The 230,686-nt window shown below is 55.3% G+C and carries 213 protein-coding genes, 5 tRNA genes, 1 other RNA gene and 3 pseudogenes (1 of these 222 cut by a window edge); 89 read left to right on the top strand and 133 right to left on the bottom strand.

Features of this window, described 5'->3' with window-relative positions:
* Positions 1–39 precede the first annotated feature (39 nt).
* From EQV24_RS14435 to syd, 4 genes are all read right to left on the bottom strand, one after another.
* Entirely contained in the window at positions 40–486 is a 447-nt protein-coding gene (locus EQV24_RS14435; protein ID WP_013098525.1) for a flavodoxin, read from the bottom strand.
* A gap of 15 nt (positions 487–501) precedes the next feature.
* The gene (gene truC / locus EQV24_RS14430) at positions 502–1,287 is read right to left on the bottom strand and encodes a tRNA pseudouridine(65) synthase TruC (RefSeq protein ID WP_130626716.1); all 786 of its coding nucleotides are present in this window, start codon (positions 1,285–1,287) and stop codon (positions 502–504) included.
* Positions 1,284–1,613, bottom strand: coding sequence for a YqcC family protein (locus tag EQV24_RS14425; RefSeq protein WP_013098527.1), 330 nt, complete (start codon positions 1,611–1,613; stop codon positions 1,284–1,286). The genes truC and EQV24_RS14425 overlap by 4 nt, the downstream gene beginning before the upstream one ends.
* Before the next feature lie 630 nt (positions 1,614–2,243).
* Positions 2,244–2,789, bottom strand: a complete 546-nt coding sequence (gene syd / locus EQV24_RS14420; protein WP_130626715.1) for a SecY-interacting protein — start codon at positions 2,787–2,789, stop codon at positions 2,244–2,246.
* A 68-nt stretch (positions 2,790–2,857) separates the two neighbouring features.
* Between syd and queF the strand changes: the two genes are divergently transcribed.
* From queF to xni, 5 genes are all read left to right on the top strand, one after another.
* A complete protein-coding gene (gene queF / locus EQV24_RS14415; protein WP_013098529.1) occupies positions 2,858–3,700 on the top strand; it encodes an NADPH-dependent 7-cyano-7-deazaguanine reductase QueF in 843 nt (280 codons plus the stop codon).
* Positions 3,701–3,816: 116 nt separating this feature from the next.
* The gene (gene ppnN, locus EQV24_RS14410; protein WP_013098530.1) at positions 3,817–5,181 is read left to right on the top strand and encodes a nucleotide 5'-monophosphate nucleosidase PpnN; all 1,365 of its coding nucleotides are present in this window, start codon (positions 3,817–3,819) and stop codon (positions 5,179–5,181) included.
* Positions 5,182–5,692: 511 nt separating this feature from the next.
* The gene (locus EQV24_RS14405) at positions 5,693–6,988 is read left to right on the top strand and encodes an HAAAP family serine/threonine permease (RefSeq protein ID WP_038420509.1); all 1,296 of its coding nucleotides are present in this window, start codon (positions 5,693–5,695) and stop codon (positions 6,986–6,988) included.
* 65 nt (positions 6,989–7,053) lie between these two features.
* On the top strand, positions 7,054–8,421 hold the full coding sequence (locus EQV24_RS14400; RefSeq protein WP_020689323.1) for an L-serine ammonia-lyase: 1,368 nt from the start codon (positions 7,054–7,056) through the stop codon (positions 8,419–8,421).
* 112 nt (positions 8,422–8,533) lie between these two features.
* On the top strand, positions 8,534–9,289 hold the full coding sequence (gene xni / locus EQV24_RS14395) for a flap endonuclease Xni (protein ID WP_044157526.1): 756 nt from the start codon (positions 8,534–8,536) through the stop codon (positions 9,287–9,289).
* A 42-nt stretch (positions 9,290–9,331) separates the two neighbouring features.
* On the opposite strand, the gene rlmM is transcribed toward xni, so the two are convergent.
* The 4 genes from rlmM to EQV24_RS14375 form a co-directional block, all read right to left on the bottom strand.
* A complete protein-coding gene (rlmM, locus tag EQV24_RS14390; RefSeq protein WP_013098534.1) occupies positions 9,332–10,432 on the bottom strand; it encodes a 23S rRNA (cytidine(2498)-2'-O)-methyltransferase RlmM in 1,101 nt (366 codons plus the stop codon).
* Complete coding sequence (locus tag EQV24_RS14385) at positions 10,425–10,820, bottom strand: DUF423 domain-containing protein (RefSeq protein ID WP_003862756.1); 396 nt, start codon at positions 10,818–10,820, stop codon at positions 10,425–10,427. The genes rlmM and EQV24_RS14385 overlap by 8 nt, the downstream gene beginning before the upstream one ends.
* 39 nt (positions 10,821–10,859) lie before the next feature.
* A complete protein-coding gene (gene gcvA / locus EQV24_RS14380; RefSeq protein WP_023622031.1) occupies positions 10,860–11,777 on the bottom strand; it encodes a glycine cleavage system transcriptional regulator GcvA in 918 nt (305 codons plus the stop codon).
* A 349-nt stretch (positions 11,778–12,126) separates the two neighbouring features.
* Positions 12,127–12,354 carry a YgdI/YgdR family lipoprotein gene (locus tag EQV24_RS14375; RefSeq protein ID WP_008499648.1) on the bottom strand — a complete coding sequence of 76 codons (228 nt, stop codon included), beginning with the start codon at positions 12,352–12,354 and terminating at the stop codon, positions 12,127–12,129.
* A 192-nt stretch (positions 12,355–12,546) separates the two neighbouring features.
* On the opposite strand from EQV24_RS14375, the gene csdA reads away from it, so the two are divergent.
* Together csdA and csdE are read left to right on the top strand one after the other, a co-directional pair.
* A complete protein-coding gene (gene csdA, locus EQV24_RS14370) occupies positions 12,547–13,752 on the top strand; it encodes a cysteine desulfurase CsdA (RefSeq protein ID WP_130626714.1) in 1,206 nt (401 codons plus the stop codon).
* A complete protein-coding gene (gene csdE, locus EQV24_RS14365) occupies positions 13,752–14,198 on the top strand; it encodes a cysteine desulfurase sulfur acceptor subunit CsdE (RefSeq protein ID WP_023622033.1) in 447 nt (148 codons plus the stop codon). Before csdA ends, csdE begins: the two co-directional genes overlap by 1 nt.
* Here the strand turns inward: csdE and tcdA are convergent.
* The gene (tcdA, locus tag EQV24_RS14360; protein ID WP_014833111.1) at positions 14,189–14,995 is read right to left on the bottom strand and encodes a tRNA cyclic N6-threonylcarbamoyladenosine(37) synthase TcdA; all 807 of its coding nucleotides are present in this window, start codon (positions 14,993–14,995) and stop codon (positions 14,189–14,191) included. The two genes, csdE and tcdA, sit on opposite strands and share 10 nt — an antisense overlap.
* Before the next feature lie 76 nt (positions 14,996–15,071).
* Positions 15,072–16,169 (bottom strand): murein transglycosylase A, encoded by a 1,098-nt coding sequence (gene mltA, locus EQV24_RS14355; protein WP_013098540.1) that lies wholly within the window; start codon positions 16,167–16,169, stop codon positions 15,072–15,074.
* A 209-nt stretch (positions 16,170–16,378) separates the two neighbouring features.
* Here mltA and EQV24_RS14350 point away from each other — a divergent pair.
* From EQV24_RS14350 to EQV24_RS14340, 3 genes are all read left to right on the top strand, one after another.
* A tRNA-Met gene (locus EQV24_RS14350) sits at positions 16,379–16,455 on the top strand.
* Positions 16,456–16,489: 34 nt separating this feature from the next.
* Positions 16,490–16,566, top strand: a tRNA-Met gene (locus tag EQV24_RS14345).
* 33 nt (positions 16,567–16,599) lie between these two features.
* A tRNA-Met gene (locus tag EQV24_RS14340) sits at positions 16,600–16,676 on the top strand.
* 88 nt (positions 16,677–16,764) lie between these two features.
* Here the strand turns inward: EQV24_RS14340 and amiC are convergent.
* Complete coding sequence (amiC, locus tag EQV24_RS14335) at positions 16,765–18,018, bottom strand: N-acetylmuramoyl-L-alanine amidase AmiC (protein ID WP_130626713.1); 1,254 nt, start codon at positions 18,016–18,018, stop codon at positions 16,765–16,767.
* A gap of 227 nt (positions 18,019–18,245) precedes the next feature.
* Here amiC and argA point away from each other — a divergent pair, with 227 nt between their 5' ends.
* Positions 18,246–19,577 (top strand): amino-acid N-acetyltransferase, encoded by a 1,332-nt coding sequence (argA, locus tag EQV24_RS14330; protein WP_013098542.1) that lies wholly within the window; start codon positions 18,246–18,248, stop codon positions 19,575–19,577.
* A gap of 54 nt (positions 19,578–19,631) precedes the next feature.
* Here argA and recD read toward each other — a convergent pair whose 3' ends face one another.
* The 12 genes from recD to rppH all read right to left on the bottom strand — a co-directional run bounded on the left by recD (position 19,632) and on the right by rppH (position 38,120).
* Positions 19,632–21,452 carry an exodeoxyribonuclease V subunit alpha gene (gene recD / locus EQV24_RS14325; RefSeq protein ID WP_061772162.1) on the bottom strand — a complete coding sequence of 607 codons (1,821 nt, stop codon included), beginning with the start codon at positions 21,450–21,452 and terminating at the stop codon, positions 19,632–19,634.
* On the bottom strand, positions 21,449–24,991 hold the full coding sequence (gene recB, locus EQV24_RS14320) for an exodeoxyribonuclease V subunit beta (protein WP_130626712.1): 3,543 nt from the start codon (positions 24,989–24,991) through the stop codon (positions 21,449–21,451). The genes recD and recB overlap by 4 nt, the downstream gene beginning before the upstream one ends.
* Positions 24,988–27,870 (bottom strand): pitrilysin, encoded by a 2,883-nt coding sequence (gene ptrA / locus EQV24_RS14315; RefSeq protein ID WP_013098545.1) that lies wholly within the window; start codon positions 27,868–27,870, stop codon positions 24,988–24,990. Before ptrA ends, recB begins: the two co-directional genes overlap by 4 nt.
* 140 nt (positions 27,871–28,010) lie before the next feature.
* Entirely contained in the window at positions 28,011–31,385 is a 3,375-nt protein-coding gene (recC, locus tag EQV24_RS14310) for an exodeoxyribonuclease V subunit gamma (RefSeq protein ID WP_130626711.1), read from the bottom strand.
* A gap of 12 nt (positions 31,386–31,397) precedes the next feature.
* Complete coding sequence (locus tag EQV24_RS14305; protein WP_013098547.1) at positions 31,398–31,721, bottom strand: prepilin-type N-terminal cleavage/methylation domain-containing protein; 324 nt, start codon at positions 31,719–31,721, stop codon at positions 31,398–31,400.
* Positions 31,706–32,107, bottom strand: coding sequence for a DUF2509 family protein (locus EQV24_RS14300; protein WP_102751621.1), 402 nt, complete (start codon positions 32,105–32,107; stop codon positions 31,706–31,708). Before EQV24_RS14300 ends, EQV24_RS14305 begins: the two co-directional genes overlap by 16 nt.
* On the bottom strand, positions 32,104–32,667 hold the full coding sequence (locus tag EQV24_RS14295; protein WP_102751620.1) for a prepilin peptidase-dependent protein: 564 nt from the start codon (positions 32,665–32,667) through the stop codon (positions 32,104–32,106). Before EQV24_RS14295 ends, EQV24_RS14300 begins: the two co-directional genes overlap by 4 nt.
* Positions 32,658–33,122, bottom strand: a complete 465-nt coding sequence (locus EQV24_RS14290; RefSeq protein ID WP_047351683.1) for a prepilin peptidase-dependent protein — start codon at positions 33,120–33,122, stop codon at positions 32,658–32,660. Before EQV24_RS14290 ends, EQV24_RS14295 begins: the two co-directional genes overlap by 10 nt.
* 184 nt (positions 33,123–33,306) lie before the next feature.
* Entirely contained in the window at positions 33,307–34,101 is a 795-nt protein-coding gene (gene thyA / locus EQV24_RS14285) for a thymidylate synthase (protein WP_013098550.1), read from the bottom strand.
* A gap of 6 nt (positions 34,102–34,107) precedes the next feature.
* On the bottom strand, positions 34,108–34,983 hold the full coding sequence (gene lgt, locus EQV24_RS14280; RefSeq protein WP_013098551.1) for a prolipoprotein diacylglyceryl transferase: 876 nt from the start codon (positions 34,981–34,983) through the stop codon (positions 34,108–34,110).
* Between the two features lie 347 nt (positions 34,984–35,330).
* Positions 35,331–37,577, bottom strand: coding sequence for a phosphoenolpyruvate--protein phosphotransferase (gene ptsP / locus EQV24_RS14275; RefSeq protein ID WP_020689338.1), 2,247 nt, complete (start codon positions 37,575–37,577; stop codon positions 35,331–35,333).
* 12 nt (positions 37,578–37,589) lie between these two features.
* Entirely contained in the window at positions 37,590–38,120 is a 531-nt protein-coding gene (gene rppH / locus EQV24_RS14270) for an RNA pyrophosphohydrolase (RefSeq protein ID WP_013098553.1), read from the bottom strand.
* 442 nt (positions 38,121–38,562) lie between these two features.
* Between rppH and EQV24_RS23840 the strand changes: the two are divergent.
* The 4 genes and pseudogenes from EQV24_RS23840 to EQV24_RS14255 form a co-directional block, all read left to right on the top strand.
* A pseudogene (locus EQV24_RS23840) lies at positions 38,563–38,649 on the top strand (hypothetical protein); the annotation flags it as partial.
* A 154-nt stretch (positions 38,650–38,803) separates the two neighbouring features.
* Positions 38,804–39,496, top strand: coding sequence for a DNA mismatch repair endonuclease MutH (mutH, locus tag EQV24_RS14265; protein ID WP_013098554.1), 693 nt, complete (start codon positions 38,804–38,806; stop codon positions 39,494–39,496).
* A gap of 128 nt (positions 39,497–39,624) precedes the next feature.
* Positions 39,625–39,843, top strand: coding sequence for a YgdI/YgdR family lipoprotein (locus EQV24_RS14260; protein WP_013098555.1), 219 nt, complete (start codon positions 39,625–39,627; stop codon positions 39,841–39,843).
* Positions 39,844–39,975: 132 nt separating this feature from the next.
* A complete protein-coding gene (locus tag EQV24_RS14255) occupies positions 39,976–41,016 on the top strand; it encodes an NADP(H)-dependent aldo-keto reductase (RefSeq protein ID WP_013098556.1) in 1,041 nt (346 codons plus the stop codon).
* Positions 41,017–41,106: 90 nt separating this feature from the next.
* Here EQV24_RS14255 and lplT read toward each other — a convergent pair whose 3' ends face one another.
* On the bottom strand, positions 41,107–42,300 hold the full coding sequence (gene lplT / locus EQV24_RS14250) for a lysophospholipid transporter LplT (protein ID WP_130626710.1): 1,194 nt from the start codon (positions 42,298–42,300) through the stop codon (positions 41,107–41,109).
* Positions 42,293–44,452: a bifunctional acyl-ACP--phospholipid O-acyltransferase/long-chain-fatty-acid--ACP ligase gene (aas, locus tag EQV24_RS14245; RefSeq protein ID WP_038420521.1), complete on the bottom strand. Its 2,160-nt coding sequence runs from the start codon at positions 44,450–44,452 to the stop codon at positions 42,293–42,295. Before aas ends, lplT begins: the two co-directional genes overlap by 8 nt.
* 422 nt (positions 44,453–44,874) lie before the next feature.
* Between aas and galR the strand changes: the two genes are divergently transcribed.
* The gene (gene galR / locus EQV24_RS14240) at positions 44,875–45,891 is read left to right on the top strand and encodes an HTH-type transcriptional regulator GalR (protein WP_130626709.1); all 1,017 of its coding nucleotides are present in this window, start codon (positions 44,875–44,877) and stop codon (positions 45,889–45,891) included.
* Here galR and EQV24_RS14235 read toward each other — a convergent pair.
* From EQV24_RS14235 to EQV24_RS14220, 4 genes are all read right to left on the bottom strand, one after another.
* Complete coding sequence (locus EQV24_RS14235) at positions 45,852–46,328, bottom strand: GNAT family N-acetyltransferase (protein WP_040021659.1); 477 nt, start codon at positions 46,326–46,328, stop codon at positions 45,852–45,854. The two genes, galR and EQV24_RS14235, sit on opposite strands and share 40 nt — an antisense overlap.
* The gene (locus EQV24_RS14230) at positions 46,325–47,098 is read right to left on the bottom strand and encodes a GntR family transcriptional regulator (RefSeq protein ID WP_013098561.1); all 774 of its coding nucleotides are present in this window, start codon (positions 47,096–47,098) and stop codon (positions 46,325–46,327) included. The genes EQV24_RS14235 and EQV24_RS14230 overlap by 4 nt, the downstream gene beginning before the upstream one ends.
* Positions 47,099–47,188: 90 nt before the next feature.
* Positions 47,189–48,616: a glycoside hydrolase family 1 protein gene (locus tag EQV24_RS14225; RefSeq protein ID WP_062730100.1), complete on the bottom strand. Its 1,428-nt coding sequence runs from the start codon at positions 48,614–48,616 to the stop codon at positions 47,189–47,191.
* A gap of 7 nt (positions 48,617–48,623) precedes the next feature.
* Positions 48,624–49,949 carry a PTS transporter subunit EIIC gene (locus EQV24_RS14220; protein WP_013098563.1) on the bottom strand — a complete coding sequence of 442 codons (1,326 nt, stop codon included), beginning with the start codon at positions 49,947–49,949 and terminating at the stop codon, positions 48,624–48,626.
* 300 nt (positions 49,950–50,249) lie between these two features.
* On the opposite strand from EQV24_RS14220, the gene EQV24_RS14215 reads away from it, so the two are divergent.
* Positions 50,250–51,287 (top strand): LacI family DNA-binding transcriptional regulator, encoded by a 1,038-nt coding sequence (locus EQV24_RS14215; RefSeq protein WP_023620433.1) that lies wholly within the window; start codon positions 50,250–50,252, stop codon positions 51,285–51,287.
* Here EQV24_RS14215 and lysA read toward each other — a convergent pair.
* Complete coding sequence (lysA, locus tag EQV24_RS14210; RefSeq protein ID WP_130626708.1) at positions 51,257–52,519, bottom strand: diaminopimelate decarboxylase; 1,263 nt, start codon at positions 52,517–52,519, stop codon at positions 51,257–51,259. The genes EQV24_RS14215 and lysA overlap by 31 nt on opposite strands.
* 122 nt (positions 52,520–52,641) lie before the next feature.
* On the opposite strand from lysA, the gene EQV24_RS14205 reads away from it, so the two are divergent.
* Positions 52,642–53,568 carry a LysR family transcriptional regulator gene (locus tag EQV24_RS14205; protein WP_130626707.1) on the top strand — a complete coding sequence of 309 codons (927 nt, stop codon included), beginning with the start codon at positions 52,642–52,644 and terminating at the stop codon, positions 53,566–53,568.
* Here the strand turns inward: EQV24_RS14205 and EQV24_RS14200 are convergent.
* On the bottom strand, positions 53,563–54,255 hold the full coding sequence (locus EQV24_RS14200) for an aspartate/glutamate racemase (RefSeq protein ID WP_020689349.1): 693 nt from the start codon (positions 54,253–54,255) through the stop codon (positions 53,563–53,565). The two genes, EQV24_RS14205 and EQV24_RS14200, sit on opposite strands and share 6 nt — an antisense overlap.
* A gap of 135 nt (positions 54,256–54,390) precedes the next feature.
* On the opposite strand from EQV24_RS14200, the gene EQV24_RS14195 reads away from it, so the two are divergent.
* A complete protein-coding gene (locus EQV24_RS14195) occupies positions 54,391–54,714 on the top strand; it encodes a cupin domain-containing protein (protein WP_013098568.1) in 324 nt (107 codons plus the stop codon).
* A gap of 40 nt (positions 54,715–54,754) precedes the next feature.
* Here the strand turns inward: EQV24_RS14195 and wzz(fepE) are convergent, their stop codons facing one another.
* Complete coding sequence (gene wzz(fepE) / locus EQV24_RS14190; protein ID WP_013098569.1) at positions 54,755–55,879, bottom strand: LPS O-antigen length regulator Wzz(fepE); 1,125 nt, start codon at positions 55,877–55,879, stop codon at positions 54,755–54,757.
* Positions 55,880–56,287: 408 nt separating this feature from the next.
* Here wzz(fepE) and EQV24_RS14185 point away from each other — a divergent pair, with 408 nt between their 5' ends.
* The 4 genes from EQV24_RS14185 to EQV24_RS14170 are packed head-to-tail and all read left to right on the top strand — an operon-like array spanning position 56,288 to position 60,510.
* Positions 56,288–57,178, top strand: coding sequence for a sugar ABC transporter permease (locus tag EQV24_RS14185; RefSeq protein ID WP_013098570.1), 891 nt, complete (start codon positions 56,288–56,290; stop codon positions 57,176–57,178).
* Positions 57,171–58,073 (top strand): carbohydrate ABC transporter permease, encoded by a 903-nt coding sequence (locus tag EQV24_RS14180; RefSeq protein ID WP_023620436.1) that lies wholly within the window; start codon positions 57,171–57,173, stop codon positions 58,071–58,073. The genes EQV24_RS14185 and EQV24_RS14180 overlap by 8 nt, the downstream gene beginning before the upstream one ends.
* A gap of 12 nt (positions 58,074–58,085) precedes the next feature.
* On the top strand, positions 58,086–59,210 hold the full coding sequence (locus EQV24_RS14175) for an ABC transporter ATP-binding protein (protein WP_038983877.1): 1,125 nt from the start codon (positions 58,086–58,088) through the stop codon (positions 59,208–59,210).
* Between the two features lie 13 nt (positions 59,211–59,223).
* A complete protein-coding gene (locus tag EQV24_RS14170; protein WP_130626706.1) occupies positions 59,224–60,510 on the top strand; it encodes an ABC transporter substrate-binding protein in 1,287 nt (428 codons plus the stop codon).
* 69 nt (positions 60,511–60,579) lie between these two features.
* On the opposite strand, the gene EQV24_RS14165 is transcribed toward EQV24_RS14170, so the two are convergent.
* The 3 genes from EQV24_RS14165 to kduI all read right to left on the bottom strand — a co-directional run bounded on the left by EQV24_RS14165 (position 60,580) and on the right by kduI (position 63,969).
* Positions 60,580–62,013: a sugar porter family MFS transporter gene (locus EQV24_RS14165; RefSeq protein WP_286012102.1), complete on the bottom strand. Its 1,434-nt coding sequence runs from the start codon at positions 62,011–62,013 to the stop codon at positions 60,580–60,582.
* Positions 62,014–62,307: 294 nt separating this feature from the next.
* Entirely contained in the window at positions 62,308–63,069 is a 762-nt protein-coding gene (gene kduD, locus EQV24_RS14160) for a 2-dehydro-3-deoxy-D-gluconate 5-dehydrogenase KduD (RefSeq protein WP_130626705.1), read from the bottom strand.
* 63 nt (positions 63,070–63,132) lie between these two features.
* Positions 63,133–63,969, bottom strand: a complete 837-nt coding sequence (gene kduI, locus EQV24_RS14155; RefSeq protein WP_013098576.1) for a 5-dehydro-4-deoxy-D-glucuronate isomerase — start codon at positions 63,967–63,969, stop codon at positions 63,133–63,135.
* A 299-nt stretch (positions 63,970–64,268) separates the two neighbouring features.
* Between kduI and EQV24_RS14150 the strand changes: the two genes are divergently transcribed.
* A complete protein-coding gene (locus EQV24_RS14150) occupies positions 64,269–65,444 on the top strand; it encodes an oligogalacturonate lyase family protein (RefSeq protein ID WP_013098577.1) in 1,176 nt (391 codons plus the stop codon).
* A 107-nt stretch (positions 65,445–65,551) separates the two neighbouring features.
* Here the strand turns inward: EQV24_RS14150 and EQV24_RS14145 are convergent, their stop codons facing one another.
* The 3 genes from EQV24_RS14145 to EQV24_RS14135 form a co-directional block, all read right to left on the bottom strand.
* Complete coding sequence (locus EQV24_RS14145; protein WP_020687115.1) at positions 65,552–66,235, bottom strand: oligogalacturonate-specific porin KdgM family protein; 684 nt, start codon at positions 66,233–66,235, stop codon at positions 65,552–65,554.
* A gap of 243 nt (positions 66,236–66,478) precedes the next feature.
* Positions 66,479–67,657, bottom strand: coding sequence for an acetyl-CoA C-acetyltransferase (locus tag EQV24_RS14140; RefSeq protein WP_023620438.1), 1,179 nt, complete (start codon positions 67,655–67,657; stop codon positions 66,479–66,481).
* Between the two features lie 93 nt (positions 67,658–67,750).
* Positions 67,751–68,617: a LysR family transcriptional regulator gene (locus EQV24_RS14135; protein ID WP_013098580.1), complete on the bottom strand. Its 867-nt coding sequence runs from the start codon at positions 68,615–68,617 to the stop codon at positions 67,751–67,753.
* A gap of 105 nt (positions 68,618–68,722) precedes the next feature.
* Here EQV24_RS14135 and EQV24_RS14130 point away from each other — a divergent pair, with 105 nt between their 5' ends.
* Both EQV24_RS14130 and EQV24_RS14125 read left to right on the top strand, forming a co-directional pair.
* Positions 68,723–69,184, top strand: coding sequence for a multidrug/biocide efflux PACE transporter (locus tag EQV24_RS14130; protein WP_020687112.1), 462 nt, complete (start codon positions 68,723–68,725; stop codon positions 69,182–69,184).
* Between the two features lie 120 nt (positions 69,185–69,304).
* Positions 69,305–70,534, top strand: a complete 1,230-nt coding sequence (locus tag EQV24_RS14125) for an amino acid permease (RefSeq protein ID WP_023620440.1) — start codon at positions 69,305–69,307, stop codon at positions 70,532–70,534.
* A gap of 39 nt (positions 70,535–70,573) precedes the next feature.
* On the opposite strand, the gene EQV24_RS14120 is transcribed toward EQV24_RS14125, so the two are convergent.
* The gene (locus EQV24_RS14120; protein WP_013098583.1) at positions 70,574–71,026 is read right to left on the bottom strand and encodes an Lrp/AsnC family transcriptional regulator; all 453 of its coding nucleotides are present in this window, start codon (positions 71,024–71,026) and stop codon (positions 70,574–70,576) included.
* A 114-nt stretch (positions 71,027–71,140) separates the two neighbouring features.
* Between EQV24_RS14120 and EQV24_RS14115 the strand changes: the two genes are divergently transcribed.
* Positions 71,141–71,752: a LysE family translocator gene (locus EQV24_RS14115; protein ID WP_013098584.1), complete on the top strand. Its 612-nt coding sequence runs from the start codon at positions 71,141–71,143 to the stop codon at positions 71,750–71,752.
* Positions 71,753–71,779: 27 nt separating this feature from the next.
* Here EQV24_RS14115 and EQV24_RS14110 read toward each other — a convergent pair whose 3' ends face one another.
* On the bottom strand, positions 71,780–72,052 hold the full coding sequence (locus tag EQV24_RS14110; protein ID WP_013098585.1) for a GNAT family N-acetyltransferase: 273 nt from the start codon (positions 72,050–72,052) through the stop codon (positions 71,780–71,782).
* 10 nt (positions 72,053–72,062) lie between these two features.
* Positions 72,063–72,293 carry a 4Fe-4S mono-cluster protein YjdI gene (gene yjdI / locus EQV24_RS14105; protein ID WP_013098586.1) on the bottom strand — a complete coding sequence of 77 codons (231 nt, stop codon included), beginning with the start codon at positions 72,291–72,293 and terminating at the stop codon, positions 72,063–72,065.
* A gap of 245 nt (positions 72,294–72,538) precedes the next feature.
* Between yjdI and EQV24_RS14100 the strand changes: the two genes are divergently transcribed.
* Positions 72,539–72,937: a hypothetical protein gene (locus EQV24_RS14100; protein ID WP_013098587.1), complete on the top strand. Its 399-nt coding sequence runs from the start codon at positions 72,539–72,541 to the stop codon at positions 72,935–72,937.
* A gap of 58 nt (positions 72,938–72,995) precedes the next feature.
* Here EQV24_RS14100 and EQV24_RS14095 read toward each other — a convergent pair whose 3' ends face one another.
* Both EQV24_RS14095 and EQV24_RS14090 read right to left on the bottom strand, forming a co-directional pair.
* Positions 72,996–73,610 (bottom strand): outer membrane beta-barrel protein, encoded by a 615-nt coding sequence (locus EQV24_RS14095; protein WP_130626704.1) that lies wholly within the window; start codon positions 73,608–73,610, stop codon positions 72,996–72,998.
* 93 nt (positions 73,611–73,703) lie between these two features.
* A complete protein-coding gene (locus EQV24_RS14090) occupies positions 73,704–74,333 on the bottom strand; it encodes a helix-turn-helix domain-containing protein (protein WP_058650435.1) in 630 nt (209 codons plus the stop codon).
* A 533-nt stretch (positions 74,334–74,866) separates the two neighbouring features.
* On the opposite strand from EQV24_RS14090, the gene EQV24_RS14085 reads away from it, so the two are divergent.
* Positions 74,867–75,679 (top strand): LecA/PA-IL family lectin, encoded by an 813-nt coding sequence (locus EQV24_RS14085; protein WP_243649052.1) that lies wholly within the window; start codon positions 74,867–74,869, stop codon positions 75,677–75,679.
* A gap of 132 nt (positions 75,680–75,811) precedes the next feature.
* On the opposite strand, the gene EQV24_RS14080 is transcribed toward EQV24_RS14085, so the two are convergent.
* Positions 75,812–75,885 (bottom strand) — tRNA-Gly (locus tag EQV24_RS14080).
* An 80-nt stretch (positions 75,886–75,965) separates the two neighbouring features.
* The gene (gene actS / locus EQV24_RS14075) at positions 75,966–76,709 is read right to left on the bottom strand and encodes an amidase activator ActS (protein WP_013098606.1); all 744 of its coding nucleotides are present in this window, start codon (positions 76,707–76,709) and stop codon (positions 75,966–75,968) included.
* A gap of 162 nt (positions 76,710–76,871) precedes the next feature.
* Between actS and idi the strand changes: the two genes are divergently transcribed.
* The gene (idi, locus tag EQV24_RS14070; protein ID WP_013098607.1) at positions 76,872–77,414 is read left to right on the top strand and encodes an isopentenyl-diphosphate Delta-isomerase; all 543 of its coding nucleotides are present in this window, start codon (positions 76,872–76,874) and stop codon (positions 77,412–77,414) included.
* A gap of 47 nt (positions 77,415–77,461) precedes the next feature.
* Here the strand turns inward: idi and lysS are convergent, their stop codons facing one another.
* The 5 genes from lysS to xerD form a co-directional block, all read right to left on the bottom strand.
* Positions 77,462–78,979: a lysine--tRNA ligase gene (lysS, locus tag EQV24_RS14065; RefSeq protein WP_013098608.1), complete on the bottom strand. Its 1,518-nt coding sequence runs from the start codon at positions 78,977–78,979 to the stop codon at positions 77,462–77,464.
* A gap of 9 nt (positions 78,980–78,988) precedes the next feature.
* Positions 78,989–80,087 (bottom strand): peptide chain release factor 2 gene (gene prfB / locus EQV24_RS14060; protein WP_095908218.1). Its coding sequence is split into 2 segments (ribosomal slippage): positions 78,989–80,011 and positions 80,013–80,087, totalling 1,098 coding nucleotides; the frame shifts between segments, so codons are not numbered across the junction.
* Between the two features lie 90 nt (positions 80,088–80,177).
* Complete coding sequence (recJ, locus tag EQV24_RS14055) at positions 80,178–81,911, bottom strand: single-stranded-DNA-specific exonuclease RecJ (RefSeq protein WP_040021687.1); 1,734 nt, start codon at positions 81,909–81,911, stop codon at positions 80,178–80,180.
* Positions 81,912–81,916: 5 nt separating this feature from the next.
* Positions 81,917–82,630, bottom strand: coding sequence for a bifunctional protein-disulfide isomerase/oxidoreductase DsbC (gene dsbC / locus EQV24_RS14050; RefSeq protein ID WP_013098611.1), 714 nt, complete (start codon positions 82,628–82,630; stop codon positions 81,917–81,919).
* A 28-nt stretch (positions 82,631–82,658) separates the two neighbouring features.
* The gene (gene xerD / locus EQV24_RS14045) at positions 82,659–83,555 is read right to left on the bottom strand and encodes a site-specific tyrosine recombinase XerD (protein WP_040021689.1); all 897 of its coding nucleotides are present in this window, start codon (positions 83,553–83,555) and stop codon (positions 82,659–82,661) included.
* A 101-nt stretch (positions 83,556–83,656) separates the two neighbouring features.
* Between xerD and fldB the strand changes: the two genes are divergently transcribed.
* Positions 83,657–84,178 carry a flavodoxin FldB gene (gene fldB / locus EQV24_RS14040; RefSeq protein WP_013098613.1) on the top strand — a complete coding sequence of 174 codons (522 nt, stop codon included), beginning with the start codon at positions 83,657–83,659 and terminating at the stop codon, positions 84,176–84,178.
* Positions 84,179–84,184: 6 nt separating this feature from the next.
* Here the strand turns inward: fldB and EQV24_RS14035 are convergent, their stop codons facing one another.
* A complete protein-coding gene (locus EQV24_RS14035) occupies positions 84,185–84,598 on the bottom strand; it encodes a protein YgfX (RefSeq protein ID WP_023620447.1) in 414 nt (137 codons plus the stop codon).
* Positions 84,579–84,845 carry an FAD assembly factor SdhE gene (gene sdhE / locus EQV24_RS14030; protein ID WP_013098615.1) on the bottom strand — a complete coding sequence of 89 codons (267 nt, stop codon included), beginning with the start codon at positions 84,843–84,845 and terminating at the stop codon, positions 84,579–84,581. Before sdhE ends, EQV24_RS14035 begins: the two co-directional genes overlap by 20 nt.
* Positions 84,846–85,139: 294 nt before the next feature.
* Between sdhE and ygfZ the strand changes: the two genes are divergently transcribed.
* Complete coding sequence (ygfZ, locus tag EQV24_RS14025) at positions 85,140–86,120, top strand: tRNA-modifying protein YgfZ (RefSeq protein ID WP_023620448.1); 981 nt, start codon at positions 85,140–85,142, stop codon at positions 86,118–86,120.
* A 109-nt stretch (positions 86,121–86,229) separates the two neighbouring features.
* On the opposite strand, the gene EQV24_RS14020 is transcribed toward ygfZ, so the two are convergent.
* Positions 86,230–86,889, bottom strand: a complete 660-nt coding sequence (locus tag EQV24_RS14020) for a hemolysin III family protein (RefSeq protein WP_003863433.1) — start codon at positions 86,887–86,889, stop codon at positions 86,230–86,232.
* A 265-nt stretch (positions 86,890–87,154) separates the two neighbouring features.
* On the opposite strand from EQV24_RS14020, the gene EQV24_RS14015 reads away from it, so the two are divergent.
* On the top strand, positions 87,155–87,886 hold the full coding sequence (locus tag EQV24_RS14015; protein WP_020687085.1) for a MurR/RpiR family transcriptional regulator: 732 nt from the start codon (positions 87,155–87,157) through the stop codon (positions 87,884–87,886).
* Positions 87,887–88,001: 115 nt separating this feature from the next.
* The gene (locus EQV24_RS14010) at positions 88,002–89,435 is read left to right on the top strand and encodes a 6-phospho-beta-glucosidase (protein ID WP_020687084.1); all 1,434 of its coding nucleotides are present in this window, start codon (positions 88,002–88,004) and stop codon (positions 89,433–89,435) included.
* Positions 89,436–89,504: 69 nt separating this feature from the next.
* Here the strand turns inward: EQV24_RS14010 and EQV24_RS14005 are convergent, their stop codons facing one another.
* From EQV24_RS14005 to EQV24_RS13970, 8 genes are all read right to left on the bottom strand, one after another.
* Positions 89,505–90,248 (bottom strand): SDR family oxidoreductase, encoded by a 744-nt coding sequence (locus tag EQV24_RS14005; protein ID WP_013098620.1) that lies wholly within the window; start codon positions 90,246–90,248, stop codon positions 89,505–89,507.
* A gap of 72 nt (positions 90,249–90,320) precedes the next feature.
* Positions 90,321–93,194 carry an aminomethyl-transferring glycine dehydrogenase gene (gene gcvP / locus EQV24_RS14000; RefSeq protein ID WP_029883155.1) on the bottom strand — a complete coding sequence of 958 codons (2,874 nt, stop codon included), beginning with the start codon at positions 93,192–93,194 and terminating at the stop codon, positions 90,321–90,323.
* A 66-nt stretch (positions 93,195–93,260) separates the two neighbouring features.
* The gene (gene gcvH / locus EQV24_RS13995) at positions 93,261–93,650 is read right to left on the bottom strand and encodes a glycine cleavage system protein GcvH (RefSeq protein WP_013098622.1); all 390 of its coding nucleotides are present in this window, start codon (positions 93,648–93,650) and stop codon (positions 93,261–93,263) included.
* Positions 93,651–93,673: 23 nt separating this feature from the next.
* The gene (gcvT, locus tag EQV24_RS13990; RefSeq protein WP_028028158.1) at positions 93,674–94,768 is read right to left on the bottom strand and encodes a glycine cleavage system aminomethyltransferase GcvT; all 1,095 of its coding nucleotides are present in this window, start codon (positions 94,766–94,768) and stop codon (positions 93,674–93,676) included.
* Positions 94,769–95,165: 397 nt separating this feature from the next.
* The gene (gene ubiI / locus EQV24_RS13985; protein ID WP_013098624.1) at positions 95,166–96,368 is read right to left on the bottom strand and encodes an FAD-dependent 2-octaprenylphenol hydroxylase; all 1,203 of its coding nucleotides are present in this window, start codon (positions 96,366–96,368) and stop codon (positions 95,166–95,168) included.
* A 12-nt stretch (positions 96,369–96,380) separates the two neighbouring features.
* The gene (ubiH, locus tag EQV24_RS13980; RefSeq protein WP_020687080.1) at positions 96,381–97,559 is read right to left on the bottom strand and encodes a 2-octaprenyl-6-methoxyphenyl hydroxylase; all 1,179 of its coding nucleotides are present in this window, start codon (positions 97,557–97,559) and stop codon (positions 96,381–96,383) included.
* Positions 97,556–98,869: a Xaa-Pro aminopeptidase gene (gene pepP, locus EQV24_RS13975; RefSeq protein WP_086528234.1), complete on the bottom strand. Its 1,314-nt coding sequence runs from the start codon at positions 98,867–98,869 to the stop codon at positions 97,556–97,558. Before pepP ends, ubiH begins: the two co-directional genes overlap by 4 nt.
* 31 nt (positions 98,870–98,900) lie before the next feature.
* On the bottom strand, positions 98,901–99,479 hold the full coding sequence (locus EQV24_RS13970; protein ID WP_013098627.1) for a YecA family protein: 579 nt from the start codon (positions 99,477–99,479) through the stop codon (positions 98,901–98,903).
* A gap of 168 nt (positions 99,480–99,647) precedes the next feature.
* Between EQV24_RS13970 and zapA the strand changes: the two genes are divergently transcribed.
* From zapA to EQV24_RS13955, 3 genes are all read left to right on the top strand, one after another.
* Positions 99,648–99,977: a cell division protein ZapA gene (gene zapA, locus EQV24_RS13965; RefSeq protein ID WP_006811891.1), complete on the top strand. Its 330-nt coding sequence runs from the start codon at positions 99,648–99,650 to the stop codon at positions 99,975–99,977.
* Between the two features lie 41 nt (positions 99,978–100,018).
* Positions 100,019–100,202, top strand: a non-coding RNA gene (gene ssrS, locus EQV24_RS13960) — 6S RNA.
* Between the two features lie 23 nt (positions 100,203–100,225).
* Positions 100,226–100,822: a 5-formyltetrahydrofolate cyclo-ligase gene (locus tag EQV24_RS13955; protein ID WP_057071752.1), complete on the top strand. Its 597-nt coding sequence runs from the start codon at positions 100,226–100,228 to the stop codon at positions 100,820–100,822.
* Between the two features lie 66 nt (positions 100,823–100,888).
* Here EQV24_RS13955 and serA read toward each other — a convergent pair whose 3' ends face one another.
* Positions 100,889–102,121 carry a phosphoglycerate dehydrogenase gene (gene serA, locus EQV24_RS13950; protein WP_130626703.1) on the bottom strand — a complete coding sequence of 411 codons (1,233 nt, stop codon included), beginning with the start codon at positions 102,119–102,121 and terminating at the stop codon, positions 100,889–100,891.
* Positions 102,122–102,389: 268 nt separating this feature from the next.
* Entirely contained in the window at positions 102,390–103,049 is a 660-nt protein-coding gene (rpiA, locus tag EQV24_RS13945; RefSeq protein ID WP_013098630.1) for a ribose-5-phosphate isomerase RpiA, read from the bottom strand.
* A gap of 127 nt (positions 103,050–103,176) precedes the next feature.
* On the opposite strand from rpiA, the gene argP reads away from it, so the two are divergent.
* Complete coding sequence (gene argP, locus EQV24_RS13940) at positions 103,177–104,070, top strand: DNA-binding transcriptional regulator ArgP (protein ID WP_008499727.1); 894 nt, start codon at positions 103,177–103,179, stop codon at positions 104,068–104,070.
* A 48-nt stretch (positions 104,071–104,118) separates the two neighbouring features.
* On the opposite strand, the gene EQV24_RS13935 is transcribed toward argP, so the two are convergent.
* The 7 genes from EQV24_RS13935 to tkt all read right to left on the bottom strand — a co-directional run bounded on the left by EQV24_RS13935 (position 104,119) and on the right by tkt (position 112,525).
* Positions 104,119–104,859: an oxidative stress defense protein gene (locus EQV24_RS13935; RefSeq protein WP_013098631.1), complete on the bottom strand. Its 741-nt coding sequence runs from the start codon at positions 104,857–104,859 to the stop codon at positions 104,119–104,121.
* A 92-nt stretch (positions 104,860–104,951) separates the two neighbouring features.
* Positions 104,952–105,587: an arginine exporter ArgO gene (gene argO / locus EQV24_RS13930; protein WP_045902713.1), complete on the bottom strand. Its 636-nt coding sequence runs from the start codon at positions 105,585–105,587 to the stop codon at positions 104,952–104,954.
* Between the two features lie 145 nt (positions 105,588–105,732).
* Entirely contained in the window at positions 105,733–106,587 is an 855-nt protein-coding gene (locus tag EQV24_RS13925; protein ID WP_013098633.1) for a small-conductance mechanosensitive channel MscS, read from the bottom strand.
* Positions 106,588–106,772: 185 nt separating this feature from the next.
* The gene (fbaA, locus tag EQV24_RS13920) at positions 106,773–107,852 is read right to left on the bottom strand and encodes a class II fructose-bisphosphate aldolase (protein ID WP_013098634.1); all 1,080 of its coding nucleotides are present in this window, start codon (positions 107,850–107,852) and stop codon (positions 106,773–106,775) included.
* Between the two features lie 91 nt (positions 107,853–107,943).
* Complete coding sequence (pgk, locus tag EQV24_RS13915) at positions 107,944–109,107, bottom strand: phosphoglycerate kinase (protein ID WP_013098635.1); 1,164 nt, start codon at positions 109,105–109,107, stop codon at positions 107,944–107,946.
* 49 nt (positions 109,108–109,156) lie between these two features.
* Positions 109,157–110,176, bottom strand: coding sequence for an erythrose-4-phosphate dehydrogenase (gene epd, locus EQV24_RS13910; protein WP_014833195.1), 1,020 nt, complete (start codon positions 110,174–110,176; stop codon positions 109,157–109,159).
* A 357-nt stretch (positions 110,177–110,533) separates the two neighbouring features.
* A complete protein-coding gene (gene tkt / locus EQV24_RS13905; protein ID WP_038420542.1) occupies positions 110,534–112,525 on the bottom strand; it encodes a transketolase in 1,992 nt (663 codons plus the stop codon).
* Between the two features lie 272 nt (positions 112,526–112,797).
* Between tkt and EQV24_RS13900 the strand changes: the two genes are divergently transcribed.
* Positions 112,798–113,556, top strand: coding sequence for a M48 family metallopeptidase (locus EQV24_RS13900; protein ID WP_013098638.1), 759 nt, complete (start codon positions 112,798–112,800; stop codon positions 113,554–113,556).
* A 210-nt stretch (positions 113,557–113,766) separates the two neighbouring features.
* Positions 113,767–115,035 carry an OprD family outer membrane porin gene (locus tag EQV24_RS13895; RefSeq protein ID WP_130626702.1) on the top strand — a complete coding sequence of 423 codons (1,269 nt, stop codon included), beginning with the start codon at positions 113,767–113,769 and terminating at the stop codon, positions 115,033–115,035.
* A 60-nt stretch (positions 115,036–115,095) separates the two neighbouring features.
* Here EQV24_RS13895 and EQV24_RS13890 read toward each other — a convergent pair whose 3' ends face one another.
* The 14 genes from EQV24_RS13890 to EQV24_RS13825 all read right to left on the bottom strand — a co-directional run bounded on the left by EQV24_RS13890 (position 115,096) and on the right by EQV24_RS13825 (position 127,790).
* Complete coding sequence (locus tag EQV24_RS13890) at positions 115,096–116,736, bottom strand: thiamine pyrophosphate-binding protein (protein ID WP_130626701.1); 1,641 nt, start codon at positions 116,734–116,736, stop codon at positions 115,096–115,098.
* A gap of 13 nt (positions 116,737–116,749) precedes the next feature.
* Positions 116,750–118,219, bottom strand: coding sequence for an aldehyde dehydrogenase (locus EQV24_RS13885; protein ID WP_038420547.1), 1,470 nt, complete (start codon positions 118,217–118,219; stop codon positions 116,750–116,752).
* Positions 118,220–118,228: 9 nt separating this feature from the next.
* Positions 118,229–118,999 (bottom strand): aspartate dehydrogenase, encoded by a 771-nt coding sequence (locus EQV24_RS13880; RefSeq protein WP_029883147.1) that lies wholly within the window; start codon positions 118,997–118,999, stop codon positions 118,229–118,231.
* 9 nt (positions 119,000–119,008) lie between these two features.
* The gene (locus EQV24_RS13875) at positions 119,009–119,803 is read right to left on the bottom strand and encodes an SDR family oxidoreductase (protein WP_020687070.1); all 795 of its coding nucleotides are present in this window, start codon (positions 119,801–119,803) and stop codon (positions 119,009–119,011) included.
* A complete protein-coding gene (locus EQV24_RS13870) occupies positions 119,787–120,557 on the bottom strand; it encodes an alpha/beta hydrolase (protein WP_013098645.1) in 771 nt (256 codons plus the stop codon). The genes EQV24_RS13875 and EQV24_RS13870 overlap by 17 nt, the downstream gene beginning before the upstream one ends.
* 9 nt (positions 120,558–120,566) lie before the next feature.
* Positions 120,567–121,097 carry a cupin domain-containing protein gene (locus tag EQV24_RS13865; protein ID WP_013098646.1) on the bottom strand — a complete coding sequence of 177 codons (531 nt, stop codon included), beginning with the start codon at positions 121,095–121,097 and terminating at the stop codon, positions 120,567–120,569.
* Between the two features lie 10 nt (positions 121,098–121,107).
* On the bottom strand, positions 121,108–122,364 hold the full coding sequence (locus EQV24_RS13860; protein ID WP_014833205.1) for an MFS transporter: 1,257 nt from the start codon (positions 122,362–122,364) through the stop codon (positions 121,108–121,110).
* Between the two features lie 25 nt (positions 122,365–122,389).
* Positions 122,390–123,577: an FAD-dependent oxidoreductase gene (locus EQV24_RS13855; RefSeq protein WP_130626700.1), complete on the bottom strand. Its 1,188-nt coding sequence runs from the start codon at positions 123,575–123,577 to the stop codon at positions 122,390–122,392.
* A complete protein-coding gene (locus tag EQV24_RS13850; RefSeq protein WP_058650423.1) occupies positions 123,574–124,500 on the bottom strand; it encodes a VOC family protein in 927 nt (308 codons plus the stop codon). The genes EQV24_RS13855 and EQV24_RS13850 overlap by 4 nt, the downstream gene beginning before the upstream one ends.
* Positions 124,501–124,578: 78 nt before the next feature.
* Positions 124,579–125,367 carry an IclR family transcriptional regulator gene (locus tag EQV24_RS13845; protein ID WP_028028063.1) on the bottom strand — a complete coding sequence of 263 codons (789 nt, stop codon included), beginning with the start codon at positions 125,365–125,367 and terminating at the stop codon, positions 124,579–124,581.
* Positions 125,368–125,379: 12 nt separating this feature from the next.
* Positions 125,380–126,129, bottom strand: a complete 750-nt coding sequence (locus tag EQV24_RS13840) for an SDR family oxidoreductase (protein WP_013098651.1) — start codon at positions 126,127–126,129, stop codon at positions 125,380–125,382.
* On the bottom strand, positions 126,129–127,151 hold the full coding sequence (locus EQV24_RS13835) for an aromatic ring-hydroxylating dioxygenase subunit alpha (protein ID WP_013098652.1): 1,023 nt from the start codon (positions 127,149–127,151) through the stop codon (positions 126,129–126,131). The genes EQV24_RS13840 and EQV24_RS13835 overlap by 1 nt, the downstream gene beginning before the upstream one ends.
* 10 nt (positions 127,152–127,161) lie before the next feature.
* Positions 127,162–127,470 (bottom strand): recombinase-like helix-turn-helix domain-containing protein, encoded by a 309-nt coding sequence (locus EQV24_RS13830; protein ID WP_020687064.1) that lies wholly within the window; start codon positions 127,468–127,470, stop codon positions 127,162–127,164.
* Positions 127,467–127,790 (bottom strand): non-heme iron oxygenase ferredoxin subunit, encoded by a 324-nt coding sequence (locus EQV24_RS13825; protein WP_013098654.1) that lies wholly within the window; start codon positions 127,788–127,790, stop codon positions 127,467–127,469. Before EQV24_RS13825 ends, EQV24_RS13830 begins: the two co-directional genes overlap by 4 nt.
* 414 nt (positions 127,791–128,204) lie before the next feature.
* On the opposite strand from EQV24_RS13825, the gene EQV24_RS13820 reads away from it, so the two are divergent.
* Complete coding sequence (locus EQV24_RS13820; protein ID WP_130626699.1) at positions 128,205–129,416, top strand: MFS transporter; 1,212 nt, start codon at positions 128,205–128,207, stop codon at positions 129,414–129,416.
* 3 nt (positions 129,417–129,419) lie between these two features.
* Here the strand turns inward: EQV24_RS13820 and speB are convergent, their stop codons facing one another.
* The 4 genes and pseudogenes from speB to EQV24_RS23890 form a co-directional block, all read right to left on the bottom strand.
* Positions 129,420–130,340, bottom strand: coding sequence for an agmatinase (gene speB, locus EQV24_RS13815; RefSeq protein ID WP_002434404.1), 921 nt, complete (start codon positions 130,338–130,340; stop codon positions 129,420–129,422).
* A 211-nt stretch (positions 130,341–130,551) separates the two neighbouring features.
* Positions 130,552–132,528, bottom strand: a complete 1,977-nt coding sequence (speA, locus tag EQV24_RS13810; protein WP_014833212.1) for a biosynthetic arginine decarboxylase — start codon at positions 132,526–132,528, stop codon at positions 130,552–130,554.
* An 8-nt stretch (positions 132,529–132,536) separates the two neighbouring features.
* Complete coding sequence (yqgB, locus tag EQV24_RS13805) at positions 132,537–132,668, bottom strand: acid stress response protein YqgB (RefSeq protein ID WP_127312443.1); 132 nt, start codon at positions 132,666–132,668, stop codon at positions 132,537–132,539.
* Between the two features lie 94 nt (positions 132,669–132,762).
* A pseudogene (locus EQV24_RS23890) lies at positions 132,763–132,852 on the bottom strand (hypothetical protein); the annotation flags it as partial.
* Between the two features lie 479 nt (positions 132,853–133,331).
* Here EQV24_RS23890 and metK point away from each other — a divergent pair.
* The 8 genes from metK (at position 133,332) to ruvX (ending at position 140,406) form a co-directional block, all read left to right on the top strand.
* Positions 133,332–134,486, top strand: coding sequence for a methionine adenosyltransferase (gene metK / locus EQV24_RS13795; RefSeq protein WP_013098658.1), 1,155 nt, complete (start codon positions 133,332–133,334; stop codon positions 134,484–134,486).
* A gap of 350 nt (positions 134,487–134,836) precedes the next feature.
* Entirely contained in the window at positions 134,837–136,234 is a 1,398-nt protein-coding gene (gene galP, locus EQV24_RS13790) for a galactose/proton symporter (protein WP_013098659.1), read from the top strand.
* A 58-nt stretch (positions 136,235–136,292) separates the two neighbouring features.
* Positions 136,293–136,790, top strand: coding sequence for a SprT family zinc-dependent metalloprotease (locus tag EQV24_RS13785; protein WP_028027997.1), 498 nt, complete (start codon positions 136,293–136,295; stop codon positions 136,788–136,790).
* Positions 136,791–136,884: 94 nt separating this feature from the next.
* The gene (gene endA / locus EQV24_RS13780; RefSeq protein WP_013098661.1) at positions 136,885–137,592 is read left to right on the top strand and encodes a deoxyribonuclease I; all 708 of its coding nucleotides are present in this window, start codon (positions 136,885–136,887) and stop codon (positions 137,590–137,592) included.
* Positions 137,593–137,644: 52 nt separating this feature from the next.
* A complete protein-coding gene (gene rsmE, locus EQV24_RS13775) occupies positions 137,645–138,376 on the top strand; it encodes a 16S rRNA (uracil(1498)-N(3))-methyltransferase (protein ID WP_013098662.1) in 732 nt (243 codons plus the stop codon).
* Between the two features lie 19 nt (positions 138,377–138,395).
* Positions 138,396–139,343, top strand: a complete 948-nt coding sequence (gshB, locus tag EQV24_RS13770) for a glutathione synthase (protein WP_023620782.1) — start codon at positions 138,396–138,398, stop codon at positions 139,341–139,343.
* Between the two features lie 86 nt (positions 139,344–139,429).
* Positions 139,430–139,990: a YqgE/AlgH family protein gene (locus EQV24_RS13765; RefSeq protein ID WP_013098664.1), complete on the top strand. Its 561-nt coding sequence runs from the start codon at positions 139,430–139,432 to the stop codon at positions 139,988–139,990.
* On the top strand, positions 139,990–140,406 hold the full coding sequence (gene ruvX / locus EQV24_RS13760) for a Holliday junction resolvase RuvX (protein ID WP_006811925.1): 417 nt from the start codon (positions 139,990–139,992) through the stop codon (positions 140,404–140,406). The genes EQV24_RS13765 and ruvX overlap by 1 nt, the downstream gene beginning before the upstream one ends.
* A 10-nt stretch (positions 140,407–140,416) precedes the next feature.
* On the opposite strand, the gene EQV24_RS13755 is transcribed toward ruvX, so the two are convergent.
* Complete coding sequence (locus EQV24_RS13755; RefSeq protein ID WP_029883139.1) at positions 140,417–141,397, bottom strand: type IV pilus twitching motility protein PilT; 981 nt, start codon at positions 141,395–141,397, stop codon at positions 140,417–140,419.
* A 17-nt stretch (positions 141,398–141,414) separates the two neighbouring features.
* Between EQV24_RS13755 and EQV24_RS13750 the strand changes: the two genes are divergently transcribed.
* The 6 genes and pseudogenes from EQV24_RS13750 to EQV24_RS13725 form a co-directional block, all read left to right on the top strand.
* On the top strand, positions 141,415–142,116 hold the full coding sequence (locus EQV24_RS13750) for a YggS family pyridoxal phosphate-dependent enzyme (protein WP_023620785.1): 702 nt from the start codon (positions 141,415–141,417) through the stop codon (positions 142,114–142,116).
* Between the two features lie 21 nt (positions 142,117–142,137).
* On the top strand, positions 142,138–142,704 hold the full coding sequence (locus EQV24_RS13745) for a YggT family protein (RefSeq protein WP_013098667.1): 567 nt from the start codon (positions 142,138–142,140) through the stop codon (positions 142,702–142,704).
* Positions 142,701–142,988 (top strand): DUF167 family protein YggU, encoded by a 288-nt coding sequence (gene yggU / locus EQV24_RS13740; protein ID WP_013098668.1) that lies wholly within the window; start codon positions 142,701–142,703, stop codon positions 142,986–142,988. Before EQV24_RS13745 ends, yggU begins: the two co-directional genes overlap by 4 nt.
* A 12-nt stretch (positions 142,989–143,000) precedes the next feature.
* The gene (locus tag EQV24_RS13735) at positions 143,001–143,594 is read left to right on the top strand and encodes an XTP/dITP diphosphatase (protein ID WP_013098669.1); all 594 of its coding nucleotides are present in this window, start codon (positions 143,001–143,003) and stop codon (positions 143,592–143,594) included.
* Positions 143,587–144,735: a radical SAM family heme chaperone HemW gene (gene hemW / locus EQV24_RS13730; protein ID WP_130626698.1), complete on the top strand. Its 1,149-nt coding sequence runs from the start codon at positions 143,587–143,589 to the stop codon at positions 144,733–144,735. The genes EQV24_RS13735 and hemW overlap by 8 nt, the downstream gene beginning before the upstream one ends.
* Positions 144,736–144,770: 35 nt before the next feature.
* Positions 144,771–144,890 (top strand): annotated as a pseudogene (locus tag EQV24_RS13725) (DUF559 domain-containing protein); the annotation flags it as partial.
* 67 nt (positions 144,891–144,957) lie between these two features.
* Here EQV24_RS13725 and EQV24_RS13720 read toward each other — a convergent pair.
* From EQV24_RS13720 to trmB, 3 genes are read right to left on the bottom strand one after another with little or no spacing between them, the layout of a single operon-like run.
* A complete protein-coding gene (locus EQV24_RS13720) occupies positions 144,958–145,674 on the bottom strand; it encodes a DUF2884 domain-containing protein (RefSeq protein ID WP_023621456.1) in 717 nt (238 codons plus the stop codon).
* A gap of 56 nt (positions 145,675–145,730) precedes the next feature.
* Positions 145,731–146,057 (bottom strand): YggL family protein, encoded by a 327-nt coding sequence (locus EQV24_RS13715; protein WP_003862421.1) that lies wholly within the window; start codon positions 146,055–146,057, stop codon positions 145,731–145,733.
* Entirely contained in the window at positions 146,057–146,776 is a 720-nt protein-coding gene (gene trmB / locus EQV24_RS13710) for a tRNA (guanosine(46)-N7)-methyltransferase TrmB (protein WP_020689542.1), read from the bottom strand. Before trmB ends, EQV24_RS13715 begins: the two co-directional genes overlap by 1 nt.
* 144 nt (positions 146,777–146,920) lie before the next feature.
* Between trmB and mutY the strand changes: the two genes are divergently transcribed.
* From mutY to EQV24_RS13690, 4 genes are all read left to right on the top strand, one after another.
* Positions 146,921–147,973 carry an A/G-specific adenine glycosylase gene (gene mutY, locus EQV24_RS13705; RefSeq protein ID WP_168733707.1) on the top strand — a complete coding sequence of 351 codons (1,053 nt, stop codon included), beginning with the start codon at positions 146,921–146,923 and terminating at the stop codon, positions 147,971–147,973.
* Between the two features lie 25 nt (positions 147,974–147,998).
* Positions 147,999–148,271: an oxidative damage protection protein gene (locus tag EQV24_RS13700; RefSeq protein WP_013098674.1), complete on the top strand. Its 273-nt coding sequence runs from the start codon at positions 147,999–148,001 to the stop codon at positions 148,269–148,271.
* Between the two features lie 56 nt (positions 148,272–148,327).
* Complete coding sequence (gene mltC / locus EQV24_RS13695; protein ID WP_013098675.1) at positions 148,328–149,404, top strand: membrane-bound lytic murein transglycosylase MltC; 1,077 nt, start codon at positions 148,328–148,330, stop codon at positions 149,402–149,404.
* A gap of 288 nt (positions 149,405–149,692) precedes the next feature.
* Positions 149,693–150,949 (top strand): nucleoside permease, encoded by a 1,257-nt coding sequence (locus EQV24_RS13690; protein WP_130626697.1) that lies wholly within the window; start codon positions 149,693–149,695, stop codon positions 150,947–150,949.
* A gap of 33 nt (positions 150,950–150,982) precedes the next feature.
* Here EQV24_RS13690 and citG read toward each other — a convergent pair whose 3' ends face one another.
* The 8 genes from citG to EQV24_RS13650 are packed head-to-tail and all read right to left on the bottom strand — an operon-like array spanning position 150,983 to position 158,291.
* Complete coding sequence (gene citG / locus EQV24_RS13685; RefSeq protein ID WP_130626696.1) at positions 150,983–151,786, bottom strand: triphosphoribosyl-dephospho-CoA synthase CitG; 804 nt, start codon at positions 151,784–151,786, stop codon at positions 150,983–150,985.
* On the bottom strand, positions 151,764–152,303 hold the full coding sequence (gene citX, locus EQV24_RS13680) for a citrate lyase holo-[acyl-carrier protein] synthase (RefSeq protein ID WP_013098679.1): 540 nt from the start codon (positions 152,301–152,303) through the stop codon (positions 151,764–151,766). Before citX ends, citG begins: the two co-directional genes overlap by 23 nt.
* A 2-nt stretch (positions 152,304–152,305) precedes the next feature.
* Positions 152,306–153,823 (bottom strand): citrate lyase subunit alpha, encoded by a 1,518-nt coding sequence (citF, locus tag EQV24_RS13675; protein ID WP_130626695.1) that lies wholly within the window; start codon positions 153,821–153,823, stop codon positions 152,306–152,308.
* Between the two features lie 10 nt (positions 153,824–153,833).
* Positions 153,834–154,709 carry a citrate (pro-3S)-lyase subunit beta gene (gene citE, locus EQV24_RS13670; protein ID WP_013098681.1) on the bottom strand — a complete coding sequence of 292 codons (876 nt, stop codon included), beginning with the start codon at positions 154,707–154,709 and terminating at the stop codon, positions 153,834–153,836.
* Positions 154,706–154,999, bottom strand: coding sequence for a citrate lyase acyl carrier protein (citD, locus tag EQV24_RS13665; protein ID WP_013098682.1), 294 nt, complete (start codon positions 154,997–154,999; stop codon positions 154,706–154,708). Before citD ends, citE begins: the two co-directional genes overlap by 4 nt.
* 16 nt (positions 155,000–155,015) lie before the next feature.
* Positions 155,016–156,038, bottom strand: coding sequence for a [citrate (pro-3S)-lyase] ligase (citC, locus tag EQV24_RS13660; RefSeq protein WP_013098683.1), 1,023 nt, complete (start codon positions 156,036–156,038; stop codon positions 155,016–155,018).
* Positions 156,039–156,048: 10 nt separating this feature from the next.
* Positions 156,049–156,912, bottom strand: coding sequence for a fumarylacetoacetate hydrolase family protein (locus EQV24_RS13655; protein ID WP_095427927.1), 864 nt, complete (start codon positions 156,910–156,912; stop codon positions 156,049–156,051).
* Positions 156,913–156,929: 17 nt separating this feature from the next.
* A complete protein-coding gene (locus EQV24_RS13650) occupies positions 156,930–158,291 on the bottom strand; it encodes a 2-hydroxycarboxylate transporter family protein (protein ID WP_013098685.1) in 1,362 nt (453 codons plus the stop codon).
* Between the two features lie 344 nt (positions 158,292–158,635).
* Here EQV24_RS13650 and EQV24_RS13645 point away from each other — a divergent pair, with 344 nt between their 5' ends.
* Both EQV24_RS13645 and EQV24_RS13640 read left to right on the top strand, forming a co-directional pair.
* On the top strand, positions 158,636–160,273 hold the full coding sequence (locus tag EQV24_RS13645; RefSeq protein WP_165876018.1) for a sensor histidine kinase: 1,638 nt from the start codon (positions 158,636–158,638) through the stop codon (positions 160,271–160,273).
* Complete coding sequence (locus tag EQV24_RS13640; protein WP_013098687.1) at positions 160,263–160,955, top strand: response regulator; 693 nt, start codon at positions 160,263–160,265, stop codon at positions 160,953–160,955. The genes EQV24_RS13645 and EQV24_RS13640 overlap by 11 nt, the downstream gene beginning before the upstream one ends.
* 98 nt (positions 160,956–161,053) lie before the next feature.
* On the opposite strand, the gene EQV24_RS13635 is transcribed toward EQV24_RS13640, so the two are convergent.
* A complete protein-coding gene (locus EQV24_RS13635; RefSeq protein ID WP_023621449.1) occupies positions 161,054–163,189 on the bottom strand; it encodes an ornithine decarboxylase in 2,136 nt (711 codons plus the stop codon).
* 182 nt (positions 163,190–163,371) lie between these two features.
* Between EQV24_RS13635 and EQV24_RS13630 the strand changes: the two genes are divergently transcribed.
* Both EQV24_RS13630 and EQV24_RS13625 read left to right on the top strand, forming a co-directional pair.
* The gene (locus EQV24_RS13630) at positions 163,372–164,085 is read left to right on the top strand and encodes a DUF554 domain-containing protein (protein WP_013098689.1); all 714 of its coding nucleotides are present in this window, start codon (positions 163,372–163,374) and stop codon (positions 164,083–164,085) included.
* Between the two features lie 95 nt (positions 164,086–164,180).
* Positions 164,181–164,256, top strand: a tRNA-Phe gene (locus tag EQV24_RS13625).
* A 1,631-nt stretch (positions 164,257–165,887) separates the two neighbouring features.
* Here the strand turns inward: EQV24_RS13625 and EQV24_RS13610 are convergent.
* Together EQV24_RS13610 and EQV24_RS13605 are read right to left on the bottom strand one after the other, a co-directional pair.
* Positions 165,888–166,319, bottom strand: coding sequence for a hypothetical protein (locus tag EQV24_RS13610; protein WP_130626694.1), 432 nt, complete (start codon positions 166,317–166,319; stop codon positions 165,888–165,890).
* Between the two features lie 22 nt (positions 166,320–166,341).
* Entirely contained in the window at positions 166,342–168,357 is a 2,016-nt protein-coding gene (locus EQV24_RS13605; protein ID WP_130626693.1) for an ATP-binding protein, read from the bottom strand.
* A 667-nt stretch (positions 168,358–169,024) separates the two neighbouring features.
* Here EQV24_RS13605 and EQV24_RS13600 point away from each other — a divergent pair.
* Entirely contained in the window at positions 169,025–169,843 is an 819-nt protein-coding gene (locus EQV24_RS13600) for a DUF4225 domain-containing protein (protein ID WP_014833243.1), read from the top strand.
* Here the strand turns inward: EQV24_RS13600 and EQV24_RS13595 are convergent.
* The 3 genes from EQV24_RS13595 to EQV24_RS13585 all read right to left on the bottom strand — a co-directional run bounded on the left by EQV24_RS13595 (position 169,821) and on the right by EQV24_RS13585 (position 172,810).
* Positions 169,821–170,147, bottom strand: a complete 327-nt coding sequence (locus EQV24_RS13595) for a hypothetical protein (protein WP_038983510.1) — start codon at positions 170,145–170,147, stop codon at positions 169,821–169,823. The two genes, EQV24_RS13600 and EQV24_RS13595, sit on opposite strands and share 23 nt — an antisense overlap.
* Positions 170,148–170,393: 246 nt before the next feature.
* Positions 170,394–172,181, bottom strand: coding sequence for a hybrid sensor histidine kinase/response regulator (locus EQV24_RS13590; RefSeq protein ID WP_130626692.1), 1,788 nt, complete (start codon positions 172,179–172,181; stop codon positions 170,394–170,396).
* Positions 172,178–172,810 (bottom strand): response regulator transcription factor, encoded by a 633-nt coding sequence (locus EQV24_RS13585; protein WP_013098693.1) that lies wholly within the window; start codon positions 172,808–172,810, stop codon positions 172,178–172,180. Before EQV24_RS13585 ends, EQV24_RS13590 begins: the two co-directional genes overlap by 4 nt.
* A 175-nt stretch (positions 172,811–172,985) precedes the next feature.
* Here EQV24_RS13585 and EQV24_RS13580 point away from each other — a divergent pair, with 175 nt between their 5' ends.
* The gene (locus EQV24_RS13580; RefSeq protein WP_013098694.1) at positions 172,986–173,300 is read left to right on the top strand and encodes a lipoprotein; all 315 of its coding nucleotides are present in this window, start codon (positions 172,986–172,988) and stop codon (positions 173,298–173,300) included.
* Between the two features lie 116 nt (positions 173,301–173,416).
* Entirely contained in the window at positions 173,417–176,419 is a 3,003-nt protein-coding gene (locus EQV24_RS13575; protein ID WP_130626691.1) for an autotransporter outer membrane beta-barrel domain-containing protein, read from the top strand.
* Positions 176,420–176,496: 77 nt separating this feature from the next.
* Here the strand turns inward: EQV24_RS13575 and EQV24_RS13570 are convergent, their stop codons facing one another.
* Positions 176,497–177,024, bottom strand: coding sequence for a LuxR C-terminal-related transcriptional regulator (locus EQV24_RS13570; RefSeq protein ID WP_045902695.1), 528 nt, complete (start codon positions 177,022–177,024; stop codon positions 176,497–176,499).
* 670 nt (positions 177,025–177,694) lie between these two features.
* On the opposite strand from EQV24_RS13570, the gene pgaA reads away from it, so the two are divergent.
* From pgaA to pgaD, 4 genes are read left to right on the top strand one after another with little or no spacing between them, the layout of a single operon-like run.
* Entirely contained in the window at positions 177,695–180,133 is a 2,439-nt protein-coding gene (gene pgaA / locus EQV24_RS13565) for a poly-beta-1,6 N-acetyl-D-glucosamine export porin PgaA (protein ID WP_130626690.1), read from the top strand.
* 8 nt (positions 180,134–180,141) lie between these two features.
* Entirely contained in the window at positions 180,142–182,079 is a 1,938-nt protein-coding gene (gene pgaB, locus EQV24_RS13560) for a poly-beta-1,6-N-acetyl-D-glucosamine N-deacetylase PgaB (RefSeq protein ID WP_130626689.1), read from the top strand.
* The gene (gene pgaC / locus EQV24_RS13555; protein WP_058681067.1) at positions 182,072–183,403 is read left to right on the top strand and encodes a poly-beta-1,6-N-acetyl-D-glucosamine synthase; all 1,332 of its coding nucleotides are present in this window, start codon (positions 182,072–182,074) and stop codon (positions 183,401–183,403) included. The genes pgaB and pgaC overlap by 8 nt, the downstream gene beginning before the upstream one ends.
* Positions 183,400–183,828 carry a poly-beta-1,6-N-acetyl-D-glucosamine biosynthesis protein PgaD gene (gene pgaD / locus EQV24_RS13550; protein WP_038420574.1) on the top strand — a complete coding sequence of 143 codons (429 nt, stop codon included), beginning with the start codon at positions 183,400–183,402 and terminating at the stop codon, positions 183,826–183,828. The genes pgaC and pgaD overlap by 4 nt, the downstream gene beginning before the upstream one ends.
* A 47-nt stretch (positions 183,829–183,875) precedes the next feature.
* On the opposite strand, the gene gss is transcribed toward pgaD, so the two are convergent.
* A complete protein-coding gene (gss, locus tag EQV24_RS13545) occupies positions 183,876–185,738 on the bottom strand; it encodes a bifunctional glutathionylspermidine amidase/synthase (protein ID WP_029882959.1) in 1,863 nt (620 codons plus the stop codon).
* 183 nt (positions 185,739–185,921) lie between these two features.
* Between gss and yghU the strand changes: the two genes are divergently transcribed.
* The 3 genes from yghU to EQV24_RS13525 all read left to right on the top strand — a co-directional run bounded on the left by yghU (position 185,922) and on the right by EQV24_RS13525 (position 187,880).
* Positions 185,922–186,791, top strand: a complete 870-nt coding sequence (yghU, locus tag EQV24_RS13540) for a glutathione-dependent disulfide-bond oxidoreductase (protein ID WP_013098701.1) — start codon at positions 185,922–185,924, stop codon at positions 186,789–186,791.
* Positions 186,792–186,951: 160 nt separating this feature from the next.
* On the top strand, positions 186,952–187,284 hold the full coding sequence (locus EQV24_RS13535; RefSeq protein ID WP_130626688.1) for a glycine zipper domain-containing protein: 333 nt from the start codon (positions 186,952–186,954) through the stop codon (positions 187,282–187,284).
* 272 nt (positions 187,285–187,556) lie between these two features.
* Complete coding sequence (locus EQV24_RS13525; RefSeq protein WP_038420575.1) at positions 187,557–187,880, top strand: hypothetical protein; 324 nt, start codon at positions 187,557–187,559, stop codon at positions 187,878–187,880.
* Here the strand turns inward: EQV24_RS13525 and EQV24_RS13520 are convergent.
* Positions 187,858–188,496, bottom strand: coding sequence for a DUF4225 domain-containing protein (locus EQV24_RS13520; RefSeq protein ID WP_224787910.1), 639 nt, complete (start codon positions 188,494–188,496; stop codon positions 187,858–187,860). The two genes, EQV24_RS13525 and EQV24_RS13520, sit on opposite strands and share 23 nt — an antisense overlap.
* Positions 188,497–188,824: 328 nt before the next feature.
* Positions 188,825–190,372 carry a methyl-accepting chemotaxis protein gene (locus EQV24_RS13515; protein WP_020689507.1) on the bottom strand — a complete coding sequence of 516 codons (1,548 nt, stop codon included), beginning with the start codon at positions 190,370–190,372 and terminating at the stop codon, positions 188,825–188,827.
* Positions 190,373–190,618: 246 nt separating this feature from the next.
* On the opposite strand from EQV24_RS13515, the gene EQV24_RS13510 reads away from it, so the two are divergent.
* Positions 190,619–191,659 (top strand): aldo/keto reductase, encoded by a 1,041-nt coding sequence (locus EQV24_RS13510; RefSeq protein ID WP_023622102.1) that lies wholly within the window; start codon positions 190,619–190,621, stop codon positions 191,657–191,659.
* A 48-nt stretch (positions 191,660–191,707) separates the two neighbouring features.
* Here the strand turns inward: EQV24_RS13510 and EQV24_RS13505 are convergent, their stop codons facing one another.
* Positions 191,708–192,196, bottom strand: coding sequence for a TIGR00645 family protein (locus EQV24_RS13505; RefSeq protein ID WP_013098707.1), 489 nt, complete (start codon positions 192,194–192,196; stop codon positions 191,708–191,710).
* Between the two features lie 72 nt (positions 192,197–192,268).
* On the bottom strand, positions 192,269–192,772 hold the full coding sequence (locus EQV24_RS13500; protein ID WP_130626687.1) for an RNA helicase: 504 nt from the start codon (positions 192,770–192,772) through the stop codon (positions 192,269–192,271).
* Between the two features lie 104 nt (positions 192,773–192,876).
* Between EQV24_RS13500 and EQV24_RS13495 the strand changes: the two genes are divergently transcribed.
* Both EQV24_RS13495 and EQV24_RS13490 read left to right on the top strand, forming a co-directional pair.
* Positions 192,877–193,281, top strand: coding sequence for a hypothetical protein (locus EQV24_RS13495; RefSeq protein WP_013098709.1), 405 nt, complete (start codon positions 192,877–192,879; stop codon positions 193,279–193,281).
* A 1-nt stretch (position 193,282) separates the two neighbouring features.
* Positions 193,283–193,732 (top strand): cytoplasmic protein, encoded by a 450-nt coding sequence (locus EQV24_RS13490; RefSeq protein WP_108454118.1) that lies wholly within the window; start codon positions 193,283–193,285, stop codon positions 193,730–193,732.
* A gap of 42 nt (positions 193,733–193,774) precedes the next feature.
* Here EQV24_RS13490 and exbD read toward each other — a convergent pair whose 3' ends face one another.
* Together exbD and exbB are read right to left on the bottom strand one after the other, a co-directional pair.
* Positions 193,775–194,200, bottom strand: coding sequence for a TonB system transport protein ExbD (gene exbD, locus EQV24_RS13485; protein WP_028028121.1), 426 nt, complete (start codon positions 194,198–194,200; stop codon positions 193,775–193,777).
* A 6-nt stretch (positions 194,201–194,206) separates the two neighbouring features.
* Positions 194,207–194,938 (bottom strand): tol-pal system-associated acyl-CoA thioesterase, encoded by a 732-nt coding sequence (exbB, locus tag EQV24_RS13480; protein ID WP_013098712.1) that lies wholly within the window; start codon positions 194,936–194,938, stop codon positions 194,207–194,209.
* 251 nt (positions 194,939–195,189) lie between these two features.
* Here exbB and metC point away from each other — a divergent pair, with 251 nt between their 5' ends.
* Together metC and yghB are read left to right on the top strand one after the other, a co-directional pair.
* On the top strand, positions 195,190–196,377 hold the full coding sequence (gene metC / locus EQV24_RS13475) for a cystathionine beta-lyase (protein ID WP_013098713.1): 1,188 nt from the start codon (positions 195,190–195,192) through the stop codon (positions 196,375–196,377).
* A 142-nt stretch (positions 196,378–196,519) separates the two neighbouring features.
* A complete protein-coding gene (gene yghB / locus EQV24_RS13470) occupies positions 196,520–197,179 on the top strand; it encodes a DedA family general envelope maintenance protein YghB (protein WP_047351852.1) in 660 nt (219 codons plus the stop codon).
* 45 nt (positions 197,180–197,224) lie between these two features.
* Here yghB and EQV24_RS13465 read toward each other — a convergent pair whose 3' ends face one another.
* Complete coding sequence (locus tag EQV24_RS13465; protein ID WP_023619917.1) at positions 197,225–198,124, bottom strand: AraC family transcriptional regulator; 900 nt, start codon at positions 198,122–198,124, stop codon at positions 197,225–197,227.
* A gap of 195 nt (positions 198,125–198,319) precedes the next feature.
* Between EQV24_RS13465 and yqhD the strand changes: the two genes are divergently transcribed.
* Together yqhD and dkgA are read left to right on the top strand one after the other, a co-directional pair.
* Positions 198,320–199,483: an alcohol dehydrogenase gene (yqhD, locus tag EQV24_RS13460; protein ID WP_013098716.1), complete on the top strand. Its 1,164-nt coding sequence runs from the start codon at positions 198,320–198,322 to the stop codon at positions 199,481–199,483.
* A 105-nt stretch (positions 199,484–199,588) separates the two neighbouring features.
* Positions 199,589–200,416: a 2,5-didehydrogluconate reductase DkgA gene (gene dkgA / locus EQV24_RS13455; protein WP_023619916.1), complete on the top strand. Its 828-nt coding sequence runs from the start codon at positions 199,589–199,591 to the stop codon at positions 200,414–200,416.
* Positions 200,417–200,479: 63 nt separating this feature from the next.
* Here dkgA and EQV24_RS13450 read toward each other — a convergent pair whose 3' ends face one another.
* On the bottom strand, positions 200,480–202,657 hold the full coding sequence (locus tag EQV24_RS13450; protein WP_130626686.1) for a YgiQ family radical SAM protein: 2,178 nt from the start codon (positions 202,655–202,657) through the stop codon (positions 200,480–200,482).
* A 200-nt stretch (positions 202,658–202,857) separates the two neighbouring features.
* On the opposite strand from EQV24_RS13450, the gene EQV24_RS13445 reads away from it, so the two are divergent.
* The gene (locus EQV24_RS13445; RefSeq protein ID WP_013098720.1) at positions 202,858–204,333 is read left to right on the top strand and encodes a TrkH family potassium uptake protein; all 1,476 of its coding nucleotides are present in this window, start codon (positions 202,858–202,860) and stop codon (positions 204,331–204,333) included.
* A gap of 30 nt (positions 204,334–204,363) precedes the next feature.
* On the opposite strand, the gene ftsP is transcribed toward EQV24_RS13445, so the two are convergent.
* The 4 genes from ftsP to EQV24_RS13425 all read right to left on the bottom strand — a co-directional run bounded on the left by ftsP (position 204,364) and on the right by EQV24_RS13425 (position 209,516).
* Positions 204,364–205,776: a cell division protein FtsP gene (gene ftsP / locus EQV24_RS13440; RefSeq protein ID WP_013098721.1), complete on the bottom strand. Its 1,413-nt coding sequence runs from the start codon at positions 205,774–205,776 to the stop codon at positions 204,364–204,366.
* A 59-nt stretch (positions 205,777–205,835) separates the two neighbouring features.
* Positions 205,836–206,573 (bottom strand): 1-acylglycerol-3-phosphate O-acyltransferase, encoded by a 738-nt coding sequence (gene plsC / locus EQV24_RS13435; protein ID WP_013098722.1) that lies wholly within the window; start codon positions 206,571–206,573, stop codon positions 205,836–205,838.
* Between the two features lie 164 nt (positions 206,574–206,737).
* On the bottom strand, positions 206,738–208,996 hold the full coding sequence (gene parC / locus EQV24_RS13430) for a DNA topoisomerase IV subunit A (RefSeq protein WP_038983486.1): 2,259 nt from the start codon (positions 208,994–208,996) through the stop codon (positions 206,738–206,740).
* A gap of 118 nt (positions 208,997–209,114) precedes the next feature.
* The gene (locus EQV24_RS13425) at positions 209,115–209,516 is read right to left on the bottom strand and encodes a NirD/YgiW/YdeI family stress tolerance protein (protein WP_020689494.1); all 402 of its coding nucleotides are present in this window, start codon (positions 209,514–209,516) and stop codon (positions 209,115–209,117) included.
* 139 nt (positions 209,517–209,655) lie between these two features.
* On the opposite strand from EQV24_RS13425, the gene qseB reads away from it, so the two are divergent.
* From qseB to lysM, 5 genes are all read left to right on the top strand, one after another.
* A complete protein-coding gene (qseB, locus tag EQV24_RS13420; RefSeq protein WP_020689493.1) occupies positions 209,656–210,315 on the top strand; it encodes a quorum sensing response regulator transcription factor QseB in 660 nt (219 codons plus the stop codon).
* Complete coding sequence (gene qseC, locus EQV24_RS13415; RefSeq protein WP_130626685.1) at positions 210,312–211,649, top strand: quorum sensing histidine kinase QseC; 1,338 nt, start codon at positions 210,312–210,314, stop codon at positions 211,647–211,649. The genes qseB and qseC overlap by 4 nt, the downstream gene beginning before the upstream one ends.
* Before the next feature lie 105 nt (positions 211,650–211,754).
* A complete protein-coding gene (locus EQV24_RS13410; protein WP_013098727.1) occupies positions 211,755–212,336 on the top strand; it encodes an NAD(P)H-dependent oxidoreductase in 582 nt (193 codons plus the stop codon).
* A 30-nt stretch (positions 212,337–212,366) separates the two neighbouring features.
* Positions 212,367–212,681 carry a putative quinol monooxygenase gene (locus tag EQV24_RS13405; RefSeq protein ID WP_013098728.1) on the top strand — a complete coding sequence of 105 codons (315 nt, stop codon included), beginning with the start codon at positions 212,367–212,369 and terminating at the stop codon, positions 212,679–212,681.
* An 85-nt stretch (positions 212,682–212,766) separates the two neighbouring features.
* The gene (gene lysM, locus EQV24_RS13400; RefSeq protein WP_013098729.1) at positions 212,767–213,207 is read left to right on the top strand and encodes a peptidoglycan-binding protein LysM; all 441 of its coding nucleotides are present in this window, start codon (positions 212,767–212,769) and stop codon (positions 213,205–213,207) included.
* 30 nt (positions 213,208–213,237) lie between these two features.
* On the opposite strand, the gene EQV24_RS13395 is transcribed toward lysM, so the two are convergent.
* From EQV24_RS13395 to EQV24_RS13385, 3 genes are read right to left on the bottom strand one after another with little or no spacing between them, the layout of a single operon-like run.
* The gene (locus EQV24_RS13395) at positions 213,238–214,425 is read right to left on the bottom strand and encodes a glycoside hydrolase family 88 protein (protein WP_057072630.1); all 1,188 of its coding nucleotides are present in this window, start codon (positions 214,423–214,425) and stop codon (positions 213,238–213,240) included.
* 17 nt (positions 214,426–214,442) lie between these two features.
* Positions 214,443–215,708, bottom strand: a complete 1,266-nt coding sequence (locus EQV24_RS13390) for an oligosaccharide MFS transporter (protein ID WP_013098731.1) — start codon at positions 215,706–215,708, stop codon at positions 214,443–214,445.
* 32 nt (positions 215,709–215,740) lie between these two features.
* A complete protein-coding gene (locus EQV24_RS13385) occupies positions 215,741–217,543 on the bottom strand; it encodes a DUF2264 domain-containing protein (RefSeq protein WP_130626684.1) in 1,803 nt (600 codons plus the stop codon).
* A 166-nt stretch (positions 217,544–217,709) separates the two neighbouring features.
* On the opposite strand from EQV24_RS13385, the gene EQV24_RS13380 reads away from it, so the two are divergent.
* Entirely contained in the window at positions 217,710–218,549 is an 840-nt protein-coding gene (locus EQV24_RS13380) for an AraC family transcriptional regulator (RefSeq protein ID WP_130626683.1), read from the top strand.
* A gap of 23 nt (positions 218,550–218,572) precedes the next feature.
* Here EQV24_RS13380 and EQV24_RS13375 read toward each other — a convergent pair whose 3' ends face one another.
* Genes EQV24_RS13375 through EQV24_RS13355 form a run of 5 tightly spaced genes read right to left on the bottom strand, consistent with a single transcriptional unit; the run spans position 218,573 to position 223,246 of the window.
* A complete protein-coding gene (locus EQV24_RS13375) occupies positions 218,573–219,460 on the bottom strand; it encodes a MurR/RpiR family transcriptional regulator (protein WP_013098734.1) in 888 nt (295 codons plus the stop codon).
* On the bottom strand, positions 219,457–220,407 hold the full coding sequence (locus tag EQV24_RS13370) for an iron-siderophore ABC transporter substrate-binding protein (RefSeq protein WP_045293715.1): 951 nt from the start codon (positions 220,405–220,407) through the stop codon (positions 219,457–219,459). Before EQV24_RS13370 ends, EQV24_RS13375 begins: the two co-directional genes overlap by 4 nt.
* A 9-nt stretch (positions 220,408–220,416) precedes the next feature.
* On the bottom strand, positions 220,417–221,457 hold the full coding sequence (locus EQV24_RS13365; RefSeq protein ID WP_127869099.1) for an iron ABC transporter permease: 1,041 nt from the start codon (positions 221,455–221,457) through the stop codon (positions 220,417–220,419).
* Entirely contained in the window at positions 221,454–222,437 is a 984-nt protein-coding gene (locus tag EQV24_RS13360) for an iron ABC transporter permease (protein WP_130626682.1), read from the bottom strand. The genes EQV24_RS13365 and EQV24_RS13360 overlap by 4 nt, the downstream gene beginning before the upstream one ends.
* Positions 222,434–223,246, bottom strand: coding sequence for an ABC transporter ATP-binding protein (locus tag EQV24_RS13355; protein WP_130626681.1), 813 nt, complete (start codon positions 223,244–223,246; stop codon positions 222,434–222,436). The genes EQV24_RS13360 and EQV24_RS13355 overlap by 4 nt, the downstream gene beginning before the upstream one ends.
* Before the next feature lie 382 nt (positions 223,247–223,628).
* On the opposite strand from EQV24_RS13355, the gene EQV24_RS13350 reads away from it, so the two are divergent.
* Complete coding sequence (locus EQV24_RS13350) at positions 223,629–225,770, top strand: TonB-dependent siderophore receptor (RefSeq protein ID WP_130626680.1); 2,142 nt, start codon at positions 223,629–223,631, stop codon at positions 225,768–225,770.
* Between the two features lie 59 nt (positions 225,771–225,829).
* Here the strand turns inward: EQV24_RS13350 and parE are convergent, their stop codons facing one another.
* From parE to nudF, 5 genes are read right to left on the bottom strand one after another with little or no spacing between them, the layout of a single operon-like run.
* The gene (gene parE, locus EQV24_RS13345; protein ID WP_013098740.1) at positions 225,830–227,722 is read right to left on the bottom strand and encodes a DNA topoisomerase IV subunit B; all 1,893 of its coding nucleotides are present in this window, start codon (positions 227,720–227,722) and stop codon (positions 225,830–225,832) included.
* A 28-nt stretch (positions 227,723–227,750) separates the two neighbouring features.
* Positions 227,751–228,332: an esterase YqiA gene (yqiA, locus tag EQV24_RS13340; protein ID WP_014833291.1), complete on the bottom strand. Its 582-nt coding sequence runs from the start codon at positions 228,330–228,332 to the stop codon at positions 227,751–227,753.
* Positions 228,332–229,159 carry a 3',5'-cyclic-AMP phosphodiesterase gene (gene cpdA / locus EQV24_RS13335; protein ID WP_020689480.1) on the bottom strand — a complete coding sequence of 276 codons (828 nt, stop codon included), beginning with the start codon at positions 229,157–229,159 and terminating at the stop codon, positions 228,332–228,334. Before cpdA ends, yqiA begins: the two co-directional genes overlap by 1 nt.
* 27 nt (positions 229,160–229,186) lie before the next feature.
* Positions 229,187–229,609 (bottom strand): DUF1249 family protein, encoded by a 423-nt coding sequence (locus EQV24_RS13330; RefSeq protein ID WP_003862516.1) that lies wholly within the window; start codon positions 229,607–229,609, stop codon positions 229,187–229,189.
* On the bottom strand, positions 229,606–230,238 hold the full coding sequence (gene nudF / locus EQV24_RS13325; RefSeq protein WP_129252093.1) for an ADP-ribose diphosphatase: 633 nt from the start codon (positions 230,236–230,238) through the stop codon (positions 229,606–229,608). The genes EQV24_RS13330 and nudF overlap by 4 nt, the downstream gene beginning before the upstream one ends.
* A 203-nt stretch (positions 230,239–230,441) precedes the next feature.
* Between nudF and tolC the strand changes: the two genes are divergently transcribed.
* Positions 230,442–230,686 carry the 5' portion of an outer membrane channel protein TolC gene (tolC, locus tag EQV24_RS13320; protein ID WP_020689478.1) on the top strand. It continues 1,222 nt past the right edge of the window, so 245 of the gene's 1,467 nt are visible here — the first part of the coding sequence; its start codon is at positions 230,442–230,444; its stop codon lies off the right edge, out of view.

Here is a 230,686-nt window from a genome sequence, read left to right as displayed (position 1 = left end):
CCGCAGGCCCGCGCAAGCGAAGCGCCGCCGGGCAGGATGTTATTTAAGCAGTGTGGCCCAGTTCTCAACCCACGGGTTTGATTCGCTTTCGGGTTCCGGGTGTTCACCGGCGTCAATCAGCAGCATGTCGCCCACGCGCTGGGCGCTCTGTTCCTGCAGGAGTGCGTCGAACTGCTTGCCGCCGCCGCAGAAATTGGCGTAAGAGCTGTCGCCCAGGGCGATGATGCCGTAGTGAACGTCCGGCTGGTAGCCAATATCTTTAATGCCCTGGAAAAGCGGCACGATGCTGTCCGGCAGATCGCCCTGCCCGGTGGTGGAGGTGACCACCAGAATGTATTTATCTTTATACTTTTCCCAGTCTGCCAGTTCCGGGTCTTCATAAACCGTGGCTTTATGACCCTGGCTTGTGAGTATCGCTTCCGCCTCTTCCGCAACCAGCAGCGAGTTGCCGTACATTGTACCGACAAAAATGCCTACTTCAGCCATGATATGTTCCCTAAATTATTGCGCTTGCCGTTCATCCTGAACGTTGCCCGGTACAAACTCAACCCTTTCATTTTTGGGGAGTTGCCCCAGCCAGCCAAACTGTGACAGCGCCTGCATCCAGACATCATCCAGACCCGCATGGATCGTCAGAGGTTTGCCGGTAAACGGATGCGTCAGGCTCAGTTCGCTTGCATGCAGCATCAGACGATCGCAACCAAAATGTTCAGCCGCACTGCGGTTCTGGCGCAGATCGCCATGCTTGCTGTCACCGATAATCGGATGTCGCAAATGCTTCAGGTGTCGGCGGAGCTGGTGTTTACGCCCGGTTTTGGGCAAAAGCTCAACCAGGCTGTAGCGAGTGGTGGGAAATTTGCTGGTTGCCACCGGCATTTCAGTCGTCGCCATACCGCGATACTTGGTTACCGCAGGTTGCGGACCTTTGTCATCACGGGCAAATTTATCGGCGATTTTGTCCAGCTCTTCCACCAGAGGATAGTCAAGCGTCGCGGCTTCTGTCAGCCAGCCACGCACGATCGCGTGGTAGCGTTTCTGGATCTGATGCTGTTCAAACTGCTGCGCCAGCAGACGACCCGCTTCGCTGGACAGTCCCATTAGCAATACACCGGAGGTGGGTCTGTCCAGGCGATGGGCGGTAAACACATGCTGACCAATCTGGTCGCGCACGGTCTGCATCACAACCACCTTCTCGTCACGATCCAGCCAGCTGCGGTGCACCAGCCATCCCGACGGTTTGTTCACTGCCACCAGCCACTCATCCTGATAGAGGATCTCAAGCGTCATGCGTCATCACCAGCAAACAGCGCATCCAGCTTTTCCAGCTCAGCCAGCATGACAGCACGCGCCGGGTGGGTGGCCTCCAGCGCCATTTCATAGTAAGGCGAGACCGCAAACGCCTGCGGCAGCGGATGACCACCCTCCAGCAGCGCATGCATACGGGGAATTAACACCCACTGGAGCCACTCAAACGGTGCCAGCGTATCCAGGCAGAACGGCTGGGTGCTTGCGAACGCCTCTGGCTGCGGCGCGGTCTCCTGCCACAGCTGATGTTGGCGCAAAAGAGCTTCGATGGCGTGCAACCGGGCACGAACGCTATCGTGTTGCGTCATAGTAACCTCAACTGAAAAAATGAACGGCGCGCAGCATAGCATTGCAGGCAGCAGAAATAAAAAAAGGGAGCACTGTAAAAACAGTGCTCCCGGTTCGTTTCGCAGCATTCCAGCTACAATTTATGCTCCCTGCTCTTCCGTGACAACTTTTCCTGAAGCCCGAAGGCCTGTTCATCCGTAAACTGTTTGCATCCTGCACACATCGTCCTGATGTGTCTGTTTCATCCTGAAACGTCCTGGCCATCCTGACCCACCGACCATCCTGAGCGGCTCTCGTTCTCCTTCCTGGAGGTGTCCCTTACGCGTCCTGCGTTATCCTTTGCTTCATCCTGAAGCCTTCCTGCAGCGCCATCCTGACGTGTCCTGTGTGAGAAGCGCCATCATCCTGATGTTCGTTTCTCGTGTCGGCGTCCTGTCGACAGAGATAGAATCCGCTATTCCGCTTCGTCTTACAACCCACCCTGTAAGCGTTGTCAGCCTCCGAAAAGCGGGTTTGCTGCATCAGAATTTTATTAATCCTTTGATAATTATCATAATATTTTTCTTAATTACGTAAGGTAATACTGATCGTTGCGGCGATCTCTCACAAACCGTGTAAGAGATCTCTCACACGCGCTGTAGCATGATGGATTACAGAAGCGGCTCAAGTCGGGTAAGGAAATCCGCAAGTGAGGAGGCGAGGGTCTCGCGATTGCGGGTGCCGATTGTCTCTTTGATCACTTCACCAGACAGGTTGCAGACGGAAATAACATCCAGTTCACTGTCCAGCGTGGCAATAAAGAGTGTCGGAGAAAGCTTAAGGCGTTTTTGCGTGACCAGATGACCAATCAGGTTTTCCTGAACACGCTGCAGATCGTCTTCGCTCCAGGTCTGCAACAGCGTCAGCGTTACCTCACCAAAGCGGGCAGGCATATCCCCTGCAAACTGCGTGGTGTAGAACGCGTGAACCGCTGGTTTTACCACAATGTCCATTGCCCGTTCAACCGCATTTACATTCTCCTCGACAGACCAGGGCTGCGGCTGCCAGATAACGTAGTCGTCCACCGAAGAGATAATGCAGGGCGAAGGCACACCATAGAGATCAGCACTTTGCGGCCAGGTGCCCCGGATGTCATGCCATGCGTCGCAGTAACGGGTCGTGAAGGTCTTAAGGGCATTTGCAGTTTCGATATCCACCGATTTCTCTCTTCTGGTAAGACAGGATAAACTCAGCCCTAAGTGTACCTGTAAAGTGACTATGAAACATGTCTTACGAAAATCATCAGGCGTTAAGTGGCTTAACGCTGGGTAAATCGACCGATTACCGCGACACCTACGATGCCAGCCTGCTGCAGGGCGTTCCGCGCAGCCTTAACCGCGATCCTTTAGGGCTGCGTGCAGACGCGCTGCCGTTTGTCGGCGGTGATATCTGGACGCTGTATGAGCTCTCCTGGCTGAATGCTCGCGGTCTGCCGCAGGTGGCGGTAGGCCAGGTTGAGCTGGATCATGCCAGCCTTAACCTGGTGGAATCCAAAAGCTTCAAGCTGTATCTCAACAGTTTTAATCAGACCAAATTCACCAGCCTGGAAGAGGTTCAGCACACGCTGGAGCGTGATTTACGCGCCTGTGCCCAGGGCAACGTGACCGTTGCGCTGTATCGCCTGAATGAACTGGAAGGGCAACCTGTCGCCCATTTTAACGGCACCTGCATTGACGATCAGGATATCGAGGTGGATAACTACGAGTTCAGCGCCGGGTACCTGGAAAATGCGGCAAGCGGGAAGATCGTGGAAGAGACGCTGGTCAGCCATCTGCTGAAGTCCAACTGCCTGATCACCCACCAGCCGGACTGGGGTTCTGTGCAAATCCAGTATCGCGGCCCCAAAATTGACCGGGAAAAGCTGCTGCGCTATCTGGTGTCGTTCCGCCATCACAACGAATTCCACGAGCAGTGCGTGGAGCGCATCTTCAGCGATATTCAGCGCTTCTGCCAGCCAGAAACGCTGAGCGTGTACGCGCGCTACACCCGTCGTGGCGGGCTGGACATTAACCCGTGGCGCACCAATACCGATTTTGTGCCTGCAACGGGCCGACTGGTGCGTCAGTAATATAAATATTTTCACAATATGCGCGGGTAATGCAGCGCTTTAGGTTGTGAAACGTCACGCGGCAGGGCTATTGTAATCAGCAGGGAATGACGATAATCGTCCCATAAGGAGCTCACTTGATTACACATATTAGCCCGCTTGGCTCAATGGATATGTTGTCGCAGCTGGAAGTGGACATGCTTAAACGCACGGCCAGCAGCGATCTTTATCAACTGTTTCGTAACTGTTCACTTGCCGTACTGAACTCCGGAAGCCTGACAGACAACAGTAAAGAACTGTTATCCCGCTTCGAAAGCTTTGATATCAACGTGCTGCGCCGCGAGCGCGGCGTGAAACTTGAAGTGATCAACCCGCCGGAAGAGGCCTTCGTCGACGGGCGGATTATTCGTTCCCTGCAGGCCAACCTGTTTGCCGTGCTGCGTGACATCCTGTTTGTTAACGGGCAGATCCACAACGCGGGCCGCTTCCAGCATCTTGACCTGGAAAGCTCGGTTCATATCACCAACCTGGTGTTTTCTATTCTGCGTAACGCCCGTGCCCTGCATGTTGGCGAAGCACCGAATATGGTCGTCTGCTGGGGCGGTCACTCCATTAACGAAACCGAATACCTGTACGCCCGTCGGGTGGGTACCCAGCTCGGTCTGCGTGAGCTGAATATCTGCACCGGCTGTGGCCCAGGCGCGATGGAAGCGCCAATGAAAGGTGCCGCCGTGGGTCATGCCCAGCAGCGTTATAAAGAGGGGCGCTTTATCGGCATGACCGAGCCGTCGATCATCGCCGCTGAGCCACCTAACCCGCTGGTCAACGAGCTGATTATCATGCCGGATATCGAAAAGCGCCTGGAAGCGTTTGTCCGTATCGCTCACGGCATCATCATCTTCCCGGGCGGCGTGGGTACGGCAGAGGAGCTGCTCTATCTGCTGGGGATCCTGATGAACCCGGCCAACAAAGATCAGGTTCTGCCGCTGATCCTGACCGGGCCGAAAGAGAGTGCCGACTACTTCCGCGTGCTGGACGAGTTTATCGTGCATACGCTGGGTGAAGCCGCGCGTCGTCACTATCGCATTATCATTGACGATGCGGCAGAAGTGGCGCGTCAGATGAAAAAAGCGATGCCGCTGGTGAAAGAGAACCGTCGTGATACCGGTGATGCCTACAGCTTTAACTGGTCAATCCGTATTGCGCCGGATCTGCAGATCCCGTTCGAGCCTTCGCATGAGAATATGGCGAACCTGAAACTCTATCCTGACCAGCCGGTAGAAGTGCTGGCCGCCGACCTGCGACGCGCCTTCTCGGGTATTGTGGCGGGTAACGTGAAAGAGGTGGGGATCCGCGCCATTGAGCAGTTTGGCCCGTATAAGATCCACGGTGACCCGGAGATGATGCGCCGCATGGACGACATGCTGCAGGGCTTTGTCGCCCAACACCGTATGAAGCTGCCGGGCTCGGCGTATATTCCTTGCTACGAAATCTGCACATAAGGCGTTAATCGTTCTTCTGAGGGCCGGGGCGCGTTCTGTCGTTACCCGGCCTTTTTTTCGCATCAATTCATAGTTATCGCTTATAAAATTTATAAACTGCACGCCAACGCAAACGATTACCTGGATTTTAAAACCATAAATTATCAGCTTTAAAGCAAATTACTCATCAGAAAATCCTAAAACCCACCATCTTTACAGCGCAAGACACCTATCTTCGGGGCCGCTCTTTCCGGACATATGTTGTTAATGGTAGCCTTCGCGCCCGTAAATTCTCTTTAATGTTTTTTTAACAGAGAAATGGTCTAAATATACCCACGTCATGAGTGGATTATTGCATTTGGGATCGCGATCACTGATACATTCATAAGTAGAATGTATCTTTCCGCCCGCCAATAGTTACGGGTGAAAATTATTAAAAAACCGTCACTGAACGAATTTCATATTACCGTCAGGCATTTTTTCATCGGATTTGACTACAAACCTGACAATTTGCTTCCTCCAGGAGATACAGATGGAAACCACTCAAACCAGCACCGTTGCTTCGATTGAATCCCGAAGTGGTTGGCGCAAAACGGATACCATGTGGATGCTTGGCCTTTACGGCACAGCAATCGGCGCTGGTGTACTGTTCCTTCCTATCAACGCAGGCGTCGGCGGTCTGATCCCGCTGATCATTATGGCCATCATCGCGTTCCCGATGACCTTCTTCGCACACCGCGGTCTGACCCGCTTCGTGCTGTCCGGTAAAAACCCGGGCGAAGACATCACTGAAGTGGTTGAAGAGCATTTCGGCGTTGGTGCAGGGAAACTGATTACCCTGCTCTACTTCTTCGCCATTTACCCGATTCTGCTGGTTTACAGCGTGGCGATCACCAACACCGTTGAAAGCTTCATGACGCACCAGCTGCAGATGACGCCGCCACCGCGTGCCATTCTGTCCCTGATCCTGATCGTCGGTATGATGACCATCGTGCGCTTCGGCGAGCAGATGATCGTTAAAGCGATGAGCGTCCTGGTGTTCCCGTTTGTTGCCGCACTGATGGTGCTGGCCTGCTACCTGATCCCACAGTGGAACGGTGCCGCGCTGGAAACCCTCTCCCTGAGCAGCGCATCTGCAACCGGTAACGGCCTGATGATGACCCTGTGGCTGGCGATTCCGGTAATGGTCTTCTCCTTTAACCACTCCCCGATCATCTCTTCCTTCGCCGTGGCGAAGCGTGAAGAGTACGGCGCAGGCGCAGAGAAGAAGTGCTCCAGCATCCTGGCACGTGCACACATCATGATGGTGCTGACCGTAATGTTCTTCGTCTTCAGCTGCGTACTGAGCCTCTCCCCGGCGGACCTGGCAGCAGCGAAAGAGCAGAACATCTCCATTCTGTCTTACCTGGCGAACCACTTTAACGCACCGATTATTGCGTGGATGGCACCGATCATCGCCATTATCGCCATCACCAAATCCTTCCTCGGCCACTACCTGGGCGCACGTGAAGGTTTTAACGGTATGGTGATCAAATCTCTGCGCGGTAAAGGCAAGAGCATTGAAATCAGCAAGCTGAACAAAATCACTGCACTGTTCATGCTGCTTACCACCTGGGCCGTTGCTACGCTGAACCCAAGCATCCTGGGCATGATTGAAACCCTGGGCGGTCCGGTTATCGCGATGATTCTGTTCCTGATGCCGATGTACGCGATTCAGAAAGTCCCTGCTATGCGTAAGTACAGCGGTCATGTGAGCAACGTCTTTGTGGTTATCATGGGGCTTATCGCTATCTCTGCGATCTTCTACTCCCTGTACACCATGTTCTGATTATCACCCGCGCCGTCCCCGGACGGCGCACTCCTTCCTCTCTGACTGAAAGCAATGGATGCATCATGATTAGCGTATTCGATATCTTCAAAATCGGTATTGGTCCTTCCAGCTCTCACACTGTCGGACCAATGAAAGCCGGTAAGCAGTTCACGGATGACTTGATTGCACGCGGCATCTTGCACGACATCACCCGCGTGGTTGTCGATGTGTACGGCTCGCTTTCCCTGACCGGAAAAGGCCACCATACCGATATCGCCATTATCATGGGCCTGGCGGGAAACCTGCCGGATACCGTTGATATTGATGCGATCCCTGGCTTCATCCAGGACGTAAACACCCACGGTCGCCTGCTGCTGGCAAACGGCGAACACGAAGTGGAATTCCCGGTTGACCATTGCATGAATTTCCATGCGGACAACCTGTCGCTGCACGAAAACGGCATGCGCATTACCGCGCTGGCCGGCGACACCGCGGTTTACAGCCAGACCTATTACTCTATCGGCGGCGGGTTTATCGTCGACGAAGACCACTTTGGTCAAACCAGCACCTCTTCTGTCGACGTGCCGTATCCGTACAAAACTGCGGCCGATCTCCAGCGTCACTGTCAGGAGACGGGGCTTTCCCTCTCCGGTCTGATGATGAAAAACGAGCTGGCCCTGCACAGCAAAGCGGAGCTGGAACAGCACTTTGCTAACGTCTGGGAGGTGATGCGCGGCGGGATTGAACGCGGGATCACCACCGAAGGCGTTCTGCCCGGTAAGCTTCGCGTACCGCGTCGTGCGGCCGCGCTGCGCCGTATGCTGGTGAGCACCGATAAAACGACCACCGACCCAATGGCCGTCGTAGACTGGATCAACATGTTCGCCCTGGCGGTGAACGAAGAGAACGCCGCAGGGGGCCGCGTGGTCACGGCGCCAACCAACGGCGCCTGCGGTATCGTTCCGGCCGTACTGGCGTACTACGACAAGTTTATCCGTGAAGTGAACGCCAACTCGCTGGCGCGCTACCTGCTGGTCGCCAGTGCGATTGGTTCTCTGTATAAGATGAACGCCTCCATTTCCGGCGCGGAAGTGGGCTGTCAGGGTGAAGTGGGCGTGGCCTGTTCCATGGCCGCTGCGGGTCTGGCAGAGCTGTTAGGCGCAAGCCCGGCGCAGGTCTGCATCGCCGCCGAAATCGGCATGGAGCATAACCTGGGGCTGACCTGTGACCCGGTTGCCGGACAGGTTCAGGTGCCGTGTATCGAACGTAACGCGATCGCCTCCGTGAAGGCAGTGAACGCCGCACGTATGGCGCTGCGCCGCACCAGCGAGCCACGCGTCTGCCTCGATAAGGTTATCGAAACCATGTACGAAACCGGTAAAGATATGAACGCCAAATACCGTGAAACCTCTCGCGGTGGTCTGGCAATGAAGATCGTGACCTGCGATTAAGCCTCTCAGGAAGCCTCGTTTTGCGAGGCTTCTTCCTGTTTTCCCCGCCGCACATAGTTTCATACCGCTGACAGTGTTACCCTTCCTTCATGAGATAGAAGGGAGATTATCTGTGGCTGTTCATTTGCTTATCGTCGACGCGCTCAACCTGATTCGCCGGATCCATGCAGTGCAAGGCACGCCCTGTAAGGACACCTGTTTGCACGCGCTGGAGCAACTTATTCGCCACAGCGAACCGACGCATGTCGTGGCCGTATTTGATGACGAGGCGCGTAATTCCGGCTGGCGACATCAGCGTTTGCCAGACTATAAAGCCGGACGGGCCCCCATGCCGGACGATTTGCATTCAGAAATGCCGATGATTCGCTCGGCATTCGAAAAGCGCGGCGTGCCCTGCTGGGGCGCCCAGGGCAATGAAGCGGACGATCTCGCGGCGACGCTTGCGGTCAAAGTGGCCAGCGCCGGGCATCAGGCAACCATTGTGTCGACGGATAAAGGCTACTGCCAGCTGCTCTCACCCACTATCCGCATTCGTGATTACTTCCAGAAACGCTGGCTCGACGCCCCGTTTATTGCCAGTGAATTTGGCGTCTCGCCTGAGCAACTTCCTGACTACTGGGGGCTGGCGGGGATCAGCAGCTCTAAAGTGCCGGGCGTTGCCGGTATTGGGCCAAAAAGCGCCGCACAGTTGCTGACGGATTTTCAGAACCTGGAAGGGATCTACGCCCGGCTCGATGAAGTTCCGGAAAAATGGCGTAAGAAGCTGGAGGCCCATAAAGAAATGGCCTTTATCTGCCGGGATGTGGCGACGTTACAGACGGATTTACAGCTGGACGGGAATTTGCAGCAGTTGAGATTAGAGCGTTAAGCGTCCCCTCTCCCCGTTGAGGAGAGGGTTAGGGTGAGGGGCCTATCGCTCGTCGCGACGCCCGCCCACGGCCGCCCACCAGCGACGAATATGCACCGTCACCTCTTCGCGATCGTGATACAGCTGACGCGCCTGGATCTCCACGTTAATGCCGTGTTCATCCAGTTGCTGCTGAATATAGGCCAGGTTCTGAGAGACCTCCTCATAGCGTTTTTTCATTGGCAACTTGAGGTTAAAAATCGTCTCACGACACCAGCCGTTCACCAGCCAGGAGGCCATCAGTGCCGCCACTTTCGCTGGTTTTTCCACCATATCGCACACCATCCAGGAGATGTTATTGCGGGTTGGACGATAGCGGAAACCGTCTTCACGCAGCCAGGTGACCTGCCCGGTGTCCATCAGGCTTTGCGCCATCGGGCCGTTATCAACAGACGACACCCACATGTTGCGTTTCACCAGCTGATAGGTCCAGCCACCGGGACACGCACCGAGATCGACCGCGTACATGCCGTTGGCCAGACGCTCATCCCACTCATCCGCCGGAATAAAGACGTGAAACGCCTCTTCCAGCTTCAGGGTTGAACGGCTCGGCGCATCAGCCGGGAACTTCAGGCGTGGGATCCCCATAAAGAACGGAGAGTTGTTGTTGGTATAAGAGTAACCGGCGTAGCAGCAGCCCGGGGCAATAAAGAAGATATGCACGACTGGACGTTTTGGCGTTTCGTAGTTTGTCAGCACGCCGGCATCACGCAGCGCCGCGCGCAGCGGTACGGTGAACTTACGGCAGAACTTCATCAGCTCTTTGCTTTCGTTGGTGTCGGCCACTTCAACGCGCAAATCACCCCCCTTCTCGACCACGCCCTGCAGCATGCCCACAATCGGGGTGATGCGATCTTCTGGCGGGAGATCTTTCAGCAGCTCACCCGCGACGAACATCTGGCGCGCAAAGATCAGTGAACTGAACGGCAGCTCGCGTGCCAGCTTATCCGCATCGTCAGGCTGGTAGCATTCGAACACCACATAGCCCGCATTATCCTTAACGCGCGCAAAACCGAAGACTTCTCGCTTCGCCGCTTTATCCGTAATTTCCGCGGCGCACTCTTTCTCAAACCCCGGGCGACAATATAAAACAACCTTATTCATGAACAACGCCCTTGCGTTTCAGACGGATAGCTCCGATAAACATTAATACCCACCCTGCCAGGAAGCTGACGCCGCCGACAGGTGTAACAAACGCCCACAGGCGCAAATGCGAGAGCGCAAGGCAGTAAAGGCTGCCGCTGAACAGCACCGTACCCAGCGCCAGGAAAACGCTGCTCCAGTAAAACCAGATGCTGATGCGGCGCTGCATCGCTACCGCCAGCCCAAAAATAGCCAGCGTATGGAACGCCTGGTATTCAAGGCCGGTCTGGATCCAGCCCATCTCCACCACGCCCAAAGACTTGCTTAAGACATGTGCGCCAAACGCGCCCAGTGCAACAAAAATAAAGCCACTCACCGCGGCAAAAATCAGCATGAATCGGCTGGTCATGTTTCAGTCCTAAAGTAATGCGTGCCCGGCACACAAAAGTTATTGTTCATACCTGAAGCGGAATTTTTCTTGCTCGCTCGCCGCTTTCGCCAGTATCCACTGCCGGAAAGCGGCTATTTTACCCAGTTCTGCCTGACTGTCATGACAAACCAGATAAAACGCATTCTTGCTGACCAGTACATCATTAAAAGGGCAAACCAGACGGCCGGCCTCAATTTCGGACTGCGCCATGACGTTGTTCGCCAACGCAATGCCCTGTCCGTGAATGGCAGCCTGTAGCACCATCGCACTGTGGCTAAAGATGGGGCCCTGCTGCACGTTTATATGATTAAGACCTAATTGACGGGTATAAGTTTGCCAGTCGCGGCGAGAAGCGTCATGTAACAGCGTATGTTGTGCCAGATCGGCGGGCGTTTTTAACGCTTTATCGCCTGTCAAAAGCAGCGGTGAACAGACTGGCAGCAGATATTCTGCGTATAATTTCTCGACACGCAAGCCCGGCCAGTTACCACGCCCATAAAAAATGGCAACGTCCACATCGTCCGCCAGTTTGTCTTCCTGACGATCCACCGCCTGGATCCTGACATCAATTCCCGGATAAGCTGAGTTAAAGCTTGAGAGTCTGGGCACCAGCCACTGAATGGCAAAACTGGGCAATAAACTGACCGTCAGTGCGCCTTTTGCACTCCTGGCCTGCAGCTTGCGCGTGGCTTCCGTGAGCTGGGAAAAAATCTCTTTAATATCCTGAAAATAGCTCTGCCCCTCTTCCGTCAGCAACAGCGAACGGTTGCGTCGGCGAAACAGCTTGAGGCCCAGAAAATCCTCCAGGGACTTGATTTGGTGACTTACTGCGGCCTGTGTCACAAAAAGCTCATCTGCTGCGCGGGTGAAGCTTAGATGACGTGCTGCTGCATCAAAAACACGTAATGCATTTAGGGGTGGCAATCGCTTGGACATGGTTATCTGGCTTAGATGTTAACGAGATTTAACAAACAGGAAACAACGTTTAACCTATTAGTTTTTTTTATCTGAGCCATTATAATTTGTCCGTTGAGGAACTACCAGCAAATACCTATAGTGGCGGCACTTCCTGAGCCGGAACGAGAAGCTTTTTTTGGAATGCGTGTTCTGAAGAGCTTTTGGCTTACGGTTGTGATGTTGTGTTGTTGTGTTTGCAATTGGTCTGCGATTCAGACCACGGTAGCAACGCTACCAATTTTTCACTTCCTGTACATTTACCCTGTCTGTCCATAGTGATTAATGTAGCACCGCCAATTTGCGGTGCTTTTTTTTGCTTAGCGATCTGTTAATGCTCGATCTCTTTCATCTCTTTCACGTCCGTGCGGTTGATCTGCTGCTTGTTCCCGTTAGCATCTTTGTATGAAATCATCCCGGTATCGTTATCGGTTGTCGGTTTCCCTTCCGAAACAATGGAACGACCATCGTTAGTGTGCATGACGTAGTTGTTACCAGAACAGGCGCTCAGGGCAAAAGTAAACGCACAGGCAGAAATGATTGCAGCTGTCTTATTCATGATTCTTCTCCTTTAGCAATTAATGCTATTCAAACCTCGATTTATAACAGGCTAAAACATCCGCCTAACACTATTTAGCATAACCTGCTTTTTCAGGGGCGTTGGGATAAGCAGACAATTCTGATAGATATCAACCTCCTTGCCCTGCCGCTGAAATTGCGCGACGATCTCATTAATGCAATGAGGAATCCCATGAACGCTTTTAGCCCTGCGCAGTTTCGCGCACAGTTTCCGGCGCTGGCCGATGCCGGCATTTATCTCGATAGCGCTGCCACAGCCTTAAAGCCGCAGGCGGTTATTGAGGCAACGCAGCAGTTTTATAGCCTGAGCGCAGGCAATGTGCATCGTAGCCAGTTTGCCGAGGCCCAGCGCTTAACCGCACGCTACGAAGCGGCACGCGATCAGGTTGCTCGTCTGCTCAATGCCGAAAGCGGGAAAAACATCGTCTGGACGCGGGGTACCACCGAAGCCATAAACATGGTGGCCCAGTGTTATGCCCGCCCACTGCTTCAGCCCGGAGACGAGATCATCGTCAGTGAAGCGGAACATCACGCCAACCTGGTCCCATGGCTGATGGTGGCAGAGCAAACAGGGGCACGGGTGGTGAAGCTCCCGCTGGGGACAGATTACCTGCCGGACGTAGCACGGTTACCTGAGCTGATTACACCGCGCAGCCGCATTCTGGCGCTTGGACAGATGTCCAACGTCACCGGTGGCTGCCCGGATTTGGCGCAGGCTATCCGCATCGCGCATGCCAACGGCATCATAGTGATGGTTGACGGCGCGCAGGGCGTGGTCCATTTCCCGGCCGATGTGCAAAAACTGGATATCGATTTTTATGCCTTCTCAGGGCATAAGCTCTACGGACCAACCGGTATCGGGGCGCTGTACGGTAAGCCTGAGCTGCTGGCACAAATGACGCCGTGGCTCGGTGGCGGCAAGATGATCGCGGAAGTCTCTTTCGATGGCTTTAAAACCCAGGACGTCCCTTACCGGCTGGAAGCGGGTACGCCAAACGTGGCGGGCGTCATTGGCCTGAGCGCCGCGCTCGAATGGCTCGCCGAAACGGACATTGTCCAGGCGGAAAGCTGGAGCCGGGGTCTGGCGACGCTGGCTGAAGAGGAGCTTAAAAAACGCCCTGGCTTCCGTTCGTTCCGCGTGCAGGATTCAAGCCTGTTAGCCTTTGATTTTGCGGGCGTACACCATAGCGACATGGTGACCCTGCTGGCAGGATATGGCATTGCGCTGCGTGCCGGGCAGCACTGTGCCCAGCCGCTGCTGGCAGCGCTTGGCGTGAGTGGTACACTGCGCGCCTCGTTTGCGCCTTACAATACCCAAAGCGATGTCGACGCGCTGATTTCCGCGGTTGACCGCGCCCTTGAACTCCTGGTGGATTAATGACTAGCTCAGCTTTAGCCGGACATCCGTTTGGCACAGTGATCACAGAAGAAACGTTAAAACAGACCTTCGCGCCGCTCACACAATGGGAAGATAAATATCGTCAACTGATCCTGCTGGGTAAGCAGCTTCCGGCCCTTTCTGACGATCTCAAAGCGCAGGCAAAAGAGATCGCGGGCTGTGAAAACCGCGTCTGGCTTGGGTTCAGCGTATCCGGTGAGAAACTGCATTTCTTTGGCGACAGCGAAGGACGTATCGTGCGCGGTCTGCTGGCAGTGCTGTTAACCGCCATCGAAGGGAAAAGCGCGGCGACGCTACTGGCGCACTCGCCGCTGGCTCTGTTCGATGAGTTAGGGCTGCGCGCGCAGCTGAGCGCCTCACGCGGTCAGGGCCTGGTCGCCCTTAGCGAAGCGGTGCAGGACGCCGCCCGTCAGGCTCAGGCCTGACGTTCCGCCTTCGCCATCATCTTTTTCAGTGCGTGAGACACCGCCACAAAGCCAAAAGAGGCGGTCACCATAGTGGCCGCGCCAAATCCTGAGGCGCAATCCATCCTTTTTGGCCCTTCCGCCGTGCTTTTCATTGCACACACCGAGCCGTCCGCCTGCGGATACACCAGCGCTTCAGTCGAGAAAACACAGTCGACGCCCAGCTTGCCCTTGCTGTTTTTCACCACGTTAAAATCGCTTTTCAGACGTTCACGCAGCTTGGCCGCCAGCGGATCCTGAATGGTTTTGGCCAGATCGGCCACCTGGATCTGTGTGGGATCAATTTGTCCGCCTGCGCCACCGGTGGTCACCAGTGGCACCTTGTAACGACGACAGTACGCAATAAGCGCCGCTTTTGGACGCACGCTATCGATCGCGTCAATCACGTAGCTGTAGCCTTTACTCATATAGTCTGCGACATTATCCGCCGTCACAAAATCATCAATCACCGTGACCCGACATTCCGGGTTGATCAGGCGGATACGCTCTGCCATGACCTCAGATTTTGCCAGGCCGACGTTGTCACGCAGGGCATGGATTTGACGATTGGTATTGGTGACGCACACGTCATCCATATCAATCAGCGTGATTGCGCCAATACCGGTTCTCGCCAGCGCTTCTGCCGCCCACGAGCCCACACCACCAATGCCCACGACGCAGACATGCGCATCCGCAAACAGCTGCAGGGCTTTTTCACCATAGAGACGTGCCGTACCGCCAAAACGCTGGCGCCAGGCGTCGCTGATTACCACAGACATAAAACCTCAGATGTAAAAAGGGTGAGGTTTTTCCTCACCCTGAACAGTAATCCGTATTCCGCTCAGAATACCACAATCAGCCGCTGAATACGTTTCCGGCGCCAGGCGCTGTCTTCAGCACCCATACGCGGCCATAGTGGTTATACCAGCCCGCCCGGTGACCGGCATCCGGACCAATTCCCTGATAAATATCGAAGTGCTGGCCTTTAATCGCGCCACCAACGTCCAGTGCCACCATCAGACGTAGCTCGTACTGGCCGTTAAATTTACCGTTATTATCCAGCAGCGGCACTTCTGCCAGCAGCGTGGTGCCCGCAGGAATGATGGAACGATCCGATGCTACCGACGCACGGCCAATCAGCGGCACGGCACTCGCCCCTTTCACCGGCGCAAAGTTTTGCGGTTTGAAGAAGACGAACGACGGGTTCTGCTCCAGCAGCTCGCGTACCTCGGCTTCACTGTGTTTTTCGCCCCACTCGCGGATCGCCTGCATCGACATATCTTCTTTTTTCACTTCGCCACGGTCGATCAGCACTTTACCAATGCTGCGATAGGCATGGCCGTTTTTACCGGCGTAGCTAAAGAAGTTCAGCGGAGAACCGTCACCAAAATCGATGTAGCCGCTGCCCTGAACGTCCATGATGAAGTTATCCATCAGGGAGTTGCTGTAAGCCAGGACGTAGTTTTCGCTAAGCGCACCGGCGTAGATCTCCGCACGGGACGGCAGGCGACCACGTTTTGGCGGCATACGATAAATAGGATACTGGAATTCGCCCTGACGCGTATGTCGCGCCTGGATAACCGGGGTGTAATAGCCGGTAAACTGCACGTTGCCGTAGTTGTCCGCCCCTTCCATCTGCCAGGCGTCGATACCAAACTGACGCATATTGCGCGTATCGCCGCCCGCGCGCAGCCAGTCCTGCACCGCGTTATAGACGCTACTCTGGGCACCATACAGGCGCGGCGACGCATTGCGGATCTGGTAAACCTGCTCGGAGAAATCACCGGCGTTGATCGGTGCGCCGACAGCATCCGGCTGGTTAACTAAAGAGAAAGGCTGGGATAACTTCCCGTCTTTATACTGTTGACCGCGATCGGTCGGTTTAGAAGAACAGGCCGCAAGAATGGCTACCATTGCGCCCGTGATCAGATACTTTGCCCAACGTCCTTTCATTATATCTCGTCTTTAAGTTGCCCATTTCCGCGTGATGAAGATAACAAACCCACTGTTCTAATGAAACGGAATCACATGCCCTTTGGCAAATTCTGAGCAAAAAATAGTCCAAAGGTTTCAATATCGTTCAATTTACATACAAAATTAATGAATTATGTGAAAAAGGGGTTGCATCACAAACCTAACCGAGTATAGTGCGCTTCCACGGACGCGGGGTGGAGCAGCCTGGTAGCTCGTCGGGCTCATAACCCGAAGGTCGTCGGTTCAAATCCGGCCCCCGCAACCAATTAAAATTTGATGAAGTATAAGCAGTACGGTGACGCGGGGTGGAGCAGCCTGGTAGCTCGTCGGGCTCATAACCCGAAGGTCGTCGGTTCAAATCCGGCCCCCGCAACCAATCAAATTTGATGAAGTAAAAGCAGTACGGTGCCGCGGGGTGGAGCAGCCTGGTAGCTCGTCGGGCTCATAACCCGAAGGTCGTCGGTTCAAATCCGGCCCCCGCAACCAATACTTCTAAAAACAATAAACACCCTTAAGGGTGTTTTTTTGTATCTGTCGTTTGTGAATTTGCCGGGGGTTAACCCGGCGTTCAGCATTATCCACGTCGTGCCAGCGTCGCCCCGTCAGAGAAATACGCCCGGATCCCTGCCAGAATCGACTCAGCCACTTCCTGCTGGAATTTGGCCGTCTTGAGCTTACGCTCCTCTTCCACGTTACTGATAAACGCCGTTTCAACCAGGATAGACGGAATATCCGGTGCCTTCAGCACCGCAAACCCGGCCTGCTCGACGCTGGTTTTGTGCAGCTTGTTGACCCGCCCCAGCTTGCCCAGTACCGCTTTACCAAACTTCAGGCTGTCGGTAATGGTCAGCGATTGCACCATGTCGAACATGGTGTGATCAACGTAGCGGTCGCCGCTTTTGCTCACACCACCGATGAGATCCGAGGCGTTCTGCGTGTCCGCGAGGTAACGCGCCGCGGTACTGGTTGCCCCTTTGGTCGAGAGTGCAAATACTGACGATCCACTCGGCTGACGGCTGGTAAAAGCATCAGCATGGATAGAGACGAAGAGATCCGCCCGCTGCTTCTGGGCTTTTGCCACGCGGACTTTCAACGGAATAAAGACGTCTTCATTACGCGTCATGTAGGCGCGCATGTTGCCCTCTCTATCGATTAACGCCTTCAGACGGCGGGCAATCTGCAACACCACATCTTTTTCCCGCGTCCGGTATTTGCCTACCGCACCCGAGTCTTCTCCGCCGTGGCCAGGATCGAGCATGATCACAATCGGGCGATCGCGCCCTGCTTTTCCGGGCTGCGGACCACTCTGCGCAGGCGGAACCTGTTTCTCCAGATTGCCCTGGTTGTAGTCTTCCAGTAACGCCAGGAGCGGATCCTGAATGTCCGTTGCATTCGCCGGATAGAGATCCATCACCAGACGCTCTTTGAACGATGCCACAGGCGCAAGGGCGAACAGCTGCGGTTTCGCGTTCTGCTTGAGTTCAAACACCATGCGCACGGTTTGCGGATCAAACTGCCCAACGCGCGCCGATTTGATAAACGGATCGTCACCACGGATCTGCGCCGCCATCCCCTTCAGAACGGAGTTCAGGTTAACGCCTTCGAGATCCACCACCACACGCTCAGGGTTGCTCAGGGCAAATTGCTTATATTTCAGCACCCGATTGGATTCCACCGTCACACGCGTATAGGTTGACGACGGCCAGACGCGCACCGCCACCACCTGACTTGTGGCGGCAAGACCCACCTGGCTGACGCTGAGCAGCCACATCGCCCCTGCCCCTTTTAACAAACGGCGGCGGCTTATTGCTGAATTGGATCCCGACATGCTTCTCCCGAGCAAGAAATCTGATTGACAGACAAAACATCAAAATTGACCGAAAACTTTAACGAATGACGCATAAACTGTCATCTATAAAAGGGTAAACAATCATACGTTAACGCACGGATTACTTATTATTTTCTGTGGGTCGCAGAAAATTTAGGCTTGCACATGCGGCCACAATCGAATAAAAATACACAAATTACGAATAAACATTCATTAAGGGTTGTGCCATGGTGAAGGAACGTAGAACCGAACTGGTCCAGGGATTCCGCCATTCTGTTCCCTATATCAACGCCCATCGGGGAAAAACGTTTGTCATCATGCTCGGCGGCGAAGCCATTGAGCATGAAAACTTTTCCAGCATCGTCAATGACATTGGCCTGCTGCACAGCCTCGGCATCCGCCTGGTGGTGGTGTATGGTGCGCGTCCGCAGATCGATGCGAACCTGGCCGCACACCATCACGAGCCGATTTATCACAAGCATACCCGCGTTACGGATGCCAAAACCCTTGAGCTGGTGAAACAGGCAGCGGGTCTGCTGCAGCTTGATATCACCGCGCGTCTGTCCATGAGCCTGAACAACACGCCGCTTCAGGGGGCGCATATCAACGTCGTCAGCGGTAACTTCATCATCGCTCAGCCTCTTGGCGTGGACGACGGGGTAGACTATTGCCACAGCGGACGCATTCGTCGTATTGATGAGGAAGCCATTCATCGTCAACTGGACAGCGGTGCCATTGTGCTGATGGGGCCGGTGGCCGTTTCCGTAACCGGCGAGAGCTTTAACCTCACTTCAGAAGAGATTGCCACCCAGCTGGCGATCAAACTGAAGGCGGAGAAAATGATTGGGTTTTGCTCCTCTCAGGGCGTCGTGAACGAAGAAGGGGTGATCGTGCCAGAGCTCTTCCCGAATGAGGCCCAGGCCCGCGTGGAAGCGCTGGAAGCCGAGGGAGATTACTACTCTGGTACCGTCCGGTTCCTGCGCGGTGCTGTGAAAGCCTGCCGCAGCGGCGTGCGTCGCAGCCACCTGATCAGCTATCAGGAAGACGGTGCTCTTCTGCAGGAGCTGTTCTCCCGCGACGGTATCGGCACCCAGATTGTAATGGAGAGTGCGGAGCAGATCCGCCGCGCCACCATTAACGATATCGGCGGTATTCTGGAGTTAATTCGCCCACTGGAGCAGCAAGGGATCCTGGTACGCCGTTCCCGCGAACAGCTGGAAATGGAGATCGATAAATTTACGATTATCCAGCGCGATAATCTGACCATCGCCTGCGCCGCGCTCTATCCGTTCCCGGAGGAGAAGATCGGCGAAATGGCCTGCGTTGCCGTCCATCCAGACTACCGCAGCTCTTCACGCGGCGAGATGCTGCTTGAGCGCGTGGCGGCTCAGGCGCGCCAGATGGGCCTGAGCAAGCTGTTCGTTTTGACCACGCGCAGTATTCACTGGTTCCAGGAGCGCGGATTTACGCCTGTGGATATTGATTTGCTGCCTGAAAGTAAAAAAGAGATGTACAACTATCAACGCCGCTCAAAGGTGCTGATGGCCGACCTGGGATAACAGATCCTTCGCCGGGTGGCGTTGCGCCGACCCGGCCTCTCTTTCTCACCTCGTTCAGAGGGACTCAAATATCGCGCTCAGGCCGCTTCGCCGTTCTGTACGGGTGGCAATCGCCTGCACCAGCACACGCTCGTCGGTATAGAGCGACAAGCGCTGACGCGCGCGGGTGATGGCGGTGTAGATGAGCTCGCGGGTAATCACGGGTGAAAGCTGGGTGGGCAGGATCAACGCCGCATGGTTGAACTCCGAGCCCTGGGACTTGTGTACCGTCATCGCCCATGCTGTTTCATGTTCAGGCAAGCGACTGGGCTGCACAGACTTCACGCTTCCGTCCGGCATCAGGAACCAGACGCGTAGACCCTGTCCACGGTCAAGCGCAATGCCAATATCGCCGTTAAACAACCCCAGCGCGCTATCGTTACGGGAGATCATCACTGGCCGACCTTCGTACCAGCGTGAATGCGGCGTGCGGGTGATTTTGCGCTTTTGCGCAAGCAGTTGCTCAAGCCTGTCGTTGAGGCCGCTGACGCCAAAAGGCCCCTCTCTCAGCGCACACAGCAGCTGATATTCGCCAAACGCGGCAATGACCTGCGCAGGCGTATGTTGCTGCTGCACGCTCGTCAGGAAGTGCTGATAGCCCAGCAGGGCATCATCCAGCATCGCCTGATACTCTTCCCCGGTTTGCAGCGATTTCTTCTCAATATCACTGAAGCTGCCGTCAAAAACGGCACTGGTCGCATGCCGATCCCCTCTGTTCACGGCCGCCGCCAGTTGGCCAATGCCGGAATCACTCCCGAACCGGTAGCTTTTTTGCAGCAGACAGAGGCTGTCTCGCAGCGCCGCCGCGAGAGACTGACTTTCGGCTGCGAGCGAACATCCGGTGAGGCGGGCTAACTCCTCAGCACGTTCCGCGGTATACCCAAGACTCGCATAGGTGCAGATATCGCCCAGTACGGCCCCGGCTTCCACCGAGGCAAGCTGGTCACGATCGCCAAGGAAAATTACGCGCGCGTGGGGAGGTAAGGCGTCAATCAGCCGCGACATCATCGTCAGGTCGATCATCGACGCTTCATCCACCACCAGCACGTCAAGATGCAGCGGGTTTCCGGCGTGGTAACGCAGGCGCTGGCTGCCCGGCTGGGCGCCCAGTAGCCGGTGCAGGGTACTGGCTTCATTGGGGAAAAGCGCAAGCTGTTCCTGCGTGAGCGGCAGTTTTTGCAGCGCGCCACCTAACGACTCCGTCAGCCTGGCCGCCGCTTTGCCGGTGGGCGCCGCCAGGCGAATACGGCATTTTTGCTCACCCGACAGCTGAATCAGCGCGGCAAGCAGTTTTGCCACGGTGGTGGTTTTACCCGTGCCCGGTCCGCCCGAGATCACCGAGATCCGCCGCGTTAAGGCGACGGCCGCCGCCACTTTCTGCCAGTCTGTCGCCTCATCTGAGGTAAACAGGGCATCAAGCGTTTGCCGGAGTTGCGCTTCTTCACAGGGAAGCGGCGCGTTTGTCTCGCTGAAAAAGCGCGCTACCGTCAGTTCATTACGCCACAGCCGGTTAAGGTACAACCGGTCGCCGATAAGGATCATGGGCGTCTGGGTATCGGCTCTGCTGACAGCAGGAGAGCTTAGCAAAACGCTCTGCCAGTCTACCGACTCGCCCAGCAGGGCAAAACAGGACTGAAGAGCCGCAGGCATTTTCTCATCAATGGTCAGGCGCGAAAGCGGCAGGCAGACATGCCCTTCCCCCGCGTCGTTGCTCAGGATAGCGGCAGCCAGCATCACGGCCGGCTGCTCGCCAGCCACCATGATGGCGAACTGCACATCAAGATGGCGCAGTAAACGCTGCTCTACGGCTTCCAGCAGTAATTCCTGCATCGTCATGCCAACTCCTCCGTGCCTGCGGCAAATAAACTGTCCATTTTCTCAATCAGTGCCGCGTCCGGGCGCGTACTAAAAATACCAGACTGCGGATCGGCGGCATCCACCCCGCGCAGGAAGAGGTAAATCACCCCGCCAAAATGGTCTTCGTAGCGGTAATTTGCAATGCGATGACGCAGATAGCGATGCAGCGCCAGGGTATACAGCTGGTACTGCAGATCGTAACGATGCATCTGCATGGCAGAGGCCATCGCCTGTTGGGTATAGGCTTCGCTGTTTTCACCCAACCAGTTCGATTTGTAATCCAACAGGTAGTAACGCCCTTCATGGCGGAACACCAGATCGATAAAGCCCTTCAGCATCCCCTGAACCTGACGGAAGTTAAGTGGCGGGCAACCGGCGGATAGCGGGTCGTGCTCGCGGATCAGCGCATCCAGCGCCTCGGCTCTTAGCGGGCTGGCGATGGGGAGATAAAACTCCATCTCCACCTGCTTATCTCTGGCGGTCAGCTGGCTGAGCGAAATACCCTGTGTCGTGAGCGGGGCGTGAAGGATAGCGGTGATCCATTCGCTGAGCACCGGCTGCCATTGCGCGTCGTAGCCGCCGCTTTGCAACATTTTCAGCACCCACTCCTCAGAGACAGGTTGCGTGAAATCCAGCTCTTCAAACAGGCTGTGTAAAAATGTGCCCGGTGACGCGCCGCGCGGAAATTGATGAGGGGTCAGCACCGGTTCATCCGGCACACTGCCGGTACCTGCGGCATCCACGTCAAGCTTAGGCATCAGATCCTGCGCAATGCTCTGCCCGTGCTGCTGTAAACCGGAATAGCTGGTCACGCGCCAGTCGTCTGCAACGGTTCGCGTAATCTGCCGGGCCTGCAGGTCGGTTGTCTGCTGTTCTGGCAGCTGCCAGCGACTGTTATCGGGTTGCGACGGGATATGCAGGGCAACATGTTCCCCGCACAGTGTTTCAATACACTGACGCAGCCCGGCAGCATCTTTTGGCTCACCAAGCTGAATCAGCCTGCCCAGCGCGCTCAGATGAAAATCGGTCTCGCCTGCCTTTTCGCCACGGCGGCGGAATAGCGGAGCGATACCCAGACTGCAGTGCCAGACCGAGCGGGTCAGGGCCACATAGAGCAAGCGTAAATCTTCCGCCAGGCGCTCGGCCTCGGCCAGTTCTACGCTGGACTCTGCTTTGCTGAGATCGAGCACCGCTTCGAACGACTCGCGATCGTGATAAAAAGCCTGATCCTGCACCCGATAATTGGCGATAAAAGGCAGCCAGACCAGCGGATACTCCAGGCCTTTCGACTTGTGAATGGTGACGATTTGCACCAGGTGCTTATCACTCTCAAGACGCATCTGCTGGCTCGACGAGTTACTGTTCGGATCGGCAATTTGCTGCGCCAGCCAGCGCACCAGGGCATGCTCGCTCTCCAGCTGCGTGCCCGCCTCCTGCAACAGTTCGCTGATATGCAAAATATCGGTCAGACGGCGCTCGCCGCCCGCTGTGGCGAGCATATTCTCGGCAATGTGACGCTGCCTCATCAGTTCACGCAGCATCGCCATCACGCCGCGTTTTTGCCAGCGCTCGCGGTACTGCACAAACTCTTCGACCACCGCATCCCAGGCGGCTTCGTCGCAATTTAGCGCATCAATATCGCGCGCGTTCAGTCCCATCATGCTGCTTGCCAGCGCGCTGCGAAGGGTGCTTTCCCGCTCCGGCGCCAGCACGGCCTGCAGCACCCACAGCATCTCCTGCGCTTCCAGCGTTTCAAAGACGCTATCGCGGTTAGAGAGATACACGGACGGGATGTTCAGTGACGTCAGGGCATCACGGATAAGCGCCGCCTCCTGACGGCTGCGCACCAGCACCGTAATATCGGATGCTTTTATCGGGGCTGATGTGTCCCCCTTCCAAAGCAACGCCTCACCGCGCGTACCTGCGCTGAGCCAGTCCCGGATCTGCGCGGCGCAGTGCTGAGCCATCGCATGTTGATAGTCCGTAACGCCGCACCCCTCGCCGTCCAGCAGCCAGAAATTCATGGCGGGCTGGTTCACGCCGTTGAATTCAAAGCGCAACGAAGCATTTCTGGCGGCGAACTTTACCGGCTGGAAGGGAATCTCCCTGAACATAAACGCCGAATCCATGCGGCTGAAGAGCGCATTGACGCTCTCCACCATCCCCGGCGAGGAGCGCCAGTTGGTGTCCAGGGTGTAGTGCGCCTCAACCTCGCTGCGGGCTTTCATGTAAGTGAAAATATCCGCGCCACGGAAGGCATAAATGGCCTGTTTTGGATCGCCAATGAGCAGCAGTGCCGTGTTGGGCTGCTGTCGCCAGATGCGGCGGAAAATGCGGTACTGCTGGGGATCGGTATCCTGAAATTCGTCAATCATCGCCACCGGAAAGCGCGTGCGGATGGCGGCGGCAAGCGCCTCGCCATTTTCACTGCACAACGCCGCGTCCAGGCGACTTAGCATATCGTCAAAGCCCAGCTCACCCCGGCGGCGTTTCTCACGCGACACCGCTTCACGGATCTCCGCCATAGCGCGAGTGATCATCAGGTCGTTAAGGGTTAATGGCTCTGCCAGCAGGGTTTCGATCTCAACAAACAGCGGGTGCTCCGGGACAATGCCATCGGCTTTGGTTCGCTCAACCAGAAAACGCCGGGAAAATTTTTCCAGCGCATCAGGGAGCTGGTAACCGCGCGTCTCTTCCTGCGCCCAGGCAGTGATCTTATCGATCCATTTCCCCTGATTGCCACGGTTAAACTTGCGCCTGTCGATCCCGGAGTTTTCGATAATGGCGTCGATCTCGCCGACAGACTCAATCCATTTTTGCTTAACGGCTGCAATCTTCGCGACGATTTTTTCATGGCGCGAGGCCAGCGTTTCATCCGCAGGCGGTGGAGATTTAATGACCGGGGCCTCCCCCTGCAGATAACGCTCAATGGCGCGCAGAAGCTCCTCAGGGCCTTTCCACAACGCATGTACCGCTTCGGCGATCTCCCGCTGTAACGGGTAGCAGTGGCGACGCCAGAAATCAGCACAGGCCTGGTAGCGAAGCTCAGACTCATCTTCAATAAGCTGCAGTTCAAACAGCATGCCGGATTCAAACGCATTCAGGCTCAGCATGCGCTGGCAAAAACCGTGGATGGTGAAGACAGAGGCCTCGTCCATTTGCCGTTCAGCCAGAAGCAGCCACTGTGCGGCCTGCTGTTTATCGGCAATCTCTTCCAGCAGGCTCGCGTAGAGTGGGTTATCCGTGCTTTCGCGCAGACAGGCGATACGCAGTTCATGAATATTGGCACGGATACGGCCGCGCAGCTCAGCGGTTGCGGCCTCGGTGAAGGTCACCACCAGCAGCTCCTCCACGCTTAACGGACGCGGAAAAGCGGCCTGGCCGCCAAGCCCCAGCAACAGACGCAGATAAAGCGCGGCAATGGTGAAGGTTTTTCCCGTTCCCGCTGAGGCTTCAATCAATCGTTCACCCTGCAGAGGTAAACGTAAGGGATCAAGGGACTCAGCGGTGTCGGTCATTCTTTCTTACTCCAGGGCATAGATTGCTGCAGGGCGCTGACGCTCTTCCAGATTTTCCAGCCTTTCGGGTTAACGTAGTCCGTTTTTCCGTTCTGGCTACCAGAAACCTGAGACAGAATGGCTATTCCCTGCGGTTTAACCACCGCCTGATGGAAGAAGTCGGCAACCTTCTGAGGCGTCAGCTGTTTTATCTCGGCCACTACTTTATCACGCGAATCAAATTTCAGATTACCGCGATCGAAATCTTTGCTCAGCTGGGATGCTTCTTCACCCAGCGTCTGAGGCGGCTGCATCACCTGCGCGATGACGGCCTGCTGGATTTGGGCAAACTCATCCGGCTTCATGGCTCGCAGTTTAGCTTCCGCTTGCGGGAAGAAAGCCTGGTAACGCTGCCAGAGATAAGCGGGCTGTTTATCGCTGCTCTGCAGCAGGAAACCCAGCCCCCACTGGCGGCCAACGTTCATGGAGAATGCAAAGACCGCGTAGCCAAGCTGCTCTTCTGTGCGCAGCTGATTGTAGAACCACGGCTGTATAATTTGTCCCAGAACGGCACTCTGCGCAGAGCTGGCAAATTCATCATAGCCCGTAGGAACAAACACGGCGGCCAGCGCGGAATCCGTGCTGTTACCTGCTTTTTCAAAAATCACATTCTGTTTTTTCTCAACCAGCACGTCCTGGTTACGGCACCACTCGTCGCCTTTTGAACCGAGCTGCTGACGTACGTTCTCCGCCAGCGTTTTGGCCTGGTCCTCGCTCATGTTGCCGACGATAAGAAACTCCGGACGTGTGTTAGTTTTCAGCGCGTCGCGGTAGGCCAACACCTCTTTTAATGTGATGGATGGCAGCAGCGCCCGGCGATCTTCACGCTGGAAATAGGGGATTTGCGACAGCATCTGCGCCGGCATAATCGCCTGATCGTACGCCTTGCCTTTCTCAGCGGAATCCATCATCTGCGCATACCAGGACTTCGCCTGCTCAAACTGCTCTTCCGTTGGCGTGTAGCTGAAATAGCCCTCCAGCAACGCCTGGAACAGCTGAGGCAGACGCTGGGTATAGCCGTTTGCATTGACCATCAGTCCGTTATTGGCGTTGGTAGAGAAGCTGATCCCACCTACGGCGGCCTGGTTGCTGAGCTGGTCAAGTGCGATACCGGCCAGATAGTCATTGAGCGCAAACATCACCTGATTTTTGGCGCTATCCATCGCTTTCGGGTTGCGAAGAACAACGCTGACATCGGCTTTTGGCTCGCTGGCGAAGTAGTGGCTTGGGGTGTACACCACGCGCAACGTCGGCTCATCAACAATAAGCTGCGGGTGTGGGTACGCTTTCGCGGTTTTAATCAGGGAGAAATCATCCGGGATGTAGGGATTCAGTTCCGGCAGCTTCAACGCGATCTCGCTGGCCTTTTTCTGCCAGTTTGCGAACGTTTGCTCACTGATTTTATCCACCTGGTAAGGGGCATCCACGAAATAGGCCGTTTTGTTATGCGGCTCGTTCGGGCTGATGTACCAGATACGGGCATTCTGTGGGGTCATCATTGCCAGGCGCGCTTTTATCGCCTCAGCGTCGTACTGGTCGGCAATGTTGACCGCGTCCAGGGTATGTTCAACCGGCACGCGGATCATGGTATCCGCCAGCCACTCAACATAGTCCATGTCGCGGGTAATGGACGGATAGCGGAAATCGAGATCCAGCACGTGTGCCAGTTCGTCAAAGTAGCGTTTATCGACGCCTTTATCGCGCAGCAACGAGAGATAGCTGAAGATAGCCGCGACCACCTCATCACGGTGCGCCAGCCCTTTGTCGGTCAGGGTGGCGGAAATCGCCAGCACACCGCTGTTGCCGTTAACCACAGGATCGGAGTCGGCACGGATCCCTTCCACCAGCCCCTGCTTTTGCAGCCAGTCAGAAAGCGTTCCCGGGCTGCGGTTACCAATAAGATAGGTGACCAGTTCATCCGTTTTACTGCGGAACTGTGCGGTATTGTTATCAATGCGGAACTCAACGCGTAACACCTTGCGCGGCAGTGCGGGCACGTAGTGGATCACGATCCCTTTCTGCGCGTCGGTGACAACCGGTACGTTTATCTGCGGCAGGTCGATGTTTTTATTTGGTACCCGTCCAAAGGTCTGCGCCGCCATGGCAGCCAGTTCTGGCAACGGTTTGTTGCTGTAGATAACCGCTTTCATCAGGTTGGCGGAGTAGTATTTGTCGCGAAACGCATGCAGCGCATCAAGCACCGGGCTGTTTGGTTTGTCACTCAGCGTCTCGAGGTTCCCCCCGGAAAAACGGGAACCAGGGTGCGCCGGGTTGATGGTTTCGGCGCTCACCTGCGCCATGCGCATACCGTCTCGCGTACGGGCCAGGGTCAATTCAGCATTGACGGCATTACGTTCACGGTCAGCGTATTTTTTATCCAGCAGCGGTGCGGCAATGGCATCGGCGAGACGATCCACCGCCCCTTCCAGCGCATCATTTTCGACTTCCAGATAAAACGCCGTCCGATACGGTGCCGTACTGGCGTTGTGGCTGCCGCCATGCATTTTCAGAAATTCGGAGAGGCTATCAGGCTGGGGGTATTTTTTGGACCCCATCAGCGTCATATGTTCCAGATAGTGCGCAAGACCCGGGTGCGCTTCGGGATCTTCCAGCGACCCAACGGGTACTACAAGCGCCGAGAGGGATTTCACCGCCTGCGGATCGGAAACCAGCAGCACGGTCATCCCGTTATCAAGGCGGACAGCCTGATACTGACGGGTATCTTTTTCGCTCTTACGGATAGTTTCCTGAACGGGTTGCCAACCGGAGTCTGCCTGAGTGACGGGAGCCCAAAGGGCGACAAACAAAACAAACGCTTTGAACAAGGTGCTGCCTGGCATTAACGACCTCTTTATCACGGCTACATCATTAACAAACTTCGTGCTGGACACGCCAGCATCTCTTTCTTTCTGTACATCAGTCCGTGATAGCAGGTGCATCATAAATGAACACCCATTGCTGCGCAATTTTTATACAGCGCTCAGGACTGATTAAATTTGAACAACGGTAACAGGTAACGTTGTGCCTCTTCCGTGATGGTCTCAAAGTATTCTGGCTCAAGCGTTCGCCATAACCGTTGATACCAGACATCATCGCCTTCACCACGGACCATCATGTTACCTTCCCAGGCCTGAACAAATTTACTCCGCGCTTTCTGCAGTGAAGCGTCATCCGTTAACATCGCATCATTCTGCGCGTCATAACAGGCTTTTATCCACGCCCCGCCACTTTCAGGCAGCAGCAGCAGCGGCTTGTTCATCCCCTGACGGTAACCTTCAATGTACAAGGACAAGTAATGTAATGCCTGCTCCGGCTCCATTGGCGGGAAACGCCACTCGCCCTCCTTGCGTACAAACATCCGGCTTTCACCCTGGTTACCGCCAGCACTGTAGACAAGATGTTCGAGCCAGAGTTGCAAACCCTGCGAAACGCTCAGCATGGAAGGCCGCCAGCGCAGCAGCCCGTCCGGTTGAACCTGCGTCAGCCAGCCCGTCAGCTGGATACCGTTGCAGTTGAGGTCGATTTCGAGGCTTGTTCCCGGCTGTCGGCATTCGATAACACGCTCGGCAAGTGCCTTCATCTCTGTGCACTGCGCCTCCCAGACGATCTCCCCAAACGCACCATACGGTAATTGCCCCGCAGCGCGATAGCGGCGGAACAGTTTGTCAGCATCTTCCTGCTCCACCAGCGCATTCAGCAGCTGGAGGTTTAACTGATAACGTTCCAGCCCTTCCAGCGTAAACGGTTCTGCGTCAGGAATTTCGCTCTCTTCCGAGCGGAAATTTACCTGCAATCGCTGCTGGAAGAAGGCGCGTACCGGATGCGCCCAAAAACGCTGCAGCTGTTCGAAGGTCAGGGTTTCAATGGGCCGCGCGTCGAGCTCCTGAATGAAATCACTGTGCGCCTTCCCCTCTTTTTTCGCCGCGGGCAGCCACTCCTGGGCATAGCTCTGCAATTCGCTGGCGACGTAGTTCATGGGGTCAAACGGCATACGGCTGTGACAACAGGTGATATGCGCTTTCACCCGCTGGTCGCTCTCATCGCAGTTACGTTCTTCATCCCCCGGCAGGTAGTGGCTCTGTCCGATATAGTCCACCAGTTCCTGCACCAGAACAGAGGGAAAACGCTCGCTGTTGTCCTGAATCGACCGACCGATATAGCTGATGTAAAGCTTGTTCTGCGCGGAAATAAGCGCCTCAAGGAAGAGGTAGCGGTCATCATCACGACGGCTACGGTCGCCCCGCTTCGGTGCCGGGCTCATGAGATCAAAGCCCAGCGGCGGCAGGGCTCGCGGATAAACACCGTCATTCATACCAAGCAGACACACCACTTTGAAGGGAATGGAACGCATGGGCATCAGCGTGCAGATATTGATCGGCCCGGCAAGGAAGCGCTGGCTGATACGCTCCTGATCGAGGCGCAGGGTCAATTCGTCCCGCAGAAGCGAAAGCGGGATCGCTTCGTTATAGTGGGAGTTCACCCCCTCATCGACTATCGCCTGCCACTGTGTTTCAATCAGCGCCATTGCGGCTTCCGTGTCACTGTCCGGCAGGAAGAAATCATTGAGCAGTTCCCGGCAAACCGGCAGCCACTCCTCCAGCGGACGCGGCTGCATTAGCGCACGTCGCCAGCGGTTAAGCTGCATCAGCAGCGAGGCTAAATGCCCGACAAGCTCCGCGATGAGCCCGCTGGACTCATCATAAGGCAGGACCTCGTTCCACTCGCCCTGGCTGCTTTCCATGGCATACCCCAGCAGCATACGCGTCAGACCAAACTGCCAGGTGTGCTGCCCGGTAGGGGGAAGCTCAAACTCCTGTACGTTGTCGTCATCGATCCCCCAACGTACGCCAGACTCGTTTACCCACTGACGAAGGTAGCGCAACCCCTCTTCGTTAATGTTAAAACGAGCGGCCAGCACGGGGACATCGAGCAATGCCAGGACATCTTCGGAAATGAAGCGGCTGTCAGGCAGTGACAGCAGGGTAACGAATGCCTGCAAGGCCGGGTGAGACTGGCGAGCCCGACGGTCAGAGATGGCATAAGGCAGGTAGCGCTCTCCCGTCGCACTGCCGAAAACGGCCTGAATAAAGGGGCTGTAGCTGTCGATATCTGCCACCATCACCACGATATCACGCGGTGTCAGGTCAGGATCGTCCTGCAGCATGGCGAGCAACTGATCGTGCAGGACTTCGACTTCACGCTGCGCACTGTGGCAAACATGCACCGTGATACTGCGATCGTCGGGATCCAGTCTCCGCTTCGTGTCGCTGCGTTCAAATTCTTCGGCCGTCACGCCCATCACCGCGCGATTTTCCAGATCCAGAATATCGGACTGGATATTGTGCAGCAGGCTGTCCGGCGTGATTTCAACAAACGCATCCACGTCGCCTTCGCCTGACGAGGTGATATCAGAGAGCATATGAATATAGTCCCGGCCCAGCTTGCCCCATGAGGCAAGCAGCGGGTTTGGCAGGTTCTGAATGCCCTGCTCATCAAAAAGCTGCGCGGCAGAGGCGCTGTCTTTAAACAAGGGCACCGTGCGTTCTTCAAAGAGACGTCGCCGCTGGCGCGTCACAAGCCGCGAAAGCCACCGGTCATCCTGAATGTCGCCCCAGTAATGGCGGCAAGGGTTAGTAAAGAGAATATGGATGTCGGTGTGTTTTCCGAGCGCTTTCAGCGCATCCAGATAGACGGGTGGCAAGGCGGAAATACCGCAGATAAATACGCGGGAGGGCAGCCGGGCCGGTCGGTCAGTGCTATTTTCCAGTATGGAGATGAACCGTTGGTAGAGGTTCGCACGGTGCCACTTGGGTTGACCCAGCTTTTCGGTATGCTCCACCAGCGCTTTCCACAGCGGCGCCTGCCAGACCTGCGCCTCCGGCAGACCTTCCACCAGCTCACCCACCTCCCAGCGAGTCAACCATTCCGGACGATACACTAAATACTGGTCATAGAGATCTGCGGTGCGTGATGCCAGCTGGAACAGCTTGCGTTTGTCGGAATCGTCATGCAGGTAGTGGCGCAGCATGGCAAACTCATCATGCGTGAGCATATCTGGCAAAAGCGCCATCAGCTTCCAGCTCATGCTCTGTTTGTTAAACGCACTCTGCTCCGGGATGTCAGGCAACACGCGGACAAACATCTCCCAGATAAAGCTCGCGGGAAGCGGAAAATCGATATTCGCCGCGATGCCAAATTTACGGGAAAGCGACATCTGCAGCCATTGTGCCATACCGGTGCTCTGCACCAGCACCATTTCAGGCTCAAACGGATCGTCGAGCCGCTCACGCTCAACGATAAATTCCATCAGCGCTTCCAGCACATCCAGACGATTTGAGTGGTAGACCCTTAACATAGACGCTCCCGACTACTGGCTAACCGGGCAATGCAGACGCGTCATCTCACCGCGTCGACCCAGAGGAGAAATAAGTGTAACCGTGATGCTGACACATCCAGACTGCGTTGTCTGCATCCGGTTTATCTGCCAGCCCGCTGGCAGCGCACCAGCATCCATCTGCGACTGCGTCCAGGCGATGTGCCAGAGCTGACGATACTGGCTAAACAGGGCAAAGCGGGAAGCCAGCGCCCGGTGATAGCCGGACAGCGCCGTTACGATCGCCACCAGCAGCATCATCGCCAGCAACACGTCGACCATGCTGAACCCCTTTTCATTCTTTACGGCAACCGACATAACGCACGCTCCTTTAGCGGGCAAAAATCACTCCAGCCATGAGGTAAAAAGCGTATATGCCCGTTGACAATCTCCCCGCCACGCCAGAGCAACAGATCTCCATCTCCAGCGATGAGTAACACCTGCGACTCATTCAGTACACGCAAACAAACACGTTGCGTTTGTCTCTGTTTGCACTGTACATCAGGCTGCAACGACCAGCGCTGAACGCGCCCCCACTCCAGCGCAGACTGCGTGGCTGCCTGCTGCTGGATGGCGCGGCTCTCGTCGCCAACCAGCATGGTAAATGTTATGAGTTGCTGGTTAAGGCCGGTCAGGATCAGTGTGCCTAACACCAGTAACAGCAGAACCAGCGTCAGTGAGGCAATCCCATGCTGGCGGCTCACAAGTTAAATCCCGTCACGCCATAGCGAGCCTGGTAAGGGGCAGCGTGCTTATCATTCACCCCGCTGGCGGACAGCTCGAGATATAACGCTGGCGCAAATTCCGGATGCTCATGTTTACGTACCACAAATGTGTGGATCATAAGCCGGGCCGGGTCGGTAAGTTTCTCCCATCCTTTTCCTTCACACCCCGTCGCGCCACGCAGGGTTTCCAGCGCGCCTGATTCCAGACGAAACCCCGTACTTTCGTTATCCGATGCTGAGGTGTCCCAGGTGCCGTTACTGTTTGCATCCCACCGGACAATCACACAGCTTCCCTCCCTGCCGATGGTCAGGCTCTGCCCCTGACAATTACCCGCGCAATACCCCGCGCGCTGTAACTGCTTGCCAATCGCGAACAGGCGTTGCCAGATCTCTTCTTCACGCTCCTGCGCCCTGGATTGCAGCAAAACTGCCCGTTGCAGCTCCGGTAAAAAACGCGACGTGCTGAGTAACAGAATGCTGCTGATCGCCATTGCAACCAGCACCTCTGTGAGTGAGAAGCCGTGCTGGTTCATCGGCATGAGTTTTCCCCTGCAACAGTGCACATCCTGATACGCCCTCCGTTTGAGACGACAATCATCCATTCTCCTGCCCTGCTCTGTACCCGTATCCGCCCTGCCCACGCCGTGTCCCTTAATCCATAGAATCCTAATGAAGGCGTAACCTCCCTTAGCACGACGTCAGGCCACAACGGTCTGAGCACATACGGGCTGTTGTTCTCACAGCCCTGCACTGCAGAGCTCATCAAACAGGCGCCTCTGTCGTCCTGCTGAAGCGTAATCAGGTGGTCACGGTTGTGACGATTGGCATCGTTTCGCAGAAACACCAGATAGTCGCGGACCTGACAGGCGACCTGCCACAACCTCTGCCGCTGTTGCCAGTTGTCCCAGCCGGCGAGCCCTGTCGCGCTGAGGATAATAACCAGCGAAATGGCAACCAGAGTTTCGATAAGCGTAAAGCCATGCTCTTTTTTCATGCCGGGAGTGTGGCGAAACGCCGTGAACATGACGAGCCGCAATTCGGGGTTTTACGAGGCGTTATCCAGAGAATGTTATCCGTTGCAGCGCGTTGCACGCCGACTGGATAACGCCTCGGGAAACAGAGTACAGACGAAAAAAAACCGGCGCGTAAATGCGCCGGTTATGTAACGATTTGCCGTATCAGATTGCGACAGGCGCTTTGATGCCCGGATGCGGGTCGTATCCCTCAATCTCGAAGTCGTCAAAGCGGTAATCGAAGATCGATTCCGGTTTACGTTTGATAATCAGCTTCGGCAGTGCACGCGGTTCACGGGTCAGCTGGAGATGCGTCTGTTCCATGTGGTTGCTGTACAGGTGCGTATCCCCACCGGTCCAGACAAAATCGCCCACTTCCAGATCGCACTGCTGGGCCATCATATGTACTAACAGCGCATAGCTGGCGATGTTAAAGGGCAGGCCGAGGAAGACATCGCAAGAGCGCTGGTAAAGCTGGCAGGAGAGTTTGCCATCAGCCACATAGAACTGGAAGAACGCATGGCACGGTGCCAGCGCCATTTTATCCAGCTCACCCACGTTCCAGGCAGAAACGATAATACGGCGCGAGTCCGGGTCGTTTTTCAGCTGGTTCATCACGGTGGTGATCTGGTCAATATGGCGGCCATCAGGCGTTGGCCACGCACGCCACTGCTTGCCGTACACCGGGCCCAGATTGCCGTTTTCATCTGCCCATTCGTCCCAGATAGAGACATTGTTTTCGTGCAGATAGGCAACGTTGGTATCGCCTTGCAGGAACCAGAGCAGTTCATGAATGATCGAGCGCAGGTGGCAGCGCTTTGTCGTCACCAGGGGGAAGCCTTCTTGCAGGTTGAAGCGCATCTGGTGGCCAAAAATGGAGAGCGTGCCGGTTCCGGTACGGTCATTTTTCGGCGTGCCCTCGTCGAGCACTTTTTTCATCAATTCAAGATACTGTTTCATGGTTCCTCAGGAAAGTTGTTGCTGTGGACGACGACGATACGCCCAAATCATCATAATGGCACCTGCCACGATCATCGGAATGGAGAGGATTTGCCCCATGCTGATGTACTGTACCCACTCGCCGGTGAACTGCGCATCCGGCTGGCGGAAGAACTCAACGATGATACGGAACGCACCGTAGCCAATCAGGAACAGGCCGGAGACAGCCCCCATCGGGCGCGGTTTGCGGATAAACAGATTCAGGATGATAAACAGCACCACGCCTTCCAGCGCCAGTTCATAGAGCTGAGACATGTGACGCGGCAGAACGCCGTACGTATCAAAAATGGATTGCCATTCAGGATGAGACGGCAGCAGCGCCAGGTCTTCCGCGCGCGAGCCCGGGAACAGCATAGTAAAGGAAACGCTCGGGTCGACACGTCCCCACAGCTCGCCGTTGATAAAGTTGCCCAGACGACCAGCCCCCAGACCAAACGGAATCAATGGCGCGATAAAATCCGATACCTGGAAGAAGTTGCGTTTGGTGCGTTTGGCAAAAATCACCATCACCAGAATCACACCAATCAGGCCGCCATGGAAGGACATCCCCCCGTCCCAGACGCGGAACAGATAGAGCGGATCGTTGAGGAATACCGGTAGGTTATAGAACAGGACATAGCCAATACGCCCACCAAGGAACACACCGAGGAAGCCCGCGTAAAGCAGGTTTTCGACTTCGTTTTTGGTCCAGCCGCTGCCAGGACGACTGGCGCGACGGCCAGCAAGCCACATAGCAAAAATGAAGCCCACCAGGTACATCAGACCGTACCAGTGAAGCGAAACGGGTCCTACTGAGAAAATGACCGGATCAAATTCCGGAAAATGCAGATAACCACTGTTCATCTGTCACCACAAGATGTTGTTATTCCGCTGAAAGTGGACAGCGGTAGAGATGCGCCCCGGCAGTCAGCAGAGGCTCCAAAGTTGCGAATCATAGCACAAGGCGGAGGCGGAGGATGCGCCAGAGATGTAAAAGATGTGTATAGAGGATGGTGTGGGATGTTGCCCTCTCCCACGGGGCAGAGGGATCCCCACCGAAAAATTACGCACGGACGGCTCCCTCGCCACCTGAGAGAGGGCTGGGGTGAGGGGGAACATACAGCTCTGGTGGTCATTCTGAGAGCAGCATTATTGCTTCTGTTTATGAACCATTGTGGATCCCTCAGCCTACAGGAAGAGAGAGAAAGACCTCAGCGGCCACCGCGGATCAGGCCGCCCATGCCGCGTCGCTCCATAAACGCGGCGACCTGATGACGCACTTCTGTTGCCAGTTGCGCTTCAAGACTGCGCTCGGCCAGCTCGCGGGCATCCTCGATGTCAATATGGCGCAGCAGGTACTTCACACGTGCGACAGCGCGGCCGTTCATCGACAGATGGCGATACCCCAGGCCGATGAGGATCGCAACGCACATTGAATCCCCGGCCATTTCGCCACACAGCCGCAAATCGATACCGTATTGCTCCGCTTCGCGGGCAATCATCGCCAGCGCCCGAATGATAGCCGGATGCAGGCTGTCATAAATACTGGCAACACGCGTGTTGTTACGATCGACGGCCAGAATATACTGCGTCAGATCGTTGGTTCCGACAGAGATAAAATCGACCCGGTTCGCCAGCTGCGGCAGCATGAAGACCATGGAAGGCACTTCGAGCATCACCCCGATCCGCGGTTTGGGGATCGCGTAACCGATCATCTCTTCGACTTCACGGCCTGCACGTTCGATCAACCGTCGCGCTTCGTCGATCTCATCAATGCTGGTGACCATAGGCAGTAAAATGCTGAGGTTCCCGGTCGCCGCATTCGCGCGCAGCATGGCGCGCACCTGGATCAGGAAGATCTCAGGCTGATCCAGCGTAATGCGGATCCCACGCCAGCCCAGGCACGGGTTTTCTTCACTGATTGGCATATACGGCAGCTGTTTATCCGCCCCAACGTCCAGGGTACGCAGGGTAACCGGCTTGTCGTTAAACATCTGCAACATGCCCTGATACTGTGCGACCTGCTCCTCTTCTGAGGGAAAGCCGCTTTGCAGCATGAACGGGATTTCAGTGCGATATAAGCCGATGCCATCAATGCGGCTGCCGAGCTTCTCTTCATGCTCGGGGCTTAAACCCGCGTTGAGCATAACTTTGATGCGCTCGCCGCTTTTGAGCTGTGCAGGCAGGTCGACGTCATCTTCCGCCAGCTTGCTTAATTCATTCTCTTCACTGATAAGGCGCTGGTATTCCTGGAGCAGGACCGGCTCAGGATCGACCAGGAGCTCACCGCGATAGCCATCCACCACCAGCGTGCGTCGGTGCAGCACCGAGGGCTGAATATCGGCCCCCATAACGGTGGGGATACCCAGGGCACGAACCATAATAGCCGCATGGGAGTTAGCTGCGCCATCGCGCACCACCACACCTGCCAGCCTGTCCTGCGGCAGCTCCGCCAGCGTGGTCGCGGACAGTTCATCGGCAACCAGCACAAAGCGTTTTGGCCAGGCATTCGGCCCCTGGATCGTGTCATCAAGGTGGAACAGCAGACGCTGACCGAGTGTACGTAAATCTCCCGCACGCTCTTTCAGGTAACCGTCTGTCAGTGCGGCAAATTGCTCCGCAAATTTTTCGATGACCTTTTTAACGGCCCATTCCGCTACGGCACCTTTATCAACCTCGGCAAAAAGCTCACGGCGCAGACGTGCATCGGAGAGCAGGTGGGAATAGAGGTCAAAAATGGCCGCCGTCTCTTTTTGCGCCCCGGCGGCAAAGCGTTTGCTGTAACGTCGAAATTCGTTGGCCGCCTCTTCCAGCGCCGCGGTGAGGCGCTCGCGCTCAAGCGCTTCATCCAGCGTTGAGGCTTCGTACACCTGTTCCATCAGCGGCAGGGTGGCGTCCATCCAGCCTTCAGCAATCGCCACGCCAGGCGAGGCCGGCAGCGCACGAATACGCGTGTGACGGTACTGCCCAAACAGGGCGGCAAGCTGAGACTGAGAGAGGATCGCAGCCATCTGCGTGGCTAGCGTCACGAGGAAAGACTCTTCGCTTTCGTCATACTGACGCAGTTCGCGCTGCTGAACGACCAGTACGCCAAGCAGTTGACGACGCTGGATGATCGGTACGCCCAGGAAGGCGCGGAAACGCTCTTCTTTTACGGAGGGAATGTATTTAAAGCTGGGGTGCTTTTGCGCGTCGGCAAGGTTGATGGGTTCAGCCAGTCGCCCCACCAGGCCTACGATACCTTCATCAAAGGCGAGCGTAACGGTACGACCGCGTGGTTTTTTTAAACCACGGGTCGCCATCAGGTAGTAGCAACGTCGGTCATGATCGGCCAGATACACCGAACAGACTTCAGTTTCCATCGCAAGACAGATGTCAGTGACCAGAATATTCAGCGCCTCGTTCAGACGAGGCGCACTGGCCACTTTCTCGACTATTTCTCGCAAGCGGGTGAGCATGATTTGCGTAGCTTAACCTCTTTTACGTCGCCAGGCAGGTGCGCTCTGCGGCTTAGGCGGGATCTCCTGAAGCTGCATGACAACACTTGCGAACTCTTTCATCACCCTACGGTAAACATCGCGTTTAAATGACACGACCTGACGAACAGGATACCAGTAACTCACCCAGCGCCAGCCATCAAACTCCGGCGTACTGCTGGTTTGCATATTGATATCTGAATCGTTGCCCACCAATTGCAACAGAAACCACTTCTGTTTCTGGCCGATACAAACCGGCTTTGTGTCCCAACGCACCAAACGTTTCGGTAACTTGTAACGCAACCAGTTGCGGGTCGAAGCCAGGATGCGAACATCTTTTCGGCTTAAACCGACCTCTTCAAACAGCTCCCGGTACATCGCTTGTTCTGGGGACTCCCCTGGGTTGATCCCGCCTTGCGGAAACTGCCAGGAGTGCTGACCATATCGCCGGGCCCACATCACCTGGCCCTGACGATTACAAATTACTATTCCTACGTTCGGGCGGTAGCCATCGTCATCAATCACCGGACTACCCCAAACTAAATCTGATATATGAATGATTGTTTCACACTACAGGGAGGCGGTAAACCACTCTCTTACAGGCCTGCAACCTAATAACATTTGAATAACTCACAAATATGCGCAGAGTTATAAACAGATAAGCGGCAACAAGGGCAATTTTATTCACCTTTTCTGTGGATATAGTTGTGAAGAAGTGTGGAATTACCGATGAACAACCTGAAGAGCCCCTCGCTACACCGTGTCACCCGCTGAAAACATTCCTATAATTTTCATTTAATTAGCTCTGTTTTTAGCGCCCCAGGAAGGAATTACGTGACGATCATCACACCTATGAACGTTATGCTGATGAAAGATCGAACAGCGTCGGTTTTATCCACAGATTGTGCCAATAAGTTAGGCACAATTTGTGTGAAAATTCGATTTTCGTCGCACGTCAAGGCTGTAAATTGAAACAGTAGTCAGGGTTATTCCCAGTTATCCCACTTTTCTGTGGATAACATGGTGTAAGATCCTGTTTATTGTCAGTGACCAGAATTGAACAACCCGTTTTTCACTTCTGAAAGGACGGTCGCACATAACTAAAAAAACCTAAAAATCATGCACATGGCATATTCGTACAGAAAAAGTTAAACTCTATCCACAGGGGATAGTTTCTTAGTTTATTTTTTAATCAAAAGGTTGCCGTCATGCTTGCGCTCTCACCCATGCTTTCTCCGCCAACAAGCGAAGCCCAGTTGCTTGGGCAGGCGCAGCGTCTGGCGGGCTTTTCGCTTGGCGAACTGGCAGCGATGGCAGGATTGCCGATCCCAAAGGATCTGAAACGAGATAAGGGCTGGATCGGCATGTTGCTTGAGTTGTGGCTGGGGGCAAGTGCGGGGAGTAAACCCGAGCAGGATTTTGCGGCTCTGGGCGTTGAGCTAAAAACCATTCCCATAGACCGTCTGGGAAAGCCCCTTGAAACCACCTTTGTCTGCGTGGCGCCATTAACCGGTAATACCGGCGTGACGTGGGAAACCAGCCATGTTCGCCATAAACTCAAGCGCGTGCTCTGGGTTCCGGTAGAGGGTGAACGCCAGATCCCGCTGGCTGAACGCCGGGTAGGCGCGCCGCTACTCTGGAGTCCCGATGAAGATGAAGAGCGGCAGCTAAGGCTGGACTGGGAAGAGCTGATGGATATGATCGTCCTTGGACAGGTAGAGCGCATCACGGCCCGACACGGAGAAGTTTTACAGCTGCGTCCGAAAGCGGCCAACAGCAAAGCCCTCACCGAGGCTATTGGCGCCAAGGGCGAACCGATACTCACGTTGCCGCGCGGCTTTTATCTCAAAAAGAACTTCACAGGTGCGCTGCTGGCTCGCCATTTCTTACTGAAAACATAGTTTTTTACTCATTTTGCGAACTATCAAACATAATCGACGGGGATTTAAGATTTTCCCCCTTTCTCCTTTCGATATATCAGGTTAATACTACACTATGATTTGATACGAGCCAGGTGAGGACGATAACGATGAAAAAATGGGCAGTGTTGATTTCAGCAGTGGGTTTAGCGTTTGCGGTATCGGGCTGTAGCAGCGATTACGTTATGGCGACGAAAGATGGCCGGATGATCCTGACCGACGGTAAACCTGAAGTCGACGATGATACTGGCCTGGTCAGCTACCATGACCAGCAGGGTAATAAAATGCAGATCAATCGCGACGAAGTTTCGCAGATTATCGAGCGATAAACAGATAAAGGTCAGTGGCTTGCTGGCCTTTTTGATTTTTTTCTTCCCCTTTTGCTTCCCCTCTGCCATGTTTATATTCCTTTGTCGGGAGGTTCCTGACGTGGTCTGTATTTCTAATGAAGGAAGCCGGCTATGCATTATCACCGTATCCCCCACAGCGCTCTGGAAATAAGTCAACTGGGGTTGGGCACGATGACATTTGGTGAACAAAACAGCGAAGCCGATGCCCATGCACAACTCGATTATGCCGTCAGCCAGGGCATTAACCTGATTGATGTTGCAGAGATGTACCCTGTACCGCCTCGTCCGGAAACGCAGGGGCTTACCGAAACCTACGTCGGCAACTGGCTCGCCAAACGCGGGAATCGCGAAAAGCTGGTTGTTGCGTCAAAAGTCAGCGGCCCCGCACGCAACAACGATGCCGGGATCCGTCCAAACCAGATCCTCGATCGCAAAAATATCCGCGCCGCGCTGGATGCCAGCCTGAAGCGCCTGCAAACCGACTATCTCGATCTCTATCAGGTTCACTGGCCGCAGCGCCCCACCAACTGCTTTGGAAAGCTGGGCTATAGCTGGAATGAGAGCGCCCCGGCCGTTACGCTACTGGAAACGCTGGAAGCCCTGGCCGAATGCCAGCGAGCGGGAAAAATCCGCTACATCGGTGTCTCTAACGAAACGGCCTTTGGCGTGATGCGCTATCTGCACCTGGCGGACAAACATGACCTGCCCCGCATCGTCACCATCCAGAACCCATACAGCCTGCTCAACCGCAGCTATGAAGTGGGTCTGGCCGAAGTGACGCAATACGAAGAGGTGGAATTGCTCGCCTATTCATGTCTGGGCTTTGGTACGTTGACAGGGAAATACCTTAACGGCGCGAAACCTGCCGGAGCGCGTAACACCTTGTTCAGCCGCTTTACCCGCTACAGCGGTGAGCAGACACAAAAAGCCGTGGCGGCCTATGTGGATATCGCGAAACGTCACGGTCTTGATCCAGCCCAGATGGCCCTGGCCTTCGTGCGTCGTCAGCCGTTTGTTGCCAGCACTCTGCTGGGCGCAACGACCATGGAACAGCTGAAAACGAATATCGAGAGTTTCCATCTGAATCTGAGTGAAGAGGTATTAGCAGAGATTGAAGCGGTGCATCAGGTATACACCTACCCGGCACCGTGATAAAAGCAAACGGCAACCTGGTTGCCGTTTTTAATATTTGCGCCCTCTCCCGTAGGAGAGGGCCGTGGTGAGGGCGTCAGGCCGCTCTTATCAACGGCGACGCTGCCAGAGCCATAATCCGGCAATCGCCAGCGCAAACAGCGCACCGAATCCTACGCCAATCCCCACCACCGGTACACCGACTTTAACGGCCAGCGAATAGAGCCCCAGCATTAACAGCATCGCCAGGTTTTCACCGAGATTTTGCACTGCAATGGCATTCCCTGCGCCGACGGTCTGCTTGCCGCGTTCCTGCAACAGCGCATTGAGCGGCACAACGAAAAAGCCCCCCAGAATACCAATCAGGACAAGCAGCGCGTAGGCGGGTAGCAAGGCGTGCTGCAGCGAGAAGATAAGCACCACCACGCCAATCAGGATCCCCGCAGGCATGCAGCGTGCAACGGTCTCAAGCGTCACCAGCTTCGCCGCCGCGCCAGCCCCAACGACAATCCCAATCGCCACCATTGCGTTAAGATAAGTCGGTGTCGCATTGTCAGTAATCCCCAGCGCCACCGGCACCCACAGCACCAGCAGGAAACGCAGCGTGACGCCTGCGCCCCAGAACATGCTGGTGCCCATCAGGGAGAAGCGCGTTTCACCGTTACGCCACAGCACGCGGCAGGCGTTGAAGAAACTGCCTGTCATAGGCGTAAAGCGCCAGGATTGCCCCGGGCGAGCCACCGGCAATTTTGGAATAAACAGGTTGGCTATCACCGCCCCGCCATACACCACGGCACACACGCTCAGCGCCGCCAGCACATGCCAGTCCGCCAGCACGCCCCCTGCGACAGAACCGAGCAGGATCGCCGCAATGGTAGAGGACTCCATCAGCCCGTTGGCTTTCACCAGCTTATCGCCGGTCGTGAGTTCCCCCAGGATGCCATACTTCGCCGGAGAGTACGCCGCTGCGCCAATGCCCACCAGCGTGTAGCCGATAAACGGGTTGATACCAAAACAAATACTGGCGGCGCCCAGCAGTTTCAGGCCGTTCGCAAACATCATCACCCGGCCTTTCGGGAAGCTGTCCGCCACCTGTCCGACAAACGGAGCAAAAATAATGTAAGCACCCACAAACACCATCTGCAGAATGGGCTGGCTCCAGTCCGGATAAAACTCGGCCTTCAGCAATGCCAGGGTGGCAAACAGTAACGCATTGTCACCGAAGGCAGAGAGAAACTGGGCGGCAATGACCGCCATCATGCCCTTCGACCAGAGGGAAGTGTTAGTGTGTACTGACTCACGCATTTTGCTGTTCCGCCTCGTCAACCATACCCTTCAGGGTTACGAAATCGGGCTTACCGCTGCCCAGCACCGGAAGCTGCTTCAGGTAACGAATATCGCGCGGTACCGCCAGCTCAGGAATGCCATGTTCACGCGCATGCTGTAGCAACCGGTCGCGTTTCAGTTCGCTGTCGGTGGTGAACAACACCAGTGCTTCGCCTTTGCTGGCATCGCTCTTCACAACCGTAGCATGCAGCTTGTCAGCCGATACCGCTGTCGCCAGTTGCTCAACCATCTCCAGCGAGACCATCTCACCCGCAATTTTGGCGAAGCGTTTTGCCCGGCCCTGGATCTGCACGAAGCCCTGTTCATCGAAACGGACAATATCTCCGGTGTCATACCAGCCCGTCTCACTCTCGCCATTGACGTTTTCCGCCGTCGGCACTTCCAGCACGCCCGGATTTTCCACGCGCAGATAACCGTTCATCACGTTTGGCCCCTTGAGCTGCAGACGGCCACCGTCCTCAATGCCAGGTACCGCCAGCAGACGCGCATCCATTCCCGGCAAAATACGGCCCACCGTCCCCGGCTTCGCCGCCATCGGCACGTTGATCGAGACCACCGGCGCGCATTCGGTAACGCCATAGCCTTCAAGAATGCGCAGACCAAACTTGTCCTGCCAAATCTGGCGCGTGCTCTCCTGCAGTTTTTCCGCCCCGGCCACCACATAGCGCACGCGGTAAAAGTCATACGGATTGGCAAAGCGCGCGTAATTACCGAGGAAGGTTGAGGTGCCAAACAGCACGGTGCAGTTACGGTCATACACCAGCTCCGGCACAATGCGATAATGGAGCGGGCTTGGGTAAAGGAACACTTCGGCACCGGTCAACAGCGGGGTAAAAAGCCCCACCGTCAGACCAAAGGAGTGGAACAGCGGCAGCGCCGACATGAACCGGTCATTGGCGGTAAAGTCAGCAATACTTTTAATCTGCTCCACGTTTGCCAGAATGCTCTTGTGACTGTGAACCACCCCTTTCGGGTTTCCCTCTGAGCCAGAAGTAAAGAGGATAATGGCGTCATCTTCCGGCTGCTGTTTGACCTGGGCCAGACGCGGCATCAGCAGGTGAGCGAAAATCCACAGCTTGTCACCCGTCGTCACGTCCGCTTTCAGATCTTCCAGGAAGACCCAGCGTACCTGCGTCAGCTGCTCCGGCAGGTGCCACAGCTTGCCTTTATCGAGGAACTGGCGCGAGGTGAAAACGGTATTGATTTGAGCCGCCGTGATGGCGCTGGTCAGCCCTTTTACGCCCGCCGTGTAGTTCATCATCGCCGGGATACGGCCCCGGGAAACCGCACCAAAAATCACCGCCGCGCTGATCCCGGCGTTAGGCAGCATCAGGCCAATCTTCTCGCCTTTCTGGCTGTATTTCTCAAGGATACGTCCCACGAACAGGGTTTTGGTCAGCAGCTTGCGATAGGTGTCCGGGGTGAAGTTAATGTCTTCAATGCAGTTTTTCTTCGCGCCATAGCGGTACTGCGCCGACAGCAGAGATTCATAGAGCGTTTCGCGCGGGCGGACGGCCATCCGCGCTTCCATCATGATCTGGTGCAGCATTTCACCGGCGATTTTACGGCGGTCGCGCGCACGCGGCGCGTCGGGCATCGGTAATGAGGTTGGCGGCAGAATATGCAGGGTAATTTTCGGGAACAGGCGCTGCTTCACTAACCCTTTCAGACGACTGAAATGGGTGAGCTCCGCCCCTTCAATACGCAGTGGCACAACGGTCGCTTTTGACTTCGCCGCCACAAACCCTGCCCCGTCGTAGATTTTCATCAGCGAGCCGGTGACCGAGATCCGCCCTTCCGGGAAAATCACCACCGGACGTCCCTGCTCAACCAGACGTACCAGATGTTTAATCATCATCGGTTTTGTCGGGTCGAGCGGCACAAAATCAATCAGCGGGGTGAGCCAGCGCATGTACCACTGCTGACTAATAGAGGTATAGACCGCAAACACCGGGCGCACAGGCAGAAACAGCGCCAGCAGGATGCCGTCGATAAAGGAAACATGGTTTGGTGTGATAAGCACGCGCTCGCCGCGGAGCGCCGTTGCATCGCCCGTTAAACGGACGCGAAAGAGGATACGGAACAGTGTGCGAAAGAACCCAAAAAGCATCTCAACTCCCTTTGCCAGCCAGTGTGAAGGGTTAGTAAATGGTGGCAGATTACACGAGAAGTGGTACAGGAGCGACAGCAAAAATAGAGGCGAAAAAAAACCTGCGCATCCGCGCAGGTTGGTGCAAGAGATGAGTACGAAACCGTACTAAGAAATCTCACCAATCAATACCTCTGGGATCTCAACTTTATCAATGTCGTCTTCTTTCCCGCTATCGGACAATCGCAACAGCCTGAGGCAAAGTGTAACTAAAGGTTCAGATTGACATTATTCCGACATGTCTGGCCGTGTAACGATTACACCGCCGGGGTTGTGCTGCGTCACGTTTGTGGAGAGGGAAAGTGCGTCCCCCTTGAATGCACGGCGCTTTTCCGCAACACTTATTGGCGTGTAAACGCTTACCCCCACTAAGAAGGTAATGAATGGCGACAATAAAGGATGTGGCCCGTCTGGCAGGTGTTTCCGTCGCGACCGTGTCGCGCGTGATCAACGACTCCCCAAAAGCCAGTGACGCATCACGCCAGGCGGTGCAAAACGCCATGGAATCTCTGAACTACCATCCTAATGCTAACGCCCGTGCGCTCGCTCAACAGTCAACCGAAACCATCGGGCTGGTTGTGGGTGATGTCTCTGACCCCTTTTTCGGCGCCATGGTGAAAGCGGTTGAGCAGGTTTCTTATCAGACCGGGAATTTTTTGCTGATCGGCAATGGCTATCACAATGAACAAAAAGAACGCCAGGCTATCGAGCAACTGATCCGCCACCGCTGCGCGGCGCTGGTTGTCCATGCCAAAATGATCCCCGACGCCGAACTCATTCATCTGATGAAGCAGATCCCCGGCATGGTGATCATCAACCGGATTATTCCCGGGTTTGAGAAACGCTGCGTGGCGCTCGACGACCGCTACGGTGCCTGGCTTGCCACCCGCCATCTGATTCAACAGGGTCACACCCGCATTGGTTATCTCTGCTCAAACCACCCCATTTCCGATGCCGAAGATCGCCTGCTGGGGTATTACGATGCCCTGCGCGAAAACGGTCTGCCGTGCAATGACCGGCTGGTGGCTTACGGTGAACCCGACGAGAGCGGCGGCGAACAGGCAATGACAGAGCTGTTAGGACGTGGAAGGAATTTCACTGCCGTTGCCAGCTATAACGACTCAATGGCAGCCGGAGCTATGGGGGTGTTAAATGACAACGGGATTGAGGTGCCGGGAGAAATTTCCCTTATTGGCTTCGATGATGTGCTGGTCTCCCGCTACGTGCGCCCTCGCCTGACCACCGTCCGCTACCCCATTATCACCATGGCCACGCAGGCGGCCGAGCTGGCGTTAGCACTCGCCGAGCAGCGTCAGCCACCGGAAATCACCCACCTGTTTAGTCCAACGTTAGTGCGCCGTCACTCTGTTGGGGCACCCGCCGAAGCCCCGGACGAATAGCGATAGAGATGTACCGTTTTGTCCGGGTACTCCAGCGCATCGCCGATATACTGCCAGCCGTAACGTTCGTAGAAGTCACGGCAGGCAGACCAGAGATGCAACGTGTCATACCCGGCCTGTGCGGCATAGTGGATAACATGCTTTTGCAGCAGCCCCGCCAGCCCCTTGCCTCGCGCCGCGTCATCCACGTACAGGGCTGCCAGCCAGGGGCAAAGATCCTGTCGGGTGATCAGATCGCAGCGCCAGAGCCCCACGGTGCCCACAAGCTGTTCGTTCTCCAGGGCAATAAAAGTCAGCGGTAATGCGCCCGGCGTCTGGCTGTGCTCAACAATACTGTGGAAAAACGCCCGGGGCAGGCCGTCGCCAAAGGCCTGCCAGATCCAGTCGGTCACCTGCTCCGCATACTGCGGTGCGGCGTAGAGCGGCAGAATAGTCATACCAGCTTCCCCTGGAAAATAGGCACAGATTCAAAGAGATAGCCGTCAAAGTCCGGCGCGTCTTCGTCTGAGAGTTCAAGTAAGCTTTTTTTCACGTTTTCCAGATGCTGGAACATTGCCTGCCAGGCGCCCATGACGTCACGGCGGCGCAGCGCGGCCAGGATGGTTTGCCGGTCACCCAGCCATTTCAGGCGGTACGCGCGGCTGGCGATGTGGCCATTAAACTGCTGCCAAAGCGGACTGCTGTCCATGTGATGCCAGATACTCTCCACCGTCGCCAGCAGCATCTGATTTTGCGTCGCGCCCGCCAGGACCAGATGGAACATCTTATTGTTGTCCTGACTATTATCGTCGGCGGCAATCGCGCGTTGCTCCTGCTCGATAATACGGCGCAGATTGTCGATGTCTGCACGGGTCGCCATTTTGGCGGCAAACGCGGCAATATTGCTTTCGAGGAGCTGACGGGCCTGTAAAATCTCAAACGGCCCCACGTCGCTATTGAGAAAACGCTCTTCTTCGTTTTCATGCTCTTCGGGGATGCGCATCACATAAACACCGGAGCCCTGGCGTATATCCACCGTGCCCTGCAACTCCAGCATCAGTAAGGCCTCACGCACGATGGTGCGGCTTACGCCGTACTTCTCGGCAATATTGCGCTCAGGAGGAAGGCGCGAACCAACGGGATAGTGCCCCTGGATAATCTGCGCCCGTAAATCCTCGCCAATTTCCTGGTACTGTTTTTTTTCCGGCAGGATGACAGCCTTATCCACGTTTTCACCTGTTTTTTCAGTTAATGCGCAGACCGGGCGTCCTCCCGGCCAGTTTGTGCGCTATTTTACCAGAACCGGCATGCTTTTCGCCTACTTCCATTCATCATCAACCTGAAGCGTGAGCCTCCGCGTATCGCGTAGCTGCCGGAACCAGGAGGCTGATTTTTTTGCACGTCTGGCACGCTGGTTATCCAGATCGATCTCAATCAACCCGTAGCGGTTTTTAAACGCGTTCATCGGCGAGACGTTGTCGGTAAATGCCCACAGCATATAGCCATGGCAGTTCGCCCCCTCCTCCCTCGCCAGCAGCGTGTAGTAGAGGTGCTCGCTGATGAAATCGATGCGGTAAGTGTCGTCGATAATCCCATCGCGATTGCGAAATTGCGCTTCGTTTTCCACTCCCATTCCGCTTTCCGCCACGAACCAGTCGATATTGCGATAGTCTTTTTTAATCCGCATCGCCATGTCGTAAATAATGCGCGGGTAGATCTCCCAGCCGCGGGAGCGGTTCATGCGCCGCCCCGGCAGTTCAAACGGCTCGTAGTAGTATGCCGGGTGGAATGGCGTGTCCGGATGCCAGGCGCGGGAAGGTGCCTTCACACGGTGCGGGTAGTAGAGGTTAATCCCCAGTTCGTCGACGGTGTTATCCGCAATCAGCGCCAGTTCGTCCGCGGTGTACTCCCACTCAACCTGATGCTGCTCCAGCAGGGTAAAGAGCTCTGCGGGATAGCGCCCGTGTACCAGCGGGTCGAGGAAGACACGATTGTAGAACAGATCGTACATCTCAGCGGCCCGCAGGTCATGCGGGGCGCGGGAGCGGGGATAGGTCACCTCCGGGTTGAGAATACAGCCCACAGAACCGCGATAGCCTTTCTCGCGAAACAGCTTCACCACCTTTGCCGTCGCCAGCACCTTATGGTGATTCCACTGCATCCACGTGCCTGTGTTCTGCTCATACGGCCAACGCAGCGCGTCCAGATAGACGCGGGTCTGGACGACAATCGGCTCGTTGAAGGTAAACCAGCGGGTCACTTTACCGTGGTAGCGTGCAAAGACCTTTTCCGCATAGCGGACAAACAGCTCAACCACATGCTTTGACGCCCAGCCGCCGTAGGTATCCAGCAGCACGCCCGGCAGTTCGTAATGTTCGAGGCAGATCATCGGCTCAATGCCCTGACGGTGCATCTCATCGAACAGCGCGTCGTAGTAGGCAGCGTACTCTTCATCCACCGTCGCGTTTTCGTAGTCGGTTAAAAAGCGTGACCAGTTGATCGAGGTGCGGTAGTGCGTCAGCCCCGCCTGCTTCATCAGGGCCACATCCTCGCGAAAACGGTTGATAAAATCGGTCGCCACCGCCGGGCCATAGCCGTTGTGCCAGACGTGACGGTCATTCTTGTACCAGAGATCGATCCATGAATCCTGCCCCGGCTTTTTACCGCTCCAGCCTTCGGTCTGCCAGGCCGATGCGGCCGCGCCGAGAATAAAATCCTGCGGTATGGCTATCTGTTTTGTGCTCATCGCATCCTCACGGGTTGTCAGTGGCCTGCTGTAGCGCGGCCTGCTCTGCGCGGCGTGAAGCGATTTTCACAAACGGCAGATAGATAATGACGGCAGTCACAATGCAGATGAGCTGGGTGATCACCGCCCCCATCGAACCTGCCGTAGAGAGCCAGGCGTTGATCAGCGGCGGCGTCGTCCATGGCACCATCACCACCGCTTTACCGGCAAACCCGGTCACGGTGGCGAAGTAGCCGATGGAGCCCGTCACCAGTGGAGTGATAATGAAGGGAATGGCGAGGATCGGGTTAAGCATGATTGGCATACCGAAGATCACCGGCTCGTTGATATTAAAAATCCCCGGGCCGATGGAAAGCTTGGCGATCTCTTTCATCTCTTTGCGTTTGGTGGCAATCATCACCGCGATCAGCAGGCCGATAGTCAGGCCCGAACCGCCAATGCTCATATATACATCCCAGAACGGCATGGTGATGATGTTCGGCACCTCTTTACCCTGCTCAAACGCACTCATGTTGACGGTGATCGCCCCCAGCAGCAGCGGCTCGCGGATCGGCTTGATCATCTGGTTGCCGTGGATACCAATCACCCAGAAAAGCTGTGCAACGAACATCAGCAGCAGGATCCCAGGCAGACTTTGCACCACCCGCTCCAGCGGCTGTTGCACCACCTGATACACCGCGTCGTAGAGATACATCCCGGTGATCTGATGAAACACAAACCCCAGCGTGGCAATGGCAGTGGTGGTAATAATCGCCGGGATCAGCGCGGAGAACGACGCGGCCACGTTAGGCGGCACGGTGTCCGGCATTCGGATCTTCAGCCCCGGGCGGTTCTCCAGCCAGCAGTAGATTTCAACGGACAGAATGGCGATAAACATGCCGAGGAACAGGCTGCGGGTATCTGAGAACTGGCGCAACAGCACATCTTTAACCACGTGCATTTCGCCATCCACCAGCATCTCCACGGTGGTGGGCGTCACGCAAATAAAGCAGATCACCGCCAGCAGCCCCGGGAAAAGGGATTTGATACCGTTGATGCGCCCCAGCTCAATGCCAATCAGGAATACCGCGCCAATGTTGAGGAAGTTCAGCGTGGCGTAATTCAGCGCGCTGGTGATCGGCTTTAGCGCGGCGAGGAACGACAACGACGAGAAGCTCGCCAGGCCGTTTTTCGGATCCAGCACCATATTGGAGATCAGCACAGAGAACGCCCCAACGATGATGACCGGCATTAAGGTAATGAAGGCTGACTTGATCGCCATGATATAGCGATAACTGTTGAATTTAGTGGCGAAACTGCCCAGAGCGTCGATCAGTTTTTCCTGCAATGCCATAGGGTATTACCTCAGTAAAAGGGCTTTTATTGAATAAGGTGTACAGCCGGATACTATTGGCATACCAAAAATAGCTTTATGAGGGTAATGGTTCTGTGATTAAGCTCTCAACACCACCAGCGGTATTCCAGATCGTGATTTATGACCTATTTGGTATACCAATTGCAGCGATTTCTTCGGTTATGTTGGATCGTTACTGAAAAGCGTGATCGTGATGGGCGTTTTGCCCTTCCCGCGTCGCTTATGCGCCGGATGGTCTGTGTTAAACTGCAGATCGTTACGTGGAATCAGGAATGTCTAATGGCAACAATGCTGGATGTCTCACTGCGCGCAGGTGTATCAAAAGCCACGGTATCGCGCGTGCTGAACGGCACAGGTCAGGTCAAAGAGAGCACGCGTCAGCAGGTGTTCGCGGCAATGGAAGAGCTGGGGTATCGCCCGAACTTTCTCGCGCGTTCGCTTGCTAACCAGACCAGCAACAGCATTGGTCTGGTGGTCTCAACCTTCGATGGCTTTTACTTTGGCCGCCTCCTTCAGCAGGCCTCCCGGCAGACCGAAACGCACGGGAAGCAGCTGATCGTCACCGATGGTCATGACGCGCCGGAACAGGAAGAACAGGCGGTACAGATGCTGGCCGATCGCAAGTGTGACGCCATTGTGCTCTACACGCGGTACATGAGCGAAAAAGCGATCATGAAGTTGATCCACTCCGTGCAAACCCCGCTGGTGGTCATCAACCGGGAAGTCAGCCAGGCTCCCGATCGCTGCGTCTTCTTCGAACAGCAGGATGCCGCCTTTAAGGCCGTGGATTACCTGATAAACCAGGGCCACCGGGAGATCGCCTGTATTACCGTCCCTATCCACACCCCTACCGGTAAAGCCCGCCTGATGGGCTACCGTAAGGCGCTGGAAAAGCACGGCATTCGTCTGGATGAGCGGCGGATTAAGTACGGCGATGCGGGCATGACGCGGGGGTATGAGTTGTGCAGGGAGTTGATTGCCGACGGTGTGCCGTTTAGCGCCCTGTTTGCCTGTAACGATGATATGGCGCTGGGAGCCTCCAAAGCCTTGCACCAGGCAGGGCTGAAGATCCCGCAGGATATTTCACTGTTTGGCTTTGACGATGCGCCCAGCGCAAAATGGCTGGAGCCTGCGCTCTCATCGGTTTATCTGCCGATAGATAATATGATTGTCACGGCCATCGACCAGGCGATCCGGCTGGCAAAAAACCAGCCGGTAGAAGCGATCCCGCCGTTTACCGGTACGCTGGTACTACGCGACTCGGTAACCACGGGGCCATATTTTACTCAGACGAGTTCCAGCGCCAGCAGCTCCTGAATGGTCTGGCGGCGACGGATCAGCCGCGCCTTGCCGTTATCAAACAGCACTTCCGGCAGCAGCGGGCGGCTATTGTAGTTAGAAGACATCGACGCCCCATAAGCGCCGGTATCGTGCAGCACCAGATAATCCCCGGGTTTCACCTCCGGCAGCGCGCGGGTTTCAACTTTACCCCCTTCCTGCTGGGTAAAGACATCGCCCGATTCACACAGCGGGCCTGCGACAACCGTATCAATACGTGGGGCGTCGGTTAAATCGCGGCCATCGGCGGCGAGCGCTGAAATATGGTGGTAGCTGCCATACATGGACGGACGCATCAGGTCATTAAAGCCCGCATCAATCAGCACGAAGTGGCGCGATCCCATCTCTTTCACGCTACGCACCTGAGCAACCAGCACGCCAGATTCCGCCACCAGGAAACGACCCGGTTCAATTTCGAGCTTCACCGGATGCCCCACATGCGCGGCAACTTTGTCGCGGGCGGCGCTCCACAGGCCGTAATAGTGATCGGTATCGATCGCCTCTTCCCCTTCACGATAAGGAATCGAAAGGCCGCCACCGGCGGAGATCGCCTCCAGATCCTGCCCAAAGTCGATAACCTGACGCACCATCGCGCCGCACACCTGTTCCAGGTGACCGTAATCCACGCCCGAACCAATGTGCATATGAATGCCCACCAGCTTCAGGTTGTAACGCTGTAATACCTCTAGGGCGGCGGGCATATCGGCATACCAGATGCCGTGTTTACTGTTTTCACCGCCAGTGTTGGTTTTCTGGCTGTGACCATGGCCAAAACCGGGGTTCACACGTAGCCAGACGCGGTGGCCGGGGGAAACCTGTCCAAGCTGTTCCAGCATATCCACAGACCCGGCATTAACCGGGATCTGCAGTTCATGCACGCGGGCAAGCGTCGCGTCGTCGATCAGATCCGCAGTAAAGACAATTGCGTCAGGATCGGTTTTTGGATCGTAACCAGCCGCCAGCGCGCGCTCGATTTCACCCAGCGACACGGAGTCAACCTTCACGCCCTGCTCGCGCATCAGGCGCAGGATATGGATATTGGAGCACGCCTTCTGGGCAAAACGCACCACGTCAAACTGATGCAGCGCAGCAATCTTCTCGCGAACGATTTGCGCATCGTAGACCCATACCGGGCAGCCAAACTCGGCAGGCAGGCGCAGCAGGTTGTCGGCATTTAAATTGGTGTCAGTCTGGTTAAGCGGGCGTGGCATGGTCTTCTCCGGGTGGTCATCTTTTTTATGATTACGCCACAGCAGAAAGAGAATAAAAAATATCGTTTTATCGCGAGTCTATGCAAAAATGATATGGACAGTCCTTCGCTTTCAGGTGCCCTATGCCCTCCGTCAACTTACGCCATATTGAGATTTTTCACGCCGTGATGACCGCCGGCAACCTCACCGAAGCCGCGCAGATGCTGCACACCTCGCAGCCTACGGTAAGCCGCGAGCTGGCACGGTTCGAGAAAGTGCTGGGACTGAAACTGTTTGAACGCACCCGGGGCCGGCTGCACCCAACGGTACAAGGGCTGCGTCTGTTCGAGGAAGTGCAGCGCTCGTGGTATGGGCTGGACAGAATTGTCAGTGCGGCGGAAAGCCTGCGCGAGTTTCGTCAGGGCGAACTGTCGATTGTCTGCCTGCCCGTCTTTTCACAATCCTTTTTACCGACGCTGCTGCAGCCTTTTCTGGCCCGCTATCCGGAGGTCAGTCTCACTATCGTGCCGCAGGAATCTCCGCTGCTTGAAGAGTGGCTTTCAGCGCAGCGTCACGACCTGGGGTTAACCGAAACCCTCACCACCCCTGCAGGTACGGAGCGCACGGAACTGCTCACGCTGGATGAGGTTTGCGTGCTTCCTGCCGGGCACCGGCTTGCCGGTAAAGCAATGCTGACCCCCGCTGATTTCCACGGGGAAAATTACATTAGCCTGTCGCAGACCGACAGCTACCGACAACTGCTGGACACGCTGTTTGCCGAACATCAGGTAAAACGCCGGATGGTGGTGGAAACGCACAGCGCGGCCTCAATATGCGCGATGGTACGTGCCGGGGTAGGCGTAGCCGTGGTTAACCCGCTTACGGCACTGGACTATGCCGGGAGCGAGATTGTGATTCGCCCGTTTAGCCTCTCCGTCCCGTTTACCGTCAGCCTGATCCGCCCCCTGCATCGCCCGGCGTCGGCACTGGTTGATGCCTTTACCGGGCATTTGATTGAGCATGCGCGTGAGGTGGCGCTTCGCTTACCTGACCGGCAAAATCCGTTATGACAGCATAAACTCCACCGCATCAGCAGCGTGAATGGCGGCAGTGTCGAATACCGGGATCGGGCTTCGCTCAGCCGGTACCAGCAGGCCGATCTCGGTACAGCCGAAGATCACCCCTTCAGCCCCCTGCCGGGCAAGTTGTTCAATCACGCTGACGTAATATGTCCGGGAAGACTCACTGAAGGTGCCGAGGCAAAGCTCATCAAAAATAATCTGATTAATGCGCGCCCGGTCGGCGTCATCCGGGATCAGGCTTTCGATACCAAACTCACTGCTCAACCGGCCACGGTAAAAATCCTGCTCCATGGTGTAGCGCGTTCCCAGCAGCGCCACGCGACGCATCCCCGCCGCGCCAATCGCGCGCCCGGTCGCATCCGCAATATGCAAAAACGGCAGCGGGCAACGCGCTTCAATGTGCGAAGCAACTTTATGCATCGTGTTGGTACAGAGCAAAATCCCTTCGGCACCGGCACGCTGAAGCCCGAGTGCCGCCTGCGCCAGTATCTCTCCGGCTTTGTCCCATTCACCGCTCGACTGGCACGCTTCAATCTCATGGAAATCCACGCTGTGCAGCAGCAGACTGGCAGAATGCAGTCCCCCGAGGCGCTGCTTCACCCCTTCATTAATTAAACGATAGTAGGGAATGGTCGATTCCCAGCTCATGCCACCCAGCAGGCCGATTGTTTTCATTATCCCTCCTTCTCTGTTTATCTCAGTGAAGCAAACTTGTGATCGCGTTTCCAGTTCTTTGTCGCGCCGTTTCTTTTTAAAAGAAGGTGATATAAATTAAATGAAACAATATTTCATTTAATGACGAGGGAAAGCATGTTTATTTTCCACAACGAGACCACGCTTGACGATCTGGGTAACGGCGTAACCCGTCGGATCCTGGCCCATAGCGGTAAGATGATGGCGGTTGAGGTGAATTTCGCCCAGGGCGCGATTGGCCCGATGCATAGCCATCCGCATGAACAGCTAACCTATGTGCTGTCCGGTGAGTTCGAATTCACCATTGGTGAAGAGAAGCATATCGTCAGGGCCGGCGATACGCTCTACAAAGCGCCACACGTCATGCACGGCTGCGTATGTCTTCAACCCGGCACCCTGCTGGATACCTTTACCCCCGTACGGGAAGATTTTCTGCAATAAAAAAGGGCGCTGATTTCAGCGCCCTTTTTCTCTGCGTCAGTTATTCCGCTACCGGCTCTGGCAGCGGGTTACGGCTAAGCATTGCTTCACGAAGCAATACGCTACCGCAGGCGAACAGCCCACCCAGGATCCCCGCCAGCATGACAATCAGCGCTTTCCCCGGGCCATCTTTTTTCACAGGCATGGAAGGCGAAAGCTGATATTTGAAGGGTTCCAGTTTAACGTCTTCAACGGAGAGTTTTTTCAGCTGCGCCAGATAATACTCACGGTTCTGGAAGTCTGCATTCAGCTCAGACACATCCTTAAGATTTTTCTCAATCTGCAATTTCTGCGCGATACCGTCAGCGCCGAGGGCAACGGAGTAATCCGGATCGTCTTTTACGGCCTGTCCGTTGCTGTAGACAGGTTTCTTAATGCCCGCCGCGTTAGCCACTTCCAGCGAATAGTTAAGACGCTGCAGATTGGTGTTGTGAATATTGGTCAGACGCACCCGATCCAGATCCAGCTGCTGCTCTACCACCTTCGTTTTCAGGGCGAGCTGGTTACGGATATTCAGCATGATCTCTTGCTCGACAATCGCGGCAATATACTTGATATACCCTTCCAGAACGGTTTGCGCATCTCCCGCCGTGGGGGCGGTGAAGCTGAGCGTCCAGGAGACGTAAGGCGCTTTATCCGCGTCTTTTACCTGAGTGTTATCAATCGCTTTCATCTTCTCAGAGATATTGACCACCGCACGATGCAGCTCCAGCGGATCCACGTTTGTCCCCTCAAGCTGTGACATAACGTAAGGGGAGGATTTCATATACTCTTCAAGCAATGACTGCGACTGAAACTTTTTGATAAACAGTCCAAACACTTCATCACGGGACACTTTTACGTCCACATCCAGAACCTGGAGTGCCACCATCATCTGGCGCAGCGGGTTCCACTGCGTCTGTTCGGCAGGCGTGATCACCGCTTTACTGGTCCATTTCTGCGGCAGTAAAAAGGCAATCGCCAGTCCGGCCAGCGCAAACGCGAACGCAATTGCGATGATGCGTTTTTTGGCGGCAAGCAGGATGTCTAACAGCCCCAAAAGGTCGATTTCTTTAGTGCTGACAGCCGGGGTGGCATAAGAAGGAAAATCGAGGTCCGTGTTTTTTTTGAAATCCATCGCTGACATAGACGTTCTTCTGTTAAGAGTGCAGGTAATTTCTGCCTCGTGAGTTCAAGTGGTCCGATGATACAAGAAAGTAAGAATAATCTGAACGCGATATTGATCTATCTGTGTACTGGCTATCAAAGTTGGTAGTTAGTACCTTTCCGGTATTATTGTTATTAATCATCCGCTTTTCTTTCTGCTTACATGCAAGACCTGCCTTGATCGCCAGAAATAGCGACAAAATGCCACCCTCCTCACTTTATTGAAACAGCGTTTCGATGCTGATCACATTTCCATCATTAAGCGAATGACGCGGGAAAAAATAGCCATAATATAAAATAAAACACTGTTTTATTATTCGAAAACTACGGTTCGGATGTCCTGAAACTCATACCGTCATTTCACCCACTGATTGCCAGGTAGGTCTGTATGAATGAAAACAAGCTGCTGGGGCTCGCATGGATATCACCCTACATTATTGGGTTGATACTCTTTACGGCTTTCCCCTTCGTCTCATCGTTTTTCCTTAGTTTTACGGATTACGATTTGATGAGCCCGCCGGTGTTTAACGGCATCGAAAACTATCGCTATATGTTTACTGAAGACACGCTCTTCTGGACATCAATGGGTGTCACGTTCGCGTATGTATTTTTGACCATTCCGCTGAAGCTCGCGTTTGCATTAGGGATTGCGTTTGTTCTCAACTTCAAATTACGCGGGATCGGCTTTTTCCGTACCGCTTACTATATTCCGTCGATCCTCGGCAGCTCCGTGGCGATTGCTGTCTTGTGGCGCGCCTTATTTGCGATAGATGGTCTGCTGAACAGCTTTATTGGCGTATTTGGCTTCGACCCGGTGAACTGGCTGGGTGAGCCCTCTCTGGCGCTGATGTCTGTGACCCTGCTGCGCGTCTGGCAGTTCGGCTCCGCGATGGTCATCTTCCTGGCGGCGCTGCAAAACGTTCCGCAGTCTCAGTATGAAGCGGCAATGATCGACGGCGCGTCCAGATGGCAAATGTTCATGAAAGTGACCGTGCCGCTGATTACGCCAGTGATTTTCTTCAACTTCATCATGCAAACCACTCAGGCATTCCAGGAATTTACCGGGCCGTACGTCATTACCGGCGGCGGGCCAACCTACTCGACCTATCTGTTCTCGCTCTACATCTACGACACGGCGTTCAAATATTTCGATATGGGTTATGGCGCGGCGCTGGCGTGGATCCTGTTCCTGGTGGTGGCCGTCTTTGCCGGTATCGCCTTTAAGTCATCGAAATACTGGGTGTTCTACTCCGCCGATAAAGGAGGCAAAAATGGCTGATATTCAACACCTTTCCGCGGCAAGAAGCGTCGCCGAACGCGAGGTTGCCCGTACGCAGCGCAGAGAGAAAATCAACGCCACCGTTCGCTATACGATCCTGCTGTTTGTCGGCCTGCTGATGCTCTACCCGCTGGTGTGGATGTTCTCAGCGTCGTTCAAACCGAACCACGAGATCTTCACTACCCTGAGCCTGTGGCCGGCACATGCCACCTGGGACGGGTTTATCAACGGCTGGAAGACCGGGACCGAGTACACCTTCGGCCATTACATGCTGAACACCTTTAAGTACGTGATCCCCAAAGTGATCCTGACCATTATCTCCTCCACCATTGTGGCGTATGGTTTTGCCCGCTTTGAGATCCCGTGGAAAAAATTCTGGTTCGCCACGCTCATCACCACCATGCTGCTGCCCAGCACCGTGCTGTTGATTCCGCAGTACCTGATGTTCCGTGAAATGGGCATGTTGAACAGCTACATGCCGCTGTACCTGCCGCTGGCCTTCGCCACGCAGGGGTTCTTCGTCTTTATGCTGATCCAGTTCCTGCGCGGCGTGCCGCGTGACATGGAAGAGGCGGCGCAAATCGACGGCTGTAACTCCCTTCAGGTGCTGTGGTACGTGGTGGTGCCGATCCTGAAACCGGCCATTATCTCCGTCGCCCTGTTCCAGTTCATGTGGTCAATGAATGACTTTATCGGGCCGCTGATTTATGTCTACAGCGTGGATAAATACCCGATTGCACTGGCGCTGAAAATGTCCATCGACGTTACCGAAGGTGCGCCGTGGAACGAAATTCTGGCAATGGCGAGCATCTCCATTCTGCCATCCATCATTGTGTTCTTCCTGGCCCAACGCTACTTCGTGCAGGGCGTCTCCAGCAGCGGAATTAAAGGTTAAGAGGGAAATATCATGGCTGAAGTTGTCTTCAATAAACTGGAAAAGGTTTACTCCAACGGCTTCAAAGCCGTACATGCTATCGACCTGAAGATCGCCGAGGGGGAGTTTATGGTGATCGTCGGTCCATCCGGCTGTGCCAAGTCCACCACCCTTCGCATGCTGGCGGGGCTGGAAACCATCAGCGGCGGTGAGGTGCGGATCGGCGATAAGATCGTGAACAACCTCGCACCGAAGGAGCGCGGCATTGCGATGGTGTTCCAGAACTACGCGCTCTACCCGCACATGACGGTGCGCGAAAATCTGGCCTTTGGTCTGAAGCTGAGCAAACTGCCGAAAGAGCAAATTGAGTCGCAGGTAAACGAAGCGGCAAAAATCCTGGAACTGGAGTCGCTGCTTGACCGCCTGCCGCGTCAGCTTTCCGGTGGACAGGCCCAGCGCGTTGCGGTTGGCCGCGCGATTGTGAAAAAGCCGGACGTGTTTCTCTTTGACGAACCGCTGTCAAACCTTGATGCCAAGCTCCGTGCCTCGATGCGTATTCGTATTTCTGATCTGCATAAGCAGCTGAAGCAGTCCGGTAAACCGGCCACCACCGTCTACGTCACGCATGACCAGACCGAAGCGATGACCATGGGCGACCGTATCTGTGTAATGAAGCTGGGCCACATCATGCAGGTCGATACCCCGGATAATCTTTACCACAAGCCCAACAACATGTTCGTCGCGGGATTCATCGGTGCACCGGAGATGAACATTCGTAAAAGCCAGCTGGTGGAAAAAGCCGGTCAACTGCACATCACCCTCGGCAATGAAACCATGCCGCTCAATGCGCAAACGCAGGAAAAAGTCGCTGCTTATGCCGGTCAGGACGTGTTCTACGGTGTGCGTCCGGAGTTTGTGTCGATCTCAGACTCGCCTTTCCCGGATGGGTGCAGCGGCGAAATGGTGCGCGTGGAGAACATGGGCCACGAATTCTTTGTGTACCTGAAGGTAGGAGACAACGAACTGACCGCCAGAATCCCTTCGGAAGAGGCTAAGCCGATGATTGCTAAAGGGCTTAACCGAAAAGTCTATTTCCGCTTCGACATGAATAAGTGCCATATTTTTGACGCAAAAACTGAACTGAACCTCTCTCTCTGATGGAGCAAGAAAAATGAAAAATGTGCTTTTAAGCGCAGCAATCTCCGCGCCCCTGGGCCTTACTGCTTTGCCATCGATGGCGCAAGATACCGATTTACGTATGTCCTGGTGGGGCGGTAATGGCCGTCACCAGGTGACGCTGAAAGCGTTAGAAGAGTTCCATAAACAGAACCCTGACATTAACGTTAAGGCGGAATACACCGGCTGGGACGGCCATCTTTCCCGTCTGACCACCCAGATTGCAGGCGGCACAGAGCCGGATGTGATGCAAACCAACTGGAACTGGCTGCCGATCTTCTCGAAAACCGGCGACGGCTTTTACGATCTGAATAAAATGAAGGACGTGATAGATCTAAGCCAGTTTGATGCCAAAGAGCTCCAGTCCACAACGGTCAACGGCAAGCTGAACGGGATCCCAATCTCCGTGACCGCGCGCGTCTTCTACTTTAACGACGAAACGTGGAAAAAAGCGGGCATCGACTACCCAAAAACCTGGGACGAACTGATGGCCGCCGGTAAAACCTTCGAAAGCAAGCTCGGCAAGCAGTATTACCCTGTCATACTGGAACACCAGGACACGCTGGCGCTGCTGAATTCTTACATGGTTCAGAAATACAACATCCCTGCCGTGGACGAGAAAACCAAAAAATTCACCTACAGCAAGGCGCAATGGGTGGAGTTCTTCCAGACCTACAAAAAACTGATTGATAGCCATGTGATGCCGGACACCAAATACTATGCGTCGTTTGGCAAGAGCAACATGTATGAGATGAAGCCGTGGATCCAGGGGGAATGGGGCGGCACCTATATGTGGAACTCCACCATCAACAAATACTCCGATAACCTCAAGCCACCGGCAAAACTGGTGCTGGGCAGTTACCCGATGCTGCCGGGTGCCACGGATGCGGGCCTGTTCTTCAAACCGGCACAGATGCTGTCGATCGGTAAATCGACCAAAAACCCGGAAGCGGCGGCAAAGCTGATTAACTTCCTGCTGAACAGTAAAGAGGGCGTGGAGACGCTGGGCCTGGAGCGTGGCGTACCGCTGAGCAAAGTGGCGGTTCAGTACCTGACTGAAGCCGGTACCATTAAAGAAAACGACCCGTCGGTTGCAGGCCTGCGTCTGGCGCAGTCGCTGCCTGCAAAACTCAGCGTGTCACCTTACTTTGACGATCCGCAGATTGTGGCGCAGTTCGGCACCTCGCTGCAGTATATCGACTATGGTCAGAAATCAGTGGAAGAGACCGCTGCAGATTTCCAGCGTCAGGCTGAGCGTATTCTGAAGCGGGCGATGCGTTAAAAGGCGACGCCTTACCGGGCCGACAAGGTATTGTAGGCCCGGTAAGCGAAGCGCCACCGGGCAATAACATTACACGCCAATATTACGTAATTTCTCCCCGCTCATCAGCTTGCGTTCAATATGCTCCAGCGTCACGCCTTTGGTTTCAGGAATCAGCCAGAAGGTTACCCCGATAAACACCACGTTCAGTACCGTGTAGAGCCAGAACGTTCCTGCTGCACCAATGGCATCCAGCAGCGTCAGGAAGGTTGCGCCGATGATCATGTTCGACACCCAGTTGGTGGTGGTGGAACAGGTGATGCCAAAGTCGCGGCACTTCAGCGGCTGAATTTCAGAGCACAGGATCCACACCACCGGTGCGGCGCTCATGGCATATCCGGCGATACACATCATGGTCATCCCGACAGAGAGCCAGGAGAGACCGCTCGAGGCGGTGCCATTATCAAACTGCATCAGACAGTAACCGAGGATCAGCGTACCGAGCGCCATTACGCTAAAGCCAATCTTCAGCGCCGGTTTACGACCGGCTTTATCCACGGTAAATACCGCGATAAACGTGGCAAACATAAAGGTCAGCCCGACCACCAGCGTTGCAATCATCTGCTGTTCAGTGGTGGTGAATCCGGCCATTTTGAAGATACGCGGCGCGTAATACATGATGATGTTCATCCCGGTGAACTGCTGCATCGCCTGCAGCAGCATGCCAAGGAACACCGCGCGACGCACGTTGCGGTTGGCTTTAAACAGCGACCAGCCGCCCTGCTTCAGCTTCAGGCTTTCGCGGATCTCGTTCAGCTCTTCACGCGCTTTCTCTGAGGTATCACGCAGCATGCGCAGCACCTCTTCCGCTTCCACGTGACGACCTTTCTGCGCCAGCCAGCGCGGGCTGTTCGGCAGGAAAATCACCAGCACAATCAGCAACAGCGCGGGCAGCGCCAGCACGCCCAGCATGGCGCGCCAGTTACCGCTGTAGCTGAAGTAAGTATCCGACAGAAACGCCAGTACGATACCCAGCGTGACCATCAGCTGGTACATACTGATCATCTTGCCGCGCACGTTCTCGCTCGCCATCTCCGAGAGATACAGCGGCGCGGTGTAGGAGGCAATCCCGACCGCCACGCCCAGCAGGACGCGGGAGAGCAGCAGCACTTCCACGTTGGTGGCGAACGCAGAGCCAATGGAGCCTGCCACAAACAGGATCGCCCCAACCATCAGGCTATATTTGCGCCCGAGACGGAACGAGAGCCAGCCATTGAACAGCGCGCCGATGGCCGCGCCAAGCATCATGCTGCTCACCACCCACTCCTGCAGGCGACTGCTCAGCGTAAAGTGATCGGTAATAAACGGTAATGCGCCAGCAATGACGCCGATATCCAGTCCAAATAACAAGCCAGCCACTGCCGCCGCAATGGAGACAAACTGGTTCATGCGGCGAGTATCGCGCAGCGCCGCGGGCATGAGGGTAGAGTCATTTATAGATGTCATAGTTTCCTGCCTGAACAGAGAAATTCGTTAAGTGAAATTACGAGATAGCGAAGAAAAGTGTCAGGCCGGAATTCGCGAAGATATGGATTATTTCGCTATGGCATGGCGATCTGTGATGGACATTACAATTTCAACTCACGGTGAAATATCGCCATATTTTACTAATTGATTAATATTTAAGTAATAAAACTGTGATGCGCGTCATTTATGATTTTTTAGTATGGATTTTTCATCTTTGTCGATATGGATAATGACAATTTTTGAGCAAAAAAAACCTCCACCCGCAGGCAGAGGCTCTTTCGTCAGCGCGAATTAACGCGCCAGCCAGCCGCCATCAACCGCTACGGTATAACCGTTGATGTAGTCCGACGCCTTCGATGCCAGGAACACCACAGGTCCTTTCAGATCGTCCGGCAGCCCCCAACGCCCTGCCGGGATTCGGTCAAGGATTTCCGCGCTACGCTGCTCGTCCGCACGCAGCGGCTGGGTGTTGTTGGTCGCCATGTAGCCCGGGGCAATGGCGTTAACGTTGATATTGTGCTTCGCCCATTCGTTCGCCAGCAGACGGGTGACCCCCATCACTGCGCTTTTTGACGCGGTGTAAGACGGCACCCGGATGCCCCCCTGGAAGGAGAGCATGGAGGCGATATTGATAATCTTGCCGCCATTCCCCTGAGCGATGAAGTGTTTCGCCGCCGCCTGAGACATAAAGAACACGCTTTTGATATTCAGGTTCATCACGTCGTCCCAGTCGCGCTCGCTGAAGTTAATGGCGTCTTCACGGCGGATCAGCCCGGCATTATTGACCAGAATATCGATATGACCGAATTCCGCCACGGCGCGATCCAGCAGGTCAGGAATGGCGTCGATTTTACGCAGATCCGCGGTCAGGCTCAGGAAACGGCGGCCCAGCGCGGTCACGCGCTCGATGGTTTCCGTAGGCTCGACGATGTTGATGCCCACGATATCGCAGCCCGCTTCTGCCAGCCCTAACGCCATGCCCTGGCCCAGACCGGTGTCACAACCGGAAACCACAGCCACTTTACCTTGCAGAGAGAATGCATCCAGAATCATGTTTGTTCCTTACTCTTTCGATGCCTGTCAGCAACAGGCAGATTTATGCTTAACTGCCCGCGACTAGCGCAGATCTTTTACCGCGACGTGGTCCATGTCATCAAAGACCTGGTTTTCACCGACCATTCCCCAGATGAAGGTATACGCCTTCGTCCCCACACCGGAGTGAATTGACCAGCTTGGAGAGATAACCGCCTGCTCGTTATGCATCACGATATGGCGTGTTTCCTGCGGTTGACCCATCATGTGGAATACGCAGGCATCCTCATCCATGTTGAAGTAGAAATAGACCTCCATACGGCGCTCGTGGGTATGGCACGGCATGGTGTTCCACAGGTTGCCCGGCGCCAGCTCGGTCAGCCCCATGCTGAGCTGGCAGGTCTCCAGCACATCCGGAACGAAGTATTTGTTGATGGTGCGACGATTGCTGGTGAGGTTATCGCCCAGCGTCACCGGGGCTACGTCTGCCGGGGTAACTTTTTTGGTAGGACAGGTGGTGTGAGCCGGGGCGCAGTTGTAGTAAAACTTCGCTGGCGTGCTGCCGTCGACGCTGGCAAAAACCACCTCTTTCGCGCCCTTGCCGACATACAGCGCGTCGCGGTGACCAATTTCGTAGCACTGGCCGTCAACCGTAATGGTGCCCGGCCCGCCAATGTTAATCACGCCCAGTTCACGCCGTTCCAGGAAATAGCTCACGCCGAGCTGCTTACCCACTTCCCCACCCACGGAGACAGTTTTGGTCACCGGCATAATTCCGCCCACAATAATGCGGTCAATGTGGCTGTAGACCATGGTGTAGCGATCGGCTTCGAACACCTGCTCAACTAAAAATTCACTGCGCAGCCCCTGCGTGTCGAGGGTTTTGGCGTGCGCGCTGTGGATGCTTTGTCTGACGTCCACGATAACCTCCAGAATGGATCGTGCCCGAAGGCAGAAAATTAACGAAACGACGTTCCGTTTTAAGGATAAGCACAGTGTAAACGCCCATAATGGGGTTTTCAATTACTTTTAAAACATCGTTTCATTTTTTGTGATTCTTTATACCAGAAATGGTGTTCCGATCACGGAAGCGTCAGGATTCGCCGCTTCATCGCCCTCAAACTGACAAACTGCGCGATAAGTCACACTAAATAAAACAGTGTTTTGATAATTTAATACCTACTTTTTAATCTTATTTTTATTGCCGAAAGGAGCGCATTATGGCTAAAGGTATGCGGGTCAAGCTGAACTACGAGATCGGCCGGGATCCGGATACAGGCGTCGAAGTCACGCGTCTGACCCCGCCTGAAGTAACCTGTCATCGCAACTACTTTTACCAGAAGTGCTTCTTTAATGACGGCAGTCATCTGCTGTTCGCCGGAGCGTTCGATGGTCACTGGAACTATTACCTGCTGGATCTGCAGAACGCCGAAGCCGTACAGCTGACGGAGGGCGCAGGCGATAACACCTTTGGCGGATTTCTCTCCCCGGACGATCGCGCCTTCTACTATGTGAAGAACGATCGCACGCTTCTGGAGGTCTCTCTTGAGACACGGGCAGAGCGTGAAGTGTACCGCGTCCCGGATGACTGGGTCGGTTACGGCACCTGGGTGGCGAACAGCGACTGCACCAGCCTTGTGGGCATTGAAATTGCGAAACGCGACTGGACACCGCTGAACGACTGGCAAATTTTCCACGACTTCTTCCATAAAGGGCCACACTGCCGGCTGCTGCGCGTGGATCTGAAAACCGGCGAGAGCTCAATCATTCATGAAGAGAAGAAGTGGCTGGGGCATCCTATCTATCGTCCGTTTGATGACCATACGGTGGCGTTTTGTCACGAGGGACCACACGATCTGGTCGATGCCCGGATGTGGCTGGTCAACGAAGATGGCACCGACATACGTAAAGTCAAAACGCATGCACAAGGTGAAAGCTGTACCCACGAATTCTGGGTCCCGGATGGCTCCGCGCTGGTATACGTCTCGTATCTGAAAGGCCAGCAGGGTCGTTCCATCTGCCGCTTCGATCCACAAACCGGCGTCAATGAGACGATAATGCAGATGCCATCCTGTTCACATTTGATGAGTAATTTCGACGGCACGTTACTGGTAGGCGACGGTTCCGGCACACCGGTGGATGTGAAAGACACCCACGGTTACACCATCGATAACGATCCCTATCTCTACGCCTTTGACGTGGCGAAAAAGCGCTACTATCGCATCGCCCGTCATGACACCTCCTGGGCGACGGTAGAAAATAGCCGCCAGGTCACCCATCCGCATCCCTCCTTTACACCGGACGAGAAAGCGGTGCTATTCAGTTCCGATAAAGACGGTAAACCTGCCCTCTATATTGCGAAACTCCCCGCGCAACCGGATATGTTGTCTGCATGATTTAAAAATGTGTTTCTGTAACTGGCCTTGCCCTCCTTACGGAGGGCTTTTTTTGCTCTGAACGTTTTGCCCGGTGACGCTGCGCTCACCGGGCCTGGAGGGAAATATCAGAAGGAATACGCCACGCCTAAACGGAAGCGGGTCTGACGTTCATCGCTCTCTTTCACACCCACGTTACCCACCTCAACATATGGCGCCCAGTTTTTATCCCATTTATACGCCAGCTTCGCGTTATATTCGGTGGAATAATCTTTATTATTATTACGGACCATCCCTTCCGTACTTTTTGCATAAACATAATTCAGTTCGGTACGCCAGTCTCCCATGACCCAGCCGACCCAGGCATCACCACGGTTAACTTTGTCATCGTCTTTATTAGAGCTCGACGGATAACGGGTATATTCATAACGGTAGCGCGCGGCCACGTAAAAGCCATTATCGAAACTGTATTGCAGGTGCAGGTTCGGTTTATAAATGGTACGGCTGTCGTTACTCTCAAGCGTGAACGCGGGAGTCAGCGCAATATTCTCTGTCGCTTTCCAGCGCCAGCTAATTTGATCTTCATGACCGTTACCCACCACATCCGCAAACGGCTGGTCGGCCTTATCACCACCCGATTTCCATTTCGCTTCTACCGAAAAACCGACGCCATTCGCAAAGCGATGCGAGACTGAAACACGGTCTGCATTTGCGCCGTTGTCGATGTATTCATGACGCAGATCGACGGTCACCGCCTGTGCGGCGAAAGAGGTACCAATAAGAGAAGCTACAACCAGAGATTTGTTAAACATGACAAAAACCCTCAATTAAAATAACGTTTCATTTTTATGAAATAGCAGTTTATTTTTTAATAAATGCTATTTTAGTGAGCAAGATCGTAATTATTTGTTTCATTTTTTTCGGTACAAATCGGCGTGATACACGTCAACAAACAAGTGGGATTTAGGCGAAATTAATGGAGGGAGATCACGTCAGGCAGGAATAACGCGCATAAAAAAACCTCCCATCGGGAGGTTTTTTTATGAAGGAAGGGATTAACGTTCGATAGCCAGCGCTACTCCTTGCCCACCGCCGATACAGAGCGTGGCAATGCCTTTACGGGCGTTACGCTTTTTCATCTCGTGAACCAGCGATACCAGAATGCGGCAGCCGGAAGCACCGATGGGATGACCGAGCGCAATCGCACCGCCGTTGACATTCACCCGCAGCGGATCCCACTCCAGCATTTTGCCCACTGAGATCGCCTGCGCGGCAAAGGCCTCGTTGACTTCAATCAGATCCACATCGGAAAGCTGCCAGCCCGCGCGATCGAGGCAGCGACGGGTCGCATACACCGGTGCGATCCCCATTAACGCCGGATCAACCCCCACGCTGGCAAACGCCTTAATCCGGGCCAGCACGGGGAGATCCAGTTCCTGCGCTTTGCTTTCGCTCATCATCATCACCGCCGCCGCACCGTCGTTAATCGAAGAGGCATTTCCCGCCGTGACCGACCCCTGCGTTTCAAAAGCAGGATTGAGCATGGCCAGCCCTTCTGCGCTAGCATCGGTTCGCGGCTGCTCATCGGTGTCGACGACAATCGTCTGACCGTTCTGGCGCTGGGTGCACACCGGGACAATTTCATCGCGAAAACGCCCGGAATCAATCGCGGCACGCGCTTTCTGCTGCGAGCTCAACGCGTAAGCATCCTGCAGCTCACGGCTTATACCGTACTCACGCGCCAGGTTTTCCGCCGTCACGCCCATATGATAATCATTAAACGCGTCCCACAGCCCGTCATGCACCAGGCTGTCAAGCAGCTGGCTGTTACCCAGCTGCGCGCCGGTGCGGCTGTCGGTGAGGACATGCGGCGCGCGGCTCATGTTCTCCTGCCCACCGGCAATGACCACATCCGCTTCGCCACACTGGATGGCCTGCGTGGCAAGATGCAGCGCCTTTAACCCTGAGCCACAGACGTCGTTGATGGTGATTGCCGAGACGGTGTTGGGCAGGCCGCCTTTTAGCGCCGCCTGACGGGCAGGGTTTTGCCCGGCGCCGGCCGTCAGGACCTGTCCGAGGATCACCTCATCGACTTCATGTGCCGGGATCCCGCTGCGCTCCACCAGCGCTTTCACCACCACGCTACCCAGTTCAACAGCCGAGTGACGCGCCAGCGCTCCCTGAAAACAGCCGATAGCTGTACGCAACGCACCCACTATAACGACATCTTTCATCACCACCTCTGCGTTAAAGGACATGACGATAGTAGAGGATTGTTACTGGCATTTATCTTAATTGTTTAAAAATAGTGAGTTTAATCACAAGGATCAGCGTGCGTCCTGCAGATACTGCCGCAGCCAGCTTCCGGCGACGCCGGGAGGGGATCGTTTATTCCACAGCAGATCGATACCGATCGCGCGAGGCCAGCCAGGGACATTCAACTGCACCAGCGATTTCGCGGCGGCAAATTCTTCCACCAGCGCACACGGCAACACGCACCAGCCAAATCCCTGCACCGCCATACTCAGCAGTAACAGGTAATTCGGTGCCGACCAGACCGGCCCCCGGGCGAGCGTTGCCTCGCGCTCAAGATAGGTGCTGAGCCGCAGTTCCCGCCAGCCGTGCAGCTCATCGGCCTGCACTTCATGTTGCCCGGCCAGAGGATGCGTGGTCGCGACATAAATCGCCATCCGGGTTTGCATCGGCAACCGGGTGACGCCGATATCGGTCGGGTAAGCGTCACGCGCCTCCGTCAGGCCAACCTGCGCCCTCTCCTTTTGCAGCAGATCGATGACGTCCTCTTCCTCGCCAATCAGGCACTCAAATTCCGTATGGGGAAAACGCTGGTCAAACTGGTTCATCAGATCTTCCAGCACGTCCGGGTTAAGCGTATCAGAGAGGACAAACGTCAGGCGCGCCTCCGTTTGCGCGGTCAACGATACCGCCAGTTCGTCCAGCCGCGTGCTGGCGGCGAGGATCGCCTGGACATAGCCCAGCACCTGCTCTCCCTGAGCGGTTAACACCGGCTGGCGCGCCGAACGGTCGAACAGATCAAAGCCGAGGTCAGCTTCAAGATTGGCAATCGAGGTACTGATTGTTGACTGGCTTTTACGCAGCCGCCGTGCGGCAGCAGAAAAAGAGCCCGCCGCCACGGTTTCAACAAACGCGGTAAGGGCTTCAGGTGAGTAGCGCATAACCTATCTACTTTATCGATGGATACCATCTTTAATATATCACCTTTAGCGATAAAAATAGGCACCATCAACGCCCATACCGGCGAATTAACGAGGTCGAAAGCTATGCAACATCAGGATGCACTCCAACGTAAACTGCCGGAGCGGATCTTCCACGCGGTCTGCTTTGAGGGGATTGCCACGGCGATCCTCGCCCCAACGGCAGCGTGGCTGATGCAGCGTTCCGTGGTGGAGATGGGTGGGTTGACCATTATCCTCGCCACCACGGCCATGCTCTGGAACATTATCTATAACTTCGGTTTCGACCGTTTCTGGCCTGTCCAGCGCGTAAAACGCACGGCAAAAGTCCGCGCGCTGCATGCCCTGGGGTTCGAATGTGGGTTTATCGTGATTGGCGTGTCGATTGTCGCTGCGGTTCTTGGCGTCACGCTGCTGCAGGCATTCACGCTGGAAATAGGTTTCTTCCTGTTCTTCCTGCCCTACACCATGTTCTACAACTGGGCGTATGACACGTTACGTGAGAAATTCCTGAAGCGTCGTCAGCAGCGACGCGCCCTGGCGGGCTAACTCCCCTCTGGCCGGACGACTGGTCCGGCCAAACTCCGTCGAAGCAACTGCGCTCTCAACGCATAACTATGGTAAATTGCACTCCATTCTGAATGGTTTGCTAGTTGATACGTTGCTCTAATGTCGAAAATTTGGTCAAAAGATGAGACTCTGTGGAGTTTCGCTCTCTATGGCACGGCCGTGGGCGCAGGAACGCTGTTCTTGCCCATCCAGCTGGGCTCCGCAGGCGCTATTGTCCTGTTCATTACCGCCCTTGTGGCCTACCCATTAACCTACTGGCCGCATAAAGCGCTGGCGCAATTTATCCTGTCGTCAAAAACGAAAGGCAATGAAGGGATCACTGGCGCGGTCTCCCACTACTACGGCAGGAAAATCGGGAATCTGATCACCACGCTCTATTTCATCGCCTTCTTCGTGGTGGTGCAGATTTACGCCGTGGCCATCACCAATTCATTAACGGAGCAGCTGGCAAAAAGGATGACAGTGGATACCGCCACTCGCGTGCTGGTCAGTTTTGGCGTGGTACTGGTATTGAATCTTATCTTCCTGATGGGGCGTCATATCACGATCAAAGTGATGGGCTTCCTGGTATTTCCGCTGATCGCCTATTTCCTGTTTGTCTCCCTGTACCTGACCGGCAGCTGGCAACCCTCACTGCTCACCAGCCAGATGGCGTTTGATCGCCACACTTTGCATCAGGTGTGGATCTCAATCCCGGTGATGGTGTTCGCGTTTAGCCATACGCCGATTATCTCCACCTTTGCCGTCGATCGCCGCGAGAAGTTCGGTGACGCAGCCATGGACAAGTGCAAGAAAATCATGAAGGTGGCGTATCTGATCATCTGCCTGAGCGTGCTGTTCTTTGTGTTCAGCTGCCTGCTCTCGATTCCGCCGTCCTATATTGTGACCGCAAAAGAGCAAGGGGTGACGATCCTGTCAGCGCTGTCGATGATGCCCTCTTCTCCGGCCTGGCTCGGCATTTCCGGCATTATTGTGGCGATTATTGCCATGTCGAAATCGTTCCTGGGCACCTATTTTGGGGTGATTGAAGGGGCGACGGAAATCGTAAAGTCGTCGCTGAATCAGGTCGGCGTGAAGAAGAGCCGCGCCTTTAACCGTGCGATTTCTATTCTGGGCGTGTCGCTGATCACCTTTGCGGTCTGCTGCATTAACCCGAACGCCATTTCGATGATTTACGCCATCAGCGGTCCGCTTATCGCCATGATCCTGTTTATCATGCCGACGCTGTCGACATACCTGATCCCCGCCCTGAAGCCGTATCGCTCCATTGGCAGCCTGCTCACGCTCATTGTTGGCGTGCTGTGCGTGTCGGTGATGTTTGTCGGCTAACCCTCGCGTGCCCGGCCTTCTGCCGGGCGCGTCTGATTTTTACAGTGGAAACGGTCTGTCCTGCACGACCGTTTTCATCACCAGCGTAGAGCGAAGATGCTGTACGCCTGGCATGGCAGAAAGTTTCTCGTCATACAGTTTCTGAAAAGCCGACAGATCGCGGGTGACAACATGCATCAGGTAGTCGGGATCGCCAAATAATCGCTGGGCCAGCACGATTTGCGGGATCTCTTCCACCGCCTCTTCGAACGCGCTGACCGCTTTCTTATCACCCTCTTTCAGGGTGGCAAACACAATCGCCAGGAAATTAAACCCCATTTTGGCGGGATCGAGATTGGCGCGATACCCCGTAATGGCTCCGCTCTGCTCCAGCGCACGTACGCGTCGGTGACACGGAGAGAGGCTCAGGTTCACCCGCTCCGCCAGCTCCGTAAGAGATAAACGGCCATCAGCCTGCAGTTCAGCAAGAATTTTTCGATCAATGCTATCCATATGGAAGATTTTCTCAATTTTAGCGTTTTATGAGCATAACATTGAAAACTCATTTCGTACCGATACCGATATTCTTTCTCTCCGGGTAATTCAGGTACAGGAGTTTCACAGACGATGGAAATGAGTATTGTGGCCGGTTTTTGGGTGGTGTCCTTCCTGCTCATCATGACTCCGGGTGCAGACTGGGCCTATGCGATCAGCGCCGGGATCAACGGGCGGCGCGTAGTGCCGGCGGTGATGGGGCTGATGTCCGGGCATCTGCTCGCCACGCTGGTCGTAGTGGCGGGCGTGGGTGTGTTGATGGCTCAACATCCACTGGCATTATCAGGGCTGACAATTGCGGGGGCGGTTTATCTGCTGTGGCTCGGCATCACGCTGTTACGCCATCCTGCCGCGCCGGAAAGCACCGTACAGCATGCAGGAAACTGGAAACAGTGGGCGGTGAAGGGATTATGTATCAGCGGGCTCAACCCAAAAGTCTTCTTACTGTTTCTGGCGTTGCTTCCGCAGTTTACCGATCCAAAGGGAAGCTGGTCGATTGCCACGCAGATGTCAGCCTTGGGTGTGATGCATCTTATCACCTGCACACTGGTCTATTTGCTGGTGGGATATGGTTCGAAAGCGGTGCTGGCGACCCGTCCGCAGGCGGCACGTGCGGTGAGTATGGCCTCAGGGGGGATTATGGTGGCGATCGCGCTGGGATTGCTGCTGGAGCAGGTGAGATAAAAAAACACCGGCCATCGCCGGTGTGTTTTACGCCCGAATATCGTCATATTCCCGCGTGTTATCAAACTCATGCTTCGCAAACGGACACAGCGGGATAATTTTGCGATTCTCACCGCGCATTTTCTCCACCACCTTCGCCACCAGCTGCTTACCAACCCCTTGCCCCTTCAGGCTCGGATCGACATCGGTGTGCTCAATAATACTCAGATGCTCACCTGTGGGTACGAAGACAATCTCTGCGACCTGATTGCCGTTCGCATCGTTCACATAAAACTTGTTATGGCCTTCCAGAATATCCATGGTTCCTCGCTTATTTTTGGCGATACTGCAGCGCACCGCTCGGACAGGTATCAATCACGCGTACAACGGTTTCCACGTCCACTTCATCAGGAATGATCCACGGTTTACGTTTCAGATTAAACAGCTTTGCGCTGCCGCGAACGCAGTTACCGGAGTGTTTGCAGATCCCGGTATTGAAGTAGACGTCAATTTTCTCCCCGGTATAGGCCCGGTAACCCGCATCCAGTAGTTCTTTATCCATGACATTGCCTCTGTAATTATTATCGTGCTGAATGAAGCATAGCCTTACGGGATCCTGATGGCTATAACGTATAGCGTTTTCTTGCCGGATTGTTTCCCCTGCGTGCATGACTGACGCAGACGGGGTGGCTGCGTCAGCCTGGCTGATTATTCCCGCCGGGATATTTAAAATTAAACAAGTTTAATCTGAAGATGTATCGGTTGTTTACGATAATGTCCGCTCTGCTTATTTAACACGAGTCCCCCATGAAGAAACGGTCATTATTACTGACTCTGCTCAGCCTCAGTTTATTAACCGCCTGCAGCGCGTCTGCGCCTGATAAGGTTGAACAAATCCATCATCTGCAGATCCCATTAGTTTTACCCGGAGAAAAACCGCCAGAAATTCCGGCATCGCATATCGCTGCGCTGTATCAGGAAAATAAAGTTCAGATCGACCGTTTAACAGCGCAGTTGAAATCAGATTATTTACAACAGACTACCGCGAAAGATATTTTTACCGAAGATAGCCCTGTTCAGCCGGTCTTCGCCTCGCTGACTAAACTTGAGCAGCTGGAAATGGTTAATCAGCAGTACCTGAAAGATAAAAACGTCACGGGACTGCAAAAGATTAACATTGTCCTTCAACCTTTAGTCACCGGTTAAATGCCAAAAGCCCAACTGCTGAACAGTCGGGCTTTTGTAACGGAAAGGATGGCAAAGATTAATCGCGCTGTCCAAATCGCCATGTCAGACCTGCAGTCACAGAGCTTACGTCGCTGCTGACGCCAATCTGGTTGGCATTACCCACGTTGCTTACCCATTGATATTCCAGACGGCCCGCTAAATTTTTGTTAAACGCATACTCCGTCCCGACTGCGGCAAGCGGGCGAACGCCTGTTTCAAAACGATTGTGACCACTTACATCAGATTCAGCACGATAGGCCATCGCTCCGGCACGACCATAGATATCCCAGCTGTCGGTCACGGCATAGCTGGCTTTTAAGGACATCTGTAGCCCCTGGCTTTTCATTTGTGCCCCCGCGCTATGTTTGCCTTTAATCTGCATATTGCCTAAATAATCGTACCCGCCTTCCAGTGCCAGCCACGGAGTCATCTGATAACCCGCGTATACCCCACCACCGACATTATCATGATCGATATTATACTGGTTCGAGCCATTATTATTATCGCTCGCTTTCGAGCCGGTGCTGGCGTCAAAATAGTGTGACCAGCCGAATTTAGCACCGCTATACCAGGTGCCTGTATCTGCCGCTGCAAATGCAGACGTTGCGGTAAAAGCGTTAGCCAGAATTAATGCAACAAGTGTCTTTTTCATAGAAATCCCGTTTACTCTGTTGAATATTTCAGTGAGCAAACGATATCGACAAACACGACGATCGCGAAATCATTTTCTGTTTATTTTTAAATTTTAAAATGACTCTGGCAAATGCCCTACCTCCAGTAAATATCCGCCACGTTTGAACGCGATATATTTACCTTGCTTAAGTGCAGATAATACATTGAGAATACTGCTGCGGGAAAGAAGCGTACGATCCTGAATATATTCCAGAATAGTTATTCGCATCCGCACCTCATCGGGCAGTAATATCATCTCCTGCAGATAGCTGCGAATCACGGAATAGGTGCGCTGCTGCACAACCTGGGCATCACGATAAATGAGATAGGCCGTATGGTACGACAGCAAGGCTGCCACATCCTCCCAGACGCCCTGTTCACGAAATCGCGCGGCGGCTTCATCTGCATCAGCACGCAAAATCAGAGACTCCCGTTCTGCGCGTAGTATATGTCCTTGCGTCGGCTGGATCATCTCGGCAATGCCGAACAGATGAGGCTCAAAAACGCTAACTAACAGCAACCCGTCAGATGCCCGCAGCAAAGAAAGCTCTCCTTCCTGAAAAAGATACATTTGCTGGCGGCCTTTATGTTTCCAGGTAATCCGCTTACGCGGCGCGAGCTTCACTTTTTCCGCAATGGGTTCAAGTACCGCCGTCAGGCGTTCAATGGAGTGTTCAGGGCGAACAGGAGGCAATATATGCATGACACCACCTTTGGGTATTCGATAATGGCCAGTATAGACCACAGCGGCCATCACTCAGACTGGTATGAGGGAATGAAGGTATATCAGAGGGTATGGCATACGTAAAAAGATAATTTGTTTATTTTTGAACTTTACCCGCATGACACGTGATAAGTATGCCCGATTTCCTGAAGTGCTTACATGAATATCAACGTAAACAATGGGGAGAATAAACGATTTAAAAACCCTGCACTCACCCTCTTATTTCTTAAGATTATTCCTAATTCAGCGATAATTATTTTAATATTTTTAATTGATTACAAAATCGCAACCCTTAATAAAGCTTTTAGCGTTTTGAATTGTATATACCACCTGACTATTCTCATTCCTGCCGATAACAACCGGGTAATGATGATGAGAAGTTCGTGCTTCTCAGGATTTTATTTATTCAAATTATCAGGCGGTTAGCAGAACTGAGTGACTTAAATCACGCATTTCGTAAGGACTATCTTTCAATGGCGAAATTCTTCGCCACGCTGTCACAGGAGTCAGACATGAGCGAAAATTTAATCTGGTCAGGAAAAGTTGACGCAAAAAATGCCGAAGGGACAAATACAGGAGTTGCCCTCAAAGCGGGAGAGATAATTACTATTCTGGCCAGTGGTTGGGCCAGGAATGGAAGTGAAAATTTTGCGCTTACCGCACCACAGGGGCGTATTCCCCGAGAGGGTGAAACGCTAACGTTACGCAATCCTTCGCTTCAGGCACGCCTTGGTAACGAAAATTATCCGGTTGGTAATCATAAATACCGCTGGTCGGTTCCAGCTGAAGGGACGTTGACGCTGTTTTTTGCCGATGGCAAAGACCAGTACAAAGACAACGCCGGTGAATTCAGCGTTGAAGTGTATCGCGAGGCGGATATTTCCGCCGCGGCGGCAGCTCCGTTTGAAGATTTAACCAACTTTGAGCGCGATAACTGGAATAACTGGCAGGCCGGACCTGCCGGTCACGATCTTTACCTGGTTGACGCCAGCACCCGCGCCGTCGAGTTTATTACCAGACCTAATAAAAACCATGCCGGTGAGATCCTCAAAAAGACACTGACAGGTCTGACTGCCGGGTATGAATATACCTGGACGGTGAAAATTGCGCGCATCATAGAAAAATATGAAGCGCCAAAGGTTTCGCTGCGTGCTGATGGCAAAGACATTTCCGCCCCCCTGGAACTGAAGCAGGCAAATGAATGGGTAACCCTGAGTGGAAAATTCAAAGCCACGGGCAGTCAGGCTGAACTCGCGGTAGTCAGCCATGTGTCAGCCAGTATGGGAAATGATTTCCGCATCAAGGAACTGAAGATAAAGGGTTAACGTCAAAAAAGTCGGACTGCTATTTAGCGAGAATGCTGGATGGCAGTGCGATGTTCAAAATTGCTTACAGTAAGTAAATCAGCCAGAAAGCTTTAAACAGAGTCGCTTAGGATTTAGTCTTTAAGAAAGGTCTGGAGCGGGCGAAGGGAATCGAACCCTCGTATAGAGCTTGGGAAGCTCTCGTTCTACCATTGAACTACGCCCGCTTTGAGGTGCGTAAAGCATTATAGACCTTACGCCTCTTCATACAAGCCTCTTCGCAACTAAACGGCGATAAAATAATCACTTAGCACTTCGGCTTGCTGCCCTGTGCCGGAAGATAACGCTGCGGGTCGATGGCGGTGGCCTTATAACGGATCTGGAAGTGCAGCTTCACCGTATCCGTCCCCGTGCTGCCCATGGTGGCGATCTTCTGCCCCGCCTTCACGTTCTGGCCGTTATTAACCAGCATTGTGTCGTTATGCGCATAAGCCGTGATGTAGTCTTCACCATGCTTAATCATGATCAGATTACCGTAACCGCGCAGCTGGTTGCCCACGTACACGACCTTCCCTGCCCCGGAGGCATAAACCGGCGTACCGCGCGCGGCTGCAATATCGATTCCCTTATTGCCGCCTTCAGATAAGGAGTACGGCAACACAACTTTGCCGCTGGCCGGCCAAATCCAGCAGCGCTGTCCGACAGGCGGCCAGGAGGATTGCGGCACCGCATAGGATGGCGTCACTTTGGCGGTTTTGCCTTTCGACGACGATTTTTTGCCCGAGGATGAACCACCATTAACCTTCAGCTTCTGCCCCACTTCGATGGTATATGGCGGAGAGATATTATTCAGACGCGCCAGCTCCTTTACGCTGGTCCCCGTCGCGCGCGAAATCCGGTACAGTGTATCCCCGCGCTTCACGGTATAGACCGCGCCGGAATAGCTGCCCATATCCGAAGATTTACTCCCTGAACAGCCTGCCAGCAATAGCGTCAGCATCAGGCAGAACACGGCAGTGATGGGGTTTCTCGTCAGGCTTCCTGCAAACAAAACAGATCCTCGGTCAGCGTGAATGGCGCCCTATAATACCAGCCCAAACAGATATGGGTCAGCCCTTTTCCGCTCTGTGGAACAAACCGTTCGTACCGGAATGCAGTATAATGACATCGCTGGTGGTGCTGAACCATCCGCATGGTTAGCACTGGAGCATCAATGAGTATTCAAGAACACGTTATTTTGGTAAATGACCAGGGAATGGTGATTGGCACTCAGGAAAAATACGCTGCACATACCTCCCATACCCCACTCCATCTGGCGTTCTCTTCCTGGCTCTTCAATGCCAAAGGGGAGTGTCTTATCACCCGTCGCGCATTAAGCAAAAAAGCCTGGCCGGGCGTCTGGACGAACTCAGTCTGCGGCCATCCGCAATCTGGTGAAGCGATTGATCAGGCCATTGTGCGCCGCTGCCGCTATGAAGTGGGAGCCGAAATTACCGGGATCACCCCTGTCGCCGCTGAGTTTCGCTACTGTGAAACCGATCCTTCCGGGATCGTCGAAAATGAGATTTGCCCGGTCTTTGCCGCCAGGATAACGAATGCGCTGACGATCAACAGTGATGAAGTGATGGCATACGAATGGGTTGATCTGGATGCGTTGTTCCAGGCTCTGGATGCCACACCGTGGGCCTTTAGCCCCTGGATGGTGATGGAAGCGACGGCGGCACGCGAAAAACTGCGGGCCTTCGCCGCCAAATAAAAAAGCCCCGGCGACTATCGCACGGGGCTTTTTACGATCTGCAGACGTTATTTAACCGGACGCATCGCCGGGAACAGGATCACGTCGCGGATGGTGTGGCTGTTGGTGAACAGCATTACCATACGGTCAATACCAATACCCAGACCCGCCGTTGGTGGCAGGCCGTGCTCCAGCGCCGTCACGTAGTCTTCGTCGAAGAACATCGCTTCGTCGTCGCCTGCCGCTTTTGCGTCAACCTGATCCTGGAAGCGCTGCGCCTGATCTTCTGCATCGTTCAGCTCGCTAAAGCCGTTGCCGATTTCACGGCCACCGATGAAGAATTCAAAGCGGTCAGTGATCTCCGGGTTCTCGTCATTACGACGCGCCAGCGGGGACACTTCAGCCGGGTATTCAGTGATGAAGGTCGGCTGAATCAGGTGCGCTTCTGCCACTTCTTCAAAGATCTCGGTCACGATACGGCCCAGACCCCAGCTCTTCTCCACTTTAATACCGATGCTTTCAGCGATCGCTTTTGCAGAATCGAAGTTATCCAGATCCGCCATGTTGGTTTCCGGGCGGTATTTCTTGATCGCTTCGCGCATGGTCAGTTTTTCGAACGGCTTGCCGAAGTCGAACACTTCTTCACCGTAAGGTACCTGCGTGGTGCCCAGAATGTCCTGTGCCAGGGTGCGGAACAGGGATTCGGTCAGCTCGATCAGATCTTTGTAATCTGCATACGCCATATAGAGTTCCATCATGGTGAACTCTGGGTTATGACGCACGGAGATGCCTTCGTTACGGAAGTTACGGTTGATTTCGAACACGCGATCGAACCCACCCACCACCAGACGCTTCAGGTACAGTTCCGGCGCGATACGCAGGTACATGTCCAGGTCCAGGGCATTGTGATGGGTGATGAACGGACGTGCGGAAGCACCGCCCGGGATCACCTGCATCATTGGGGTTTCCACTTCCATAAAGTCGCGGTTAACCATGAACTGGCGGATACCGGCCATGATCTGGGAGCGAATTTTGAAAGTCTTGCGGGACTCATCGTTAGAGATGAGGTCCAGATAACGCTGGCGGTAGCGCGCTTCCTGATCCTGCAGGCCGTGGAATTTGTCCGGCAGCGGGCGCAGGGCTTTGGTCAACAGACGCAGTTCGGTGCAGTGGATAGACAGTTCACCGGTCTTGGTTTTGAACAGTTTACCTTTCGCGCCCAGGATATCGCCCAGGTCCCACTTCTTGAACTGCTCGTTGTAGATGCCTTCTGGCAGATCGTCACGGGAAACGTACAGCTGAATGCGGCCGCCTACGTCCTGCAGGGTAACGAAAGAGGCTTTACCCATGATACGACGGGTCATCATACGGCCCGCAACGGCCACTTCGATGTTCAGCGCTTCCAGCTCTTCGTTTTCTTTAGCGTCGAAGTCAGCGTGCAGTTGGTCTGAGGTGTGGTCACGACGAAAATCGTTCGGGAACGGCACGCCCTGCTCGCGCAGCGCTGCCAGCTTCTCGCGGCGGGTTTTCAGTTCGTTGTTAAGATCGACTACCGCGTCAGCGCCCTGTGCTTGTTGTTCAGACATGTTGGTTCCTCATAACCCTGCTTTCAAACTTGCTTCGATAAATTGGTCCAGGCTGCCGTCCAGCACCGCCTGCGTGTTACGGGTTTCAACCCCGGTACGCAGGTCTTTGATGCGGGAGTCATCAAGGACGTAAGAACGGATCTGGCTGCCCCAGCCGATATCAGACTTGTTGTCTTCCATCGCCTGTTTCTCAGCATTTTTCTTCTGCATTTCCAGCTCATAAAGCTTCGCTTTCATCTGCTTCATGGCCTGGTCTTTGTTCTTATGCTGGGAACGGTCGTTCTGGCACTGTGTTACCAGCCCGGTTGGAATGTGGGTAATACGTACCGCTGATTCCGTACGGTTAACGTGCTGTCCACCCGCGCCAGATGCGCGGTAAACGTCGATACGCAGATCTGCCGGGTTGATTTCGATATCGATATCTTCGTCAACTTCGGGGTAAACAAACGCGGAGCTGAAGGAGGTATGACGACGACCACCGGAGTCGAACGGGCTCTTACGTACCAGGCGGTGAACGCCGGTTTCGGTACGCAGCCAGCCGTAGGCGTAGTCACCAATGATCTTGATGGTGACGGACTTAATGCCAGCCACTTCGCCTTCAGACTCTTCGATAATCTCGGTTTTAAAGCCACGTGCTTCAGCCCAGCGCAGATACATGCGCATCAGCATGCTGGCCCAGTCCTGCGCTTCAGTACCGCCAGAACCTGCCTGGATATCGAGATAGCAGTCAGCGCTATCGTATTCGCCGGAGAACATACGACGGAACTCAAGCTGCGCCAGCTTCTCTTCCAGCACGTCGAGCTCTGCCACGGCTTCGTTAAAGGTTTCTTCGTCGTCGGCTTCTACAGCCAGCTCCAGCAAACCGGAAACGTCTTCCAGCCCCTGAGCCATTTGATCCAGCGTATCTACGATAGCTTCGAGAGAGGAACGCTCTTTACCCAGCGCCTGCGCGCGTTCAGGCTCGTTCCAGACGTCCGGCTGTTCCAGCTCGGCGTTTACTTCTTCAAGACGCTCTTTCTTGGCATCGTAGTCAAAGATACCCCCTAAGAACGTCAGAGCGCTCCGTGAGGTCCTGAATACGGTTTTTTACCGGATTAATTTCAAACATGGTCTGTTTTCTTTTATGGACTTGTCAAAATGCGGTGATAAGAGCGGGATTGTACCGAATCCACGCCCTTTTTTATAGAGATTACTGCCGCTAAATTGGCCAGATATTGTCGATGATGATTTGAAGGGAGCGGTTACCGCGAAACTCGTTGATATCCAGTTTGTAGGCCAGTTCGACCTCGCGTACGCCATTGTCCGGCCAGACAGCGGTATCGACGTTAAAGGCAATACCATCCAACAGCGGGCCGCCGCCCACCGGTTCCACCATCACTTTCAAGTGACGTTCGCCCACGATGCGCTGTTGCAGCAGACGGAAGCGGCCATCGAACAGCGGCTCCGGGAACATCTGCCCCCACGGGCCTGCATCGCGTAGCATTTGCGCCACTTCCATGGTCATCTCCATCGGTGCGAGCTCACCGTCGGAAATCACTTCCCCCTGCAGCAGAGCAGGGTCGATCCAGTCAGTCACCAGTTCGCCAAACAGACGCTGGAACTCGTCGAATTTCGCCTCTTCCAGCGACAAGCCTGCCGCCATCGCGTGACCACCGAATTTGAGCATCAGGCCCGGGTAGAGCGTATCCAGACGCTCCAGCGCATCGCGCATGTGCAGCCCCTGAATCGAACGACCGGAGCCCTTCAGCGTGCCATCGCCTGCGGGCGCAAATGCAATCACCGGACGGTGGAAACGCTCTTTAATACGCGACGCCAGAATGCCCACCACCCCCTGATGCCATTCAGGGTGGTACATCGCCAGCCCGCCCGGCAATGTTTCACCGCTGCGTTCAAGCTTTTCACACAGGGTTAGTGCTTCAGCCTGCATTCCCTGTTCGATCTCTTTGCGGGTCTGGTTCAGCGCATCCAGTTCATTCGCCAGCACGCGCGCTTCACCAATGTTATCGCACAGCAGCAGCGCGACGCCGACGGACATATCGTCCAGCCTGCCGGCCGCGTTCAGGCGCGGGCCGAGGGCAAAGCCCAAATCGCTGGCGGCGAGCTTGAGCGGATCGCGGTTCGCAATCTCCAGCAGCGCCTTAATACCCGGACGACACTTGCCCGCACGAATGCGGCTTAACCCTTGCCAGGTGAGGATACGGTTATTGGTATCGAGCGGTACCACGTCCGCCACGGTGCCGAGCGCAACAAGATCGAGATACTCGGCCAGATTGGGCACGGCGATCCCGCGGGACTCGAACCAGCCTTTATCCCGCAGCAGAGTACGCAGCGCCAGCATCAGATAAAACGCCACCCCCACGCCCGCCAGTGATTTCGATGGGAAATCGCAGTCGCGCAGGTTCGGGTTAATAATGGCCTCAGCGGCCGGCAGCGTTTCACCCGGCAGGTGGTGATCGGTAACCAGCACCGGGATCCCCAACTGATGCGCGTGATCGACCCCCGTATGGGAGGAGATCCCGTTATCTACGGTCAGGATCATCTGCGCGCCGCGGGCATGTGCCTGATCGACCACTTCCGGGCTAAGGCCATAACCATCTTCAAAGCGGTTAGGCACCAGATAGGTAACGTTTTCGCAGCCCAGCGCGCGCAGACTGAGCACGCTCAGCGCGGTGCTGGTGGCGCCGTCGGCATCGAAATCCCCCACCACCACAATGCGCGTGCCTTCTCGAAGCGCGTTGTAGAGCATTTCAGTGGCTTTTTCGATGCCGTTCAGCTGCTGCCAGGGCAGCATCCCTTTGACGCTGCGCTCAAGATCGCCTGCATTCCGCACGCCGCGGCTGGCGTAGAGCCGCTTTAACAGCGGGGGAAGATCGGCTGGCAAATCAACCTGTTCAACCGCGTCGCGGCGGCGCAATTTTATTGGGGCTTTCACGCGGATTATTTACCACCAAACTGTTTCTGGTGTGCGTCGAGGAACTCTTTCATCTCTTTTGGCCCCTGATAGCCCGGGACAACGTAGCCGTTGCTTAAGACAATGGCTGGCGTACCGGTCACGCCAAACTGCACGCCCAGTGCGTAGTGGTTGGCAATATCAATATCACAGGAAGCCGGCTGCACACCCTTACCGTTCATCGCGTCATCAAACGCTTTGTTACGATCTTTTGCACACCAGATGGCCTTCATATCCTGCTCAGGCTGGCTCTGCACACCCGCGCGAGGGAAAGCCAGATAACGCACGGTAATGCCCAGCGCGTTGTAATCTTTCATCTCTTCATGCAGCTTGTGGCAGTAGCCACAGGTAATGTCGGTAAAGACGGTTATAACGTGTTTTTCCTGCGCCGCCTTATAAACGATCATCTCTTTTTCGAGCGCATTCAGGTTTTTCATCAGCAGCTGGTTGGTCACGTTCACCGGCTGCGCGCCGCTTACGTCGTACATCGGCCCCTGAATAATGTGTTTGCCATCTTCGGTCACGTACAGCACGCCGCTGTTGGTTAAAACGGTTTTCATCCCCGCCACCGGCGCAGGCTGAATATCGCTGCTGGTCACGCCGAGTTTCGTCAGCGACTGTTTGATAGCGGCGTCATCCGCGTGGGCAAAACCGGTAAAAGAGGCTGCCAGCAGGGTGAACAGCGCAAAAGACTTTTTCATATAAGATCCTGTAACAATTCGTCGGCACTCACGCGCGAGGGTGGTGCTGTTGGTGTAGCTGCCGCAGGCGTTCCGTCGCGACATGGGTGTAAATTTGCGTCGTGGAAAGATCGCTGTGTCCCAGCAGCATCTGCACCACGCGCAGATCGGCGCCGTGGTTCAGCAGATGTGTCGCAAAGGCATGCCGCAACACGTGCGGCGACAGCTTTTCGCTGTCAATGCCCGCCAGTGTGGCGTAATGCTTGATGCGATGCCAGAACGTTTGCCGCGTCATCTGCTGCGCACGCTGGCTGGGGAACAAGACATCGATAGAAACGCCGTTCAGCAACCACGGACGACCGTGTTCCAGATACGTTTCCAGCCAGTACACCGCCTCTTCTCCCAGCGGGACCAGCCGTTCCTTGTTCCCTTTACCGATCACACGAACCACGCCCTGGCGCAAGCTGATGTCGCTCATCGTCAGGCCAACCAGTTCCGAAACGCGCAAGCCGGTAGCATACAATAGCTCAAGCATGGCTTTATCGCGTAACTCCAGCGGCAGGTCAACAGCCGGTGATTGTAATAATCTCTCAACTTGTGCTTCGCTGAGATCTTTCGGTAGCCGCTGCGGGAGTTTAGGCGATGCCAGGAGGGCGCTGGGATCGTCCGTGCGAATTTTCTCACGGTAGAGATGCTGGAACAGTCGACGCATTGCACTGAGCAGACGCGCGGAACTGGTGGCTTTGTAGCCCCCCTCCATACGCTCGCCCAGCAGCGCCTGCAGGTCGTCGCTTTGTGCGCTCTCCAGCGACAGTCCCCGGTGTGCCAGCCACTCCACCAGCATGGTGAGGTCCCGCCGATAGGCGCTCAGCGTATTTTGGGCCAGGTTTTTCTCCAGCCACAGCGCATCGAGAAACTGTTCGATGAGTGCGAGATCCTTTTCCACATCAGCCCCTTTGATTCTGCAATCCGGGCATTATGCCTGATTGCGAGCGGTTTCTGGTACACTACGCGCAAAGTCATAGCAAGAATTGAGATAGATACGCGATGAATATTGGTCTGTTTTATGGTTCCAGCACCTGCTACACCGAAATGGCGGCAGAGAAAATTCGCGACATCATTGGCCCGGAACTGGTGACGTTGCATAACCTGAAGGACGATGCGCTCACGCTGATGGAGCAGTACGACGTATTGATCCTCGGCATCCCGACCTGGGATTTCGGTGAGATACAGGAAGACTGGGAAGCCATCTGGGATCAGCTCGATACGCTCAACCTCGACGGCAAAATCATTGCCATGTACGGTATGGGCGACCAGTTCGGTTACGGGGAATGGTTCCTGGATGCACTCGGCATGCTGCACGATAAGCTGGCACCGAAGGGCGTCACGTTTATCGGCTACTGGCCAACGGAAGGTTACGAATTTACCAGTAAAAAACCGATTATCGCAGACGGCCAGCTGTTTGTCGGGCTCGCGCTGGATGAAACCAACCAGTACGATCTGAGCGACGAGCGTCTGCAAACCTGGTGCGAACAGATTCTGGGCGAAATGGCCGAGAAGTTCAGTTAACGCGTATTATTCCTGCGTCGGTTGCTGCTGCAGTAGCATCCGGCGCAGTTCCCGCCACTCCGCAATATCCATACTGTCGGCGGCCAGCCACAGATGCTGGCACTTACCGCCGCCCACCTGGCGTAACCGTAGCATCATGCCGGAACTGAGCATCCAGGGCATACCGAGGATATCCCACTCTTTACCCTGCCAGCGCAGGCGGGAGTCCATCAGTAATTTGATCTCACCCTGGCGGGCATTGATCCGGCGCTGGCTGCGCACGCTGTCAAAAACGACGAACGACAGCAACAACAGCCACAGCGGCGTATAGCTAAGCGGCCACGGCATCAGTAAAACAAATGCCGCGACCAAGCCGTGGAGCAATAACGACATCCACTGCGAGCGCCACGAGACGCGAAGATCAGATTGCCACAGGACCACGTTCCCGATTCCGTGTTTGAATTAATTGCACCATCCGTTGCAACTCGGTGTCGGCGGGCTTGCCGTGGTTCATCAGCCAGTTGAATAAATCGGGATCGTCAGACTCAAGCAGGCGAACAAACAGACGCTTATCCTCATCGCTTAAGCTGTCATACTCATATTCGAAGAAAGGCATGATGGAGATATCAAGTTCACGCATGCCGCGTCGGCATGCCCAGTGAATACGGGCCTTGTTGTTAATATCCATGTTCTGTTTCCTGCATTACGTTTGGCACAGTCGGTACCCCGTTCAGTCTTCTTTATTTCTCTGCGGGGACACTCGCTAGTGTAACGTGTTTTTGACCGTTTCTTTACTGGAATATTGCGAAGCTGAAGTGGGCTTCCAGAATAACCCCTATAAAGACAGCGGATTACACTATTTTGCGTGGCGCTACGCATTGCTGCGTTATGGCACGAATGGCCTGCTGAAAGCGCTTGCAATGGCTGTAGTCTCTTTTACCATTAGGCATTATCAAAGCGTTAAGCAATTCAGGATACCGTTATGGCATTTACACCATTTTCTCCTCGCCAGCCCGCCGCCTCTGCGCGTCTGCCGCTGACGCTTATTTCTCTTGATGACTGGGCACTGGCCACACTCGTTGGTGCCGACGCCGAAAAATACCTTCAGGGCCAGGTCACGGCAGACGTGAGCCAGATGACCGAACATCAGCACCTGCTGGCTGCGCATTGCGATCCAAAAGGCAAAATGTGGAGCAACCTGCGTCTGTTCCGCCGTCAGGATGGCTTTGCCTTTATTGAGCGCCGCAGCCTGCGTGATGACCAGCTCAAAGAGCTGAAGAAATACGCGGTCTTTTCCAAAGTCACGATTGCGCCAGATGACGAGCACGTGCTGCTGGGCGTGGCCGGTTTCCAGGCGCGTGCCGCGCTGAAAAACCTGTTCAACGAACTGCCGGATGCAGAAAAGCAGTTGGTTAGCGAAGGTGAGACCTCCATTCTGTGGTTTGAACATCCTGCAGAGCGTTTCCTGCTGGTGACCGACGCCGCGACCGCCGAGCGCGTAACTGAGGCCCTGCGCGGTGAAGCCCAGTTCAATAACAGCCAACAGTGGCTGGCACTGAACATTGAAGCGGGTCTGCCGGTGATTGACGCAGCCAACAGCGCGCAGTTTATTCCGCAGGCGACCAACCTGCAGGCGCTGGGCGGCATCAGCTTTAAAAAAGGCTGTTACACCGGCCAGGAGATGGTCGCGCGGGCAAAATTCCGCGGCGCGAATAAGCGCGCGCTGTGGACACTGGCGGGTCACGCCAGCCGTGTACCGGAAGCGGGTGAAGATTTAGAACTGAAGATGGGTGAAAACTGGCGCCGTACCGGCACCGTGTTAGCCGCCGTTCAGCTGGATGATGGCCGTCTGCTGGTGCAGGCGGTGATGAACAACGACATGGAAGCCGACAGCGTGTTCCGCGTGCGTGATGATGCCAATACCTTGAGTATTGAGCCGCTGCCGTATTCACTGGAAGAGTGATGCTGTATCGCCCGGTGGCGCTACGCTTACCGGGCCTACGGTTTTGGTGTTCTCCCTCTCGCTGTGGGAAAGGGTTAGGGTGAGGGCAACAGGCCGCAAGATGTAAAAACTACACCTGCCCCACATACAAATAAATTGCCAGGAAGTGACACACGCTGCCCCCAAGTACAAAGCCGTGCCAGATAGCATGGTTATAAGGGATGCGCTTGCAGACATAGAAAATGACGCCCAACGAGTAGACCACGCCGCCTACGGCAAGCAGGGTCACGCCCCCTACCGCCAGCTTAATCGCCAGCTGATAAACCACTATCAGCGACAGCCAGCCCATCGTCAGGTAGGTCACCAGCGACAGCACCTTAAACCGGTGCGCAATGGTCAGCTTAAAGAGGATCCCCAGCAGCGCCAGGCTCCAGATCACAATCATCAGGCCACGCGACAGCGGTGAGTTCAACCCCACCAGCAGGAATGGCGTGTAGGTGCCTGCAATAAGAAGATAGATAGCGCAGTGGTCAAATTTTTTGAGCCATATCTTTGCCCGCTGATGCGGAATGGCGTGATACAGCGTCGACGCCAGAAACAGCAGGATCATACTCCCGCCATACAGGCTGTAGCTGGTAATGGCCATGGCACTGGCGTTGGTGTCCACCGCCTGCACCAGTAATAACACTAAACCGACAATCCCAAACACCAGGCCAATGCCGTGGCTGATGCTGTTGGCTACTTCCTCAGCCAGTGAATATCCCTGTGCGATTAATGGTCTGCTCACCATACAAAACTCCGGGAAAACGAAAGATGATTATTCATCGCATGACTATGCTAACTGAGAATGATTCCAGTGAACACCTGTTAGCTAAAATAATTTCAATCCATAATTTATATATAAAAATCATAGATATAAAAAACAGTTTCACCTTACATTTGTTCACATTAAAATTTAATCATTATGAATCAAAGGCATAAAAATGGATCCTGCCCTCTGGCTGCATGTTATGATGGGTCAATGAAGTCTGAATGAGAGTTATGCCACTGTGAGTATGTTCACCCACGCCGCCATTGCCAGTCTCAATAATCTGGAGATGATGGTCTACAACTATGTCATCAAAAATCGTGACAAAGTGATGTACATGACTATCCGCGAACTGGCGGACGCGGCGGGTGTCTCCACCACCACTATCCTGCGCTTTTGCCGCAAACTCAACTGCGAAGGCTACTCTGAATTCCGCGTACGCTTTAAGCTCTATCTGGAGCAGAATGAGCCTCAGCAGATAAATTTTGGTGCCAGTGAAATTATCAGCTTCTTTAAAAGCGTTAATAATGAAGAGTTCGATACATTATTAGATGAAGCGGTGGAGATAATATTATCGTCCGAGCGAATTATCTTTGTCGGCGCAGGGACCTCAGGCTCGCTGGCAAAATATGGTGCACGCTTCTTTTCTAATATCGGTAAATTCAGCAACCATATCGACGATCCTTATTTCCCGGTGACCAATGACATGGCCAAAAATGCGCTGGCGATTGTACTGTCGGTATCCGGTGAAACGGAAGAGATTCTGCGCTTCGCCAGCCAGTTCAGTCTGCATCACTGCAAGGTACTTTCCATTACCAGTCATGAGCATTCGCGGCTGGCAAAACTGGCCGATTTTAATCTCTCCTGGCATGTTCCCCAGACGCGTATTGCAGGCGTGTATGATATCACCACCCAAATCCCCGTTATTTATATTCTGGAGTCGCTCGGGCGTAAACTGGCGAAGAAATTAACAGAATAAAACATCCTGTTTTTTGCATGTAACAAATTACAATTCAGGCAAATTGTTATATCGTGACATTTATTGTCGCTTTGCTAGACTCGATTCAATAAGTCATGAATTGAGAATAGCAACGATGAAAAAATTAACCTTACCAAAAGATTTTTTATGGGGCGGCGCGGTTGCTGCTCACCAGGTGGAAGGCGGCTGGAACAAAGGCGGCAAAGGGCCGAGCATCTGTGACGTGCTGACCGGTGGCGCGCATGGCGTTCCCCGTGAAATCACCCAGGAAGTGGTACCGGGTAAATACTACCCAAACCACGAGGCCATCGACTTTCACGGCCACTACAAAGAAGACATCAAGCTGTTTGCCGAGATGGGCTTCAAATGTTTCCGCACCTCTATCGCCTGGACGCGCATCTTCCCGAAAGGTGACGAAACGCAGCCCAATGAAGAAGGGCTGAAGTTTTACGACGATCTGTTCGATGAGTTGCTAAAGTACAACATCGAGCCGGTGATCACCCTCTCCCACTTCGAAATGCCGCTGCACCTGGTGCAGGAATATGGCGCCTGGACCAACCGTAAAGTGGTCGATTTCTTTGTCCGTTTCGCGGAAGTGGTCTTCGAGCGTTACAAAAACAAGGTCAAATACTGGATGACCTTCAACGAAATCAACAACCAGCGTAACTGGCGTGCCCCGCTGTTCGGTTACTGCTGCTCCGGTGTGGTCTATACCGAGCACGACAACCCGGAAGAGACCATGTACCAGGTGCTGCATCATCAGTTTGTGGCAAGCGCCCTGGCAGTAAAAGCTGCGCGTCGTATTAACCCTGAAATGAAGGTCGGCTGTATGCTGGCGATGGTGGCGCTCTATCCGTTCTCCTGTAAACCGGAGGACGTGATGTTTGCCCAGGAATCCATGCGTGAACGCTATGTCTTTACCGACGTTCAGCTGCGCGGTTATTACCCGTCTTATGTACTGAATGAGTGGGAGCGCCGTGGTTTTACCATTAACATGGAGCCGGGTGATGAGCAGATCCTGCGTGAAGGTACCTGCGACTACTTAGGTTTCAGCTATTACATGACTAACGCCGTCAAAGCAGAAGGCGGTACCGGCGATGCAATTTCAGGCTTTGAAGGCAGCGTGCCCAACCCGCATGTGAAAGCCTCTGACTGGGGCTGGCAGATTGACCCTGTGGGTCTGCGCTACTCTCTGTGTGAGCTATACGAGCGTTATCAGAAACCGCTGTTTATCGTCGAGAACGGTTTTGGCGCCTACGATAAAGTGGAAGAAGATGGCAGCATCAACGACGATTACCGCATCGACTATCTGCGCGCTCACGTGGAAGAGATGATCAAAGCCGTGACGCACGATGGCGTGGATCTGATGGGTTATACGCCTTGGGGCTGTATCGACTGCGTGTCGTTCACCACCGGCCAGTACAGCAAGCGCTATGGTTTTATCTATGTGAACAAGCACGACGACGGCACGGGCGACATGTCGCGCTCCCGTAAGAAAAGCTTCGAGTGGTATAAAGGTGTGATTGCCAGTAACGGTGAGACGCTTTAACTCTGTAACGCCGGGCGGCGCTACGCTTGATCCCCTCTCCCTTTTGGGGAGAGGGTTAGGGTGAGGGGTTTACTTCCCGCCCGCTAACTCAATAAAACTGCCCGTCACGTACGACGCTTTCTCGCTCAGCAGCCAGACAATCGCCTGGGCTACCTCTTCAGGCTGGCCGCCGCGCTGCATCGGCAGCAACGACTTAACGCGATCCACACGTCCCGGCTCTCCACCGTCGGCATGGATGTCGGTATAGATAAGCCCAGGGCGCACGCAGTTAACGCGGATACCTTGCGCCGCCACTTCCAGCGCTAACCCGGTTGTCAGTGAATCCACCGCCCCTTTGGACGCCGCGTAATCCACATACTCACCCGGTGCGCCCAGTCGTGACGCCGCGGAGGAGACATTCACAATCGCCCCACCTTTGCCGCCATGTTTGTGCGACATACGCTTTACCGCTTCACGGCAGCAAAGGAAATACCCCGTGACGTTGGTTGCCAGCACGCGATTAATGCGTTCAGCCGAAAGATTTTCGATAGTGGATTGCTCAAACAGGATCCCGGCGTTATTCACCAGCGCCGTCAGCGGCTCAGCTTCTCGGTCAAGACTGTCAAACATCGCCAGTACCTGCGCTTCATCGCTAATATCTGCGCGCAGGGCAAAGGCTTTACCGCCCGCCCCGACGATCTGGTTGATAACGTCCGTCGCAGCCTTGATATTGTGGTGATAATTCACCGCCACGGTGTAGCCTTCGTTTGCCAGCTGCAGCGCGGTGGCTTTACCGATACCGCGGCTGGCGCCTGTTACAAGTGCAATACCCATTCTTTTCTCCCAATAAAAAAGCCGGGTATGGCGGCTTCGCCATACCCGGCCTACGTTACTACATCAACACGATTACTGGTATTCGCTCATTGGTACGCAGGAGCAGAACAGATTACGGTCACCGTAGACGTCATCAAGACGTTTCACGGTTGGCCAGTATTTGTTTGCCACACCGGCCGGGAAGACCGCCAGTTCACGGCTGTAACCGTGATTCCACTCCGCCACCATTTCATGCTGCGTGTGCGGCGCATTGACCAGCGGGTTGTCTTCCAGCGTCCATTCGCCGTCCTGCACGCGGTCGATCTCCATGCGGATGGCCAGCATCGCATCAATAAAGCGGTCCAGCTCGGCTTTGCTCTCGGACTCCGTTGGCTCCACCATCAGCGTACCCGCAACCGGGAACGACATGGTTGGCGCATGGAATCCATAGTCGATAAGACGTTTGGCAATATCCAGCTCGCTAATGCCGGTCTGCTCTTTCAGCGGACGAATATCCAGAATGCACTCGTGCGCCACGCGGCCATCACGACCGGTGTAGAGCACCGGATAGGCTGACTTGAGGCGGGTCGCGATGTAGTTAGCGTTCAGGATCGCCACCTGGCTTGCCTTCTTCAGCCCTTCCGCGCCCATCATGCGGATGTACATCCAGCTGATTGGCAGGATAGAGGCGCTACCAAATGGTGCCGCTGACACCGCGCCCTGACGGGTCAGCATCCCTTCGATCTGCACCACGCTATGGCCTGGAACAAACGGTGCCAGGTGCGCTTTCACGCCGATTGGCCCCATACCCGGGCCGCCACCGCCGTGCGGAATGCAGAAGGTTTTATGCAGGTTCAGGTGCGAAACGTCCGCGCCGATGAAGCCCGGCGAGGTGATGCCCACCTGCGCATTCATGTTCGCACCGTCGAGATAGACCTGGCCACCAAACTGATGCACCACTTCACACACTTCACGGATGGTCTCTTCGTACACGCCGTGAGTCGACGGGTAGGTCACCATGATGCAGGAGAGCTTATCGCCCGCCTGTTCGGCTTTCGCACGCAGGTCAGCGAGGTCAATGTTGCCGTTCTTATCGCACGCCACCACGACCACTTCCATCCCCGCCATCTGGGCGGAGGCCGGGTTGGTGCCGTGGGCAGAGCTTGGGATCAGGCAGATATCACGGTGGCCTTCGTTACGGCTCTCATGATAGTGGCGGATCGCCAGCAGACCGGCGTACTCACCCTGCGCACCTGAGTTTGGCTGCATGCAGAGCGCGTCATAACCCGTCAGTTTCACCAGCCAGTCGGAGAGCTGGTTGATCATCAGGTGATACCCTTCCGCCTGTTCGGCAGGGCAGAACGGGTGCAGCTCGGCAAACTCAGGCCAGGTGATAGGGATCATCTCCGCCGCCGCGTTCAGCTTCATGGTGCAGGAACCCAGCGGGATCATCGCCTGGTTCAGCGCCAGATCCTTGCGCTCCAGAGAGTGCATGTAACGCATCATCTCGGTTTCGCTGTGGTAGCGGTTAAAGACCGGGTGCGTCAGGATCGCATCGTTACGCAGCATGCTTTCCTGAATTGAACGGCTGTCGAGCGCGACCTCTTTGTCCAGCGTATCAATATCCAGACCGTGCGCGTCGCCCAGCAACACGTTAAACAGGTTGACGATATCTACACGGGTGGTGGATTCATCAAGGGTGATGCCGACCGCGTTATGGATGTCGCTGCGCAGGTTGATTTGCGCCGCATCAGCACGCGCCAGCACCGCCGCTTTGTCCGCCACTTCAACGCACAGGGTGTCGAAGTAGTGAGCGTGACGCAGTTTGAGGCCTTTCTGCTGCAGACCGCAGGCCAGAATATCGGCCAGACGGTGAATGCGGCTGGCGATGCGTTTCAGGCCAACCGGACCGTGGAACACCGCATACAGGCTGGCAATGTTAGCCAGCAGAACCTGCGAGGTACAAATGTTGGAGTTCGCTTTCTCGCGGCGGATATGCTGCTCACGCGTCTGCATCGCCATGCGCAGCGCAGTGTTACCGGCAGCGTCTTTTGACACACCGATAATACGGCCAGGCATGGAGCGTTTGAATTCATCTTTTGCCGCAAAGAATGCCGCGTGCGGGCCGCCGTAGCCCATCGGCACGCCGAAGCGCTGCGCAGAGCCGAAGACGATATCCGCACCCTGTTTGCCAGGCGCCGTCAACAGTACCAGTGCCATAAAATCAGCGGCGACGCTGACAACGACTTTACGGGATTTGAGTTCGGTCATCAGCGCGCTGTAGTCATGCACTTCGCCGGTGGTGCCCACCTGCTGTAGCAGCACGCCAAAGACATCCTGGTGATCCAGTACTTTGTCGGCATCGTCGACAATCACGTCGAAGCCAAAGGTTTCCGCACGAGTGCGTACCACATCCAGCGTCTGCGGATGAACATCCGCCGCCACGAAGAAGCGGTTGGCGTTTTTCAGCTTGCTCACGCGTTTCGCCATCGCCATGGCTTCTGCCGCGGCGGTCGCTTCATCCAGCAGAGACGCAGAGGCGATGTCGAGACCGGTCAGATCCAGGGTCACCTGCTGGAAGTTCAACAGCGCTTCCAGACGGCCCTGGGACACTTCCGGCTGATAGGGGGTATACGCGGTATACCAGCCCGGGTTTTCCAGCATGTTGCGCAGGATCACCGGCGGTAACTGCACGTTGGTATAACCCATGCCAATGTAAGACTTATAGCGCTTGTTAAGGGCTGCAATGGCCTTTAATTCTGCCAGCGCAGCAAATTCAGTCGTCGCCTCGCCCACCTGTGGTGGCGTGGCAAGCTGGATGTCTTTTGGCACGATCTGGCCGATCAGTGCGTCTAATGAATCCGCGCCAACTGTCTTCAGCATCTCCTGCTGTTGCTGAGCATCCGGCCCTATGTGACGTTCAATGAAGGCGCCACGGTTTTCAAGCTGGCTTAAAGTCTGTGTCATGAGCGATGGTTCCTGAAACGTGCAGTGAATATAAGTTCCCTCTCCCGAAGGGAGAGGGATAATGGCTTACTCGTCTTCTAACAGGGCTTCGTATGCGGTGGCATCCAGCAGCGCAGCAACCTGTGATTCGTCGCTGGCTTTGATCTTGAAGATCCAGCCGCCTTCATACGGTTCGCTGTTGACCAGTTCCGGGGAGTCGCTCAGCGCGTCGTTGACGGCAATGATTTCGCCGCTCACCGGTGCATAGATATCGGATGCCGCCTTAACAGATTCCGCGACAGCGCAGTCATCGCCCGCGCTAACGGTCGCGCCCACTTCCGGCAGGTCAACAAACACCATGTCGCCCAGCAGCTCTTGCGCGTGCTCGGTGATCCCAACGGTATAAGAGCCGTCCGCCTCTTTGCGCAGCCACTCGTGTTCTTTGCTGTATTTCAGTTCTGCTGGCACATTGCTCATTGAAGTTCTCCTGATAAAAATGATTAGGCGACCGGCTTACCGGCGCGAACAAAAATCGGTTTGGTCACGTGGACCGGCATTTCGCGGTTGCGGATCTGTACCACCGCCGTTTCGCCAATGCCGGCCGGCACGCGTGCCAGTGCAATACTGTAGCCCAGCGTCGGGGAGAAGGTACCGCTGGTGATCACGCCTTCACGCGGATTGCCGTCTGCATCGGTAAAACGTACCGGCAGTTCGCCGCGCAGCACGCCTTTTTCCTTCATCACCAGGCCAACCAGCTGTTCAGTGCCCTTTTCGCGCTGCATCTCCAGCGCTTCACGGCCAATAAATTCGCGGTCAGCCGGTTCCCACGCGATGGTCCAGCCCATGTTAGCGGCCAGTGGAGAGACGCTTTCGTCCATCTCCTGACCATAAAGGTTCATGCCCGCTTCCAGACGCAGCGTATCGCGCGCGCCCAGTCCTGCAGGCTTGACGCCTGCTTCCACCAGCGCACGCCAGAAATCGGCGGCTTTTTCATTCGGCATGGCAATTTCATAGCCCGCTTCACCGGTATAGCCGGTGGTGGCGATAAACAGATCGCCCGCCTGCACGCCGAAGAACGGCTTCATGCCAGCGGTGGCTTCACGCTGCTCGTTGTTGAACAGCGTGGCGGCTTTCGCCTGCGCGTTCGGCCCCTGTACGGCGATCAGCGACAGATCATCACGGACGGTGATGTCGATGGCATACGGTTCAGCGTGTTGGGTAATCCAGGAGAGGTCTTTTTCGCGGGTGGCGGAGTTTACAACGAGGCGGAAGAAATCTTCAGTGAAGTAGTAGACGATAAGGTCGTCAATCACGCCGCCAGAGGCATTTAGCATGCCGGTATAGAGCGCTTTACCTGGCGTCTTCAGTTTTGCGACGTCGTTTGCCAGCAGATAACGCAAAAACTCCCGGGTGCGGCTACCGCGCAGGTCGACAATTGTCATGTGGGAGACGTCGAACATACCGGCATCGGTACGCACTGCGTGGTGTTCATCAATCTGGGAGCCGTAATGCAGCGGCATCATCCAGCCATGAAAGTCCACCATACGTGCACCGCATAACACGTGTTGTTCGTACAAAGGAGTCTGTTGAGCCATCTTTTCCTCGTTGAAAAATTCACCGTGAATCCCGGTATCGGCCCCGTCATTCGGCACCGACGCAAACGTTCTCTTTTACCTGAACTTACCACCGAAACCGACGGTTAACCATAAGGTAAAACAGGTCATCACATTAGCTTATGACCAAAAAACGCTGAAAAGCCTACAGAATTATTCACTGGTAAAATGCGATTCAACCCGCATAAAATTAACAACGATCTAACAATATTTAGCACATGGTGATATTTCATGCGGAAAAACGGGCCAAATTTCCGTAACGGAAAAATAGCCAGATTAGATTATCTAATGCGAAAAATGGCGTGAAATTAGATTATTTCAAACGAGGATATTTACCCGGCGCAGAGGCCGGGTAAATAAAGTGTGACGGGGATCGAGATTAACGTAACCAGTCGGGAAGATCGTTAAGACCCATCGCCTGACGAAGGAGTTGAGGTTTTACGCCCGGAAGGGTGTCGGCCAGTTTCAGGCCGATGTCGCGCAGCAGTTTTTTCGCCGGATTTGCCCCGGCAAACAGCTCGCGGAAGCCCTGCATGCCTGCCAGCATCACCGCCGCGCTGTGTTTGCGGCTGCGTTCGTAGCGACGCAGGTAGAGATGCTGGCCAATGTCTTTACCTTCGCGGTGCAGACGGCGCAGCTCATTCACCAGCTCTGCCGCATCCATAAAGCCAAGGTTAACTCCCTGTCCGGCCAGCGGATGAATGGTATGCGCCGCGTCACCCACCAGCGCGAGACGGTGCGCCGCAAACTGGCGCGCGTAGCGGCCGGTCAACGGGAATACCAGGCGTTCGCTCTCAAGGGTGCACAGACCAAGACGGTTATCAAACGCCATGCATAGCGCCTGATTAAACGCCTCTGGCGTCGCCTCGCGCATCAGCTGTGCTTTTTCCGGCACCAGAGACCAGACGATCGAGCACAGGTGCGGATCGCTCAGCGGCAGAAATGCCAGAATACCGTCGTTATGGAAAATCTGGCGCGCAACGCCGCCGTGCGGCTCTTCAGTACGGATGGTTGCTACCAGCGCATGATGACGATAATCCCAGAAGGTCAGGGGAATATCCGCCTTGTTACGCAGCCACGAGTTTGCGCCATCCGCGCCCACCACCAGCCGCGCGGTGAGCATGTCGCCGCTCTGCAGGGTGAGAAACGCTTCGTTTTCGCCCCATGCCACCTGCTGGATTTGCGCGGGCGCCATCAGGTTGATATCGCTGCAGGATTGCGCTTTTTGCCATAACGCATGGTGAATGACGGCATTTTCGATGATATGACCCAGATGGCTATAGCCCATGCTTTCATCATCAAACGCGATATGGCCAAAGCTGTCTTTGTCCCACACTTCCATTCCGTGATAGCAACTGGCACGCTGCGCCACGATATCTGACCAGACGCCAAGGCGCGTCAGTAGTTTTTCGCTGGCGGCATTAATTGCCGAGACGCGCAGTTCCGGCGGCGCATCGTGCGCAACGGGCTGAGGCAGATTTTGCTCCAGCACGGCCACGCGCAGACCGCTGCCCTGTAAACCACAGGCCAGCGCCAGCCCTACCATTCCGCCGCCTACAATGGCGACATCAACATTTTGCACGGTGATAACTCCTTAACGCGCGACCCAACCAAGGGTCCGCTGCGCCAGCACGTCACGTGCCGGAATGAATAATTCCATCGCCATCAGCCCAAGGTTGCGGCCTGCAACCAGCGGTGCCCAGCGATTGGCAAACAGATGCACCAGGCCATCGGTGACGCCGATAGTCGCTTCTTTATCGGCCCGGCGTCGCTTCTGATAATGGCTGAGCACCGGATACGCGCCGCAATCTTTTTGCTCATGCCACGCCTGGGACAGAGTCTCTGCCAGGCTCATCACGTCGCGTAGCCCAAGGTTGAAGCCTTGCCCGGCGATTGGGTGCAACGTCTGCGCGGCATTGCCGACCAGCGCCACGCGATGGGAGATGGACTGAGATGCCGTGGTCAGCGACAGCGGGTAAACAGCGCGTTTTCCCGCATGGGTAATACGCCCCAGCCGCCAGCCAAAGGCTTTTTGCAGTTCGGTACAGAAACGGTCGTCGGACCAGGCCTCAACGTCAGCCGCTTTATCCTGGGGATGACACCACACCAGCGAGCAGCGTCCGTTTGACATCGGCAGCATGGCCAGCGGGCCGTGCTGAGTGAAACGTTCAAACGCCCTGCCGTTGTGTTCTCCCGCCGTGGAAACGTTAGCAATAACGGCGACCTGTCCGTAAGGCTGGGCGCGCCATTCCACGCCGCACTGGGTGCCAAGCGCAGAACGTGAACCATCGGCGGCGACCAGAAGCTGGCCATCCAGAACCGTGCCGTTTTCCAGCGTCACACTGACCGCCGCTTCGCTGCGGCTGAAGCTGGCGACGCGTGCCGGGCAATGGAGCGTCACGCCCGGGGCATCCTGCAATAAACGGAACAGACGCAGCCCGACGTCGTGAAGTTCAACCACCCGACCCAGGGCATCAATGCGGTAATCCTGCGCGTCCAGCGTCACAAACCCGGCATGGCCACGATCGCTGACGTGAACGGTGTTAATTGCCGTCGCACAATCCGCAATCGCCTGCCAGATGCCAATTCGAGCGAGCTGCTGGCAGGTCCCCTGAGCCAGGGCAATGGCGCGGGCATCAAACCCGGGATGGTCGGACGCCTCTGGCGCCACGGCCTCCACCAGATGGACCGGAAGTTGCCCTTTCGTCAAATGCGAGATGGCCAGCGCCAGCGTAGCTCCCGTCATCCCCCCACCAACGATAATCACGCTCATGGGCGTGCCGCTGCCATCAGCGCCTCAATGTCATCGGCGTTTTTCACCACGCCCGCGGTCAGGTTTTCGTTACCGGTTTCGGTGATGACAATGTCATCTTCGATGCGAATACCAATTCCACGGTACGCTTCCGGCACGTCGGCATCCGGCGCAATGTAGAGCCCCGGTTCAACGGTCAGCACCATACCCGGCTCCAGCACGCGAGAACGTTCTGAACCATACGCACCCACATCATGCACATCCAGCCCCAGCCAGTGGCTCAGGCCGTGCATAAAGTAGGGGCGATGCGCATTTTCAGCAATCAGGGTATCCACATCACCGTTCAGAATCCCGAGCCTTACGAGGCCGGTAATCATGATGCGCACCACTTCGCCGGTCACTTCCTGGATGGAGGTGCCGGGGCGATAGAGCTTCAGCGCGGTTTCAAGAGATTCAAGAACGATGTCATAAATTTCGCGCTGCGCGGGGGTGAACTTACCGTTCACCGGGAAGGTTCGGGTGATGTCGCCCGCATAGCCCTGATATTCGCAGCCTGCATCAATCAGCACCAGATCGCCGTCACGCAGTTCACTTTCATTTTCGGTGTAGTGCAGAATGCAGCCGTTTTCACCGCCACCGACAATGGTGTTGTAAGAGGGATAACGCGCGCCGTGGCGGTTGAACTCGTGGTGAATCTCGCCTTCCAGCTGATATTCAAACAGGCCGGGATGGCACTTTTCCATCGCCCTTGTGTGAGCCAGCGCGCTGATTTCGCCTGCACGACGCATAACGTCCAGCTCTTCCTGCGATTTAAACAGGCGCATCTCGTGGACCACCGGGCGCCAGTCCGTCAGCGTGGCCGGGGCGGAGAGATTCTGCCGGGAGCCTTTACGCAGCTTATCCAGCGCGGTGAAGACTATCTCATCGGCATACGCATACTCACCCTGCGCGTGGTAAAGCACATCCAGCCCGTTCAGCAACTGATAGAGCTGCTGGTTGATTTCGCTGAACGCCAGCGCACGGTCCACACCCAGTTTCGCGGGCGCGGCCTCTTGCCCCAGGCGGCGACCAAACCAGATCTCCGCGGTGAGATCCCGTACGCGGTTGAAAATCACGCTGTGGTTGTGGGTGTCATTGCTCTTGATCAGCACCAGTACCGCCTCCGGTTCATTGAACCCGGTGAAGTACCAGAAATCGCTGTTCTGGCGATAGGGGTATTCACTGTCGGCACTGCGCGTCACTTCGGGCGCGGCAAAAATCAGCGCAGCGCTTCCGGGCTGCATTTTTGCCAGCAGCGCCTGACGACGACGGGAATACTCTTGATGAGAGATAACCATGACACCCTCCTGTGCGTTATTTTTCTTAATGTAAGGTTGGCTTACGAACTTCCGGTGCGGTTGGCTGCGAGCGGGTGAAGTTATCGTGGCACAGCAGTGCCGCCACGCGAACGTACTCGATAATCTCTTCGAGAGACATCTCCAGCTCTTCCTGATCTTCTTCTTCGTCGTAACCCAGCTGCGCGATGTTACGCAGATCGTCGATCGCTTCACCCGCTTCGCCGGTCACTTTATCAAGCTTAGGCTGCGTTACACCCAGCCCCAACAGATAGTGGTTTACCCAACCGGCCAGCGCATCGGCGCGATCGAACACGCTGACATCGTCGCCTTCAGGCAGATAAAGCTGAAAAAGGAAGCCATCGTCCTCCAGCGAATCGCTGATTGCCGAGTGCATTTTTCGCAGCGCTTCCGCCAGTTCATGACCAAACGCCAGCCCTTCGTTCGTCAGGTCGTGGATCAGCGGCTGCCATGAGCTGTCGCTGTTTCCGCCGCATAGCATGCCACTGATCAGACCGTGCATTTCGGCAGGGGTTAAACCCACACCCTGCTGGTTCAGTAACTGGTTTAAATCGTTGTAACCAGGCATTTCGTTCTGTATAGACATGAGCTTTCGTCATCAAAGGGAGGAATATTCATGATATGCTACCACTTTGGACCCTGGTGATACCAGAAAAGGGCTTGTATCTTCACATCAGGGTAGCTATAGTGTCGCCCCTTCGCAGCCCCCGGGGCAGTAAGCGAAGGCAGCGCAGTCAATCAGCAGGAAGGTGGCATGTCTGCACAACCCGTCGATCTCCAGATTTTTGGCCGTTCACTGCGAGTGAATTGTCCTCCTGAACAAAGGGATGCTTTGAATCAGGCTGCGGACGATTTGAATCAGCGGTTGCAAGATCTTAAAGAACGCACTAGAGTCACAAATACTGAGCAGCTGGTTTTTATCGCCGCGTTGAACATCAGCTATGAACTGACTCAGGAAAAAGCGAAGACCCGCGACTACGCGGCAAGCATGGAGCAGCGCATTAAAATGCTCCAGCAGACCATAGAACAGGCGTTGCTTGATCAAGGTCGCAATCCCGAAAGACCGGGACCAAAGTTTGAATAACACTTCTCAGTTGACTATGGTAGAGTAACTGTGAAGACAAAATTTCTCTGAGATGTTCGCAAGCGGGCCAGTCCCCTGAGCCGATATTTCATACCACAAGAATGTGGCGCTCCATGGTTGGTGAGCATGCTCGGTTCGTCCGAGAAGCCTTAAAACTATGACGACACATTCACCTTGAACCAAGGGTTCAAGGGTTACAGCCTGCGGCGGCATCTCGGAGATTCCCTCACTCTTCTTCTACCACTACCATGACTCAATTCCCTGAAGTTTCTGCCTCACGCCAGGATATTCGTCAACTCATTCGACAACGTCGCCGGGCGTTAACCCCTGAACAGCAAGCGCATTTTGCCCAGCAGGCCGCGGCACGCATGATGGCGTATCCGCCTGTAGTAATGGCGCATACCGTCGCGCTGTTTCTCTCTTTTGATGGTGAGCTGGATACGCAGCCACTCATCGAACAACTCTGGCGAGCCGGAAAGCGGGTCTATTTGCCGGTGCTGCATCCGTTTAGCGCAGGGAACCTGCTGTTTCTGCACTACCACCCACACAGCGAACTGGTTGTGAATCGTCTGAAAATCACCGAGCCGAAGCTGGATGTGCGCGACGTGCTGCCGCTGTCACAGCTGGACGTGCTGATTACGCCGCTGGTGGCGTTTGATGAACAGGGCCAGCGTTTAGGAATGGGCGGGGGCTTCTATGACAGAACGTTGCAAAACTGGCAGCAGTACGGGTTGCAACCGGTGGGTTATGCGCATGATTGTCAGGCGGTAGAAGCCTTGCCGGTCGAAAAGTGGGATGTGCCGTTGCCGGCGGTGGTGACGCCATCGAAGTTGTGGGAATGGTGAAACAGGCGTGCAGTCGACGTAGGTCGGGTAAGGCGTAGCCGCCACCCGACACTACAAACCTCACCCTTAGTACAGCAGACGCGCGCGAATCGTCCCCGGAATGGCCTTCATGCTCTGCAGCGCTTTCTCGGCCACATCTTCATCTGCTTCGATATCAATAACCACATAGCCCATCTGCGAGTTGGTTTGCAGATACTGCGCGGCAATGTTGACGCTCTGCTCGGCAAAGATCTGGTTGATGGCGGTCAGCACGCCCGGACGGTTTTCGTGAATGTGCAGCAGACGACGGCCACCGTGCAGCGGCAGCGACACTTCCGGGAAGTTAACGGCAGAGAGCGTTGAACCGTTATCGGAGTATTTGCTCAGTTTACCCGCCACTTCCAGGCCGATGTTCTCCTGCGCTTCCTGAGTAGAGCCACCGATGTGTGGCGTCAGGATCACGTTGTCGAACTCGCACAGCGGAGAGTTAAATGGATCGCTGTTGGTTGCAGGCTCCGTCGGGAAGACGTCGATAGCCGCCCCCGCCAGATGCTTACGCTTCAGGGCATCGCACAGCGCGGAAATGTCGACAACCGTACCGCGTGCGGCGTTGATCAGCAGGGAACCTGGCTTCATCAGCGCCAGCTCTTCCGCGCCCATCATATTTTTGGTGGAGGCGTTTTCCGGCACATGCAGGCTCACCACGTCGCTCATGTTCAGCAGGTCTGAAAGATGTTGAACCTGAGTAGCGTTCCCCAGCGGCAGTTTGCTTTCAATGTCGTAGAAGTAAACATGCATGCCCAGGGATTCAGCCAGGATACCCAGTTGGGTACCAATGTGGCCGTAACCGATGATACCCAGTTTTTTACCGCGCGCTTCATAAGAGCCCGCGGCTAGTTTGTTCCACACGCCGCGGTGGGCTTTGGCGTTGGCTTCCGGAATACCGCGCAGCAGCAGCAGCAGTTCGCCAATCACCAGCTCCGCCACGGAACGGGTGTTGGAGAACGGGGCGTTGAAGACCGGGATACCGCGTTTTGCGGCAGCATTCAGGTCAACCTGGTTGGTACCGATGCAGAAACAGCCGATAGCGACCAGCTTTTCCGCCGCAGCAATAACATCTTCAGTCAGGTGAGTACGGGATCGCAGGCCGATGAAGTGGGCATCACGGATGGACGCTTTCAGCTCTTCAGTATCCAGCGCGCCTTTGTGAAATTCGATGTTGGTGTAACCTGCCGCGCGAAGGCTATCAAGTGCTTTTTGATGCACGCCTTCTACTAGCAGGAATTTAATCTTGTCTTTCTCCAGTGATACCTTTGCCATTTACCCGACCCTGTTTTTTTGTCTGAACTGATGTTGTGCTGGATTGAAATCCGCTTAGCCAACATATCAAAAAAAACTATTGCAGCAATATGAACGTTTGCGTCGGCACTCTGAAGAAAAGTCATACAGTGCAAAATAGCAGAGTAAAATGCTGTAAATATTTGTGAATGCGGAAGGTTCAGCAAGAGAGAGGCAAAAAACGTGACACAAGTCACCGAATTTAGCTTTTCAAAATTTTTTTAGCGGGGGGAGGACTCCCCCCGTCAGATCATTTTACGATGGTTTTCACGCCATCAGCCGTGCCGATCAGCGCAACATCCGCGCCACGGTTGGCGAATAACCCTACTGTTACCACGCCCGGAATGCCGTTGATGGCGTTTTCGAGCGCGATCGCGTCGAGAATTTCCAGGCCATGAACGTCGAGGATCACGTTGCCGTTATCGGTGACCACACCCTGACGGTATTCAGGACGTCCGCCGAGTTTTACCAGCTCACGTGCCACGGCGCTGCGCGCCATTGGGATCACTTCAACCGGCAACGGGAATTTACCCAGAATATCAACCTGCTTGGATGCATCCGCGATACAGATGAATTTATCGGCCACGGAGGCGATGATCTTTTCACGCGTCAGCGCTGCGCCGCCGCCTTTGATCATCTGCATATGCCCGTTGATTTCATCCGCGCCATCAACGTAGATCCCCAGACGGTCCACTTCGTTCAGATCGAAAACGGTAATGCCGAGGCTTTTCAGCTTTTCCGTGGAAGCATCGGAGCTCGAAACCGCGCCCTCGATCTGCCCCTTCATCGTGCCCAGCGCATCGATAAAGTGTGCCGCCGTCGACCCCGTACCCACACCGACGATAGTACCCGGTTGCACGTACTGGAGCGCGGCCCATCCTACTGCTTTTTTCAGTTCATCCTGCGTCATGATCGTTTTGCCTGTGGTATGAAAACTTAGGGCGCATTATAGAACACGTGAGGTGGAATTCGTCTGCCACAAAGGGAAAATTGTGTCATAGTGCAGATTAAGCAAAATTAAGGAGTAAGCCAGAGCAATGAAACGTCCGGACTACAGAACACTACAGGCACTTGATGCAGTTATTCGTGAACGCGGTTTTGAGCGCGCAGCGCAAAAGCTGTGTATTACTCAGTCCGCCGTATCACAGCGTATCAAACAGCTTGAAAACATGTTCGGGCAGCCACTGCTGGTGCGTACCGTGCCACCGCGTCCAACAGAGCAAGGACAAAAGCTCCTCGCCCTGCTCCGTCAGGTTGAACTGCTGGAAGACGAATGGCTGGGTGATGAACAAACGGGTTCTACGCCGTTGCTGCTGTCGCTGGCGGTGAACGCCGACAGTCTGGCAACCTGGCTGCTGCCCGCCCTCGCCCCTGTTCTGGCCGATTCCCCTATCCGTCTGAATCTTCAGGTTGAAGATGAAACCCGCACCCAGGAACGCCTGCGTCGCGGTGAAGTGGTCGGGGCGGTCAGTATTCAGCCTCAGGCACTGCCAAGCTGCCTGGTGGATCAACTGGGGGCGCTGGATTACCTGTTTGTCGGTTCAAAAGCCTTTGCGGAGCGCTACTTCCCCAATGGCGTCACCCGCGCCGCGCTGCTTAAGGCGCCTGCCGTGGCGTTCGACCATCTGGACGATATGCATCAGGCTTTCCTGCAACAAAACTTTGACCTGCCACCGGGCAGCGTGCCGTGCCACATCGTGAACTCGTCTGAAGCCTTCGTGCAGCTTGCGCGTCAGGGAACCACCTGCTGCATGATCCCGCACCTGCAGATTGAAAAGGAGTTGAAAAGCGGTGAGCTGATTGATTTGACGCCGGGGCTGTATCAGCGCCGGATGCTTTACTGGCACCGTTTTGCGCCGGAAAGCCGCATGATGCGCAACGTCACCGACGCGCTGCTGGCATACGGGCACAAGGTGTTGAGACAGGATTAATCGCTTGAATTCCCTCTCCCTGTGGGAGAGGGTTAGGGTGAGGGCAAATTACTGCGCCTTAGCCGTCTCAGTTTGCTGAGTTTGCGTCGGCTCCAGCTGGAACACCACATCAACCTGATCGTCGAACTGAATGGTCGGCTGCTCATAGCTTTCCTGAGCAGATACCGGCGCCGCATCGGCTTTCATCATCCGTACCATCGGGCTTGGCTGATAGTTAGAGACGTGGTAACGCACGCTATACACCGGGCCGAGCTTACTCTTAAAGCCAGCGGCCAGCTGCTGCGCCTGATGCATCGCATCGTCAATTGCCGCTTTACGCGCTTCGTCTTTGTATTTCTCCGGTTGCGCAACGCCCAGTGAGACGGAACGAATTTCGTTCAGACCCGCCTTCAACGCGCCATCCAGAAGGGAGTTCAGCTTATCCAGCTGGCGGACGGTCACCTCAACGCTACGCACCGCGCGATAGCCTTTCAGGATACTTTTGCCGTTCTGGTAGTCGTAATCAGGCTGAGTACGTAGGTTCGCAGAGCTGATGTCTTTTTTGGCAACACCGTTCTGCTCCAGGAAAGAGAGATATTGCGCAACACGATCGTCAGCCTGCTTCTTGGCGGAAGCGGCATCCTTCGCGGCCACGTTGACTTCAATTGCCAGCGTCGCAACATCCGGTACCGCATCCACGCTGGCGGTGCCGGAAGTGACGATGTGCGGACCATTTGGCAATTCATTCGCCTGAACAGACACCGCACCCAAACTTACTAATGCCGCCAGGGCCATCACGTTAAACTTCACTGTCATTCCTCCATGTTGCGAAGAGTGCCCTAACAACAGGGCGCATGCCAGCAAGCTTAGCGGGTCCTGCTCAGTTGTCCATAAGACAACGCTTAGTTGAACAATCCCTGAACATGATGAATCCCCTCTTTCGCCAGCTGAAAGGCAATGACCCACATCACCACGCCCACCAGCGTGTTGATGATCCGCTGGGCTTTGGCGGTACGCAAACGGGGTGCCAGCCACGCCGCCAGAATGGCGAGGCCAAAGAACCAGAGGAAGGAGGCGCTCACCGTGCCCAGGGCAAACCAGCGCTTCGGCTCAACGTCCAGTTGCCCACCCAGGCTCCCGAGCACCACAAACGTGTCGAGATAGACGTGCGGATTAAGCCACGTTACCGCCAGCATGGTGACGATGATCTTCCAGCGCCCCTGCTTCATCACTTCGGCGCTGGCCAGCTCCAGGTTACTGCTCATTGCCGTTTTTAACGCACCGAATCCGTACCACAGCAGGAAGGCGACCCCGCCCCAGGTCACCAGCGTCAGCAGCCAGGGTGACTGCATCAGCAGCGCACTCCCGCCAAAAATCCCGGCACAAATCAGCAGTAAATCGCTTACCGCGCACAGCAGAGCAATCATCAGATGATACTGGCGGCGAATCCCCTGGTTCATGACAAACGCATTTTGCGGACCGAGGGGAAGGATCATGGCTGCGCCTAACGCAAGCCCCTGAAAATAATACGATAACATGACATTTATCTCGCAGAATTGTCTTTGGAGCAGACTATACTGCGAGAAGAACATTAGAGGAAATTGATAATATTAATTGGGTATTAGCATAGCTAATAAAAGATAAGCCCGGTGGCGCTAACGCTTACCGGGCCTACGGGAGACGTTATTCGGCTTCTTTTACTTTTTTGACGTTTACGTCCATCTGCGGATACGGGAAGCTGATGCCGTTGGCGTCAAACTCGCGCTTAATGCGCTCCAGTACGTCCCAGTACACGTTTTGCAGATCGCTGCTTTTGCTCCAGATACGCACCACGAAGTTAATAGAGGAAGCACCCAGCTCATGCAGGCGCACGGTCTGCTCTTTGTCCTTCAGAATGCGATCGTCGGAGGCGATGATGTTAGCAATCAGCGATTTCACCTGATCAATATCGGAATCATACGCCACGCTGATAATTAACTCGTTACGGCGCACCGGCTCGCGAGAAAAGTTAATAATGTTGCCCGCGATGATTTTCCCGTTCGGGACCACAACGATACGCCCGTCAACGGTACGCAGAGTGGTAGAGAAAATTTGTACCTGCAGTACGGTACCGGCAATGCCGCCCAGATCAACATACTCGCCGGAACGGAATGGACGGAAGGTGACCAGCAGAACGCCTGCAGCCAGGTTTGAGAGCGAGCCCTGTAACGCCAGACCAATAGCCAGACCCGCGGCACCAAGCACGGCTATGACGGATGCCGTTTGTACCCCCACGCGCCCCAGTGCAGCAATCAGCGTAAACGCGATGATGCCATAGCGCACCAGCGCAGAGAGAAAGTCAGCCACCGTAGCGTCAATGTGTCGCGCTACCATCACCCGGTTGACCGCATTCGATACAATACGCGCCACGATCATCCCGACGATGATGATGGCAATCGCCGCGACGATATTCACGGCGTAGCTCAGCAGCAGCGCCTGGTTGCGCACCAGCCAGTTACCGGCGTTATTGATGCTGTCTACAACATCGAGTTGTTCCATTTATTCTTCCTTTTGTTAAACCAAAACACAAATCCATCCCCCATGGAGACAGGCAGGTCCGTAAAGGGTAAACAAAAAGCGCAAGTTTTGCCAAACAGATCACAAAAACCGCTCTGACAGGGTATTGAAAAAGCATAAAAAAAAGCCCGCGTTTGCGGGCCTCCTGATGCTGTCAGCAGCTCAAATTACAGAACGTCGATCGCGTTCAGCTCTTTGAATGCCTGCTCCAGACGGGTCACCATGGACGTCTGCGCTGCGCGCAGCCATACGCGTGGATCGTAGTATTTCTTGTTCGGCTGGTCTTCGCCTTTCGGGTTGCCCAGCTGGCCCTGCAGGTAAGCTTCGTTCGCTTTGTAGTACTGCAGGATACCGTCCCAGGTTGCCCACTGGGTGTCGGTATCGATGTTCATTTTCACTACGCCGTAGCTTACGGAGTCTTTGATTTCCTGAGCAGAAGAACCGGAACCGCCGTGGAAGACGAAGTTCAGGCTGTTGTGCGGCAGGTTGTGTTTCTTGGACACGTATTCCTGAGAGTCACGCAGGATGGTTGGGGTCAGAACCACGTTACCTGGTTTGTAAACGCCGTGTACGTTACCGAAGGACGCTGCAATGGTGAAGCGTGGGCTGATTTTGCTCAGCTCGGTGTAAGCGTAATCAACGTCTTCTGGCTGAGTGTACAGAGCAGAAGCGTCCATGTGGCTGTTGTCCACGCCGTCTTCTTCACCGCCGGTGCAACCCAGTTCGATTTCCAGGGTCATGCCCATTTTGGACATGCGCGCCAGGTATTTGGAGCAGATCTCGATGTTCTCTTCCAGAGACTCTTCAGACAGGTCGATCATGTGAGAAGAGAACAGTGGCTTACCGGTAGCCGCGAAGTGTTTTTCACCCGCGTCCAGCAGACCGTCGATCCACGGCAGCAGTTTCTTCGCGCAGTGGTCAGTGTGCAGGATAACTGGAACACCGTAGTGTTCAGCCATCTGGTGTACGTGGTGCGCACCAGAGATAGCGCCCAGGATTGCAGCACCCTGAGGAATGTCAGTTTTCACGCCTTTACCTGCAATGAACGCAGCGCCGCCGTTAGAGAACTGTACGATAACCGGTGCTTTAACTTTTGCAGCGGTTTCCAGTACGGCGTTGATGGAGTCAGTACCCACGCAGTTAACTGCTGGCAGAGCAAAGTTGTTTTCTTTAGCTACCTGGAACACTTTCTGAACGTCATCACCAGTGATCACGCCAGGTTTTACGAAATCAAAAATTTTAGACATGTTGCTTAGTCCTGTATCTTCGGCCGTTAGAAAAGGTGCGAGCTCTTAAAGCGCGCTGAAAATTGGGCAGGTTTCCCTGCCCTTGAATGGCTTACTTCTTAGCGCGCTCTTCGAGCATTGCTACTGCTGGCAGAACTTTGCCTTCCACGAATTCGAGGAATGCGCCGCCACCAGTGGAGATGTAGGAGATTTTGTCAGCGATACCGAACAGGTCGATTGCTGCCAGGGTGTCACCACCGCCTGCGATAGAGAACGCTTCGCTGTCTGCGATAGCGTTAGCAACAATTTCAGTCCCTTTACGGAAGTTCGGGAATTCGAACACGCCAACAGGACCGTTCCACAGGATAGTTTTTGCGTTTTTCAGGATTTCAGCCAGTTTCTGTGCAGAAACGTCGCCCAGGTCCAGAATCTGCTCTTCATCTTTGATGTCGTTTACAGATTTCAGGGTAGCAGTCGCCGTTTCGGAGAACTCAGTGGCAACGCGAACATCGGTTGGAACCGGGATATCACAGGTACCCAGCAGGCGTTTGGCTTCGTCAACCAGGTCTGCTTCATACAGGGATTTACCAACGTTGTGGCCCTGAGCGGCAACGAAGGTGTTCGCGATACCACCGCCAACGATCAGCTGGTCAGCGATTTTAGACAGGGAATCCAGAACGGTCAGTTTGGTAGAAACTTTAGAACCACCCACGATGGCAACCATTGGACGAGCAGGCTCTTTCAGTGCTTTACCCAGCGCATCCAGTTCCGCAGCCAGCAGAGGACCAGCGCACGCAACGTCTGCGAATTTACCGATCCCGTGGGTAGACGCCTGCGCACGGTGTGCAGTACCGAATGCATCCATTACGAATACGTCGCACAGCGCCGCGTATTTTTTGGAGAGTGCTTCGTCGTCTTTCTTCTCGCCTTTGTTGAAGCGAACGTTTTCCAGCACCACCAGCTCACCGGCAGCCACTTCCACGCCATCCAGGTAATCTTTCACCAGGCGAACCGGGCTGGACAGTTTGTCTTTCAGGTAATTAACAACCGGCAGCAGAGAGAACTCTTCGTTGTACTCGCCTTCAGTTGGACGACCCAGGTGGGAGGTCACCATCACTTTCGCACCCTGCTTCAGAGCCAGTTCGATGGTTGGCAGAGATGCACGGATACGCGCGTCACTGGTCACTTTGCCATCTTTAACTGGCACGTTCAGATCCGCACGGATGAAAACGCGTTTACCAGCCAGATCCAGATCGGTCATCTTAATTACAGACATGGTGAATCCTCTCGTTGATTCTTAAAGTTTTGCAGACGCACGATGCGTCTTACCTGAAACCTTTAGCGGCCATTGCTAACGTGGTATCGAGCATTCGGTTAGCAAAGCCCCATTCGTTATCACACCAGACCAGCGTCTTGATAAGGTGTGCGCCACTGACGCGCGTTTGCGTGCCATCAACAATGGCGCTGTGCGGGTCGTGGTTAAAATCCACTGAGACCAACGGTAATTCCGTATAGTCAACTATACCATGAAATGCCCCCTGTGCCGCTTTTTGCAGCAACAGGTTGACTTCACAGGCTTTTACCGGTTTTTTCACCGTCACGCTGAGATCAATTGCGGTGACGTTTATCGTCGGTACACGCACGGCAATCGCTTCAAAACGGTCATTAAACTGCGGGAAAATTCGGGTGATCCCGGCAGCCAGCTTTGTGTCCACCGGGATGATTGACTGGCTCGCAGCACGCGTGCGTCGTAAATCCGGGTGGTAGGCGTCGATGACCTGCTGATCGTGCATGGCGGAGTGAATCGTGGTCACGGTGCCGGATTCAATGCCATATGCATCGTCTAACAGTTTAATGACCGGAATAATGCAGTTGGTGGTGCAGGAGGCGTTGGAGACAATACGGTGTTCGGCTTGCAGCTCATGCTGATTGACGCCGAAAACGACCGTTGCGTCGAGGTCGTTACTGCCGGGATGAGAGAACAGGACTTTTTTCGCGCCGGCGGTGAGATGCGCTTCGCCGTGTTCGCGGTTGCCATATACGCCGGTACAGTCAAGCACCACATCCACACCCAGTTCACGCCACGGTAGCGCGGCAATACTGCGCTCATGCAGTACGCGGATCGTATCGTCACCGACAAACAGCTGATCCCTTTCCTGGCGCACGTCCCAGGCAAAGCGTCCGTGGCTGGTGTCATATTTCAATAAATGCGCCATGCCCGCAGCATCCGCCAGTTCATTGATTGCCACCACGGTAATTTCCGCCCGACGCCCGGATTCATATAAAGCACGAACCACGTTGCGCCCGATGCGACCGAAGCCATTAATCGCTACGCGTACGGTCATAGATCTCCTGCAAAGCTATCCCTGAGTTCGAGGTGGCTGAAAGAGTAATCCAGCTACGCCCGAAGGGGAATCTTTGCTATCACAAACTGCGATTGATTGGTCAATTGTCGAACATTTAATCGACTGAAACGCTTCAGCAAGAATAAGCGAATCGGGGAATAAAAGGAATGTCTGTCCAGATGAATAAGCGAGCTATATGACTTGCGTCACATTTTGGATGGAATAATTTACAGAGCAGTTACATGTCTGAGGAATAGTGCCTACAAAAAAGCCGGGTGGCGCGCTAGCGCTTACCCGGCCTACTTTCGAGCCATTTGTAGTCCCGGTAAGCGTAAGCGCCACCGGGCAAAACGGCAATTACAGCAGTTCTTTCGCCTTAGCGACAACGTTCTCAACGGTGAAGCCGAACTCTTCGAACAGCTGCTCTGCCGGAGCAGATTCACCGAAGGTGGTCATACCGACGATAGCGCCGTTCAGACCCACGTATTTGAACCAGTAGTCAGCGATACCCGCTTCAACCGCCACGCGTGCGGAAACGGCTTTAGGCAGTACGGATTCACGGTAAGCAGCATCCTGCTTGTCGAACGCATCGGTAGACGGCATGGAAACCACGCGCGCTTTAACGCCTTCGGCAGTCAGTTTGTCCCAGGCTGCAACAGCCAGCTCAACTTCAGAACCGGTTGCGATGAAGATCAGCTCTGGCTGTCCCGCGCAATCCTTCAGCACGTAGCCACCGCGGGCGATGTTCGCCAGCTGCTCTTCGGTACGATCTTGCTGCGCCAGGTTCTGACGGGAGAGGATCAGCGCGGTTGGACCGTCCTGACGCTCAACGCCATATTTCCATGCCACTGCAGATTCCACCTGGTCACATGGACGCCATGTGCTCATGTTCGGGGTGACACGCAGGGAAGCAACCTGCTCTACCGGCTGGTGAGTTGGACCATCTTCGCCCAGACCAATGGAGTCGTGGGTATAAACCATCACCTGACGCTGTTTCATCAGCGCAGCCATACGCACGGCGTTACGGGCATATTCCACGAACATCAGGAAGGTAGAGGTGTACGGCAGGAAACCACCGTGCAGGGAGATACCGTTCGCGATAGCGGTCATACCGAATTCACGTACACCATAATGGATGTAGTTACCGGCCGCATCTTCGTTGATTGGCTTAGAGCCAGACCACAGGGTCAGGTTAGACGGTGCCAGGTCAGCGGAGCCGCCGAGGAATTCTGGAAGCCATGGACCGAACGCTTCGATCGCATTCTGAGACGCTTTACGGCTGGCGATTTTAGATGGGTTCGCCTGCAGCTTAGCGATGAACTCGTTCGCTTTCGCGTCGAAGTCAGACGGCATTTCACCTTTCATACGACGGGTGAATTCAGCCGCTTCCTGTGGGAAGGCTTTAGCGTAAGCCGCGAACTTCTCGTTCCAGGCCGCTTCTTTCGCCTGACCCGCTTCTTTGGCATCCCACTGGGCATAGATTTCAGATGGGATTTCGAATGCAGGGTGTTTCCAGCCCAACGCTTCACGGGTCAGCGCGATTTCCGCGTCGCCCAGTGGCGCACCGTGGGAATCGTGGGTGCCCGCTTTGTTCGGAGAACCGAAGCCGATGATGGTTTTGCACATCAGCAGGGATGGTTTGTCAGTGACCGCACGCGCTTCTTCTACTGCACGTTTAATCGAGTCAGCATCGTGGCCATCAACGCCACGCACAACGTGCCAGCCGTAGGCTTCGAAACGTGCCGCAGTGTCATCAGTGAACCAGCCTTCAACATGACCGTCGATGGAGATACCGTTGTCGTCGTAGAACGCAACCAGTTTGCCCAGCTTCAGGGTACCTGCCAGGGAGCACACTTCGTGAGAAATGCCTTCCATCATGCAGCCGTCGCCCATGAACGCGTAGGTGAAGTGGTCAACAATGTCGTGACCAGGACGGTTGAACTGCGCCGCCAGAGTCTTCTCAGCAATCGCCATACCCACCGCGTTCGCAATACCCTGACCCAGTGGGCCGGTCGTGGTTTCAACACCTGCGGTGTAACCCACTTCCGGGTGACCCGGGGTTTTGGAATGCAGCTGACGGAAGTTTTTCAGCTCTTCGATAGGCAGATCGTAGCCAGTGAGGTGCAGCAGGCTGTAGATCAGCATTGAGCCGTGGCCGTTAGACAGCACGAAACGGTCGCGGTCAGCCCATGCCGGGTTCTGCGGGTTGTGGTTCAGGAAATCACGCCACAGGACTTCGGCGATATCAGCCATACCCATAGGGGCCCCTGGGTGGCCAGATTTGGCTTTCTGTACTGCGTCCATGCTCAGCGCACGAATAGCATTAGCAAGCTCTTTACGTGAGGACATTTTAACTCCAGATCGGACTGTTAAAGGCCATGCCCTTGACGACAGCGCGTTTTGGGCTACGCCGGAAAAAAGTGCCAACAATGTAACCCAAGCGGCATGCCATGTACATGGAGCATTCTTTTGCCGCTTAAGAAATCTCTGGATCATGCTCGCATGTTGCGCAATCTGCTCGCCCGGGCCCGTCGATATTCCTTATACTTAGCCCGACCCCGGCTTCGCTGTCGGTGTACTTTTCGGATTTTATTCAGATTAACGAGTACGGAAGCAACCTCATGAAAATGCGTGCATTAGTGCTGGCCCTGGGTACAACGTTCCTGCTGAGCGGTTGTCAGAATATGGATTCTAACGGCCTGATGTCCTCAGGCGCAGAAGCTTTTCAGGCCTATTCCCTGAGCGACGCGCAGGTTAAAGCCCTGAGCGACCAGGCCTGTAAAGATATGGATGGAAAGGCTACGATTGCCCCGGCCAACAGTCCCTACACGCAGCGTCTGAATAAAATTGCCTCTGCGCTTGGCGATAACATTAACGGTCAGCCGGTGAACTATAAAGTGTACGTCGCGAAAGACGTGAACGCCTTTGCCATGGCGAACGGCTGTATCCGCGTTTACAGCGGGTTAATGGACATGATGACCGACAACGAAGTGGAAGCGGTGATCGGCCATGAAATGGGCCACGTTGCCCTCGGCCACGTGAAGAAAGGGATGCAGGTCGCCTTAGGCACTAACGCCATCCGCGCGGCGGCGGCTTCTGCGGGCGGTATTGTGGGCAGCCTGTCCCAGTCACAGCTTGGCGATGTGGGCGAAAAGCTGGTTAACTCCCAGTTCTCTCAACGTCAGGAGTCCGAAGCGGATGACTACTCCTACGATCTGTTGCGCAAACGTGGTATCAATCCAGCAGGTTTAGCCACCAGTTTTGAAAAGCTGGCTAAACTGGAAGCCGGACGTCAAAGCTCCATGTTTGACGATCATCCGGCCTCAGAAGCGCGTGCACAACATATTCGCGACCGTATGGCCGCAGACGGAATTAAATAATTTTGGAAGGAGGCAAATTTGCCTCCTTTTTATTTCGCATGAATTGCTAACTTAACCGCACATATCGGTAACACCCACAAAAGCCCCGTCACACCTGCCCTTCACCATTGAAATGTCTGGTCACATAATTATTGCAATCGGTTATTTTTCGGGTAATTATCGAATCCGCAGTAATTCAAATTAATATATTAAGACAGAGACGTTCCCTCCGTGAAAAAAGAATTATCGTTAGTTGCGTTAAGCATATTTGCCACATTACCTGCCGTTGCAAGCCAACAATCAGACAGCCAGGGTTTTATTAATGACAGCCATTTAGATCTGTTTTTACGCAATGCGTATATCAGCCGTGATTATCACCAGGGCCAGCAGGATAAAGCAGAATGGGGTCAGGGTATCATCGCCACCTTTGAATCAGGTTTTACCGAAGGAGTGGTTGGCTTTGGCGTGGACGGCATTGCGCAGTATGGCGTGCGTCTGGACGGTGGCCGCGGTAAGAGCGGCGCAGGTGGCATTGACTTCTTTAAACAGGAAGACGACGGACGCGCAAAATCCGATCTGGCGAAATTTGGCGCGACCGCCAAAATGCGCATCTCGAATACCGTACTCAGCTACGGTAATCAGCGTCCCGAGCTGCCAATCATTAACGCCGACAGTTCCCGCCTGCTGTTTGAAAGCTACACCGGCACCATGCTGACTTCTAAAGAGATCGACGGTCTGGAAATCAACGCCGGTTATTTCACCGACGAGCAGCGTAAAAGTGACGATCGCCACGACAGCGGCCTCAAGGGCTTCTCCTTCGGCGGGGCGAGCTACCAGTTCAATGACCAGTTCAGCGGCGCGCTGTACGCCTCCCATAATGAAGAGGTGATGAACAAGCAATATCTGGGCATGTATTTCAAACAGCCGTTCAGCACTGGCCAGCAGCTGGTACTCGATTTTAACGGCTACAACTCGCGTCTGGATCAGGGCTACGCAGACAGCCTCGACACGGGCCGCAGCAACACCATCTGGAGCCTGGCGGCGAGCTACATCTGGGATATCCATACGTTCAAAGTGGCGTACCAGCAGAGCAGCGGAAGCACCGGCTACAACTATGGCGGCTACCGCGACCAGGGCGGTGTTGGTGACGGCGGCAACACCATCTGGCTGGCGAACTCCTACTGGTCTGATTTTAATGGTGAAGACGAACGTTCATGGCAGGCGTCTTACGGGCTGGACTTTGGCGGTCTCGGTTTGCCGGGTCTGAGTTGGACCACCGCCTACGTGCGTGGCGACAATATTAAAACCGCTGAAACCAGTAACGGCAAAGAGCATGAATGGTTTAACCAGATCCAGTATCAGGTGCAGGACGGCCCGGCGAAAGATCTGAAGCTGAAACTGCGTTATTCCGTACTGCGCGTCTCCAGCAACGCCAGCGATTACAACGTGGGCGGGGATGAGATCCGCGCTTACGTGGAATACCCGTTTAACGTGTTCTGAGTTTGTCCCCTCACCCTAACCCTCTCCCAAAGGGAGAGGGCCGGGGGGAGGGAAAAACAGCTAGTAAAGCGTCTTCTGTGGGGGCCCGGCAAACTTCAGCGCGCCAATTTGTCCCATCCGCACTTCCACTACCGACGGTCCCGGCATCGCCAGCGCTTCCGTCATCACCGCATCAAAATCCTCTACCCGCTCAACGCTCCATGCCTGCAGGCCAATCGCCTGTGCCAACAGGGTAAAGTCCGGCGTATGCAGCTCGTTATAGTACTGACGGCCACCGAAATACTTGTCCTGTATACCGCGCATAACGCCGTAGCCGCCGTCATTCATGATAAGCAACGTCACGTTGGCCTTCTCCTGCGCCAGCGTCGCCAGTTCGCCCAGATTCAGGCTCAGACCGCCGTCCCCCACCAACCCCACCACTTTGCGTTGTGGGTTGGCAATCGCGGTGCCAATCGCCATCGGCAGGCCCATGCCAATTGCCCCGGCCAGAGAGTGAATATTCATCAGCGGCCCCCTGGCGCGGAACAGTCGGCTGCCCCACAAGCTACCGGAAACGGTAATATCGCGCACCAGCAGGCCATCTTCAGGTAGCGCTTTCTCTATGGCATCGTTGAGTTGCGCATAGGCGCCGCACTGTTCACGCAGCCCACGTTCGGCCTGTGTCACCGCCTCCTGAACCAGACCATCCCATTGAGCATTCCCCCATTCACGCCCCTGTGCTTTTTCAGCCAGCGCGTTCAGCAACGCTGAGCAGTCGGCTACCAGCGTGTTATCCATCACATAGTTACGGCTTGCCGCCGCCGGGTCGATATCGATCTGTACGCGCGGAGAGGGCAGTTCGAGCGTCCATGAACGGGTCTCATTGCTGCGCAGACGTGAACCGGCGATCAGCGTAAAGTCACACTGCGCGATCAGCGCTTCAACCGATGGCGAGTTGTGGAATGCCCGCAGGCTGGCGCGATGGCTGTCCGGCAGCACGCCGCGCGCGTGAGTGCTGGAGATCACGGTGATACCTGCATCCGCCAGCTTTTTCACTGCGTCCGCGCAGCCCAGCGCACCGCCGCCCAGCCACAGCAGCGGCTGTTTCGCCTGCTTGAGTTGCGCCCAAAGCGCATTAACACTCCCGACATCTACCGGCGAAACCGACGCCGGTTTCACCGGAGCGGTCACCAGCGACAGCGGAATTTTCGCGCCCTGAATATCAATCGGGATCTCCACGGAGACCGGCCCGCACGGCGGTGTCTGCGCCTCCTGAATCGCTTTATGCAAAATCGCTATCGCCTGACTGGCATTGCTGATGCGATACGCCCGTTTTGAGCTGGCCTTCAGGAAAGTCAGCTGGTCGCGGGTTTCATGGATAAACCCGGTGTCGGCATCCAGCCAGGCTTTTTCTACCTGCCCGGTCAGGTGCAGCAGCGGCGTGCAGGCGTTCATCGCCTCCACCAGCGCGCCTACGGCGTTACCCGCGCCCGCGCCGGTGCTGGTCAGCGCCACGCCAAGGCCGGAAAAACGTCCGTGGGCATCAGCCATGGTGACAGACCCCGCTTCGCCGCGTGCCGGTACAAAGCGGATGTTGCCGCGCTGCCCTACTGCATCCGCGATGGGCAGGTTGTGAATAGAGATGACGCCGTAGATGGCCTCAACCTGATACTGCTCCAGCGTTCTGGCGATGGCGTCGCCGACGGTTATCATTTCGCTCATTGCTCACCCTTTCTCAGTCGCACCAGTGGTTGACGCTGTTACCCGTCGCCAGATAAATGCTCTTTTGCTGCATCCAGGCTTTCAGCCCCTGAATGCCCTTCTCGCGGCCCAGACCGCTCTCTTTAAAGCCCCCGAACGGGGTCGAAATCGCAAATACTTTGTAGGTGTTGATCCACACCGTGCCGGCCTCAAGCTGTTCGCTTAAGCGCAGCGCGCGCCCGGTATCGCGTGTCCAGATCCCGGCGGCCAGGCCGTAAACCGAGTCGTTGGCCTCGCGGATAAGCGAGGTTTCATCGCGAAACGGCATCGCCACCAGCACCGGGCCAAAGATCTCCTCCTGGCAGACACGGGCGCTGTTGCTCAGCCCTTCGATAATCGTTGGCAGGAAGAAGCTGCCGCTTGCCAGCGTGGGATCGGCCGGGATCTCTCCACCGCACAGCACGCGGCCCCCTTCACGCTTTGCCAGCTCAACGTACGCCTGTACGCTCTGACGATGTTTTTCATTGATCAGCGGCCCAACGTGGACACCGTCGGTAAACGGATGTCCGACGCGCAGACCGCGGGTTAACTCCAGCAGCCGCGCCATCAGCGGGGCGTAAAGGCTCTCGTGGATAAACAGCCGTGAACCGGCGATGCACGCCTGCCCCGCCGAGCTGAAAATGCCGTAGCAGATCCCGCGCGCGGCCTGCTCGATATCCGCATCCTCCAGCACGATAGTCGGCGATTTTCCGCCCAGCTCCAGCGATGCCGGGATCAGTTTTTCCGCCGCCACGTGGGCCAGGTGACGGCCCGTGGTGGTACCGCCGGTAAAGGAAATTTTGCGTACCTTAGGGTGGCGTGCCAGCGCGTCGCCAATCACCGAGCCTTTGCCCGGTAGCACGCTCAGCAGCCCGGCGGGCAGCCCGGCCTGTTCAAATATCCGCGCCAGCTCCAGCGCCATCAGCGGCGTGGCTTCGGCGGGCTTGAGGATCACCGCGTTACCCGCGGCAATGGCCGGAGCGACCTTCTGCATCTCGCTGGCAATCGGCGAGTTCCACGGCGTGATGGCCGCCACCACGCCGAGCGGCTCATAGCGGCTCAGGGTCAGTAAATCCGGCTGGCGCGGCGTCGGAAGTTCCCCTTCCAGCAGCTCGCAGGCGGCGGCAAAGTAGCGCGCCGTTCCCGCCGCGCTCATTACCAGCCCGCGGGCCTCCGCCAGCGGCTTGCCGTTATCGCGGCTCTGCATCTGCGCCAGCTCGTCGACGCGGGATTCAATGAGATCTGCCACCTTGTGCAGGATCTTCGCCCGTGTATGCGGCAGGCTGTGGCGCCAGGCGGGATCGCGCCACGCGCGCTCGCCGGCCTCGATCGCGTCATGCAGATCGTCGGGACTGGCCGCATTCAACGTCGCGTTGATCGACCCGTCTGCCGGGAAATAGCTCTGCATCGGGTTGCCGCCACCGTGTCGCCACTGGCCGCCGATAAATATCTTCAGATCGTCCATCGTCACTCCTCAGCTCATGGCCAGCTCGCGGCAGGCGCGTACCGCGCTGAGTGCCGCCAGGGTGGAGGTTTTCGGGTTAGAGGCAAGCGGCAGGCCGCTTAGCTCCAGATGGAATTCACCAAACGCGCCTTCAACGTGCAGCGTGTGGGTGTTACGTTTCGTTGACGGGTCGACCATCAGCTGTACGCGCGTGTCGTCCATTCCCACGCCGCCGAGTGCCACGGTGGCCGCCACGTTGGCGTTGGCCGGAAACAGTCGTGCCGCCTCGCGGGCGCTGCCTTCAAAAAAGACCTGCGCAGCAGATACCGAATTAAGATCGATAAGCTGCTCGGCATAGCTGCCGCGCCAGCTGGCCGGGCTTTTACGCGACTGGTAGGTCACGCGCGCCAGCCCGCCCTCTTTCGCCGCCGCCAGCCCGTCGATACCGGCTACCGCCCCGGAGAGCAGCGTCAGTCTGCCGCCGGCGTTGAGCAGGCGCTGTTCGAGCGCGCTGTCCGCCAGTGCGCCGGTCGAAATAACCGCCAGATGCCAGCCGCGACGTAAAATATCCTCACCGTACTGCGCTACCGCCTGCTGGCTGGCGCACTCCAGCACCAGGTCGGGCGTTTGCGCGCATTCCAGCGGTGAGGTCAATGCCACTACCGCATCACCAAACTGCGCGTGAATCGCCGCATGATGGGCCTCGCGCGCCACAATCCAGCCGATAGCCACGCCAGCGGGCAGGCGCTCAATCACCGCCTGCGCCATGGCGCCAAAACCAATCAACATAATCTTTTTCATGATGTGTCCTTACAGATGGCGGCAAAAGCCGCCGGAAACGTCCAGTGCCGCACCGGTGGTAAACGAAGCCAGCGGCGAGGCGAGGAACAGCAGCGCCTGCGCGGGCTCCTGCGGCTTGCCGAGGCGCGCCATCGGAATACCGCGTTTGCGGGCGATCTCCGCTGTCCACTCCGGCCAGCTCTGGCTTTTGTCTGTCCGGTTTTCAAAGCGACGCTGCCACTGCCCGGACTCCACCATGCCAAGCAATATCGAATTCACGCGGATGCCTTTGCCCACCAGCTCTTTTGAGAGCGTCAGCGTCATATTCAGCAGCGCGGCGCGGGCGGCAGAGGTGGCAATCATGTGCTCCTCCGGCTGCAGCGCCAGCAGGGAGTTCACGCAGGTGATGGAAGCGATGTCGGACTGCTCCAGCAAAGGCTGAAACGCCTGCACCGGGTTGATCACGCCAAACAGTTTGAGTTCAGCTTCATGCAGCCACGCCTCGCGCGGGGTGTCATGGAAGTGCGCCACGTATCCCTGCCCGGCGTTGTTGATCAGCATGTCCACGGCACCAAAGCGCACCTGAACGGCATCCGCGAAGGCCTGCATCTCGTCAGCGTTCAGCACGTCGCAGCGATAAGAGAAAACCTCCCCGTCGGGGTATTCGTTATGCAGCGCGGCATGGGCGCTGGCGAGGCGATCCGGATCGCGGCCACAGAAGGCCACTTTTGCCCCCTCGCCCAGCAGCAGGCGTAGCGTTTCAAAGCCAATACCAGAAGAACCGCCGGTGACGACCGCTACGCGTCCGTCAATTTGTGCATTCATCGCGCACCTCTTCGTTAATACGTAAAAGCTGTTGGTTAAAAAACGCGTCGTTATCGAGATAGCTGGCATGTCCCGCCTGGGCAATGGCGATAAACGGCATGCCGTAGCGCAGCGCCAGCCCCTGCACCAGCTCGGGTTGCGTGATCGCATCCTGCTCGCCGCACCACACTTCAAAGTTGCCTGAATAGCGCTTCAGCCAGCCATGAATATCGTCGTGCGCCAGCATCCACGCGGCGGCGAGGTAGCCCTCGGGGCGAAGCCTGCGCATGCCCGCTGCCACGGTGGCGATATCCGCTTCACGCGCGCCGGGACGCAGCAGTTTTGCGGCGCGGGTCTGCGCGAGGATTTCGCCGCCCAGTGCCATCTGCTGCTCGCGACTGCGCCAGACCTGCTCGCGCTGCTCCGGCGCGGCCTGGCCGTAACCTTGCGCGGCGTCCGCCAGCACCAGATGCAGCACACGATCCGGATATTTCGCCGCAAAGGCGCTGGCAACCAGTGCCCCGAGTGAATGGCCCACCAGCACCGCCTGCCACACGCCAGCCCGGTCAAGCATCGCCGCCAGCGCATCGGCGTAATCCCCCGCGTTCGCCCGTTCCGCGGCCAGCATCGGGCTTTCGCCATAACCGGGCATGTCCCACGCCAGCACGCGAAAACCGTTCAGCGCCATCTGCTTGTGCCAGGAGGCTGCGCCAGAGCTGATCCCGTGCAGCAGCATCAGCGGAATGCCGCTTCCCTGTTCACGAAAACCCGTCATCATGCCCCCTTAGTTCCGCTTCACTTTCGAGAGCGGATGGTCCGCCGGGTAGGTCGGAATTTCCGGCTTGTTGGTGCCCAGCATGACGCACATCAGCGCCTCTTCTTCGCCGTGGTTAAACAGCCCGCGATAGATCCCCGGCGGAACGGAGATCAGGTCACGCTCGCGCAGCACGGTTTCGGTGTAGTTATCGCCGTCCTGGATCATCAGCGTGATCTGCCCTTTGAGCATGAAGAACACCTCTTCCACATCGTCGTGCAGGTGCAGCGGCCCTTCGCACTTCGACGGCAGTACCATGGTGGAAAAGGTAAAATGCTCCGCCTGTACGGTGTTGGTGTCGCTCGCCACGCCGGTAGCACCGGTGCCGATATAGCGCATCTGCGCGCGGCGGTATTTCGGGTCAAAATCGGCCTGGAACTTCAGCGCGTTCCAGTCGTATTTACGGCCCTCAAAGCGCGCAATACGGGACTCGACCCACTCTTCCATCGTCAGGTGGTCAGGTTTGATGCCAGATGGGTTGGTTACGGTTGAATCAGTCATGACACTCTCCTCAGTAACGTCTCAGCAGCGGCAGTAACAGGACGCAGCCCACCGCCGCCATCACCGCCAGAAAAATCAGCCCGGAATCCATGCTGTGGGTGAAGGCGATAAGCGCGCCCATCACCGCTGGCGACAGCGCGCCCGCAAAGTTTCCCAGCCCGTTGAAAATGCCGCCCGCCGTGGCGCTCACCCGTGGATGGGTGGCCTTTGCCAGCAGGGCGAAAATGTTGGGTGCCCCGGTGCCCCACATGAATGTGCTGAAGCTCATCGCCGCAATGATGGTCAGCGGGGTATCGAGGTGCATTACGGCCGTGAGCCCGACAGCGGCCCCCGCCATGGAGATAAAGCAGGCCGCCGCACGCTTATCGACCCGGTCAGAGAGCCATGCGCCAATCACTTCCCCCGCCAGCATGGCGATGAACGGCATCGACGACAGCCAGCCCGCATGTTCCAGGTGAATGCCCTTCCCCTTGATCAGGTAGCCCGGCAGCCAGCCGTTAATGCCCCACAGGTAGGTCAGGAAAGCGATGTTAAAGATGCAGATGATCCAGAAGTGCGGGCTGACAAACAGCTCGCGCCGTGCGGCACGCCGTTCGTCCCGGGAGGTCTGTGACGTACCACTCTTCGCCTCCAGACGGATCCCGCGCAGACCGACGCGCACGAAGATCAGCACCGGTACGGTCAGCATCGCCATCACGAAGAAGGTGCTCTGCCAGCCGAAGGTGTTCAGCAGCCAGAGTGAGAGCGGGAAGCCAATCGCCGCCCCTACCGGCGTGCCCAGCAGCCACAGCATGGTGGCGCGCGCCTGCAGATGCTGTGGGAAGTTGTGACGCACAATGGCGAAGGCCAGCGGGAACAGCGGCCCCTCCGCCACGCCCAGCAGAATGCGCAGCACGATCATCAGCGTGTAGTTATGGGTAAAGCCCATCGCCACCATCAGCACGCACCACACCACCATCATCCCGGTGAGCAGGCGCAGCGGGGCAATTTTGTCCCCCAGCCCACTGAGAAAGACCGATGAAAAGCCGTAGCTCAACAGGAAGGCGCTCATCAGAATGCCGAGGCGCGTGGTGTCAAAATCGATGCCCATCGCCTGCTGGAAGTGGCCGTCAGAAAACAGCGCGGCAATGCTGATTTTGTCGAAAAACGCCAGCAGCACGCAGGCCAGCAGCGACAGCGGGATGGCCCAGCGCACCGCTTTTTCAGGCGTGCGGGTCCCCTCACCGCTCGCCTCAACGGGCGCGGTGTTGGTCTCTAATGTGGTCATGTCTCCCCCTACGGGTGCGGGTTAGCTATCGCAATGACATCAGTGAAAAAGTCGGGTCGGCGAGCGGCACGTCTGATAAATCCCGCCCGGCCGCCATCCAGCGCTTCGCCAGCTTGACGGTGCGCGCATCGTTGAACGCCACCAGCTGCGTCAGGCGCCCGTTTTCGTCCAGCGAGAAGTACAGCGCGTCTTCACGCACTATGGTGCGGCTGCCCGGCTGCGGAATGCCGAGGATCTGAATGTTGTGCTGGTATTGATCCGACCATAGCCACGGCGCGTCGTCATAACCTGCCGCATCGGGGTTAAGCATCGCTTTTGCCGCCGCCACTGCCTGATTCTGGGCGAAGGCCCAGGACTGAATACACAGGCCGTAATGATGATGCTGTGCCACATCCCCGGCAGCGAAGATGGACGGATCCGACGTGCGGCCCTGCGCATCCACCACGATCCCGCGTTCGGTTTGCAGCCCCGCGTCGCGCGCCAGTTCCAGATTGAGATCGACGCCGATCCCTACCACCACCGCATCAAAGGTTTCACGTTTGCCATCACAGTGAATGACCGGCAGGCCGTTATCGTCCTCCAGCTCCAGCGCGCCGCAGCCGGTTCGGATCTCCACGCCCTGCTCACGGTGAATGGTCTCTAAGCGCTGCGATACCTCGCCGCTCACCGAGCGCATGCACAGCGCAGGCTGCTGCTCGAACAGGGTGACCGCGACGCCGCTTTTACGCGCAGAAGCGGCAATCTCCAGGCCTATCCAGCCGCCGCCCACAATCGCCAGCTTTTGACTTCCCACAAGCCGACGCTTCAGGCGCTGCGCGTCCTGCCAGTGGCGGAGGGTGTAGACCTGCGGATGCACAGACCATGCCTCGCCCGGCAGGCGCGCGCGCCCTCCGGTGGCAATTAACAGTATGTTGTAACTAAGATGTTCGCCATTGCTCAAACGCACCGTTTTCGCATTGCGGTCAATCTGCTCCGCGCGCAGCGGACGGTACCAGGTCAGATTCAGCGCCTGCTGAGCCTCTTCAGTAAAGAGTCGCGGAAGCGTCACGTCCGTCTCCAGCAGAGCCGCTTTCGACAGCGGCGGACGTTCATAGAAATCCCACGCCTCTTCCGCCACCACGCAGATCTCACCGTCAAAGCCCTCGTCGCGCAGGGTTTTCGCCGCCCAGCCTCCCGCCTGACCGCCACCAATAATGACAATGCGCGACGTCATACCGCCTCCGGTTTTTTCTGCTGGCGGCGCGTGTCGTGATCGATCCCGCCTTCCACCGCCCACTCGGTAAAGGAGACCAGCGAATGCTCCAGCTCGCGCGGCTGCCAGTTTTCCGTCAGGTAGTCGTCATTGGTGTAATACTCGAACGCCCCGCCGGTCGGGCTGTTGACGTACCAGAAGTAGGCTGACGACACCGGATGGCGGCCGGGTCCGATAAACGTGCTCCAGGCGTTTTTGTTCATCGCAATCCCGCCGCCGATCACTTCGTGAATATCGCGCACGGTAAAGGCCACGTGGTTCAGGCCGCGCTTGCGGTTCGGCAGCTGCAGCAGGAACAGGTTGTGATGACCCCCGCGTACGCCGCAGCGCAGAAACACGGCTCGGTTGATGTAGCGGTCAGAGACCTGGAAGCCGAGCACCTCGCGGTAAAATGTCTCCACCGCCGCGAGCTCCTCCACGAAGAACACCACGTGCCCCACGTTAATGGGCTGGGCGCGATCGTAAACCGGGCTGGGGGTGTCGATACGGCGAGCGTCGCCCCACTGGTTGATCGGCTCAACATTCAGTTCCACGTCGGTCTGCTGGCTGACCTGCACACGCAGCGTCATGCCGTTCGGGTCAAGACACTCCAGGGCGTCACCCACTTCGCGAAAGCCGGGCTGCTGCGCAAGCTTCGGACGCAGCGCATCCAGATCTGACTGTGCGGCAACCGCCCAGGTCATGCGGCGCAGGGTGTTGCCTGCTTCAAACGCCGGGGGCAGGTCGGGGCTGTCGATCGGGTTTAGTTCCACGCGCGCGCCGCTCAGGGTGGTAAAACGCTGGCCACTGGCATCGCCCGTCAGGCCAAAATCACGCATAAATTTGGCGCAGTGCGTCAGGTCTTCAACGCCAAATTCCAGCTTTTCAATTCCGGTTACACTCATCGTTCGTTGCCTCATCTGGCCCAAATTGGGCGTAAAACATGCCCGACGCAGCAAAGCGCCTGACGTTAACTCACTGATTTAACTGGCCTGTGATAAATACCCTAAGAAGCCAGAAATTTTGTCCGCCGCCAGACGAACCTCGTTTTGCAGTCGCTCGCGGTCGGCTTGTGGGATCTCTTCCGACGGCACCAGTATGCTCACTACCGCCGCCACGCGATGGCTTCGGTCAAACACCGGATAAACGATGGAGGAGATACCGTGGCGGAAGAAGGATTCACCGATCACGTATCCGCGGGCTTTATCCTGCTGCACCATCTGCCACAGGGCTTCACGGTCGTGAAGCTGACCCGGCGTGTTGCCCGGCAGGCGCTCCTGCGGGAACAGCTGTTCGAAATCGGCGCGGGAAATATCGGTCAACAGCATGCGGCCAAGCGAGGTGCAGTGCACCGGCAAACGGGTACCAATGCTGACCTGGTTGATGCGTGACCCGGCGGCGCTGACGCGGGCGATGTAGATGATGTCGCGCCCGTCGCGGATCGCCAGATGGCTGCTGCACTGGCTCACGTCGCGCAGTTGTTCAATCACCGGCTGACCCACCTGCGCCACATCCAGCGAGGCGATGTACTCAAAGCCCAGACGCAGCACGTTCATGCCGAGCGAGAAGGTATTGGTACGGGTGTTGCGCTCCAGAAAGCCCATATACTCCAGGGTCTGCACCACGCGGTAGGCGGTGGCCTTCGGCATATCCACCAGCCGGTGCAGCTCGGCAAAGGTCAGTTCGCGATGCTGCTCGCCAAAGGCCAACAGCAGCTGCAGGCCACGCTCCAGCCCCGGCACCAGATACTTCACTTCCTGATCGTTTGCCATCATCGCCCTACCTTAGTTAAAGACAAAACCGCCGTTGACCGGGATCAGTTGCCCGGTGATAAATCGCGACAGATCGCTTAACAGCCAGACCACGCTGCCGGTGACATCTTCCGGCTGCTGTGCCCCTGTTAACGCCCGGCCGTTTTCGTAGAGTTGGTGTCGTTCGGCGGGAACATATTCCGTTGCCTCGACGCGGGTCAGCCCCGGCGCGATGGCGTTGATTCGAATACGCTTTTCACCAAGCTCGCGCGCCATTGAGCGGGTCATGGCAATCACGGCCCCTTTGCTGGCCACGTAGGCCATCAGGCGCGGCGCACCCCAAAGTGCTGTGTCGGACGCCACGTTCACGATCCCTGCGCCATCGCGCAGCAGCGGCACGGCGGCGCGCGTCACCAGCCAGGTGCCTTTGACGTTGACGCGCATTACCCGGTCCCACAGATCCGGGTCGTAATCGAGCATGTTTTTGCCGCCCACGCCGGTCGCCATCGCCGCGTTATTTACCAGCCCGTCAATCTGCCCCTGCTCGCCAATCGCATTGAATACCTGCTCAATGGAGGCCGGATCGGCGAGATCGATAACGTGCGATTCGATCGTAAAACCCTGTGCCCGCAGAGCGTGTGCGCTTTCGGCCAGCTCGCCTTCAAGAATGTCGCACATCACCACCGCGGCACCCTGCTCCGCGCAGGCGCTGGCGAAGTGATAGCCCAGCCCGCGCGCGGCGCCGGTCACCACAATGCGTTTTCCGCTCAGCAGCGCATTCATCAGGCCGCTCCCTGCTGCGCTTCACGCATCGCCAGTTGCTCTTTAGCGGCCTTTTGCATCATGCGGCGCAGGCGCGAGAGGCCGACATCGTGCTGGTACAGGTATTCGTGGTCGCGGGCGTTTGGCGCCAGGCTTTCCAGCACCACGCGGTCCTGCTCCAGCACCTCCCAGTGCAGTTTTTCCAGACGGTTGCGGTACATGAAGCGCCACATATCTCGCTGCCAGCCCTGTACGCGGCGGATACGCCAGAAGAAGACGCGGCAGTTGTCGTTATCTTCCGGCACCACCATGCCAACGATGAAGAAGTGGCCACCCGGTCCGAAACGCTTCTTATAGGGAATGGAGAGTCTCATCCAGCAGGTGCCGCTATTGCCCAGCTCCACCCAGTCGAAGTTGACGCCGCTCTGCCCTTTTTTCTCGAAGATAAAGCCGGTCTTCGTCGGCTGCAGGACCATGTCGGCCTTGCGATCCCCTTCCGCCATCGAGTGCGAGGAGGAGTGGAGATACGTACCGTGCATCGGATCCATCACGTTTTCCAGCGCGTACTGGTAGTTACATTTCCAGGCTGCGGTGCAGAGGAAGTTGCTGAAATGTTCCGTGTCGGCGAGTTCATCCGGGAAGGTCAGCTCGTCCGGCTGCTGATCGGCGGTGACGCCAAACCACAGGAAGATGGCACCGTGCGCCTCCTGCACCTGATAGCTGCGCACGCACTGCTGGCCGACCAGCGGACATTTGTCCACGGCGGGCACGTCTTTCACTTCACCGTTTCCCGCCACTTCCACGCCGTGATACCAGCAGGCGATGCGGTCGCCAAGGTTCCAGCCCATCGACAGACGCGCGCCGCGGTGCGGACAGCGGTCTTCCAGCGCCTGCACCTGACCATCTTTATTGCGCCAGACCACAATCTGTTCGCCCAGACGAGTAATGCCCACGGGCGCAGACTGCACTTCCCAGCTCGCCAGCACCGGATACCAGAGGCCACGCAGACCTTTATCGAGATAGTTTTGTACGGTAGTTGTCATCGCGTCGTCCTCAGTAGCCGTTAACCTGTAAGAATGCCTGGAAGCTGGCGTCGCTCCACGGCTCGCCCTGCTGGTCATGCATGCGCACCGCGTTCAGCCCGTTGACCAGCTCCGGCAAGGTTTCAACGCCCTGCTCAAAGAGATCTTCCAGCGTGGCGATAAGGCTCATTTCCCAGTTTTCCGGCACCCGGCTGCGGGTCTGCCAGATCAGGTTCTGATACTCACCCGGTTTATGAATGGCGCCGTTTCCGCCCTCTGCCGGGGGCGTAAACTGGCGGCTTTCGGGCAGCGCCGGGTTGAAGTTCAGGATGTCGCTCATGCCACGGTCTCCTCGACAAAAGTAATCTGGATTTGGTTTTCAAATACCCGAACCGGGTAGCGGTTGAGGTTTCGGCCGCCGGGGCCGTGCAGGCACTGGCCGGTTTTGACGTCGAACACCGCCTCGTGCAGCGGGCATTCCACTTTGCCGTCCTCGACAAAGCCCTGACTCAGCAGCGCATAGGCGTGCGGGCATACGTCTTCCAGCGCGTAATATTCGCCGTCGATTAAATAAACGCCGATCTCTTTACCTTCAACGTTGCCGCTAAAAGGGAAATCTTCCTGTACTTGTTCTGCGTCACATACGCCTATCCAGCTCATCACGATCCTCCAGGCTTTTGTTTCATATATGAAACTCTGTTTCTTATTTAATACGGTCAATATAAAAGCGATGAATGTTTCGTCAAGCGTCAATGTGACGAATTTGTTAATCAGCCGACAATTAATAAGCTAAGTGTGCAAGGGATCACGAAAAAATGCAGCGATATGAAATTTTCATTATTAAGGCGTGAATGAATACGTTTTAGTGATGAACTCAAAGCGCAAATAAAAAATATTGACTTCTTTTCTTTTTCTTCCTTAAAAATAAAGAACTGAAAAAGCACCGTGTTTCACCTGTGAAACACATTTAAAAATACATCTTTAAAAACAAAAAGTTTCACTGGTGAACCATTTTACATCCGTGACAATCACATTGATAAAAATATAAATGCGAGAACGCATAAGGCGGGCAATATGACGGCAAGATGGCAAGGCACAATTGCACTGTTATTTCTCATTATTATTTCCTACATTGACCGGGTAAATATCTCGGTGATGATTTTAAACCCGGAATTTGCCGAACATTTCCAATTAAATGAAAACAGAATGTTACAAGGAATGTTAATGACCTGCTTTCTTCTGGGTTATGGATTATCGGCTTTATTATTAACACCGGTTATCGAAAGCAAACTGCATTATCGACATGGATTATTAAGCAGCATTGCGATTTGGGCTCTGGTCTGCGCCATTTCTCCCTTACTCGGATCGCTAATGGGAATGCTCATCGCCCGTGTGATTCTGGGGATCGCTGAGGGACCGCTCTTTTCACTGAAAACCCGCTTTATCAGCGATAACTTTCGTGCGGAAGAGGTTGGCAAACCCAACGCCGTGACCGCACTGGGCGTCTCACTCGGTCTGGCCGTGGGCTTTCCGCTGGTGACCTGGCTGATGGCCCATCTGGGCTGGGCCGGATCGTTTTATGCGCTGGCGGCAATCAACCTGGTGCTCGGTGGCGGCCTGATCTGGCGTTTCCTGCCGGCACCGCGCGGTACAGTAAAAATACACAAACGGGGGCTCGCAGAGACAGTGATGCTTGCGTGGCAAACCCCGCTGTTGGGCTGGATCCTGCTGGTTGAAATCGCCACGCTGAGTTATCTCTGGGGGAGCAGCGCCTGGCTCCCGGCGTGGCTACGCGACGAACATCACTTATCGCTGCACGCCACGGGCATGCTCGCTGCCATTCCCTTTATGTTGAGCCTGGGCTCAAAATTCCTTGGCGGAGTACTGCTCGATAAAATGCGGCCGGAACAGGCACCGCTGCTGTTTGTCGCGGGCGGGGCGCTGACGGCGTTGTCCGTGATCGCGCTGATGCTCAGCCATCAGCCTGCCTGGCTGGCGCTGTTTATGCTGTCGGCTAACGTCTTCTGGGGACTTCAGGGCGCGGCCATTCCGGCGGTGATCCAACATCACGCCCCGCGGGAGGCGGTGGGAAGCGCGTACGGCATCATTAATGGGATCGGCAATATTTGTGCCGCCTTTATTCCACTGCTGATGGGGATGGTGATGAGATCGGTGGGGTCGGTCAGCTCTGGCTTTGCCGTGCTGGTGGTGTCGCAGATTATCACTCTGCTGGCGGGGGGAATGTTGCTGCTGCGCATGCGTCGCACAGCAGCAATCAGCGCGTAAGGCTTATTCGCCTTTTTTCGCAGCCTGGATATAGAGCATTTCCAATGCCAGGGTCGCCGCGGCCAGCGCGGTGATCTCGGACTGGTCATAGGCAGGCGCCACTTCCACCACGTCCATCCCGACAATGTTCAGATCCTTCAGGCCGCGCACCAGTTTGATGGCGCGGTCTGAGGTCAGCCCGCCGATCACCGGCGTACCGGTGCCCGGCGCAAACGCCGGATCCAGACAGTCGATGTCGAAGGTCAGGTACACCGGCATATCACCGACGATCTGCTTAACCTGCGCGATGATGTCATCCACGCCGCGATCGTTCACCTGACAGGCGTCCAGTACGGTGAAGCCGTTGTCTTTGTCAAACTCGGTACGGATACCGATCTGCACGGAGTGGTTAGGATCGATCAGACCTTCGTTCGGTGCGGTGTAGAACATGGTACCGTGGTCGAACTCGCAGCCGTTCGCGTAGGTGTCGGTGTGCGCATCGAAGTGCACCAGCGCCATTTTACCGAAGTGTTTCGCGTGGGCGCGCAGCAGCGGCAGGGTCACGAAGTGGTCGCCACCGAAGGAGAGCATGCGTTTACCGGCAGCCAGCAGTTTCTCGGCGTGGGCCTGCAGCTTTTCGCTCATTTCACGGGCATCACCGAAGGCGTACACCAGGTCACCGCAGTCCACCACGTTCAGGCGTTCGCGCATGTCGAAGTTCCACGGAAAGCGGTTATGCTCCCAGGCCAGGTTGGTGGAAACCTGACGGATCGCCGCCGGGCCGTGACGACCGCCCGCACGGCCTGATGTGGCCATATCAAACGGCACGCCGGTGATCACCCAGTCAGCATCGCTGTCGTACGGCTGGAAGTTCATCGGAAGGCGTAAAAAACCAAACGCGTTAGATACCAGAGAGTTGTCGTACTGATGACCTAAAGTGCTCATGTCCTGACCTCTTTTAAAGTCGATGCGTTAAAAACAGATGAAAAAAAATCCCCTCCGCGTCGTTAAACCCGACGAGGAAGGGATTGATTCGTAAATCGCTTATTGGGGCGAATTATCGCCGTTAATTCATACGGGTTCAAGTGAGTATAGGGCATTGTGCGGCCTTTGGCCCTCACCCTAACCCCCTCCCACGGGGAGAGGGAGGTTTGCCTTATTCGTCTTCCAGGTAGGTGTACCCGTACAGACCCGCTTCAAACTCTTCCAGGAACTGCTGCTGCAGCGCGTCATCCAGACCGGTGTTTTTCACCTGATCGCGGAATTGCGTCAGCAGGGTTTTCGGATCCAGCTGCACGTATTCCAGCATGTCCGCCACGGTGTCACCTTCGTCAGACAGCTCCACTTCCACGCTGCCGTCAGGGAAGACAAACACGTCAACCGCTTCGGTATCACCGAACAGGTTATGCATGTTGCCAAGGATCTCCTGATACGCGCCGACCATAAAGAAGCCCAGCATTGGCGGGTTCTCCGGGTCGTATTCCGGCATTGGCATGGTCGTTGCGATACCGTCGCCGTCAACATAGTGGTCGATGGCACCGTCGGAGTCACAGGTGATGTCCAGCAGCACCGCACGACGTTCCGGGGCGTGATTCAGCCCTTCCAGCGGCAGAACCGGGAACAGCTGATCGATACCCCAGGCATCCGGCATCGACTGGAACAGCGAGAAGTTGACGTAAATCTTGTCCGCCATACGTTCCTGCAATTCGTCGATAATCGGACGGTGCGCACGGTTGCTCGGGTCCAGCTGTTTCTGCACTTCATGGCACATGTTCAGATAAAGCTGTTCGGCCCACGCGCGCTCCTGCAGGCTAAAGGTGCCTGAAGAGTAGCCGACATGAATATCATGCAGGTCCATCTGGCTGTCGTGCAGCCATTCGCGCAGTGAACGGCGCGTGCCCGGCTCGTGCATCTCCTGCCAGGTTTCCCACATGCTTTGCAGCGAACGCGGGGCATCGTCTTGCGGAGGCGTCGCTTCGGTGATTTCGCTGCGCTCAACGCCGATGATGTTAGAGACCAGCACCGTATGGTGCGCGGTCACCGCGCGGCCAGACTCGGTGATCACCGTCGGGTGCGGCAGGCCGTGCTCTTCACAGGCATCGCCAATCGCCCAGATAATGTTGTTCGCGTATTCGTTCAGGCCGTAGTTCACGGAGCAGTCGGACTGCGAGCGGGTACCTTCATAGTCCACGCCCAGGCCGCCACCCACGTCAAAGCACTGAATATTGACGCCGAGCTTGTGCAGCTCAACGTAGAAACGCGCTGACTCACGCACGCCGGTAGCGATATCACGAATGTTGGCCATCTGCGAACCGAGGTGGAAGTGCAGCAGCTGAATGCTGTCCAGACGACCGCGCTCGCGCAGAATTTCCACCAGCTGCAGTACCTGGTTTGCCGCCAGACCGAATTTAGATTTTTCACCGCCGGAGGACTGCCATTTACCGGAACCCTGCGAGGCCAGACGCGCACGCACGCCAAGACGTGGCACCACGTTCAGGCGCTCGGCTTCTTCCAGCACGATAGCGATTTCTGTCATCTTCTCGATAACCAGATAGACCTTATGGCCCATCTTCTCGCCAATCAGCGCCAGACGAATGTATTCACGGTCTTTATAGCCGTTACAGACGATCACTGAACGGGTCATGCCCGCATGCGCCAGTACGGCCATCAGCTCTGCTTTTGAACCCGCTTCCAGGCCCAGCGGTTCGCCGGAGTGGATCAGGGATTCAATGACGCGGCGGTGCTGGTTCACCTTGATGGGGTAAACCAGGAAGTAGTCGCCTTTGTAACCGTAAGATTCACGCGCACGCTTGAACGCGGCGTTAATAGAACGCAGACGGTGTTGCAGGATCTGCGGGAAGCAGAACAGTGCAGGCAAACGCTGGCCCTGCGCCTCACGTGCTTTCACCAGTTTGGCGAGATCCACGCGCGCTTCAGGGACGTCCGGGTCCGGGCAGACGCTGATGTGGCCCAGCTCGTTAACGTCGTAGTAGTTATTGCCCCACCAGGCAATATTGTAAGTGCGCAGCATCTTGCTGGCTTCCTGGGAGCTCATCGCAACCTCCTGCATGGAACGTAGTACACCCTGTTCGCCCGCTGACGAAGGCGAAAAAGAAGACATGTCGTCAGACATAGCGAACCTCAACTCTTTGTATTAAGTGTAAAACAGTTGACTACTATCGCAGCGTTATACGGCGATAACAACCCATAAACGGCTCCGTTTCCCAGCAGAGTATGCTGAAATCCAGACCGTGCGACCGGTTTCTTATTCATATCATTGTAAAACACGTATCCGAACTCTGTATGACAAGGTTCGGCGAAACCACGAGAAAACTCTTGTATTAACAAGAGCGCCCTTGTTCAGTTTTCACAAAGCGTGACCGGCTCTGGAATCCTGAGAAGCGCCGAGATGGGTATAACATCGGCAGGTTTGCAGACTAGAAATGCGGGTTGCGGGAATCAAATGCGCGCCAGAACGGCTGCGCTGAATTAGCGGAAAACGATGGTTCATTATCTCGTATCACCTCCACGGCCGCCTCTGCTGAAACGGACCACAAGCCAAAGCTAAAAGTTCACTGCTTAACCCGGCTGGAAGTGGCGACACGATGAGTTCATCGAGCGCTTTTTTGGTATGAGCCGCGCGCCGCGTTTTATACCGAGAACAGGGGTAAAAAGCAAAAGATAAATACGCGGGTTGCCAGGAGCGTCAGGAAAAATTTCCAGTAATGAATTCAACTCAGTGAGAGCGTTGTCAAAAAAAACTGGAAATCGGGCGAAGAAGTGACCTAAAATAGCCATCCAGATGTTAATCCATCTATACTGATTAACACTCATACTGCCAGTGTCAAAAAACCTGCGGCCTTGGTAGAATTATCTCCTTTGGCTATTCCACACAGCAGCTTGAGCTAACCAAATTCCTCTTAGGTGAAATAAAACATGGCAAAACACCTGTTTACGTCCGAGTCCGTATCAGAAGGACATCCTGATAAAATTGCTGACCAAATCTCCGATGCGGTGCTGGATGCGATCCTGACTCAGGATCCGAAAGCGCGCGTAGCGTGTGAAACCTATGTCAAAACCGGCATGGTTCTGGTTGGCGGTGAGATCACCACCAGCGCATGGGTTGATATCGAAGAGATCACCCGTAACACGGTACGTGAGATCGGTTATGTACATTCTGATATGGGCTTTGATGCCAATTCCTGCGCGGTTCTGAGCGCAATTGGTAAACAGTCTCCAGACATCAACCAGGGCGTTGACCGTGCCGATCCGCTGGAACAGGGCGCGGGTGACCAGGGCCTGATGTTCGGCTATGCAACCAACGAAACCGACGTGCTGATGCCAGCACCGGTGACCTACGCGCACCGTCTGGTGCAGCGCCAGGCTGAAGTGCGTAAAAACGGCACCCTGCCATGGCTGCGCCCGGATGCTAAAAGCCAGGTGACCTTCCAGTACGACGACGGCAAAATCGTCGGCATTGACGCGGTAGTTTTGTCTACCCAGCATGCCGAAGATATCGATCAGAAATCCCTGCAGGAAGCAGTGATGGAAGAGATCATCAAGCCTGTTCTGCCAACCGAATGGCTGAGCAGCGCAACCAAATACTTCATCAACCCAACCGGACGCTTTGTGATTGGCGGCCCAATGGGTGACTGCGGTCTGACCGGTCGTAAAATCATCGTTGATACCTACGGCGGCATGGCGCGTCACGGTGGCGGTGCATTCTCCGGTAAAGATCCATCAAAAGTGGACCGTTCTGCTGCTTACGCTGCACGCTATGTGGCGAAAAACATCGTTGCTGCAGGCCTGGCTGACCGCTGTGAGATCCAGGTTTCCTACGCCATCGGCGTGGCAGAGCCAACCTCCATCATGGTTGAAACCTTCGGTACTGAAAAAGTGCCTTCAGAACAGCTGACCCTGCTGGTGCGCGAGTTCTTCGACCTGCGTCCATACGGTCTGATTCAGATGCTGGATCTGCTGCACCCAATCTACAAAGAAACCGCAGCATACGGTCACTTTGGTCGCGAACATTTCCCATGGGAAAAAACCGACAAAGCCGCTCTGCTGCGTGAAGCTGCCGGTCTGAAGTAATCGACTACCCGCTGCTTAAACAGGCCAGCCTTTGTGCTGGCCTTTTTTATGTCGGGTGGCGGCAATGTTTGGAACCGCTTACACCTCACTTTCTATACCCCGCTTTCAGAATATTCTCTTTGCATGATCGCCTTTCTTCTGCTGTTACATTTCCTTTCAGTTAAGTCTGAAATTCAAACAAACGCGATGCACATCAATTAATTTACCTCTATATTTTCAAAGCTTTAATTATTTTTACGGTTGCAGCTTAGTGTAACCGATTACACCATTGTGATTTGTCTCACATATTTTTACGGGTCGCTCACCTACCCTTAACATCGATAAAACTGATAACCCAACTGGAGGGCATAATGCCTGACAATAATAAACAGGGGCGTACGTCCAACAAGGCGATGACTTTCTTCGTCTGCTTCCTTGCCGCCCTGGCAGGATTACTCTTTGGCCTGGATATCGGCGTGATTGCCGGCGCTCTTCCCTTCATCGCAGACGAATTCCAGATTAACGCACACACCCAGGAATGGGTGGTCAGCTCCATGATGTTTGGCGCGGCCGTCGGGGCCGTCGGCAGCGGCTGGCTCTCTTTCAAGCTGGGACGTAAAAAGAGCCTGATGATTGGCGCGATCCTCTTCGTTGCCGGTTCCCTCTTCTCTGCCGCCGCCCCTAACGTTGAAGTGCTTATTCTTTCCCGCGTGCTGTTGGGGCTGGCCGTGGGCGTCGCGTCTTATACCGCGCCGCTCTACCTGTCAGAAATCGCACCGGAGAAAATCCGCGGCAGTATGATTTCGATGTACCAGCTGATGATCACCATTGGTATTTTGGGCGCTTACCTGTCCGATACCGCGTTCAGCTACAGCGGCGCATGGCGCTGGATGCTGGGCGTGATCATCATTCCTGCCGTTCTGCTGCTGATTGGCGTCTTCTTCCTGCCGGACAGCCCGCGCTGGTTTGCCGCCAAACGCCGCTTCCACGATGCTGAACGGGTACTCTTACGCCTGCGAGATACCAGCGCAGAGGCGAAGAACGAGCTGGAAGAGATCCGCGAAAGCCTGAAGGTGAAACAGTCTGGCTGGGCGCTGTTCAAAGAGAACAGCAACTTCCGCCGCGCGGTATTCCTTGGCGTGCTGTTACAGGTAATGCAGCAGTTCACCGGGATGAACGTCATCATGTATTACGCGCCAAAAATCTTTGAACTGGCAGGTTATACCAATACCACCGAGCAGATGTGGGGCACCGTGATCGTGGGGCTGACCAACGTGCTGGCGACCTTCATCGCCATCGGTCTGGTCGACCGCTGGGGACGTAAGCCAACGCTGACTCTGGGCTTCCTGGTGATGGCCGCCGGTATGGGGATTCTCGGTACCATGATGCACATGGGCATTCACTCTCCAACCGCGCAGTACCTGGCGGTAGGTATGCTGCTGATGTTTATCGTCGGGTTTGCAATGAGTGCCGGTCCGCTGATTTGGGTGCTGTGCTCTGAAATCCAGCCGCTGAAAGGGCGTGATTTCGGTATCACCTGCTCTACCGCGACCAACTGGATTGCCAATATGATCGTCGGTGCCACGTTCCTCACCATGCTCAACACGCTGGGTAATGCGAACACCTTCTGGGTCTACGCCGGTCTGAACCTGTTCTTTATTATTCTCACCGTCTGGCTGGTTCCTGAAACCAAACACGTTTCACTGGAACACATTGAACGTAACCTGATGAAAGGTCGTCCGCTGCGCGAAATCGGCGCACACGACTAATCCTCTTGCGGGAGGCGCCTCTTGCGCCTCCCCGCTTCGCGCTTTATGCTCTGCCCCTATGAAAGCACCCCGTCTCCCCATCGCCATTCAGCAAGCCGTTATGCGCAGCCTGCGGGAAAAACTCGCCCAGGCCAACCTGAAGCTCGGCCGTAATTATCCGGAGCCGAAACTCGTCTACCACCAGCGAGGAACCGCGGCGGGTACCGCCTGGCTGGAATCCTATGAGATCCGCCTGAACCCGGTTCTGATGATGGAAAACCAGCAGGCGTTTATCGAGGAGGTGGTACCGCACGAACTGGCACACCTTCTGGTATGGAAACACTTCGGCCGCGTGGCTCCGCACGGCAAAGAGTGGAAATGGATGATGGAGGCGGTACTCGGCGTTCCGGCACGCCGTACTCATCAGTTTGAACTGGAATCGGTACGCCGTAATACCTTCCCCTACCGCTGCCAGTGCCAACAGCATCAGCTCACCGTTCGTCGCCATAATCGTGTGGTACGCGGCGAGGCAACCTACCGCTGCGTGAAGTGCGGCGAGCCACTGGTCGCAGAATAACCAACTGAACTTTCAGGAACTTTCCTGATCTGGCTGATTGCATACCGGAACAACTTTCGCTACGTTGCGGGCTCGTTTTGACACGGAGTGTAAGATGTCCCGTAATTTCTCTCTCGCGGTTGCCTTTTTGACAACGGCCCTCTCCGGCCAGGCTCTGGCCGACGGTATCAACAGTTTTTCCCAGGCCAAAGCGGCAGGCGTGAAGGTCAACGCCGACGTGCCGGGCGATTTCTACTGTGGCTGCAAAATTAACTGGCAGGGTAAAAAAGGGATCGTTGACCTTGAATCCTGCGGCTATAAGGTGCGTAAAAACGAAAACCGCGCCAGCCGCATCGAGTGGGAGCATGTGGTTCCGGCATGGCAGTTTGGCCATCAGCGCCAGTGCTGGCAGGATGGCGGACGTAAAAACTGCGCCAAAGATCCGGTCTATCGTCAGATGGAAAGCGATATGCACAACCTGCAGCCGGCGGTTGGCGAAGTCAATGGCGATCGCGGCAACTTTATGTACAGCCAGTGGAACGGTGGCGAAGGTCAGTATGGCCAGTGCGGTATGAAGGTTGATTTTAAAGAGAAAGTCGCTGAGCCACCCGCCCGGGCACGCGGCAGCATTGCCCGCACGTACTTCTATATGCGCGATCGTTACAACCTCAACCTTTCCCGCCAGCAAACCCAACTGTTTAACGCCTGGAATAAACAATACCCGGTCACCGAGTGGGAATGTCAGCGCGACGAACGCATCGCCAGGGTCCAGGGGAATCATAACCCTTACGTCCAGCGGGCTTGCCAGGCGCAAAAGAGCTAACCTACACTAGCGGCAATTCGCTTACACAGCATGACACATGGAATTTTTGACTATGCGTATTCCTCGCATCTATCACCCTGAACTGATTACCGCTGGCCGCGAAATCGCCCTGTCTGACGATGCCGCCAACCACGTTGGCCGCGTGCTGCGCATGGGGGCAGGCCAGGCGATTCAGCTGTTTGACGGCTCCAACCAGGTTTTCGACGCGGAAATTACGCGAGCGGATAAAAAAAGCGTGCACGTCAATGTGCTGCGCGGCGAAATCGATGACCGTGAATCGCCGCTGCACATTCATCTGGGCCAGGTGATGTCGCGCGGGGAAAAGATGGAGTTCACCATTCAGAAATCCATTGAACTGGGTGTAAGCCTCATTACGCCACTTTTTTCTGAGCGCTGCGGCGTTAAACTGGACGCGGAACGTCTGAACAAGAAGATCCAGCAGTGGCAGAAAATTGCCATTGCTGCCTGCGAACAGAGTGGCCGCAACCGTATTCCTGAGATCCGCCCGGCGATGGACCTGGAAGACTGGTGTGCAGAAGAGGAGAGCGGGCTCAAGCTCAATCTCCATCCGCGCGCCAGCGCCAGCATCAATACGCTGCCGCTGCCCGTTGAGCGTGTACGCCTGCTGATTGGCCCGGAAGGCGGCCTGTCGGCAGATGAAATTGCCATGACGGCGCGTTACCAGTTTACTGATATTCTGTTAGGACCTCGCGTTCTGCGCACTGAGACAACGGCACTCACAGCCATCACCGCGCTACAGGTGCGGTTTGGCGATCTGGGTTGACCCATTAACGGAGAAGAACATGATCAAGCTCGGCATCGTGATGGACCCCATCGCAAACATTAACATCAAGAAAGATTCCAGCTTCGCCATGCTGCTGGAAGCGCAGCGTCGCGGCTATGAGCTCCACTATATGGAGATGAACGATCTTTATCTGATCAACGGTGAAGCCCGCGCACGCACCCGCATCGTTAACGTCGAGCAAAATTACGACAAATGGTACGAATTCGGCAGCGAGCAGGATATTGCGCTCGCCGATCTCAATGTCATCCTGATGCGTAAAGATCCTCCGTTCGACACCGAATACATCTACTGCACCTATATCCTTGAGCGCGCAGAAGAAAAAGGGACGCTTATCGTCAATAAACCGCAGAGCCTGCGCGACTGCAACGAGAAGCTCTACACCGCCTGGTTCTCCGACCTGACGCCGGAAACGCTGGTGACCCGCAGCAAAACACAGCTTAAGGCATTCTGGCAGAAGCACGGTGATATCATCATGAAGCCGCTGGACGGCATGGGCGGTGCGTCTATTTTCCGCGTAAAAGAAGGCGACCCGAATATCGGCGTGATTGCCGAAACGCTGACCGAACTGGGTACGCGTTACTGCATGGCACAGAACTATCTGCCCGCGATTAAAGACGGCGATAAACGCGTCCTGATCGTGGATGGCGAACCCGTGCCTTACTGCCTGGCACGTATCCCGCAGGGGGGCGAAACCCGTGGCAATCTGGCGGCCGGTGGTCGTGGCGAACCGCGTCCGTTAACCGAAAGCGACTGGGAAATTGCCCGCCGCGTCGGCCCAACGCTGAAAGCCAAAGGCCTGATCTTTGTTGGCCTGGATATCATTGGCGATCGTCTGACCGAAGTGAACGTTACCAGCCCGACCTGCATTCGTGAAATTGAAGCGGAATTCCCGGTCTCGATCACCGGAATGCTGATGGACGCCATCGAAAAACGGCTCCAGAAATAACTTACCAATACTATTAGTGACAGCACCCCGGTTTGTCCGCATACTGGGGCTGTCGCTTTTTAAACCAGGAAACAGTACCTCTGACAATGAATTTACAGCATCACTTTCTTATTGCCATGCCTGCTCTCCAGGACCCGATTTTCCGCCGCTCCGTGGTTTATATTTGTGAATACAATGAAGACGGCGCGATGGGCATTATCATCAACAAACCGCTGGAAAACCTGCAGGTTGAAGGGATTCTGGAAAAGCTGAAAATTACAGCTGAAGCGCGCCTGCCGGAAATCCGTCTTGATAAACCGGTAATGCTGGGTGGCCCCCTTGCAGAGGATCGCGGGTTTATCCTGCATACGCCGCCCATTTTCTCTTCCAGTATTCGTATCTCTGACAACACGGTAATCACCACCTCCCGCGATGTGCTGGAAACGCTGGGCACCGCAGAGCAGCCTTCCGAAGTGCTGGTGGCACTGGGTTACGCCTCCTGGGAGAAGGGTCAGCTTGAACAGGAGATCCTGGATAACGCCTGGCTCACCGCACCTGCGGATATGAATATCCTGTTTAAAACCCCTATCGCCGATCGCTGGCGTGATGCGGCGAAACTGATTGGCATTGATATTCTGACCATGCCAGGCGTAGCGGGGCACGCGTAATGAGCGGCACACTTCTGGCCTTCGACTTTGGCACGAAAAGCATTGGCGTCGCCGTCGGCCAGCGTATCACCGGCACCGCTCGCCCGCTCACGGCCCTTAAGGCGAACGACGGCACACCGGACTGGAACCTCATTGAGCGTCTGCTCAAAGAGTGGCAGCCTGACGATGTGATTGTCGGTCTGCCGCTGAACATGGATGGCACTGAACAGCCGCTTACCGCCCGCGCACGTAAGTTTGCCAATAAAATCCACGGTCGCTTTGGCGTTTCCGTGAAACTCCACGACGAACGATTGAGTACCGTCGAAGCGCGTGCCGGCCTGTTTGAGCACGGGGGTTTCCGCGCACTCAACAAAGGCAGCGTCGATTCGGCTTCTGCCGTCATTATCCTCGAAAGCTATTTCGAACAGGGTTACTGAGCGCCGGGGCCTACAACCGCCCCTGCGCCCGTCGCTCTGCCAGGCTCTGGTCAAAGTTCTGCATCCCCGCCTGCTGACCGGTTTGAATAATCCCGGGCAACTGCCACGTTTTACCTTCGCGGATAAGGTTCGCTGCCGCTGGCGTATTCACCAACAGTTCATACAGCGCGACGCGCCCACCCTGCAGGTCGGGAAGCAGTCTTTGCGCCAGCACCGCCCGCAGGCTGCCGGCCAGCTGATTACGCACCGGGTCTTTCTCCTGCGCCGGGAACGTATCGACCAGCCGTTCAATCGCCTGAGAGGCACCGCGCGTGTGCAGCGTCGCCAGCACCAGATGCCCGGTTTCAGCGGCCGTCAGCGCCAGGCGGATCGTTTCGCTGTCGCGCAGTTCTCCCAGCAGGATGACATCCGGATCTTCACGCAACGCAGCGCGAAGCGCCTCGGCAAATGATGGACTGTGCAGGCCTATCTCCCGCTGCTGAATCAGGCAACGTTCGCTCTGATAGACAAACTCCACCGGATCTTCCAGCGTCAGAATATGCCCATCCGTCTGGTGATTAAGAAAATCCACCATTGCCGCAAGGGTGGTAGATTTGCCGCTGCCGGTTGCCCCCGTCACCAGTATCAGCCCACTGTCGTGGGATAAGAGTTCCGGGATAGCCCGGGGAACACCCAGGGCGGAGAGCTGCGGACAGGCCCGGGGCAACAGGCGTAGCGTGATGGAGTTGCCCTTCATCTGTTTAAAGGCACTTGCGCGCAGACGCTGGTTTCCCGTAAGGGTCACGGCAAAATCCACCTGCCCGCTTGCCCACCATGCCCCCTGCTGCTCATCGTTGAGCCACGTTTTCAGTAACGCATCCACATCGGGAGAGGGAAAGGGAGCCGGTTCAAGGCGGCCTACTCTGCGCCAGCGCGGTGGCGAATCACTGCACAGGTGTAGATCGGAGACATTATGCTTTACACTAAGGGCCACAATTTCTTCCACATCCATACATTACTCCTCGGAAAATGAACAACATTGCGCATAACCTGGCACAGGTCCGGGACAAAATCTCAGCCGCAGCAACACGTTGCGGCCGTGCTTCAGAAGAAATTACGTTACTTGCAGTGAGCAAAACCAAGCCTGCGAGCGCCATCGCAGAAGCGATTGATGCAGGCCAGCGTGCATTTGGTGAAAACTACGTGCAGGAAGGCGTGGATAAAATTCGCTACTTCCAGGAGCAGGGGAATACCGGCCTGCAATGGCACTTTATTGGCCCACTGCAGTCGAATAAAAGCCGTCTGGTGGCAGAGCACTTTGACTGGTGCCATACCATCGACCGTCTGCGCATTGCCACACGTCTGAACGATCAGCGCCCGGCGGAGATGCCCGCGCTTAACGTGCTGATTCAAATCAACATCAGTGATGAAAACAGCAAGTCCGGCATTGCGCTGAGCGAGCTGGATGCGCTGGCGGCTGAAGTGGCCGCGCTGCCGCGCTTAACCCTGCGCGGTTTGATGGCAATCCCGGCGCCTGAGTCAAGTTATGAAAGGCAGTTTGCCGTGGCACAGCAAATGGCTGTAGCATTTGGGGCGCTTAAAGCGCGCTATGAAACGGTAGACACGCTTTCTCTGGGCATGTCGGATGATATGGAAGCCGCCATCGCGGCAGGCAGCACTATGGTGCGCATCGGCACGGCAATTTTCGGTGCGCGCGACTACACCCAATAATAAGGAAACCTGAGGAACGCCATGAAGACGTTGACTTTCCTGCTCTCAACGGTCATTGAGCTGTATACGATGGCGCTTTTGCTGCGCGTCTGGATGCAGTGGGCCCGCTGTGATTTTTATAACCCGTTCTCGCAGTTTGTCGTGAAAATCACCCAACCTGTTGTGGGGCCGCTGCGCCGTATTATTCCGGCGATGGGCCCCATTGACAGCGCATCGCTGCTGGTGGCGTTTATTCTGAGCGTTATCAAAGCGATTGTGCTGTTTATGGTCATCACCTTCCAGCCGATCATCTGGATTGCTGCCGTCCTGATCCTGATAAAAACCATCGGTCTGCTGATCTTCTGGGTGCTGCTGGTCATGGCCATCATGAGTTGGGTCAGCCAGGGCCGCAGCCCGGTGGAATATGCATTGATTCAGCTGGCGGAACCGCTGCTGCGCCCTATCCGCAACCTGCTCCCGTCAATGGGCGGCATCGACTTTTCCCCGATGATCCTGGTTCTGCTGCTGTATGTCGTTAATATGGGCATTGCCGAGCTGTTACAGTCCACGGGCGATATGCTGCTGCCGGGGCTGTGGATGGCGCTATGAGTGCAGTAAGCACCTGCGCTGATGGGCTGGTTTTACGGCTGTATATTCAGCCGAAAGCCAGCCGTGACAATATTGTTGGACTGCATGGCGACGAGTTAAAAGTCGCCATCACCGCCCCACCGGTAGATGGCCAGGCAAATGCGCATCTGACCAAATATCTGGCAAAACAGTTTCGCGTTGCTAAAAGCCAGGTCATCATAGAAAAGGGTGAACTTGGGCGGCATAAACAGGTAAAAATCCTTAATCCGCAATCCATCCCGACGGAAGTCGCGGCTCTGATTTAACAGGATAAAACGATGCAGAAAGTTGTTCTCGCTACCGGCAACGCCGGTAAAGTGCGCGAGCTGGCCTCGCTATTAAATGATTTTGGGCTGGATGTGGTGGCGCAGACCGAGCTTGGCGTGGAGTCCGCCGAAGAGACCGGCCTGACGTTTATCGAAAATGCGATCCTGAAAGCACGCCATGCCGCACAGGTCACCGGCCTGCCCGCGATTGCCGATGATTCCGGTCTGGCGGTTGATTTTCTGGGCGGTGCTCCGGGCATTTACTCTGCCCGCTATTCAGGCGTGGACGCCACCGACCAGCAGAATCTGGAAAAGCTGCTTGTCGCCCTGAAGGATGTGCCAGACGAACAGCGTACCGCGCAGTTCCACTGCGTGCTGGTCTATATGCGTCACGCTGAAGACCCCACGCCTGTCGTCTGCCACGGCAGCTGGCCGGGGGTGATTACCCGTGAAGCAGCCGGTAACGGCGGCTTTGGCTACGATCCGATTTTCTTTGTCCCGACTGAGGGCAAAACCGCTGCGGAACTGACCCGCGAAGAGAAAAGCGCGATTTCCCACCGAGGACGCGCCCTGAAACTGTTACTGGAAGCCCTGCGTAATGGCTAATTTGCCGCCTCTGAGTCTTTATATTCATATCCCCTGGTGCGTGCAGAAATGCCCGTACTGCGATTTCAACTCGCATGCGCTGAAAGGTGAAGTGCCGCACGATGATTACGTTGCACATCTGCTGGCCGACCTGGATGCCGATGTACCTTACGCACAGGGACGTGAAGTGAAGACCATTTTTATTGGTGGCGGTACGCCGAGCCTGCTGTCAGGCCCGGCGATGCAGACGCTGCTGGACGGCGTGCGTGCGCGCCTGAATCTGGCAGCGGATGCTGAAATTACGATGGAAGCCAACCCCGGTACCGTTGAGGCCGACCGTTTTGTCGAGTATCAGCGGGCGGGCGTGAACCGGATTTCCATCGGCGTGCAGAGCTTTAGCGAGCCGAAGTTAAAACGACTGGGGCGTATTCACGGCCCGGAAGAGGCGAAGCGGGCGGCAAAGCTGGCTACTGGGCTGGGTCTGCGCAGTTTTAACCTCGACCTGATGCACGGCCTGCCGGATCAGTCGCTGGAAGAGGCGCTGGACGATTTGCGTCAGGCGATTGCCCTGAACCCGCCGCATCTTTCGTGGTATCAGCTGACCATCGAGCCCAATACGCTGTTTGGCTCTCGTCCGCCGGTGCTGCCGGATGACGATGCGCTGTGGGATATCTTTGAGCAGGGCCATCAACTGTTGACCGCCGCAGGCTATCAGCAGTACGAAACGTCGGCCTATGCGAAGCCGGGCTACCAGTGCCAGCACAACCTCAACTACTGGCGCTTTGGCGACTATCTGGGCATTGGCTGCGGCGCGCACGGTAAAGTGACGTTCCCTGACGGGCGTATCCTGCGTACCGCAAAAACGCGCCATCCGCGCGGGTATATGGAAGGTCGTTATCTCGAACGTCAGCACGATGTCGAGGCGGTGGATAAGCCGTTTGAGTTCTTTATGAACCGCTTCCGCCTGCTGGAAGCCGCGCCGCGTAAAGAGTTTGCCCTTTATACCGGGTTGCCGGAAACCGTGATTCGCCCACACATTGACGAGGCGCTGGCACAGGGGTATCTCACGGAATGTGAGGAATACTGGCAGATCACCGAGCACGGCAAACTGTTCTTAAACTCCCTTCTTGAGCTGTTCCTCGCCGAAGAATCTGAAGGCTGATTCAGGATTTTGCATCCCGTTCTGCCAGCTAAGGGAAAGGCTGGCATGTCATTCGATTCTGGAATAACGAACTCTGGGACAACGAAGAGGCGGTATTAGAACAAATACGGGAAACCCTGCAAATGCTACTACCCTCACCCCGGCCCTCTCCCTGAAAGGGAGAGGGAGCAAACCATTCCCTCGCCCCCTTGGGGAAAGGGTTAGGGTGAGGGGTGAAGTTAATTACTTCAACGTCCCCACCAGTGCCTTCCTGCTATCTTCCAGCGACACCACGCGTTTACACACGTCTTTACCGAACTGCTGGAAATCGGCTTCCTGATTCTTCCACTCGTTCTGAATCGAGGTCTGCAGACCGCCCAGGCTACCCAGCACACCCTGCAGCGGGTTACCGCCGCCTTTCAGTACCGCTTTGGCGCCCATCTCGTTAATGCTGTCCTGCAGGATGCCGCCCATGGCCTGATTCACCAGCTGCTGGCCGTCAGCACGCACCTGATCAATCGCTTTGTAGTGGAACGTCAGGCCGTCGGTACGATGCTCGATAATCCGGTTCATCTGCTCTTTCAGCTGTTTGTCGAGCTTCGTCAGGCGGGTGCGCATGTTGCTGCTCTCACCCACCTCTTTGGTAATGATCTTGTCCAGCGCGACGCGGCCTTTCTCCACGCGGGTTAGCGCGCCTTCGTCAATCCACGGCAGCGCGGTACGCAAATCGGCCTGGTAGTCTCTGGCCTGCTCACGCTGCGCGGCGGTCAGATTGTACTGTTTGCCATTGAACGTGACATCACCCTGCGGCGTGATGACCAGATTGCCGTTCTCACCTTTAACCTGAACGGTTTGCGGACTTAACACCACGTCATCACGCGGGGTGACGCTACATTTATACTCCGCATGGGCGGTGAATCCGGTTGCCATTAAGACAACAGCCAGCAACGTTTTGCGCATCTTTAACACTCCCTCAGACAAAATGGGCCAGCTAATGCTGGCCCCTGACTTCTTTATTAGTCCCACCAAACGTCGAAAAGTTCGCTGACGCGGACATCTTCCAGTTTGTGGTCTTCAAGCCATTTACGTACCAGCGCCTGATGTTCTTCGGTGCATTTACCCACTTCCTGGGTGCAGATAAGACCTTCCCACGCCAGATAGCCGCTACCGTCGAAGGCCAGCTTGTTTGGCTCGATCACCTCGTTGATGAACGCATCAACGTCCTGATCGATCTGCTCAACGCTGGTGCCTTCCGGGAAACGCCAGGCAACGGAGAAGCCCACTTCCTGGAATTCTTCGATGTGCATCTTTTTACGCAGACGACGGCTACGATTCTTTGCCATTATTTCACCCTCTCGAACATTAAGTCCCATACGCCGTGACCAAGACGATGGCCACGCTGTTCAAATTTCGTTACCGGACGCGATTCCGGACGCGGTACATAGTCGTTGCTCTCTGACTGGTTTTTATACCCGTCCAGAGACGACATCACTTCCAGCATATGTTCCGCATACGGTTCCCAGTCGGTCGCCATATGGAAGACACCGCCCAGTTTCAGCTTACTTTTTACCAGCTCGGCAAACGGCGCCTGAACGATACGGCGCTTATTATGACGTGCTTTGTGCCACGGGTCAGGGAAAAAGAGCTGAACCATGTTCAAAGAATTGTCAGGAATCATTTTGTGCAGCACTTCCACCGCGTCGTGACACATCACGCGCAGGTTCTCGACCCCCTCTTCGTGGGCGGTGGCCAGACACGCGCCAACGCCTGGAGAATGCACTTCTATGCCGAGGAAGTTCTGCTCCGGGCGGGCTTTCGCCATGGTCACCAGCGAGGTGCCCATACCAAAGCCGATCTCCAGGGTCACTGGCGCATCGCGACCGAACAGGTCGGCAAAATCGAGCGGTTGCTCGCTGAACTCAACGCCCATCACCGGCCAGTAGTTGTCCAGCGCGTGTTGCTGCCCTTTTGTCAGGCGACCCTGACGGCGGACAAAGCTGCGAATACGGCGCAGCGGGCGACCGTTTTCATCAAATTCCGGTGAAATGACGTCGTTTTTCATAAAAGAGTTGTCTGCTTGTGAGAATGTTCGGGAAACGGGCATTATCCAAAGTTAAGGCTTCTATGCAAGCATGGGAAAGATCCGGTTTACAGCAGATTGACGCTGTGCTGCAATCGGCGTCCCTGATTATACGAATCGATGACCATGCAAGCCTCTCAATTTTCAGCCCAGGTGCTGGACTGGTACGACAAATACGGGCGTAAAACCCTGCCCTGGCAAATTGAAAAAACGCCTTACAAAGTATGGCTCTCCGAAGTGATGTTGCAACAAACGCAGGTTGCCACGGTGATCCCTTACTTTGAGCGTTTTATGGCGCGCTTTCCCACGGTCACCGATCTGGCCAACGCGCCGTTAGATGAGGTGCTGCACCTGTGGACAGGGCTTGGCTACTACGCCCGCGCGCGCAATCTGCACAAAGCCGCACAGCAGGTCGCGACGCGCCACAACGGTAAATTCCCGGAAACCTTCGACGAGGTGGCGGATTTACCCGGCGTTGGGCGATCCACCGCGGGTGCCATCCTCTCACTGTCCCTCGGCAAACATTTCCCGATCCTTGACGGTAACGTGAAGCGCGTGCTGGCACGTTGCTATGCGGTTGACGGCTGGCCGGGGAAAAAAGAGGTCGAAAAGCGGCTGTGGGAGATCAGCGAAGCGGTGACCCCGGCAAAGGGCGTGGAGCGGTTTAACCAGGCGATGATGGATCTCGGTGCGATGGTCTGCACGCGCTCGAAACCAAAATGCGAGCTCTGCCCGCTCAATAACCTGTGCGTGGCGTACGCAAATCATTCCTGGGCGCAGTATCCCGGTAAAAAGCCGAAGCAGACGCTGCCGGAGCGCACCGGTTACATGCTGTTGATGCAGCACGGGGACGAGGTCTTTCTGGCGCAGCGCCCGCCGAGCGGCCTCTGGGGTGGTCTATACTGCTTCCCACAGTTTGAAGATGAAGCCACGCTGCGGGCCTGGCTTAAACAGCGCGGCATTGCTGCCGATAACCTGACGCAGCAGACCGCGTTTCGCCACACTTTCAGCCATTTCCATCTGGATATTGTGCCGATGTGGCTTCCCGTGTCCTCCTTCGCCTCGTGCATGGATGAAGGCACCGCTCTCTGGTATAACTTAGCGCAACCGCCATCAGTCGGGCTGGCGGCTCCCGTGGAGCGCCTGTTACAACAATTACGTGCCGGTGCAATGGTTTAGCATCGGCTAAAAAAGAGGAATGAGTATGGCCAGAACCATTTTTTGTACTTTCCTGCAGCGCGACGCTGAAGGCCAGGACTTCCAGCTCTATCCGGGCGAACTGGGTAAGCGCATTTATAACGAGATCTCCAAAGAAGCCTGGGGACAGTGGCAGAAAAAACAGACCATGCTGATTAACGAGAAAAAACTCAGCATGATGAACCCGGAACACCGCAAGCTGCTGGAGCAGGAGATGGTGAACTTCCTGTTCGAAGGTAAAGACGTGCACATCGAAGGCTATACGCCGCCGGAAAAATAACAGCGCGCGGGGGAAACCCCGCCGTTCAAGCAAACACAACACGCACTCCCGGAATGATGAAAAAAATTTTAGCGCTAGCCCTTGTTGCGCCGTTGCTTGTCTCGTGTTCATCCAAAAAAGGCGATGAATACAACGAAGCCTGGGTTAAGGACACCAACGGTTTTGATATTTTGATGGGGCAGTTTGCCCACAACATCGAGAACATATGGGGATTTAACGAAGTTCTTATCGCCGGACCTAAGGATTACGTTAAGTACACCGACGCCTACCAGACCCGTAGCCACATCAACTTCGATGACGGTACGATCACGGTTGAAACCATCGCGGGGACTGACCCTGCGGCGCATTTACGTCAGGCCATTATCAAAACCCTGCTGATGGGCGACGATCCGGGTTCTATCGATCTCTACTCCGACGCCGACGACATTACCATTTCTAAAGAGCCGTTCCTGTACGGTCAGGTCGTGGACCAGACCGGTCAGCCAATCCGCTGGGAAGGCCGCGCCACGAAATTCGCCGACTATCTGCTGCAAACGCGTCTGAAAAGCCGCACCAACGGCCTGAAAGTGATTTATAGCGTCACGATTAACCTGGTGCCGAACCACCTCGACAAGCGTGCGCATAAGTATCTGGGCATGGTGCGTCAGGCGTCACGTAAATATGGCGTGGATGAGTCGCTGATCCTGGCAATCATGCAGACCGAATCGTCCTTTAACCCGTACGCCGTGAGCCGTTCCGACGCGCTGGGGCTGATGCAGGTTGTCCAGCACAGCGCCGGTAAAGACGTGTTCCGCGCACAGGGGAAATCGGGCACGCCGAGCCGTAGCTATCTGTTTGACCCGCAAAGCAACATTGATACCGGTACGGCCTATCTGGCGATGCTGAATAATGTTTATCTGGGCGGGATTGATAACCCAACCTCACGTCGTTATGCGGTCATTACCGCGTACAACGGCGGTGCAGGCAGCGTGCTGCGTGTCTTCTCGAATGACAAAGTGCAGGCCGCAAATATCATCAACAGCATGGCGCCGGGGGATGTCTACGCCACCCTCACCACCCGCCACCCGTCTGCGGAATCCCGTCGTTATCTGTATAAGGTGAATACGGCGCAGAAGAACTATCGTCGCCGCTAGAAAATAACCCTCCTCACCCTGCCCTCTCCCAAAGTGAGAGGGTATTCAAGTTCCCTCTCCCTGTGGGAGAGGGCCAGGGTGAGGGCATCAGGCCGCACCTACCCCATCTCACCCCACCCATACGAAAATGTTATTTGCATCACAATCCAAACTGCAAATTAATGTGGATTGCATTTTTTTGCGGGAGGTAACAAAACATATCGTTGCCAACTGATAGAATTGCATCAAATAACAACCCTGAATGTTCCTATAACAACATATCTCCCGCTCACTTGTGAGGAAAGTAACATGAACCTTAAGCTGCAGCTTAAAATATTGTCGTTTCTGCAGTTCTGCCTGTGGGGTAGCTGGCTGACTACACTCGGCTCCTATATGTTTGTGACGCTCAAGTTCGATGGTGCGTCAATCGGTGCCGTCTACAGCTCGCTGGGTATCGCGGCGGTCTTTATGCCAACGCTGCTGGGGATCGTGGCGGATAAATGGTTGAGTGCGAAATGGCTGTACATGCTTTGCCACCTGGTGGGCGCGGGCACGCTGTTTATGGCAGCCCAGGTCACCACGCCGGGGGCGATGTTTATGGTGATCCTGCTTAACTCGCTGGCCTACATGCCAACGCTTGGGCTGATCAACACCATCTCCTACTACCGCCTGAAATCCGCCGATATGGATATCGTGACCGACTTCCCGCCTATCCGTATCTGGGGCACCATCGGTTTTATTATGGCAATGTGGGGCGTGAGCTTCGCGGGCTTTGAACTGAGCCATATGCAGCTCTACATCGGTGCGGCGCTCTCCGTGGTGCTGGCACTGTTTACCCTGACGCTGCCGCATATTCCGGTATCTAACCAGCAGAAAAACCAGAGCTGGAGCACCATGCTTGGCCTGGACGCTTTCGCGCTGTTTAAAAACAAACGCATGGCGATCTTCTTTATCTTCTCCATGCTGCTGGGCGCGGAACTGCAAATCACCAACATGTTCGGCAATACCTTCCTGCACAGCTTCGATAATAACCCGCTGTTCTCAGGCAGCTTTATCGTTGAACATGCCTCGGTAATGATGTCCATCTCGCAGATCTCTGAGACGCTGTTCATCCTGACCATCCCGTTCTTCCTGAGCCGCTACGGCATCAAGAACGTCATGCTGATCAGTATTGCCGCGTGGATGCTGCGCTTCGGCCTGTTCGCCTACGGCGACCCAAGCCCGTTCGGCACCGTGCTGCTGGTTCTGTCGATGATTGTTTACGGCTGCGCCTTCGACTTCTTCAACATCTCTGGTTCGGTGTTTGTGGAAAAAGAGGTGAAACCTGAAATCCGCGCCAGCGCACAGGGTATGTTCCTGATGATGACCAACGGCTTCGGCTGTATCCTGGGCGGCGTGGTGAGCGGTAAAGTGGTTGAGATGTATACCACCAACGGCATTACCGACTGGCAGCCAGTGTGGCTTATCTTCGCCGCATACTCGCTGGTGCTGTTCTTCGCGTTTATCGTGCTGTTCCAGTACAAGCATGTACGCGAACCGCACGGCGCACAGCCAGTCGTGCATTGATTATTGTGCCGGGTAGGCGAAGCCGCCACCCGGCTATTTTATTGCAGCAAGCACCCACCCCACCGACAGCAAATCCGCGCTGCCGCCCGGGCTCAGGTTGCGTGCAATTAATGCGTTATCCATTCTACGCAACGCTTCACCATCCCAGCCGTCAGCCAGCAGTTCCCGCGCATAGTCCTGAACGTAGCCCAGCCCCTCAATGCCGCCGCGCGACACCAGATTGCTGTCCTGATTGATTGCCATCAGGCGTAACAGCAGGCCGTGAAGTGAATGTCCGTTCCACTGCGCCAGCGCTTTACGCACCGTCGCAAAACCACTCTCCGCCTCGCCGCGCGCGCCGGTTAAGCCGTACTGCCGGAACTGCCGCTCCCCCGCCGTCGCCTGCCCGCTGCGTTCGGCCAGCTCCCGCGAAACCAGCCCCTGGCAGATGTTACTCACCTCACAACAGAGGCTTTCTGCGGAGATATTTTTCACACGCCCGGCGGTGAAGCAGAGTAAACCAAGGGCAAAAATGCCCCCTTTGTGCGTGTTCACCCCGTTCGTTGCGGCATACATCGCCTGCTCACAGGCCATCCCCATCGGGCGGAGGAGCCGTAACTGTTCGCCTGCGGGTTTATCGGCATGCGTGTTACCCAACTCAGCAAAGCGCGAAAACCACGGCGTAATCGCCATAATGCTGCGGACAAACAGCGCGTGATCCATATCGCGATGGGAGCCGTTATTGAGCCTGTCCACCAGCCCCGGTTTCGGTGTCAGCGCCAGCTCCTGCCACAGCGCCTCTGCGGCAAGCGCGGGGACGTTAAGCGGGCGCGGTTTAGTCGCGAGCAAACCAGTCATCGATCATCTTCTCCACGCGCGCCACCACCTGCTCCACAGGATGTTTGCGCGAACGGGAACAGGCGTGGGCAGGTTCATCGCAAATCAGGCAGCGTCTGAGATGGGAGCCCAGCGACTGACGTCCAACGTGGCCGTTTTCAGGGCAAATCACATCCAGATCCCACAGCCTGCCAAGCGGGTGCGTCTGCTCCAGCTCCGCACAGTGGGCTTTGATTTCTGCCGCGGGATGGGCCACACACCACAGCGCTTCGGGCCCGGTCGGGAGCCACAGCACCTGGCGGTCCAGCACCTGCCAGCGGTTTTCCCACAGCAGCTGGTCGCACATTTGTAACGCCACGCCCATGGTGTTGCGATAGCGCAGGCTGTCTTTGATCTCTCCGGGTGTTACCAGCGTGAGGGAGATCACCGGTTGTTGATAGTGCGTAAGCCAGTCAGCCTGACGGGCTGCGCGGCGCTCTTTCGCCGCCAGCAGCGCGTCCAGGCTGACACCCGCCCGCACGGGTGTCGCAATGGTCATATTCACTCCTTTACCTGTCGAACGGTGTCGATCACGTTGCCGTCGCGGTAGCGGATCACCCCAACAATTTTGTCTGTGAACTCAATTGGTTTCGGTACGCCTGTCAGCGAAATTGCCCGCTCATAGAGAGCGTTGATATCCACAACCTTCAGCCCTGCTTCCATGAGGCGTTCGCGGATCTCCGGGCGCGCCGGGTTGACCGCAATGCCATGATCGGTGACCAGCACGTCGATGCTTTCGCCCGGCGTGAGGCGTGTGGTAACGCGCTTCACCACCGTCGGAATGCGGCTACGCAGCAGCGGCGCAACGACGATGGTCAGGTTCGCCGCGGCGGCCACGTCGCAGTGCCCGCCGGACGCGCCGCGCATCACGCCATCGGAGCCGGTAATGACGTTAACGTTGAAATCGACGTCAATCTCCAGCGCGCTGAGGATCACCACGTCGAGCTGGTCGCAGCTTGCCGCCTTACTGCCGGGGTTGGCGTAGACGTTAGTGGAGATCTCCACGTGGTTCGGGTTGCGCGCCAGCGAGGCCGCCGCCTGGCCGTCGAAGCACTGGGTATCGAGCAGCTTTTCAATCAGCCCCTTCTCGTGCAGATCCACCAGGCTGCCGGTAATGCCACCCAGCGCAAAGCGTGCCTTCACGCCGCTGCGCTCCATCTTCTCTTCCATAAAGCGGGTACAGGCGGTGGCCGCCGCGCCGGAGCCGGTCTGCATCGAGAAGCCCGGTTTAAAATAGCCGGAGTGCTCAATCACATCCGCCGCATAGCGGGCAATCATCAGCTCGCGCGGGTTACTGGTGACGCGCGCCGCGCCGACGCTGATTTTTGCCGGATCGCCCACGCTCTCCACCTGCACGATGTAGTCCACCTGATCCTGCACCAGGCTGGCAGGCATATTGGGGAACGGCACCAGCGCTTCCGTCAACAACACCACCTTGCGGGCAAAATGGGCGTCCACCATCGCGTAGCCCAGCGAGCCGCAGCACGATTTCCCGTGCGTGCCGTTGGCGTTACCAAACTCATCGCTGCACGGCACGCCAAGAAACGCCACGTCAATGTTCAGCTCACCGTCCTGCAGCAGCTTTACGCGCCCGCCGTGAGAGTGAATTTGTACCGGCTCGTCCATCAGCCCGTGGGAGATGGCATCCGCCAGCTTGCCACGCATGCCGGAGGTGTAGATCCGGGCGATCACCCCGCTTGCAATATGCTCGATCAGCGCGTCGTTGCAGGTCATCAGCGAGCTGGAGGCGAGGGTCAGGTTTTTGAAGCCCATCCGCGCCAGCAGCGCCACGACGGTGTTGATCACCCGGTCGCCTTCACGAAACGCGTGGTGGAAGGAGATGGTCATTCCGTCCTTCAGGCCGCTACGCCTCACCGCCTCTTCAATGGAGGCGCAGAGTTTACGGCTGTGTTTCGCGTCGCTGTCCGCCAGCCACGGCGTGGCGCTGTGGGCGGTATCAAACGGTTTTAACTCCCGCAGATGGGGAAAATTCACATGGAGAAGTTCTGTCTGGTTCATTGTGTCATCCTTACCGACGCACGCCGGAGGCCGCCGCGCGTTCGAGCACCACCTGCGCGTGGTTAATAATCGGTGCATCCACCATCTTGCCGTTGAGCGACACCACGCCAAGGCCGTTACGTTCGCCCTCTTCTGCCGCTTCAATCACCCGCAGGGCGTGATCCACCTCTTCCTGGGTCGGCGCGTAGGCGTTATGCAGCAGGTCTATCTGGCGCGGGTTGATCAGCGATTTACCGTTAAAGCCCATCTTGCGGATCAGATCGACCTCGCGCAGGAATCCGGCCTCATCGTTAACGTCTGACCACACCACGTCGAAGGCGTCGATGCCTGCCGCGCGGGCGGCGTGCAGCACGGCGCAGCGGGCGTAGAACAGCTCGGTGCCGTCGCCGCGCTCGGTCTGCATGTCCATCACGTAGTCAAAAGCCGCCAGCGCAATGCCGATCAGGCGCGGCGAGCTACGGGCAATCGCCACGGCGTTGATAACGCCAATGGCCGATTCAATCGCCGCCATCACGCGGGTGGAACCAACCTCGCGCCCGCACTCCTGCTCGATACGCTCAAGGTGGCCTTCCAGCTCGTAGATGTCGTCCGGGGTGTCGGTTTTCGGCAGGCGGATCACATCCACGCCGGCACGCACGGCGGCTTCCAGATCCAGCAAGCCAAACGGCGTGCTCAGCGGGTTAATGCGCACCACGGTTTCGATGTCCTGATACATCGGGTGCTGCAGGGCGTGGAACACCAGCATTCGCGCGGTGTCTTTCTCGCGCAGAGCAACGGCATCTTCAAGGTCAAACATGATGGAGTCTGGACGGTAGATAAACGCGGTTGAAAGCATGGCGGCGTTGGCGCCCGGCAGGAACAACATACTGCGGCGGAGTTTGCTCATTTCAGCGCCCCCCAGTTAATGGCCTGTTCATCGGCAGCACGCAGAAGCGCACTTTGCAGGCGGGCGCGGATCACACAGTCCAGCGCCCCTTTGTCTTCAATAATGATAAGTCCCTGGTGCACGTTCATGGCGCGCAATGTCTCGTTGACCACCTGGCGAATTTGCTCGCCAAACTGCTTAATCACTTCACTGTGGATGACTATCTCCAGCTCGCCGTGAGCGGGAGCAATTTTCACCATCAGGTCGCTGGACTCCTGCGTTCCGGCCAGCGCCTCCCTTACAATTTTCATGATAAATTCCTGGTAGTTAAGCGACTTCGGCACTCGCACGGTAGTGTGTTTCGAGGTGCGCGAAGGTGGAGTCCGGGACAATCTCCCGGATCCGGGAAAACTGCTGAGTCTTGAGCAAGCGGCGCACTTCGGACGCTGAAATGGCATTGCCGGTGGCCTTGATGCGCGGCATTTCCACCACCTCAATCTGCGGGCTCAGCAAGGCGTGCAGCGTCTGGTTGTACTGACGGGTGATATCGCAAAACGGCTCGGAGCCGATAAAACGATGGGTAATGCCCAGCGCCGGTGCGATAAAGTCGCGGAAGATCAGCACGTCGATTTCGCTCCACGCCTGCTGCACTTTGCCGGTCTCTTTCAAAAAGTAGGCCGGGAAGGTGGCGCGGGAGATGATGTACTGTGAGCCTTCGTGCACGGTCACATTTGGCAGATGCGCGACGCCCGCACGCACCATTCCGAGGCGCGCGCTGAACGGAAAGAACGAGGCATCTTCACGCACCACAAACAGGTGCAGGGCGTCACACTGCATCGCCGCCTGCTCCACCAGATGACGGTGGCCGAGGGTGAACGGGTTGGCGTTCATCACTATCGCGCCAGTCTTCTCCCCGCCCTTGCGCATCCTGCCCAGGGAACGGCAGTAACGCTCGATCCCCTGCGGAGTGTTCTCCATCAGCACGGCGTTGTTGCCGCTCTGGGCAATCGGCCAGAAGCCGCTACGCGCAAAGCGCTCCTTATTGCACGGTCGCGTGCAGAGGAAGAGGTGAAAATGACCGCGCTCCAGCGCCGCATTCTGCACCTCCGCCAGCAAGCGCGCGCTGAGGTTCTCGCCGCGAAGCTGCTCGTTCACGGCCACACACTTGATGACGTTGGCGGCAAGACCGGCGCAACCCACCAGTTGCGCGCCGGACCAGGCTTCGACAAACAGCGTGATGTCGTTGTCCAGGCCAAGGCCGCTGTCTGCCAGCAGATAACGGATCTGGCTTAAGCGTTCCGGGTGTTTCGCCACCAGCGTGTGGCGAAAATCGATGGGTTGACTGTTCATGCCGCCTTTCTCAGTGTGCCGCCGCAAGCCCGGTGGCTGGCGCTTCCACAATCACGTTGCTCAGATGACCGATATGCTCGATCTCCACTTCAATGCGATCCCCCTCTTTCATAAACAGCGGCGGATTACGCTTTTTACCCACCCCGCCCGGGGAGCCGGTGATGATCACATCGCCCGGACTTAAGCGGGTAAAGGTGCTGATGTACTCGATCAGCTCCGCAACCTTGTGGATCATGCTGCTGGTGTTATCTTCCTGCACCATGCGGCCATTCAGCCAGGTGCGGATCGCCAGCCTGTGCGGGTCCGGGATCTCATCGGCCGTTGCCATCCACGGGCCAAACGCGCCGGTCTGACGCCAGTTCTTACCGGCAGTAAACCAGGTGTGCTGCCAGTCGCGGGCGGAGCCGTCCATATAGCAGCTGTAGCCCGCCACGTGACGCAGGGCATCGTCGCGGCTGATGTTCTCCCCGCCCTTGCCGATGATCACCGCCAGCTCGCCTTCGTAGTCGAATTCGCTGGAGTGACGCGGCTTCAGCACCGGCTCGTTGTGGCCGGTCTGCGAATCCGGGAAGCGCACGAACAGCGTCGGTGCCGGGTTGTGCTGGTCAAACTCCTTGCGCTTGTCGGCGTAGTTCATGCCGACGCAGAGGATTTTTTCCGGCTGCTCAATCACCGGTAAGAAGGTGATGGCGCTCATCGGCACGTCCACGGCATCGTTCAGGTAACGGGTGGCCTGCGCCAGCCCGTTGCCCTGCAGCAGCGCTTTGAGGTCGCTGTAGCGGTCGCCGAGACGGCGACCTAAATCAATCACACCTTCGGCCTGGACGATGCCGTAGCTGCGTTTTCCCTGGTATAAAAAGCTTGCGAGTTTCATTGTTCTTTCCTGAAAACTTAAACGAGGAAGTTGCCCAGAATCAGCAGTGAGATAGAGACGTTAATCGCGCCGCCGATACGGGTAGCAATCTGGGCGAAGGGCATCAGGCTCATACGGTTGCCTGCGGTCAGGATCGCCACGTCACCGGTACCGCCCTGGCCACTCTGGCAGCAGGAGACGATGGCGACATCAATCGGGTGCATACCAATCTTTTTGCCGACGAAGAAGCCGGTCGCCACCAGTGAAGAGACGGTACTGATAATCACCAGCAGGTTAGTCAGCGTGAAGGCCGCGACCAGTTCATGCCATGGGGTGATCGCCACACCGACCGCGAAGAGGATGGGATAGGTCACCGAGGTCTGGAAGAATTTGTACACCACCTGAGAGCCTTCCAGCAGACGCGGAGAGGCACCGTTGCAGAGCTTCACCAGCACCGCCATAAACAGCATGCCAACCGGCGCAGGCAGACCAATCAGCTTGTGGCCGAGCATGCCCAGCATGTAGAGCAGCACCGCCAGCAACGCACCGGAGGCGATGGTGGTGACGTCCGCTTTGCCAGAGAACGCCGGTTGAGAAACGGTGGCATCGGCATTCGCGCGGTTCGGCATCAGCTGACCTTCACCGGTCAGGTGCGGATAACGCTTGCCCAGTTGGTTCAGACAGCCGGAGATGATGATAGCGGTCAGCCCGCCGAGCATGACCATCGGCAGCACGCGACCGAGCGCCACGCCCTGATCCATGTGCAGCAGGGTGGCGTAGCCGATGGAGAGCGGGATAGCCCCTTCGCCCACGCCGCCTGCCATAATCGGCAGAATGATAAAGAAGAAGATCTGGAACGGCTCAAGACCCAGCGCCAGACCCACGCCCATCCCCACCAGCATGCCGACGATCTCGCCGCACAGCATCGGGAAGAAGATGCGCAGGAAGCCCTGAATCAGCACGGTGCGGTTCATGCTCATGATGCTGCCGACAATAATGCAGCAGATGTAGAGATAAAGAATGTTGGTGGATTTATAGAACTTAGTGGTGGATTCCACTACCACATCCGGCAACAGGCCGTAATAGACCAGCGCGGAGGGGATAAAGGTGGCGCAAATCGCCGCCGCGCCGAGCTTGCCGACAATCGGCAGGCGTTTGCCGAACTCACCGCAGGCAAAGCCGAAGAACGCCAGCGTCGCCACCATCACCACGATATCGCTTGGCAGTTTTCCGCCCAGACAATCAATGGCAATCAGCGCGCCCGCCAGGACAAACAGCGGCAGAGGAATAATCCCGATTTTCCAGGTATCCATAATATGCCACCAGCGCTCTTTGAGCGATGGCCGCTGAATATCAATCGGGTCGTGGGTAACAGAGAAAGAATCGTCAGTTGTGCTCATAATAAGCCCCTTAGTTATTTTGTGCGTTCAGCTTAGAGTCACAAAGGCTTACTTTATGTGAGGAATGGCATATTAAAAGCGAAGTTTTAATGGCGACTATGGTTTTAATGGTTTCTTTTATTTAATGTGATTTGCCCCTTATTTATTGCCGTGGTTTTTATGGTTTCTTTTCTAAACCGAACAAACAAATAACATTTACACGGTGGTGTTTAAGGGAAAAGCCTTTCAGATAATTCTTTTGCAGGCCTTGCTGTGCAAGGGATCACAAGTTTTCGGCAAAGCGGGTATCCACGCGAAAAAAGATGATATATTGACAAACTTCGTTGATACCACGCGTGATTGTTATGAAAGTATCGTTTCAGATTAAGCTGTTTGTTTCGCTGGTTGTCTTTTTCTCAGTGCTTTTTGCTTTGCTGGGCGGATATTATTATGTCGACGTTAGCCGACAGCTTTATCAGGAAATGAGCGCACGCGCAAAAATACAGGCGGAAGAGATCGCCCTTATTCCGTCATTACGAAAAGAGGTCGAACAAAAAGATATCAACGCCATTCACGATTTTATGCAGAAAATAGCCACCCACAGTGATGCCAGTTTTATTGTGATTGGCGATAACAAAGGGCTGCATCTGTTTCATTCCGTTTTTGCGGACAGAGTGGGCCATACGCTGGTCGGCGGAGACAACGAAGAGGTGCTGCGCGGTAAAAGCACCACCACTATCCGCAAGGGAGGATTAGGCATTTCGCTGCGCAGCAAAGCGCCCATTTTTAACGATGCCGGTCAGGTAGTGGGAATTGTCTCGGTAGGCTATCTCACCAGCTATCTTGAAACCATCACCGTCAGTAAAGTGGTTAACATCCTGATCGCCGCCGTACTGTTACTGCTTGCCCTTTTTATCTTCTCCTGGTTCTTTACCCGCAGTATCAAGAAGCAGATTTTCTCCCTGGAGCCGCGAGAGATTGGTCTGCTGGTGCGCCAGCAGAAGGCGATGATGGAGTCCATTTATGAAGGGGTGATCGCCATAGACGATGAACGGCGAATAGAAGTGATTAACCAGGCGGCACGCAAACTGCTGGGCCTGAGCCAGCCGGCCCGGGAACTGCGCGGGCAGCTGATAAGCGAGGTAATCGATCCTGTTCCGTTCTTCGAAACACAAACGATGCTCGCCAAAGATACCCATGACGAGATTTGCCGCTTTAACGATCTCACGGTGATCGCCAGCCGGGTGCGCATCATGCTTGAGAACTCTCTGCAGGGCTGGGTGATCACCTTCCGCGATCGCAACGAGATCGACTCGCTCAGCGCCCAGCTCAGCCAGGTCAAACGCTATGTTGATAACCTGCGCATTATGCGTCACGAGCAGCTAAACCGGATGACCACCCTCTCCGGCCTGCTGCATATGGGCCGCTACGAGGAGGCGATTGGCTACATTCAGGCGCAGTCGGAACACGCTCAGGAGCTGCTGGACTTTATCTCTTCGCGCTTCAGCTCCCCGACACTGTGCGGCCTGCTGCTGGGGAAAGCCGCGCGGGCGCGGGAGAAAGGCGTCGAGCTGAACTTCGACCCGATCTGTCGTCTGGACAGACCGTTCCTCGCGCTGCCTGAAGAGGCGCTGATTTCTATCATTGGCAACCTGCTGGATAACGCCATTGAAGCGACCCAGCGCTCGCCGCTTCCGCATGCTCCTGTGGAAGTGCTGATAAAACTGAGCGAACAAGAACTCATCATCGAAGTGGCCGATCAGGGCGTGGGCATTAAACCGGAGATCCGTGACAGGATATTTGAGCGCGGCATCACCACCAAAACGCGCGGCGATCACGGCATTGGTTTGTATCTGATCGAAAGCTATGTCACACAGGCTGGCGGTGCAATTGAGGTTGCCGATAACACGCCGCGGGGGGCGATTTTCTCACTGTTTATCCCCGCCACGGGAACCACCCGGCATCCCGCACAGGAACAGGAAGATACCGATTATGCAACATGAACTTATCGACGTACTGATAGTTGAAGACGAGAACGAACTGGCGCAACTGCACGCAGAGCTGATCGGCAAACATCCGCGTCTTAGACTGGTGGGGATTGCCTCGTCGCTGGCGCAAGCGCAGGTTGAGCTTGAAAGTAAACAGCCGCAGCTGATGTTGCTGGATAACTACCTGCCGGACGGGAAAGGCATCACCCTTATCAGTAACCCGATGCTCGCCCGCGCCAATTGTTCGGTGATTTTCATCACCGCCGCCAGCGATATGGACACCTGCAGCCAGGCCATTCGTAACGGGGCGTTTGATTACATCCTGAAGCCGGTTTCCTGGAAGCGGCTCAGCCAGTCGCTGGAGCGTTTTGTGCAGTTTGCTGAGCAACAGCGGGTCTGGAAGATTGTTGACCAGCAGAACGTCGATTCTTTATACCAGCTACAGGCGAAAAACTACCGCCAGGACAACGGCAGCAAAGGTATTGAGGAAAATACACTGGCGCGGGTGCAGGCGCTGTTTAACGACAAGGCGACGCACTGTTTTACGGTGGATGAGGTGGTGAGTGAAACGGGGCTGAGTAAAACCACCACCCGGCGCTATCTGGAGCACTGCGTGGAGGCAGGTTTTCTGACGGTGGAGATGCTGTACGGCAAGATTGGGCATCCGCGGAGGATGTACAAGCGTAGTGCGGCTTAACACCCCTCACCCCGGCCCTCTCCCCAAAGGGGCGAGGGTGAAAAGACGGCTCCGTGCAATCCCCTCTCCCCTTTGGGGAGAGGGTTAGGGTGAGGGGGCTACTTTAATACATACCCATAAAGCCGCTTAATCCCGTCGGCATCCTTTTCGCTGTAAACGCCCTGCAGCTCCGGCGAGAAGCCCGGCAGCAGGTTAATCCCCTCTTCCAGCGCAAGGAAGTAGCGCTGCACCGCCCCGCCCCAGACTTCTCCCGGCACCACGCACAGTACACCAGGCGGATACGGCAGCGCGCCTTCGGCAGCAATGCGCCCTTGCGCATCACGGATGCGCACCAGCTCCACGTTCCCGCGAATGTACGCCTGATTGGCATCCTGCGGATTCATCACCACCGCGGGCAGGCTCTCCTTGCGGAACATCGCCTTCTGCAGATCTTTCACATCAAAACTGACGTAGAGATCGTGCATCTCCTGACACAGCTGGCGGAGCGTGTAATCCCGGTAGCGTACCGGGTATTTCTGATAGATGGTCGGCAACACGTCCGCCAGCGGCGTATCATCTTCAATATGCTGTTCAAACTGGCCAAGCATCGCCACCAGCTGCGCCAGCTTCTCGCTGCTTTCGGCAGGCGTCAGCAGGAAGAGGATCGAGTTCAGATCGCACTTCTCCGGCACGATGCCATTTTCCCGCAGATAGTGCGCAAGGATGGTCGCCGGAATACCGAAATCAGTATATTCCCCGGTTTCAGCATCGATGCCCGGCGTGGTCAGCAGTAGCTTGCACGGATCGACAAAGTACTGATCGCGGGCATAGCCCTCAAATCCGTGCCATTTGGCCCCCGGCTCAAAGCTGAAGAAGCGACGTTCGCTGGCGATGGCCTGAGTTGGATGATCCTGCCACGGACGGCCTGCCACCACTGGTGGAATAAACGGTTTGATCATATGGCAATTTGCAATGATCGCCTTACGCGCTTCAATCCCCAGCTCGACGCACTCCGCCCACAGCCTGCGTCCGCTCTCCCCTTCGTGAATTTTTGCGTTCACATCCAGTGCCGCAAACAGGGGATAAAACGGGCTGGTGGAGGCGTGCAGCATAAATGCGTTGTTCAGGCGTTTATGCGGACAGAAACGCGCCTGACCCCGGATGTGGTTATCCTTTTTATGGATCTGCGAGGTTTGCGAGAACCCGGCCTGCTGTTTATGCACCGACTGGGTCACGAAAATGCCCGGATCGTTCTCGTTCAGCTCCAGCAACAGCGGGGAGGTTTCCGCCATCATCGGAATAAATTGCTCGTAGCCCACCCAGGCAGAGTCAAAGAGGATGTAATCGCACAGATGGCCGATCTTGTCGATCACCTGACGGGCGTTGTAGATCGTGCCATCGTAAGTGCCAAGCTGGATCACTGCCAGGCGGAACGGGCGGGTCTCGTCTGCCTTCTCCGGCGCAACGTCGCGGATCAGATTGCGCAGGTACGCGTCGTCAAAGCAGTGTTCGTCAATCCCACCGATAAAGCCAAACGGGTTACGCGCCGCTTCCAGATACACTGGCGTCGCGCCCGCCTGAATCAGGGCCCCGTGATGGTTAGATTTGTGGTTATTGCGATCAAACAGCACCAGATCGCCACGGGTCAGCAGCGCGTTGGTCACCACCTTGTTGGCCGCCGACGTACCGTTCAGCACGAAGTAGGTTTTATCCGCGTTGAACACTTTCGCGGCGAACTTTTGCGCATGCTTGGCGGAACCTTCGTGGATCAGCAGATCGCCGAGCTTCACGTCGGCATTGCACATATCGGCGCGAAAAACGTTCTCACCAAAGAAGTCATAGAACTGTCGTCCCGCCGGGTGTTTTTTGAAAAACGCCCCGTGCTGGTGGCCCGGACAGGCAAAGGTGCTGTTGCCCATTGCAACATACTGGCTCAGGGTGTCGAAAAACGGCGGTAACAGGTTCTCTTCGTAACGACTGGCGGCAGATTCCAGTTCCAGGAACTCCTGCGCTTTACCCGAGATGACAGCCGTGGCGCCATCGGGCACGTCCGTCGGCTCTTGCGAGAATAAATAGACCGGTAAATGAAAGCCCGTGCGTTTCAGCAACGCAAGAATGCCACTGCGACTCTCCGCGAGCGTAATGACGACTGCCGCCACATCGGTAAAATCAGTGTTATCCAGCGTCACCTTTTCGCGATGCGTGGACACAGTGGAAACCAGCTCACGGCTGACGGCGATTTTCATGGTTTTCATAGGCGCTATATACCCTCACCGAATGGTGAGACAGGGAGGAGAAAATTCGCGCAATAATGTCACCTTTTATTTTGAGGTGCAAGAAGGAATCAGTATGCACTTCACCACCCAAAGCTAAGCGTAAAAAAGCGCTGGCGTGTCATAATCATGCAATACCTATGATTAAGTAACAGGAGTTTTCCGTGGTTATCGGGCCATTTATCAACGCGAGTGCCGTATTGCTGGGCGGAGTACTCGGTGCAGTGTTAAGTCAGCGATTACCGGAGCGTATTCGCGTCTCTATGCCCTCCATTTTTGGCCTGGCCTCCCTCGGGATTGGCATTCTGCTGGTGATAAAATGCGCCAACCTGCCGGTTATGGTGCTGGCCACCCTGCTCGGGGCGCTGATTGGCGAGTTTTGTTATCTGGAAAAGGGGATTAACAACGCGGTCAGCAAAGCGAAAAACCTGATAGCCCGTCCGGGCAAAGCCAAACACGGCACCCACGAGACGTTTATTCAAAACTACGTTGCCATCATTATTCTCTTTTGCGCCAGCGGCACCGGGATTTTCGGTTCGATGCAGGAAGGGATGACCGGTGACCCCAGCATTTTAATCGCGAAGGCGTTTCTCGATTTCTTCACCGCTACGATTTTTGCCACCACGCTCGGTATCGCGGTGGCCGCGATTTGTGTGCCAATGCTGCTGATTCAGCTGGCTCTCGCCACCTGCGCCACCCTGATCCTTCCGCTGACCACGCCCGCGATGATGGCGGATTTTACCGCCGTTGGCGGTCTGCTCCTGCTGGCAACAGGGCTGCGCATCTGCGGGATCAAGATGTTCGCGGTGGTGAATATGCTGCCCGCCCTGCTGCTCGCCATGCCGCTTTCCGCGCTGTGGACCCACTTTTTCGCTTAAGATTGCGACGAACTGGTGAGAGATTGTGCATCCTGTAACGAAAACAACATTTTTCGTTGACGGCGGAGAGTGAATCGGGTTTAATGCGCCCCGTTGCCCGGATAGCTCAGTCGGTAGAGCAGGGGATTGAAAATCCCCGTGTCCTTGGTTCGATTCCGAGTCCGGGCACCACTATTCATAAGGCCTCGCTGAAAAGCGGGGCTTTTTCCTTTTCTCGCTACGGTAGATTTCTGGTCGTTGCAACGCGTTATTTGTTCGCTGGATTTCTCGCCATTTTCGAAGATCTTCGTTACTTTAAAGAAACCTCGGCACCCTCTGATGTGTCTTTTCCTTACCTCAATGCTACGGCCCTTTACGTTCCCTTTCTCTAAGATTATTCATAATGAAGTAGAGAATACGTGGGAAATGGGGGGTTAATATTTTCCCTTATTTAACAAGAAATTACCTTCCATCCTTCCCCGGTGGAAGACCGGGGAAACTCCTCTTCAGGCAAGGGGGAAGAACTCAACGTCATCAACTCCCCTTGTCAGTCGGGAGTTTCCACCATCTATTCCACCTATAATATTCCTGTTTTTCCCCTTATGATTCTACGCATCAGTAAAATCCCCCGCTTTCCACGTTATAGTAGGATAATTTACCAGTAGAGGGGTAATTGAGTTAAACATATTCGACTGCTGAATTTGTGTGTCCGCTCTGAGCGAGGAGTCGACAGTGGTCTTAGATCACACTTAAACCGTTCTCTGGAAATTCTATATAAGCGAATGGTTTTGTTAAGCTGGATGCTTACCTTCAAAAGAAGCAATAACGTGAACGCGATGCAGCAGCCATGATTATCATGGTGTTATGTTCATGTATTTCTATCCTGAAAACACGATGTACAATTAAAAGGCCACTTACGCGTCTGAAACGGAGTGGACAAAGTAAGTGCGCCAAGGATCCGAAGTGAGTGAAGAGCAGACGTTTTACACTAAAATATTCAGTTGCCAGATTTCCACGTATGTAGCTCTTCTTTCCAGTACGGTACTTTTACAGGCCTTGACCCTCTTCATAAGAAAATCTATAAATAGATTACCATTTATAATGGATGTTTAAAAACCTATTTTAACATGTAATCCAGCTCATCTTTTATAAGTATAATCTGTTCGTAAAGACGATGATAAGCTTTACCGATAGCGCCTCTAAACTGTATTAAGCAACGTTTTGAAATCGATAATACGCTTATTTCACTGATTGAACAGTCTGACTTTATGGAAACCTTACCACACATGAATATTATTCACCAGACAATGCATTACGGGAGCAAACAGAAGAATAAGCGCAATTAAAAACAGAACATATTGTTAGTGATGATAAAATCATATTAACATGAAAAGTGAGAAAATTATGATTTTTTAAAGAGAATACGCACTTGTATATGCACAAGCAAAACTTAACACTGACCTGCGTGACTACGAAAGAGAAATAAACAGAGCCGCCAGCGTAATTTTTGACAATGACCTAATAGACACAACCGTATATTAGTTCAGTTTTATCATTAAAGTCATAACTGATGGCGAGAAGATAAAGCATGGTTTTCTGATTAAGTTCGAAAAAAAATAACGAGGTAGGTTTCATCACTTTGTGCATCCGTGATGCGACTCTACCCAAATAAAAAAACGAGCCGTAATCTTTTCCACTGTATAAATAACGCAACCGAAACAGAAAACGACCAATTTAAAAGATGTCATTATAAGAATGACCAGTCAATATAATGTATTCGACTGGTCTAGTCTGCATTCCAAAATTTCATTCATCATATCTACTTATAAATTATGGACAAAAGAAACCATCAAGAAGGTATATCCAAAGATAAAACGCCAATTCCTTTTGAGAATGAAAATAATATTTCTGTTACGCCTGAATTTTTTGATTTTATCTAACCGATAAAGAAGCATCTCTCTTTCGTCTACAGGAATATTATCCCCCATGATCTTTCCTAAAATCGTCCTCTCTGACTTAACAAATGAATACTTTCGCTGAAGAACTTTGAGTTTACCAGTAAAAAATAAAATTGTAAGAATGAATGCCCACATTTGGAACAAGTGGTTAGGTATCCCCCAGCAACCAATAGTTGTAAGCAATAGCCATTCTGCTACAGAGTCTTTTTGTAGATTTTTCCACCATTGATTCATATCCCTGGCGTAAAATCTTATCTCTTTTTTAATACTGTAATAATCACTACTTTTTATTTCCATTTAATTACATCACCAATTAAAATTATTCAGTCGGTTCATGCAGGTCTTTTATTAGCTCCTCAGCATCAAAACCATCTAAATACTCTCTTCTAAGTTTTAGTTTGTTAAGCAAATAATTATTAGACAATTCGAACTCTGAGAATATAGTACCCCAAGTTTTAACATATCCTTTTATACGGCCATTTTTCACATCAAACACTAAGCCCGGTTCATTTCGTGCTTCCGCGGTTTCTAACGCGGCACCAATTTCAAAATCAGAGCTGGATATTTTCCTGCCAACAAGAATCAACTCAAACCTCATATTCTCTATCGAAAAACCAGGGTGCTGAAGGATTATTTTTGCGTAATCTTTTAACTGCTTAAGGTGTTTTTCATTTAAAGAAACACTAGGTTTTTTTATCTCTATAATCGTACATTGGAAGTAGCTTTCACCACGACCATTAAACTCAACTCGCCGTCTTGCAAGAAAGAGATCTACCTGTCTGCGGACTCCTTCAATATCTAGTCCATCAGCAAGATCATTTTGATCAAAATCATCTGATGTGAGTGTATCTATACCCTTAACGTGATTTCTCAAGTTATAGGCTATTCTCTGAAAATCATCTTCCTCAGCACCTAACATGGTATATTTATTGCCGAATAACCATGTATTATTTTCGATGACAAGTTGTAGATCAGGTGTTTCCCTTACCTTATCATAATGACTTACTACAACTTCCTTTAATTTCTGAACAGCAGACTCTCTACGCTGCAAAACTTCAATAGTAGAAACTATATTCTGAAGTGATGTTTTCTCTATTTGAGATTGTAATTCACACAGGCTTTTATGATCTAATTCAAGGATGCTTTCTAATACATCAAAAAGTTCGCTATTTTCATTAGATACTATTAATTTATCGATAAGATGTATAAGAATTTTAGCTTGTTTGGATTTTAAATTTGAGAAGATTGATGGATCAGCATAATAAATACTACTTATTGTGTTTTTTATGGTCTGCATTCTCCATTGAGCATCCACTTCTAAAAGATTAGAATAAGATGGGAAATATCCCTTTTCTTCATACTCAAATATTTTTTCATCCACAAATCCTTTTAAGAAATTATCATAAATTTCCTTTCCTATTTTTTGGATTTCTGATTTCAACTTTCTATATTCATCAGAACTGATACTAACTTTTTTCTCTTCACTAAAGTTCAAACTAGAATCATGAATATCAAAAAGCTCCACCCAATCAGAACGAGTATAGGTACTAAGATAAAAATTCGGCTTATGATTAAAACTGCTTAACTCTCGAAAAACAATTCTCCCCTGCTTATTGACAAGATAATTATATGATTTTTCAACACCTGGCTTACTTATCCAGCGTATAAATAAGACATTAAAGGTGAAATTATCAAATTCAATATTTTTTTCAACAGATACATTTAGTGGAACATTGATTTTAACATCATTTAGAAAAAGTTTTCTATTTTTATTTAATGACAGTCGCCAGCCGAAACTATTTTGCAGTTTCTTGATGATAGAATCTTTACTAGGCAAATTTTTGGTAAAATGCCGTAAAACAACACATGTTCCATTTTGCAAATTTCTTAAGGATGCATGTTGTTCTGATTCAAGAAGCTCTACAACCTTAAAATCTCGAAGGCTTTCGCTATTTATCGTAATCTTAAAGTCGTGCCCTTGATAACGGGTAAACCAAATTGCCTCCTGGCTAAACAAATGAAAGGATAAGCGTCCCTTACCATGAGCACCTTGTAAATCATCATTTCCTTGTTTTAGGGACTCATTAAATCTTGAAAAATGTTCTTCACATTTATCAATATTAATGCCGGAACCATTATCTAACACCGATACAGATTCCAGTCCTCCAAGATCATTCCGCTTGATTTGGACATCAACCTTACTGGCTCCTGCATCGAATCCATTGGCTACTAGTTCGACAACCGCCTGCGAAGGTTCATCCTTCCAGCGAGTAAAAAGCTTCTTGATACCAGCATGAGTAATATTTGTTGTACCGACAAACTCTCTTTTGCTCATGGGTAGTGTCCGTCCTTGAAGGTTTAGAGAACTTACAATTCTAATGTCCGAAAGTTTATCATAATTCTTACGATCAAAAAGTATCCGTCACTTCATACATTGAAAAGGTAGCATCTTGGTAGAATCATCAAAGTGGAAGTTCAAACATAGCATGGCCAATCGTTTAGAAGCTTACTAGCATGTGACCGTTTTTGCCCCAGAAGTAAGGGGCTTAGATAAAAAACTAGCCATTTTGGCACTTTGCCTTGCTGCTTTTCACAGCAAATTTAAAGGGATTTAAAATCCCCGTGTCCTTGGTTCGATTCCGAGTCCGGGCACCACTCATTTTAAACCCTCGCTTAGGCGGGGGTTTTTGCTTTCTGAGTCAGCAAAGTAGCTACCCCCCTTTTCTTTCCTCCATCCCCCGCTTCCCTGTGGTACGCAATTGGCGTGTTTACCGTCACATAGAAACAGAAAAACCTGACCTTCACCGATCTGTTCAAGTATTGTAAAGCACATATCAACCCCACAAAGCCCGACAGAGTGGCGTCACGTATGCGTGAAGTGACTTCTGCTTCAGACCACGTAACCACATTGCTACTATATGGTGCGTTGGTACGCATGGCTGTCATGGGGAGTCGTTTATCAGTCTAAGCAGTGGCCGGTAAAGCAATGGAGAGAAATTACAATGGATGCAGCATTACTTAACATGATGCACTCAGGTGGAAGAAATAAAGCCTGGGCGGAAACTATGGTGAATATGGAAGCCAGGAAGCTGGTAAATACAGCCAACACTCTGTCGGCTTTTCATCTCAGCGATAGTCTGACTCGAATGAAGTTTATTCAGGAAATTCGTGACCTCATAGAACAACAGTTTACATTAGCTCGTCGGGCTAAATCAGATGAAGAATGCATGGAATGCGTTAAAGTTCTGAGAGAAGAAAACTGTAACCTCCTGGAACAAGCTCGTTTATTACGAACGAGGGCAGCCAAACTTTACGCTAAAGTCGAGTTCATCCGAGAGAATAACAAAATTGTTGGATATGTGATCTCGGCAGTTAGTGTTGTGCTGGCCGGTGCTGAAATAGCTGCGGGGCTTACCCTCATTGGCACTATGACCCCTCTCGGGGTTCTTGCTGGTGCGATACTGGTTACTGACGGGGCAAACAGCATCAGTAAAGAAGTGGCTCGCTACGCAACTCACAACACTACCAGTGAAGGGCTGGTCGCGAATGCCGCGATGTCTACAGCTGAGTTTATGGGCTTTAGTCGTGAGAATGGGTTAGGCGTCTACAAATCAATCTCACTGGCCGCTAATGCGTACACCATTTTTGGCTTGTTACGGCGACCTGGTACCTGGCGACTGTTTCGATATCTGCCTGCTGACTATTACCGAAAGGTAAGCACACTGAGCCGCCCGCAGCTAACAATGAAAATAGCGGGTTATGGCGTGAAAGCTAAGATTGTTTTTGATCTGTTGTCCGTCAGCGATCCGTCCCAGAATTAGTCTGCATTTTACGATAACGCCAGGATTTGTAGCCAAGTTTTGCTGGCGTTATATACCAGATAAAAGGTAGTACAATCAATAACGTGAGCGCAAGTGTCAGACTTGTATCCTTAGATGCAAGTAAAAGAGTTAAAGCCAGTATGATGAAGGCAATAATAGTTATCCACTTCATTGCCTTAAAACGATTGGCCAGATCATGAGTTACGCTATCAAACGAACCACCGTAATTCTCAATATTGTTTTTTAGCTTTTGAAGATCTCGTTTGCTAAAACCTGATTTTAAAAGTGCTTCTTCGCTGGTCATTCTGTTATCAGTCCCATAACTCACTGAACCTGGGACGAAGTTTAACTTAATTTGACGGATAAATCGCTACCTGACGATATTCGTCAAATTTATATTTATATCAACTAGTTGAACATATCTTAGAGTATACGCTCGAAAACTGACATCTACCTGGTACAAGAAACGTGCAGGACACCGCGAGCTAGCTGGCCTTACAGCCTGGCGACCGGGAGCAGGCAGTGAAGCTCAACGCTGCTGTCTATTCCCCTATCCACGACTCCCCGACCACTGTGCCAGCAACGCATGCAGTTTAGCCGGCTCCAGAGGCTTACGTAGCACCATGTACCCTTCCTGCTCCGCCTCCAGCAGAACCGGCGAATTAAATTCGCCGCTGACCATCGCGCCACTCATGTCCGGCAGACGTTCAAATAGCGCTTTCAGGATGTCGAAGCCGCTTTCACCGGATCGCAGACGCTGGTCGCACAGCACGGCGAACGGCGTGAAGCCATCGTCGATGATAGCGAACGCTTCTTCAGCGGAGGCCGCACAGCGCACGTTGATTCCCCAGATGCTCATCAGGCTCTCCCAGGCAGACGTCACCAGCGGGTCGTCATCAACCACCAGACAGGAACCGTGCAGCGGCGCATAGCGTACCGGCGTGGCGATGTTGTCATAGGCGGGTGGCATCTCCGGCGCGATCTCTTCGCCAGCATATTGGGTAAAGCACATCCAGAAGCGTGAACCTTTACCTTCAATGGATTGCATCCCGTACTTCACCTTCATCAGCTTGGCACAGCGGGCAACGACGGCCAGACCCAGCCCGTGTCCTGCACTGTCGATCTTCCAGGCCAGTTCGGGGCGATAGTAAGGTGAGAAGATTTTACCTTTCTCGTCATCGGCAATACCGACACCTGTGTCCCACACCTCCACCATACACCTGTCTCCACGTGGTCGGATGGCGACCAGCACGCCGCCCTGTAGCGTGTAGCGGAGGGCATTTTGAATAAGGTTAATGAGCGATTGTCGCACCAGCAGCGGATCGCCCATCACGTAGATGCGGCGTTTAGTCCGCCAGGTGCGCAGCCTGAGTGCACGGCTGTTGGCCTCTTCGCGAAACAGCGTGATCACCGAGTCGAGCAGCGCGCCGATGTCCACTCTGGCAGGGGCAGTAAGCACATTCCCGGATTCAATCTTGCTGAGGTCAAGGAGGGAATTGAACATCAAATGCACCGAGCGGACGCTCTGCTGCAGATCAAGCAGCTGGGGCGTGAGGCTGTCGTCCCGGTTTCGGTGGATAATCGCTTCGATCAGAAACCCCATGGCGTGTACCGGTTGGCGCAGGTCGTGGCTGGCGGTCGTCAGGAACTGATTTTTATCCAGCAGCGCCTGCTCAGCTTCCTCTTTGGCCTGGCGAAACTGTTCTGCCAGGCGTGAGCTTTTTTCCTCAAGCAGCGCCTGCTGAATAAAGAACGCGTGCGATGTTAATGCATGGCGGTAAATGGCGAAGCCGTACAGCAGGTTCAACATCAGCACAATGAACATCAGATCGTCCAGCCGCCAGATAATGCCAAGATTCAGTACACCCCAGGAGGCGAAGAAAAAGCATGTAAAGGTGCTGATGACCGGCGTCAGATGCGTCGCATTGGCGGCAACGATGGCGGCAATACTGATATTGAGGAGCAGGAAAAAGTCAAAGTTCTGCGTCTGCGGCGTAATTAAATAGAGAGATGAAATCCCCAGCCCGTGAATAAAAGCGATCTTATTTATACGCGGCAGCCAGCGGCGCAGGACGTCCGCTTCATCATGCTCTTTCGCTTCGCGCTGGTAGCGTCGGTGCAATATTCGGATCGCCACGGCACATAGCAGGTAAATAATTATCCAGGTAATGGTTGGGCCGAGTTCATCGCCCAGCAAATTAATCCAGATGGCGAAAGGAATACCGACGAAAGGGACAGCGCTGAAACTGAACACCAGCCGCAAAAAGGTATTATTTAGCAAACGGATCTGCGCGGGAGGAGAGATGCCAGCGTTCTGTAAGCTCTGTAAAAATCTCATTCCGACGGTTCCCGTTTGCCATGCAGAAGCGTGATGGCTTCGACCCGACTGTTAACGCCTATCTTTTTCAATATATTGCTGATGTGCTCTTTGACTGTAGGCTCAGAAATAGAAAGTTGCGCGGCAATTCTTTTATTTGGCAGGCCACGCATAATCATATTTAACACGTCTATTTGTCGCGGCGTTAAGTTAAATTTACTTAACTTCTCATTATTCGACTCAACGGAAAATTCGTTTCCCTCAGGAAACCAGGTGAGATTATCAGTGAGGGCAAAAACGGCCCGTGAAAACATTTCAGGTGGCTCGCTTTTCAATACGAAACCGTGCCCCCCGGCGGCGTGAACTTTCTGCCAGATATCGTTATTGTCATCCCCACTAACCACCAGGAGCCTTACCTGTGGGTAAAGTTGTTTTACTTCTTTGAGTAATTTCAACGCGGTACCGGACGAGAGCCAAAAATCGATTACCAGCAAACGTGGCGGGCCATTATCCCTAATTTGACGGTAGCAATCATCCTCGTTCGTCACCACACTCGCCTGCTTAAATCGGCAATGTGTAATCAGAAAATTGGCGATACCGCTTGCTACCAATGGATGGTCATCAACGACCAACGCATAATTCTGCCCCAAAGGATCCTCCTTTTACCTTCGCATATTAGAGAGTACGGATGAATTATTATCTACCCACCCTACTTTAGGAGGGTTTTTTCGATTAGGAAAGGGAAATATATTATTCGCAGATTTGAGTAATAGAAAACATAAATACAATCAGCGAAATTAACTGATTGGATATAAAGGATAATTTATGAAAAAACCACTACTCTTTTTAACCGTTACGTTGATGCTAGCCGGTTGTTCCACGCTAAAAACCGATCAGGCCATTCCACTTCTGCAGGCGGAAACCGCTAAAATGCTGGGGCTGGGCTCATCGGATGAAATAACCGTAACCAATGTTAATGGCGCCCAACCGGATGCACTGGGAGGGCAAAAGCTGTCTTATCGCGCTACGACGGAAAAAGGGCGTATTTTCGATTGCTCATCGATGATGATGCCAGGGATTTTAGGATCCGCCCCGACGCTGAGCGCGCCAACCTGTACACCTGTGGTCACCCATAAATAATTAACTTCACATCAAAAGGCGTACACATATTACGCCTTTTACTTTTTCTGTCGTATCGCATTTTTCATATAAAACCGATTTTCCAGACATCACGCTAATGAGTACGGAGATACCCTGTGAATAACTCTACATCGCATTCTTTAGCGGTAAAGACGCCGCTTTCCAGGCTTTACCTCGCTCTATTTTCCGCGCCGCTGTTACTGCTTTCACCTGCCGATTTCGCGCGTGCAGCCGATGCCATTTTTGATGGCGACTCACGTATTACCGAAACGCTGGGTTACACCGGAGACGTTTACGTTGGACGCAATCAACGCGGAAACCTGCTGATCGATAATGGCAAAATCACCGCCTATAACATCAATATCGGTCGGCTGTTCGACGGCCAAATTTATGAAAGCGTGGTCACAGTCCGTGGGCCAAACGCTGAGCTTAACGCGGTGAACGATCAGTACGTCCTGCGCGGCGACCTGAATCTTGGCCTCGGCACCCTGCGAGTCGAACAGGGCGCGCTGGCGAGCGCGAAAGAGATAGTTGTCGGCACCACCCGCGGCTACGACAGCCACCTTATCGCCACGGGCGCCGGATCTCGCGTAACCAGTAATTTCCTTAGCGTAGGTACCGATCTGGGCGCACGCTCCACGCTGGCGATTGAGGACGGCGCCGCGCTCAATACCACCTACGATGCGCGCATCGGCAATGGTACCGGGCCAGATGAAACCGACACACTGAGCCCGAAAGCCACCGTCACGGGGAGCGGCTCACAGTGGAATGTTGGCCGTACGCTGACGCTTAATGGCGACCTGGACGTGCTGAACGGCGGAGCGGTTAACGTTGGCGGCGTGCAGGTGGCGGGCGTCTCCGGGGCCGGGAAAACCGCCGAGCTGGTTATTGCGGGCAAAGACTCGCGCTTTACCAGCGACAGCAGCGTTAGCGTGGGCGATTATGGCAATGGCGTGCTGTCGGTTATTGACGGCGGTTCATTTTCCGCAGGCAGCAATGCGCTGATTGTAGGGACATCGGGCTCCGGTTCGAACCGGGGGGCGCTCATCATCGGCAGCCGCGGCAACATGGACACCGGCACGGGTATAACTGAGCCAACGCTTGGTACGGCAGGCGGCGCGGGTACCCTCGATGCGAAGACGGCAATCAGCCTGCGTGGCGGGCTATTCGGCAGTTATGTCTATTTCAACCATACCGACGAAAATTACATCTTCAGCAACAAGATGAGCGGCGAAGGTGAGGTGATAAATACCTCCGGACAGACAACGCTGAACGGCGATCTTTCGGCGCTTCAAGCGAACGTGACCGCGCGCGGTGGCAAAGTCATTATTGCCAGCAACATCAACACCCAGCCAGAAGACGATATTTTTGAGATTCAGACCCTTAGCGCCGAGAACGGCGGTACGCTGATCCTCAACGCAACGGCGGGATCCGACGTTAACAACGGACAAGGTTACAGTAGCGCCGCGTCAATCAAGGCCGGTGGCACGCTGGGGGGGAACGGCACGTTGGGCCAGACTGAGATCCTGTCCGGCGGGCAAATCTCGCCAGGGGATGGCGATATCGGCACGCTGACGCTGAAACGTTATCTGAACTTTATCGGCGAATCCTTCTATGACGTTGATATCGCGGGAGATGGCCGCAGTGACCAACTGCTGGTATCGGGCAAAACCACCATCAGCAATCAGGCTAAGGTACAGGTCACCGCGCTGGATCCGCAAACCAGCTACAAAACGGGCCAAAGCTATCGCATTTTAACCTCGAACGGGGGTATTGACGGCCAGTTCGCCGGAGCGATTTCCAAATCCGCCTTCCTGGACGTGGCGCTTAAGCAGAGCACCGACGCCGTCGATCTGACCATCGCGCAGAAAGAGACCGGCGGCGAGAATCCTGGAGGTGAAAATCCGGGCGGTGAAAACCCGGGTGGCGAGAACCCGGGTGGCGAGAACCCGGGTGGCGAGAACCCGGGAGGAGAAAACCCCGGCAGCGGCAAGCCAGGGATTTTCCAGACCGTGGCAAAGAGCAGCAACCAGTGGAATACCGCCGGCGCGCTCTCCACGCTCACGCAAAGCGGCCCGTCGCTGGCGCTGTATAACTCGCTACTGGTGCTGAGCGCACCGGAAGCGCGCGAGGCGTTTAACCAGCTGTCCGGAGAAGTTTATCCGTCAATGCAATCCAACCTGATAGCCGGCAGCACGCAGGTGTTTAACGTGTTAAACCAGCGTATGCAGCGCGCGTTTGATAACGACAGCCTGCCGATACCACCGTTAGCGATGTCGCTGGTGCAGCAGCCGGAGCCGCAAAACAATGGCGTCTGGGGCCAGACCTTCAGCTCCTGGAGCCGAAACAGCGGCGACGGTAACGTGGGCAAGCTGGACGGCAACACCACCGGTTTCCTGCTGGGGGCAGATCGTAAGCTGGCGGATCATAACGTACGTGTCGGTGGTTACTTCGGCTACAGCCGCGGTGATTACGACGTCGACAGCCGTCGTTCCTCAACAGATACCGACAACTATCACCTCGGCCTGTATGCAGCGGGTCAACAGGATGCGTTCTCCCTTCGCGGCGCACTGGGTTACACCTGGCACAAGATCGAAGGCGAGCGCAATGTTGATTTCAGCGGCTTCTCGGATCGGCTGAAGTCTGATTACGACGCCAACTCGCTGCTGGCGTTCACCGAAGCGGGCTACCGTTTCGGCCAGCCAGAGATGAATGTCGAGCCCTTTGTTAACCTCTCCTGGATTCGACTGCATACAGACAGTTTCAGGGAAGACGGCGGTGCCGCCGCGCTGAGCGTTCACAATGAAACCATGAAAACCTTCTATTCCACGCTCGGGGTGCGTGGTGTGACCGGATTGCCGAAGAACGTTAACCTCTACGGTTCGTTGGGCTGGCAGCACGCCTATGGCGATAAGAATACCTCTTCGCGTATGGCATTTGCGGGCAGCGACGCGTTCATTACCCAGGGTCAGGCCGTGGATGAGGACGTGATGGTGGGTGATATCGGCGTGAGCGTACAACTGTCGCGTGCTGCGACGCTGGATGTGGGCTATCAGGGGCAATATGGTGCCGATACCCGCGTCAACTCGGTTAACGCTAATCTGCGCTGGTCGTTCTGATTGATATCAACGCTGAAGTGCCGGGTTGCGCTACGTCGACCCGGCCTTCGTGGCGTTTTTTTTGGCCTATGACCCAATCAGGGATCGTTCCCATCTCCATCCAGCAGTTTGTTTTTAAAGATAAACAAACACGCCTCGTTAAAATTCTCCGCCCCCAGTCGTTCAGAGAGCGCCGTTCGCGTCCGGTAGAGGCTTTTAATCGAGGTGTTCAGTTCCTCCGCCACCTCTTCCATCGACATGCCCGCCCTGAGCAACCGCAGCATAATCGCTTCATGGGTACTCAACCGTAAGTTAAGCAGCCATTTGGTCGTCAGGCGCCTGCCTTTCATATTCAGCACCAGATTAAACAACGACGCCATGTCAGCCACCGGAAGCGCAGTATTCATAAACATCCTCATGCTGAGCTGATTCTCCTCCCGGTGCCGCATATCGAGCATGACGCAGCCGATTGTTTTTCTCGTTCTGGCCGGATGGCGTATCAGATAATCATACAGACGGAGCGGTGAACGGCTGTCAATCAGCACAGAATATTCATCTGCACTGTTATCAAATATCTTTCTGTCAATCGAGTCCAGCAGGATAATATCCGGAAAAAATATCCTCATTCCTCTGACGAGGTAGCGATCCTGTGTCACTAACACTATTGAAGTTGCCACTAACCATCCCTTTTAGATTAAAGCAAGAACGACCCTTCAGAAAGAAGACGCCTTCGTTTTATAGCGCTTTTACATGAACGATAAATGTATTCTGGCTTTGATCATCCCTCGACACGCACATTGATTTGTAAGACTTCCCATAGACTATCACTCAATGTCTGCTATTAATTATAAGTAAAAAACAAACGCAGAAAAGTCACCTCTCAAGATATTAAGAATTTTTGTCACGAAACTTCCCAAACATGCACCAGAAAGTACTTTAATTTATGCACAAAAGCCGCATTAAAAATATAAACAAAAACGTCACAATAAAAATAAATACATTATATATCAACGCGTTACAAATATAGATTCCGTTAAAAATAATCATAAAAATCACCCGGATACAGAATTATCTCAAAACAACAACCCGGCTTTTCAACATATTTATCCGTCAACATATCAGGTGTACATTACCTTTCACCGGTCCATAACGATAAGGATCCATAATTACCTTTAAGTAAGTACCTCATAACGTAACTGCATTCACATTTTACGCTCTCATTTATGGCCTTTAACGCTACGTATAAAGGCGGCCGTGTTGCGCAATGGATTTATGATAAACAAATGGCAAATAGATATGGAAAGATCACTTCGCTTCAATACTTTATTCTTTTACCGCGTTCCAAAATTATTGTGTCTGCTATTACTGTTTCCCATTCTGGTTCAGGCTGCCGAATCCGTATATGAACAACAGATTCAGCAGGCGCGCAATGGTAATTACACTTCGTTTCTCCATTACCTGCAGCGTTATCAACAACAGCATGCTCTGACGCCAGAACAAGTGGCAGACTGGCTGGAGGTTGCCTCCTGGGCGGGACGCGATGATGAGGTTATTGAGGTGTGGTTGCGTTATCACGTTTATATGCCCCTGCCCGCCCGGGGAGTGGCCGCAGCCGCGCAATCCAGGAGAAATCAAAAGCAGTGGCAATCTGCGCTCGCGCTCTGGAAGCAGGCCTGTAGCCTTGCACCGGAGAACGACGACTACCGTATCGGGTATATCAAAACCCTTGCCGATGCCCGCATGGATCGGCTGGCCCTGCAGGAAGCGCAAAAACGGGTAACAGCGCACCCCAGCCAGATTAACCTTGAGACGCTCGCCTATGTGTACTTACGCCAGGGGAAAAGCTGGGATCGTCTATTAGCGGACACCCGCGCCCTGAAGAGCGCCCCCGAGAATCACGTACTGCTCAGGGCACTCGTCGACGCCCTGAACGATAACCGGGTCAGTACGCCTGCCCTGCGGCTGTCACAGGGGATTTCTCTGCCGCCCGCACAACGGCGCCAGCTTGAACTTAACGCCGCCGCCGAACAGGTACGCCTTGCCGATGCGCCTGGGCGGACGGAAAAAGAGCGCCTGCGTCTCGCGCAAGCCGCACTGAATCGCTATGACGCCCTGCTTGCCCGCTGGCAACACGAACCGCAGGCGGCAGAAGATATCATTCGCGCCCGCGTCGACCGCCTTGGCGCGCTGTATGCGCATGGTGATTACCCGCAGGCGATCGCTGAATATCGCGCGCTGACGTCAGCTCACCATCCGGTGCCGGGCTGGGCAATCGGCTGGGTGATCTCTGCGTATCTTCAGGAGCAAAACGCCGACGCCGCCCTGGCACTCCTGCAAAAGTATCCTGACTATGCGCGTAACCCGCAGGATGAAGAACATCAGCTTTTCTATGCATATCTGGACACCGGACAGTATCAGGCCGCCCGTCACTATCTTGCGCAGATAACCCGCAACGTTCCCTGGGCTCGCTACGATTTCGGTTCGCCAACTGCCCAGCCCAACGATCAATGGCTTATCGGCCAGTCGCTCACGTTTCAGTATTTGCTGGCAACCCATGCCCTGCCGCAAGCAGAAGCCGTGGCGCACCGTCTGGCTGCCACGGCACCCGGCAACCAGGGGCTACAGATTGATTATGCCGCCCTGCTTCAGGCCCGCGGCCTGCCACGGGCCGCAGAGCAAAAGCTCAAAATGGCGGAGGTACTGGAGCCGTCAAATACAGAGCTGGAGCAGCAGCAGGCTTACGTCGCGATGGATCTGCAGGAGTGGCGACAAATGGAACTTCTGACCGACGACGTGCTCGCCCGTGCGCCACGTGACCGCAGCGTCCAGCGCCTGGACAGGCTCAGAAATGTGCATCATATGTCTGAACTGCGTCTGAACGCAGGCAAGGGATTGCACTCCGACAACCCGGTCAGCGGGACACACGATCTGAACTGGGACGCCACGCTCTATGGCCCACCAGTCGCTGATAACTGGCGACTGTTTGGCGGCACCCGCTTTGCCGAGGGCAATTTTGACGAAGGCAAAGGCACCAGCCGCCATCTGGTCGGCGGCGTCGAATGGCGGTCACGGGATATCTGGCTTGAAGCGGAGCTCTCCGGCAACCGTTATCACGGCACCCACACGCCTGGCGCTCGCCTCTCCGGTCAGTACAGCCTGAACGATCGCTGGCAATCTGGCGGCAGCCTTGAACGTCTGTCACGCACCACGCCGTTGCGGGCGTTACGCAATGGGATCCGTGCAGACCGCGCAGAAGGCTGGGTGCGCTGGTATCAGAACGAACGTCGTGAGTACCAGCTCAGCGCCGCCATCAGCCATTTTTCCGACCATAACCGCCGACAGGAGTACACCCTCACCGGCAAGGAGCGGCTCTGGCAAACGCCGACCCTGACGCTGGATCTTGAACCAGGCATCTCCGCCAGCGCGAATAGCCAGCGGGATACGCTCTATTACAACCCCGAGCGGGATCTGTCCGCGACGGCTGCGTTGTCCGTCGAGCATCAGCTGTACCGCTATTACGACACCCTCTGGAGCCAGCAACTGCTCGCCGGAGCCGGAGGATACTGGCAGAAAAATCAGTCTGCTGGCGCCATCACCCTGCTCGGCTACGGGCAACGCGTTCAATGGAACAACGTCGTGGATACCGGCGTGATGTTGAACTGGGATAAGCGCCCTTACGACGGCAAACGAGAAAGCAATCTCGCCGTCACTTTCGATGCGACTTTACGGTTTTAAGGATGAATATGTTGACCATTCGTTTTCCTGTGGGCCTGCTCATCATCGGCTGGTTATGCCTCAGCGCGAGCGTCTGCGCCCAGGCCATTTCGTTTATTTCGCCCAACGAGAGACCTCAGCCGGAAGCCAGTAAACCCTGGCCGAAGAATCACTTTCTCGTGCTGGCCTATCACGATGTGGAAGATGACGGCGCCGATCAGCGCTATCTCTCCGTGCGGACCAGCGCCTTAAACGAGCAGATAAGCTGGCTTGTGCATAACGGGTATAACGCCATCAGCGTGCAGGATATTCTGGATGCCCACGACGGTAAAAAAACGCTGCCGCCAAAGGCCTTTCTGCTCAGTTTTGATGACGGCTACAGCAGTTTTTATACCCGCGTCTGGCCGTTGATCCAGGCCTGGAATGTGCCAGCGCTGTGGGCCCCTGTTGGCAGTTGGGTGGATACGCCAGCACATCAAAACGTGAATTTTGGCGGTTTGATGACACCCCGGGACCGTTTCGCGACGTGGGACATGGTGCGCGAGTTAAGCCAGTCCCCGCTGATTGAGATCGGCTCGCATACCTGGGCTTCGCATTACGGTATACCGGCCAATCCACAGGGAAGCCGCGAACCGGCTATTGCCAGCCGCTTTTACGATAACGCGACAGGGCGCTACGAAACTGACCAGCAGTTCAGCCAGCGCATCGGCGATGACGTGCGGAAAGTCACCGAAAAAATCGCGCAGGTGACGGGCAAAGCGCCGCGTGCCTGGGTGTGGCCCTACGGTGCTGCCAACGGTACGTCGCTCGCCATTGCCAGACAGCAGGGTTATCAGTTGGCCTTTACCCTTGAGGACGGGCTGGCAGATGTGCGTCACCTGGACAACATCCCGCGCCTGTTAATCTCCGCGAATCCCTCGCTTAAAGCCTTTGCCAGCAGCATCGCGCAGATTCAGGAGACCGACCCTGTGCGCGTGATGCATGTCGATCTGGATTACGTTTATGACCCCGATCCGGCTCAGCAGACCAAAAACATCAATACGCTGATCCAGCGGGTCTACGACATGAAAATCAGCCATGTTTTCCTGCAGGCATTTTCCGATCCCCTCGGCAACGGCACAATTAACGCGCTCTACTTCCCCAACCGTCGGCTGCCCGTGCGTGCCGATCTCTTTAACTTTGTCGCCTGGCAACTGCAAACCCGCACGGGCGTAAAAGTCTACGCGTGGATGCCGGTTCTCTCGTTCGATCTCTCCCCTGCACTGCCGCGCGTGCAGCGTCGGGATCGGCAAACGGGCCAGGTACGCGCCGCCACCGAGCCCTATACCCGGCTTTCGCCGTGGGATCCGCAGGTTCGCCAGCAGGTGACCGAAATCTATGAAGATCTGGCCCGCTATGCCAGCTTCAATGGGATCTTGTTCCATGACGATGCGGTGCTGACGGATCAGGATGATGCCGGGCAGCAGACAACGCGCCAGAAAAGCCAGACGCTAATCGGGTTTACCCACGCCCTGAGCCTGGCGGTGAAGCATATCCGCGGTCCGCAGATAAAAACCGCGCGCAATATGTTCGCCCTGCCGATCCTCGACCCGGCGAGCGAGGCGTGGTTTGCGCAGAATCTTGATGACTTCCTGGCGGAGTATGACTGGACGGTGCCGATGGCCATGCCGCTGATGGAGTCCGTCCCGGCAGACGAGAGCAACGCCTGGCTAACGCGCCTGGTTAAGACCGTCGCAACTCGCCCCGGCGCGCTGAATAAAACCATTTTTGAGCTGCAGGCCCGTGACTGGGCGCAGACACCGCAACGCGCCGTACCCGATAGTCGCCTGGCGGAGTGGATGCGCGTGCTCCAGCTTAACGGCAGCAAACATTACGGTTACTACCCCGACGATTTCATCCATAACCAACCTGATCTTTCCCGTATCAGGCCTGAATTCTCTTCGTACTGGTATCCTGACAATGACTGATCGCCTTATCGCCTTCTCAATTTTATGCCTGGTATTTGGGTTGCCATTAGGCGTGGCCGCCCTCTTTACCGGCGAACTGATTCTGGATTTTGTCTTCTTCTGGCCCCTGTTCATGTCCGTATTCTGGATCACCGGGGGGCTCTATTTCTGGTTTCAGCTTGAACGACACTGGTCATGGAACAGAAAAACGCCCGCCCCGACGTTAGAGGGCGATCCGTTAATTTCGATCCTCATTCCCTGTTTCAATGAGGAACGCAACGCCCGGGAGACGATCGGTGCCGCGCTGGCCCAGCGTTACCCGAATATCGAGGTCATCGCCATCAACGATGGTTCTTCCGATAACACCGCGCAGGTGCTGCAACAGCTGGCGCAGGAGCAGCCGCGACTGCGCGTCATTCATCTGGCGGAGAATCAGGGGAAAGCCGTGGCGCTGAAAGCGGGCGCAGCGGCGGCCCGGGGAGACCTTCTGGTCTGTATTGATGGCGATGCCCTGCTCGATCGCGATACCGCCGCTTATCTGGTTGCCCCGCTGATCCACTACCCCCACGTGGGCGCCGTGACCGGGAACCCGCGTATTCGCACGCGCTCCACGTTAATTGGCCGCATTCAGGTGGGCGAATTCTCCTCCATCATAGGGCTCATCAAACGCACGCAGCGGATCTATGGCCGGGTCTTTACCGTCTCTGGCGTCATCGCGGCCTTTCGCCGTCAGGCGCTGGCGGACGTGGGATACTGGAGCCCGGATATGATCACCGAAGATATCGACATCAGCTGGAAGCTTCAGCTTCGCCACTGGGATATTTTTTTCGAGCCGCGCGCGCTGTGCTGGATCCTGATGCCGGAGACGCTAAAAGGGCTGTGGAAACAGCGCCTGCGCTGGGCTCAGGGCGGCGCGGAGGTGTTTCTGGTCAATCTTCGCAAGATCGTGCGCTGGGAGCATCATCGCATGTGGCCGCTGTTTTTAGAGTACGCCCTGTCAACGCTGTGGGCGTTCGCGTATGCGGTGACGGTGCTGTTATTTATCATAAGCACCCTCACGCCGCTCCCGGCAAACCTGACCGTCACGAGCCTGTTCCCGCCGGAATTCACCGGGCTCCTGCTGGGAGTGATGTGCCTGCTGCAGTTCCTCGTCAGTTTGTATATCGAGCGACGCTATGAACGTAACGTGGCGAGTTCGCTTTTCTGGATCATCTGGTTTCCGATGGTGTACTGGATGATCGGCCTGTTCACCACCCTCGTCGCCTTCCCAAAGGTCATGCTTAAACGCCAGCGCTCACGCGCGCGCTGGATCAGTCCGGACAGAGGTAAAGGGAGCATTCAATGAACGAAAACACGTTAATCCTGACTGAACATCGGCTGGTGCCCCGGCTGTTTGATGCAGCGTTAACCCTGCTGGCCTGGGGAGGATTTCTCTTTTTCCTCTATGCCAACCTGTGGATGCAGATAACCAACGAGAGCGACTACCGCTGGGGCGTGATTATTGCCTCCTTTAAGACGGTGCTGATCTATTTGCTGATCGCCGCGCTAAACGGCTGGCTGCTGATCCTGTGGTATCAATATAATCGCCGCCGCGCGCATGCAAGACGACATCACCGCCCTGCAACGCTTAAGCACGACGAGCTGGCCCGCAGCTTTAACGTGACGCCGCAAATCATCTCAGAGATGAGCCAGTACAATTTACTGACGGTCTATCATGACCAGATCGGTCGCATCATTGATTTGAAAATCAGTCAGCAGGACGAGGAATAAACCTCAGGCATCCGCAGGTTCTCCCTGCGGATGCTGATTCTGCCCGGTTACTTATCCTTCACCACAATCAGCGGTTCAATATCGCTCTCTTTTTTCACCACCAGCGTTTCATCCCCACGCAGGCAGGTTCCGCCGTAATTCCCGCCCACGGTAAAGGTACAGACCTGAATATATTTGCCGTCCACCTTCGGCAAACACCACAGCTGCTGGTAGATATTCTTGCGATCGACAAACTTGCCGCTGGATTTATCCAGCAGTTCATCCTGGGCGCTGATCAGATCGATATTACTGCCGCAACGGCCGGCAATGGGTTTGACGGCATAACCGGTCTGTTTCAGCAGCGCGTTAACCTCAAAATCGGTATCGAGCAGGTAGCGGTGGTTAGGGAACAGCTGCCACAGCACCGGCAGGATCGCCTTATTGCCAGGGATCACCGTCCACAGCGGTTCAAACACCAGCACTTCCGGGCGCAGCAGGACGTCAATCAGCCGCACCTCGCCTGCCGGGTGACCGGTGCGGATTGGCACGGCAGCGTATTCGGTTTCGCTGACCTCCCGAATCTGCTCGATTGCCGTCTCCCACGCCCAGGTTTTCCACACGCAGTTGACGTGGCGACCTTCGTCGTCGATTAACTGCCCGGCAGCATCCCAGCTCAGCGCGCCCAGACCGTGCAGAATTTTGGTGTCAAACCCGGCCTGCAGCAGCGAGCGCTGAATAAAGAGCGCGTGGTAGTCTTCTTCGACATCGTTGTCCTGCATGATGTGCACGAACGGACGCGCATGGCTGTGTTTCCATGCGCCGGTCAGCTCTTCCAGCAGACCTTCTGCCGGGTTGTGCCCATTGCCGCGATAACCGTTTTTGACCCACTCTTCCAGAATTAACCCGCCCTCGGTGTGGCAAGAGGCGGAATCAGCGTTGTACTCGTAAACCTTAATGCCGCGCTCATCCATACAGAAATCCATACGACCGGTGATCATATGGTGGCGACGCCACTGCCAGGAGAGACGCAGGCGCGGCCAGAGGATTTTGGGGATATCGAAAAGCGCCAGTAAGTTATCATCTTTCAGCACTTTGTCGGTGGCATGCAGGTACATCAGATGCAGTTCATTGGTCGCTTTAATCAGCTCCTGCTCGGCGCTTTCAGTAATCGTGAAATAGTGGCAGGGATCGTTATTAATAACGTGGCCGTTGGCGCGGATGTAGGCCTGCTGCAGGGCGTCATTTTCGTTGAGCCATTTTCCGTCGTATTGACGTTTATTCTTCAACCGCGCACCGCTGATTTTCAGCAGTTCGCCGTCAGGTTCGGGCTGGGGAATACTGTGCTCCGTGTCGTCCGTCTGGATCATCCAGCCAAGGATTTCGGTATCGCTGAAGGTGTCATGAAGCGTGTAACAGCCGTTCTCAACGGTCATGCGCAGTTCGCGGGTCCACTGTTGTCCGAGCGGAAGCGGGGAGTGAATAACATTCTGCTCGGCAATGCGGACCTTGCCATCTAAAAGCTGGGTGATTACCGCGACATGGCCGGTTTCATGAAACTCGCCGCCCTTTTGCCAGATGAGCAGCGCCCCGGCCTGCGGCGCACGTTTCGAGCCGTTGGCAAAAGCCTGTAACGGCAGAATATTATCGTTCACCACCTGGCGCAAAAAACGCAGGGAGAAGATCTCCCACGCCATCCCGACGTCGGTAAACACGAAGCCATAGTTGAGGAACAGAAAACGGCGGGCGAACTCCACACACTGCCACTTGTGGCCCATGTATTCGTTGCCGATATAGCTGCGGAAATCCGCGTCTTGCGGGTACTTACGCGGGTCCAGACTGCCGTAATTTGAAGAGTAAATCGCCACGCCACCGGGCGCATAGCCTAACAACGTCCCGAATGGCGCATCACTGCTTAACTTTCCTTTACGCATGTATCCAACCTAAAACAGGCAGGCGGCAATTTTTGGAAGGGTTGTCGTCGTCTGCACGTTGTAATTAACCTGACAGAGGTAGGGTTATCATACACCTCCCCTGACCTTTGCGCTCAGTTCGTTAAACGGTCTATTCATCTCCTGCTACACTGCCTCAACACATCACAAAAAAGGCAGGCCAACATGTCAGACGAAAATACCTATCAGCCACCCAAAGTGTGGGAATGGAAAAAGAACGGCGGCGGGGCGTTCGCCAACATCAACCGTCCTGTTTCTGGTGCCACACATGAGAAAGATCTGCCCGTCGGTTCGCATCCGCTGCAGCTTTACTCCCTGGGCACGCCGAACGGCCAGAAAGTGACGATCATGCTCGAAGAGCTGCTGGCGCTGGGCGTAACGGGCGCGGAGTACGACGCGTGGCTGATCCGCATCGGTGAAGGCGATCAGTTCTCCAGTGGCTTTGTTGAGGTGAACCCGAACTCGAAAATACCGGCGCTTCGTGACCACTCCACCACCCCGCCAACGCGCGTATTTGAATCCGGCAACATCCTGCTCTATCTGGCAGAGAAGTTCGGTCATTTCCTGCCAAAAGATCCGGCTGGCCGCACGGAAACCCTGAACTGGCTGTTCTGGCTGCAGGGCGCGGCCCCGTTCCTCGGTGGCGGTTTCGGCCATTTCTACAACTATGCGCCAGTGAAGATCGAGTACGCGATTGACCGCTTCACGATGGAAGCCAAGCGCCTGTTCGACGTACTGGATAAACAGCTCGCCCGCGGCCGTTACGTGGCGGGTGAAGAATACACCATCGCCGATATGGCGGTCTGGCCGTGGTTTGGCTGCGTGGCGCTGGGCAGCGTCTACAACGCCGCCGAGTTCCTGGACGCAGAGAAGTACACCAACGTCCAGCGCTGGGCGAAAGACGTAGCGAACCGCCCTGCAGTGAAGCGCGGACGGATTGTGAACCGCACCAACGGTGAGCTTAACGAGCAACTCCACGAACGCCACGCGGCGAGCGACTTCGAGACCAAAACCGAAGATAAGCGTCAGGCGTGATGCAATGCCGGGCGGGTAACCGCCCGGCCAGGCAAATCCTTGTCCAGGGCATGATTAGCTTAAGGGTTGGGCCGGTATTACTGGCACTATGCGGACGTTTTTCTCCAGCCAGACGGCGAGAAGCGACGTTTCAACCGACAGCAGTCACAAAGGATTTGTTATGAAAGCAATCAATACAGCGCTGGTGATCAGCATCCTTCTTTTTTCTACCTCAGGTATGGCGATGGATAAAACCGCCGCCGGTGCGGTAGCAGGCGCGGCGATTGGGGCGGCCACAGGTAAAGATCTGAAATCCACCGTAGGCGGCGCGGTCGTGGGTGCAGGCACGGGTGCGATGTTCAAAAACGGTGACAAAGGTAAAGCCGCGCGTAAAGGCGGTGCCGTAGGCGCTGTTGTTGGTGCAGGTGCCGCTGCCGTAACGGGCAACAGCGTACTGAAAGGTGCCGCTGTGGGTGCGGGTTCAAGCGCGCTGATTGGTGAAGCGACGCACTGATAACCGCCGTAGGTCTGCATTTCAAACCGATATGATAAAGAAACCCAGCTATTACGCTGGGTTTTTATATTCTCTCGGTTCCGATTGAGAAACAGGAAGTATTGCCGCAATCGTTACGGGTAGCCCCCTGCTTGCGGTTTCCTTATGTACTGAACTTTCTTCGGTAAGTTTTCAGCGTCCATTCTCCGTAATTTCTTTTATTTTGCTTACGTTGGTCACCTGGGGATTATTGGTCTGATACAGTATACTTTCGCCTGATTAGGGAGGACGTGATGGCTATCAGTGAGAAAGACCTGCTTGAGGCGGGTTTCAGCAAAAGCGAAGTAGACAATTTACAGGGCCGACTCACAGCAGCCGGAGGCACAATGCAGCATCTCATCGATGCGCTCTCACGGCGCTTCCGGGTTTCGGTATGGGTCACGGTCGCGCTGGTTCTGGTTATGCTGGTCACCCTTATCATCGGCAGCCGGACACACATTCTTTCCGGGGGCATGAGTTCCCTTGTTGTCCTGATCATCGCCTGGGTGACCTTTCCACCAGTTCTGGGCTGGAAAGCATTCCGCCTGCAAAAGACTATTTCCCGGCAGGCTCGATAGTCAGTAAATCAAGCGCCACTTTGGCTTTAACACCCCATCCCGCAATTTTAAGCGCCATCGCGGGACGTGGCGTATCAGATACTTTCCTGAAGAAATCGGGCCTGGTCCAGTACCACAGCCGTTGTGCTTCGGGTTTCAGCCTCAGACCATACGCGCCGTAGACTTCACTGAAGAGCGTGACAGCCTTATAGGTCCCCAGCCCTTGTTGCCGGCTGAAGCCCAGGAATTCTGCGACCTCCATCGAGCCGTCAGCGAAAATTCCCTCCGTTTGCTTATCACCGAGGAGGTTGTGTGCGGCCTCACGTGAAATAGTGTTAAGCCCGTTAACAACAATCACGGCACCGGCCACCACGCCCACCGGCGTCATGGAGGACATCATGACGATCCCGCCAAAGATAGCCGCCCCTGCTACCACCACGTCAACAGCCGAGATGATGTAGCCCACAATTTTGTTCTCGTCCCGGACAACCTTCACCTCGGCATAGAGTTTTGCATAGCCGGTTTTAAGAGCACGGGACTGTTCAAGCAGACTGGTATTCTCAGCACGCAATGCCTGCAGACAGGCCATACAGTCATCATCCGTTTTTGCCCGGCGTGCGGCCTCAAATTGAGCCATGATGAATGCCCTGATCTCATCTACAAACTGAATCCGGATAAAACCATCCTGAAGATGCATAGCCGCTACCGTATTGGCCGTATTAACCAGTTTCCTGGCCTCCAGGTTGATCATAGTTTCTGCCCAGGCACGGGGGTTCTGGCCGGGTAAAAGCAAAGTGTCCATTTATTGCCTCGCTTATCGGTTTTTGAAAGCATATTCCCGAAACGATTTTTGACAACAAATAATAGCGTTGAAATTCCCCTGTCCGTCGCCAACTGAGTGAAAACTTGCCACCACATTCCTGAGAACAATCCGGTGAAAGGCCGCACGAGGCGGCCTTTACATGTTATGCCGTGAGACGGAACTTCTGCACCGAACGCTGAAGCTCTTCGGTCTGCCGCTCAAGTGCCGCTGCCGCGGCGGAGACCTGCTCCACCAGCGAGGCGTTTTGCTGGGTCACACCGTCCATCTGCGTAATGGCAACCCCGACCTGGGAAATGCCTTTGCTTTGCTCCTCAGAGGCTGACGCAATCTGCTTCATGATGGTGGTCACTTCCGTTACATCGCGCAGAATCGCTTCCATGGTGGTCCCCGTGTCGTTCACCAGTTGAGCCCCCTGCTCGACGCGAGCGACGGAATCGGCAATCAGCCCTTCAATCTCTTTCGCCGCGTTGGCGCTGCGGCTGGCCAGATTACGCACCTCACCTGCCACCACGGCAAAGCCACGGCCTTGCTCACCCGCTCGCGCCGCTTCCACTGCTGCGTTGAGCGCCAGGATATTGGTCTGGAAGGCGATACTGTTAATCACGGTGGTGATTTCAGCAATTTTCTTCGAGCTGTCGGAAATACCGCTCATGGTGGTCACCACCTCCTCCACCAGCGAGCCACCGCGGCTGGCCGTGGTCGATGCCACATCCGCCAGCTGGCTTGCCTGACGTGCGCTTTCGGCGTTCAGCTTCACGGTGGCAGTGAGTTGCTCCATGCTGGCTGCTGTCTCTTCCAGCGCGGCAGCCTGCTCTTCGGTACGGGAGGAGAGATCGTTGTTACCGCTGGAGATCTCGGTCGCCCCGCGCCAGATATTTTCACTGCCCGCGCGGATCGTGCTGACCGCCTCACGCAGGCTGTCCTGCATGGCACTCAGCAACGGCACCAGCTGTCCCACACAGTTACGACCAAACGGTTCAATGGGCTGGCTGAGATCGCCCTGCGCAATCTGGCGGAACTGCTGACGAATTCGGTCCAGCGGTTTCACCAGCATCGCCACCAGGTAACGGTCGCTAAAGAGCAGGATCAGCAGACCAATCACGGTGGCGGCAATAATCACCGTGCGGGTCATACTGGTCAGGCCATCCACCACTACGCGGGTACTGTCGAGGGCCTTCGCAGCGGCGTTATTGAACTCCTCAGCGGCCGCACCAAACGCACGGCTCAACTGTGGCGTGACGTTATTAGCCTGCTGGCGATAACCATCCAGCGCGCCCAGCTTCGCCTGCTGCATTTGCGGCGTAACGCCCTGCTCGAGCAGCGCCTGCCAGGTGCCGATCACCCGGGAGGAGACCTGTTCATCCATCGGGCCCGGAGAGATCGCTTTCATCTCGGCCAGTTTTTTGCCCATGTTATCCAGCGCCTGCTGGGCGGAGGCCAGATCCGGTGTACCGCCGGCGGCTTTGACTTCCATCGCGCGGCTCAGTCGGGTAACGAAGCGGAAATACTGATCGTTGCCCTGGCTGAGTATGGTCATCTGTTTCACCAGCTGGCGATCGACTTCATTGCCATCCGAAACGCGAGAGAGGGACCAGGTGCTGTAGAGTCCAACGCCTGCCCACATTAAACAAAAGATCCCCAGGATCGTCAGCATGACGAAACGGATCGTGAAATTACGGAGCATGTTCATAAGTGTTCCTTGCCGTGAGGGTGAGTTCGCCCAGAGGCGAGTACTACTCTCGTTATCGGCAGGAACCGCGGAAATTATAACCTTTTGTAACTATTTTTCGTTAGCGTGGCTTCACAGGTACCACAGCACCGATTAACGCTTAGAGGCCTTTCCCGCCGCGACATCGCTTCACGAGCAGATTTATGGTTTGATAATCAAAGAATGAAAACGCTGTTTCAAAAATTCATCGATAAGAAAGGAGACATCATGTCCTGGCACCCTAACCCCGGCCGTTATGAAAATATGCAGTACCGCTACTGTGGCAAAAGCGGGCTGCGCCTGCCTGCGCTGTCGCTCGGCCTGTGGCATAGCTTCGGCCATGTTCAGCCGCTCGACACCCAGCGTGCGCTACTGCGTAAAGCCTTCGACCTCGGTATCACCCATTTCGATCTTGCCAATAACTACGGCCCGCCTGCGGGGAGCGCGGAAGAGAACTTTGGTCGCCTGCTGCGGGAGGATTTTGCCGCCTGTCGCGACGAGCTGATTATCTCCACCAAAGCGGGTTACGACATGTGGCCGGGACCGTATGGCTCGGGCGGCTCGCGCAAATATCTGCTCGCCAGCCTCGACCAGAGCCTGAAGCGTATGGGTCTGGAATATGTCGATATTTTCTATTCCCATCGCGTGGATGAGAACACGCCGATGGAAGAGACCGCTGCCGCGCTGGCCCATGCGGTGCAGAGCGGTAAAGCGCTGTATGTCGGAATTTCGTCCTATTCAACGGCGCGCACGCAGAAAATGGCTGACCTGCTTCGCGAATGGAAAATCCCACTGCTCATACATCAGCCATCGTACAACCTGCTTAACCGCTGGGTGGATAAAACCGGCCTGCTGGAGACGCTAAAGCAAAACGGTACCGGCTGTATTGCGTTTACCCCGCTGGCGCAGGGGTTGCTGACCGGAAAATACCTCAACGGTATTCCTGAAGGTTCGCGGATGCAGCGCGAGGGGAATAAAGTACGCGGACTGACGCAAAAGATGCTGACCGAAGCCAATCTGAACAGTCTGCGCTTGCTTAATGAGATGGCACAGGCACGTGGTCAGACAATGGCGCAGATGGCGCTAAGCTGGCTGCTGAAAGATGAGCGCGTAACGTCCGTGCTGATTGGCGCGAGCCGCCCGGAACAGCTGGAAGAGAACGTTCAGGCGCTGAAAAACCTGCGCTTTAGCGAAGAGGAGCTGATACGCATTGATAAGCATGTTGCGGATGGAGAGTTGAATCTGTGGCAGGCGTCGTCGGATAAATAGTGCGGTCTGTTACCCTCTCCCACAGGGAGAGGGTGGTTAAGAAGGAAATTACTTCTTGCTGATCTTATCCAGATACCCCATCACAAACGCCGAAAGCACAAACGTGAGATGGATAATGACATACCACATCAGTTTGTTGTCCGGGACATTCTTTGCGTCCATGAACACGCGTAACAGGTGAATGGAGGAGATCGCCACAATCGAGGCGGCCACTTTATTCTTCAGCGACGTGGCATCCATTTTGCCCAGCCAGCTCAGCTTTTCTTTACGCGCGTCGATATCAAGCTGGGAGACAAAATTCTCATAGCCAGAGAACATCACCATCACCAGTAAGCCCCCCACCAGCGTCATATCCACCAGTGACAGCAGAACCAGAATCAAATCTGCTTCGGCAATGGAAAAGATGTTCGGCAGAACATGCAAGATTTCCTGGAAGAACTTAATCGTGAGCGCAATCAGCGCCAGCGAAAGGCCAAAATAGACGGGTGCCAGTATCCAGCGCGAGGCGTACATAGCGTTTTCAAAGAAGCGTTCCATAAAGTCCTGTCTGCAAACGAAACCAGCACTCAGTATATCGCAACGGCGCTGACTGTTTGCAACAACTAACCATTACACGTTGTTAGGATCCACCTCAGGGCGCGCATACTCCGGCCAGACCAGCACCACCAGCTCCGGATAGGCTTCCAGGCTGAACTCGCGAAAGCACTGACGCAGGTTTAATACGTCTAAATCGGAATACGAGACCTTCTCACCATTCAGACAGCGCTTTTTGATATTGTCGTAATATTTATAGACCGCTGAATTCAGGTCACTGCAGCGACGCTGCGCTTCAAACAGGCCCGGCGTGTCATTAATTTCCGACATTTTCATCCGCTTTATTGTCGCGTGCAAAAAGTCGATATATTCATGGTTCACCCGCCAGTACCAAACCGGCGTCACCGAGTTCATCAAAACAGAGAAATGGTCTTCACCTTCCTCTTTAGTCATCAGTTCAGGCTGTGGGATTTCACTGGTGTCTTTCGACTCTTTCGTTTTATTGAACTCCTGCATCAATAAAAGAACACCAGCGGTCAGTAATAGTAATGTAATGACCGTAAAAAAGATGCTGTTCATGGGTTGGCTCCATTTTTTTTGATTTTAAAATTGCCTCATGATATTGTCAACGAATCTCACGCCTTTATCTTCCCCACCTTGTTGAAATTAAAGGAAATTAAAAAATGTTGCCCGACTATCTCGTCCCGGCTAAGTACCACATCACGCCTGTGGAACAGCAACCGACGGAAGCAGAAAAAGAGGCTAATTTCACTCAGGGAAAAAGAAAGCTCGCTGATTTTGAGCCTGACATATTAATTGGTGTTTCCCGTAGCGGCAAATCCCGTAATATGTTGCTGGAAGAGCACGATCGTCATATAAAGGATCGCTTATTTCGCGCCATCAAAATTGAAGCCTTTGTCCACCTGTTGAATGACCTGCAGGCAGAAGGCGAAATAGATGCCCAGAAACTAAGTCAAATAATGGCCGAAAAGACCAAAGAAATAAATGAAGCGGGCAATGAAATTTGGCTTAATCTAATTACGCGAGAAAAAAACAACCCTATTTTTTATAACCTGGGGGAAGATTAATGTGAAAGACGTTAAAGATAACGATGTCTATTTGACTTTAGATGAGAAAAAAAGTGACGAATTTATCTTAAAGCAAAATCTCGAGGCTTTGCGTAACACCAAAAACGCCGAGATGACGCGTATTACCCAGGATCTGGTTTCCATTCCGGCGACGCTGGTGCGCCTGAAATGGCAGAACCGCCGCGAGATTTATCCCTTACAGGTCAAGGAAGAGATTTACGGCGCCGTGATGAATGCCATCATCGAACAACGGCCCGAGCTGAAAGAGAAGCTTCTGGGGCGTCTGGAGGCCAATTATCAGTATCTGCTGGCCAGAGAAACCGCGACCCTGCGCCTGACGCGCAAACTGTCCGACGGCGAGTATCGTACCTCAAACGTCACCAGCGTCGCGCTTGACGAGGACGCGCTGGCAACCCTCTCTCCCGCGTCGACGGATAACAAACACGAATAACCCGACAGGCATAAAAAAAGCCGGCTTTCGCCAGCTTCTTCGTTATTTCGCGGCCGCTTTCTCTTCGCCGACCAGCCCAATCTTCAGATAACCCGCCTGATGCAGCGTATCCATGACCTTCATCATGGTCTCGTAATCAACGGTTTTATCCGCACGGAAGAAGACCGTCGTGTCTTTCTTACCGCCAGTGAGCTGATCCAGCGCCGGGATGACAGAGTCAGCCGTCACCGGGTCGTTGCCGAGGAACATCGTTTTATCTGCTTTCACCGACAGATAGATGGGCTTTTCCGGGCGCGGCTGCGGCTGGCTGGACGAGGCCGGCAGGTTTACCTTCACGTCGACCGTCGCCAGCGGCGCAGCAACCATGAAGATAATCAGCAGAACCAGCATAACGTCGATAAACGGCGTCACGTTGATTTCATGCATTTCGCCGTTATCGTCCAGATTTTCATTAAGACGCATTGCCATAATTCATTAACCTACGCGCAGTTTGGACGCCGCGTGCACCGGTTTAGCGGCACTGGCATTCAGATCAAGATCGCGGCTTTGCAGCAGCAGAACCTGTGCGGCGACATCACCGAGGGTGGCTTTATAGCTGCCAATCATGCGCGCGAAGACGTTATAGATAACCACCGCAGGGATCGCCGCAACCAGACCGATAGCGGTCGCCAGCAGCGCTTCGGCGATACCCGGTGCAACTACCGCCAGGTTCGTCGTTTGGGTTTGCGCAATCCCGATAAAGCTGTTCATGATGCCCCAGACCGTACCGAACAGACCCACGAACGGCGAGATGGCCCCGATGGTCGCCAGATAACCATTACCCCGGCCCATATGACGGCCCACGGCGGCGACGCGACGCTCCAGACGGAAGCCGGTACGTTCTTTAATACCTTCGTTATCTTCACTGCCTGCGGAGAGTTCCAGCTCGTTTTGCGCTTCGTTAACTAACAGGGTGGTCAGGCTTTTCGCGTGGAAGGATGAGGTCATATCAGACGCCTGATCCAGAGAGCGGGCTTCAGCCAGCTGCTGTTGCTCACGCTTGAGGCGGCGCTTCTGAGAAATCAGCTCGGCGCTCTTGCCAAAGAAGATAGCCCACGTGATCACGGACGCCAGAATCAGGCCGATCATCACAATCTTAACCACGATGTCAGCATGATGATACATGCCCCAAACGGAGAGATCCGTCTGCATCAAATTATTACCCACTCTGTATCTCCAGGACGCAAATCACAAAATCTGAACGTAATAATATCAAAACATCGTCGAATTGATAGTCGTTCTCATTACTATTTACATAGTGCCGCAATTTTCGCTCATATTCCTTGCGCTTACGCAGTAAAAATTTCTTATGCGGTTTTTTGCTAATATTTTCTGCTTATTCGATAAGCATCCGGGTGCAGATTTTCACATTCGTGGTAGTCTGGACGTCCAGACGTATAAAAACAGGGTTAGCGAACATGACCAAGAAGCATCTTGATACCACGCTGGTACAGGCCGGGCGCAGCAAGAAATATACTCAGGGTTCGGTGAACAGCGTGATCCAACGGGCCTCCTCGCTGGTGTTTGATACCGTAGAGGACAAAAAAATCGCCACGCGTAACCGCGCCAAAGGCGGGCTGTTTTACGGACGTCGTGGCACGCTAACCCACTTCTCACTGCAGGAAGCCATGTGCGAGCTGGAAGGCGGCGCAGGCTGCGCGCTGTTTCCGTGCGGTGCGGCGGCAGTCGCCAACACCATTCTGGCGTTCGTGGAACAAGGCGACCATATTCTGATGACCAACACCGCCTATGAACCGAGTCAGGATTTCTGCACCAAAATCCTCTCCCGACTCGGCGTAACCACGGGCTGGTTCGATCCGCTGATTGGCGAAGGCATCGCAGAGCTTATTCAGCCCAACACGCGCATTGTGTTCCTGGAATCTCCGGGTTCGATCACCATGGAAGTACACGACGTGCCGGCCATTGTGAAAGCCGTGCGCAGCAAAGCGCCAGAGGCGATTATCATGATCGACAACACCTGGGCGGCGGGCGTGCTGTTTAAAGCGCTGGAATTCGACATTGATATCTCCATTCAGGCGGCGACCAAATATCTGATTGGCCACTCAGACGGGATGATCGGCACGGCCGTTTCTAACGCCCGCTGCTGGGATCAACTGCGGGAAAATGCCTACCTGATGGGGCAGATGGTCGATGCCGATACCGCCTACATGACCAGCCGAGGCATCCGCACGCTGGGGGTGCGCCTGCGTCAGCATCACGAAAGCAGCCTGAAGATAGCTGAGTGGCTGGCGCAGCACCCGCAGGTTGAGCGCGTCAACCATCCGGCACTGCCGGGCAGTAAAGGGCATGAATTCTGGCAACGAGACTTTACGGGCAGCAGCGGTTTGTTCTCATTCGTTCTAAAAAAACGGCTGAATAATGACGAGCTGGCAAGCTATCTGGATAATTTTACCCTCTTCAGCATGGCCTACTCCTGGGGCGGGTTTGAATCCCTGATCCTGCCAAATCAGCCGGAGCAGATTGCGGCCCTGCGCCCTGGCGGTGAAGTGGACTTCAGCGGCACCCTGATTCGCCTGCATATCGGTTTAGAAAACGCGGACGATTTAATTGCCGATTTAGCAGCAGGGTTTGCGCGTATCGTGTAGAGTGCTGGCAAACATGTACTCCATGGATGCTTTTGTGGACACCGCCACCAGAAAAGTCTGCATTAGTTGCGCCCGCGATCAACCCCATCGGGCAAATAAGGGAGTACAATAGTGCTATATCTGTTGTTCCACAGGAAAGTCCATGGCTGTTATTCAAGATATTATCGCGGCGCTCTGGCAACACGACTTCGCCGCACTGACCGATCCTCACGTTGTAGGTATCGTCTATTTCGTGATGTTCGCGACCCTGTTTCTGGAAAATGGATTACTGCCAGCCTCATTTTTACCCGGTGACAGCCTGCTTTTGCTTGCGGGGGCGTTAATCGGTAAAGGTGTCATGGACTTCACGCCGACCATGGTGATCCTCACCTCCGCGGCAAGCCTGGGCTGCTGGCTGAGCTATCTGCAGGGCCGCTGGCTCGGCAACACGCGCATCGTGAAGGGCTGGCTGGCGCAGCTACCGCATAAATACCATCAGCGTGCGACCTGCATGTTTGACAGGCATGGCCTGCTGGCCTTGCTGGCCGGGCGTTTTCTGGCCTTTGTTCGCACCCTGCTGCCCACCATGGCAGGCATTTCCGGCCTGTCGAACCGCCGCTTCCAGTTCTTTAACTGGCTGAGCGCGTTGTTATGGGTGGGTGTCGTTACTACCCTCGGCTACGCGCTGAACATGATCCCGTTTGTTAAGCACCATGAAGACCAGGTAATGACCTTCCTGATGGTGCTGCCGATGTTCCTGCTGGTGGCTGGACTGGTGGGAACGATTGCGGTGGTGATTAAGAAGAAGTACTGCAGTGCATAAATAAAAGCCGGGTGGCGCTATCGCTTACCCGGCCTACGTTTGCCGTCAGACTCCCTGCATGGTTCGGATGCGTGACGCATCTTCTCCCGGCGTGACGCCGAAGTAGCGCTTAAACTCCCGACTAAACTGCGACGCACTCTCATACCCGACCCGCATCGCCGCCGCGCTGGCCTTCATGCCGTCGTGGATCATCAGCATCCGCGCCTTATGCAGCCGGTAGGTTTTGAGGTATTGCAGCGGCGAGGTGCTGGTCACCGACTTAAAGTTGTGGTGAAACGCCGAGACGCTCATGTTCGCTTCCGCCGCCAGCTGGTCAACGCTGAGGTTTTCCGTGTACTGGCTTTCGATGCGCTTGAGTACGCGGCTTATCAGGCTGAAGTGGGTCTGCCGACTGACCAGCGCCAGTAGTGCCCCGCCCCCCGGCCCCAGCAGCACATGATAGAGAATTTCGCGGATGATTTGCTTACCCAGAATACGCGCATCCAGCGGTCTCTCCATCACGTCCAGCAGACGCTCAATGGCACAGAGGATCTCCTCTGACAGCGTGGCTGAGTTAATGCCGCTCGCCGCCATCGACGGCTGGAAAAGCTCGTCTTCGCCAATGTCCATCAGCAACTCCTGAAGCTGAAGAATATCGACATTCACGCGGATCCCCGCCAGCGGTACCTCCTCTGTCGCGAAGGTTTCACATTCGAAGGGTAAAGGTACTGTTAGCAGCAGATATTCATTGGTGTCATAACGGAACACGCGTTCATTGATATAACCAATTTTATGGCCGGAAAAGAGAAAAACGATGCCCGGCTGATACATCACCGGCGTCCGCGTTCCCGGCTGCGTCCCGTAGAGCAGGCGAATATCCGGCAGCAGTTCGCCTGGGTTATTTTGCTTATCAATCAGTCTTTTAATCTGCGAAGTGAGCTGAAGACAGATGGCTTCACGGTTCATTTAGCGTTACTCCGGGTACGGTTTGCGACCCTCACAGTCTGCGCATTTTCCTGACGTTTCTCCAGTGCTCTGTAGAAATGGGCAAGACATCGGCAGGAATGTGCATTGAGAGGATATCCCCGGGCAGCCACAATGTGCAGCATCAGGTAGCCATCCGCGCCGCCACGATTTTTCACCCACGATAGGGAACGAGCCATGAATAATTTTAATCTCCACACCCCAACCCGCATCCTGTTTGGTAAAGGCGCTATCGCCGATCTGCGTGCACAGATCCCCGCTGACGCCCGCGTGCTGATCACCTACGGTGGCGGCAGCGTGAAAAAAACCGGCGTGCTGGATCAGGTTTACAGCGCACTGGAAGGTCTGGACGTGCGCGAGTTTGGCGGTATCGAGCCAAACCCTTCTTATGAAACGCTGATGAACGCGGTGAAAATCGCCCGCGAAGAAAACATCACCTTCCTGCTGGCTGTCGGCGGGGGTTCCGTGCTGGACGGCACGAAGTTCATCGCCGCGGCAGCACACTACGCCGACGGTATCGACCCATGGCATATCCTGGAAACCCGCGGCAGCGACATTAAAAGCGCGATCCCGATGGGCTCCGTGCTGACCCTGCCAGCCACCGGTTCTGAATCCAACAAAGGCGCGGTGATCTCCCGTAAAACCACCGGAGACAAACAGGCCTTTATGAACGAGCACGTTCAGCCCGTATTCGCGATCCTCGATCCGGTGTACACCTACACCCTGCCCGCGCGTCAGGTCGCGAACGGCGTGGTCGACGCCTTTGTTCACACCGTTGAGCAGTACGTGACTTATCCGGTGGATGCCAAAATTCAGGATCGTTTTGCGGAAGGCATTCTGCTGACGCTGGTCGAAGAGGGTCCGAAGGCGCTGAAAGAGCCAGAAAACTACGACGTGCGTGCCAACGTGATGTGGGCTGCAACGCAGGCGCTGAACGGCCTGATTGGCGCAGGCGTGCCGCAGGACTGGGCAACCCACATGCTGGGCCATGAACTGACGGCAATGCACGGTCTGGATCACGCCCAGACGCTGGCGGTGGTTCTGCCAGCCCTGTGGAACGAAAAACGTGATACCAAACGCGCCAAACTGCTGCAGTACGCGGAACGCGTCTGGAACATCACCGAAGGTTCTGACGACGCGCGTATCGATGCGGCAATCGAAGCGACCCGCAACTTCTTTGAAGGCCTGGGCGTGCCGACGCGTCTGTCCGGCTATGGTCTGGATGGCAGTTCTATCCCTGCCCTGCTGGCTAAACTTGAAGAACACGGCATGACTCAGCTGGGCGAACACGGCGACATTACGCTGGACGTTAGCCGTCGTATCTACGAGGCGGCGCGCTAAGCGTTTTTGGCATCCTGCCTTTCGTTTTTTGACATTTCGTCCAGACTTAATGCACACCCCATCGCCGGAGTCTCCCTCCGGCGATGCGCACCTGAAGGAGGAAAAATGGCAAACCAAACCGTAATCAAGCTGCAGGACGGCAACGTGATGCCCCAGTTGGGGCTAGGTGTATGGAAAGCCGGTAACGACGAGGTCGTCTCCGCCATTCATAAAGCACTGGAAGTCGGCTATCGGTCCATTGATACCGCCGCCGCCTACAAAAACGAGGACGGCGTGGGGAAAGCACTGGCCAGCGCCGGTATGCCCCGTGACGACCTATTTATCACCACCAAACTGTGGAACGACGACCAAAAGCGCCCGCGCGAAGCGCTGCAGGAGAGCCTGGAGAAACTCCAGCTCGATTTCGTCGATCTGTATCTGATGCACTGGCCGGTTCCGGCTATCGACCATTATGTTGATGCCTGGAAAGGGATGATTGAACTGCAAAAAGAGGGGCTGGTGAAAAGCATCGGCGTCTGTAACTTCCAGGTTCATCACCTGCAGCGTCTGATTGACGAAACGGGCGTTGTACCGGTGATTAATCAGATTGAACTGCACCCGCTGATGCAGCAGCGCCAGCTTCACGCCTGGAACGCCACACACAAAATCCAGACCGAATCCTGGAGCCCGCTGGCTCAGGGCGGTGAAGGGGTGTTCGACCAGAAAATTATCCGCGATCTGGCGGATAAATATGGCAAAACCCCGGCGCAGATTGTCATTCGCTGGCACCTGGACAACGGCCTGGTGGTGATCCCGAAATCGGTCACGCCATCGCGCATCGCCGAGAACTTCGACGTCTGGGATTTCCGCCTGGATAAAGATGAGCTGGGCGAGATTGCGAAACTGGATCAGGGCAAGCGTTTAGGGCCCGATCCGGATCAGTTTGGCGGTTAATCCCCTCACCCTGCCCTCTCCCCGAAGGGGAGAGGGTTAGGGTGAGGGGTGAGGGCATCATCGTTATCCGATCTTACGTTTTCCCGCTTTTTTCGTCCCCATAGTCCCACCATTCGAACGCTGGTGCACAATCGGCGTATGCTTGGTCAGTGCCGGGCGCGTATGGCGGTTCTGGCGACGCGCTTCGCGCATCTCATCCAGCGTTGGTGCCGGCACCAGACAGTCGCGACGCGAGCCAATCAGATGCTTTTTCCCCATCTCTTCCAGCGCCTGGCGGATCAGCGGCCAGTTAGCCGGATCGTGGTAGCGCAGCAGCGCTTTGTGCAGACGACGCTGTTTATCCCCTTTCGGCACCACCACGTCTTCACTCTTGTAACCAATTTTACTCAGCGGGTTTTTGCCGGTGTAGTACATGGTTGTGGAGTTGGCGAGCGGTGACGGATAGAAGTTCTGCACCTGATCCAGACGGAAGCGACGCTGTTTCAGCCACAGCGCCAGGTTCACCATGTCTGCATCGCGCGTACCCGGGTGGGCGGAGATGAAGTACGGGATCAGGTACTGCTCTTTCCCTGCCTGCTTTGAGTAGGTATCGAACAGCTGTTTAAAGCGATCGTAGCTGCCCATCCCCGGCTTCATCATTTTCGACAGCGGGCCTTCTTCGGTGTGCTCCGGCGCAATCTTCAGATAGCCACCGACGTGGTGCGTCGCCAGCTCTTTGATGTAGCGCGGATCTTCCACAGCGATGTCGTAACGTACCCCGGAGGCAATCAGGATTTTCTTGATACCCTTCAGATCACGCGCGCGGCGATAGAGGTTGATCGTCGGCTCGTGGTTGGTGTCCATATGTTCGCAAATGCTTGGATAGACACAGGAGAGACGGCGGCAGGTTTGCTCCGCGCGCGGCGATTTACAGCGCAGCATGTACATATTGGCCGTTGGGCCGCCGAGGTCGGAGATCACCCCGGTAAAGCCAGGCACGGTATCGCGAATGGCTTCGATCTCGTTGATGATCGAATCTTCAGAACGGCTCTGAATAATGCGCCCCTCGTGCTCGGTAATGGAGCAGAAGGAACAGCCGCCGAAGCAGCCACGCATGATGTTGATCGAGAAGCGGATCATCTCATACGCCGGGATACGGGCGTTGCCGTACGCCGGGTGCGGCACGCGTTTGTACGGCAGCGCAAAGACGCTGTCCATCTCTTCGGTGGAGAGCGGGATCGCCGGTGGGTTGATCCAGATAAAACGCTCGCCGTGCTTCTGCATCAACGCACGCGCACAGCCGGGGTTGGTTTCATGGTGCAGAATACGGGACGCGTGGGCGTAGAGCACCTTATCGGCTTTCACCTTCTCGTAGGACGGCAGCAGCACATAGGTCTTTTCCCACGGTTTCGGGCGCGGCGGCTGCACGACGATTGCCTTCGCTTCCGCTTTCTTTGGCTCAACCGGTTTGTTATCGGCGCACGGCAGATCTTCGCCATACGGGTGCGGGATAGGATCGATTTTGCCCGGCATATCGATGATGCGGGAATCCACCCCGCGCCAGCCCGGCAGCGCTTCTTTCACCATGATGGCGGTGTTGCGCACGTCGCGGATGCTGCTCACCGGCTCGCCCTGCGACAGACGGTGCGCCACTTCTACCAGTGGGCGCTCGCCGTTACCGTAAATCAGCATGTCGGCTTTGGAGTCCACCAGCACCGAGCGGCGCACGGTATCAGACCAGTAATCATAGTGCGCGGTACGACGCAGGCTCGCCTCGATGCCGCCCAGGATCACCGGCACATCTTTCCAGGCTTCTTTACAGCGCTGGGTGTAGACCAGCGTGGCGCGGTCAGGGCGTTTGCCCGCCACGTTATCCGGTGTGTACGCATCGTCATGGCGCAGCTTACGATCGGCGGTATAGCGGTTGATCATCGAGTCCATGTTGCCGGCGGTCACGCCGAAGAACAGGTTCGGTTTACCCAGACGCATAAAGTCGTCTTTGCTGTTCCAGTCTGGCTGGGAGATGATCCCCACGCGGAAGCCCTGCGCTTCAAGCATGCGGCCGCAGATGGCCATACCGAAGCTCGGGTGGTCAACGTAGGCATCGCCCGTGACCAGAATGATATCGCAGCTATCCCAGCCCAGTTGGTCCATCTCTTCCCGGGACATCGGCAGGAACGGCGCCGGTCCAAAGCAGGCCGCCCAGTACTGGGGCCACGAGAAAAGGTCACGATCCGGCTGGATCAGGGAAATTGCGCTCATAATGCTTCCGAAGAAAAAATAGACAAAAGGAGCCGGATTATACGCTGTTCATCCGCCAGATTTGAAGAAAAGGATGCAAGAGGCAGACAGATATTCACAGAAGTCGTTAAAATACAGCGCCCTGATTATTTTGGCTCATAATATTCACTCTAACTTCCGGTGATTTTCCCCCGGAACAGGTTCTTGCGCGGAGTTCTGTTGTGAAGTTCAACGATTCGTTACATGTCTCCCAGCTGCGGGTTGTGCTTCATCTCTGCGGGTTTCTGGTTCTTCTGTACAGCCTGTCTATGCTGCCGCCGATGGTTATCGCTCTGCTGAATAAAGAGCGAACCTATTTTGCTTTTTTGACCACCTTTTTGACCTTTTTCAGCCTCGGCGGCCTGGCCTGGCGGGCAACCCGTCACGCCGGTATACAGCTACGCACCCGCGACGGATTCGTGATTATCGTCCTGTTCTGGCTGCTGTTCTCATTAATCAGCGCCATGCCGCTCTGGATGGACGATGGCCTGCAGCTCTCCTTTGCTGACGCACTTTTTGAAGGCGTTTCCGGGATCACCACCACGGGCGCAACGGTGATCGGCGACGTCAGCGCCCTGCCCAAATCGTACCTCTATTATCGCGCGCAGCTCAATTTCATTGGCGGGCTGGGCGTCATCGTACTGGCCGTCGCGGTCCTGCCGCTGCTGGGCATCGGTGGCATGAAGCTGTACCAGTCAGAAATGCCCGGCCCGTTTAAAGAGGAGCGTCTGACGCCCCGGCTCGCCGATACCGCACGCACCCTGTGGGTCACCTATCTGGCGCTGGGGATAACCTGCACGCTGGCGTACTGGCTGGCGGGGATGCCCTTTTTTGATGCCGTTTGTCACGGGCTCTCCACCGTATCCCTGGGCGGCTTTTCAACCCGCAGCGAGAGCATCGGTTTTTATGACAGCCACGCGATTGAGCTTGTCGCCGGCACCTTTTCGCTGCTTTCGGCGTTTAACTTTACCCTCTGGTATGTCGCCCTTGTCAGACGCACGCTGAAGCCGATTCGCCGCAGCCCGGAGGTGAGATTCTTTCTGGCCGCTGCCGCGGTGCTTATCGCCATTACCGCCTGGCAGGTCTGGCACGCGGGAATGTATAACCCTCTCGACAGCCTGGTGCACGCCTTCTTCCTGGCAAGCTCAATGATGACCGATAACGGCCTTTCAACGGCCGATTACGCCCACTGGCCTGCCCACACCATATTCCTGCTGCTGAGCGCCAGCTTTTTTGGTGGCTGCGTGGGTTCGACCTGCGGTGGGATTAAGGCCCTGCGGTTTCTGATGATGTTCAAGCAGAGCATTCAGGAGATGAATCAGCTGGCGCATCCGCGGGCGCTGCTGACCATCAAGGTTGGCAACAGCGTGGTGAATGAGCGCGTCCTGCGTTCAGTATGGAGCTTCTTCTTTCTCTACGTGATGATCACAGGCTTTTTCGTCTGGGCGCTCAATCTGATGGGCTATGACCTGTTTACATCATTTGCGACGGTGGCTGCCTGTATCAACAATATGGGGCTGGGCTTTGGCGAAACGGCATCAACCTTCGGGACGTTAAAGGAAGAAGCCAAGCTGTTGATGTGCGCGGCGATGATCTTAGGACGTCTGGAAATTTATCCGGTGTTGATCCTGTGCTCGCGCTTTTTCTGGCGGGCATAACCCATTCCCGGCGCACCGGGAATGCTGTGCTTACGGCGCCGGGTTAACCAGCATTTGCCCTACGGAGCCCCTGTCCATCATCTCCAGCGTCTGGCTGTGGAACAGGAACGGGAAGTGCGGCCAGGAAGGCTGGCCGTAGTAGACAAGCAGTTCAACCTGACCATCCACCCAGACGGTGTCTTTCCAGCCCCTGTCTTCCGGGAACGGCATCGCGCCGTTCACGTTGCGGATCAGGAATGACACACCTTCAATATGGAACGACTGCGGCATGTCGGAGCGAACGGTCCAGCGCTCCCAGGTGCCCTGCTGGGCGGTAATGTCGATACGGTTAACGTCCCACAGCGCGCCGTTGATGCCCGGGTCGTCGCCGAGGCTGATATCACGGCTGCGTACCGGCGAACCGCTCATGATCTCCTGCGGCAGCAGGCGCATGGGCAGGCTGTCGGTCACCAGCGGCAGGAGACCGGTTGGGCGCAGGGTCAGCACCAGCGTGGAGACCAGAATGCTCGACGGCTCAAAGAAGCCACGAATGCGATCCACAATGCTCGCCGCTTCGCCGCAGGTCACCGAGACTTCATCGCCGTTGGTCATATCCACGAGGATTTCACGGCGTTCACCCGGGGCAAGCGCCAGCTGTTTTACGGACACCGGCGCCGGTAAAAAGCCCTGGTCGCCGGAGATCACGTGCAGCGGGCGGCCATCGCTCATCTGCAACAGATAGCGGCGCGAGTTAGAGGCGTTCAGCAGACGCAGGCGAACCCAGCCGCGCGAGACTTCGACATACGGACTTTGCGCGCCGTTGACCAGCAGCGTGTCGCCAACAAAGCCACCGCTACCCGGCTCGCTGTATTCCGGTGTGCCAAAGTTATCCAGACGCTTGTCCTGGATAATGACCGGGAAATCATCCACGCCGTAGTGGTTTGGAATGGGCAGAGATTTACTGACCTCGTCTTCTATCAGCCACATCCCGGCCAGGCCGTTATAAACCTGCTGGGCAGTGCGGTTAGGGGTATTAGCGTGATACCACAGCGTCGCCGCGCTCTGACGGATCGGCAGCACAGGAGCCCAGTCGGCGTTAGGCGACATCATGCGCGCGGCCCCGCCAATCAACGGGCCGGGAACCTGCAACCCGCTGATGGTCATCGCCACATTTTCAGGCGTGCGGTTGCTGTAGATGAGCTTTACGTCATCGCCATTCCACACGCGGATGGTCGGCCCAAGGTAGCGCCCGTTAATGCCCCAGACCGGCGCGCGGGTTCCCTGGGTAAACGACCAGTGGCTTCGCTGTAGCGTCAGGAATAGCGGCTGCCCGCGACGGGATTCAATCAACGGCGGAATGGGCAGCGGCTGTTGCTGCCCGGCGGCGCTGGCTGTCAGCGGCATCGCACCCGCACAAAGGGCGATCCCTGAAGCCTGAATAAACTGACGCCGACTGAGTGACATATAAGCTCCATCTGAAACGACTAACAACGCGGGAATTCGTTTTCCCTTTTAACGCCGGATTAGATCTTCCCGGCGGCTTCTCTCTCTGCGACTTCTTTGTCGAGCTGAGCAATATGCTGAACCATCAGTTCACGGCAGTGCGCTGCCAGCTCGCGGACCTGATCTTTACCGTATTTGCTGGTATCGACCGGCGGCAGCATCTCGACAATCACCAGCCCGTTATTCAGGCGGTTAAGATTAATCTTATTCGATGTATTGGAAACACACACGGGAATAATTGGAACGCCCGCCGCAATTGCGGCATGAAACGCCCCGGTTTTAAACGGCAGCAGACCGCGGCCGCGGCTGCGCGTGCCTTCCGGGAACATCCAGATAGAAATGCGGCGCTTTTTGAAGTGGTTCACCACTTCCGCAATGGTACCGTGCGCTTTTGCGCGGTTATTACGGTCAATCAGCAGGTTACCCGTCAGCCAGTAGAGCTGGCCGAAAAAGGGGATCCACAGCAGGCTCTTCTTACCCACCGTCACGGTCGGCGGCAGCACGATGTTAGAGGCGGTCACCATATCGTAGTTATTTTGATGGTTTGCGATATAGATGGCGTTACCGAAATTCTCCGCCCCTTCCGGCAGACGCTTTTCAACCTTCAGGCCAAACAGCGGCGCAAGACGACCAAACATGTGGCCGAAGGTGGCGACATGCTTCGGGTTACGCGGGCTGAACAGGCAATAGATGCAGCCGAAAACACAGACCAGAATGCAGTAGATAACGGTAAGAATAAGACGAACAATGTATAGCATAGCGACCTCTGAAGCCCTGACAGCTGACAATTATACTTCACCTGTGGCCAGGTAAGGACTTTATTACGAGCGCGTATTGTTAATCGCAACGCACGAATTAACAACGGTTTTACGGGAAATTTTATTGGATATCCCCCTCCGGAACAGAGGGGGATCGAAACGCGTTACTCTTCGCTGTCGCCCGCGTTGCTGCGTGCAGGAGAATCGATCTCCACGCGGTCGATACGCTGCAGGCCGCGCATCAGCGAACCGCGGCGTCCGCGCTCGCCCACCACCTTCTGCAACTCTTCCGGACGCAGCTTGATTTTACGCTTGCCGACATGAATGGTCAGCGTGCTCTGCGGCGGCAGAATGAAGAGATGCGCCAGGCCATCTTCACCTTTCGCGGCTTCCGCCGACGGGATGTTGATGATCTTATTGCCCTTCCCTTTTGACAACTCCGGCAGGTCGCTGACCGGGAACATCAGCATGCGCCCGGCAGACGTGATGGCCAGCAGCATGTCGCTCTCGTTCTCAACCACCAGCGGCGGCATAACGTGTGCGTTATCCGGCAGGCTGATCATGGCTTTACCGGCACGGTTACGTGACACGAGATCGTTAAAGGTACAGATAAAGCCGTAACCCGCATCAGAGGCCAACAGCAGTTTCTGGTCGTCGGCTTCCATCAGCATGTGGTCAACCGTCGCCCCCGGCGGCAGCGTCAGCTTGCCGGTCAGCGGTTCGCCCTGACCGCGCGCGGAAGGCAGCGTGATCGGATCGATGGCGTAACTCCGGCCCGTGGAGTCAATAAACGCCACCGGCTGGTTGCTCTTGCCTTTCACGGCCGCCTTGAAGCTGTCGCCCGCTTTGTAGCTCAGCCCCGGCGCGTCGATATCATGGCCTTTGGCGCTACGCACCCAGCCGCTCTGGGACAGGACGATGGTGACCGGCTCTGAAGGCTGCATGTCATGCTCGTTCATCGCCTTCGCTTCTTCGCGCTCATGCAGCGGAGAACGGCGGTCGTCGCCGAAGGCATCGGCATCGGCCTGCAACTCTTTCTTCAGCAGGGTGTTCATTTTGCGTTCGGACGCGAGGATCGCCTGCAGCTGATCGCGCTCTTTTTCCAGCTCGTTCTGCTCACCGCGGATCTTCATCTCTTCCAGCTTAGCGAGATGGCGCAGCTTCAGTTCGAGGATCGCTTCAGCCTGGGTTTCACTGATACCAAAGCGCGACATTAACGCGGGCTTCGGCTCGTCCTCGGTACGGATGATCTCAATGACTTCATCGATATTGAGGAACGCGACCAGCAAACCTTCGAGGATATGCAGGCGCTTAAGCACTTTCTCCAGACGGTGGTTCAGACGACGGCGCACCGTATCGCGACGGAAGGTCAGCCATTCGGAGAGGATCTCCAGCAGGTTTTTCACCGCCGGGCGTCCGTCCAGACCGATCATGTTCAGGTTGATGCGGTAGCTTTTTTCCAGGTCGGTGGTGGCAAACAGGTGGTTCATCACCTGCTCCATGTCCACGCGGTTAGAGCGCGGCACGATCACCAGACGGGTTGGGTTTTCGTGGTCGGATTCATCGCGCAGGTCGTCCACCATCGGCAGCTTTTTATTGCGCATCTGGGAGGCGATCTGCTCCAGCACCTTGGCACCAGAGACCTGATGCGGCAGCGCGGTGATCACCACGGCTCCGTCCTCTTTGGTCCACACCGCGCGCATGCGCACGGAGCCACGGCCGTTCTGGTAGATTTTGCGGATTTCCGCACGCGAGGTGATGATCTCAGCTTCGGTCGGGAAGTCCGGCCCCTGAACGATATCCAGCAGCTCGTCCAGCGAGGTTTTCGGCTGTTCAATCAGGGTGATGGCGGCTTTCGCCACTTCACGCAGGTTGTGTGGCGGGATGTCCGTCGCCATACCGACCGCGATACCGGTGGTGCCGTTCAGCAGGATATTCGGCAGACGTGCAGGCAGCATTTTCGGCTCCTGCAGCGTGCCGTCGAAGTTTGGCACCCAGTCCACCGTCCCCTGGCCGAGTTCGCCCAGCAGCACTTCGGCATATTTAGACAGACGGGATTCGGTATAACGCATCGCCGCGAAGGATTTCGGATCGTCCGGTGCCCCCCAGTTCCCCTGACCGTCCACCAGCGGGTAACGATAAGAGAACGGCTGGGCCATCAGCACCATCGCTTCATAGCAGGCGCTGTCGCCGTGCGGATGGTATTTACCCAGTACGTCACCGACGGTACGGGCGGATTTCTTGAACTTGGCGGTGGCGTTCAGCCCCAGCTCGGACATCGCATAGACGATGCGACGCTGAACGGGCTTCAGGCCATCCCCGATAAACGGCAATGCCCTGTCCATGATGACGTACATGGAGTAGTTCAGGTAGGCGTTTTCCGTGAATTCATGTAGCGCGAGGCGCTCTGCCATATCGCTCATTACGTGTGATTCCTCAACTCAGAAACCGATGGGTTTCAGGCAATATTGCCGCAGATACTACCCTATCTGGCGAGTTGAGTCACAAAGAAAAAGGGCCGGATAAGCGGCCCTTTCTGGGTTATTTCGTCAGCTTGATAACCTGCTTCACGTCGATTTCAAATTCGTTCCAGTCTTTATCGACCTTACCCTGCAGCTCAACTTTATCCTGCGGGGACACGGTCACACCGTTCCAGCGCTTATGATCAATCTCAACCACCACCGTGCCGGTCTCGTCGCGGAAGGTGTAGCGGTCATCGGACAGGCGTTCGGTGATGTTCCCGCGCAGCTTCACCCAGGCGTCGTCCTTCAGGTCTTTGACTTTCGCGGCCGTTGTCAGGTTGGCGTTGTTATCAACAAAACCGCCTGCCTGCGTCTGAGTCTGGGGTTGGGTAGCTGATGGGCCCGTAAAACCGCCCTGAGCAGCGAAGACCGGTGCGGTGGTCATCATCATGATAGCAGCCATTGCAGCGAATTTTTTCATATTCATCTCTCCCTTTAATGTGGTGTCGCAATCCATTAAACAGGGTAATCCTTAACAACTTCTTAAGGGGAAAATTTATATTTTTTTACTGTACAGCAGGCGGATCCAGAGGGTTTACTGACGCCATCAAGGAGGGGATATGCGCATATTACTGGTAGAAGACGACAAGCTGATTGGCGATGGCATTAAAGCGGGCTTAAGCAAAATGGGCTTCAGCGTGGACTGGTTCACCGACGGAAAAACCGGCCAGGCGGCGCTCTGTTCTGCCCCTTACGATGCGGTGGTGCTTGACCTGACGCTACCGGAGATCGACGGTCTGGCGATCCTGCGCGCCTGGCGCGAAAGCGGGCGCAGCGAGCCGGTGCTTATCCTGACCGCGCGGGATGCGCTGAATCAGCGCGTCGAGGGGCTACGCCTGGGAGCCGATGATTACCTCTGCAAACCCTTCGCGCTGATCGAAGTGGCCGCCCGCCTTGAGGCGCTGGTGCGTCGCAGCCACGGTCAGACGCGCAGCGAACTGCGTCATGGCAAAGTGACGCTCGACCCGACAAGCCTCGTCGCCACACTGGAGGGGGAAACGCTGGCCCTCAAGCCCAAAGAGTTCGCCCTGCTGGAGTTACTGATGCGCAATGCGGGCCGCGTCCTGCCGCGTAAAGCGATCGAAGAGAAGCTCTATACGTGGGACGATGACGTCTCCAGTAACGCCGTGGAAGTACACGTCCATCATCTGCGGCGTAAGCTGGGCAGCGAATTTATCCGCACGGTTCATGGTATCGGCTATACCCTGGGTGACGCATGAAACTGAGCCTGAAACTCCGTCTGACGCTTCTTTTTCTGCTGCTGTCGCTGACGGCCTGGTTTGCCGCAAGCCTTGTCGCCTGGCAGCAGACGACCCACAAGCTCGATAAGCTGTTTGATACCCAACAGATGCTGTTTGCTAAACGGCTGCTGACGATGGATCTGGATGAAATACGCGCTCCGGAGCGGATGCGCGAGATCCCCAAAAAAGTGAAGCACGGTCGCCTGGACGACGATGCTCTGGCCTTCGCCATTTACGCTACCGACGGCACGATGATCCTCAATGACGGGGAAAACGGCCGCGACATCCCGTATCACTATCGCCGCGATGGGTTTGATGACGGCAGGCTCAAAGACGACAACGATGACTGGCGTTTCTTATGGCTGTCCTCGCCGGACGGGAAGTACCGCGTGGTGGTCGGTCAGGAGTGGGAATACCGGCAGGAGATGGCGCTGGATGTGGTCAGCTCGCAGCTGACGCCGTGGCTGGTGGCGCTACCGGTGATGCTGCTGTTGCTGATTGTCCTGCTGAGCCGGGAGCTTAAGCCATTGAAAAAACTGGCGCAGACGTTGCGCCTGCGCTCGCCGGATGCCACCGACACCCTGCCGACACAGGGCGTGCCATCAGAAGTACGCCCCCTTCTGGACTCCCTGAACCACCTCTTTACCCGAACCCAGGAGATGATGAGCCGCGAGCGCCGCTTTACCTCCGATGCCGCCCACGAATTACGTAGCCCGCTGGCGGCCCTGAAGGTGCAAACCGACGTGGCGCAACTCTCTCTGGACGACCCGCAGGCGCAGGAAAAAGCGCTCTCGCAGCTCCACGCGGGGATCGACCGGGCATCCCGGCTGGTGGATCAACTCCTCACTCTCTCGCGTCTGGATTCTCTGGAAAATCTCGACGATGTCGAACCGATAAAGATGGCCGATTTACTGCAATCAGCGGTTCTGGACATCTGGCATCCGGCGCAGCAGGCGGGTATCGACCTTCGCCTGAACATCAACGCCCCGCAGGCTGAACGCACGGGTCAACCGCTGCTGTTGAGCCTGCTGGTGCGTAACCTGCTGGATAACGCCGTTCGTTACAGCCCGCACGGCAGCGTGGTTGAGGTTACGCTGGACGCCCGTTGCTTCTCCATACGCGACAACGGACCAGGGATCGCCCCCGAGGCGTTGGCCCGTATTGGCGAGCGTTTTTATCGTCCACCCGGCCAGGATGCCACGGGCAGCGGGCTGGGATTATCGATTGTAAAACGCATTGCTGCCCTGCACGGTATGCATGTTTCACTGGATAATGCTGCGGAAGGCGGCGTTGACGTAAAGGTGTGCTGGTAAGGGATTATTGCATTTAACGCAAAAGACTTTGCACATTTTGCTCATTTTACCGTATCGTCCTCGCGCGTAGAATACTCGCCATACTCTCATCGACGAGGACAAATAATGAGCAACATTCTGATTATCAACGGTGCGAAAGAATTCGCCCACTCTAAAGGCCAGTTGAATGACACCCTGACCGAGGTCGCGGACGGCTTCCTGCGCGACGCCGGGCATGATGTTAAGGTTGTGCGCGCAGACAGCCATTACGACGTGAAAGCCGAAGTGCAGAACTTCCTGTGGGCTGACGTGGTTATCTGGCAGATGCCGGGCTGGTGGATGGGCGCACCGTGGACCGTGAAAAAATACATGGATGACGTGTTCACTGAGGGCCACGGTTCACTGTATGCCAGCGACGGCCGTACCCGTTCAGACGCGTCTAAAAAATATGGCTCAGGCGGCCTGATTCAGGGTAAGAAATATATGCTCTCCCTGACCTGGAACGCCCCGCTGGACGCGTTCACCGATAAAGATCAGTTCTTTGAAGGCGTAGGGGTAGACGGCGCATACCTGCCGTTCCACAAGGCTAACCAGTTCCTCGGCATGGACCCGCTGCCGACCTTTATCGTCAACGACGTGATTAAAATGCCTGACGTCCCGCGCTATATCGCAGAATATCGCAAGCATCTGGCTGAAATTTTTGCTTAACTGGTAACCTGGAATTAGAAGGAGTTAATTATGCTTACCGTTATTGCTGAAATCCGTACGCGTCCTGGCCAACATCACCGCCAGGCGGTGCTGGATCAGTTCGCGAAAATTATCCCAACCGTACTGCAAGAAGAAGGCTGCCACGGCTATGCGCCGATGGTTGACGCCGCAACCAACGCCAGCTTCCAGGCCACCGCGCCGGACTCCATCATCATGGTTGAGCAGTGGGAAACCGTGGCGCATCTCGAAGCGCACCTGCAGACAGCACACATGAAAGCGTGGAGCGATGCGGTAAAAGGTGACGTGCTGGAAACCCACATCCGTATTCTGGAGCAAGGGGTGTAAAACCTGCCTTCCCTCTCCTTTCGGAGAGGGAAATATCTCTGACCTGCTATGCTTATTCTGACTTCATGATTAACAGGAGGATGGAATGGGACTTTTTAACTTCGTAAAAGAAGCAGGCGAAAAGCTGTGGGACAACCTGACCGATCATAAAGGCCAGAGCGACAAAATCACCGAGCATCTCAAGAAACTCAACATTCCCGGCGCGGATAAAGTGCAGGTCAACGTTACCGACGGTAAAGCCAGCGTAACGGGCGACGGGCTGACCCAAGAGCAGAAAGAAAAAATCCAGGTCGCCGTCGGCAATATTGCGGGCGTCAGCGAGGTGGAAAACAACATCACCGCCACTGATGCCAAAGATGAAGCCACTTACTATACGGTGAAATCAGGCGACACCCTCAGCGCCATCTCCAAAACCGTGTACGGGGATGCCAACCAGTACAACAAGATTTTTGAGGCGAACCGCCCGATGCTCTCCAGCCCGGACAAGATTTATCCCGGCCAGACGCTGCGTATTCCTAAAGCGTAACCCACACGTCGGGGGCGCGCCCCCGACCTTTTACCAGTACGGCTTCCAGCTCTGGGTGAACCGCACCAGCGCCTCAACGTAGAAGTAATCGCCCCAGCTCGCACATTCATCCACGCCTTTGTTGCTCGCCAGGTGATAGACAGCGTGCTTAAGCAGCCCGTTCCCCTTCTCGTCTTTGCCCATCAGATAGTGCTTTGTCAGCGACGACATAATCCCTTTAGCCCAGTCCAGATAACGTTCACGATCCGGATCCGTGACCGGCAACTGTTTTACCAGTTCCAGCAGCCCGCAGACGGCAATGGCCGCCGAGGAGGAATCCCGCAGCGCATCTGTCCCCAGCAGCGCCAGATCCCAGTGGCAGACATAATCCTCCGGCAGACGATTAAGAAAGTAGTTTGCCAGGCGTTTTGACAGCACAATCATCGTCTTATCGCCGGTATAGAGATAGCTCAGCATAAAACCGTAGATCCCCCACGCCTGCCCGCGGGACCAGCAGGAGTCGTCCGCGTATCCTTGCTGCGTGTTGCCGTAACGAGGCGCGCCGGTAACCACATCCATGTAGTAGGTGTGGAACGTCGAGGCATCTTCACGAATCAGGTACGTAGCGGCCTGCATCACGTGGGCTTTTGCGGCGTCAGCAAAGCGCGCGTCGCCGGTTTGTTCCGTCGCCCAGTAGAGCAGCGGCAGATTCATGTTGCAGTCGATAATCATCCGCCCGGCCTGCTCCGGGTCTGACAGATCGCCCCAGGCCTGAATAATCTTCGCCTTCGGGTGAAAGCGCTCCAGCAGGGCTTCAGCCGCCAGCAGGGCGAACCCGCGCGCCTCGCGGTTGCCGGTCAGTCGCCAGGCCGCCACGCAGGAGAGCGTATACAGGAACCCCAAATCATGAGTGTTGGTATCATTACGCCCGGCGATGCGCAGGCCAAACGAGCGCACGTGTTTTTCAGCCATTTCGCGGAACGTTGTCTCACCGCTCATCTCCCACGCCAGCCATAGCTGACCGGTCCAGAAGCTGGTGGTCCACTCCACATTCTCCGTCAGCGGATAAACCCCGTTCTGGCAGGTTTCTGCCGGGAATCGGTCACCAAACGCCACCAAATGACGGCTAATCAGCTCAAGCACGTGGCTGCGGGCAGAGCTGAGTTCATCACGTAATGTCCGCGATTCAACGGGGACAGGAATAGCCTGCAGGTGTTCCTCTTTGATACGACTTAACATGTTTCGGGTCCTTTAAATTACCGGGATGAGGGTTCTGCTGCGTTCAGCGAGCGGGTACCGCGCCATTTGCTCTGGCAGGCGGATAACGTAAAGGCAGAGATAAACGTAAAGGTCAGCGCCGTGGCTCCCATAATGATATAGGTGTGCTCAAAGCCGATGCGGTCATACAGATAGCCGGCAGGCGAAGAGACAACCACGTTGCCCACGTAGAGCATGGCCTGATAGCCCAGCAGATACATGGTGGCGTTAACGCGTTTATCGAAATGCTCAGCAATATATTTAAAGACCGATACCAGCAGCAGACATATTTCCAGGCCATACAGCGGTTTCAGTACGGAAATTAACAGATGGGAATCGCACAGGCCGGAAATAATCAGTCGCGCACCGACCACCAGCCCGACAATTAACAGCCCACGCTTGGCACCAATACTATTCACCAACAGCGGGATCACCATATACATCACAAATTCCATACCCGACTGTACGGTTCCCAGATAACCGAACACCGCGTTACCCTGGTGAATATCATCAAAGAACGTGACGAAATAGCGTGAGAACTGCTGCTCGGCAATAAACATCATCCACGCCACGCCCGCCACATACAGGCAGAACGCCCAGAACTTGCGGTTACGCAGCAGGGCATAGACATCCGCAGGGGCGATTTTCTCTTTGGTCAGCACCTCGCTGGCGTGAGCGGAGTTAGTGTTCACTTTCAGGCTCACAAGGACGATCAGCATGATGATGGATGCGACGCTGCCCAAAATAAAGTTATACGCCGGAGAGAGATTAAACAGCAGACCGGAGAACGAGGACGCCACGGCCCAGCCAAGCGATCCCCACATGCGAATTTGCCCGAACTCCATACCGTTTAAACGGCTAAAGCGGTCAGAATAGGATTCACACGCCGCCACGCCCGCGTACCAGGCAAAGCTTAAATAGAGCGCGCCAATGATGATCCCCACCAGAGTATTGGACATCAGCAGCGGCTGATAAACATAAATAAAGAACGGCGCCATCAGTGCGGACATGGCAACCACAAAATAGAGCAGGTATTTACTCATGCCGATCTTATCGAGAATATAGCCGTAGATCGGTTTAAGGATGACTGAGAAGATACCGTTGACCGCAAAGACAGTGCCAATTACCGAGCCGCTGAGATTGGCCTTTTGGCCGAGCCAGATGGCTAATAGCCCAATACTGGCGGACCAGGTAAAGAAATAGAGAAATATAAAGCTGCTGATTTTGTAATATTCGGTTCTGTTCGTTGTAGATGCACTTTTCATATCATTCTCGCCGACGTGTAGGGTCAGATTTTTTATAATGTGAACGACAGCTTACGTTCGCCTCCGGGTTCGCGGATCGCGACCTGGTCAGGGGTCATCTTCAATTCAGGTGCCAATGCCGCGGGGGGGTTCTCGCTGGCCACGACGGCGCAACAGAGCCAGCTCTCTCCCTGAGGGAGATCGGTTTTTAACAGCGGAATGGATGCGCATTCCGGGAACATAATGCTGCTGTTCGGCGGCGTGACGATGCTGTCTGGCTCCCGGGCAATGGCCGGGGAAAGATCGACAATCACGCTGCTGCCGTTGCTGGCCGTCAGGTAACAGCCACGCTCATGAATGTGGCGTTCGGTTTTCATCACCGCAAAACCTCCCTCCACTGCCTGAAGGGTGCGAGCGCTGTTAATGCGGTGCAGACGCACGTGCCACTCGCCAAAGGGAATTTGCCAGGTTTCGACATGGACATCATGCCAGGGTGACCAGCGTGAATAGAGGTAGTTCTCATCCACCCGCACCTCCGCGCATTCACGACGCCCGCGGAAGTAGTTATCCCCCTCCGCCAGCAGTAACATCGAGTCGCAGGCGGCATGTTTCAGGCCAAAGCGCCCCCGCTCGAGGGTGAAGCCAAAGCGGCTTGAGTACGCAAATTTGGTGTATTTGGCTTCGGTGTTGACGTAGTTATTCAGCTCAAGCTGACCGGCAGTGAGCATCGTGACGTGCTGTGAGTTATCCGCATGCATCAGGATGTGCTGCGCTGGGTGGATCACGCGTTTTTCCGCCAGCGAGGGGAGCGGCTGCTCTTCTGCCTGCCAGAACGGGTGTGACTCCGGCAAGGCCAGCATCAGGTACGTTTTCAGCGCCCAGTACGGCGAGCCGGGGGCGTTATAATCCTCGCACATCACCAGGTTGGGATAAGTAAAACCGAGGGTCAAAATACCGTCGCGATCGGTCATCGGCTGCCGCTGCCACCAGCGAAGATGGCGCAGCACAATGCCCTTCACGATGCCCGGCGAGAAGACATTCAGCCCGGAAAAGGCCACGGCGCTCCAGAAAGCGACCATCGCGAAGCGATAGGTAAGGCTCCGGCCAAACGGTACCGACGCGCCGTCGGCGGCAGACCAGTAAATAAAATCTTCGGCAAACTGACGGGCACGCTCACGTAACACCTCCGCCCTTTTTTCATCACCGCTGAGGGTGGCATAAATCAGGCCGTAGAAGTGGAACGCCATTGAGATGTAGTAATCCTTCGGGCGGCCCGGACCGTCAGAATACCAGCCGTCACCCAGATAATACGCCTCCATCATCGCAAACCGACGGTCGATGGCGCGCGGATCATGCGGCAGCCCGGCACATTTGAAGCCAAGCTGCACCATAATCGCGAAGTAGTTCCAGTTGCTGTCCGGCATCTGCGCATCGGTGATCTGGTTGAGCCACGCGTGCAGGTTCATTACCTCACGTTCGCTGAAGCGGCGGGTGAGCTTATCCCCCAGCAGCGCCAGCCCCAGGCCGTAAGCCGCCATCTCCACCAGACGCTGGTCGTACGGGCCGGTTTCCCCCCAATAGCCCGGGCTCTGCGGATCGGTGCCGAGCTTAATGGCGGTAAGGTACTTCTCACTAAACGGCTCGTCCCCGCCGCCCGCCATCAGCGGAAACAACCCCCACAGCGCGCGGGATAGCCCTTCCATCTGCGCAATCTCCGTGGGGTAGTGCGCACAGGTTTCTCCCAGCGAGAACCGTGAACAATCCTGCGGAAAGGACTTATCCAGCGCGCCCAGCAGGTCATGTAACGACGCCACCACCTCCTGGCGCGAAGACAATGGATTTGATTTTTTAGACATACGCTCGCCCTCGTCATCAACTGCGACGAAGGATAGTGAATCCGCAAGGGGGATAAATGTTAGCCACGTCACAGCCGTGAAGGCTAAATAAACCTCCAGTTGAGAAAATTTAAAAAGGTGGTTTATAACGAGAATATAACGGCAGAAAATTGAGTTTTATTGCACTATGCGCGACACGCCCACCTCCGACCGGCTGGAACTGATCACCTTAAATGACACCGTCGTGTCATTCAGCCGTCTGTTTGCCAATACCGTGCGTTATCATCACTGGCATCAGTGTCTGGAGATTCTGTATGTAGAAGAAGGATTTGGCGTCGCCATTGTCGATAACCGTCACTACACCATGTGCCCCGGGCGGCTGTTTTTCTTTCCGCCGTTTACCCTGCATAAAGTGAGGGTGGATGAGCAGGCAGAAGCGATTTACCGACGTACCATTATTCATCTCGACCCTCACGCGGTGCTTACAGCCCTGCGCGATTTTCCCCACACGCAGCAGCGGCTGCAGAAACTTTCTGCCCGCGGCGCCGGAGCGTGGGTTGCCGATCTGGCGCACTGCCATCACCATGTCGATCATCTGCTCGGCTGTTACCCGTCGCCTTTAACCCGCGAGGGAATAGCCGCGCTGTTGATTGGTTTATTCGCCATGCTCCCGGACGATAATGCCCGTGCGCCGGGCAGTAGCCTTGGGCTCGCCAGCCAGGTGATGTTCTGGCTGGACGAACATTACCAGGAGAAATTTCGCCTGGATGCACTGGCAGAAACGCTGGGGAAATCCCGCAGCTACGTATCGCGAAAATTCCATGCGGAAACAGGCGAGAAGATCCACAACTATCTGAATACGCTAAGGCTGCGCAAGGCCTGCGAGCGCCTGCTGCACAGCGAGGCGAGCGTACGCGAGATTGCCACCCAGGTGGGATTTTCCGACGTGACGTGGTTTATCAGCGCGTTTAAGAAGGGAATTGGCGAGACGCCGTTGCAGTACCGGAAGAACCATGCTGACCGATGAACGGCGTGAGCGCCCGGCATGCTTTAACCGCTCTTCTTCCCCGGCTTTAACCCACGATGAAACTCGTTGATGCGCTTCATGGATTTGATGGTGCGCTGCGGCTCGGTGGAGGCGACGGACAAAATAATCATCTCCAGGCACAGCAGCACCGTACCGTGCAGCGGGATTTTGCCCTTTTCTCCGCCGCGCGGCACATGGATCACCACGCTGGCCTCTTTGCTGAAACGTGAGTCCAGAGCGTTGGTCAGCAAAATCGTCGGGATCCCCAGACGTTTGGCTTCCCGCAACGTGGTTTGTCCTTCCCGGTGTGCAGATTTTTGCGCCATCATCACCAGCACATCGCCGCGCTGGAGCGCAATCAACTGTTCGGCAAGGCCTATCCCGGTGCGGTTGAGCGGCATGGCGGGGAGCCCCATCCGGCTGAATAATCTGGCGGTGTACTCGGCCAGAATGCCGGAGGCACCAATGCCGAAGATCGCCACCTGCCTGGCCTGCGCCAGCAGCGACACCGCCTGCGCCATCGCATAGCGGTTGTGCGGTTGTGACAAGACCTCACAGGTGTGCTGATGCCCTTCCAGCACAAAATCGATGCTCGCGTTAACGTCGCTGGTGAGCGTGTTAACCGTCGAGGAGATCTTTTCGCTGGATGTCACCACCGGACCAAACCACTGCTCCAGCGTCTGCTTCAGATCGCGCAGCCCGGCAAAACCCAGCGCCTGGATCGCGCGGACCACGGTGGCGTCCGAGGTTTTTAGCAGCGTGGCGATTTCCATTGCCGTCTGCTCCATTACCGCTTCCCGGTTCTCGTTGATGTAGCGCGCCACCTGCAGCAGACGCGGCGTCAGATGATGTGCACGAGCGCGAAAGCGCTCCCCGTAAACATCCACACGCCCTTTCTCTTTACGGATCACGGTGATACCTCCGGCAATGGCCGCCCGGCAATCTGCGACTGTACCTGCGCGGCCATCAGCCCTAAAGAGGCGAAGGAGTTCGAAATGGCCTCTTCGCGTGAAATCAGCACGTAGTGGCCGGTCCGACAGGCGTTCAGGAACTGGCACCAGCCCGGCATCACCGCCTCCATCGCCGCCAGCTCGTCCTGCGGTTTACCCCCGGTGTCGCCGCGCCAGGTGGCAAAGACAAAATCGGCGTCCAGCTCCGGCAGACGTTCGGCGCTGACGTCAATCCGTCCCCCTTCCGGGATACTCTCAATCAGCGGCGGGAAGGTAAATCCGGCGTCACGCAGCACGCGGCCTAAAGAGTGGTAGCTGTGCATGGCATTGATTTTTCCCTGGTTAGCCTGAATCACCGACACGGTGATTTTGCGCGTATCGATGGTCGCCTTCAGCGCCTTGATTTGTTCCTGATAGCGGCGCTCCAGGATTTTCAGCCGCGCCTGCGTACCGGTGAGCTGCGCCAGCTTGCGGTAGATCTCCGGTGCACCGCCGTCGAGATGGTCGATACTCACCGTCGGGGCAATCTTCTCCAGCTGTTCCACCGGCGTGTTGCGGGTCGGCTCGGTGATGATCAGATCGGGTTTGGCGGCGGCAATGGCTTCAATGTCGATATCCGCCGTGCCGATGAATTTGATGTCGGAATTATCGAAATCCACCCCCGTCAGCATGCCGCTGGCGCGCAGAAAATGGCTGCCGTCCGGGCGCGTGCGGCCATGGCTGGCGACGGGCGGTACGCCAAGCTCAATCAGTGGAATGGTGATATCCAGGTCGTGCAGCGAGACGATCCGCTTCGGGTGAAGCGGCACCTCCACCTTACGCCCCAGATCGTCAGTGAACGTCTGCGTCGGCTCCGCCGCACCCACCGCAAACCCTATCAGCAACAGCATCGAAACAAGTACGCGCATTATAGTCCTCTAAAATCTGTCCCGACGCTGCCAGAGCAGCAGCAGGAAAAACGGTCCGCCAGTCAGTGAAATCACAATCCCCGCCGGTAACTGCAACGGCAGGAATGCCAGCCGCCCGACGGTATCCGCCAGCAGCACCAGCAGCGCACCCAGCACGGCACTGCCCATCAACAACGCGGTTTGCCCACCGCGCATCACCAGACGCGCCATATGCGGCGCAATCAGCCCCACAAAACCAATACTCCCCACGCAGGAGACACAGGCCGCCGTTAACACCACCGGCGCGAGAACGCGCAGTAGCGCTAATCGTGCGGTGCGAACCCCGAGCCCCGTTGCGGCGTGGTTACCCAGCAATGCCACGTCAGCCGCGCGGGCGGTAAAGAGCAGTAGCGCAAACGCCGGGGCCGCCCAGGCTGCGGCGATACCGACCAGCGTCCAGTTTGCCGCGTGCAGGCTCCCTGCCAGCCACAGCATCGCCGTCTGCACATCGCGCACGTCGGCGGTAGTCATAAAGATCCCCATTGCCGCAGAGAAAGCCCATGACACGCCAATCCCAATCAGAATAAAACGCGGACGCGAGATATCGCGGGCCAGCGCCACCACCAGCAACGCGGTAATGAGGCCACCAGCCATCCCGACCAGCGGACGCCAGGCCAGCCCCAGCGCAGGGAACTGAAAAATCAGCAGCAGCACCGCCGCGCTGCAGCCCTCTTTCACACCAATAAGCCCCGGATCGGCCAGGCCATTGCGGGTGATGGACTGCATCGCCGCTCCCGCCATGCCCAGCATCGCGCCGCTTAAAATGGCCATCAGCAGCCGTGGCAGGCGGATATCCATCACGATATAGCGCGCATCGGCCTCCAGGGGTTCTCCGGAGAACAGCGCGCGCCCGATGGCGGAAGTGGGAATGGGAAGCGAACCGTGCGTCAGGCCAAACCCCAGCAGGAGAATGCCCATTAGAGCGATAAGCGTAACGCGCGCCACTGCCGCCGGGCGTACCTGCCCGGAAAACGGCCCGACACGCCATGCACGCAGTCCGGCCCGGCTCATTTGAACATCCTTGATGCCATCAGGATAAAGAGAGGAGCACCCACCAGCGCGGTCATGATCCCGGTGGCCAGCTCATACGGCATAAACAGCGTACGGGCCGCGATATCCGCCAGCAGCAACACCAGCGTCCCGCACAGGGCAGAAAGCGGCACCATCACGCGTAAGTCCACCGACGCCAGACAGCGGATCAGCTGTGGCACGACCAGGCCAATAAAACCAATTGGTCCGGCAATGGAGACGGCTGCGCCGCAAAGCAGCGCAATCGCCAGCAGAGCCAAAAGCCGAGTTTTGAGCAGCGACACGCCCAGCCCCTGCGCCATCCGGTCTCCCAGGGCCAGCATATTGAGCGACGGCGACAGCCAGAGCGCCAGAGCGAACCCCACAGCGGCAACCCAGGATGCGCTGCGAACGATCTCCGCGTTAAGCCCGGCAAGATCTCCCGCCAGCCAGGTGCGCATGGCAAGCAGCGTCTGTTCATCCAGAATCAGCACCGTGGCGGTAATCGACGACGCAAACGCCGACATCGCCACGCCGCATAAGGTAATTTTCATTGGCGTGAGGCCGGTTCGCCCTGAAGAGGAGAACGTCAACACCAGCATAAACAGCGCGGCGGCACCCACAGCGGCAATCAGCGGGCGGCCAAACGGCAAGGTAAACCCAAGCGCGCTGGTCAGCACCACGGCCAGCGCCGCCCCCGCGTTAAGCCCCAGAATATGCGGCTCGCCCAGCGGGTTACGGATCACCGACTGTAACAACACGCCCGCCACGCCAAGCGCCGCCCCGGTGACCATGGCGGCAGCCAGCCGTATCAGGCGTAATCTGACAATCACGTTGTGATCGAAATTGCGCGGGTCGAAATGAAGCAAGGCCTGCACCACCGTCTGGGGAGCAATGACACGCGCACCGATACCCAGGTGGGCAATCGCGCCCATCACCAGCAGCAAGGCAAACAGCAGGAAAGCCAGTGACGTTCGCATCATGATTTTTCCGCCGCCTGGCGGAATGGCATAAAGAACGGCTTACCGGTCAGCGGATTAACCGACATATGGACATCGACATCAAACACCGCTTTGATGAGTTCCGGCGTGCAGACGTCGCCTTCATGCAATACTCCCTCGACTTTGCCCTGGCGTAAAAAGACCAGGGAATCGCCATAGTTGACGGCGAAGTTGAGATCGTGGAGCACCACCACCACCGTACGGCCATGCTGGCGGGTCAGGGTATGCAGCAGCTCGAGGATCTCCACCTGATAGCGAAGATCGAGAAAGGTTGTCGGTTCATCCAGCAGGATATAGGGCGTTTGCTGCGCCAGGGCCATTGCGATCCAGCAGCGCTGGCGCTGGCCGCCGGAGAGGCTTTCGACGGGCTGATGTGCAAACTCTGCCGTACCGGTCAGGTGCAGAGCCTCTTCAACGGCCTGCTCGTCTTCATCGCTCCACTGGCGCATAAAATTTTGCCAGGGAAAACGGCCGCGTGATACCAGCTCAAACACGGTCAGCCCTTCCGGCAGCAGCGGAGATTGCGGCAGGATCCCCAGCTGGCGGGCTACCGCTCTGGTTGGTTGCTCGTGAATGGCTTTGCCATCAAGCAGCGCGGCCCCGCCAAGCGGTTGCAGCAGACGCGCGATAGTGCTCAGCAGCGTGGATTTTCCACAGCCGTTCGCCCCTACCAGCACGGTCATTTTCTGCTGGGGGATCGCAAGGGAGATATCATCGACGATGATTTTTTTCTGATAGCCCGCGGAGAGGTTCTCAAGAACCAGCCCCGGTTTATGGGTGTTGTGCGCCACGTGAATGCCAACTTAATAAAAAATCGAACAAATAAAAATAAAACTCATTCTCTTTTGAGAGTTTGCCGCTGCGCCATGTAGTAGTCAAGGGGATAAACACCCTGATAAAGCCAGGGTTAAATAACAGGTACTTCAGCGGCGGTGTTATTTTTTATTTAAGATTTTTCAATGAATTATATGGAATCTACTTATATCAGGACGGGAGGTTTCAGGCTGTAGCCGATTTTTGCTTTTTTCCATTTACTACTACATTGCCGCATGATTGAATGATTCTCAATTACATGTTCGATGCCACACGGCTAACGAGCAGACAATTAAGGGCAATGACTCATACATTCTTCCGCGCCCTTCATGCGCGGGATCTTTTGGGAAAACAGATGTAATGGCTACGTTCACACCTTCTCTCTCTGGGGTAAAAGGGCGCGCGCTCTTTTCACTGCTGTTTATGGCACCGCTGGTGCAGGCGGCCGACACCGCAACGGCTAACGACGGCGAAACGCTGACCGTCACCGCCGATCCCCATGCCGTGGCTGAGGCCACAAACGGCTATCAGCCGCTTAACACCTCCACCGCCACGCTAACCAACATGCCGATGCTGGATATTCCGCAGGTGGTGAATACCGTCAGTGATAAAGTGCTGGAAGATCAGCACGCTACTTCGCTTGATGAAGCCCTTTATAACGTCAGCAACGTGGTGCAGACCAACACCCTGGGCGGTACGCAGGATGCGTTTGTGCGCCGGGGATTTGGCGCGAACCGCGACGGGTCAATAATGACCAACGGCCTGCGCACCGTGCTGCCGCGCAGCTTTAATGCCGCGACCGAGCGCGTGGAGGTGCTGAAAGGGCCGGCCTCAACGCTGTATGGCATTCTCGATCCTGGCGGCCTGATCAACGTGGTTACCAAACGCCCGGAAACCCGCTTCGGCGGCTCAATTTCCGCTACCTCCTCAAGCTTTGGCGGCGGCACCGGGCAGATTGATGTCACCGGCCCGATTGACGGCACGCGGCTGGCGTATCGCCTGACGGGCGAGTATCAGGATGAAGATTACTGGCGTAATTTTGGCAACGAGCGCAGCACCTTTATCGCCCCGTCGTTGACCTGGTTTGGTGATGATGCCACCGTGACCGTGCTCTATTCACATCGCGACTATAAGACGCCGTTCGATCGAGGAACCATTTTCGATCTCAGCACCAAACAGCCGGTAAACGTGGATCGTAAAACCCGCTTTGACGAGCCGTTTAACGTTACCGACGGGCAGTCCGATCTGGCGCAACTGAACGCCGAATACCGTCTTAACAGCCAGTGGACCGCGAAGTTTGACTACAGCTTTAGCCAGGATAAATACAGCGATAACCAGGCGCGCGTGATGGCCTATGACGCCAAAACGGGTAACCTGACCCGTCGCGTGGATGCAACCCAGGGCTCGACTCAGCGTATGCACAGTACGCGTGCGGATCTGCAGGGGAACGTAGATATCGCGGGCTTTTACAATGAGATCCTGACCGGTGTGTCGTATGAGAATTACGATCTGCTGCGTACGGACATGATGCGCTGTAAGAACGTTAAAGATTTCAATATCTACCATCCGACCTACGGCAATCTCAGCAAATGCACCACCGTCTCCGCCGCTGATAGCGACCAGACGCTCAAACAGGAAAGCTACTCCGCCTACGCGCAGGACGCCCTGTATCTCACCGATAAATGGATTGCCATTGCCGGGCTGCGTTACCAGTATTACACCCAGTATGCGGGCAAGGGTCGCCCGTTCAATGTGAATACCGACAGCCGCGACGAACAGTGGACGCCGAAGCTGGGGCTGGTCTACAAGCTCACGCCATCCGTCTCGCTGTTTGCTAACTATTCCCAGACGTTTATGCCGCAATCGTCCATTGCGAGCTACATTGGTGACCTGCCGCCGGAAACGTCTAATGCTTACGAAGTGGGGGCTAAATTTGACCTGTTCGATGGCATTACCGCCAACATTGCGCTGTTTGATATTCACAAGCGCAACGTGCTGTACAACGAAAGCGTGGGGGGTGAAACCATCGCCAAAACCGCTGGCCGCGTACGCTCGCAGGGTGTGGAGGTGGATCTTGCCGGATCGCTGACTGAGAATACCAATATTATCGCCAGCTACGGCTACACTGATGCCAAAGTGCTGGAGGATCCAGACTACGCGGGTAAGCCCCTGCCGAACGTGCCGCGTCATACCGGTTCCCTGTTCCTGGCTTACGACATTCATAACGCGATCGGCGGGAATACCCTGACGCTTGGCGGCGGTGGGCACGGCGTGAGCCGTCGTTCAGCGACCAACGGTGCGGATTATTATTTACCGGGATACTTTGTTGCCGATGCCTTTGTGGCCTACAAAATGAAGCTGCAGTATCCGGTGACGCTGCAGGTGAACGTGAAGAACCTGTTTGATAAAACCTACTACACCTCGTCCATTGCGACCAACAACCTGGGCAACCAGATTGGCGACCCGCGCGAAGTGCAGTTTACGGTGAAGATGGCGTTTTGATGTAAAAAAGCCCGGTGGCGCTAGCGCTTACCGGGCCTACGATTGCTATGGCTGAGGCATCAGGCCTCAATATCCGCCATATCGCCTTTCTCCTGCAGCCAGTTGCGTCGGTCTTCCGAGCGTTTTTTGGCCAGCAGCATATCCATCATGGCGTTGGTTTGCTGTTCATCTTCATCGCTGATGGTCAACTGAACCAGACGACGGGTGTTAGGATCCAGCGTGGTTTCGCGCAGTTGCATTGGGTTCATCTCGCCCAGCCCTTTAAAGCGCTGAACGTTTGGTTTGCCCTTCTTGCGCTTGAGCTGCTCCAGCACGCCCGCTTTCTCTTCTTCCGTCAGCGCGTAGTACACCTCTTTGCCGAGATCGATACGGTAGAGCGGCGGCAGCGCGACGTAGACGTGACCGTTTTTCACCAGCGTGCGGAAGTGCTTCACGAAGAGTGCGCACAACAGCGTGGCGATGTGCAGACCATCGGAGTCCGCATCTGCGAGGATACAGATCTTGCCGTAGCGCAGCTGGCTAAGATCTTCGCTGTCCGGATCGATACCGATCGCAACAGAGATATCATGCACTTCCTGCGAGGCCAGCACTTCATCGGACGAGACTTCCCAGGTATTCAGGATCTTACCTTTAAGCGGCATGATCGCCTGGTATTCACGGTCGCGCGCCTGCTTGGCCGATCCCCCTGCCGAGTCCCCTTCCACCAGGAACAGCTCGGTACGGTTAAGATCCTGCGCGGTACAGTCCGCCAGCTTGCCCGGCAACGCAGGACCGCTGGTGAGCTTTTTACGCACCACTTTCTTCGCCGCACGCAGACGACGCTGCGCGCTGGAGATCGCCATTTCCGCCAGCATCTCTGCGGCCTGAACGTTCTGGTTCAGCCACAGGGTGAAGGCATCTTTGACCACGCCGGAAACAAAGGCCGCGCACTGACGCGAGGAGAGACGCTCTTTGGTTTGCCCGGCAAACTGCGGATCCTGCATCTTCACGGAAAGCACGTAGGCGCAGCGATCCCAGATATCTTCCGCCGACAGCTTCACGCCGCGCGGCAGAATGTTGCGGTATTCGCAGAATTCACGCATCGCATCCAGCAGACCCTGACGCAGCCCGTTAACGTGCGTACCGCCGAGCATAGTTGGGATCAGGTTGACGTAACTTTCGGTCAGCAGCTCACCGCCTTCCGGCAGCCACAGCAGCGCCCAGTCCACTGCTTCGGTGTCACCGGTGAAATTACCGACGAACGGTTTTTCCGGCAGCGTCGGCAGGCCGTTTACCGCTTCGCACAGGTAGTCGTTCAGACCGTCGGCATAGCACCAGCTCTGCTCGGTATTGTTGACGTTATCTTTAAACGTGATTTCCACGCCAGGGCACAGTACCGCTTTGGCTTTCAGCAGGTGCGTCAGGCGAGAAACGGAGAAACGTGGGCTGTCGAAGAAGCTTTCGTCAGGCCAGAAGTGGACGCTGGTGCCGGTGTTGCGTTTACCGCACGTGCCGACAACCTGCAGATCCTGCACTTTCTCGCCGTTTTCAAACGCGATGTTATACACCTGGCCGTCGCGGCGAACATTCACTTCCACGCGCTTAGACAGGGCGTTAACCACGGAGATCCCCACACCGTGCAAACCACCGGAGAACTGGTAGTTCTTGTTGGAGAACTTACCGCCCGCATGCAGTCGGCAGAGGATCAGCTCAACGGCCGGTACGCCCTCTTCCGGGTGGATATCCACCGGCATGCCGCGACCGTCGTCGATAACTTCCAGCGACTGATCGGCATGCAGGATAACATCGACACGTTTGGCATGGCCTGCCAGCGCTTCGTCGACACTGTTATCAATAACTTCCTGGCCCAGATGGTTTGGGCGCGTCGTATCGGTGTACATCCCCGGGCGGCGGCGAACCGGCTCAAGCCCGGTGAGTACCTCAATGGCATCAGCGTTATAGGTTTGCGTCATGATTTAAACTAGCAATTCGCATTGATTGTCAGAGGCTGTGCAGTCCAAGAAAATCGACAATCTGGGTGAAATGATCTTCAAAGCCCGTGAAAGCATGGTTTCCGCCCTCTTCTATAGTCTGGCGGCAGGAGGCGTAATACGCCACTGCCTGGCGGTAATCCAGCACTTCATCACCCGTTTGTTGCAGCAGCCAGATCAGGTCCGGTGCTTCAAGCGGGTCGACCTGCATAACTTTGAGATCGTAAATATGGCGTGACTCTAGCACATATTGTTGGCCGGTGTAGGGGTTCTCGTTTTCGCCAAGAAAGTCCCGCAGCAGCTCAAACGGTCGAACCGCCGGGTTAACCACAACGGCGGGCAGCATAAAGCATTGCGAGAGCCATGTGGCGTAATACCCTCCCAGCGAGGAGCCCACCACGCCGAAAGATTCGCCGCCGTGTTCCAGAACAATGGATTCCAGCATCTCCGCCGCCTCTGCCGGATAAGGCGGCAGCTGCGGGATAATCATCTCAACGTGCGGATGATGCTCGCTCAGCCACTGGCGTAACTGTGTCGCTTTGGCAGATCGCGGCGAGCTGTTGAACCCATGCAGGTAGAGGAGCGTAGACATCAATAGCCTTCTGAAGCGGTATCGGGGCGGAATTGCGCGCCTGCCAGACGGCAGACTTCCGTGGTCAGTGAACCATCCGCATGCAGTTCCAGCCAGCGCCAGCCCGGCGCGATGGTATCCAGGGTAAAGTTCGCGCAGTGCGGCTTAAACTGAACGCAGGTCGACGGCGTCGCCAGCAGACGGCGGCCATTCCAGTCGAGATCCTGTTCCTGATGAATGTGTCCGCACAGCAGATTCTTCACGCGCGGGAATTTCACCAGCACGCTATCCAGGGCGGCAGAATTGCGCAGGCTGTGTTGATCGAGCCAGCTACAGCCCGCCGGAAGCGGATGATGATGAAGCAAAAGCAGCGTATGTCGCGCCGGTTCGGCGGCCAGTTTGGTCTCCAGCCAGTCGAGCTGAAACTCGCTTAACTCACCGTGCGGGACGCCAAACACCTGGCTGTCGAGCAGCAGGATCTGCCACTGCTCACCGGCAAACACACACTTCGCCGGAGAGATCCCCGCCTCCTGAAGAGAGCTGTACATCGCAGGCTGAAAGTCGTGGTTGCCCGGAAGCCAGACGCACGGCACGCTAAAGCTCGCGATGCCTTCAGCAAAATGCTGGTAGGCCGCGGAGGATTGATCCTGCGCCAGATCGCCCGTTGCAACGATCAGATCGCAGGCACGATTTTCAGCGTGAATAGCGCTAAGTACAGCCTGATAACTCTCCCAGGTGTTCACCCCCAGCAGCGTTTCATGCTTTTCGGCAAAAAGGTGAGTATCGGTGATTTGTAATATCCTGACTGGTGCCCCACCAGCAACAGTCAGGTTCAACAGGCTTTCCAAATGGTGTCCTTAGGTAGGTTTATGACGCTAACAAACCGGAATCGCCATTGCTCCATGTGCTAAACAATATCTTAGCCAGTCGGCTAAAAACTGGTTAATTTGATGCTTTTCGTCGCGTTGATGCAACTTTTTATTCGGGTAATCATACCGCGCTTTAAAACGAAAGATCTGCTGACTTGAACACACTTCAGCGACCATCGCGTCGTGGTAGAGCCGCACCGTCATTGACGGCAGGCTCCAGTAGCTAATGCTGGGTGCCGTTTGTTCGATTTCCACCAGCGTAGTGTAGCGCGTTGATTCTGTTATCGTTAATCGATACTGCGCGTTGCTCACCTGATAGCTTACCGTTTCGCCGGGTGCGTCGTTTCTCGGCAGCAGGCGGCGCAATTGTGCGAAATTGGTTTCGCACAGGCGCATCATTTCTGGGAAGTCAGGTGTATAACGCTTCATTTTTTCCACTCGTTTCGTAATGTCTGATAATGCAGTTGCAGCCATTGCAGGGCGATGACAGACGCTGCGTTGTCGATTTTCCCCTCTTCTACCCACTGGTAAGCCTGCTCCCGACTCACCACATGAACCCGAATATCTTCGTTTTCATCTGCCAGACCGTGGATCCCATCCGCGGTCGTGGCGTCCACTTCGCCCACCATGATGGACAAGCGCTCGCTGGTGCCTCCCGGACTGGCCAGATAGCTGAGCACCGGTTTTGTGCGGCCAACGATCAGCCCCGCCTCTTCCAGCGCCTCGCGGCGGGCAACGTCTTCAACCGACTCGCCCTCTTCGATCATGCCGGCGACCATCTCCAGCAACCACGGGCTTTCACTGACGTCATACGCCGCAATGCGAATCTGCTCAACCAGTACGACTTCATCACGCACTGGGTCAAAGGGTAGCAAGACTGCTGCATGCCCGCGCTCAAAAATTTCGCGCCTGATTTCGCCGCTCATCTCACCGTTAAACAGGCGATGCCTGAAACAGTAAAGTTCCATTGAAAAAAAACCGCTATAAAGCGTTTCTCGTGCAATAATTTCTACATCGTTTTTGGCGAATGTCACGGGCAACTTATCTGGTTTTTGCATGAGTCGAGTCCTGGTAGCAATGGTGATGAAATTATGAATTTCAAGGCTGTTTGGCTGCCGTTTGTAAGGCTATATGGTAGATTGGTGCAAATTAACGCCACATGGCACATTACGCCAACCTTTTGGTGTGGATGATTCTGTTAGAATCGGCAATTATTTTTAATTAGATCAGCGCTAATACTGCTTCACAACAAGGAATGCAAATGAAGAAATTGCTCCCCATCCTTATCGGCCTGAGCCTGACGGGCTTCAGTGCAATGAGCCAGGCGGAAAACCTGTTACAGGTCTACCAGCAGGCACGTCTGGGCAACCCTGATTTACGTAAATCAGCGGCCGATCGTGATGCTGCGTTTGAAAAGATTAACGAAGCGCGTAGCCCACTGCTGCCGCAGTTAGGTTTAGGTGCAGATTATACATACAGCAACGGTTTCCGCGACGCTAACGGCGT

Source organism: Enterobacter sp. A8 (assembly GCF_004296595.1).
Lineage (GTDB): Bacteria > Pseudomonadota > Gammaproteobacteria > Enterobacterales > Enterobacteriaceae > Enterobacter > Enterobacter cloacae.
Note: the sequence above shows the minus strand (reverse complement) of the source record. Positions and strands in the feature narration are given on the sequence as shown.

What these genes read in the sequence shown, in the direction of transcription:
- EQV24_RS14435 (WP_013098525.1), bottom strand. Translation starts at nt 486, where the DNA reads ATGGCTGAAGTAGGCATTTTTGTCGGTACAATGTACGGCAACTCGCTG.
- truC (WP_130626716.1), bottom strand. Translation starts at nt 1,287, where the DNA reads ATGACGCTTGAGATCCTCTATCAGGATGAGTGGCTGGTGGCAGTGAAC.
- EQV24_RS14425 (WP_013098527.1), bottom strand. Translation starts at nt 1,613, where the DNA reads ATGACGCAACACGATAGCGTTCGTGCCCGGTTGCACGCCATCGAAGCT.
- queF (WP_013098529.1), top strand. Translation starts at nt 2,858, where the DNA reads ATGTCTTACGAAAATCATCAGGCGTTAAGTGGCTTAACGCTGGGTAAA.
- EQV24_RS14405 (WP_038420509.1), top strand. Translation starts at nt 5,693, where the DNA reads ATGGAAACCACTCAAACCAGCACCGTTGCTTCGATTGAATCCCGAAGT.
- EQV24_RS14400 (WP_020689323.1), top strand. Translation starts at nt 7,054, where the DNA reads ATGATTAGCGTATTCGATATCTTCAAAATCGGTATTGGTCCTTCCAGC.
- rlmM (WP_013098534.1), bottom strand. Translation starts at nt 10,432, where the DNA reads ATGAATAAGGTTGTTTTATATTGTCGCCCGGGGTTTGAGAAAGAGTGC.
- EQV24_RS14385 (WP_003862756.1), bottom strand. Translation starts at nt 10,820, where the DNA reads ATGACCAGCCGATTCATGCTGATTTTTGCCGCGGTGAGTGGCTTTATT.
- gcvA (WP_023622031.1), bottom strand. Translation starts at nt 11,777, where the DNA reads ATGTCCAAGCGATTGCCACCCCTAAATGCATTACGTGTTTTTGATGCA.
- EQV24_RS14375 (WP_008499648.1), bottom strand. Translation starts at nt 12,354, where the DNA reads ATGAATAAGACAGCTGCAATCATTTCTGCCTGTGCGTTTACTTTTGCC.
- csdA (WP_130626714.1), top strand. Translation starts at nt 12,547, where the DNA reads ATGAACGCTTTTAGCCCTGCGCAGTTTCGCGCACAGTTTCCGGCGCTG.
- csdE (WP_023622033.1), top strand. Translation starts at nt 13,752, where the DNA reads ATGACTAGCTCAGCTTTAGCCGGACATCCGTTTGGCACAGTGATCACA.
- tcdA (WP_014833111.1), bottom strand. Translation starts at nt 14,995, where the DNA reads ATGTCTGTGGTAATCAGCGACGCCTGGCGCCAGCGTTTTGGCGGTACG.
- mltA (WP_013098540.1), bottom strand. Translation starts at nt 16,169, where the DNA reads ATGAAAGGACGTTGGGCAAAGTATCTGATCACGGGCGCAATGGTAGCC.
- amiC (WP_130626713.1), bottom strand. Translation starts at nt 18,018, where the DNA reads ATGTCGGGATCCAATTCAGCAATAAGCCGCCGCCGTTTGTTAAAAGGG.
- argA (WP_013098542.1), top strand. Translation starts at nt 18,246, where the DNA reads ATGGTGAAGGAACGTAGAACCGAACTGGTCCAGGGATTCCGCCATTCT.
- recD (WP_061772162.1), bottom strand. Translation starts at nt 21,452, where the DNA reads ATGACGATGCAGGAATTACTGCTGGAAGCCGTAGAGCAGCGTTTACTG.
- recB (WP_130626712.1), bottom strand. Translation starts at nt 24,991, where the DNA reads ATGACCGACACCGCTGAGTCCCTTGATCCCTTACGTTTACCTCTGCAG.
- ptrA (WP_013098545.1), bottom strand. Translation starts at nt 27,870, where the DNA reads ATGCCAGGCAGCACCTTGTTCAAAGCGTTTGTTTTGTTTGTCGCCCTT.
- recC (WP_130626711.1), bottom strand. Translation starts at nt 31,385, where the DNA reads ATGTTAAGGGTCTACCACTCAAATCGTCTGGATGTGCTGGAAGCGCTG.
- EQV24_RS14305 (WP_013098547.1), bottom strand. Translation starts at nt 31,721, where the DNA reads ATGTCGGTTGCCGTAAAGAATGAAAAGGGGTTCAGCATGGTCGACGTG.
- EQV24_RS14295 (WP_102751620.1), bottom strand. Translation starts at nt 32,667, where the DNA reads ATGCCGATGAACCAGCACGGCTTCTCACTCACAGAGGTGCTGGTTGCA.
- EQV24_RS14290 (WP_047351683.1), bottom strand. Translation starts at nt 33,122, where the DNA reads ATGAAAAAAGAGCATGGCTTTACGCTTATCGAAACTCTGGTTGCCATT.
- thyA (WP_013098550.1), bottom strand. Translation starts at nt 34,101, where the DNA reads ATGAAACAGTATCTTGAATTGATGAAAAAAGTGCTCGACGAGGGCACG.
- lgt (WP_013098551.1), bottom strand. Translation starts at nt 34,983, where the DNA reads ATGAACAGTGGTTATCTGCATTTTCCGGAATTTGATCCGGTCATTTTC.
- ptsP (WP_020689338.1), bottom strand. Translation starts at nt 37,577, where the DNA reads ATGCTCACCCGCTTGCGAGAAATAGTCGAGAAAGTGGCCAGTGCGCCT.
- mutH (WP_013098554.1), top strand. Translation starts at nt 38,804, where the DNA reads ATGCTTGCGCTCTCACCCATGCTTTCTCCGCCAACAAGCGAAGCCCAG.
- EQV24_RS14260 (WP_013098555.1), top strand. Translation starts at nt 39,625, where the DNA reads ATGAAAAAATGGGCAGTGTTGATTTCAGCAGTGGGTTTAGCGTTTGCG.
- EQV24_RS14255 (WP_013098556.1), top strand. Translation starts at nt 39,976, where the DNA reads ATGCATTATCACCGTATCCCCCACAGCGCTCTGGAAATAAGTCAACTG.
- lplT (WP_130626710.1), bottom strand. Translation starts at nt 42,300, where the DNA reads ATGCGTGAGTCAGTACACACTAACACTTCCCTCTGGTCGAAGGGCATG.
- aas (WP_038420521.1), bottom strand. Translation starts at nt 44,452, where the DNA reads ATGCTTTTTGGGTTCTTTCGCACACTGTTCCGTATCCTCTTTCGCGTC.
- galR (WP_130626709.1), top strand. Translation starts at nt 44,875, where the DNA reads ATGGCGACAATAAAGGATGTGGCCCGTCTGGCAGGTGTTTCCGTCGCG.
- EQV24_RS14235 (WP_040021659.1), bottom strand. Translation starts at nt 46,328, where the DNA reads ATGACTATTCTGCCGCTCTACGCCGCACCGCAGTATGCGGAGCAGGTG.
- EQV24_RS14225 (WP_062730100.1), bottom strand. Translation starts at nt 48,616, where the DNA reads ATGAGCACAAAACAGATAGCCATACCGCAGGATTTTATTCTCGGCGCG.
- EQV24_RS14220 (WP_013098563.1), bottom strand. Translation starts at nt 49,949, where the DNA reads ATGGCATTGCAGGAAAAACTGATCGACGCTCTGGGCAGTTTCGCCACT.
- EQV24_RS14215 (WP_023620433.1), top strand. Translation starts at nt 50,250, where the DNA reads ATGGCAACAATGCTGGATGTCTCACTGCGCGCAGGTGTATCAAAAGCC.
- lysA (WP_130626708.1), bottom strand. Translation starts at nt 52,519, where the DNA reads ATGCCACGCCCGCTTAACCAGACTGACACCAATTTAAATGCCGACAAC.
- EQV24_RS14205 (WP_130626707.1), top strand. Translation starts at nt 52,642, where the DNA reads ATGCCCTCCGTCAACTTACGCCATATTGAGATTTTTCACGCCGTGATG.
- EQV24_RS14200 (WP_020689349.1), bottom strand. Translation starts at nt 54,255, where the DNA reads ATGAAAACAATCGGCCTGCTGGGTGGCATGAGCTGGGAATCGACCATT.
- EQV24_RS14195 (WP_013098568.1), top strand. Translation starts at nt 54,391, where the DNA reads ATGTTTATTTTCCACAACGAGACCACGCTTGACGATCTGGGTAACGGC.
- EQV24_RS14185 (WP_013098570.1), top strand. Translation starts at nt 56,288, where the DNA reads ATGAATGAAAACAAGCTGCTGGGGCTCGCATGGATATCACCCTACATT.
- EQV24_RS14180 (WP_023620436.1), top strand. Translation starts at nt 57,171, where the DNA reads ATGGCTGATATTCAACACCTTTCCGCGGCAAGAAGCGTCGCCGAACGC.
- EQV24_RS14175 (WP_038983877.1), top strand. Translation starts at nt 58,086, where the DNA reads ATGGCTGAAGTTGTCTTCAATAAACTGGAAAAGGTTTACTCCAACGGC.
- EQV24_RS14170 (WP_130626706.1), top strand. Translation starts at nt 59,224, where the DNA reads ATGAAAAATGTGCTTTTAAGCGCAGCAATCTCCGCGCCCCTGGGCCTT.
- kduD (WP_130626705.1), bottom strand. Translation starts at nt 63,069, where the DNA reads ATGATTCTGGATGCATTCTCTCTGCAAGGTAAAGTGGCTGTGGTTTCC.
- EQV24_RS14150 (WP_013098577.1), top strand. Translation starts at nt 64,269, where the DNA reads ATGGCTAAAGGTATGCGGGTCAAGCTGAACTACGAGATCGGCCGGGAT.
- EQV24_RS14145 (WP_020687115.1), bottom strand. Translation starts at nt 66,235, where the DNA reads ATGTTTAACAAATCTCTGGTTGTAGCTTCTCTTATTGGTACCTCTTTC.
- EQV24_RS14140 (WP_023620438.1), bottom strand. Translation starts at nt 67,657, where the DNA reads ATGAAAGATGTCGTTATAGTGGGTGCGTTGCGTACAGCTATCGGCTGT.
- EQV24_RS14135 (WP_013098580.1), bottom strand. Translation starts at nt 68,617, where the DNA reads ATGCGCTACTCACCTGAAGCCCTTACCGCGTTTGTTGAAACCGTGGCG.
- EQV24_RS14130 (WP_020687112.1), top strand. Translation starts at nt 68,723, where the DNA reads ATGCAACATCAGGATGCACTCCAACGTAAACTGCCGGAGCGGATCTTC.
- EQV24_RS14125 (WP_023620440.1), top strand. Translation starts at nt 69,305, where the DNA reads ATGTCGAAAATTTGGTCAAAAGATGAGACTCTGTGGAGTTTCGCTCTC.
- EQV24_RS14120 (WP_013098583.1), bottom strand. Translation starts at nt 71,026, where the DNA reads ATGGATAGCATTGATCGAAAAATTCTTGCTGAACTGCAGGCTGATGGC.
- EQV24_RS14115 (WP_013098584.1), top strand. Translation starts at nt 71,141, where the DNA reads ATGGAAATGAGTATTGTGGCCGGTTTTTGGGTGGTGTCCTTCCTGCTC.
- EQV24_RS14110 (WP_013098585.1), bottom strand. Translation starts at nt 72,052, where the DNA reads ATGGATATTCTGGAAGGCCATAACAAGTTTTATGTGAACGATGCGAAC.
- yjdI (WP_013098586.1), bottom strand. Translation starts at nt 72,293, where the DNA reads ATGGATAAAGAACTACTGGATGCGGGTTACCGGGCCTATACCGGGGAG.
- EQV24_RS14100 (WP_013098587.1), top strand. Translation starts at nt 72,539, where the DNA reads ATGAAGAAACGGTCATTATTACTGACTCTGCTCAGCCTCAGTTTATTA.
- EQV24_RS14095 (WP_130626704.1), bottom strand. Translation starts at nt 73,610, where the DNA reads ATGAAAAAGACACTTGTTGCATTAATTCTGGCTAACGCTTTTACCGCA.
- EQV24_RS14090 (WP_058650435.1), bottom strand. Translation starts at nt 74,333, where the DNA reads ATGCATATATTGCCTCCTGTTCGCCCTGAACACTCCATTGAACGCCTG.
- EQV24_RS14085 (WP_243649052.1), top strand. Translation starts at nt 74,867, where the DNA reads ATGAGCGAAAATTTAATCTGGTCAGGAAAAGTTGACGCAAAAAATGCC.
- idi (WP_013098607.1), top strand. Translation starts at nt 76,872, where the DNA reads ATGAGTATTCAAGAACACGTTATTTTGGTAAATGACCAGGGAATGGTG.
- lysS (WP_013098608.1), bottom strand. Translation starts at nt 78,979, where the DNA reads ATGTCTGAACAACAAGCACAGGGCGCTGACGCGGTAGTCGATCTTAAC.
- dsbC (WP_013098611.1), bottom strand. Translation starts at nt 82,630, where the DNA reads ATGAAAAAGTCTTTTGCGCTGTTCACCCTGCTGGCAGCCTCTTTTACC.
- fldB (WP_013098613.1), top strand. Translation starts at nt 83,657, where the DNA reads ATGAATATTGGTCTGTTTTATGGTTCCAGCACCTGCTACACCGAAATG.
- sdhE (WP_013098615.1), bottom strand. Translation starts at nt 84,845, where the DNA reads ATGGATATTAACAACAAGGCCCGTATTCACTGGGCATGCCGACGCGGC.
- ygfZ (WP_023620448.1), top strand. Translation starts at nt 85,140, where the DNA reads ATGGCATTTACACCATTTTCTCCTCGCCAGCCCGCCGCCTCTGCGCGT.
- EQV24_RS14020 (WP_003863433.1), bottom strand. Translation starts at nt 86,889, where the DNA reads ATGGTGAGCAGACCATTAATCGCACAGGGATATTCACTGGCTGAGGAA.
- EQV24_RS14015 (WP_020687085.1), top strand. Translation starts at nt 87,155, where the DNA reads ATGTTCACCCACGCCGCCATTGCCAGTCTCAATAATCTGGAGATGATG.
- EQV24_RS14010 (WP_020687084.1), top strand. Translation starts at nt 88,002, where the DNA reads ATGAAAAAATTAACCTTACCAAAAGATTTTTTATGGGGCGGCGCGGTT.
- EQV24_RS14005 (WP_013098620.1), bottom strand. Translation starts at nt 90,248, where the DNA reads ATGGGTATTGCACTTGTAACAGGCGCCAGCCGCGGTATCGGTAAAGCC.
- gcvP (WP_029883155.1), bottom strand. Translation starts at nt 93,194, where the DNA reads ATGACACAGACTTTAAGCCAGCTTGAAAACCGTGGCGCCTTCATTGAA.
- gcvH (WP_013098622.1), bottom strand. Translation starts at nt 93,650, where the DNA reads ATGAGCAATGTGCCAGCAGAACTGAAATACAGCAAAGAACACGAGTGG.
- gcvT (WP_028028158.1), bottom strand. Translation starts at nt 94,768, where the DNA reads ATGGCTCAACAGACTCCTTTGTACGAACAACACGTGTTATGCGGTGCA.
- ubiH (WP_020687080.1), bottom strand. Translation starts at nt 97,559, where the DNA reads ATGAGCGTGATTATCGTTGGTGGGGGGATGACGGGAGCTACGCTGGCG.
- EQV24_RS13970 (WP_013098627.1), bottom strand. Translation starts at nt 99,479, where the DNA reads ATGTCTATACAGAACGAAATGCCTGGTTACAACGATTTAAACCAGTTA.
- zapA (WP_006811891.1), top strand. Translation starts at nt 99,648, where the DNA reads ATGTCTGCACAACCCGTCGATCTCCAGATTTTTGGCCGTTCACTGCGA.
- EQV24_RS13955 (WP_057071752.1), top strand. Translation starts at nt 100,226, where the DNA reads ATGACTCAATTCCCTGAAGTTTCTGCCTCACGCCAGGATATTCGTCAA.
- serA (WP_130626703.1), bottom strand. Translation starts at nt 102,121, where the DNA reads ATGGCAAAGGTATCACTGGAGAAAGACAAGATTAAATTCCTGCTAGTA.
- rpiA (WP_013098630.1), bottom strand. Translation starts at nt 103,049, where the DNA reads ATGACGCAGGATGAACTGAAAAAAGCAGTAGGATGGGCCGCGCTCCAG.
- argP (WP_008499727.1), top strand. Translation starts at nt 103,177, where the DNA reads ATGAAACGTCCGGACTACAGAACACTACAGGCACTTGATGCAGTTATT.
- argO (WP_045902713.1), bottom strand. Translation starts at nt 105,587, where the DNA reads ATGTTATCGTATTATTTTCAGGGGCTTGCGTTAGGCGCAGCCATGATC.
- EQV24_RS13925 (WP_013098633.1), bottom strand. Translation starts at nt 106,587, where the DNA reads ATGGAACAACTCGATGTTGTAGACAGCATCAATAACGCCGGTAACTGG.
- fbaA (WP_013098634.1), bottom strand. Translation starts at nt 107,852, where the DNA reads ATGTCTAAAATTTTTGATTTCGTAAAACCTGGCGTGATCACTGGTGAT.
- pgk (WP_013098635.1), bottom strand. Translation starts at nt 109,107, where the DNA reads ATGTCTGTAATTAAGATGACCGATCTGGATCTGGCTGGTAAACGCGTT.
- epd (WP_014833195.1), bottom strand. Translation starts at nt 110,176, where the DNA reads ATGACCGTACGCGTAGCGATTAATGGCTTCGGTCGCATCGGGCGCAAC.
- tkt (WP_038420542.1), bottom strand. Translation starts at nt 112,525, where the DNA reads ATGTCCTCACGTAAAGAGCTTGCTAATGCTATTCGTGCGCTGAGCATG.
- EQV24_RS13900 (WP_013098638.1), top strand. Translation starts at nt 112,798, where the DNA reads ATGAAAATGCGTGCATTAGTGCTGGCCCTGGGTACAACGTTCCTGCTG.
- EQV24_RS13890 (WP_130626701.1), bottom strand. Translation starts at nt 116,736, where the DNA reads ATGAGCGAAATGATAACCGTCGGCGACGCCATCGCCAGAACGCTGGAG.
- EQV24_RS13885 (WP_038420547.1), bottom strand. Translation starts at nt 118,219, where the DNA reads ATGGACGATCTGAAGATATTTATCGGCGGCCAGTGGCGACACGGTGGC.
- EQV24_RS13880 (WP_029883147.1), bottom strand. Translation starts at nt 118,999, where the DNA reads ATGAAAAAGATTATGTTGATTGGTTTTGGCGCCATGGCGCAGGCGGTG.
- EQV24_RS13875 (WP_020687070.1), bottom strand. Translation starts at nt 119,803, where the DNA reads ATGAATGCACAAATTGACGGACGCGTAGCGGTCGTCACCGGCGGTTCT.
- EQV24_RS13870 (WP_013098645.1), bottom strand. Translation starts at nt 120,557, where the DNA reads ATGACGGGTTTTCGTGAACAGGGAAGCGGCATTCCGCTGATGCTGCTG.
- EQV24_RS13865 (WP_013098646.1), bottom strand. Translation starts at nt 121,097, where the DNA reads ATGACTGATTCAACCGTAACCAACCCATCTGGCATCAAACCTGACCAC.
- EQV24_RS13860 (WP_014833205.1), bottom strand. Translation starts at nt 122,364, where the DNA reads ATGACCACATTAGAGACCAACACCGCGCCCGTTGAGGCGAGCGGTGAG.
- EQV24_RS13855 (WP_130626700.1), bottom strand. Translation starts at nt 123,577, where the DNA reads ATGACGTCGCGCATTGTCATTATTGGTGGCGGTCAGGCGGGAGGCTGG.
- EQV24_RS13850 (WP_058650423.1), bottom strand. Translation starts at nt 124,500, where the DNA reads ATGAGTGTAACCGGAATTGAAAAGCTGGAATTTGGCGTTGAAGACCTG.
- EQV24_RS13845 (WP_028028063.1), bottom strand. Translation starts at nt 125,367, where the DNA reads ATGGCAAACGATCAGGAAGTGAAGTATCTGGTGCCGGGGCTGGAGCGT.
- EQV24_RS13840 (WP_013098651.1), bottom strand. Translation starts at nt 126,129, where the DNA reads ATGAATGCGCTGCTGAGCGGAAAACGCATTGTGGTGACCGGCGCCGCG.
- EQV24_RS13835 (WP_013098652.1), bottom strand. Translation starts at nt 127,151, where the DNA reads ATGACAACTACCGTACAAAACTATCTCGATAAAGGTCTGCGTGGCCTC.
- EQV24_RS13830 (WP_020687064.1), bottom strand. Translation starts at nt 127,470, where the DNA reads ATGAGCGACATCCTGAACTTCAACCCGGCGCTGCCCGAAAGCCGCCAG.
- EQV24_RS13825 (WP_013098654.1), bottom strand. Translation starts at nt 127,790, where the DNA reads ATGAGCTGGATAGGCGTATGTGACGCAGAACAAGTACAGGAAGATTTC.
- EQV24_RS13820 (WP_130626699.1), top strand. Translation starts at nt 128,205, where the DNA reads ATGACGGCAAGATGGCAAGGCACAATTGCACTGTTATTTCTCATTATT.
- speB (WP_002434404.1), bottom strand. Translation starts at nt 130,340, where the DNA reads ATGAGCACTTTAGGTCATCAGTACGACAACTCTCTGGTATCTAACGCG.
- speA (WP_014833212.1), bottom strand. Translation starts at nt 132,528, where the DNA reads ATGTCTGACGACATGTCTTCTTTTTCGCCTTCGTCAGCGGGCGAACAG.
- yqgB (WP_127312443.1), bottom strand. Translation starts at nt 132,668, where the DNA reads ATGAATAAGAAACCGGTCGCACGGTCTGGATTTCAGCATACTCTGCTG.
- metK (WP_013098658.1), top strand. Translation starts at nt 133,332, where the DNA reads ATGGCAAAACACCTGTTTACGTCCGAGTCCGTATCAGAAGGACATCCT.
- galP (WP_013098659.1), top strand. Translation starts at nt 134,837, where the DNA reads ATGCCTGACAATAATAAACAGGGGCGTACGTCCAACAAGGCGATGACT.
- EQV24_RS13785 (WP_028027997.1), top strand. Translation starts at nt 136,293, where the DNA reads ATGAAAGCACCCCGTCTCCCCATCGCCATTCAGCAAGCCGTTATGCGC.
- endA (WP_013098661.1), top strand. Translation starts at nt 136,885, where the DNA reads ATGTCCCGTAATTTCTCTCTCGCGGTTGCCTTTTTGACAACGGCCCTC.
- rsmE (WP_013098662.1), top strand. Translation starts at nt 137,645, where the DNA reads ATGCGTATTCCTCGCATCTATCACCCTGAACTGATTACCGCTGGCCGC.
- gshB (WP_023620782.1), top strand. Translation starts at nt 138,396, where the DNA reads ATGATCAAGCTCGGCATCGTGATGGACCCCATCGCAAACATTAACATC.
- EQV24_RS13765 (WP_013098664.1), top strand. Translation starts at nt 139,430, where the DNA reads ATGAATTTACAGCATCACTTTCTTATTGCCATGCCTGCTCTCCAGGAC.
- ruvX (WP_006811925.1), top strand. Translation starts at nt 139,990, where the DNA reads ATGAGCGGCACACTTCTGGCCTTCGACTTTGGCACGAAAAGCATTGGC.
- EQV24_RS13755 (WP_029883139.1), bottom strand. Translation starts at nt 141,397, where the DNA reads ATGGATGTGGAAGAAATTGTGGCCCTTAGTGTAAAGCATAATGTCTCC.
- EQV24_RS13750 (WP_023620785.1), top strand. Translation starts at nt 141,415, where the DNA reads ATGAACAACATTGCGCATAACCTGGCACAGGTCCGGGACAAAATCTCA.
- EQV24_RS13745 (WP_013098667.1), top strand. Translation starts at nt 142,138, where the DNA reads ATGAAGACGTTGACTTTCCTGCTCTCAACGGTCATTGAGCTGTATACG.
- yggU (WP_013098668.1), top strand. Translation starts at nt 142,701, where the DNA reads ATGAGTGCAGTAAGCACCTGCGCTGATGGGCTGGTTTTACGGCTGTAT.
- EQV24_RS13735 (WP_013098669.1), top strand. Translation starts at nt 143,001, where the DNA reads ATGCAGAAAGTTGTTCTCGCTACCGGCAACGCCGGTAAAGTGCGCGAG.
- hemW (WP_130626698.1), top strand. Translation starts at nt 143,587, where the DNA reads ATGGCTAATTTGCCGCCTCTGAGTCTTTATATTCATATCCCCTGGTGC.
- EQV24_RS13720 (WP_023621456.1), bottom strand. Translation starts at nt 145,674, where the DNA reads ATGCGCAAAACGTTGCTGGCTGTTGTCTTAATGGCAACCGGATTCACC.
- EQV24_RS13715 (WP_003862421.1), bottom strand. Translation starts at nt 146,057, where the DNA reads ATGGCAAAGAATCGTAGCCGTCGTCTGCGTAAAAAGATGCACATCGAA.
- trmB (WP_020689542.1), bottom strand. Translation starts at nt 146,776, where the DNA reads ATGAAAAACGACGTCATTTCACCGGAATTTGATGAAAACGGTCGCCCG.
- mutY (WP_168733707.1), top strand. Translation starts at nt 146,921, where the DNA reads ATGCAAGCCTCTCAATTTTCAGCCCAGGTGCTGGACTGGTACGACAAA.
- EQV24_RS13700 (WP_013098674.1), top strand. Translation starts at nt 147,999, where the DNA reads ATGGCCAGAACCATTTTTTGTACTTTCCTGCAGCGCGACGCTGAAGGC.
- mltC (WP_013098675.1), top strand. Translation starts at nt 148,328, where the DNA reads ATGAAAAAAATTTTAGCGCTAGCCCTTGTTGCGCCGTTGCTTGTCTCG.
- EQV24_RS13690 (WP_130626697.1), top strand. Translation starts at nt 149,693, where the DNA reads ATGAACCTTAAGCTGCAGCTTAAAATATTGTCGTTTCTGCAGTTCTGC.
- citG (WP_130626696.1), bottom strand. Translation starts at nt 151,786, where the DNA reads ATGACTGGTTTGCTCGCGACTAAACCGCGCCCGCTTAACGTCCCCGCG.
- citX (WP_013098679.1), bottom strand. Translation starts at nt 152,303, where the DNA reads ATGACCATTGCGACACCCGTGCGGGCGGGTGTCAGCCTGGACGCGCTG.
- citF (WP_130626695.1), bottom strand. Translation starts at nt 153,823, where the DNA reads ATGAACCAGACAGAACTTCTCCATGTGAATTTTCCCCATCTGCGGGAG.
- citE (WP_013098681.1), bottom strand. Translation starts at nt 154,709, where the DNA reads ATGAGCAAACTCCGCCGCAGTATGTTGTTCCTGCCGGGCGCCAACGCC.
- citD (WP_013098682.1), bottom strand. Translation starts at nt 154,999, where the DNA reads ATGAAAATTGTAAGGGAGGCGCTGGCCGGAACGCAGGAGTCCAGCGAC.
- citC (WP_013098683.1), bottom strand. Translation starts at nt 156,038, where the DNA reads ATGAACAGTCAACCCATCGATTTTCGCCACACGCTGGTGGCGAAACAC.
- EQV24_RS13655 (WP_095427927.1), bottom strand. Translation starts at nt 156,912, where the DNA reads ATGAAACTCGCAAGCTTTTTATACCAGGGAAAACGCAGCTACGGCATC.
- EQV24_RS13650 (WP_013098685.1), bottom strand. Translation starts at nt 158,291, where the DNA reads ATGAGCACAACTGACGATTCTTTCTCTGTTACCCACGACCCGATTGAT.
- EQV24_RS13645 (WP_165876018.1), top strand. Translation starts at nt 158,636, where the DNA reads ATGAAAGTATCGTTTCAGATTAAGCTGTTTGTTTCGCTGGTTGTCTTT.
- EQV24_RS13640 (WP_013098687.1), top strand. Translation starts at nt 160,263, where the DNA reads ATGCAACATGAACTTATCGACGTACTGATAGTTGAAGACGAGAACGAA.
- EQV24_RS13635 (WP_023621449.1), bottom strand. Translation starts at nt 163,189, where the DNA reads ATGAAAACCATGAAAATCGCCGTCAGCCGTGAGCTGGTTTCCACTGTG.
- EQV24_RS13610 (WP_130626694.1), bottom strand. Translation starts at nt 166,319, where the DNA reads ATGGAAATAAAAAGTAGTGATTATTACAGTATTAAAAAAGAGATAAGA.
- EQV24_RS13605 (WP_130626693.1), bottom strand. Translation starts at nt 168,357, where the DNA reads ATGAGCAAAAGAGAGTTTGTCGGTACAACAAATATTACTCATGCTGGT.
- EQV24_RS13600 (WP_014833243.1), top strand. Translation starts at nt 169,025, where the DNA reads ATGGATGCAGCATTACTTAACATGATGCACTCAGGTGGAAGAAATAAA.
- EQV24_RS13595 (WP_038983510.1), bottom strand. Translation starts at nt 170,147, where the DNA reads ATGACCAGCGAAGAAGCACTTTTAAAATCAGGTTTTAGCAAACGAGAT.
- EQV24_RS13590 (WP_130626692.1), bottom strand. Translation starts at nt 172,181, where the DNA reads ATGAGATTTTTACAGAGCTTACAGAACGCTGGCATCTCTCCTCCCGCG.
- EQV24_RS13580 (WP_013098694.1), top strand. Translation starts at nt 172,986, where the DNA reads ATGAAAAAACCACTACTCTTTTTAACCGTTACGTTGATGCTAGCCGGT.
- EQV24_RS13570 (WP_045902695.1), bottom strand. Translation starts at nt 177,024, where the DNA reads ATGAGGATATTTTTTCCGGATATTATCCTGCTGGACTCGATTGACAGA.
- pgaA (WP_130626690.1), top strand. Translation starts at nt 177,695, where the DNA reads ATGGAAAGATCACTTCGCTTCAATACTTTATTCTTTTACCGCGTTCCA.
- pgaB (WP_130626689.1), top strand. Translation starts at nt 180,142, where the DNA reads ATGTTGACCATTCGTTTTCCTGTGGGCCTGCTCATCATCGGCTGGTTA.
- pgaC (WP_058681067.1), top strand. Translation starts at nt 182,072, where the DNA reads ATGACTGATCGCCTTATCGCCTTCTCAATTTTATGCCTGGTATTTGGG.
- pgaD (WP_038420574.1), top strand. Translation starts at nt 183,400, where the DNA reads ATGAACGAAAACACGTTAATCCTGACTGAACATCGGCTGGTGCCCCGG.
- gss (WP_029882959.1), bottom strand. Translation starts at nt 185,738, where the DNA reads ATGCGTAAAGGAAAGTTAAGCAGTGATGCGCCATTCGGGACGTTGTTA.
- yghU (WP_013098701.1), top strand. Translation starts at nt 185,922, where the DNA reads ATGTCAGACGAAAATACCTATCAGCCACCCAAAGTGTGGGAATGGAAA.
- EQV24_RS13535 (WP_130626688.1), top strand. Translation starts at nt 186,952, where the DNA reads ATGAAAGCAATCAATACAGCGCTGGTGATCAGCATCCTTCTTTTTTCT.
- EQV24_RS13525 (WP_038420575.1), top strand. Translation starts at nt 187,557, where the DNA reads ATGGCTATCAGTGAGAAAGACCTGCTTGAGGCGGGTTTCAGCAAAAGC.
- EQV24_RS13520 (WP_224787910.1), bottom strand. Translation starts at nt 188,496, where the DNA reads ATGGCTCAATTTGAGGCCGCACGCCGGGCAAAAACGGATGATGACTGT.
- EQV24_RS13515 (WP_020689507.1), bottom strand. Translation starts at nt 190,372, where the DNA reads ATGAACATGCTCCGTAATTTCACGATCCGTTTCGTCATGCTGACGATC.
- EQV24_RS13510 (WP_023622102.1), top strand. Translation starts at nt 190,619, where the DNA reads ATGTCCTGGCACCCTAACCCCGGCCGTTATGAAAATATGCAGTACCGC.
- EQV24_RS13505 (WP_013098707.1), bottom strand. Translation starts at nt 192,196, where the DNA reads ATGGAACGCTTCTTTGAAAACGCTATGTACGCCTCGCGCTGGATACTG.
- EQV24_RS13500 (WP_130626687.1), bottom strand. Translation starts at nt 192,772, where the DNA reads ATGAACAGCATCTTTTTTACGGTCATTACATTACTATTACTGACCGCT.
- EQV24_RS13495 (WP_013098709.1), top strand. Translation starts at nt 192,877, where the DNA reads ATGTTGCCCGACTATCTCGTCCCGGCTAAGTACCACATCACGCCTGTG.
- exbD (WP_028028121.1), bottom strand. Translation starts at nt 194,200, where the DNA reads ATGGCAATGCGTCTTAATGAAAATCTGGACGATAACGGCGAAATGCAT.
- metC (WP_013098713.1), top strand. Translation starts at nt 195,190, where the DNA reads ATGACCAAGAAGCATCTTGATACCACGCTGGTACAGGCCGGGCGCAGC.
- yghB (WP_047351852.1), top strand. Translation starts at nt 196,520, where the DNA reads ATGGCTGTTATTCAAGATATTATCGCGGCGCTCTGGCAACACGACTTC.
- EQV24_RS13465 (WP_023619917.1), bottom strand. Translation starts at nt 198,124, where the DNA reads ATGAACCGTGAAGCCATCTGTCTTCAGCTCACTTCGCAGATTAAAAGA.
- yqhD (WP_013098716.1), top strand. Translation starts at nt 198,320, where the DNA reads ATGAATAATTTTAATCTCCACACCCCAACCCGCATCCTGTTTGGTAAA.
- dkgA (WP_023619916.1), top strand. Translation starts at nt 199,589, where the DNA reads ATGGCAAACCAAACCGTAATCAAGCTGCAGGACGGCAACGTGATGCCC.
- EQV24_RS13450 (WP_130626686.1), bottom strand. Translation starts at nt 202,657, where the DNA reads ATGAGCGCAATTTCCCTGATCCAGCCGGATCGTGACCTTTTCTCGTGG.
- ftsP (WP_013098721.1), bottom strand. Translation starts at nt 205,776, where the DNA reads ATGTCACTCAGTCGGCGTCAGTTTATTCAGGCTTCAGGGATCGCCCTT.
- plsC (WP_013098722.1), bottom strand. Translation starts at nt 206,573, where the DNA reads ATGCTATACATTGTTCGTCTTATTCTTACCGTTATCTACTGCATTCTG.
- parC (WP_038983486.1), bottom strand. Translation starts at nt 208,996, where the DNA reads ATGAGCGATATGGCAGAGCGCCTCGCGCTACATGAATTCACGGAAAAC.
- EQV24_RS13425 (WP_020689494.1), bottom strand. Translation starts at nt 209,516, where the DNA reads ATGAAAAAATTCGCTGCAATGGCTGCTATCATGATGATGACCACCGCA.
- qseB (WP_020689493.1), top strand. Translation starts at nt 209,656, where the DNA reads ATGCGCATATTACTGGTAGAAGACGACAAGCTGATTGGCGATGGCATT.
- qseC (WP_130626685.1), top strand. Translation starts at nt 210,312, where the DNA reads ATGAAACTGAGCCTGAAACTCCGTCTGACGCTTCTTTTTCTGCTGCTG.
- EQV24_RS13410 (WP_013098727.1), top strand. Translation starts at nt 211,755, where the DNA reads ATGAGCAACATTCTGATTATCAACGGTGCGAAAGAATTCGCCCACTCT.
- EQV24_RS13405 (WP_013098728.1), top strand. Translation starts at nt 212,367, where the DNA reads ATGCTTACCGTTATTGCTGAAATCCGTACGCGTCCTGGCCAACATCAC.
- lysM (WP_013098729.1), top strand. Translation starts at nt 212,767, where the DNA reads ATGGGACTTTTTAACTTCGTAAAAGAAGCAGGCGAAAAGCTGTGGGAC.
- EQV24_RS13395 (WP_057072630.1), bottom strand. Translation starts at nt 214,425, where the DNA reads ATGTTAAGTCGTATCAAAGAGGAACACCTGCAGGCTATTCCTGTCCCC.
- EQV24_RS13390 (WP_013098731.1), bottom strand. Translation starts at nt 215,708, where the DNA reads ATGAAAAGTGCATCTACAACGAACAGAACCGAATATTACAAAATCAGC.
- EQV24_RS13385 (WP_130626684.1), bottom strand. Translation starts at nt 217,543, where the DNA reads ATGTCTAAAAAATCAAATCCATTGTCTTCGCGCCAGGAGGTGGTGGCG.
- EQV24_RS13380 (WP_130626683.1), top strand. Translation starts at nt 217,710, where the DNA reads ATGCGCGACACGCCCACCTCCGACCGGCTGGAACTGATCACCTTAAAT.
- EQV24_RS13370 (WP_045293715.1), bottom strand. Translation starts at nt 220,407, where the DNA reads ATGCGCGTACTTGTTTCGATGCTGTTGCTGATAGGGTTTGCGGTGGGT.
- EQV24_RS13365 (WP_127869099.1), bottom strand. Translation starts at nt 221,457, where the DNA reads ATGAGCCGGGCCGGACTGCGTGCATGGCGTGTCGGGCCGTTTTCCGGG.
- EQV24_RS13360 (WP_130626682.1), bottom strand. Translation starts at nt 222,437, where the DNA reads ATGATGCGAACGTCACTGGCTTTCCTGCTGTTTGCCTTGCTGCTGGTG.
- EQV24_RS13350 (WP_130626680.1), top strand. Translation starts at nt 223,629, where the DNA reads ATGGCTACGTTCACACCTTCTCTCTCTGGGGTAAAAGGGCGCGCGCTC.
- parE (WP_013098740.1), bottom strand. Translation starts at nt 227,722, where the DNA reads ATGACGCAAACCTATAACGCTGATGCCATTGAGGTACTCACCGGGCTT.
- yqiA (WP_014833291.1), bottom strand. Translation starts at nt 228,332, where the DNA reads ATGTCTACGCTCCTCTACCTGCATGGGTTCAACAGCTCGCCGCGATCT.
- EQV24_RS13330 (WP_003862516.1), bottom strand. Translation starts at nt 229,609, where the DNA reads ATGAAGCGTTATACACCTGACTTCCCAGAAATGATGCGCCTGTGCGAA.
- nudF (WP_129252093.1), bottom strand. Translation starts at nt 230,238, where the DNA reads ATGCAAAAACCAGATAAGTTGCCCGTGACATTCGCCAAAAACGATGTA.